The organism is Bauldia litoralis (assembly GCF_900104485.1).
GTDB classification, from domain to species: domain Bacteria; phylum Pseudomonadota; class Alphaproteobacteria; order Rhizobiales; family Kaistiaceae; genus Bauldia; species Bauldia litoralis.
In genome coordinates this window covers 283,478-463,599 of the sequence record NZ_FMXQ01000004.1, presented here as the reverse complement: position 1 = coordinate 463,599, position 180,122 = coordinate 283,478, and the positions used below count along the sequence as shown (strand labels likewise).

At 66.3% G+C, this 180,122-nt stretch carries 185 protein-coding genes, 2 tRNA genes and 2 pseudogenes (1 of these 189 cut by a window edge); 76 read left to right on the top strand and 113 right to left on the bottom strand.

Annotation, left to right across the window (positions count from 1 at the left end; genetic code table 11):
- Nucleotides 1-1,053: 1,053 nt before the first annotated feature.
- Nucleotides 1,054-1,860: a L,D-transpeptidase gene (locus tag BLT60_RS12460; RefSeq protein ID WP_244521237.1), complete on the bottom strand. Its 807-nt coding sequence runs from the start codon at nucleotides 1,858-1,860 to the stop codon at nucleotides 1,054-1,056.
- A gap of 179 nt (nucleotides 1,861-2,039) precedes the next feature.
- Nucleotides 2,040-3,167 (bottom strand): DUF2865 domain-containing protein, encoded by a 1,128-nt coding sequence (locus BLT60_RS12455; protein ID WP_175478408.1) that lies wholly within the window; start codon nucleotides 3,165-3,167, stop codon nucleotides 2,040-2,042.
- A 280-nt stretch (nucleotides 3,168-3,447) separates the two neighbouring features.
- On the opposite strand from BLT60_RS12455, the gene BLT60_RS24360 reads away from it, so the two are divergent.
- A complete protein-coding gene (locus tag BLT60_RS24360; RefSeq protein ID WP_175478407.1) occupies nucleotides 3,448-3,624 on the top strand; it encodes a hypothetical protein in 177 nt (58 codons plus the stop codon).
- Between the two features lie 9 nt (nucleotides 3,625-3,633).
- On the opposite strand, the gene BLT60_RS12450 is transcribed toward BLT60_RS24360, so the two are convergent.
- From BLT60_RS12450 to rpiA, 6 genes are all read right to left on the bottom strand, one after another.
- Nucleotides 3,634-5,310, bottom strand: a complete 1,677-nt coding sequence (locus BLT60_RS12450; protein ID WP_090876751.1) for an NAD+ synthase — start codon at nucleotides 5,308-5,310, stop codon at nucleotides 3,634-3,636.
- A gap of 63 nt (nucleotides 5,311-5,373) precedes the next feature.
- Nucleotides 5,374-6,063 (bottom strand): NlpC/P60 family protein, encoded by a 690-nt coding sequence (locus BLT60_RS12445; RefSeq protein ID WP_090876750.1) that lies wholly within the window; start codon nucleotides 6,061-6,063, stop codon nucleotides 5,374-5,376.
- 318 nt (nucleotides 6,064-6,381) lie between these two features.
- Nucleotides 6,382-7,770: a class II 3-deoxy-7-phosphoheptulonate synthase gene (locus BLT60_RS12440; protein WP_175478405.1), complete on the bottom strand. Its 1,389-nt coding sequence runs from the start codon at nucleotides 7,768-7,770 to the stop codon at nucleotides 6,382-6,384.
- A 176-nt stretch (nucleotides 7,771-7,946) separates the two neighbouring features.
- The gene (gene gor / locus BLT60_RS12435; protein ID WP_090876749.1) at nucleotides 7,947-9,350 is read right to left on the bottom strand and encodes a glutathione-disulfide reductase; all 1,404 of its coding nucleotides are present in this window, start codon (nucleotides 9,348-9,350) and stop codon (nucleotides 7,947-7,949) included.
- Nucleotides 9,351-9,390: 40 nt separating this feature from the next.
- On the bottom strand, nucleotides 9,391-9,891 hold the full coding sequence (locus BLT60_RS12430) for a DUF2059 domain-containing protein (RefSeq protein ID WP_175478404.1): 501 nt from the start codon (nucleotides 9,889-9,891) through the stop codon (nucleotides 9,391-9,393).
- Between the two features lie 29 nt (nucleotides 9,892-9,920).
- Complete coding sequence (gene rpiA / locus BLT60_RS12425; RefSeq protein ID WP_090876747.1) at nucleotides 9,921-10,628, bottom strand: ribose-5-phosphate isomerase RpiA; 708 nt, start codon at nucleotides 10,626-10,628, stop codon at nucleotides 9,921-9,923.
- A gap of 237 nt (nucleotides 10,629-10,865) precedes the next feature.
- Here rpiA and BLT60_RS12420 point away from each other — a divergent pair, with 237 nt between their 5' ends.
- From BLT60_RS12420 to BLT60_RS12390, 7 genes are all read left to right on the top strand, one after another.
- Nucleotides 10,866-11,549, top strand: coding sequence for an HAD-IA family hydrolase (locus BLT60_RS12420; RefSeq protein WP_090876746.1), 684 nt, complete (start codon nucleotides 10,866-10,868; stop codon nucleotides 11,547-11,549).
- Nucleotides 11,550-11,655: 106 nt separating this feature from the next.
- Nucleotides 11,656-11,988 (top strand): hypothetical protein, encoded by a 333-nt coding sequence (locus BLT60_RS12415; protein WP_139167822.1) that lies wholly within the window; start codon nucleotides 11,656-11,658, stop codon nucleotides 11,986-11,988.
- Nucleotides 11,978-12,436 (top strand): hypothetical protein, encoded by a 459-nt coding sequence (locus BLT60_RS12410; protein ID WP_090876744.1) that lies wholly within the window; start codon nucleotides 11,978-11,980, stop codon nucleotides 12,434-12,436. Before BLT60_RS12415 ends, BLT60_RS12410 begins: the two co-directional genes overlap by 11 nt.
- A 93-nt stretch (nucleotides 12,437-12,529) precedes the next feature.
- A tRNA-Val gene (locus BLT60_RS12405) sits at nucleotides 12,530-12,604 on the top strand.
- Between the two features lie 80 nt (nucleotides 12,605-12,684).
- A complete protein-coding gene (locus BLT60_RS12400; protein ID WP_090876743.1) occupies nucleotides 12,685-13,443 on the top strand; it encodes a glutamine amidotransferase in 759 nt (252 codons plus the stop codon).
- A gap of 143 nt (nucleotides 13,444-13,586) precedes the next feature.
- A complete protein-coding gene (locus BLT60_RS12395; RefSeq protein WP_090876742.1) occupies nucleotides 13,587-14,495 on the top strand; it encodes a pirin family protein in 909 nt (302 codons plus the stop codon).
- 156 nt (nucleotides 14,496-14,651) lie between these two features.
- Nucleotides 14,652-15,458, top strand: coding sequence for a metallophosphoesterase family protein (locus BLT60_RS12390; RefSeq protein WP_090876741.1), 807 nt, complete (start codon nucleotides 14,652-14,654; stop codon nucleotides 15,456-15,458).
- Here BLT60_RS12390 and BLT60_RS12385 read toward each other — a convergent pair.
- Both BLT60_RS12385 and BLT60_RS12380 read right to left on the bottom strand, forming a co-directional pair.
- Nucleotides 15,418-15,903, bottom strand: a complete 486-nt coding sequence (locus BLT60_RS12385; protein ID WP_090876740.1) for a Crp/Fnr family transcriptional regulator — start codon at nucleotides 15,901-15,903, stop codon at nucleotides 15,418-15,420. The genes BLT60_RS12390 and BLT60_RS12385 overlap by 41 nt on opposite strands.
- 14 nt (nucleotides 15,904-15,917) lie before the next feature.
- Nucleotides 15,918-16,520 (bottom strand): DUF922 domain-containing protein, encoded by a 603-nt coding sequence (locus BLT60_RS12380; RefSeq protein ID WP_175478403.1) that lies wholly within the window; start codon nucleotides 16,518-16,520, stop codon nucleotides 15,918-15,920.
- Between the two features lie 166 nt (nucleotides 16,521-16,686).
- Here BLT60_RS12380 and BLT60_RS12375 point away from each other — a divergent pair, with 166 nt between their 5' ends.
- The 3 genes from BLT60_RS12375 (at nucleotide 16,687) to BLT60_RS25040 (ending at nucleotide 19,708) form a co-directional block, all read left to right on the top strand.
- The gene (locus tag BLT60_RS12375) at nucleotides 16,687-17,472 is read left to right on the top strand and encodes a ThuA domain-containing protein (protein WP_090876738.1); all 786 of its coding nucleotides are present in this window, start codon (nucleotides 16,687-16,689) and stop codon (nucleotides 17,470-17,472) included.
- A gap of 6 nt (nucleotides 17,473-17,478) precedes the next feature.
- Nucleotides 17,479-18,531 carry a Gfo/Idh/MocA family protein gene (locus tag BLT60_RS12370; RefSeq protein WP_090876737.1) on the top strand — a complete coding sequence of 351 codons (1,053 nt, stop codon included), beginning with the start codon at nucleotides 17,479-17,481 and terminating at the stop codon, nucleotides 18,529-18,531.
- A gap of 163 nt (nucleotides 18,532-18,694) precedes the next feature.
- On the top strand, nucleotides 18,695-19,708 hold the full coding sequence (locus BLT60_RS25040) for a L,D-transpeptidase (RefSeq protein ID WP_090876736.1): 1,014 nt from the start codon (nucleotides 18,695-18,697) through the stop codon (nucleotides 19,706-19,708).
- Between the two features lie 18 nt (nucleotides 19,709-19,726).
- Here the strand turns inward: BLT60_RS25040 and BLT60_RS12360 are convergent, their stop codons facing one another.
- On the bottom strand, nucleotides 19,727-20,104 hold the full coding sequence (locus BLT60_RS12360; protein ID WP_090876735.1) for a gamma-butyrobetaine hydroxylase family protein: 378 nt from the start codon (nucleotides 20,102-20,104) through the stop codon (nucleotides 19,727-19,729).
- A 127-nt stretch (nucleotides 20,105-20,231) separates the two neighbouring features.
- Here BLT60_RS12360 and moaA point away from each other — a divergent pair, with 127 nt between their 5' ends.
- The 8 genes from moaA (at nucleotide 20,232) to BLT60_RS12320 (ending at nucleotide 29,811) form a co-directional block, all read left to right on the top strand.
- Complete coding sequence (moaA, locus tag BLT60_RS12355) at nucleotides 20,232-21,245, top strand: GTP 3',8-cyclase MoaA (protein WP_090876734.1); 1,014 nt, start codon at nucleotides 20,232-20,234, stop codon at nucleotides 21,243-21,245.
- 120 nt (nucleotides 21,246-21,365) lie between these two features.
- Nucleotides 21,366-22,229 carry a class I SAM-dependent methyltransferase gene (locus BLT60_RS12350; RefSeq protein ID WP_090876733.1) on the top strand — a complete coding sequence of 288 codons (864 nt, stop codon included), beginning with the start codon at nucleotides 21,366-21,368 and terminating at the stop codon, nucleotides 22,227-22,229.
- Nucleotides 22,230-22,402: 173 nt separating this feature from the next.
- A complete protein-coding gene (locus BLT60_RS12345) occupies nucleotides 22,403-23,305 on the top strand; it encodes a DMT family transporter (RefSeq protein ID WP_090876732.1) in 903 nt (300 codons plus the stop codon).
- Entirely contained in the window at nucleotides 23,302-24,504 is a 1,203-nt protein-coding gene (locus tag BLT60_RS12340; RefSeq protein ID WP_090876731.1) for a multidrug effflux MFS transporter, read from the top strand. The genes BLT60_RS12345 and BLT60_RS12340 overlap by 4 nt, the downstream gene beginning before the upstream one ends.
- 226 nt (nucleotides 24,505-24,730) lie before the next feature.
- Complete coding sequence (locus BLT60_RS12335) at nucleotides 24,731-26,011, top strand: imelysin family protein (protein ID WP_090876730.1); 1,281 nt, start codon at nucleotides 24,731-24,733, stop codon at nucleotides 26,009-26,011.
- 72 nt (nucleotides 26,012-26,083) lie between these two features.
- Nucleotides 26,084-27,619, top strand: a complete 1,536-nt coding sequence (locus BLT60_RS12330; RefSeq protein WP_090876729.1) for a di-heme oxidoreductase family protein — start codon at nucleotides 26,084-26,086, stop codon at nucleotides 27,617-27,619.
- Nucleotide 27,620: 1 nt separating this feature from the next.
- The gene (locus BLT60_RS12325; RefSeq protein WP_090876728.1) at nucleotides 27,621-28,742 is read left to right on the top strand and encodes an imelysin family protein; all 1,122 of its coding nucleotides are present in this window, start codon (nucleotides 27,621-27,623) and stop codon (nucleotides 28,740-28,742) included.
- A complete protein-coding gene (locus BLT60_RS12320) occupies nucleotides 28,732-29,811 on the top strand; it encodes a DUF1513 domain-containing protein (RefSeq protein WP_090876727.1) in 1,080 nt (359 codons plus the stop codon). The genes BLT60_RS12325 and BLT60_RS12320 overlap by 11 nt, the downstream gene beginning before the upstream one ends.
- A 5-nt stretch (nucleotides 29,812-29,816) precedes the next feature.
- Here BLT60_RS12320 and BLT60_RS12315 read toward each other — a convergent pair whose 3' ends face one another.
- Nucleotides 29,817-30,980, bottom strand: coding sequence for an Mrp/NBP35 family ATP-binding protein (locus BLT60_RS12315; protein WP_090876726.1), 1,164 nt, complete (start codon nucleotides 30,978-30,980; stop codon nucleotides 29,817-29,819).
- Nucleotides 30,981-31,134: 154 nt separating this feature from the next.
- On the opposite strand from BLT60_RS12315, the gene BLT60_RS12310 reads away from it, so the two are divergent.
- The 10 genes from BLT60_RS12310 to BLT60_RS12265 all read left to right on the top strand — a co-directional run bounded on the left by BLT60_RS12310 (nucleotide 31,135) and on the right by BLT60_RS12265 (nucleotide 39,193).
- Complete coding sequence (locus tag BLT60_RS12310; protein ID WP_090876725.1) at nucleotides 31,135-31,653, top strand: TspO/MBR family protein; 519 nt, start codon at nucleotides 31,135-31,137, stop codon at nucleotides 31,651-31,653.
- 171 nt (nucleotides 31,654-31,824) lie between these two features.
- Complete coding sequence (locus BLT60_RS12305; protein ID WP_090876724.1) at nucleotides 31,825-32,244, top strand: SH3 domain-containing protein; 420 nt, start codon at nucleotides 31,825-31,827, stop codon at nucleotides 32,242-32,244.
- Between the two features lie 724 nt (nucleotides 32,245-32,968).
- Nucleotides 32,969-33,397: a histone H1 gene (locus tag BLT60_RS12300; RefSeq protein ID WP_090876802.1), complete on the top strand. Its 429-nt coding sequence runs from the start codon at nucleotides 32,969-32,971 to the stop codon at nucleotides 33,395-33,397.
- 327 nt (nucleotides 33,398-33,724) lie between these two features.
- Entirely contained in the window at nucleotides 33,725-34,549 is an 825-nt protein-coding gene (locus BLT60_RS12295; protein WP_090876723.1) for an MliC family protein, read from the top strand.
- A gap of 7 nt (nucleotides 34,550-34,556) precedes the next feature.
- Entirely contained in the window at nucleotides 34,557-35,204 is a 648-nt protein-coding gene (mobA, locus tag BLT60_RS12290) for a molybdenum cofactor guanylyltransferase MobA (RefSeq protein ID WP_210185602.1), read from the top strand.
- Nucleotides 35,205-35,265: 61 nt separating this feature from the next.
- Nucleotides 35,266-36,027: an ABC transporter substrate-binding protein gene (locus BLT60_RS12285; protein ID WP_090876800.1), complete on the top strand. Its 762-nt coding sequence runs from the start codon at nucleotides 35,266-35,268 to the stop codon at nucleotides 36,025-36,027.
- A gap of 83 nt (nucleotides 36,028-36,110) precedes the next feature.
- Entirely contained in the window at nucleotides 36,111-36,818 is a 708-nt protein-coding gene (locus BLT60_RS12280; protein ID WP_090876722.1) for an ABC transporter permease, read from the top strand.
- Nucleotides 36,815-37,510 (top strand): ABC transporter permease, encoded by a 696-nt coding sequence (locus BLT60_RS12275; RefSeq protein WP_090876721.1) that lies wholly within the window; start codon nucleotides 36,815-36,817, stop codon nucleotides 37,508-37,510. The genes BLT60_RS12280 and BLT60_RS12275 overlap by 4 nt, the downstream gene beginning before the upstream one ends.
- 82 nt (nucleotides 37,511-37,592) lie before the next feature.
- Entirely contained in the window at nucleotides 37,593-38,465 is an 873-nt protein-coding gene (locus tag BLT60_RS12270; RefSeq protein WP_090876720.1) for an NAD(P)-dependent oxidoreductase, read from the top strand.
- Nucleotides 38,465-39,193, top strand: a complete 729-nt coding sequence (locus tag BLT60_RS12265; RefSeq protein ID WP_090876719.1) for a DNA alkylation repair protein — start codon at nucleotides 38,465-38,467, stop codon at nucleotides 39,191-39,193. The genes BLT60_RS12270 and BLT60_RS12265 overlap by 1 nt, the downstream gene beginning before the upstream one ends.
- Here the strand turns inward: BLT60_RS12265 and BLT60_RS12260 are convergent.
- The 3 genes from BLT60_RS12260 to BLT60_RS12250 all read right to left on the bottom strand — a co-directional run bounded on the left by BLT60_RS12260 (nucleotide 39,177) and on the right by BLT60_RS12250 (nucleotide 40,813).
- A complete protein-coding gene (locus BLT60_RS12260) occupies nucleotides 39,177-39,608 on the bottom strand; it encodes a hypothetical protein (protein WP_090876718.1) in 432 nt (143 codons plus the stop codon). The two genes, BLT60_RS12265 and BLT60_RS12260, sit on opposite strands and share 17 nt — an antisense overlap.
- On the bottom strand, nucleotides 39,605-40,093 hold the full coding sequence (locus BLT60_RS12255) for an Lrp/AsnC family transcriptional regulator (RefSeq protein ID WP_090876717.1): 489 nt from the start codon (nucleotides 40,091-40,093) through the stop codon (nucleotides 39,605-39,607). Before BLT60_RS12255 ends, BLT60_RS12260 begins: the two co-directional genes overlap by 4 nt.
- 108 nt (nucleotides 40,094-40,201) lie before the next feature.
- Nucleotides 40,202-40,813 (bottom strand): uracil-DNA glycosylase family protein, encoded by a 612-nt coding sequence (locus BLT60_RS12250; RefSeq protein ID WP_244521245.1) that lies wholly within the window; start codon nucleotides 40,811-40,813, stop codon nucleotides 40,202-40,204.
- 168 nt (nucleotides 40,814-40,981) lie between these two features.
- Between BLT60_RS12250 and BLT60_RS12245 the strand changes: the two genes are divergently transcribed.
- A complete protein-coding gene (locus BLT60_RS12245; protein WP_244521236.1) occupies nucleotides 40,982-42,520 on the top strand; it encodes a sensor histidine kinase in 1,539 nt (512 codons plus the stop codon).
- A 14-nt stretch (nucleotides 42,521-42,534) separates the two neighbouring features.
- Here the strand turns inward: BLT60_RS12245 and cobT are convergent, their stop codons facing one another.
- Nucleotides 42,535-43,569, bottom strand: coding sequence for a nicotinate-nucleotide--dimethylbenzimidazole phosphoribosyltransferase (cobT, locus tag BLT60_RS12240; protein WP_090876714.1), 1,035 nt, complete (start codon nucleotides 43,567-43,569; stop codon nucleotides 42,535-42,537).
- A 98-nt stretch (nucleotides 43,570-43,667) separates the two neighbouring features.
- Between cobT and BLT60_RS12235 the strand changes: the two genes are divergently transcribed.
- Both BLT60_RS12235 and BLT60_RS12230 read left to right on the top strand, forming a co-directional pair.
- Nucleotides 43,668-44,474, top strand: a complete 807-nt coding sequence (locus tag BLT60_RS12235) for an adenosylcobinamide-GDP ribazoletransferase (RefSeq protein ID WP_090876713.1) — start codon at nucleotides 43,668-43,670, stop codon at nucleotides 44,472-44,474.
- A 28-nt stretch (nucleotides 44,475-44,502) separates the two neighbouring features.
- Nucleotides 44,503-45,237: a retropepsin-like aspartic protease family protein gene (locus tag BLT60_RS12230; protein WP_090876712.1), complete on the top strand. Its 735-nt coding sequence runs from the start codon at nucleotides 44,503-44,505 to the stop codon at nucleotides 45,235-45,237.
- Between the two features lie 3 nt (nucleotides 45,238-45,240).
- On the opposite strand, the gene BLT60_RS12225 is transcribed toward BLT60_RS12230, so the two are convergent.
- Both BLT60_RS12225 and dusA read right to left on the bottom strand, forming a co-directional pair.
- Nucleotides 45,241-46,068, bottom strand: coding sequence for a sulfite exporter TauE/SafE family protein (locus BLT60_RS12225; protein WP_090876711.1), 828 nt, complete (start codon nucleotides 46,066-46,068; stop codon nucleotides 45,241-45,243).
- A gap of 28 nt (nucleotides 46,069-46,096) precedes the next feature.
- Nucleotides 46,097-47,143, bottom strand: a complete 1,047-nt coding sequence (gene dusA / locus BLT60_RS12220; protein WP_090876710.1) for a tRNA dihydrouridine(20/20a) synthase DusA — start codon at nucleotides 47,141-47,143, stop codon at nucleotides 46,097-46,099.
- A gap of 186 nt (nucleotides 47,144-47,329) precedes the next feature.
- On the opposite strand from dusA, the gene BLT60_RS12215 reads away from it, so the two are divergent.
- Nucleotides 47,330-48,112 carry a hydroxypyruvate isomerase family protein gene (locus tag BLT60_RS12215; RefSeq protein ID WP_090876709.1) on the top strand — a complete coding sequence of 261 codons (783 nt, stop codon included), beginning with the start codon at nucleotides 47,330-47,332 and terminating at the stop codon, nucleotides 48,110-48,112.
- A gap of 4 nt (nucleotides 48,113-48,116) precedes the next feature.
- Here the strand turns inward: BLT60_RS12215 and BLT60_RS12210 are convergent, their stop codons facing one another.
- Together BLT60_RS12210 and BLT60_RS12205 are read right to left on the bottom strand one after the other, a co-directional pair.
- On the bottom strand, nucleotides 48,117-50,300 hold the full coding sequence (locus BLT60_RS12210) for a putative bifunctional diguanylate cyclase/phosphodiesterase (RefSeq protein ID WP_139167820.1): 2,184 nt from the start codon (nucleotides 50,298-50,300) through the stop codon (nucleotides 48,117-48,119).
- Between the two features lie 162 nt (nucleotides 50,301-50,462).
- Entirely contained in the window at nucleotides 50,463-52,655 is a 2,193-nt protein-coding gene (locus tag BLT60_RS12205; protein WP_090876707.1) for a putative bifunctional diguanylate cyclase/phosphodiesterase, read from the bottom strand.
- A 576-nt stretch (nucleotides 52,656-53,231) separates the two neighbouring features.
- Here BLT60_RS12205 and BLT60_RS12200 point away from each other — a divergent pair.
- Entirely contained in the window at nucleotides 53,232-53,645 is a 414-nt protein-coding gene (locus tag BLT60_RS12200) for an SET domain-containing protein-lysine N-methyltransferase (RefSeq protein ID WP_090876706.1), read from the top strand.
- A gap of 132 nt (nucleotides 53,646-53,777) precedes the next feature.
- Here the strand turns inward: BLT60_RS12200 and BLT60_RS12195 are convergent, their stop codons facing one another.
- The gene (locus BLT60_RS12195; RefSeq protein ID WP_090876705.1) at nucleotides 53,778-54,170 is read right to left on the bottom strand and encodes an SET domain-containing protein; all 393 of its coding nucleotides are present in this window, start codon (nucleotides 54,168-54,170) and stop codon (nucleotides 53,778-53,780) included.
- 107 nt (nucleotides 54,171-54,277) lie between these two features.
- Between BLT60_RS12195 and BLT60_RS25000 the strand changes: the two are divergent.
- Nucleotides 54,278-55,423 (top strand): annotated as a pseudogene (locus BLT60_RS25000) (MFS transporter); the annotation flags it as partial.
- Between the two features lie 174 nt (nucleotides 55,424-55,597).
- Here the strand turns inward: BLT60_RS25000 and ade are convergent.
- Complete coding sequence (gene ade / locus BLT60_RS12185) at nucleotides 55,598-57,307, bottom strand: adenine deaminase (RefSeq protein WP_090876703.1); 1,710 nt, start codon at nucleotides 57,305-57,307, stop codon at nucleotides 55,598-55,600.
- Between the two features lie 117 nt (nucleotides 57,308-57,424).
- Nucleotides 57,425-60,115 (bottom strand): tetratricopeptide repeat protein, encoded by a 2,691-nt coding sequence (locus BLT60_RS12180; protein ID WP_139167819.1) that lies wholly within the window; start codon nucleotides 60,113-60,115, stop codon nucleotides 57,425-57,427.
- Between the two features lie 158 nt (nucleotides 60,116-60,273).
- Here BLT60_RS12180 and BLT60_RS12175 point away from each other — a divergent pair, with 158 nt between their 5' ends.
- Genes BLT60_RS12175 through BLT60_RS12165 form a run of 3 tightly spaced genes read left to right on the top strand, consistent with a single transcriptional unit; the run spans nucleotide 60,274 to nucleotide 61,857 of the window.
- Nucleotides 60,274-60,750 (top strand): hypothetical protein, encoded by a 477-nt coding sequence (locus BLT60_RS12175; RefSeq protein ID WP_090876701.1) that lies wholly within the window; start codon nucleotides 60,274-60,276, stop codon nucleotides 60,748-60,750.
- Nucleotides 60,747-61,337, top strand: coding sequence for a hypothetical protein (locus tag BLT60_RS12170; RefSeq protein WP_090876700.1), 591 nt, complete (start codon nucleotides 60,747-60,749; stop codon nucleotides 61,335-61,337). The genes BLT60_RS12175 and BLT60_RS12170 overlap by 4 nt, the downstream gene beginning before the upstream one ends.
- Nucleotides 61,338-61,380: 43 nt before the next feature.
- A complete protein-coding gene (locus BLT60_RS12165; protein ID WP_090876699.1) occupies nucleotides 61,381-61,857 on the top strand; it encodes a GFA family protein in 477 nt (158 codons plus the stop codon).
- On the opposite strand, the gene BLT60_RS12160 is transcribed toward BLT60_RS12165, so the two are convergent.
- Genes BLT60_RS12160 through BLT60_RS12140 form a run of 5 tightly spaced genes read right to left on the bottom strand, consistent with a single transcriptional unit; the run spans nucleotide 61,854 to nucleotide 67,941 of the window.
- Complete coding sequence (locus tag BLT60_RS12160) at nucleotides 61,854-63,023, bottom strand: Gfo/Idh/MocA family protein (protein ID WP_090876698.1); 1,170 nt, start codon at nucleotides 63,021-63,023, stop codon at nucleotides 61,854-61,856. The genes BLT60_RS12165 and BLT60_RS12160 overlap by 4 nt on opposite strands.
- A 14-nt stretch (nucleotides 63,024-63,037) precedes the next feature.
- Nucleotides 63,038-64,090 (bottom strand): sugar phosphate isomerase/epimerase family protein, encoded by a 1,053-nt coding sequence (locus BLT60_RS12155; RefSeq protein ID WP_090876697.1) that lies wholly within the window; start codon nucleotides 64,088-64,090, stop codon nucleotides 63,038-63,040.
- Nucleotides 64,091-64,126: 36 nt separating this feature from the next.
- Nucleotides 64,127-65,437 (bottom strand): xylose isomerase, encoded by a 1,311-nt coding sequence (xylA, locus tag BLT60_RS12150; protein ID WP_090876696.1) that lies wholly within the window; start codon nucleotides 65,435-65,437, stop codon nucleotides 64,127-64,129.
- On the bottom strand, nucleotides 65,434-66,885 hold the full coding sequence (gene xylB, locus BLT60_RS12145) for a xylulokinase (protein WP_090876695.1): 1,452 nt from the start codon (nucleotides 66,883-66,885) through the stop codon (nucleotides 65,434-65,436). The genes xylA and xylB overlap by 4 nt, the downstream gene beginning before the upstream one ends.
- A gap of 30 nt (nucleotides 66,886-66,915) precedes the next feature.
- Entirely contained in the window at nucleotides 66,916-67,941 is a 1,026-nt protein-coding gene (locus tag BLT60_RS12140; protein ID WP_090876694.1) for a LacI family DNA-binding transcriptional regulator, read from the bottom strand.
- Between the two features lie 390 nt (nucleotides 67,942-68,331).
- On the opposite strand from BLT60_RS12140, the gene pepN reads away from it, so the two are divergent.
- Both pepN and BLT60_RS12130 read left to right on the top strand, forming a co-directional pair.
- Nucleotides 68,332-70,965, top strand: coding sequence for an aminopeptidase N (pepN, locus tag BLT60_RS12135; RefSeq protein WP_090876693.1), 2,634 nt, complete (start codon nucleotides 68,332-68,334; stop codon nucleotides 70,963-70,965).
- Between the two features lie 215 nt (nucleotides 70,966-71,180).
- Nucleotides 71,181-73,526 carry a PAS domain-containing sensor histidine kinase gene (locus tag BLT60_RS12130; protein WP_090876692.1) on the top strand — a complete coding sequence of 782 codons (2,346 nt, stop codon included), beginning with the start codon at nucleotides 71,181-71,183 and terminating at the stop codon, nucleotides 73,524-73,526.
- 12 nt (nucleotides 73,527-73,538) lie between these two features.
- Here the strand turns inward: BLT60_RS12130 and BLT60_RS12125 are convergent, their stop codons facing one another.
- The 29 genes from BLT60_RS12125 to BLT60_RS11990 all read right to left on the bottom strand — a co-directional run bounded on the left by BLT60_RS12125 (nucleotide 73,539) and on the right by BLT60_RS11990 (nucleotide 102,182).
- A complete protein-coding gene (locus tag BLT60_RS12125; protein WP_090876691.1) occupies nucleotides 73,539-74,054 on the bottom strand; it encodes a hypothetical protein in 516 nt (171 codons plus the stop codon).
- Entirely contained in the window at nucleotides 74,051-77,041 is a 2,991-nt protein-coding gene (locus BLT60_RS12120) for a bifunctional [glutamine synthetase] adenylyltransferase/[glutamine synthetase]-adenylyl-L-tyrosine phosphorylase (RefSeq protein ID WP_090876690.1), read from the bottom strand. The genes BLT60_RS12125 and BLT60_RS12120 overlap by 4 nt, the downstream gene beginning before the upstream one ends.
- A gap of 1 nt (nucleotide 77,042) precedes the next feature.
- Entirely contained in the window at nucleotides 77,043-78,434 is a 1,392-nt protein-coding gene (locus tag BLT60_RS12115; protein WP_090876689.1) for an ATP-binding protein, read from the bottom strand.
- On the bottom strand, nucleotides 78,418-79,098 hold the full coding sequence (locus BLT60_RS12110; protein WP_175478409.1) for a response regulator transcription factor: 681 nt from the start codon (nucleotides 79,096-79,098) through the stop codon (nucleotides 78,418-78,420). Before BLT60_RS12110 ends, BLT60_RS12115 begins: the two co-directional genes overlap by 17 nt.
- A gap of 156 nt (nucleotides 79,099-79,254) precedes the next feature.
- Nucleotides 79,255-80,739: a Do family serine endopeptidase gene (locus BLT60_RS12105; RefSeq protein WP_090876687.1), complete on the bottom strand. Its 1,485-nt coding sequence runs from the start codon at nucleotides 80,737-80,739 to the stop codon at nucleotides 79,255-79,257.
- Nucleotides 80,740-80,999: 260 nt separating this feature from the next.
- The gene (locus BLT60_RS12100) at nucleotides 81,000-81,461 is read right to left on the bottom strand and encodes a cytochrome c-type biogenesis protein (RefSeq protein WP_090876686.1); all 462 of its coding nucleotides are present in this window, start codon (nucleotides 81,459-81,461) and stop codon (nucleotides 81,000-81,002) included.
- 9 nt (nucleotides 81,462-81,470) lie between these two features.
- Nucleotides 81,471-83,450, bottom strand: a complete 1,980-nt coding sequence (locus tag BLT60_RS12095) for a heme lyase CcmF/NrfE family subunit (protein ID WP_090876685.1) — start codon at nucleotides 83,448-83,450, stop codon at nucleotides 81,471-81,473.
- A 10-nt stretch (nucleotides 83,451-83,460) separates the two neighbouring features.
- Nucleotides 83,461-83,922 carry a cytochrome c maturation protein CcmE gene (gene ccmE / locus BLT60_RS12090; RefSeq protein ID WP_090876684.1) on the bottom strand — a complete coding sequence of 154 codons (462 nt, stop codon included), beginning with the start codon at nucleotides 83,920-83,922 and terminating at the stop codon, nucleotides 83,461-83,463.
- A gap of 21 nt (nucleotides 83,923-83,943) precedes the next feature.
- Nucleotides 83,944-85,065 (bottom strand): c-type cytochrome biogenesis protein CcmI, encoded by a 1,122-nt coding sequence (gene ccmI / locus BLT60_RS12085; protein WP_090876683.1) that lies wholly within the window; start codon nucleotides 85,063-85,065, stop codon nucleotides 83,944-83,946.
- Nucleotides 85,066-85,190: 125 nt separating this feature from the next.
- Entirely contained in the window at nucleotides 85,191-85,634 is a 444-nt protein-coding gene (locus tag BLT60_RS12080) for a hypothetical protein (RefSeq protein ID WP_139167818.1), read from the bottom strand.
- 52 nt (nucleotides 85,635-85,686) lie between these two features.
- A complete protein-coding gene (locus BLT60_RS12075; RefSeq protein ID WP_090876681.1) occupies nucleotides 85,687-87,051 on the bottom strand; it encodes a sensor histidine kinase in 1,365 nt (454 codons plus the stop codon).
- Nucleotides 87,041-87,712: a response regulator transcription factor gene (locus BLT60_RS12070; protein ID WP_090876680.1), complete on the bottom strand. Its 672-nt coding sequence runs from the start codon at nucleotides 87,710-87,712 to the stop codon at nucleotides 87,041-87,043. Before BLT60_RS12070 ends, BLT60_RS12075 begins: the two co-directional genes overlap by 11 nt.
- Nucleotides 87,713-87,733: 21 nt before the next feature.
- Nucleotides 87,734-88,054, bottom strand: a complete 321-nt coding sequence (locus BLT60_RS12065; protein WP_090876679.1) for a PepSY domain-containing protein — start codon at nucleotides 88,052-88,054, stop codon at nucleotides 87,734-87,736.
- A 75-nt stretch (nucleotides 88,055-88,129) separates the two neighbouring features.
- On the bottom strand, nucleotides 88,130-88,339 hold the full coding sequence (locus tag BLT60_RS12060) for a hypothetical protein (protein WP_090876678.1): 210 nt from the start codon (nucleotides 88,337-88,339) through the stop codon (nucleotides 88,130-88,132).
- Between the two features lies 1 nt (nucleotide 88,340).
- Nucleotides 88,341-89,186 carry a glycoside hydrolase family protein gene (locus BLT60_RS12055; RefSeq protein ID WP_175478401.1) on the bottom strand — a complete coding sequence of 282 codons (846 nt, stop codon included), beginning with the start codon at nucleotides 89,184-89,186 and terminating at the stop codon, nucleotides 88,341-88,343.
- Between the two features lie 42 nt (nucleotides 89,187-89,228).
- On the bottom strand, nucleotides 89,229-90,755 hold the full coding sequence (locus BLT60_RS12050) for a DUF2793 domain-containing protein (RefSeq protein ID WP_090876676.1): 1,527 nt from the start codon (nucleotides 90,753-90,755) through the stop codon (nucleotides 89,229-89,231).
- Nucleotides 90,748-94,653: a baseplate multidomain protein megatron gene (locus BLT60_RS12045; protein WP_090876675.1), complete on the bottom strand. Its 3,906-nt coding sequence runs from the start codon at nucleotides 94,651-94,653 to the stop codon at nucleotides 90,748-90,750. The genes BLT60_RS12050 and BLT60_RS12045 overlap by 8 nt, the downstream gene beginning before the upstream one ends.
- Nucleotides 94,654-94,984: 331 nt before the next feature.
- Nucleotides 94,985-95,416, bottom strand: coding sequence for an NlpC/P60 family protein (locus tag BLT60_RS12040; protein WP_090876674.1), 432 nt, complete (start codon nucleotides 95,414-95,416; stop codon nucleotides 94,985-94,987).
- The gene (locus BLT60_RS12035; RefSeq protein ID WP_090876673.1) at nucleotides 95,413-96,303 is read right to left on the bottom strand and encodes a DUF2163 domain-containing protein; all 891 of its coding nucleotides are present in this window, start codon (nucleotides 96,301-96,303) and stop codon (nucleotides 95,413-95,415) included. The genes BLT60_RS12040 and BLT60_RS12035 overlap by 4 nt, the downstream gene beginning before the upstream one ends.
- A gap of 98 nt (nucleotides 96,304-96,401) precedes the next feature.
- Nucleotides 96,402-97,052, bottom strand: coding sequence for a DUF2460 domain-containing protein (locus BLT60_RS12030; RefSeq protein WP_090876672.1), 651 nt, complete (start codon nucleotides 97,050-97,052; stop codon nucleotides 96,402-96,404).
- 1 nt (nucleotide 97,053) lies between these two features.
- Complete coding sequence (locus tag BLT60_RS12025; RefSeq protein WP_425285003.1) at nucleotides 97,054-97,584, bottom strand: phage tail tape measure protein; 531 nt, start codon at nucleotides 97,582-97,584, stop codon at nucleotides 97,054-97,056.
- A gap of 123 nt (nucleotides 97,585-97,707) precedes the next feature.
- Nucleotides 97,708-97,917 (bottom strand): rcc01693 family protein, encoded by a 210-nt coding sequence (locus tag BLT60_RS12020; RefSeq protein WP_280138926.1) that lies wholly within the window; start codon nucleotides 97,915-97,917, stop codon nucleotides 97,708-97,710.
- A gap of 274 nt (nucleotides 97,918-98,191) precedes the next feature.
- On the bottom strand, nucleotides 98,192-98,512 hold the full coding sequence (locus BLT60_RS12015) for a gene transfer agent family protein (protein ID WP_090876670.1): 321 nt from the start codon (nucleotides 98,510-98,512) through the stop codon (nucleotides 98,192-98,194).
- A gap of 2 nt (nucleotides 98,513-98,514) precedes the next feature.
- Nucleotides 98,515-98,928 (bottom strand): phage major tail protein, TP901-1 family, encoded by a 414-nt coding sequence (locus tag BLT60_RS12010; protein ID WP_090876669.1) that lies wholly within the window; start codon nucleotides 98,926-98,928, stop codon nucleotides 98,515-98,517.
- A gap of 51 nt (nucleotides 98,929-98,979) precedes the next feature.
- Entirely contained in the window at nucleotides 98,980-99,384 is a 405-nt protein-coding gene (locus BLT60_RS12005) for a DUF3168 domain-containing protein (protein ID WP_090876668.1), read from the bottom strand.
- Complete coding sequence (locus BLT60_RS24355) at nucleotides 99,381-99,539, bottom strand: hypothetical protein (protein ID WP_175478399.1); 159 nt, start codon at nucleotides 99,537-99,539, stop codon at nucleotides 99,381-99,383. Before BLT60_RS24355 ends, BLT60_RS12005 begins: the two co-directional genes overlap by 4 nt.
- A complete protein-coding gene (locus BLT60_RS12000) occupies nucleotides 99,536-99,871 on the bottom strand; it encodes a phage head closure protein (protein ID WP_090876667.1) in 336 nt (111 codons plus the stop codon). Before BLT60_RS12000 ends, BLT60_RS24355 begins: the two co-directional genes overlap by 4 nt.
- Nucleotides 99,868-100,443, bottom strand: coding sequence for a head-tail connector protein (locus tag BLT60_RS11995; RefSeq protein WP_090876798.1), 576 nt, complete (start codon nucleotides 100,441-100,443; stop codon nucleotides 99,868-99,870). Before BLT60_RS11995 ends, BLT60_RS12000 begins: the two co-directional genes overlap by 4 nt.
- A 494-nt stretch (nucleotides 100,444-100,937) precedes the next feature.
- The gene (locus BLT60_RS11990; RefSeq protein WP_244521235.1) at nucleotides 100,938-102,182 is read right to left on the bottom strand and encodes a phage major capsid protein; all 1,245 of its coding nucleotides are present in this window, start codon (nucleotides 102,180-102,182) and stop codon (nucleotides 100,938-100,940) included.
- A gap of 822 nt (nucleotides 102,183-103,004) precedes the next feature.
- Here BLT60_RS11990 and BLT60_RS11985 point away from each other — a divergent pair.
- Nucleotides 103,005-103,517 (top strand): hypothetical protein, encoded by a 513-nt coding sequence (locus tag BLT60_RS11985; RefSeq protein WP_090876666.1) that lies wholly within the window; start codon nucleotides 103,005-103,007, stop codon nucleotides 103,515-103,517.
- Nucleotides 103,518-103,694: 177 nt separating this feature from the next.
- Here BLT60_RS11985 and BLT60_RS11980 read toward each other — a convergent pair.
- The 7 genes and pseudogenes from BLT60_RS11980 to BLT60_RS11955 form a co-directional block, all read right to left on the bottom strand.
- Nucleotides 103,695-103,913, bottom strand: a pseudogene (locus BLT60_RS11980) (HK97 family phage prohead protease); the annotation flags it as partial.
- 25 nt (nucleotides 103,914-103,938) lie between these two features.
- Complete coding sequence (locus BLT60_RS11975; RefSeq protein WP_090876664.1) at nucleotides 103,939-104,310, bottom strand: DUF2019 domain-containing protein; 372 nt, start codon at nucleotides 104,308-104,310, stop codon at nucleotides 103,939-103,941.
- Between the two features lie 119 nt (nucleotides 104,311-104,429).
- Nucleotides 104,430-105,107, bottom strand: a complete 678-nt coding sequence (locus BLT60_RS11970; RefSeq protein WP_090876663.1) for a hypothetical protein — start codon at nucleotides 105,105-105,107, stop codon at nucleotides 104,430-104,432.
- A 7-nt stretch (nucleotides 105,108-105,114) separates the two neighbouring features.
- On the bottom strand, nucleotides 105,115-105,639 hold the full coding sequence (locus tag BLT60_RS11965) for an HK97 family phage prohead protease (protein WP_244521234.1): 525 nt from the start codon (nucleotides 105,637-105,639) through the stop codon (nucleotides 105,115-105,117).
- Nucleotides 105,640-106,016: 377 nt separating this feature from the next.
- The gene (locus tag BLT60_RS24350) at nucleotides 106,017-106,154 is read right to left on the bottom strand and encodes a hypothetical protein (protein WP_175478398.1); all 138 of its coding nucleotides are present in this window, start codon (nucleotides 106,152-106,154) and stop codon (nucleotides 106,017-106,019) included.
- A 74-nt stretch (nucleotides 106,155-106,228) separates the two neighbouring features.
- The gene (locus BLT60_RS11960) at nucleotides 106,229-106,417 is read right to left on the bottom strand and encodes a hypothetical protein (RefSeq protein ID WP_090876796.1); all 189 of its coding nucleotides are present in this window, start codon (nucleotides 106,415-106,417) and stop codon (nucleotides 106,229-106,231) included.
- A gap of 68 nt (nucleotides 106,418-106,485) precedes the next feature.
- A complete protein-coding gene (locus tag BLT60_RS11955; RefSeq protein WP_090876661.1) occupies nucleotides 106,486-107,700 on the bottom strand; it encodes a phage portal protein in 1,215 nt (404 codons plus the stop codon).
- Between the two features lie 73 nt (nucleotides 107,701-107,773).
- On the opposite strand from BLT60_RS11955, the gene BLT60_RS11950 reads away from it, so the two are divergent.
- The 3 genes from BLT60_RS11950 to BLT60_RS11940 all read left to right on the top strand — a co-directional run bounded on the left by BLT60_RS11950 (nucleotide 107,774) and on the right by BLT60_RS11940 (nucleotide 109,838).
- Complete coding sequence (locus BLT60_RS11950) at nucleotides 107,774-108,601, top strand: class I SAM-dependent methyltransferase (protein WP_090876660.1); 828 nt, start codon at nucleotides 107,774-107,776, stop codon at nucleotides 108,599-108,601.
- 485 nt (nucleotides 108,602-109,086) lie between these two features.
- Complete coding sequence (locus tag BLT60_RS11945; protein ID WP_090876659.1) at nucleotides 109,087-109,407, top strand: hypothetical protein; 321 nt, start codon at nucleotides 109,087-109,089, stop codon at nucleotides 109,405-109,407.
- 44 nt (nucleotides 109,408-109,451) lie between these two features.
- Nucleotides 109,452-109,838 carry an EF-hand domain-containing protein gene (locus BLT60_RS11940; RefSeq protein WP_175478397.1) on the top strand — a complete coding sequence of 129 codons (387 nt, stop codon included), beginning with the start codon at nucleotides 109,452-109,454 and terminating at the stop codon, nucleotides 109,836-109,838.
- A gap of 99 nt (nucleotides 109,839-109,937) precedes the next feature.
- Here the strand turns inward: BLT60_RS11940 and BLT60_RS11935 are convergent, their stop codons facing one another.
- Entirely contained in the window at nucleotides 109,938-110,360 is a 423-nt protein-coding gene (locus BLT60_RS11935) for a DUF7282 domain-containing protein (protein ID WP_090876657.1), read from the bottom strand.
- Between the two features lie 193 nt (nucleotides 110,361-110,553).
- Here BLT60_RS11935 and BLT60_RS11930 point away from each other — a divergent pair, with 193 nt between their 5' ends.
- Nucleotides 110,554-110,805 carry a hypothetical protein gene (locus BLT60_RS11930; RefSeq protein WP_090876656.1) on the top strand — a complete coding sequence of 84 codons (252 nt, stop codon included), beginning with the start codon at nucleotides 110,554-110,556 and terminating at the stop codon, nucleotides 110,803-110,805.
- Nucleotides 110,806-110,961: 156 nt separating this feature from the next.
- Nucleotides 110,962-111,381 carry an SRPBCC family protein gene (locus tag BLT60_RS11925; RefSeq protein ID WP_175478396.1) on the top strand — a complete coding sequence of 140 codons (420 nt, stop codon included), beginning with the start codon at nucleotides 110,962-110,964 and terminating at the stop codon, nucleotides 111,379-111,381.
- Between the two features lie 72 nt (nucleotides 111,382-111,453).
- On the opposite strand, the gene BLT60_RS11920 is transcribed toward BLT60_RS11925, so the two are convergent.
- The 9 genes from BLT60_RS11920 to BLT60_RS11880 all read right to left on the bottom strand — a co-directional run bounded on the left by BLT60_RS11920 (nucleotide 111,454) and on the right by BLT60_RS11880 (nucleotide 118,980).
- The gene (locus BLT60_RS11920) at nucleotides 111,454-111,963 is read right to left on the bottom strand and encodes a hypothetical protein (RefSeq protein WP_175478395.1); all 510 of its coding nucleotides are present in this window, start codon (nucleotides 111,961-111,963) and stop codon (nucleotides 111,454-111,456) included.
- Nucleotides 111,964-112,169: 206 nt separating this feature from the next.
- Nucleotides 112,170-112,778 (bottom strand): L,D-transpeptidase, encoded by a 609-nt coding sequence (locus tag BLT60_RS11915; protein ID WP_090876795.1) that lies wholly within the window; start codon nucleotides 112,776-112,778, stop codon nucleotides 112,170-112,172.
- 154 nt (nucleotides 112,779-112,932) lie between these two features.
- Nucleotides 112,933-113,727: a DODA-type extradiol aromatic ring-opening family dioxygenase gene (locus BLT60_RS11910; RefSeq protein ID WP_090876653.1), complete on the bottom strand. Its 795-nt coding sequence runs from the start codon at nucleotides 113,725-113,727 to the stop codon at nucleotides 112,933-112,935.
- Between the two features lie 72 nt (nucleotides 113,728-113,799).
- Nucleotides 113,800-113,874, bottom strand: a tRNA-Val gene (locus BLT60_RS11905).
- A 162-nt stretch (nucleotides 113,875-114,036) separates the two neighbouring features.
- Nucleotides 114,037-115,284 (bottom strand): DNA-packaging protein, encoded by a 1,248-nt coding sequence (locus BLT60_RS11900; protein WP_425285002.1) that lies wholly within the window; start codon nucleotides 115,282-115,284, stop codon nucleotides 114,037-114,039.
- The gene (locus tag BLT60_RS11895) at nucleotides 115,265-115,876 is read right to left on the bottom strand and encodes a hypothetical protein (RefSeq protein WP_139167815.1); all 612 of its coding nucleotides are present in this window, start codon (nucleotides 115,874-115,876) and stop codon (nucleotides 115,265-115,267) included. The genes BLT60_RS11900 and BLT60_RS11895 overlap by 20 nt, the downstream gene beginning before the upstream one ends.
- 336 nt (nucleotides 115,877-116,212) lie before the next feature.
- Entirely contained in the window at nucleotides 116,213-116,845 is a 633-nt protein-coding gene (locus BLT60_RS11890) for a hypothetical protein (protein ID WP_139167814.1), read from the bottom strand.
- 398 nt (nucleotides 116,846-117,243) lie between these two features.
- A complete protein-coding gene (locus BLT60_RS11885) occupies nucleotides 117,244-117,699 on the bottom strand; it encodes a PACE efflux transporter (protein WP_090876793.1) in 456 nt (151 codons plus the stop codon).
- 168 nt (nucleotides 117,700-117,867) lie between these two features.
- Nucleotides 117,868-118,980: a hypothetical protein gene (locus BLT60_RS11880; protein ID WP_090876650.1), complete on the bottom strand. Its 1,113-nt coding sequence runs from the start codon at nucleotides 118,978-118,980 to the stop codon at nucleotides 117,868-117,870.
- Nucleotides 118,981-119,210: 230 nt separating this feature from the next.
- Between BLT60_RS11880 and BLT60_RS11875 the strand changes: the two genes are divergently transcribed.
- The gene (locus tag BLT60_RS11875; protein WP_090876649.1) at nucleotides 119,211-119,519 is read left to right on the top strand and encodes a BrnA antitoxin family protein; all 309 of its coding nucleotides are present in this window, start codon (nucleotides 119,211-119,213) and stop codon (nucleotides 119,517-119,519) included.
- 40 nt (nucleotides 119,520-119,559) lie between these two features.
- Here BLT60_RS11875 and BLT60_RS11870 read toward each other — a convergent pair whose 3' ends face one another.
- The 3 genes from BLT60_RS11870 to BLT60_RS11860 form a co-directional block, all read right to left on the bottom strand.
- The gene (locus BLT60_RS11870) at nucleotides 119,560-120,264 is read right to left on the bottom strand and encodes an SDR family oxidoreductase (protein WP_090876648.1); all 705 of its coding nucleotides are present in this window, start codon (nucleotides 120,262-120,264) and stop codon (nucleotides 119,560-119,562) included.
- A gap of 43 nt (nucleotides 120,265-120,307) precedes the next feature.
- Nucleotides 120,308-121,006: an HAD family hydrolase gene (locus tag BLT60_RS11865; RefSeq protein WP_210185601.1), complete on the bottom strand. Its 699-nt coding sequence runs from the start codon at nucleotides 121,004-121,006 to the stop codon at nucleotides 120,308-120,310.
- Nucleotides 121,007-121,128: 122 nt separating this feature from the next.
- Entirely contained in the window at nucleotides 121,129-121,710 is a 582-nt protein-coding gene (locus tag BLT60_RS11860; protein WP_090876646.1) for a YcgN family cysteine cluster protein, read from the bottom strand.
- A 119-nt stretch (nucleotides 121,711-121,829) separates the two neighbouring features.
- On the opposite strand from BLT60_RS11860, the gene BLT60_RS11855 reads away from it, so the two are divergent.
- The 5 genes from BLT60_RS11855 to BLT60_RS11835 all read left to right on the top strand — a co-directional run bounded on the left by BLT60_RS11855 (nucleotide 121,830) and on the right by BLT60_RS11835 (nucleotide 126,543).
- Nucleotides 121,830-122,468 carry an OmpA family protein gene (locus BLT60_RS11855; RefSeq protein ID WP_175478394.1) on the top strand — a complete coding sequence of 213 codons (639 nt, stop codon included), beginning with the start codon at nucleotides 121,830-121,832 and terminating at the stop codon, nucleotides 122,466-122,468.
- 144 nt (nucleotides 122,469-122,612) lie between these two features.
- Nucleotides 122,613-123,053 carry a thioredoxin TrxC gene (gene trxC, locus BLT60_RS11850; protein WP_090876644.1) on the top strand — a complete coding sequence of 147 codons (441 nt, stop codon included), beginning with the start codon at nucleotides 122,613-122,615 and terminating at the stop codon, nucleotides 123,051-123,053.
- A gap of 95 nt (nucleotides 123,054-123,148) precedes the next feature.
- The gene (locus BLT60_RS11845) at nucleotides 123,149-125,356 is read left to right on the top strand and encodes a transglycosylase domain-containing protein (protein ID WP_210185606.1); all 2,208 of its coding nucleotides are present in this window, start codon (nucleotides 123,149-123,151) and stop codon (nucleotides 125,354-125,356) included.
- A gap of 72 nt (nucleotides 125,357-125,428) precedes the next feature.
- Nucleotides 125,429-126,001, top strand: coding sequence for a DUF1214 domain-containing protein (locus BLT60_RS11840; protein ID WP_090876643.1), 573 nt, complete (start codon nucleotides 125,429-125,431; stop codon nucleotides 125,999-126,001).
- Nucleotides 125,998-126,543: a DUF1254 domain-containing protein gene (locus tag BLT60_RS11835; RefSeq protein ID WP_090876642.1), complete on the top strand. Its 546-nt coding sequence runs from the start codon at nucleotides 125,998-126,000 to the stop codon at nucleotides 126,541-126,543. Before BLT60_RS11840 ends, BLT60_RS11835 begins: the two co-directional genes overlap by 4 nt.
- Nucleotides 126,544-126,556: 13 nt before the next feature.
- Here BLT60_RS11835 and BLT60_RS11830 read toward each other — a convergent pair whose 3' ends face one another.
- Nucleotides 126,557-126,766, bottom strand: coding sequence for a hypothetical protein (locus BLT60_RS11830; RefSeq protein ID WP_090876641.1), 210 nt, complete (start codon nucleotides 126,764-126,766; stop codon nucleotides 126,557-126,559).
- 188 nt (nucleotides 126,767-126,954) lie between these two features.
- On the opposite strand from BLT60_RS11830, the gene BLT60_RS11825 reads away from it, so the two are divergent.
- Nucleotides 126,955-128,034, top strand: coding sequence for a DUF2336 domain-containing protein (locus tag BLT60_RS11825; RefSeq protein WP_175478393.1), 1,080 nt, complete (start codon nucleotides 126,955-126,957; stop codon nucleotides 128,032-128,034).
- On the opposite strand, the gene BLT60_RS11820 is transcribed toward BLT60_RS11825, so the two are convergent.
- A complete protein-coding gene (locus BLT60_RS11820; RefSeq protein WP_090876639.1) occupies nucleotides 128,031-128,375 on the bottom strand; it encodes a DUF1491 family protein in 345 nt (114 codons plus the stop codon). The genes BLT60_RS11825 and BLT60_RS11820 overlap by 4 nt on opposite strands.
- A gap of 7 nt (nucleotides 128,376-128,382) precedes the next feature.
- A complete protein-coding gene (locus tag BLT60_RS11815) occupies nucleotides 128,383-129,342 on the bottom strand; it encodes a peptidoglycan-binding domain-containing protein (RefSeq protein ID WP_139167812.1) in 960 nt (319 codons plus the stop codon).
- 227 nt (nucleotides 129,343-129,569) lie between these two features.
- Here BLT60_RS11815 and BLT60_RS11810 point away from each other — a divergent pair, with 227 nt between their 5' ends.
- Together BLT60_RS11810 and BLT60_RS11805 are read left to right on the top strand one after the other, a co-directional pair.
- Nucleotides 129,570-129,905, top strand: coding sequence for a DUF5330 domain-containing protein (locus tag BLT60_RS11810; protein ID WP_139167811.1), 336 nt, complete (start codon nucleotides 129,570-129,572; stop codon nucleotides 129,903-129,905).
- 65 nt (nucleotides 129,906-129,970) lie between these two features.
- On the top strand, nucleotides 129,971-130,414 hold the full coding sequence (locus tag BLT60_RS11805) for a SufE family protein (RefSeq protein WP_090876791.1): 444 nt from the start codon (nucleotides 129,971-129,973) through the stop codon (nucleotides 130,412-130,414).
- Here BLT60_RS11805 and BLT60_RS11800 read toward each other — a convergent pair.
- From BLT60_RS11800 to BLT60_RS24035, 3 genes are all read right to left on the bottom strand, one after another.
- Entirely contained in the window at nucleotides 130,411-131,169 is a 759-nt protein-coding gene (locus tag BLT60_RS11800; RefSeq protein WP_090876636.1) for a DUF6456 domain-containing protein, read from the bottom strand. The two genes, BLT60_RS11805 and BLT60_RS11800, sit on opposite strands and share 4 nt — an antisense overlap.
- Nucleotides 131,166-131,558: a helix-turn-helix domain-containing protein gene (locus BLT60_RS11795; protein WP_244521231.1), complete on the bottom strand. Its 393-nt coding sequence runs from the start codon at nucleotides 131,556-131,558 to the stop codon at nucleotides 131,166-131,168. Before BLT60_RS11795 ends, BLT60_RS11800 begins: the two co-directional genes overlap by 4 nt.
- Nucleotides 131,559-131,722: 164 nt before the next feature.
- Nucleotides 131,723-132,373: a hypothetical protein gene (locus BLT60_RS24035; RefSeq protein ID WP_139167810.1), complete on the bottom strand. Its 651-nt coding sequence runs from the start codon at nucleotides 132,371-132,373 to the stop codon at nucleotides 131,723-131,725.
- Between the two features lie 274 nt (nucleotides 132,374-132,647).
- On the opposite strand from BLT60_RS24035, the gene BLT60_RS11780 reads away from it, so the two are divergent.
- Nucleotides 132,648-133,190 carry an ATP-dependent Clp protease proteolytic subunit gene (locus tag BLT60_RS11780; RefSeq protein WP_090876632.1) on the top strand — a complete coding sequence of 181 codons (543 nt, stop codon included), beginning with the start codon at nucleotides 132,648-132,650 and terminating at the stop codon, nucleotides 133,188-133,190.
- 122 nt (nucleotides 133,191-133,312) lie between these two features.
- Here the strand turns inward: BLT60_RS11780 and BLT60_RS11775 are convergent, their stop codons facing one another.
- Complete coding sequence (locus BLT60_RS11775; protein WP_090876631.1) at nucleotides 133,313-134,266, bottom strand: IS1595 family transposase; 954 nt, start codon at nucleotides 134,264-134,266, stop codon at nucleotides 133,313-133,315.
- Nucleotides 134,267-134,410: 144 nt separating this feature from the next.
- Here BLT60_RS11775 and BLT60_RS11770 point away from each other — a divergent pair, with 144 nt between their 5' ends.
- The 3 genes from BLT60_RS11770 to BLT60_RS11760 all read left to right on the top strand — a co-directional run bounded on the left by BLT60_RS11770 (nucleotide 134,411) and on the right by BLT60_RS11760 (nucleotide 136,920).
- Entirely contained in the window at nucleotides 134,411-135,370 is a 960-nt protein-coding gene (locus BLT60_RS11770) for an IS1595 family transposase (RefSeq protein WP_090876630.1), read from the top strand.
- Nucleotides 135,371-135,556: 186 nt separating this feature from the next.
- Complete coding sequence (locus tag BLT60_RS11765; protein WP_090876629.1) at nucleotides 135,557-136,330, top strand: hypothetical protein; 774 nt, start codon at nucleotides 135,557-135,559, stop codon at nucleotides 136,328-136,330.
- 206 nt (nucleotides 136,331-136,536) lie between these two features.
- Nucleotides 136,537-136,920 carry a DUF6477 family protein gene (locus BLT60_RS11760; protein WP_244521230.1) on the top strand — a complete coding sequence of 128 codons (384 nt, stop codon included), beginning with the start codon at nucleotides 136,537-136,539 and terminating at the stop codon, nucleotides 136,918-136,920.
- A gap of 25 nt (nucleotides 136,921-136,945) precedes the next feature.
- On the opposite strand, the gene BLT60_RS11755 is transcribed toward BLT60_RS11760, so the two are convergent.
- The 15 genes from BLT60_RS11755 to BLT60_RS11685 all read right to left on the bottom strand — a co-directional run bounded on the left by BLT60_RS11755 (nucleotide 136,946) and on the right by BLT60_RS11685 (nucleotide 148,511).
- A complete protein-coding gene (locus BLT60_RS11755; RefSeq protein WP_090876628.1) occupies nucleotides 136,946-137,362 on the bottom strand; it encodes a Ros/MucR family transcriptional regulator in 417 nt (138 codons plus the stop codon).
- Between the two features lie 328 nt (nucleotides 137,363-137,690).
- Nucleotides 137,691-139,385: a Na(+)/H(+) antiporter subunit D gene (locus BLT60_RS11750; protein ID WP_090876627.1), complete on the bottom strand. Its 1,695-nt coding sequence runs from the start codon at nucleotides 139,383-139,385 to the stop codon at nucleotides 137,691-137,693.
- Nucleotides 139,375-139,629, bottom strand: a complete 255-nt coding sequence (locus BLT60_RS11745) for a hypothetical protein (RefSeq protein ID WP_090876626.1) — start codon at nucleotides 139,627-139,629, stop codon at nucleotides 139,375-139,377. Before BLT60_RS11745 ends, BLT60_RS11750 begins: the two co-directional genes overlap by 11 nt.
- A 152-nt stretch (nucleotides 139,630-139,781) precedes the next feature.
- A complete protein-coding gene (locus BLT60_RS11740) occupies nucleotides 139,782-140,555 on the bottom strand; it encodes a nucleoside phosphorylase (protein ID WP_090876625.1) in 774 nt (257 codons plus the stop codon).
- Between the two features lie 115 nt (nucleotides 140,556-140,670).
- Entirely contained in the window at nucleotides 140,671-141,906 is a 1,236-nt protein-coding gene (locus tag BLT60_RS11735; protein ID WP_210185600.1) for an RNA polymerase sigma factor, read from the bottom strand.
- 21 nt (nucleotides 141,907-141,927) lie between these two features.
- Nucleotides 141,928-142,317 (bottom strand): YciI family protein, encoded by a 390-nt coding sequence (locus BLT60_RS11730; protein WP_090876623.1) that lies wholly within the window; start codon nucleotides 142,315-142,317, stop codon nucleotides 141,928-141,930.
- A 32-nt stretch (nucleotides 142,318-142,349) separates the two neighbouring features.
- A complete protein-coding gene (locus tag BLT60_RS11725; protein WP_090876622.1) occupies nucleotides 142,350-142,706 on the bottom strand; it encodes a YciI family protein in 357 nt (118 codons plus the stop codon).
- A gap of 387 nt (nucleotides 142,707-143,093) precedes the next feature.
- Nucleotides 143,094-144,569 (bottom strand): monovalent cation/H+ antiporter subunit D family protein, encoded by a 1,476-nt coding sequence (locus tag BLT60_RS11720; RefSeq protein WP_090876621.1) that lies wholly within the window; start codon nucleotides 144,567-144,569, stop codon nucleotides 143,094-143,096.
- Nucleotides 144,566-146,044 carry a monovalent cation/H+ antiporter subunit D family protein gene (locus tag BLT60_RS11715; RefSeq protein ID WP_090876620.1) on the bottom strand — a complete coding sequence of 493 codons (1,479 nt, stop codon included), beginning with the start codon at nucleotides 146,042-146,044 and terminating at the stop codon, nucleotides 144,566-144,568. The genes BLT60_RS11720 and BLT60_RS11715 overlap by 4 nt, the downstream gene beginning before the upstream one ends.
- Entirely contained in the window at nucleotides 146,041-146,421 is a 381-nt protein-coding gene (locus BLT60_RS11710) for a cation:proton antiporter subunit C (protein ID WP_090876619.1), read from the bottom strand. The genes BLT60_RS11715 and BLT60_RS11710 overlap by 4 nt, the downstream gene beginning before the upstream one ends.
- The gene (locus tag BLT60_RS11705; protein ID WP_090876618.1) at nucleotides 146,418-146,837 is read right to left on the bottom strand and encodes a Na(+)/H(+) antiporter subunit B; all 420 of its coding nucleotides are present in this window, start codon (nucleotides 146,835-146,837) and stop codon (nucleotides 146,418-146,420) included. The genes BLT60_RS11710 and BLT60_RS11705 overlap by 4 nt, the downstream gene beginning before the upstream one ends.
- Nucleotides 146,838-146,846: 9 nt before the next feature.
- The gene (locus BLT60_RS11700; RefSeq protein WP_280138927.1) at nucleotides 146,847-147,353 is read right to left on the bottom strand and encodes a DUF4040 domain-containing protein; all 507 of its coding nucleotides are present in this window, start codon (nucleotides 147,351-147,353) and stop codon (nucleotides 146,847-146,849) included.
- Between the two features lie 23 nt (nucleotides 147,354-147,376).
- Entirely contained in the window at nucleotides 147,377-147,742 is a 366-nt protein-coding gene (gene mnhG, locus BLT60_RS11695; protein ID WP_210185599.1) for a monovalent cation/H(+) antiporter subunit G, read from the bottom strand.
- The gene (locus tag BLT60_RS11690) at nucleotides 147,739-148,023 is read right to left on the bottom strand and encodes an MrpF/PhaF family protein (RefSeq protein ID WP_090876617.1); all 285 of its coding nucleotides are present in this window, start codon (nucleotides 148,021-148,023) and stop codon (nucleotides 147,739-147,741) included. Before BLT60_RS11690 ends, mnhG begins: the two co-directional genes overlap by 4 nt.
- Entirely contained in the window at nucleotides 148,023-148,511 is a 489-nt protein-coding gene (locus BLT60_RS11685; protein ID WP_090876616.1) for a Na+/H+ antiporter subunit E, read from the bottom strand. The genes BLT60_RS11690 and BLT60_RS11685 overlap by 1 nt, the downstream gene beginning before the upstream one ends.
- Before the next feature lie 206 nt (nucleotides 148,512-148,717).
- Here BLT60_RS11685 and msrB point away from each other — a divergent pair, with 206 nt between their 5' ends.
- The 3 genes from msrB (at nucleotide 148,718) to BLT60_RS11670 (ending at nucleotide 152,020) form a co-directional block, all read left to right on the top strand.
- Entirely contained in the window at nucleotides 148,718-149,143 is a 426-nt protein-coding gene (gene msrB / locus BLT60_RS11680; protein ID WP_090876615.1) for a peptide-methionine (R)-S-oxide reductase MsrB, read from the top strand.
- The gene (locus tag BLT60_RS11675) at nucleotides 149,124-151,250 is read left to right on the top strand and encodes a S9 family peptidase (RefSeq protein ID WP_090876614.1); all 2,127 of its coding nucleotides are present in this window, start codon (nucleotides 149,124-149,126) and stop codon (nucleotides 151,248-151,250) included. The genes msrB and BLT60_RS11675 overlap by 20 nt, the downstream gene beginning before the upstream one ends.
- A 107-nt stretch (nucleotides 151,251-151,357) precedes the next feature.
- Nucleotides 151,358-152,020, top strand: coding sequence for a DUF937 domain-containing protein (locus tag BLT60_RS11670; RefSeq protein ID WP_090876613.1), 663 nt, complete (start codon nucleotides 151,358-151,360; stop codon nucleotides 152,018-152,020).
- A gap of 24 nt (nucleotides 152,021-152,044) precedes the next feature.
- Here BLT60_RS11670 and cls read toward each other — a convergent pair whose 3' ends face one another.
- From cls to BLT60_RS11655, 3 genes are all read right to left on the bottom strand, one after another.
- Nucleotides 152,045-153,496 carry a cardiolipin synthase gene (cls, locus tag BLT60_RS11665; RefSeq protein WP_090876612.1) on the bottom strand — a complete coding sequence of 484 codons (1,452 nt, stop codon included), beginning with the start codon at nucleotides 153,494-153,496 and terminating at the stop codon, nucleotides 152,045-152,047.
- 57 nt (nucleotides 153,497-153,553) lie between these two features.
- Nucleotides 153,554-154,633, bottom strand: a complete 1,080-nt coding sequence (locus BLT60_RS11660) for a 3-deoxy-7-phosphoheptulonate synthase (RefSeq protein ID WP_090876611.1) — start codon at nucleotides 154,631-154,633, stop codon at nucleotides 153,554-153,556.
- Nucleotides 154,634-154,860: 227 nt separating this feature from the next.
- The gene (locus BLT60_RS11655; RefSeq protein WP_090876610.1) at nucleotides 154,861-157,545 is read right to left on the bottom strand and encodes a bifunctional acetate--CoA ligase family protein/GNAT family N-acetyltransferase; all 2,685 of its coding nucleotides are present in this window, start codon (nucleotides 157,543-157,545) and stop codon (nucleotides 154,861-154,863) included.
- A 160-nt stretch (nucleotides 157,546-157,705) separates the two neighbouring features.
- Between BLT60_RS11655 and BLT60_RS11650 the strand changes: the two genes are divergently transcribed.
- Complete coding sequence (locus BLT60_RS11650) at nucleotides 157,706-158,134, top strand: ion channel (RefSeq protein WP_090876609.1); 429 nt, start codon at nucleotides 157,706-157,708, stop codon at nucleotides 158,132-158,134.
- Nucleotides 158,135-158,163: 29 nt separating this feature from the next.
- Here BLT60_RS11650 and BLT60_RS11645 read toward each other — a convergent pair whose 3' ends face one another.
- Entirely contained in the window at nucleotides 158,164-159,348 is a 1,185-nt protein-coding gene (locus tag BLT60_RS11645; RefSeq protein ID WP_090876608.1) for a serine hydrolase domain-containing protein, read from the bottom strand.
- A gap of 129 nt (nucleotides 159,349-159,477) precedes the next feature.
- Nucleotides 159,478-160,302, bottom strand: a complete 825-nt coding sequence (locus tag BLT60_RS24755) for a Gmad2 immunoglobulin-like domain-containing protein (RefSeq protein ID WP_244521228.1) — start codon at nucleotides 160,300-160,302, stop codon at nucleotides 159,478-159,480.
- Here BLT60_RS24755 and BLT60_RS11635 point away from each other — a divergent pair.
- Nucleotides 160,259-161,719: a cation:proton antiporter gene (locus BLT60_RS11635; protein WP_244521227.1), complete on the top strand. Its 1,461-nt coding sequence runs from the start codon at nucleotides 160,259-160,261 to the stop codon at nucleotides 161,717-161,719. The two genes, BLT60_RS24755 and BLT60_RS11635, sit on opposite strands and share 44 nt — an antisense overlap.
- A complete protein-coding gene (locus BLT60_RS11630; protein ID WP_090876607.1) occupies nucleotides 161,716-162,042 on the top strand; it encodes a hypothetical protein in 327 nt (108 codons plus the stop codon). Before BLT60_RS11635 ends, BLT60_RS11630 begins: the two co-directional genes overlap by 4 nt.
- A gap of 62 nt (nucleotides 162,043-162,104) precedes the next feature.
- On the opposite strand, the gene BLT60_RS11625 is transcribed toward BLT60_RS11630, so the two are convergent.
- The 3 genes from BLT60_RS11625 to BLT60_RS11615 all read right to left on the bottom strand — a co-directional run bounded on the left by BLT60_RS11625 (nucleotide 162,105) and on the right by BLT60_RS11615 (nucleotide 165,870).
- Complete coding sequence (locus BLT60_RS11625) at nucleotides 162,105-162,707, bottom strand: superoxide dismutase (protein WP_090876606.1); 603 nt, start codon at nucleotides 162,705-162,707, stop codon at nucleotides 162,105-162,107.
- Between the two features lie 209 nt (nucleotides 162,708-162,916).
- Nucleotides 162,917-164,323, bottom strand: a complete 1,407-nt coding sequence (locus tag BLT60_RS11620) for an amidase (protein ID WP_090876605.1) — start codon at nucleotides 164,321-164,323, stop codon at nucleotides 162,917-162,919.
- Nucleotides 164,324-164,343: 20 nt separating this feature from the next.
- Entirely contained in the window at nucleotides 164,344-165,870 is a 1,527-nt protein-coding gene (locus tag BLT60_RS11615) for a helicase HerA-like domain-containing protein (RefSeq protein ID WP_090876604.1), read from the bottom strand.
- Between the two features lie 349 nt (nucleotides 165,871-166,219).
- Here BLT60_RS11615 and BLT60_RS11610 point away from each other — a divergent pair, with 349 nt between their 5' ends.
- Nucleotides 166,220-166,657: a c-type cytochrome gene (locus BLT60_RS11610; RefSeq protein ID WP_090876603.1), complete on the top strand. Its 438-nt coding sequence runs from the start codon at nucleotides 166,220-166,222 to the stop codon at nucleotides 166,655-166,657.
- A 70-nt stretch (nucleotides 166,658-166,727) separates the two neighbouring features.
- Here the strand turns inward: BLT60_RS11610 and BLT60_RS11605 are convergent, their stop codons facing one another.
- Nucleotides 166,728-168,104, bottom strand: a complete 1,377-nt coding sequence (locus tag BLT60_RS11605) for a M20/M25/M40 family metallo-hydrolase (protein ID WP_090876602.1) — start codon at nucleotides 168,102-168,104, stop codon at nucleotides 166,728-166,730.
- 126 nt (nucleotides 168,105-168,230) lie between these two features.
- On the opposite strand from BLT60_RS11605, the gene BLT60_RS11600 reads away from it, so the two are divergent.
- The 8 genes from BLT60_RS11600 to BLT60_RS11565 all read left to right on the top strand — a co-directional run bounded on the left by BLT60_RS11600 (nucleotide 168,231) and on the right by BLT60_RS11565 (nucleotide 175,609).
- Nucleotides 168,231-168,578 (top strand): hypothetical protein, encoded by a 348-nt coding sequence (locus tag BLT60_RS11600; RefSeq protein ID WP_090876601.1) that lies wholly within the window; start codon nucleotides 168,231-168,233, stop codon nucleotides 168,576-168,578.
- 36 nt (nucleotides 168,579-168,614) lie between these two features.
- Nucleotides 168,615-168,995, top strand: coding sequence for an MmcQ/YjbR family DNA-binding protein (locus BLT60_RS11595; protein WP_090876600.1), 381 nt, complete (start codon nucleotides 168,615-168,617; stop codon nucleotides 168,993-168,995).
- A gap of 13 nt (nucleotides 168,996-169,008) precedes the next feature.
- On the top strand, nucleotides 169,009-170,856 hold the full coding sequence (locus BLT60_RS11590) for a methylmalonyl-CoA mutase family protein (RefSeq protein WP_090876599.1): 1,848 nt from the start codon (nucleotides 169,009-169,011) through the stop codon (nucleotides 170,854-170,856).
- On the top strand, nucleotides 170,853-171,251 hold the full coding sequence (locus BLT60_RS11585; RefSeq protein WP_090876598.1) for a hypothetical protein: 399 nt from the start codon (nucleotides 170,853-170,855) through the stop codon (nucleotides 171,249-171,251). Before BLT60_RS11590 ends, BLT60_RS11585 begins: the two co-directional genes overlap by 4 nt.
- Entirely contained in the window at nucleotides 171,248-173,497 is a 2,250-nt protein-coding gene (scpA, locus tag BLT60_RS11580; protein WP_090876597.1) for a methylmalonyl-CoA mutase, read from the top strand. Before BLT60_RS11585 ends, scpA begins: the two co-directional genes overlap by 4 nt.
- A gap of 41 nt (nucleotides 173,498-173,538) precedes the next feature.
- A complete protein-coding gene (locus tag BLT60_RS11575) occupies nucleotides 173,539-173,805 on the top strand; it encodes a type II toxin-antitoxin system Phd/YefM family antitoxin (protein ID WP_090876785.1) in 267 nt (88 codons plus the stop codon).
- Complete coding sequence (locus tag BLT60_RS11570; RefSeq protein WP_090876596.1) at nucleotides 173,802-174,191, top strand: type II toxin-antitoxin system VapC family toxin; 390 nt, start codon at nucleotides 173,802-173,804, stop codon at nucleotides 174,189-174,191. The genes BLT60_RS11575 and BLT60_RS11570 overlap by 4 nt, the downstream gene beginning before the upstream one ends.
- Before the next feature lie 68 nt (nucleotides 174,192-174,259).
- Nucleotides 174,260-175,609 carry a TIGR03808 family TAT-translocated repetitive protein gene (locus tag BLT60_RS11565; RefSeq protein ID WP_090876595.1) on the top strand — a complete coding sequence of 450 codons (1,350 nt, stop codon included), beginning with the start codon at nucleotides 174,260-174,262 and terminating at the stop codon, nucleotides 175,607-175,609.
- A gap of 5 nt (nucleotides 175,610-175,614) precedes the next feature.
- Here the strand turns inward: BLT60_RS11565 and BLT60_RS11560 are convergent, their stop codons facing one another.
- From BLT60_RS11560 to BLT60_RS11540, 5 genes are all read right to left on the bottom strand, one after another.
- Nucleotides 175,615-176,796, bottom strand: a complete 1,182-nt coding sequence (locus BLT60_RS11560; protein ID WP_090876594.1) for an aminotransferase — start codon at nucleotides 176,794-176,796, stop codon at nucleotides 175,615-175,617.
- A 167-nt stretch (nucleotides 176,797-176,963) separates the two neighbouring features.
- Nucleotides 176,964-177,548, bottom strand: coding sequence for a fasciclin domain-containing protein (locus BLT60_RS11555; protein WP_090876784.1), 585 nt, complete (start codon nucleotides 177,546-177,548; stop codon nucleotides 176,964-176,966).
- 135 nt (nucleotides 177,549-177,683) lie between these two features.
- Nucleotides 177,684-178,163 carry a GNAT family N-acetyltransferase gene (locus BLT60_RS11550; RefSeq protein WP_210185598.1) on the bottom strand — a complete coding sequence of 160 codons (480 nt, stop codon included), beginning with the start codon at nucleotides 178,161-178,163 and terminating at the stop codon, nucleotides 177,684-177,686.
- A gap of 27 nt (nucleotides 178,164-178,190) precedes the next feature.
- The gene (locus tag BLT60_RS11545) at nucleotides 178,191-178,901 is read right to left on the bottom strand and encodes an anti-sigma factor (RefSeq protein ID WP_090876593.1); all 711 of its coding nucleotides are present in this window, start codon (nucleotides 178,899-178,901) and stop codon (nucleotides 178,191-178,193) included.
- A complete protein-coding gene (locus BLT60_RS11540; protein ID WP_244521242.1) occupies nucleotides 178,891-179,409 on the bottom strand; it encodes an RNA polymerase sigma factor in 519 nt (172 codons plus the stop codon). The genes BLT60_RS11545 and BLT60_RS11540 overlap by 11 nt, the downstream gene beginning before the upstream one ends.
- On the opposite strand from BLT60_RS11540, the gene BLT60_RS24750 reads away from it, so the two are divergent.
- A complete protein-coding gene (locus BLT60_RS24750) occupies nucleotides 179,338-179,613 on the top strand; it encodes a hypothetical protein (RefSeq protein WP_244521246.1) in 276 nt (91 codons plus the stop codon). The two genes, BLT60_RS11540 and BLT60_RS24750, sit on opposite strands and share 72 nt — an antisense overlap.
- A 126-nt stretch (nucleotides 179,614-179,739) precedes the next feature.
- A protein-coding gene (locus BLT60_RS11535; protein WP_090876591.1) for an efflux RND transporter periplasmic adaptor subunit crosses the window boundary here: on the top strand, nucleotides 179,740-180,122 show its 5' portion. Its footprint extends 784 nt past the window's final position; the window shows 383 of its 1,167 coding nt (coding positions 1-383); it begins with the start codon at nucleotides 179,740-179,742; the stop codon falls past the right edge of the window.

Here is a 180,122-nt window from a genome sequence, read left to right as displayed (position 1 = left end):
ATCCCCCTCGTCCGATCCGCCCGTATCCTCGTCGCATCCCCGCTCACCGAGGGGCGCCGTCCGGAGGCGTTCGTGTGGCGGAGCGGGGTGCGGTGTCCGCCGGTCGTCTCGCACGCGATCGACGGAGGCTCGTAAGCCGTCAGCCGGCGCCGTCAGACGCGCCGGCCGCGCGAGGCTCCAAAGGCTGCGCTAAAGGCGGACAGGGGTCAGCCTGGGACAGGCCGCAAAGGGGAAACCCGGACGGACATCCCTGGTGGTCTAGAGGCGCGCCGTCCTTGAGGAGCCGCCTCGCCTCCGTCAGCCCAGACGGTGCGTTCGCCCAAACCACCGCGGCGGGTGCTTCTGAAGCGCCCATATTCGGACTACCCGGTTGGCGTTGCAGCAGCACCCGCCACCCCCTCGTCTTCCAAGAGGCGAGGAGCGCCGCAAGGCGCGACAGGGAAGGACAAAAACAGCGTAGGCAAAGCGGCGAAGCTGGTGCCCACGCGGGATCAACCACAAACCGGAGCGCATGGCGCTCGCGGCAACGATGGAGCATGCCTGATGCAGAGCGATGCCGCGACACCTCCCACGGTCCCGCGTAACCACCGCGTATCCACCCTCTCGACGCTCATCCCCGCGAAAGCGGGGACCCAGGCGACGTCGGGCATGGACGCGCAGTCGGCCGACGCTGGCGTCCAGCCTGAGGACTGGATCCCCGCTTTCGCGGGGACGAGCGGTTGAGGATCGGCGGAGTGTCCAAAGGCCGCGGGACCTGCCGCGTAGCACCCCCTCGACGCTCATCCACGCGAAAGCGGGGACCCAGGCGGCGTCGGGCATGGACGCGCAGCCGGCCGATGCTGGCGTCCAACCTAAGGACTGGATCCCCGCTTTCGCGGGGACGAGCGGTTGAGGATCAGCGGAGGGTCCAAAGGCCGGCGGGGAGCCACCGCGCACCAGCCCTCGACGGTTACGCCCGCAACGCCGCGCTGCGGCGATGACACTTGGCGGTTCCGTCGCGCACCATCAGCGCCAACGAAGGGCGGCCCAGGGGCGCGTCCCCTCGCCCGTCGGTCAGATGGCGGGCGATGCCGGCAAGGCGACGACGACCGGTTCGCCGATCTGCATCGGCAACTCGACCATCGCCGGGCTTTCGATCGACTGCGGCGCGCCCGTGCTGAGCACCACGACCTTGGTGCCGATCGGGACGCGGTCGTAAAGGTCGATCACGTCCTGGTTCCACATCCGGATACAGCCGCTGGAAACCGCCTTGCCGATCGACAGGGGCTCGCTGGTCGCGTGGATTCGATAGAGCGTGTCCCGGCAGCTCGGCGACCGGAGGTTATTGGCGTTGCACTTGCCCTCGTAGAGATACATGGCGCGCGAACCGAGCGGGTTCTTCGGTCCGCCGTCCATGCCATCGGGGAACTGCGCCGCATACTCGTCGCGTTCCTGCATTTCCTGCGGCGGGAACCACTTCGGCCAATGCTGCTTGTCGTGAATCTCGGCGGTGCCCGACCAGGCGAAGCCCTGCTTGCCGACGCCGATCCCGTAGCGGATCGACTGGCCTCCCTCCTGGACGAGGTAAAGGAATTTCTCATAGGGATCGACGACGATGGTGCCCGGCTCGGCGCTGATCGTCGGCGGGGTCGTCACCGTCTGGCGGTAGAGCTTGGGGTCGACCTTGGCGATCGGCACGGCCGGAACGCGGAAGGGCTCGCCCTCAACCGGGGCATACATCGCCACCACCAGCGGGTCGATCGGCTCGCCATCCTTGGTCATGTTGGATGCGGTGCAGCCGGACACGGCGACCAGCGCACCGAGCGCCGCAACGCAGAAAAGACGGCGGCTTCGGGGCCGATTGATGATTCTGGCGCTCACGTCTGTTGCTTGCTCCCCAGCCGCGAAGCGGCAAATCACTGGAATATCGAAGAAATTCACGATCGCTTGAACCGCGAAGCCCCGATCATAACGTCAAAGATGGCAAAGGTCGGGCCGAGACGGAAGTGACGGGTATCACAATTGGTTACACAAACCGTTCAACTCCTTACACAATTCGTTCAATGCCGGGGCGTCCCGAAAAGGGACGTGTCGGCCGGTGCCTCGGCGGTGAACGGACCGGCGGGTCCGACCACCCGGATGGTGCCGTTCCCGGCCTTCCCGGCAGGGGTTCCGACAATCGTGGGGATGGCCGGCGCGGCGGGTGTGAAGCTGCCGGCGCGGTTGTCGGCGGTCTCCGGATCGGTGGTGCCGCCGCGGCGCGGCATCGGTTTGGGCTGCGTCGGCTGCTCGGATGGGGCCGCCGGGGCGATGGTCAGGACACTGCCCCTTGTCTCGACCACCAGCGGCGGTCCGGTCATCACTGTTGCCGCCGGCAGGGCCGGCTGGCCTGGATCGGCCGTCACCGACGGACAGGTGCAGGCCGGGTCGTATTCCTTTCGATAGCGAAAGGCGGTCGGCAACGCCGTATAGGGTTCACCGGCGAGCGACATCATCCGGGTCTCGTCCTCGCCGGGATTGCGATGGACATAGAGCGCCACATCGCTGCCGGGACAGCGCGCCCGGCAGGCGCCCTCGTCCCGCGAAAAGGCGCCGGCCGAGGCGGCGAAGCTGATCGGAAAGAAGTAGCCGTCGCACGTTCGCACGCAGAGCGTCCGGTAGGTGCCCCCGTAACCGACGCCCGGCAAGGAGCCGCGATAAGAGGTCCGGCCGCCGATGATGGCAAGCACGCCGGTGCGCCGTCGACCGCCACGCTCGAACGCGGCGCGGTCGCCACACCCGCTTGCGACCAGGTCCGCGACAAGTTGCGACCGCTGCCGCTCGGCGCCGTAGGGATCGTCGGCAACCGCCCGCCAGGCGTCCTGCAACGTCTCCAGCTCCGTACGAATCCCGTCGGTCCGGGCGGTCAGCGCGGCGCAGGTGCTCCCCGCCGCGCGCCCCGTGGACAGCGCTCCGCCATAGCATCCCTCTCGCCGCGCCGCGCTCATCGCCTGTTCGAGTTCGGCCCGCGCCCGGTCGATGGCCGCGTTGGTGGCGCGGTGGCTGCTGTCCCAGTAGTCGTCGGCGCTGCGGTCGAGCGCCGCCAGCCGTGCCTCGAGCACCGGGCAGGCGCCTGTCTCGGCGCGCGCATCGGCGGCCAGCGCCAGCATGACGGCGGTCGCGATGAGCAGTGCCCGGCAATGGCGCATCCGCAGGCCCTCGCACCGGCCGGATCGACCGGCCGTTCCGTGAGTGGGACCCCTCCCCGGCCTGCTTCCCGGCGCGTTCGCCACGCCGGTGCCAGCCTTCGCGAACAAGATCGGGCGAGTATGAATCCGGCGAGTCAGGCGGTCAATCGAAATGCCCGACCGGCCCTGGTTCGCCAACGTCCGGCGTTTCGATGTAGGATCGACGGGCATCGTGAACCTGTACACGCGCCGACGCGTTGTCCCTCAGCGCCGAAGGCGCGCGCCAAACGAGGAAAGAACGATGAGCGAAACCGACAAGCAGAAGGCGGCGGAGATTCTTCGCAAACGGCGCCTGGCCGCCGAGGGCCTGAAGGAGACCGAGGGCGAGAATCCGCTGGAGGATCCGACCGAGGACAAGGAAGGCGAGGAAGAGATCGACGACGCCGCGCTGACCACCGACCTCGGCCTTCACCGCTGAGGCGGGTCGTCAGTCGCGGTCACGGAACTTGTTTACGATCGGATAGCGCCGGTCGCGGCCGAAATTCTTGCGGGTGATCTTGACCCCGGGCGCCGCCTGCCGGCGCTTGTATTCGGCGATATAGAGCAGGCGCTCGATCCGCCGCACGGTCTCGATGTCGTGGCCGCGCGCCACTACGTCGGCAATGCGCATCTCCTCCTCGACGAGGCATTCGAGGATGTCGTCGAGGACATCGTAGGGCGGCAGCGAATCCTGGTCGGTCTGGTCCGGCCGTAGTTCGGCCGAGGGCGGGCGGGTGATGATGTTTTCGGGGATCAGCGCGCCATCGGGTCCGATGGCGCCGGCCGGGTGGTGCGCATTGCGCCAGCTCGCCAGCTTGTAGACCTCGGTCTTGTAGAGGTCCTTGATCGGGTTGAAGCCACCATTCATGTCGCCATAGAGCGTCGCGTAGCCGACGGAGTTCTCCGACTTGTTGCCGGTGGTCAGCACCATCGCGCCGAACTTGTTCGAGATCGCCATCAGGATCGTGCCGCGGGTCCGGGACTGGAGATTCTCCTCCGTCGTATCGGGGGGACTGTCGCCAAACATCGGCTTCAGCGCCGCCTCAAAACCCTCGACCGGACCGGCGATCGGCACGGTGTCGTAGCGCACGCCGAGATTGGCGGCGAGCGCGGCGGCATCGCTCAGGCTCTCGCCGGAGGTGTAGTGATAAGGCAGCATGACGCAATGGACCCGCTCCGGGCCCAGCGCATCGACCGCCATCGCCGCGACCACGGCGGAATCGATGCCGCCGGAGAGCCCCAGCACGACACCCGGGAAGCCGGTCTTGTTGACGTAGTCGCGCAGGCCGAGGACGCAAGCCTGCCAGTTGGCATGCTGCAGATCTGGAAGCTCGGCGAAACGGCCGTCGGCGCAGCGCCATCCGAGGGTGGCATCGCGTGTCCAAGTGAATGTCTCGATCGCTTCGGCCAGTTGCGGCATCTGGAAGGCCAGCGTGCGGTCGCCATGCAGGCCGAAGGAGCCGCCGTCGAATACCAGTTCGTCCTGGCCGCCGCATTGATTGACATAGACCATCGGCAGGCCGGTCTCGACGACGCGGGCGATGGCGACCTGCTGCCGGGCATCGGCCTTGCCCTGCCAGTAGGGCGAGCCGTTCGGGACAACCAGCATCTCGGCGCCCGTCTCAAGCAGGCATTCGCAGACCTGCTCGAACCAGATGTCCTCGCAGATCGGCAGGCCGAGCCGCAGGCCGCGGAAGCCGACCGGACCGGGCAGCGGGCCGGGCTCGAACACCCGCAACTCGTCGAAAACTCCGTAATTGGGGAGTTCGACCTTGTAGCGCATCGCCTGAACCGCGCCGCCGTCGAGCAACGCGACGGCGTTGTAGACCTTGCCGTCTTCGGGCCAGGGCGTACCGATAACGACGCCGGGGCCGCCATCGGCGGTGTCGGCGGCGAAGGCCTCCACAGCCCTGCGACAGGCGTCCTGGAAGGCTGGCTTGAGAACCAAGTCTTCCGGCGGATAGCCGGCGATGAACAGTTCGGAGAAGACGACAAGATCGGCCCCGGCCGCCGCGGCGGTCCGCCGCGCCGCCCGGGCCTTCTCGAGGTTTCCGTCAATGTCGCCGACCACCGAGTCGAGCTGGGCGACGGTGATCCGGATCGTATCGGTCAGGTCTGCTGTCATATCGCCGGTTTAGCGCGGCGACGGACGAGGAGCAATCGCAGAACCGATACGACCGAACGCGTCTCAGGCTTCCGAGCCGCCGGTCGCCATGCCGCCGAGGTCATCGACGATGGGACCGTAGCCGACGGCCGACGCGGTCTTAGGCCAGCGGGCGCCCAACAGTCGGGACTTTGAGATGCGGGCATAACTGACACGGTTCGACTGGTTGCCCCCAAGCACCTTCAGCGTGTCATTGTCCTCGCCGGCATAGAACCCGACATGCCCCTGCCAACTGTCGCGAGCCACCCGCCAGAAGACGAGAACCGCCCCCAGAGCCGGACGGCTCTGCCGACCGAATTTCAGCCAGTTCCGGGCTCCGAGCGGGCCGTTTGGCAATGCCTCGTCCTGCAGCATCGAACCGATGCAATGCGCGACGAAGAGGCCGCACCAGGGAATATCGTCATCGCCATAAGCAAGGTCGAGATCTTCGGCCCAATCGAGAATGACTGGATTGCTCGGCGGACCGGGACGCTCGGCTGTGCCCATAAGGCGCATTGCCTCGTCGTACCAGACCAGCCCGGTCTGCTGTAACTGCGCAGGCGCGTTTGCAAGGATCGCGCGTTCCGTCTCAGGGGTCAGAAGACCGACCGGCAGCCCGTTCTTGCGCTGGAATGCCTTCACCGCCGCAGCCGTCAGCCGGCCCCAGATACCGTCGAGTGGCCCCGGATCGAAACCCTGAGCTTTCAGGGCACGCTGAACCGCTAGAATGTCCATTGTTTCCTCCCTCATTGATTGCATTTGTATAATGCACAACTTTGAGGACGTACAGCAATGTGATTCCCGTTTGACGGTTAAGCGGGCCGACTTCGCAGAGGCGCAAGGCAGGAAGGCGAGGTGCCGGTTGTCCAGGCCGTGAAACGCCAACCTCGCTCCGCTCCCGATGACGACGTCCTCGGCGAGCGGCCCTGTCGAGCGATCTGGGGCGGAAAGGACGTCTCGTCCGATACGATCGGGGGTTCCGGCCGATCGGAATCGTGACAGTGAACGACGAGGTCGTCTAAGGGCCGCGGCACAAATCAGCGGCGCCGACGATCAGGCGTTGGCGGCGGCCGGTTTGCGCCTGGCCTGCTCGCGGCGGTCGCGCTTCAGCAACTCGGCGATGAGGAAGGCGAGTTCCAGCGACTGGTCGGCGTTGAGGCGCGGATCGCAGTGGGTGTGGTAGCGATCCTTGAGATCGGCGTCCGAGATGGCGCGGGCGCCGCCGGTGCACTCGGTGACGTTCTTGCCGGTCATCTCGATGTGGACGCCGCCGGGATGCGTCCCCTCGGCGCGGTGGACGGCGAAGAAGTTCTCGACCTCGCGCAGCACCAGTTCGAACGGACGGGTCTTGTAGCCGCTCGCCGCCTTGATGGTGTTGCCGTGCATGGGGTCGCAGGACCACACCACCGACCGCCCCTCGCGCTCCACCGCGCGGACCAGCGCCGGCAACTTGTCGGCGACGTTGTCGGCGCCGAAGCGGCAGATGAGGGTCAGGCGTCCCGGCTCGTTGTCGGGATTGAGGATGTTGATCAGTTCGATCAGTCCCTCGGGCGACAGCGACGGGCCGCATTTCAGCCCGATCGGATTCTTGATGCCCCGGCAATATTCGATATGCGCGTGGTCCGGTTGACGGGTGCGGTCGCCGATCCAGACCATGTGGCCGGAGGTGGCGTACCAGTTGCCGCTGGTCGAATCGATGCGGGTCATCGCCTGCTCGAAACCAAGCAGCAGCGCCTCGTGGCTGGTGAAGAAATCGGTCGAGCGGAGTTGCGGCACGGTGTCGGCGTCGACGCCGCAGGCGCGCATGAAATCCATCGTCTCGGAGATGCGGTCCGCCAATTCCTGGTAGCGATGGCCCTGCGGGCTCTCGCCGACGAAGCCCAGCATCCACTGATGGACATGGTCAAGGTTGGCGTAGCCACCCTGGGCAAAGGCGCGCAGGAGATTCAGCGTTGCCGCGGACTGGCGATAGGCCATCTCGATCCGGTTGGGGTCGGGATTGCGCGAGGCCTCGTCGAAATCGATGCCGTTGATGATATCGCCGCGGTAGCTCGGCAACACGATGTCGCCGCTCTTCTCGGTCGGCGCCGAGCGCGGCTTGGCGAACTGGCCGGCGATACGGCCGACCTTCAGCACCGGCACGCCGCCGGCGAAGGTGAGCACCACCGCCATCTGCAGGAAGACGCGGAAGAAATCGCGGATGTTGTCCGCCCGGTGCTCGGCAAAGCTCTCGGCGCAGTCGCCACCCTGGAGCAGGAAGGCTTCGCCAGCGGCAACCCGGGCCAGGCCCTGCTTCAGCTTGCGCGCCTCGCCGGCAAAGACCAGCGGCGGATAGGTAGAAATCCGCTCCTCGACAGCCGCCAGGGCAGCCGGGTCGGTGTAGACCGGCACCTGCTCGATCGGCTTCGCGCGCCAGCCATCCGGGGTCCACGCCTTGATCATCGACTCAACTCCTGATCGCCGCGACACGCGGCCCAAGCCTCACACCGGTGGCCGATGCCGCCCGCGCGGGCGGGTTATACACGCGGCCGCCGGCCATTTCCATAACTCCGGCAGCGGCCGCCGAGCCGCCCATAACGCGGCGGGTTCACCTGTCGGCCCGACAACGGGCCCAGCCCCTATTTCGCCGGCGCGGGTTCCGGCAGCGCCACGGGGGTGCGATGCCGCTCGACCGGCGAGCGCATGGTGACGAGTTCCTCGCTCTGGGTCGGGTGGAGCGCAACGGTCGCGTCGAAATCCGCCTTGGTGGCGCCCATCTTGATGGCGACGGCGACGAGCTGCGCCATTTCGGCGGCGCCGTCGCCGACGCCGTGGAAGCCGAGAACGCGATCGGTGTCGCCATCGACCACCAGCTTGAGGAGCATCCGCTCCTCGCGCCCGGCGACGCGGTGGTGCAGCGGCTTGAAGCTCGCCTTGTAGATATCGACGGCATCGTGCGCCGCCTTGGCCGCTTCCTCGGTCAGGCCGACGGTGCCGACCTCCGGCTGGGTGAACACGGCGGTCGGTATGTCGGCATGATCGAGCGCCGTTGGCCGGCCGCCGAACAGCGTGTCGGCCACCGCCTCGCCCTCGCGGATCGCGATGGGAGTGAGCTGGATGCGATTGGTGACGTCGCCCACGGCGTAGATGCTTTCGACATTGGTGCGGGAGTAGCGATCGACCTCGATCCGCCCGTCCGGTTCGGACACGACGCCCGCCTCCTCCAGCCCGAGACCGACGGTGTTGGGGGAACGGCCAATGGCGAAGAGGACCTGATCGGCCGCGAGTTCATCGCCGCCGGTCGTCGTGGCGACGAGACCGTCATCCTTCCGCTCGATCCGCGTGATCTTGGTGCCGCAGGACACGTCGATACCGCGATGCTCGAGCGCCGCATGAACCGCCTTGCGGACATCGGCATCGAAACCGCGCAGGATGTCGGCGCCGCGATGGGCGACCGTGGTCTCCACCGCGAAGGCGTTGAAGATCGCCGCGAATTCCAGCGCGATGTAACCACCGCCAATGATCACCATCCGTCGCGGCAGGCGTTCGAGATGGAAGAGATCATCCGAGACGATCGCGTGCTCGAAACCCGGCACCGACTCGTCGACAACCGGCCGGCCGCCGGTGGCGATGAGAATGTATTTCGCCGTCACCGACCGGTCTTCGCCGACAAGGCGAATGGTGTGGGCATCCTCCAGGACAGCACGGGAACGGATCAGCTCGGCGCCCGAGCGCTCGAGGTTGCGGATGTAGATGCCGCTCAGCCAGTCGGTATCGGCATTGACGTTGTCGCGGAGCGTCGGCCAGTCGAATTTCACGCCCTTGGTCGTCCAGCCGAAGCCGATCGAGTCTTCGAGTTCGTCGGCGAAATGGGCCGCGTGAACGAAGAGCTTCTTCGGAACGCAACCCCGGATGACGCAGGTGCCGCCGACCTTGTCGTCTTCAGCGATAGCGACCCGCGCACCGTGTTGGGCAGCGATCCGGGCGGCGCGAACGCCGCCCGAACCGGCGCCGATGACGAAGAAATCGTAGTCGTAATTCACTGGGAAGCGCCTCGATACGGGCGATGGAAAACGGTCGGGCTCAGAACTCGACGCCTTCCTGCTTCAACGCTTCGCGGGTCTTTTCGAGAAGCTCCTCGCGCACCCGCTTGGCCCAGTTCTCCGCGACCTGGAAGGCGTCGGAGATCACGGTCGGGCCGATGCGGTTGAACTTCTGTCCCGCCGGGCTCTCGTAAAAGGTGGCGATGGTAACGAGTTCGTCCTCGGTGAAGCCCTTCGCCCAGACCCGGGCGACGTCGTTGTCGAGATCGTTGCGGCGCGGCACAAGCGCCAGGACCACCGTGTCGACGGTCGCGCTGATCTGCGAATGGAGATCCGGCCGCATCAGGATCAACTGGCTCTTCACCTGCTCGGCGACGGCGGGAAGGAGATCGTCATAGCTGCGCGATGCCGGCGAGGCGCGCAGCGCGTCGAGGGCGGCATCGATGTGGCTCTGGGTGATCTCCTGCGCGCTGGCCGGAACGACCACGCCCATCGCGAGCGCAAGGACCGCGGCGCGCGAGACATTTCTGATCGACAACATTGATCGGGCTCCTGTTGGTGGAATTGCAGTCATCGGGACAACTTCTCGACGCCATCGTCCCGTCCGACGATGGCGACCGAAGCCATGTTGAGAAAAAGACCGTGCTCCATGACACCCGGTATCGCGGAAAGCGCCGTCGCCAGGGCTTCGGGATCCGGAATACGGCCGAAGGATGCGTCGATAATATGATGGCCGCCGTCGGTGACGAAAGTCCGGCCGTCCCTCTGACGCAGTGCCAGGTCTCCGGTCAGTCCGAGCCGGGTCGCGGCCGACTCGATCGCGATACGGGTCGCGCCGAGACCGAACGGCAACACCTCGATCGGCAGCGGAAAGGCGCCAAGGGTATCGACCAGCTTGCCGGCATCGACGATCACGACCATCTTCGCCGAAGCGGCGGCGACGATCTTCTCGCGCAGCAGCGCGCCGCCACCACCCTTGATCAGCCGGAAGGAGCGATCGATCTCATCGGCGCCATCGACAGTAAGGTCGAGCGCCGGCTGCTCGTCGAGAGTCGTCAGGGGAATACCGACCGACCCGGCCAGCCGCGCGGTGTTCTCGGATGTCGGCACGCCAACGATCGACAAGCCATCTCGCACCCTGGCGCCAAGCGCCTTGACGAAGTGTTCGGCCGTGCGCCCGCTGCCGAGACCCAGCTTCATGCCGTCGCGGACCTCGTCCAGCGCGCCTTCGGCAGCGCGGAGGCGCTCATCGTCGTTGCCAACCACCTTGGCGGTCATTGCCGTCTCCAGACTGCGGCCGGCCCTTTTGCCGGCACCGGCAGCGTTATCGGCCTGCCTTGATTTTCCGGCCGGCTTGTTAGCATCTACGGCCCCGGCGTGCCATGCCAACCACGACATGGCGAGCGGAATACGCATTTCGCGGTCCGCGCGGCCGAGTCTAGCGCAACATCAGGGCCCCGGGCGGTTTTTCAAGACCGGGCGCCGGTATCCTCCCCCACCCGGAATTTTCGCTTCATGACCGACATCCGACCGACCCTTGCCCTCGACCTCGACGGAACGCTGGTCGACACGGCCAGTGACCTCGTCGCCACCCTCAACGTCATCCTCGCCGAAGAGGCGCTGCCCCCTGTCGAACGCGCCCAGGCGCTGACCATGGTCGGCCACGGCGCCCGCGCCATGCTGGTCAAGGGGATCGAGGCCAGCGGGGACACCGTCGACGAGGCCCGGCTCGACGCACTATTCGCGCGGTTCATCGCCTACTATTCCGACCATCTGGCCGACACCAGCAAGCCGTTTCCGGGCGTTCCCGAATCGCTCGACCGCTTCGCGGCGGCCGGCTGGCGGCTGGCGGTCTGCACCAACAAGTTGGAGGGGATGTCGCGGTCGCTGCTCGAGCAACTCGACCTCGCCGACCGCTTCGCCGTGATTGCCGGCCAGGATACCTACGGAGTCCGCAAGCCCGATCCCGGCCACCTGATCGAAACCATCCGCAGCGCCGGCGGCGACCCGCGGCTTGCGGTGATGGTCGGCGACTCGGACGTCGATATCCGCACCGCCAAGGCGGCCGGGATCCCCGTCGTCGCAGTGTCCTTCGGCTACAGCGCCGTGTCCGTCCGCAACCTCGGCCCGGACCGGGTCATCGACCACTTCGACGCCCTTTTCGACGCGGCGACCTCGGTGCTGGGATCGACACGGTAACGCCCTCGCAACCGTCTCCGCGCGTTCCCATTGCGGGTCCGGCGACACTGACCTAGAAGCTTGATCGGAGCGCCGGTCGCCACGGCCGGCGCACAGGGAGAGCGACATGAGCAGACTGACGATTCTGCCTGCGTTGGCCTTTGCGATCGCAGCGACGCTGTCCGGCGTGCCGGCCGAAGCGAAGAAGCACAACGACAACAAGAATGCCAATGTCGGCGCCGCCATCATCGGCGGGCTGGTCGCCGGGGCCGTCATCGGCGCGGCGGTTTCCGATACCAAGACCCATCCGAAGCAGATCTATGTTGCCCCGCCGCCGCCACCGCGGGCACAGCCGTTCAGCCCCAAGAGCGGCATTACCTGCTATCCGGCCCAACAGGCCTGCTACCGATACGATGGCGCTTATAACTCCAACTGGACCTGGAAAATCTATGCGCATTAAGGGCACGCCGGTTGCGGCGAAGACATCAGGACGGGCCATCGCGCTGGCGGTGGCGCTTGTCATGGCAGGTGTATCGACAATCGCCCTGGCGGATGACGACCGGCTCGACGAAGCCTGGGCCGACGCCGTCGATGGACAGGAACCCATCCTCTCCGACAAGCAGTTCGCGCGCCTGAACAACCTCGCCTTCCAGGCAGCGGTGACGAAGATCTGCGACGGCTACGAACTCGACGATGCCAAGTTCTCGGAAGGCCTGGTCGATGCGACCTCGCCGGCGCCGGAGGGCATGACCGACGCGGAAGCGGAGCAATGGCGGACCGCCGTCTTCTTCCGCCTCGGCACGACCTACGGACTGTTCCTGGCCGAAGGCAACGCCGCGTCGGACGACTTCTGCGAGAGCGCCGGCGAGTTGAAGGCAGACGCCGAAGTCCCGAACGTCTGGCAATAGCCGGACCGCCTGATCTCCACCGGGCGCGACGATCGCGCCCGCATCGTCTTGACAGGAACCGCGCGCGACCGGCATATCCCGTCCGGTTGCGGCGGGCGGTTAGCTCAGCGGGAGAGCACTCCCTTCACACGGGAGGGGTCACTGGTTCAATCCCAGTACCGCCCACCATTTCACACCCTGACGCGGCCCGGACGCATTGCCCTGCGTCCTGAATTGCCGTGCTCCATTCCCCAAGAGAGAGGACTTCCATGGCCAAGGCTCCGCGCATCCTGATCGCAGGCGAATCCTGGACGGTGCACAGCATCCACCAGAAGGGTTTCGACTCGTTCACCACTACCGAATACGCGGAGGGCGTCGCGTGGCTGCGGGCCGCGCTGGAGGGCGGGGGATGGCAGGTCGACTACCAGCCGTCGCATGTCGCGGCGCGCGACTTCCCGATGACCGCCAAGGAACTGAAGGCCTATGACTGTGTGCTGCTCAGCGACATCGGCACCAACACGCTGACTCTTCATCCGGACACCTTCTTCCGGTTCAAGTCGGTGCCCAACCGGCTCGAGGCGATCCGCGACTACGTCTCGAACGGCGGCGGACTGGTGATGGTCGGCGGCTACCTGACCTTCCAGGGGATCGACGCCAAGGGCCGGTATCACGGGTCGCCGGTGGAAGAGGCCCTGCCCGTCGCGATCTCGCCGCATGACGACCGGGTCGAGGCGCCGCAGGGCGCGGCACCCAGGGTCGTCGCCCGCAAGCATCCGATCGTCGCCGGTATCGGAACCAAGTGGCCGGCTCTCCTCGGCTACAACAAGCTGACGGCGAAGCCCGATGCCGAGGTCGTTGCAACGGCCGGAGACGACCCGCTCATCGTTGCCGGAACGTACGGCAAGGGCCGCGCCGTCGCCTTCGCCTCGGATTGCGGACCGCACTGGGCGCCCCCGGAATTCGTCAACTGGAAAGGCTACGCCCCCCTGTGGCGCCAGATCGCCAACTGGGCGGCGTCGCGCGCCTAGCCGTCTCAAGACCGGCGGCGCGGACAAACCGGCACCGTCCGCGCCCCCGGCGCATCGCTGCCATGCTCTCCTTGAAAACCTTGCGTCTCCACCCGAACTAACCGCATCTGTTCGCAAGCAAACCCACGACAGGAGAGCCGATCATGTCGCTCCGCCCCGTTCACAGCGTCACCCAGGCGCAACCGCATGTCGAAGGCGCCGGCGTCAAGTTGCACCGGGCTTTCGGCTTCGGTGAAACCGCGCCCTTCGACCCCTTCCTGCTCTTTGACGATTTCCGCAACGACCGGCCGGAGGATTATCTCGCCGGTTTCCCGTGGCATCCCCATCGCGGCATCGAGACGATCACCTATGTGCTGTCCGGAACCGTCGAGCACGGCGACAGCCTCGGCAACCGCGGCACGCTTGGCGCCGGCGACGTCCAGTGGATGACGGCAGGCAGCGGCATCATGCACCAGGAGATGCCGCAGGGCGACGCGGCGGGCCGGATGCACGGTTTCCAGCTTTGGGCGAACCTGCCCTCCTCCCACAAGATGACGGCGCCGCGCTACCAGGACATCACGGCCGGCGAAATCCCGGAGATCGTCGAGGACGACGGCACGATCGTGCGGGTCGTCACCGGCGAGTTCTGGGGCAAGAAGGGACCGGTCGAGGGCGTTGCCGCCGACCCGCGCTACCTCGACATCTGGGTGCCGCCGGGCAAGCGCAAGGTGCTGCCGGTGGAGACCACCCGCCATGCCTTCGCCTACGTCTTCGAGGGCTCGGGCTCCTTCCGCGACGCGTCGCAGCCGTTTGGCGTGCTGGTCGAGAAGGGCCTCGGCGACGAGGAGGTCTTCATCCGCGACCAGACCGGCGACCGGTCGCTGGTGCTCTTCGACTCCGGCGACGAGGTCACCATCCAGGCCGGCGAGCAGGGCATCCGCTTCCTGCTGATCTCCGGCAAGCCGATCGCCGAGCCGGTCGCCTGGTACGGACCGATCGTCATGAACACGCAGGCCGAACTGCGCCAGGCGGTGAACGAGTTGAACAACGGGACCTTCATCAAGCACCCCTGACGACGGCCGTTCCCTCGCCCGATCCAGGCCTGCGACCGAAACCTGTCGCAGGCCTGTTTTTTGCGCAGGCTGCAACAAAAACCGGCAGCGGCGCCGGCTGACACGTTCACCGCCAGCGCCTAATCTCGCCTGCCGACTCCGCCGGAGCTTCCGCAGATGCGCCTGCTCGCCGTCGCTGACCTGCACTATTCGCTGCCACAGTATGACTGGGTGGTGAGCGTTGCTGAGGATTTCGATGTCGTGGTCGTCGCCGGCGACCATCTCGACCTGTCCTCGATGGTCGATTTCCGGGCCCAGGTCGTCGTCGTCCAGAAGTATCTCGACCGGCTCAAAACCAAGGCGCAACTCCTCACCTGCTCCGGCAACCACGATCTCGATTCGCGCAACGAAGCCGGGGAGAAGGTGGCGCGATGGATCCGCGAGCTCGGCCGCGTCGGCGTGCCTGCCGACGGCCAGTCGCTGCTGATCGACGACACCCTGTTCACGATGTGCGCATGGTGGGACGGCCCTGCCGAGCGCGCGGCGATCGGCGAACAGCTTCGCGCCGAAGCCGAACGCCGCCCGGCGAAATGGATTTGGGTCTATCACGCACCGCCGGACAAGAGCCCGACCAGTTGGGGCGGCAGCCGATCCTTCGGCGATGCGGAACTGGAAAAATGGGTCGCCGAGTATCAGCCGGACATCGTCTTTTCCGGCCACGTTCACCAGTCGCCGTTTATCAAGGACGGATCGTGGGCCGATCGGATCGGCGACACCTGGATCTTCAACGCCGGCCACCAATACGGGGCGCCGCCGGCCTATATCATCCTCGACACCGATCACCAGACCGCGGTGTGGTTCTCCGCCGCCGGCAGCCAGATGGTGCGCCTCGACCAGCCGCTCGTGCGGCCGATCGAGCCGCTTCGGGCTCCGCCGGACTGGCTCACATCCGGGGATCGGGCTCGCGATCCGAGCCCGGCGTGAAATCGTCCTGCTGGTTGTGGATCAGCGCATCCAGCACCTCGCCGACCATGCCGAGATGGTCGCCATGTCCCTCGAATTGCTGCTTGATATCGACGAGGTAGGTGGTCGCGGCATTCAGGCGCTGGGCCAGCAACCGGGCGAGGAAGAAGGCGATCTCCGGATGCCGCTTCAGGAACGCCGCGCCGTCGTCGGCAAGACGCGCGGTCACCGGCGACAGCGCCCTTACGGTCGCCGTATGCGGCACGTCGAGGAGCACCGACATCTCGCCGAACATCGATCCCGGTTCGGCTATGAGCGCCACGCGCGTGTCGCCGCGAAGCACTTCGACCTCGCCTTCCTCGAGCACGAGAAGCCGGCCCGACCACTGGCCTTCTTCGAGCATCACCGCGCCGGCGTCGAACCGTTCGAGCGGGATGTCGCCGCAGTGATCGAGGATATCGCGCATGGCTTTGCTTGCCCTTACTTGCCGGTTGCCGCCCGGATGAAAGCGAGACCGAGAATCCGCGACCGGTCCTGCCTCTCGAATGCCTTCTGCTTCGCCATGCAGGTTGCGTACCGCTGATCGATGAAGCGCTGCACCTTGCGCTTCATCCCGAAACAGCCGGCCGGTCCCGTCAGGCGCTCGGCCGCCGGGACGAACTGCGCGCCGCATTCGAGAAAGATCGTGCGATGGGTCTCCTCGTGCCGCTTGAGTCCGGCGAGGAAGCTTGTCCACATCGCCTGCGTCGCGCCGCTCATCCGGCCATAGTCGGCGGCCTTGGGCAGCGTCAGGACGAAGCGCCAGCGAAAGGTCAGCGATGTCACCTCGCACCGGCCGTTGCGGGTCCCCGTCTGCAGGCTGAGATCGTGGTCATGGGTCAGGTTGGCATAAGCCGGGCCATCGTCGGGATCCATGATCGGATGGGCATTCATGTATCGCCAGACCTCGGGCGGCGTCGTGCCGCGCACGGTGTGGTTGCGGTACTGCGTCGAATGAACGAGGTCGGCCCGGGCCTGCGGAACAGAGACCACGAGAATCGGCAGAAACAGGAGCAGCGCCAATCGATTGATCCGGTGTTTCATGCGTCCATCCCGCCCAAAGCGCTTCGATGCCAGCCGCCCGGCCATTTCCAGCCTGCGATAATTTCCCTCGCGTGGAAAGCAGATCGCCCAAAAAAGCGTCTGGCTATTCCGGCGATCATTTGCGAAGGGAGGCCCAACAGCACGGAACATCGCAGGAGAAACAACCATGGCCATCCAAGTGGTCGTCTGGGGCGAGAACATTCATGACCGCGAGAACGAGGTCGTCCGCGACCTTTACCCGAACGGCATGCATGGCACGATCGCCGACGCGCTGAACCAGGACGCCGGCATCGAGGCGACCACCGCGACGATGGAGCAGCCCGAGCACGGGTTGAGCGAGGAACGACTGGCCAGGACCGACGTGCTGACCTGGTGGGGGCACAGGGATCACGGCGGCGTCGATGACGCGGTCGTCGAGCGCGTCGCCCAGCGGGTGTGGGAAGGGATGGGGCTTCTGGTCCTGCATTCCGGCCACTTCTCGAAGATCTTCAAGAAGCTGATGGGAACTCCCTGCTCGCTGACATGGCGCGAGGCGGGCGAGAAGGAGCGGATCTGGGTCATCAATCGCGGCCACCCGATCGCCCAGGGGCTCGATTCCCATTTCGTCATTCCGCAGACCGAGATGTATGGCGAGCCCTTCGCCGTGCCGGAGCCGATGGAGACGGTCTTCATCAGCTGGTACGACGGCGGCGAGGTCTTCCGCTCGGGCCTGACCTACCAGCGCGGCGCCGGCCGGATCTTCTATTTCTCGCCGGGCCACGAGGTCTATCCGATCTACACGGACGCCAACGTCCAGACCGTGCTGCGCAATGCGGTGAAATGGGCGGCCAACCCGGCCCCTGCCCTGACCGACATCAGCGATGCGCCGAACCGGCCGACCGACAAGGCGCTCGAGCCGATCGTCGAACGCGGACCGACGCTGCACGTCGACGGTGAGATCGGCTTCCGGTAGATCGCCATGGTCAAGCTGCTTATCATCGGCACTGGCGGCATGGCCCGCCAGCATGCCCTTTCCTTTGGCATGCTGGAGGGCGTCGAGATCGTCGCCGCCGTGGAGCCGAATTCGGACCGGCTCGCCGGATTTTGTGACGAGCACAACATCCCCAACAAGTTCACCGACCTCGACGATGCCATCGCCTGGAACGGGTTCAGCGCCGCGACCAACGTCACGCCCGACGTGGTCCACTACCCGACGACGATGAAGCTGATCGCGGCGGGCAAGCATGTGCTGTGCGAAAAGCCGCTGGCGACCGACTACAAGCTGGCGATGGAAATGACCGAAGAGGCCGAGAAGCGCGGCATCATCAACATGGTCAACCTGAGCTATCGCGGATCGCCGGCGCTCGAGAAGACGCGGCAGATCGTGCTCAGCGGCGAGATCGGGGAAATCCGCCATTTCGAGGCGTCCTACCTCCAGAGCTGGCTTGTCGGCCACCACTGGGGCGACTGGCGCACCGAGGACCGGTGGCTGTGGCGGCTGTCGACCAAGCACGGCAGCCATGGCGTGGTTGGCGACATCGGCATCCACGTCATCGACTTCGCGACCTACGCGGCGGCCAACGACATCGTCTGGATGGAGAGCCGGGCCAAGACCTTCCGCAAGGCGGAAGGCGACCAGATCGGCGAATACCCGCTCGACGCGAACGATTCATTCGCGATGACTGTCGAACTTGCCAATGGCGCGCTGGGGGTGATCCACGCCTCCCGCTGGGCGACCGGCTATGCCAATACATTGCGCCTCGACCTGTTCGGCAGCCATGGCGGGCTGCAACTCACCACCGACGGGCGGAAGTCCTGGCTTGGCAAATGCACCGGCATGGACCTCGACACCCAGACCTGGCGGGAGGTGACCTGCGCACCCGTAGCCTCTGTCTACAAGCGCTTCATCGACGCGGTGCGCAGCGGCGTCAACGCCGATCCCGGCTTCCGTCGCGGGGCGGCGATCCAGCGCGTCCTCGATCTTTGCCTCGAGGCGGGCGACCGCAGTCATGGCGGCGTAAGGCTCGATTAACCGAATCGTGGCTTCGTTGCAGTAGAAACACACCTGCCCGAAAACCACCGGGATACAGGGTGTTTGGACTTCGGACTGTTGCCGACGCAGCGAGAATTCGGCAAACAGGAAAGTGGATCGTGCGATAGTGCGCGAGGTTTCGTGATTCAGGGGCAGTAACTCGATGCGGAAATCTGTTCTCCTTGCCGCCGGACTGGCCATCGCATGGCTCGGTAGTGTGGACGCGAATGCGGCGGTCAAATCCTACTGGGATCAGGCGACCGGCAAGTGGCTCAAGTACGACACCGACGCCAAGCGCGTCGTTCCAAAGAATTACTCGCCGATCAAGCGGCAGACCGTCAAATATGACGGCCCGTTCAAGCCGAACACGATCGTCGTCAACACCGCCGAAGCCCGGCTCTACTATATCCTCGAGGGCGGCAAGGCGCTGAAATACGGCGTCGGCGTCGGCAAGGAAGGCTTCCAGTGGTCTGGCGCCGACTGGATTTCGCGCAAGGCCGAATGGCCGGGCTGGACTCCGCCGCCCGAGATGATCGCCCGCGAGAAGAAGAAAGGCCGGATTCTTCCCGCCTATATGGAAGGCGGCCCGAAAAATCCGCTTGGCGCGCGCGCCCTCTATATCGGCGGCACGCTCTACCGAATTCATGGATCGAACGAGCCCTGGTCGATCGGCCGTGCCGTGTCCTCGGGCTGTATCCGCCTGACCAACGACGATGTCACGCACCTCTATGAGCGCGTCAAGGTGGGCAGCCGGGTCGTGGTGCTGACGGGTCGCGAAAGCAATGCGCGCCTCGCCGCCCTCGCCAATCCGCCGCCGCCCGCACCGAAGGAGCCGGACCCGGTCGTCGCCGATCTCGAAGAGCCGATGACCAAGGATGACGGCGTGGTCGTTCTCGCCCCGGATGCCGAGCCGACCGGCTCGATCGTCGATGGTGCGCGGGTGAAGGATGACGACGTGCTCGTCGTCGCGCCGGTCGCAGCCGTTGCCGTCGTCGACGAAGTGCGGGTCAAGGACGACGAAGCCCTCGTCACGCCCGTCGCGACCGAGGAGGTTGTCGTTGAAGAGGTTGTGGTCGAAGCGCCCGTCAAGGATGACGACGTCATCGTCCCGGCCGCCGAACCGGCGGGTGACGACGTGACGGCGGTCATGGACGAAGTCGAGACCGTCGCCAACTAGAATACGGCGGCGCCCGGTTCAGCCCGGGCGCCGGGGCTCGCGCGCGAGCCCTTTTTCCTTGAGCTCGGCCAGGTAGCCGTTCCATAGCTCGGCTTCGTCTTCACCGAGCTTGCGAAGATAATTCCAGGAGAAAAGACCGCTGTCGTGCCCGTCCGAAAAGGTCAGGCGCACTGCGTAGTTGCCGACAGGATCGATGGCGGTGATCGCCACGTCGATCTTGCCGCCAACGGTCTGCCGCTGCTCCGGCGAGTGTCCCTGGACTTCCGCCGAGGGACTGAGAACCCGCAGATACTCCGCGCGCAGGTCATAGGCGGATCCGTCATCGAAGCGGATGCCGATCGAGCGCCGGTCGCTGCGCAGCTTCACTTCCGTCGGCCAAGGCTGTCTGTCGTTCATGCAACCTGATTAGGAGCATGGCGGGCCGACCACAAGCCCCGCGCCCTTGGAAACGGCGGTCTGGCTCTCCATGTAAAGACTCGATATGGTCGAACGAACCGATCGAGGAACGAAACCCGTGTCCCACATGCCGGAGTCTCGCACCGCTCCCCTTGTCGACCCCTTCGGCAGGGCCGTTACCTATCTGCGGGTCTCGGTCACCGACCGCTGCGATTTCCGATGCGTCTACTGCATGGCCGAGGACATGACCTTCCTGCCGAAGCGGGATGTGCTGTCTCTGGAGGAACTCGACCGGCTCTGCTCGGCCTTCATCGCCCAGGGGGTGCGAAAGCTTCGCCTCACCGGCGGCGAGCCTCTGGTGCGCAAGAACATCATGAGCCTAATCCGGTCGATCAGCCGGCATCTCGACAGCGGCGACCTCGAGGAACTGACGCTGACGACGAATGGATCGCAACTGGCGCGCCATGCGGCGGAACTGGTTGCCTGCGGCGTTCGGCGGGTCAACGTCTCCGTCGACACGCTGGACCCGGTCAAGTTCAAGGCGATCACCCGCTGGGGCGATCTCGCCAAGGTCCAGGAGGGCATTCGCGCCGCGCAGGCGGCGGGCCTGAAGGTCAAGATCAACGCGGTGGCGCTGAAAGGCGTCAACGAGCACGAATTCGACGACATGATCCGATGGGCGCACGGGGACGGCATGGACCTGACCCTGATCGAGACGATGCCGCTCGGCGAGATCGAGCCGGACCGGGTCGACCAGTACCTGCCGCTTGCCGAGGTCCGTCAGCGACTCGGCGAGCGCTGGTCGCTGGTCGATATCCCGTACAAGACCGGCGGGCCGGCGCGTTATGTGGAGATTCGCGAGACCGGCGGTCGCCTCGGCTTCATAACGCCGTTAACGCACAATTTCTGCGAGAGCTGCAATCGCGTGCGCGTCACCTGCACCGGCACGCTCTATATGTGCCTCGGCCAGGAGGACGCGGCCGATTTGCGCACGGCCTTGCGGGCTTCAGAGAGCGACGGACCGCTTCAGGCGGCGATCGTGGAGGCCATTTCGCGCAAACCGAAGGGCCATGACTTCATCATCGACCGACGCGCCGGACGGCCCGCGGTCTCGCGTCATATGAGCGTCACCGGCGGTTGATTTGCTCCCGGCGTGGCGTCCGCCGCGAATCCGGTCCATAATGCCTGTGCATCTGAAACCAACCGGAGGTTCGAACGCGGCTCGCCAGCCGCGCGCGGAATATTTTGGAGTATTGTGAAAGTGACTGTACTAGACAGCTTCGATCTCGACGATGACGGAAAGATCGACCTGAGCGGCGTTTACGGCCAGGCCGACCCTCGCAGCTACTACCAGACCCTCGTCACCCTGGAATATCGCATCCCCGAGTCGGCCAGTTCGCTCTTTGGCCGGATTCTCGGCGCCCTGAGGGCGACGCGGGAGCAGAATAGCGCCACCATTCTTGATGTCGGCTGTTCCTATGGGGTCAACAGCGCGCTGCTCAAGCACGGCTACGGGTTGTCCGAGCTCTTCAATCTCTACAACCGCCAGGCGACAGCCGGCCTCTCCCACCAGCAATTGATCGACCGCGACCGTGGCCTGTTCCAGAGCGACAACGAACCGGACATTCAGACCGTCGGGCTCGACACGTCGGACGAGGCAATCGCATACGCCTGCGAGGCCAACATCCTCGACGCGGGAATTGTTGCAGACTTCGAGTCGCGCGACCCAACCACGGCGGAAGCGGCACTGGTGGCGCCGACCGATCTGGTGATTTCGACGGGCGCCATCGGCTACGTCGGCGCACCGACATTCACCCGCATCCTCGACAGCGCGACGCGGGCCCCGTGGATGGCGCTCTTCGCGCTCCGCATGTTCCCGATTGACGAAATCGCCGATATGCTCAAGGCGCGCGGATATGCCGTCTACCACCTCAAGGGCCAGACGTTCCGCCAGCGGCGTTTCGCCGGACGGGACGAGCGGGAGGAAGTGCTCGCAAAGCTGGCGTCCCTCGGTATTGATCCGACCGGCCACGAGGCGAACGGCTGGTACCACGCCGAATTCTTTCTCGCCCTGCCGCCGGGCGAGACCGACGATCCGCCGATCATCAATCCGGTCCGCCTCTGACGACTGCCTTGAGAGACGGGGTCGGGAAACCGGCCCCGTTTTGTCCCACCGCGCCCCTACGACTGGATTGCATCCGGGCCCATTCACGCTGTAAAGGGGATTATTCGCGTTTCCCGCCGACTGACGGCGACGCTCCTGGCGCTCGCGTCACCTTTCAAAAAGTTCAATCCGATATGACCCCGTTCCGGGAGACATTGCGCGGCATCGTCGGGATCACGGCGTGCAACCTGCTGTTCCTTGTCAACGACACGTTGGTCAAGCTGGCGAACAGCGAGTTGCCGCTCGGCGAACTTCTCTTCATTCGCGGGCTGTTCGCTTCGCTTCTGCTCGTGCCGATCGTCATCTGGACCGGCGCCCACCGCCAGCTGAAGAGGCTCTGGAGCCTGGCGATCCTGCTCCGCCTGCTTGCAGAGATCTGCGGCTCCGTTCTCTTTCTTATCGCGCTCTTCCAGATCCCGATCGCCAACGCCAATGCCATTCTCCAGGTGGTGCCGCTCATGGTGACGGCCTGCGCCGCGATCTTCCTCGGCGATCAGGTCGGCTGGAAGCGCTGGCTCGCCATCGGCGTCGGCCTGATCGGCGTCCTCATCGTCGTCCGGCCGGGGTTCGCCGGGTTCAATGCCTTCAGTCTCGTCGCTCTGGCGTCGATGGTCTTCATCACCTTGCGCGACATGACCACGCGGATGATGCCGCGCAACTTGCCGGCGCTGCTGGTCGCGTTGGCGACCGCGGTCGCGGTCGGGCTCATCGGACCGGTGCTCAGCCTCGCCAGCGGTGAAGTATGGGTCTTGCCGAGCGCGAACGGCATGGCCCTGCTGGTCGGCTCCGCGGTCTTCCTGATCGGTGGCTACCTCACCGCGGTCGACTTCATGCGCCATGGCGACATCGCCGTTATCGCTCCCTTCCGCTACTCGGTCGTGGTCTGGGCGATCCTCGTCGGCTTCGTGGTTTGGGGCGAGGTGCCCGACCTGCTGATGCTGGTCGGCACGACGATCATCATCGCGACCGGCATCTACACCTTCCATCGCGAACGCCGCCTCGCAAGAATCGTCGCCGAGAGCGACATCGACATATGATCGGCGCGCGGCCTCTTGCCGCCTCACCACGCGCCTTCATCGCCACCCTCATCGTCGTTTCCGCCCTCAATCCCATCGCCATCAACATGTTCGTCCCGGCGATGCCGGACATCATGGTCGGCCTGCAGACCAACCAGGCGACGATCCAGCTCGTTCTGTCCGCCTATCTGTTTGCCACGGCGGCTTCCCAGCTTCTGCTCGGCCCCATGTCGGACCGCTTCGGCCGGAGGCCCGTTCTGCTGGCGGGCTTGACGGTCTTCATTGTCGCGACGGTGGTCTGCGCCAGCGCCCCGACCATCGGGATACTGATCGCCGCGCGGGTCGCCCAGGGCGCCGGCGGCTGCGTCGGTATCGTTGTCGGCCGCGCCATGATACGTGACCGCTACGAGCGCGACAGGGCGGCCAGCATGCTCGGCTATGTGACCATGGGTTTCGCCATGGCGCCGATGGTCGGACCGATGATCGGCGGCCTGCTCAACGACAGTTTCGGCTGGCGATCGATCTTCATGCTGCAGGCCGGTCTCGGCGTGGCGGTCGGGATTGTCTGCCTTCTCTTTCTGCCGGAGACAAATACACAGCAAAGAGGTCTCGAAGCTCAACCGACGCTGCGCTACAGCTTCGCGACGCTCGGCAGGATTCCGGCCTTCTGGGCCTACGCCCTGACCTGTGCCTTCGCGACCGCGGTGTTCTTTTCCTTTCTCGGTGGAACGCCCTTCGTCGCCGTCGACATGATGGGCATGACCGGGACCGAATACGGCCTGTATTTCATCCTGGTTCCAGGCGGCTTCCTGATCGGCAATTTTCTCACCGCGCGCTACGCCCAGCGGACCGGCCTGTTCGCGATGCTGGTGATCGGGAGTTCGTTGACCTTCCTCGCCGTCCTCGGCATGGCGGCGGCGTTCCTGGTCGGCTGGTACCACCCGCTCGCCCTGTTCATGCCGATGTATGTCATCGGCTTCGCCAACGGCCTGACATTGGCGAATTCGCTTGCAGGCGCGGTCTCGGTGCGGCCTGACCTCGCCGGCGCGGCCTCCGGCCTGGCCGGCAGCATGCAGATCGGTTTCGGGGCCATCGCGACCGTGCTGATCGGCGCCCTCCTCGCCGCCACCCATTCGGTCTTCCCGCTGACCATCTGCATGGGACTCCTGGCGCTGGCCGGCGTGGCGGCAGCGATCTGGACGCGGACCGCCCGCGGCTAGGCCGACGGCGGGAACATCTCCAGCTTTTAACTAGACCTATTCAAAAAGATAGCATTTGACCGTCCATGTCTCGGCCAATACGTTGCCGTCGAGTAAACAATACAGTTTAGAATTATTTTCAAGATGGCTATCGCCCTGCAATACAGAATCGAATAGTTTCAGACTGATATTCTACTCTGGAATTATTCAATTCTTTCCCTCCGCGTCCTTGCCAAGGAGACTATCGATGCGAATTCTGACGACAACCGCCCTGCGTTTCGCTGCCGCGCCCATATTGGCGTCCGGCTTGTGGATCGGCGCGGCGCAGGCCGTCGAGGTCAAGGATGTCCTCACCACCTATGCCGACATCGCGCTGGCCGGATACGAGGATTCGCTGACCACGGCGCAGGCCCTCGACGCGGCGATCGGCAGCCTGGTCGCTAACCCGTCCGAGGCAACGCTGAACGCCGCGCGGGCGGCATGGATTGTGGCCCGTGCGCCCTACCAGCAGACCGAGGTCTACCGCTTCGGCAATCCGATCGTCGACGACTGGGAGGGCCGGGTGAACGCGTGGCCGCTCGACGAAGGTCTGATCGACTATGTCGACGCCGCCTATGGCAGCGAGTCGGACGCCAACCCCCTTTACACCGTCAACGTGATCGCCAACGCCAACCTGACCATCGACGGCGAGACGGTCGACGCCAGCGCCATCACTCCCGCATTCCTGCAGGACGTCCTGCAGGAAGCCGGCGAAGTCGAGGCCAATGTCGCGACCGGCTACCACGCCATCGAGTTCCTGCTCTGGGGTCAGGACCTGAACGGGACCGGGCCCGGAGCCGGCAAGCGTCCGGCGACCGATTTCGACACGGCCAACTGCACCGGCGGAAACTGCGACCGCCGCGCCGCCTACCTCCAGGCCGCGTCGTCGCTGCTCCTCTCCGACCTTGAGGAAATGGTCGCCAACTGGCAGGCCGACGGCGCCGCGCGCGAGGCCGTCCTTGCCGATCCGGCCGCCGGGGTGGCGACGATCCTGACCGGCATGGGCTCCCTCTCCTACGGCGAGCTCGCCGGCGAGCGCATGAAGCTCGGCCTGCTGCTCCACGATCCGGAGGAAGAGCATGACTGCTTCTCGGACAACACCTTCAACTCCCACTACGCCGACCAGCTTGGCATCCGCAACGTCTATACCGGCCACTATCGCCGCATCGACGGTTCGGTGGTCGAGGGACCGGCACCGGTTGACCTGATCGCCGAGACCGACGCCGACCTTGCTCGTGAGATCGCGACGAAGCTCGACGCGACCACGCTTGCGATGGCCGCGATGCGGGCGCGCGGCGAGACGGTCGAGGCCTATGACCAGATGATCGGCGAGAACAATCCCGAGGGCAACGCGGTCGTCCAGGCGGCGATCGACGGGCTGGTCGACCAGACGCGGTCGATCGAGCGCGCCATCGCCGCCCTTGACCTGAGCGGCATCGAGATCGAGGGATCGGACAGCCTTGATGCGCCGGACGCGGTCTTCCAGTAGGATCGCGCCAGGCGAATATGATCGGGCGGACGTCGGTGTTCCGGCGTCCGCCACACTTTGTGGTGACCTTTCATGCCGGCGTGCAAACGCTATCGTGGTGAACTGATCGGCCTTGTGGCCCTTGCCGTCGTCACGGCGACCGGCGCCGTCTCCGCCGCCTATCTCACGCACCGCGACGACCTCGACGACAAGGACCGCGCCCGGGTGGCGACCATCGTCGCGCCGGCCACCAGCTTTGGCGCGGCCGAACCGTTCGAGCGCATGTCGGCGGGCGCGGCAACCGCCAATGCGCGGCCCAACAACAACGCCTTCTCCTTCCCGCTCGGCAATCTGAGCTTCGGCGGCGAGACGGACTTCAAGCTCGGCAACGGCCTGTTCAAGAAGGTCTGGGTGTCATCCCCCTCCTCCACCCAGGCCTCGGACGGGCTGGGACCGCTCTTTAACGCCCGCGCCTGCCAGCGCTGCCACCTCAAGGACGGGCGAGGCCGGCCGCCGCTCGATACCAACGAGGCGGCGGTATCGATGTTCCTGCGCCTGTCGGTGCCGCCCCGCACGGACGCGGAGCGCGAAGCACTCGCCAGCAAGGCAACATTGCGGATTCCCGAGCCGACCTATGGCGGGCAGCTTCAGAATTTCGCCGTGCAGGGAATCCCGGCCGAAGGCACGATGACGATCGACTACGAGGACGTACCGGTTACCCTGAACGGTGGCGAGACGGTCGTCCTGCGCAAACCGACCTACGACATCGCCGATCTTGGCTATGGCCCGATCGATCCCGACGTGATGCTGTCGCCGCGGGTCGCGTCGCCGATGATCGGCGTCGGCCTGCTGGAGGCCATCCACCCCGGCGACATCCTCGCCCGGGCCGATCCCGACGATGTCGATGGCGATGGCATCTCGGGAAAGGCCAGCATGGTGCGCGATCCCGAGACCGGCGAACTGACGCTCGGCCGCTTCGGCTGGAAGGCCTCGACGCCGACGATCAAGGCCCAGACCGCTGACGCCTTTTCCGGCGATATCGGCATCTCGACGCCGCTGGTCACGCCGGCCTTCGGCGAATGCACCACCGCCCAGGCGATCTGTCGCGACGCACCGAGCGGCGTCCAGGACAGGCTCGGGCCGGTCGAGGCGCCGGACCCCATCCTCGATCTGGTCACCTTCTACAGCCGCAACGTCGGCGTCCCGCCGCGCCGCGACATCGACGACCCCCAGGTGCTGGAGGGCAAGGCGCTGTTCTACGACTTCGGCTGCGCCTCGTGCCACGCGCCGAAATACGTCACCAGCCGAGACGCGCCGCAGCCGGAACACCGTTTCCATCTGATCTGGCCCTATACCGACCTGCTGCTCCATGACATGGGCGAAGGCCTGGCGGACGGGCGACCGGTCGGCGATGCGTCCGGCAGCGAATGGCGCACCGCGCCGCTGTGGGGCATCGGCTTGACCGAGACGGTCAGCGGGCACACCTTCCTCCTGCATGACGGCCGGGCGCGGAACCTGCTCGAGGCGGTTCTCTGGCACGGCGGCGAGGCGCAGGCGGCGCGCGATGCCGTCGTCGCGGCGACACCGGACGAGCGCGCGGCGCTGATCCGATTCCTGGAGTCCCTGTGACGTGAAGCGAAACATCATCCTTGCGGCGATCTCACTGGCGATCGCCATTAGTCCGGCCATCGCCGATGACGAGGAAGTCGTCAGCGAACGGCCGACCGTCGCCTTCCGTCCGGCGGTGATCGATGCCGTCGACCGTATCATCATCCCCGGCTACGACGCGCTGGCGGCGAAAGCGGCGATCGAAGCGGAGCGCGTCAGCGACCTCTGCTTCCAGGCCGATGACGAAAGGCTGGCGCTGGCGCGCGAGGGGTTCGGCGCCCTGGTGTTGGCGTGGTCCACCGTCGAGATGTTCCGCTTCGGCCCCGTGCGCGACGAGAACCGCTACGAGCGGCTGTTCTTCTGGCCCGATCCGCGCGGTCGCGGGCTGCAGCAGGTTCAGGGGATCCTTGGTAGCGAGGATGCAAGCGCAACCGCCGTCGAGACCCTGCGCGGCAAGAGCGTCGCCGTTCAGGGCCTTTTCGCGCTGGAATTCGTTCTCTTCGGCACCGGCAGCGACACGCTTGCCGATACTGCGGCATCCGACCGCTCCTTCCGCTGCCGCTACGGCGCGGCCATCGCCGGGGCGATCGCCAGGACCACGCGCGACCTCGACGACGCCTGGAAGGCAGAGGATGGCTACGCGGGCCTCATGCGCGACGCAGGGCCGGACAATCCGGTCTATCGCTCGCATGGCGAGGTCGTCCAGGAACTCATCAAATCCTGTCGCGAACAAACGCAACTCGACCAGCAACTGAAGCTGGCCTTCACCATCGGCGCGACGCCCGACAAGGCGAAGCCAAAGCTGGCGCCTTTCTGGCGGTCGAACCTGACGATCCCCTCGATCCGCGCCAATCTCGCGGCGGTGGTCTCGCTCTGCGGCCCGGACGGTATCGGCGCGATCCTGCCGGAGAGCGCGGACTGGCAGGCCGGTTCGCTCGCTTTCGAGATGAGCAGCGCCGACCACGCTCTGGCTGGCATCTCCCGTGGCGATACACCGTGGGAATCGGTGGTGGCCGACGAGCACGGCCACGACACGCTTCGCTACGTCCAGATCCCGCTCGGCGGTGCCGTCGAACTGCTCGAGCAGGGCTATCCGGCAGCCTTCGGCCTGATAACAGGGTTCAATTCACTCGATGGCGATTGACCGGCGCAATTTTCTCAAGGCGATCGCCGCTCTCGGCGTCATGCCGATCGCGACGCTGGCGCGCGCCGACGGCGCCCCCGCCTTCGTCGCCGCGCGGATGAAAGGCAACGCCGATTTCTCGGTCGCCGTGCTCGATCACGCCGGCACTGTTCTCTTCAGCGAAAGCATCGACGGGCGAGCGCACGACATCGCGATCTCGCCAGACCGGACAGTGGCCGTCGTCTTCGCCCGGCGTCCCGGTTTCTTCGCGCTGGTCATCGACCTTGCCGGTCGCCGCCCGGTGGCGACCTTCGCGCCGCCGGAGGGTCGGCATTTCTACGGCCACGGATTCTTCTCCGCCGACGGACGGCTGCTCTACGCGACGGAGAACGACTTTGAGGCAGAGCGCGGCGTGCTCGGCGTCTACGATGTCGCCGCCGGCTATCGCCGGACTGGTGAGCTCTCGACTCACGGCATCGGCCCGCACGAAGCGTTGCTGATGCGCGACGGGCGCACTATCGCCATCGGCAACGGCGGCGTCGCGACGCATCCCGACTACGACCGGATGAAGCTCAACCTGCCGACGATGGAGCCGTCGCTGGTCTATCTCGACGCGGTGACCGGCGACCTCGTCGACAAGGTCATGCTGCCGGCTTCGCTCCATCAATTGTCGATCCGCCACATGGCCGAGGCCGCCAACGGCACGATCTGGTTCGGCGGCCAGTACGAGGGCAGCGAAACCGACGCGGTCGACCTCGTCGGCACCCACCGCCCGGGCAGCGATCCCCAGCTCATCGCCGCACCGTCAACGGCTTACGAAGGCATGCGCCAATATGTCGGCGCGGTCGCGGTCAACGACGCGGGCACCCGCGTCGCGGCGACCAGCCCTGTCGGCGGGCATGTGGTGATCTTCGACGCCGAAACGCGCGGCTTTGTCGAGAGCCGCGCCATCGCCGACGTCTGCGGCATTGCGCCGGACGGCCGCGATTTCTTCATCTCCGACGGACGCGGGCGCCTGTGGCAGGGCCCGAACCTGATCAGCGAAGCGCCCGACCTTGCCTGGGACAATCATGTCCGGAAGATCGGATAGCCGTCCTACTCGATGACGATCCTCGGCGGCGGGCGGCCGCCCTCGCTCCGGTCGCGCTGGATGCCGTCCCAGACCTTCGTCGCAACCTCGCGATAAACCTTCGCATACGGGCTTTCGGGATCGGACGCGACGATCGGCGTACCTGCATCCGATGTCTCGCGGATACGCAGGTCGAGCGGTACCTCGCCAAGGAAGGGCACGCCCAGCGTCTCCGCCTCTTTCCGCGCGCCGCCATGGGAGAAGATGTCGGTGCGTTCGCCGCAATGCGGGCAGAGGAAATAGCTCATGTTCTCGATGATGCCGAGCACCGGGACGTCGACCCTCTGGAACATCGCAAGCCCGCGCCGCGCATCGATCAGCGCAAGATCCTGCGGCGTCGAGACGATGATCGCGCCGGCGAGCGGCACCTGCTGGGCCATGGTGAGCTGGGCGTCGCCGGTGCCGGGTGGCATGTCGACGACAAGAATGTCGAGATCGCCCCACTCGACCTCGCGCATCATCTGGTTGAGCGCCGATATGACCATCGGCCCGCGCCAGATCATCGGCGTCTCCTCCTCGACGAGGAAGCCGATCGACATCACCTTGACCCCATAGGCATCGAGCGCCCTGAGCGTCCGCCCGCTGATGATCTCCGGCTTCCTGTCCTTGAGGTCGAGCAGGCGCGGCAGCGACGGACCGTAGATATCGGCGTCGAGGATGCCGACCCGCAGGCCGTTCGCCTTAAGCGCCAGCGCCAGATTCACGGCGGTGGTCGACTTGCCGACGCCGCCCTTGCCGCTGGCGACCGCGACGATCGCGTCAATGCCGGGGATGCCCGCCTTGCCGCGAGCCGGCGCGGCAGCCGGCTGTTGACGCGGCGGCGGCGCTTGCGTGCCGGCTGGCCGCGGTGGCGGCTGCGCGCCGGCGCCTGGTGCGCCGCCCTTCTTCTCGGCGGTCAGCACCACCATCGCGCCCTCGACACCGGGCAGGTCGCGCACGGCGGCCTCGGCCGCGGCACGCAAGGGTTCGAGCGACGCCGCCTTCTCCGCCGGGACCGTGATCGAGAACATCACCTTGGCGCCGGAGACCACGATGTCCGAGACGAGGCCGAGGGTGACGATATCGCCACCCTCCGGCCCGCGGACGGCCTTGAGCTGTTCGAGTACCTGGTCCCTGGTGATGTCCGGCATGTCGCGTGTCTTTCCTGTCCCGAGAATGCCGGGACCATAGCGGCGCTGCCTGCGCGGTCAATTCGCTCCGCTCACGAAACGCGGGCGGGCGATCCCGGTTTGACGTTTCCGGCGCGCGCCTATCTTCTCCCAGAGATCCAATTGGAAACGAACCATGCGAGCCTCCGCCACACCCCCCGACCGCCACCCGCCATCGACGGGTCTCGCCGCCCAGGTGCTGGCGCTCGTGCTGTTCCTGTTGCTCTGCTATGGCGCGGCCTTCCTCGGCCAGCAGGCGACGGCGCCGAATATCCCGACCTGGTATGCCGGGCTGGAAAAGCCGTGGTTCAATCCCCCCAACGCGGTCTTCCCGATCGCCTGGGGTATTCTCTACACGCTGATGGCCGTGGCGGCCTGGCTGGTCTGGCGGCGCCCGGCATCGGACCGGCGGATGAAGGCGTTGGTGGCCTTCGGCGTGCAGCTCGTTCTCAATGTCGCCTGGTCCTGGGCTTTCTTCGGTCTGCAGAACCCGTTGCTTGGCCTCGTGGTGATCGTGCCGCTGCTCCTGGCGATCGCCTGGATGCTGCTCACCTTCCGGCCTGTGAGCCCCTTGGCCGCGCTCCTCACCGTGCCCTATTTAGCCTGGGTGGCCTTCGCCACGCTGCTCAACACGGCGATCTATTTCCTCAACTAGCGGCTCCGCCGCGTTCGCCCGCCGGCGGCCGTCTCCGGTGTCATATTTTGGCCGCGGTGCAGTCACTGATTGTCGGCTTGGGGGACCTGTCTGGCGTTGAGTCGCACGCGCTGCGCGGCGCATTGCCGCGCGACGCATCCGGCCAGCGCGGGATGCGAAAGGGGACTACTCATGTCGCTTCGATCGCTGACGTTTGCCGCCGGCCTGCTCGCCGGTCTCGTCGCCCCGGCAATCGCACTTGCCGCCTACACCACTGGATCGGTCAACGTGCGCACCGGACCGGGCACGAATTACTACGTCATCACCACCGCGCCACCGGGTGCTTGGGTCGGCGTTCATCGCTGCGTCGCCAACTGGTGCGACGTGAGTGTCGTCGGCGTAAGGGGGTGGATGTCGGCGTCCTATATCGGCGACGGACCACAGCCCTATTACGCGCCGCAGCCGCGCTACGTGCCGCCGCCTTATGCCTATCGACCGGTGCCGCCACCGCCCGTCTATTACGATCCGTATCCCTATCGCGGACCATATCCGTATTACGGTCCGCGTCGGCCGCGTGCGTCTTACGGATTCTCTTTCGGGTTCGCTCGCTGAAAAAATCGCGACGATTCTCACGCCACCGTCGGCGACGATTCATGCGACGTGGATGTCATCGCAGCGCTGTCGCATGGTCGACGCGAACCGTCGTCATCGCGTCGCATTTGACGACCGGGCGATTCGCGAGGTGACGCGTCTCCGCTTACTGTCGGACGCAATTATCCTGGCGTCAGCGGACAGCGTCGAGCGGTCCAAGTAAACCCGTCATCGGAGTCGAGACTAGCCCTTCCGGTTACCACGATCGCAAGCGCTTTTCGGCGACGGACAGGCGGAGTCTTCTTGGCGGCATCGAATGAAATTATTCTTTTTTTTCTGATACTTGGCTGAATCGCTGAAACGCCAAACCGCCAAGTCCCGGAGAAATCAGCGCTTCCGACAGCGCCGGCTATGGCAAGCAATTCCGCCCCAAAGACGATGCTTCCGCACGCAGCAAACTCTCACCCGATCGTTCGACGCGAAGGACCCTCTCGACCTGCTGATGAAACTTCAGGGGAGACGGCGCGTTGACTGTCCAGGCGATGTTTGACTGGTTCGAAAATCATCGTTGTGGAGACCGATACGACCGCATCACCGTGATCGGAATCGACGTTGCAATTATCGTTACGTCTAGTCCGCGAGACTACGTCGGCTTTGTTTGGAATTAGCGCGAAATTAACCCGGAATCTGAATTACAATGTTTAGCGCGGGTCGATTCGCGATCCGGCATCAGAGGAGAACTACCTTGGCGAAGACAGCGACACGCAAACCGGCAGCGAAGAAGGCACCGGCCAAGAAGCCCGCCGCCTCTCGTACTGCCGCGAAGAAGCCTGCTGCAAAAACTGCCGCGGCCCGGACGACCGCCGCGAAGAAGCCTGCAGCTGCCAAGAAGCCCGCCGCCGTGAAGAAGCCTGCGGCCGCCAAGAAGCCCGCCGCAGCGAGAAAGCCTGCAGCCGCCAAGAAGCCCGCTGCTGCAAAAAAGCCTGCCGCCGCGAAGAAGCCTGCGGCCGCCAAGAAGCCCGCTGCCAAGAAGGCCCCTGCCGCTGCGAAGAAGCCCGCAGCCGCGAAGAAGCCTGCGGCCGCCAAGAAGCCTGCTGCCAAGAAGGCCCCTGCCGCTGCGAAGAAGCCCGCAGTCAGGAAGGCGCCGGCCAAACGGGCTGCCGCAAAGAAGTAACGAGGCGGATCGTCCGCTTCCGATCGTCGTTGCGACCCGTCCGTCCGGGCGGGCGCACGGCGGACGGTTACCGGGATACGGGCGTTGCAGACAGCCGCCCTTTTTCTGTTGTCGCAGGTTCCAAGCGATCGCCGGATCGGCGCGTCGGCTCTATCGCTTGATAGGGCCTGACACCGCTGGGGCGTCTTGCGGGTTGCCCGCACAAATTATCCCGTTCGATCAAGCATCTCGAAAGCAACCGGCGCGAAAGTCGCACATTCGCGCGGATGCATTTTCTCGCGGGTGGTATGCTCGACAGGCTGAATGCCTATCCTGCGGAGGTTCCCCATGCGCCCGATCGTTCAAATCGCCCTCGCCGTAACCGTCACGATGTCCGGTGGCGCTGCTGCCGCGGACCTCGTCACCGACGCGACGTTCGCGTGCAATCTCGGCAAGTCGATCGACGCCGCTTTCTATCCGGACAAGGTCGCGCTCAAGCTGAGCGACGGACGGGACCTGACCCTGCCGCAGACCATGTCGGGCTCCGGTGCGCGCTACGCCAATAGCGACGAAAGCGTCGTCTTCTGGAACAAGGGCAATACAGCCTTCCTGACCGAGGGCGCCGACGAGACGCCAACCTATAACGGCTGCATCCAGGTCAGCGCGATGGCGCCGGTAGACTGGCAAAGCTTCGCCAGTTCCGAATACGGCTTTTCCCTTCGCTATCCGCCCGGCTACACGATCAATGGCGGTTACGTCTATCAGGGCCTCGGGCCAGGCCATGACATCACCGGCGTATCCTTCACGATCCCCGCCGCGATGACCGACGGCACCAACCTGTCGGACGACACGCGGCTCAGCGTCGAGACCCTGCCCGACGCTACGTCCTGCACCGCGGACCTCTTCCTGCCTGCCGGTGCGGATACGCCGACGGAAACGACCGAATACGGCACCGACAATTCCGTCGCCTCGCTGTCGGATGCGGGCGCCGGCAACCTCTATGATGAGACGGTCTACGCGCTGGTCGGCACGTCGCCCTGCCTGGCGGTCCGGACCTTCATCCACTCGACCAACCTGGCCAACTACGACCCGGGCACCGTCACCGCCTTCGACGAAGCGGCGCTGACGGCCCAGTTCGACGCCATCCGCAAGACGCTCATCGTCGGGCAATAGTCGGGCGGTGACGCGCGACGAACGTCCCGCCATCGTCGGCGTGCTGCTCGCCGGCGGCGCGGCGCGGCGGATGGGCGGCGGCGACAAGGCCCTGGCGTTGCTCGACGGGCGCCCTCTCCTCGACCACGCGATCGACCGCCTGTCGCCGCAGGTCGACACGATGATCGTGAGCGCCAACGGCAACCCGTCACGCTTCGCCGCTTTCGGGCTGCCGGTCGTGGCCGACACGATCCCCTCCGCAGGTCCGCTTGCCGGCCTTCACAGCGCGATGCTGTGGGCGCGCGACCACCGGAGCCCGGCCGCGCGCATCGTCTCCGTCCCCACCGACACGCCGTTCTTCCCGTCCGATCTCGTTGCACGGCTCATGGCAGCCGCCGACACGTCCGGCATCGCGATCGCGCGATGCGGTGGACGCGACCACCGTGTCTTCGGGCTCTTCCCGGTCGCTTGCGCCGATGCGCTCGAGCAGTTCCTGCGCTCGGCCGCCTCACCGAAGGTTGGCGACTGGCTGTCGGACATGGGGTACGGGATCGCAGACTTCACCATCCCGGAAGACGACGTCGATCCCTTCTTCAACGTGAACACCCCCGAAGACCTGCAACGCGCCGAGACGATCCACGCGACGACGCTCGGGTTGCGGCCCGCGCGGAATTGATGGGAAGATGGCGGCAAGGATCGATGCCGTCATCGCGGCTCGACGCGACAAGGGGACAATCATGAAAATCACCTCGCTCATGCTCGCCGGCTTGCTGGCCGTTGGCGCCGCGGCCGGACAGGCCCATGCCAAGGACTGGGACAAGATCCGCATCGGTATCGAAGCCGCCTATCCGCCTTTCAACGGCTACAACACCAACAAGGAGCTGATCGGCTTCGACGTCGACATCGCCGAGGCGCTGTGCGCGCAGATGAAGGCGGAATGCACCCTGGTGGCCCAGGACTGGGACGGGATCATCCCGGCATTACTGGCCGGCAAATACGACGCTATCGTCTCGTCGATGTCGATCACCGAGGAGCGGCAGCAGGTGGTCGATTTCACCGATCGCTACTACACCAACTCGCTGACCTTCGTGGCGCCCAAGGACACCGCGATCACCGACGTGTCGCCGGCAGGCATGGCCGGCAAGACGCTCGGCGCGCAGAGCTCGACGGTGTCGGCGGCCCATCTCGAGGAAGAGTACAAGGACGCGACGATCAAGCTCTATCCGACCCAGGACGACGCCTATCTCGACCTTGCTTCCGGCCGGGTCGATGCGGTTCTGGCCGATGTCGGCCCGACCAATCTGTGGCTCGATGCGGAAGACGGCGCCTGCTGTGCCTTCGTCGGCGAGGCTGTGGTCAAGGACGACGAGATCGGCATCGCGATCCGCAAGGATGATGGCGACCTCAAGGCGAAGTTCAACGAGGCGCTTGCCGCGATCCTTGCAGACGGCACCTACGAGACAATCAGCGCCAAGTATTTCCCCTTCTCGATCTATTGAGGCGGGGTCGATGACCGGCCCGGGGCACGGGATCGGGCGCAGGCCCGTCCCGGCTCCGGGCTGAGCATCCGGGGGCGCAGAGGTTGGAGCAACTATTCGGGCTGCTCAGTTTCGGCCCAGACGGATGGGGCGACGAGATCGCCGCAGGCGCCTGGCTGACGCTCAGGCTCGCTGCGGCGACGCTCCCTTTCGGGCTAGTTCTTGGCTTCGCCGTCGCGCTCGCTCGCAATTCCCATCGCACATGGCTCTCGGTGGCCGGCAACGCCTTCGCCACCGTCTTCCGCGGCCTGCCGGAACTGCTGACGCTGTTCATCGTCTATTACGGCGGCCAGATCCTGGTGCAGCGGATCGCGTCGCTGGTCGCCGACGAGTATGTCGAGGTCAATGGATTCGTCGCCGGGCTCGTTGCGCTCGGTCTCGTCTTTGCCGCCTATGCCAGCGAGGTCTTCCTCGGCGCCTTCCGCTCGATCGGCCGGGGGCAGTTCGAGGGCGCGGCGGCGCTCGGGCTGCGCTGGCCCGCGGCAATGCGGGTGGTAATCGTTCCGCAACTCGTTCGCCTGGCGCTGCCGGGGCTCGCCAACCTCTGGCTCGTCCTGCTCAAGGAAACCTCGCTGGTTTCGATCATCGCGCTGAACGACCTTCTCCGCGAGACCTCGGTCGCGGTCGGGGCAACCAAGGAACCGTTCTTCTTCTATCTCGTCGCCTGCCTGATCTACCTCGCCATGTCGATCGTCTCCTCCTTCGGCATCGTCGGCATCGAGCGCTGGTCCGACCGGGGGATGAAGCGATGAGCCAGTTCGAACTGCTCAGCCGCTACGGCCCGCGCATGCTGGAAGGCCTGCTGATCACCATCGAACTGGTTGCGATCTCGGTGACGCTCGGCGCGCTGATCGCCGTGCCGGTGGCCCTCGCGCGGCTCTCCGCCAGCCGGATGCTGCGCGCCCTCGCCCTCGGCTACAGCTTCTTCTTCCGCGGCACGCCGCTGCTGGCGCAGCTCTTCCTCGTCTACTATGGCAGCGGCGAGTTCCGGTCCTTCTTCGAGTCGATCGGCCTGTGGTGGCTGTTCCGCGACGCCTTCTTCTGCGCGCTGCTGACCTTCACCCTCAACACCGGCGCCTACCAAAGCGAGATCCTGCGCGGGGCGATCCGTGCCGTGCCGCGCGGCCAGAGCGAGGCGGCGATGTCGCTCGGCATGAAGCCGCGCTGGATCATGTTGAGGGTCGTGCTGCCGCAAGCACTGGTCATCGGCCTCCGGCCGCTCGGCAACGAAGTGATCCTGATGATCAAGGGCTCCGCCGTCGCGGCCATCATCACCGTCTTCGACCTGATGGGCGCAACGCGGCTCGCCTTCGCCCGATCCTTCGACATCACGGTCTATCTCTACGCGGCAGTCCTCTATCTCGTGCTGGTCGAGACGTTGCGCCGCCTCTGGGACATACTGGAACGGCGGCTGACCCGCCATGTCGTCCGCGCCGCCCCCTGACTCGGCTTCCACGGTGGGTTAAAACCTTGCCGCAAGGGCGGCTTAGGCGCCCTTCGATTCAATTCAAGCGGAGTACCTGACTATGGCGAAAGTTGCCTTCATCGGCCTTGGCGTAATGGGCTACCCGATGGCCGGCCATCTCAAGGCGCGCGGCGGTTACGACGTGACGGTCTTCAACCGCACCGCCGAGCGGGCTGACAAGTGGGTGGCAGAACACGGCGGATCGGCCGCGCCGACACCGCGACAGGCCGCTGAAGGCGCCGACTTCGTCTTCGTTTGCGTCGGCAATGACGACGACCTCAGGTCGGTGACGATCGGCGACGACGGCGCCTTCGCCGGCATGAAGGACGGTGCGATCCTCATCGACAACACCACCGCCTCGGCGATGGTCGCGCGCGAACTCGAAGCGGCGGCGAAGGCCAAGGGCTGCGGCTTCCTCGACGCGCCGGTATCGGGCGGCCAGGCCGGGGCCGAGAACGGCCAGCTCACTGTCATGGTCGGCGGCGACCAGTCGACCTTCGATACCGCAAAGCCGGTGATCGACTGCTACGCCAGGATGGTCGGCCTGATGGGACCGGCGGGGGCAGGACAGCTCACCAAGATGGTCAACCAGATCTGCATTGCCGGGTTGGTGCAGGGGCTATCGGAGGGCATCCATTTCGCCAAGCAGGCCGGTCTCGATGTCGAGCAGGTGATCGGCGTCATCTCGAAGGGCGCCGCCCAGTCCTGGCAGATGGAGAACCGCTGGAAGACGATGGACGCCGGCCAGTATGAGCACGGTTTCGCCGTCAACTGGATGCGCAAGGACCTGTCGATCGCGATCGAGGAGGCGCGGAGCAACGGCGCCAAGCTGCCGGTCGCGGCGCTGGTCGATCAATTCTACGGCGAGGTCCAGGCGATGGGCGGCGGCCGCTGGGATACCTCGAGCCTGCTTGCGCGGCTGACGCGCGACTGATGGCGCGGGCGGCGGCACCGCCTCCCGATGTCGACGCGGTTCTCGCCGAACTGAAGGGGCTCGGCTCCGAAAAGAACCGCCTCGGCATGGCGCGCTTCGGCATCGAGACCGGGCGCGCCTTCGGCGTGTCGATCGCGATGCTCCGGCCCCTCGCCCGCCGGCTGGGGCGCAATCACGATCTGGCGCTGGCGCTATGGGCAAGCGGCTTCCACGAAGCCCGCCTCCTCGCCGCCTTCATCGACGAGCCGAAGAAGGTTACGCCTGACCAGATGGATGCCTGGGCGTCGGACTTCGATTCCTGGGATCTCTGCGACCAGGTCTGTCTGAAGCTCTTCGTCAGGACGCCCTTCGTCGACGATAGAATCGCGGCATGGACGGATGACGATCGCGAATTCGTCCGACGCGCCGGCTTCGCCCTGATGGCCGCCTATGCCGTCCACGGCAAGACCGTGCCCGATGCGCGCTTCGCGGCCTTCCTGCCGACGATCGAGCGACACGCCACGGACCCGCGCAACTTCGTGAAGAAGGCGGTCAACTGGGCGCTTCGCCAGATCGGCAAGCGCTCGATGAGGCTGCATGCCCCGGCCCTGTCGCTGGCCGAACGCCTCGCGGCATCCGACGACAGGACCGCGCGCTGGATCGGACGCGACGCAGTGAGGGAGCTCAGCGATCCCGTTCAGCTTGAACGGATCGCGCGGCGCGACTCGAGCGCTAGCGCTCGTAGGTGAAGGACGCGCAGATGCCGTCCTGGTCGAGCGGATCCGGGTTGAGCTTCGGGACGTCCGGACCGTCGAAGGCGAGCAGGATCATCGAAGTCTCGTACATCGCGAAGGCGATGTATTCGGGCGGCGCGTTCGAACCGCACAGAGTGTTGCCGTTGAGCAGGACGGGATTGTCGGTCGCGGACGCGAGCGTGAACAGGTGCGCCTCCCCTTCAACCGGCTTGAGACCGAGGCTGGCGCCGGTCTCGAAGACGATCTTGTCCGCCGACACCTCGATGTCGCCGGTGATCGACATGGCCGTCGTGCTGGCGGCGACCCATTTGCCGTTCATGTCCATCGCCATGGCCGGCGCGACACCGGTCAGGAGTCCGGCTGCGACGACGACCGAGACCATCGCCTTTCCGAAACCAAGCTTGTTCATGCAGGTGCCTTTTCCTTGTCGAGGGCAATGTAGTTCAGTGGCAGCATCGTCGTGTATTTGATCTGCTCCATGGCGAAGGTCGTCGAGACATCGGAGATGTCGATCTTGGCGATCAGCCGCTTGTAGAAGGCGTCATAGGCCTCGATGTCGGGGACGACGACGCGCAGCAGATAGTCGACCTGCCCGGCCATCCGGTAGAACTCCGCGACCTCCGGCATCTCGCGGATGACCTCGGCGAAGCGGCGGAGCCATTCATCGTTGTGCTGGTTGGTGGTGATGGCGACGAAGGCCGTTACCCGGGTGTTGATCTTCTTCGGATCGAGAAGCGCGACCCGCCCGGTGATGACCCCCTCCTCCTCCAGCTTCTGGATCCGCCGCCAGCAGGGCGTCGTCGACAACCCGATCCGGCGGCCGATCTCGGCGACCGGGATCGTCGCGTCCTCCTGGAGAATCTGCAGAATCTTGCGATCGAGGCGATCGACCATTGTCGGCGTTCCTGAACAACCCGTTTGCGTCGAAACCCCTATAGCGGACAATTATCCTACGATCATCAGGATTATTGCCGATTGCGGGTAATAAATTCTTGAAATGGATCAGTCGCCCCGGAGTTCGCGCCCGACCCGATCACGCAGAAACGGCAGGAGGTCGGTTTCGAACCAAGGATTGCGCTTCAGCCAGGCGTTGTTGCGCCAGGATGGATGGGGCAAGGGAACAACGACGGGGTCAGTCGCTGTGGCGATGTCACGCCATGCGGCGACCGTTCCGGTGAGCGACTTTCGGGCCAGAGGTCCAAGGTGCCACGCCTGGGCGTAGGCGCCCACGGCAAGCATCAGCCGAATCCGGGGCAACTGCGCCATCAGTGGTGCACGCCATGCCGGCGGGCATTCCCGTCGCGGCGGAAGGTCGCCCCCCTTCGCATCGAGACCGGGAAAGCAGAATCCCATCGGCACGATCGCCACCCGGCTCTCGTCGTAGAAGGTATCGGAGTCGATTCCCATCCAGTCACGCAACCGGTCGCCGGACGGATCGGTGAACGGCACGCCCGAGGCGTGCACCCGGGTGCCGGGCGCCTGGCCGACGATGCATACGGTGGCGCTCGCCGACACCCGCAGAACGGGCCTCGGTTCATGCGGCAAGGGCGTCCTGCCCGTTGGCCGGTCCCGGCAGATGCGACAGCCGCGGATGTCGCTCAGGAGAGCGTCCAGCGATTGTCCGGGAGGCGCAGCAGGCCCCTCTCCCCTTGTCGATCCGACCACCAGTTTGCCTTTGGCTCCCGTTAACCAACCTGTTCAGCGGCAAATTAAACCTTCCATGCGAGGTTTGCAGCCTCTGCGCCGGGGAATGGCGCTCAAGAGGTGTCGGGACTCGACCGCGTGACGGCCATTCGATCTTCCAGGGACGGCGACAAGACGGCGATCAACCGCAAGCGCGCGGAGCATCGCAACGAAGTCCGTCGCACGGTCAGCGCCCAGCGCGAGCGGCTGACGTCGATGACCGGCACCAAGCCGGCCTTCGACTACGAATTGCTGCTGACCTTCGCCCAGAACCGGTTGAGCGCCGCCCTCGTCGTCCCGCTGCTCGTTGCCGTGGTTTCGGCCGCTGCCATGATCTGGCTCGGCATTATCCAGGTTCTTGCCTGGGCCGCGGTGATGCTCGCGGTTCATTTCCGCATGTATTTGTTCTGCCGCCACTTCTCGCGCCTGCCGATCGCCGATGTCGCGGTTCGGCGCTGGACGGGACGCTTCATCTCGACGGAATTCGTCGGCGGCGTCGCGTGGGCGGCGCTCTTCCTTCTGGTCCCGGCCGAGTTCGGCTCTCGCGACGGTGTCGATATCTTCCTCTTCGCCACCGCCCTGATCGCGGTGGCGGCGACGACGATGCTCGCCTCGACCATTCCGGTCGCGGCAGTCGCCGGCACCATTCCGGTCACGGCGACCCTGGCGATCGTCTATCTCACCCGCGGCGATATTCTCTTCGTCGCGCTGGCGGTGATGGCGATCGGCGCCCAGTGCTTCTTCCTGATCCTCGCGACGCGGCTCTATTCGGCGACGCTGACAATGCACGAGTATCGCGCCGAGAAGGACCTGCTGATCGCCGAGCTTGGGACGGCCAAGGCCGTCTCGGACGAGTCGCGGCGGCGGGCGGAGGAAGCCAACCTGGCGAAATCCCGTTTCCTCGCGACGATGAGCCACGAACTCCGCACGCCGCTCAATGCGATCCTCGGCTTCTCGGAAGTGATGAAGAGCGAGGTCCTCGGCCCGATCGACAACGAGAATTACCGGGACTATGCCGCGAACATCCACGAGAGCGGGCAGCATCTCCTCAATCTGATCAACGAAATCCTGGACCTGTCGCGGATCGAGGCCGGCCATTACGAATTGTACGAGGAACCGGTCAATCTCATCTCGGTGGTCGAGGAATGCTGCCATCTGCTGCAGCTCAAGGCGCGCGGCAAGAATCTCGAGATCGTCCAGCAATACCGTCGGGACATGCCGCGGATCTGGGCCGACGACCGGGCGATCCGACAGATCGTCCTCAACCTGGTGTCCAACGCGATCAAGTTCACGCCGCCTGGCGGCGAAATCACCGTGCGCGCCGGACCGTCGAGCGACGGCGGCCAGTTCATCTCGATCCGCGATAACGGGCCGGGCATCCCGGAAGAAGAGATCCCGATCGTTTTGACCTCCTTCGGCCAGGGCGCGATCGCCATCAAGAGCACCGAACAGGGCGCCGGCCTCGGACTGCCGATCGTTCAGGCGCTGGTGCGGATGCACGAGGGGGCGTTCGAGCTGAAGTCCAAGCTCCGGGTGGGAACCGAAGTCATCGCGACCTTCCCGCAGTCCCGCGTGATGGAGGCGCTGCCGCCGATCGAGGACGAACCGCGCCGCAGCCGCTGGCTGCGCGTCAGCTGACCGCCAGTCTTCGCCTAGCCGCCACTATCCTTGCCCGCGACGCCGGCCTGGCTGAAGGTCGCCATGCCGGCATGGACCCGCGCCGCCGACCGCACGATGCCGGCGGCGAGCGCCGCGCCCGTCCCCTCCCCCAGCCGCATGCCGAGATCGAGCAGCGGCCGCTTGCCAAGCCGGTCCAGCGCGCGAACATGGCCCGGTTCGGCGGAGATGTGGCCGAACTGGCAGTGATCGATCGCACCCGGTTCCATCGCGTGGAGGATCGCCGCCGCCGCTGTGGCGACATAGCCATCGACGATCACCGGTATATGCCCGTGCCGCGCGGCGAGGATCGCCCCGGCCATCGCGGCCACCTCGCGGCCACCAAGACGGCGCAGCACCTCCAGCGGATCGTCGAGGGCGCCGCGGTGACACGCCAGCGCCGCCTCGACCGCCGCCACCTTCCGCTCGATGCCGGAGGGATCGACCCCGGTACCCGGCCCGACCCAATCCGCGGCCGCGCCATCATAAAGGGCGGCGAAGATCGCGGCGGCGATCGTCGTATTGGCGATGCCCATTTCGCCGATGCAGAGAAGGTCGATGCCGCCGGCCGTCGCCTCCATGCCGAAGGCCATCGTGCCGGCGCAGGTCACCTCATCCATCGCCGCCTCGACCGTGATGTCGCCGGTCGGCACCTCGAGGGCGACGTCGAAGACCTTGAGGCCGAGATCGTGGGTCAGGCAGATCTGGTTGATCGCCGCGCCGCCGGCAGCGAAGTTGTCGACCATCTGGCGGGTGACGCTGCTGGGAAAGGCCGAGACGCCGCGCGCTGCTACCCCGTGGTTGCCGGCGAAGATCGCGACCTGCGGCCGGTCGACGGTCGGCGGCGCCTTGCCCTGCCAGGCGGCGAGCCACTCGACCAGGTCCTCCAAGCGCCCCAGCGAGCCGGACGGCTTGGTCAATTCCGCATCGCGGGCCCGAACGGTGGCAACGGCATCCGCGTCTGGACCGGGCATTTCCCGGACGAGCTTGCGGATATCGTCGAAGGGGAGCGCGGAATCGGTTGGCGTCATGACTGGCTCCTGGCTGCCGCCGGCTTGGACGCGGCAAGAGCGTGGTTCTATAAACCGAGTCGGATCGATCACAACCCAACCGCGACGAGGCGCCGCCCATGACGGCCGACAACCGGCTCCGCGCCCAGGCAGCGAGCCTGGCCGACGACCTCGTCGCCTCGCTCGCCTTCCTCACCCGCTTTCCACTCGGATGGCTGGGGGCGGAACCCAGTGGCCGGCCGGATTTCCGCCGTTCCTCCCGCATGTTCCCGGTGGTCGGCGCTCTTGTCGGGCTGGTTGCCGGCATCGTGATTGTGGTGGGCGCCTCCCTCGGCGCGCCATCGCTGGTTGCCGTGGCGCTGGCGGTGGCGGCGACGATGCTTGCAACCGGCGGCCTTCACGAAGACGGCCTTTCCGACACCTTCGACGGCTTCGGCGGCGGCGCGACGCCCGAGCGCAAGCTCGAGATCATGCGCGACAGCCGGATCGGCAGCCACGGCGCCGCCGCGCTCGTCTTCTCGATCCTCATCCGGACCGCAGCGCTCGGCGCGCTGATGGCGGCTGGCCCGTGGCGGGCCGCCCTGGCGCTGGTCGCGGCGGAAGCGGTGTCGCGGGCAGCGATGATGCGGGTGTGGCACGATCTGCCGGCCGCCCGTACCGATGGCCTTGCCCACGATACCGGACCGCCGGACGCGAGCGCGATGCTGACGGCACAGGCTGTTGCCCTTGTCATAGCGCTGATCGCCGTGTGGCCGGCTCTCGGGTTGCTGCCGGCAATCGCCGGCATTCTCCTTTCGCTTGCGGGTACCTATATCCTCATTCTGTACGCGCGCAGCCAGATCGGCGGGCGGACCGGCGATACGCTTGGCGCCTGCCAGCAAATCGCCGTTGTTTTGTTTTTGGTTGGCGTCGCCAGCGCGATCTGAGACCAACCGTCGGAGGCAGGCGAGGCCTGTGAGTGAGGACCCGCAACGGCGCAATTCGCTGCTTCCCCGGCTCCTGCTGGGGCTGGCGGTGCTCGCCGTCGTGGTGGTCGTCGGGCTCTACGTCACCGACGCTGGCCTAACTGTCGACGACATCGACCTGCCGCGGCTCGTCGCCCTTCTCGCCATCCTGCTCTTCGTCGGCGCGGGCGTCTTCGCCCGGCCCTTCGGCGCCTGGCAGATCCTGCGCTCCATGGCGATCTGGGTGGCCATCATCCTCGTCGTCGCCGGCCTTTATGCCAGCCGCGACCAGCTTGCCGGCTTTGCCGGACGGCTGATCGGCGCCCTGGCCCCCGGCATGCCGATCACCGGCCGTCTGGCCGGCGCCGCGGATGCCGACAGCGTTGCCTTCATCCGGTCGTCCGGCGGGCATTTCGCCGTTCGGGCGGAGATCGACGACCAGCCGGTCAACATGCTCTTCGACACCGGGGCGAGTTTCGTCACGCTGACCCCCGGCGACGCCCAGTCGATCGGGATCGACCCGGTTTCGCTGTCCTATTCCATCCCGATCCGGACCGCCAACGGGATGATGAGCGCCGCAGCGGTCACGCTGAACCGGATGTCGGTCGGCCCGATCGAGCAGCGCGACGTCCCTGCGCTCGTCGCGCCACGGGGATCACTCGAACAGAGCCTGCTGGGGCTGTCCTTCCTCAACCTGCTCCACGGCTACTCGATCGTCGGCGACCGCCTTGTGCTGACGCCCTAAGTCCTAGAACAGCGACAGAGCGAAGCGCGCCGAAACGACGAGCAGGAAGACGCCGAAGCCGAGTTCGAGCTGGCGCCGGGTCAGGGCGTGGGCGATCCGCACGCCGAGAGGCGCGATCAGCACGCTCGCCGGAATGACGATCAGCACGCCGACGAGATTGACGAAGCCGACCGAGAATGGCGGCAGCAGCGGGTTGCCCCAGCCGGCCCAGATGTAGCCGAGCATGCCTGGAATGGAGATCAGGACCCCGACGCCGGCGGAGGTCGCCACCGCCTGGTGGATAGGTCGTCCGTAGAGGGTCATGTAGGTGTTGTTGATGATGCCGCCACCGATGCCCATCAGCGTCGAGAAGAAGCCGATCAGGCCGCCGATGATCGCGCGCGACGGATTGCCGGGTATGTCGGTGCCAAGCTGCCAACTCGGGCGATGCAGGATCAGCTTCAGCGCCACGGCCAGCGCGATGGCGGCAAAGATGCCCCGGAGCGCGGCACCCGAGATCGACGCGGCGACGATCGAGGCGACGATCACGCCGATCGGCACCGGCACCATGAGGCTTCGGAACAGCGCCATGTCGACCGCGCCTCGCCTCTTATGGGCGAAGAAGGATCGCAGCGACGTCGGAACGATGATGGCGAGCGATGTCCCGACCGCAATGTGCATGCGCACGGAATCGTCGACACCGAGAAAGAGCAGCGCCTGGTACATCACCGGGACGATGACGGCGCCGCCACCGATGCCGAAGATGCCGGCGAGCAGGCCGGAGAGGCAGCCCGCCAACAGGAGGGCGATGCCGAGCTCGATCAGCTCGGATGACGTGGCGGTGATTTCCATAGGCCCCGGTCGCAGGAAGAAGAGAATGTCAGGCCGGCTGGAGCGCCGGCGGGCTTGTTTCTGACGTTTGGGCTCCGATGTCCAGCATCTCCGCCTCGACAGCGGCCAGAGCCTTTTTCAGCACCGAACTGTCTGCGCCGGGGCGAGACGCCTCGACGGACAGGATCTGGCGCCAGCGGCGCGCGCCCGGACGGCCATGGAACATGCCCAGCATGTGCCGCGTCACCTGCGACAGTCGCGTGCCGCGCGCCAGCCGGGCTTCGATGTAAGGGATCATCGACAGCACGGCTTCTTTCGCGTCGGACTGTGCCCTGTCGCCAAAGAAACGGCCGTCGACCTCCGCCAGGATCTCAGGCGTGTGGTAGGCTGCCCGGCCGAGCATGACGCCATCGACATAGTCGAGATGGGCGGCAGCGGCATCGAGCGAGGCGATCCCGCCGTTGATGCCGACGAACACTCCTGGCAGCCGGCGCTTCAGCGCATGGACCCGGTCGTAGTCGAGCGGCGGCACCTCACGATTTTCCTTGGGGCTCAGGCCTGACAGCCAGGCCTTGCGGGCGTGGACCCACAGCCCGTCGCAACCGGCCGCGACGACCGCGTCGGCGAGGTTGTCCAGCGCCGGGCCGGTGTCCTGTTCATCGACGCCCAGCCGGCACTTGACCGTCACCGGCACGGCAACGGCCTCCTTCATCGCCGCAACGCCTTCCGCCACCAGATCCGGGGTCAGCATCAGGCAGGCGCCAAAGGTACCCGAGCGCACCCGGTCGGACGGACAGCCGACATTGAGGTTGATCTCGTCGTAGCCCATGTCCTCGGCGATCCGCGCGGCGGCGGCGAGCTTGGCCGGGTCCGATCCGCCAAGCTGGAGGACGACCGGGTGTTCCTCCGGTGCGAAGCCGAGCAGCCGCTCGCGATCGCCGTGCAGCACGGCATCGGCGACGACCATTTCGGTGAAGAGCGTCGCGTGGCGCGTCAGTCGACGGTGGAAGAACCGACAGTGACGGTCGGTCCAGTCCATCATCGGCGCGACGGCGATCTTCCTTGATCCCAATTGGTTAGCCCTGTTGTCGGTCATTTCGATCAATTGCCGGGAGAGCCGGCCGTGGCGGGGGCACCGCCCGAGGAGCGGCCGGGACCCGTCGCGGTGGTCATCGGGGTTCCGGCGAAGGGTTGTCAAGTCCCGGGCGGCGGGGCATGAACGACCCATTGGCGGTTCCTGCCGTCGACATTCGCCCGACGATCCTCCAGCCCCCGGTGTCCCATGCCCCGTTTCTCGGCCAATCTCGGTTTCCTGTGGCCCGATCTCCCGCTGATCGAGCGCGTCGGCGCCGCCGCCCGCGCCGGCTTCAAGGCCGCCGAGTTCCATTTCCCCTACGCCGTTCCGGCCCAGGAGCTTCGCGAGGCCTGCGCCCGTCACCAGGTCAAGATCCTGGGCATCAACACCGACATTGGCCCCGGCGCGACCGGCCACCGCGGGCTGGCGGCCGTCCCCGGCCGCGAGGCCGAGTTCACCGCCCTCGCCGACCAGGCGATCGGCTACTGCCATGCCATAGGCGGCACGGCCATCCACGTGATGGCGGGCCTTGTCCCGGAGGAAGAGCGCGCCACGGGTGCCGAGGTGCTGGTCGCCAACCTCAAGGCGACGACGGCCAAGGCGGCCGAGCACGGCCTCACCATCCTTCTGGAGCCGCTGAACCCGCGCGACATGCCGGGGTATTTCTATTCGCGGGTCGAGCAGGCGGCCGAGATCATCGACCGTGTCGACGCCCCGAACCTGAAGCTGATGTTCGACGCCTATCATGTCGGCGCCTGCCAGGGCGACATCCTCACCCGGATGCGTGAACAGTTCGATCGGATCGGGCATGTCCAGATCGCCGCGGTGCCGAGCCGCGCCGAGCCCGACGAGGGCGAGATCGCCTATGGCGCGGTTCTGCGGGCGCTGGACGGGCTTGGATACGATGGATGGGTGGGAGCCGAATACCTGCCCCGCGCCGGCACCGACGAGGGCCTTGTGTGGCTCCAGTCGCTCGGCATGTCGCTCTGAGCCGCTAGCCGGTCCCGGTCAACGCGCCGCCGCCTCCGCGGGCGAACAGGGCGTCCAGCTCGGCCGGGGAAGCCGTCTCGGCGAGGAACCAGCCCTGCAATTCGGCACAGCCAGCATCGCGCAGCAACCGCGCCTCGCTTTCGCTCTCGACGCCCTCGGCCGTGACCCGCAGGTCGAGCGCCCGCGCCAGGATGACCGAGGCACGAACGAGCTCGAGACTTTGGTCGTCTCGATCGATCCCCTCGACCATCGACCGATCGAGCTTGATCTTGTCGAGGGCGAAGCTGCGCAGGTATCCGATGCTGGAATAGCCGGTGCCGAAATCGTCCAGAGCGACCGAAATGCCCCGCGCGCGAACGGCGTCGATGGTGCGACGGATCTGGTCCGGCCGACCGAGTAACTCGCTTTCGATGATCTCGATTTCCAGACGCCGGGCCGGGAACCCGGTCTCCGCCAGGATCCCGGCGACCTGGGTATCGAAATTGGGGTTGCGGAACTGGACGGTCGAGATGTTGACGGCGAGCCGGAGGCCGTCCCAGCCGAGGGCGTCGGCGCAGGCCTTGCGCAGCGTCCAGCGACTGAGCGCGTCGATCAGACCGGCTTCCTCGGCGACCGGAATGACGATGTCCGGCGGCACAGGCCCGAACAGCGGCCGGTTCCAGCGCAACAAGGCCTCGACGCCGACGATTTCCCGGGTCATCGCATCGAAAATCGGCTGGTAGACCAATGCGAGCCCATCGTTGCGCAGCGCCTCACGGAGGTCGTTGGCAAGCTCGAGCCGCTCGTGCCTCACCGTGTCGATGAAGGGTTCATAGACGAAGAAGCGGTTCGGTCCCTGCTGCTTGGCCTGGTCCATCGCGACGTCGGCGCGGCGTAGCAACTCCTCGCCCGACGGGTCGATCGTATCGGCGACGGCGATGCCGATGCTGGCGTTGATCGAAATGGTCCGGCCGCCAATGGTGAATGGCTCGGCCAGCGCCTCGATGATCTTCCATCCGATGCTGCAGGCGACCTCGATCGCCATGCGATCTGCTACGACAATGACAAACTCGTCGCCGCCGACCCGGGCAAGAAGATTGTTGCCGGCACATTCCTCGAAGAGCGTTGCCAGCCTCCGCAACAACAGGTTGCCGGTCTCGTGACCATAGGTGTCGTCGACATCCTTGAAGCGGTCGAGATCGACGAAGACCGCGGCAACCTTCTCACCGCCTTCGCGCTTTGTGATCGCGTCGTCGATAGTGGTCAGCGCCACCGAGCGGTTGGGCAGCCCGGTCAGTTCATCGTGGGTTGCGTAGTGCCGCGCCTCCTCGTTCTTGCGCTCTATCTCGCGGACGCTTCGCCGCGCGACGAAGAGAAGAAAGATCATCACCAGGCAGATCAACGCCAGCATGACGAAGACCGTGGGACTGATTTCCGCCCTCGCCTCATTACCGAGTTCGCGCGACACCCATTCCAGCCGCGCAACGGGATTCCCGAAGGGATCGGTAACGGCAATCGACCTCGGATTCGCCGACGCAGGATCAGTCAGCGCGAACCCGTCGATCTGAAAATCGGTTCCGAGATCCGCGACGGCCGCCTGGTCGAGGATCTGGCTGACGACCAGGAACCGCGAGGCTTTCGGGCGTGGCTCGTAGTCTTCAGAGAACGGAACGATCGGTCCGACAGCGACTTTGGCCAGCCCCCATTGGGTCTGAAGTATTCCCGTATGGACGGCATAGGCCACGCCATCGCGCGGCAGCCCTTCCATCAACTCGGCCAGCTGGGGGCCGTAGAGGTCAGCAGTGCTTTCACTCAGCCGATCGCCAAAATGGTAGCCGACGACATCCCGGCCGTATTCGTCGATGATGAAAAAGGAATCGAAAAAGACGGCGTCAATGGACGCCGTTACGAAGCCGTCATACAGGAAATCCTGGTTGACCTCCCCGTAGAGGTTCCGGACCGAGTCATCCCACAGTGCGTAGTCCCGATGACTCTGTCCGATGCGGCGCAGCGTCACCTGGACGGCCGCTTCGGCCGAACGCGCTGTCAGTTTGTCCTCGATGCGATTGACCTCGCCCGCCATCTCGCTGAGCGACACGATGACAATCGCCAGCGCGCCGACGAGCACGACGGCGACGGGCAACACGAAGCGTCCCGCAAGGCGGGACATGATCTGGTCGAGTTTCGGCATCTGCCGTGTGTTTGCCAATCTGCGCGGTCTCCCCGCCAGATTCGTCACGTTTCGTTTAATAAAAAGTGAAGAAAATCAGCGCTGTAACGCTGTAATTCCGGAGCGCATGCTTTCCGGGGAGCGCTTCCCCTCGCAAATCCGGTGACTTTCGCGGCGGGCCGACGCCCGCGGCCCGCTGCCTCAGCCAGCCGCGAGGCGCCGATCGTCGCGGCCTGCCTCGAGCAGAATGCGTCGTTCCTCGCCGACCGTCTTCAACAGGTCGGTGATCTGCTCCGCCGGGATCGGACGACTGATCAGGTATCCCTGCACATACTCGCACTGGACGAGCCTGAGCAGCTTCAACTGGTCCTCGTTCTCGATGCCTTCGGCGATGACCGACAGGTTCATGGCGTCGCCGAGCGACACCAGCGACTGGATCAAGGCATTGGCGGTCGCGTTCAGCCCGATGTCGCGGACGAAGGAGCGATCCACCTTCAGCACGTCGAAGGGAAACTGGCGCAGATAACCGATCGAAGAGAAGCCCGTTCCGAAATCGTCAAGCGACAGCGTGAAGCCCATTTCCTTGAGCTTGGCCAGCTTCCGCTTCGCGATGGTCGGGTTGTTGACGAGGATGCCTTCGGTCAGCTCCAGCTCGAAGCTGCTCGGATCGAGGCCATAGCTCCTGACAACCTCAAGCAGGCCGGTGGCGAAATCGGGATCGCGAAGCTGCACTGGCGAAAGATTGATCGCCATCTTGAGTCCCGGCCACTTCGACACATCCTGGCAGGCGCGATCGACCACGAAACGGCCAAGGTCGTGGATGAGGCCGGTCTCTTCGGCGACAGGTACGAAAGTCGCGGGCGAAACGGTGCCGAGTTCCTTCGAAGTCCAGCGGACCAGGGCTTCCATGCCGACGATCGTCAGATCGCTTGCGCGGACCACCGGCTGGTAGAAGACCTGGAGTTCGCCCAGTTCGATGGCGCGACGAAGAGACGTCTCAATCTGCTTCTTTTCGAGCGCGCCCGTCTCCATCGTCGAATTGTAGAGGACGGCTTCCCGCTCGGCGCCGTTCTTCGCCTGATACATGGCAATATCGGCACGACGAACGATCTCGCTGGGCGTGAGCCCAGTGCCGCCGGCGATCGCGTAGCCAACGGCGACGGTGACGTGGAATTCGAAGCCGTGGATGGTGAAGGGCTGGTCGAGACAGCCGACGACAGTCGCGGCGGCATTGGCGGCCTTCTCACGGACTGAATCGCCGGTGATCACGACCGCAAATTCGTCGCCGCCGATCCGCGCGAAACGGCCTTCAGGAGGAAGGACCGAGGTGACGCGGTTGGCCAGAACCCTGACAAGCTCGTCGCCGCCGTGATGGCCGATCGAGTCGTTGACCGCCTTGAAGCCGTTGATGTCCATATAGATAATGGCCAACTTGCCATTCGCGCAGGCCTGCTCGTATTCCTCGGATTCAATCAGTTCGGTGAATCCAGCGCGGTTCATCAGTGACGTCATGCTGTCAGTGCGGGCAGCGATAACCGCTTCCTTCTCGCTGTCGCTCAGCGCGATCGCGATGCGCCGCGCCCGGAATGCCGTCGTGAAGGCGACCACGCAGAACAGCGCGAGGGCCACCGAGACAGGCAGGAGGACATTGCGCAAGACCGCGTAGCCAGGAGTCGGCGGCGTCCAGACAAAGTGGGCGATGGTGTTGCCAAAGAGATCGACGACGGGCGGCGACACGTTCTCGGAGCCGCTGGCCGGCGAGGTCTCCTCGAGGTGCAGATCCTCGATCAGGAAGGACCGGCCGAGATCGATCAGGCGCTCCTCGGACAGAACGATGCCAACAACGAAATAGGGGCGCGTTTCGGCGTCGACCTCACTGGCGCGGGACAGCGGCGTCAGCCGGGAGACGGCGATCAGCATGACGTCGGAGCCAGCCTTCACGAACGAGCTGCGCGCGGCGAGGCTCTCGACCGGCATGTCCTTCGCGAGTTCGCGGATCCCAGCGACGACCTCCGGCGAAATGACGTCGCTCGCGGCCAGATCGTCGCTCAGCAACCAGCCGTAGTCGACACCGGCATCCGAGGCGACGATCGCCATGAGGTCGGCGATCTCGGTCTCTTCGACACTGGCGCCGATATTGGCTTCCATCCACTCGGCATCACCGTCGACATAGGCGTCATAGGCGTCGTCCCACCAGCCGTAGTCGTTGGCCAGGGATTCGGCGCGCCGGGTCATCGCCTGGACGCCGCCGATCACCATGGTCTCGGTGGAATGCGCCGCTTGCTCATTCTGGCGCGCGGCCATCCAGAAGATGGCGACAACCACGGTAACCACCGTGATCACGATCCCTGCAATCAGATTGAGGGTAATGCGACCGGTGATTGCTTTGTTCATTTCTTCACGCGCCCTGGCATCCTCGGATAAGGCGGACACAATGCACGCAAACAATTTCCATATGTTTAAACCTGAACTCAGGAATGAATTACTGCCTTCACCGGCAAACAAAGCGCCGTTCCTCGCACGGGACTGACCTGGGAAAACCCGATCAGCGACGCCTATTCAGTCGGTATACAGCCCATACCGTCCGGTCTTGTGGTGCTTGCGCCACCGAAGACTGGTCCAATCGCCCGTCACCACCCCAGGATGCAGTGAGAAAAGCAGCAATCAGCGATGATGGCCAGCTTTGTTCCAATATGGTTAATGCTTTGTAAACAAAAGCATACTGGCCTCCCGCCCGGGCAAGGCAATGCCGCGGTCCCGACTCATTAGGTTGACAATTGGTTAACCGCAGCGCTTACATTTCTACGCAATGTGTTCAGGTTTCGTTAACCTGTTCAAGGGCGGCGGGTGCGGCACAGGAGGCGTGCCGACACTGAACTATCCGTCATGACCCTCTGCCGGGGTGGATGCGGGACGCTTGGCGTCGCGCAACTGGTGATGCGCGTGTAGTGGCATGAGGTAAAGAAAGTCATGAGTTACACTAACAGTCAGCTGGTTGAAGTCCGTGATTTCAGCGCCGAACACAAGGGTGTCTTTGCCAAGGCCAGGATCGGCAAGGACGAGTTGATCGGCTTTTTCGACGGGAAGGCCGTCATGGTCGACCTGGACAGCAAGGACGAGCTCGATGTCTTCTGGTGGCGACAGTCGGTTCATCTGAAGCGCGAGGGCTCGAAGCTCCTCTGCCTTCTGCCGCAATGGGAGCCCGACGGAGTCGATTTTCTCAATCACAGCTGCCGGCCGACCGCGCGCGTCGAAGACAAGCTCTATGTCTACGCCAATCGCGACATCGAGGCCGGCGAGGAGATCACGGTCGACTACCGGTCGTTCAACCTGGTCCCGGAGGGGATCACGTGCTGGTGCCCTGAAGGACGTTGTCTGATCTGAGACGGTTCGCGGGCGTTTCTCCCGCCCGTGCGTTCGGGAGAGCGACCCCGGCTCGGTATTGGAGCCAGGACGGACAAGGATTCCATGCCTGACCGCGCTTCGCCCCTCGCTGTTGTTCCGACCGAAGCGCGGCTAGCCCAGACCGAGTTTCCGGTCGGCGTCGGCATCTTCCTCGACGGCGTAGGTCATTTCTTCGCCGGCCGCGATGTCACGCAGGGCGAAGGTCGAGATGTAGCCGAGCAGGACATGATCCCCGGAGCCGCAATTGGGGTCCTCGGAAAAGTTGAAATGCCGGGCGTTGTCGCAACACAGCACGATGCCGTCGATGCCGGGTTCGATATAACCGTAGAAGAGGATCGGATCGCGCTGGACGGCGGGAAGGCTGGCCAGGGCAGCGTCCGGGAAGACCTGGTCGAAGTCCGGCGTGAACTGCCAGACCCGCGTCCCCTTCGGGATGAAGTCCGAGGCAAAGATGCCGATCCCGTGGATCGCGCTCTTGTCGAGGTAGGTCGGCACCAGCATCATATCGGCGAATCCCCCGGATTTTTCGGACGTCCGTCTCTTACAGACTCGTTGACCGACGATCCAGCACCGGGCGGCTTGGCCGTCCTGGTTCCGGGGAGCGTCTGTCCATGAGCGTCGCTCCGCGCCCGAACCGCGTTTCGCCGGATCCGCGACCGACCGCGCCGGCCGACGATCGCCGTCGGGTGGCCAACCAGGACAACGCGGCGGGCGCCCTGCGCCCTCAGGCGGGCTTCAAAGTCTCCTGGCCGGTCGCCGGCGTCCTGCTGCTCATGGCGGTCGAGTCCATCATCTCCGCCTTCACCTACCCCTACTTTTCGCTCGCCCTCGAAAATGTCGGTCTGTCCAACTGGCTCATCGGCCTCAACGCGTCGCTGGCGGGCGCCGGCATCCTCTTCGTCGGACCGTTCCTGCCGCGCCTGATCGTGATCCTTGGCCTGCCGCGATTTGCGGCAGCAATGTACGCCCTGCCCTTCCTGTGCTTCGCGGCAATCATCGCCTTCGATCATATCGCCGTCTGGTTCGCGTCCCGGTTCGTCATGGGCGCCTGTTTCGCAGCACTCTGGGCCACCACGGAAATCTGGCTCAACGGCGTTGTCGACGACCGCCAGCGCGGCCGCGTCATGTCCTTCGCCATGGTGCTCTATACGAGTTCCCAGTTCCTCGGCCCGCTGATGATCAGCGCCACCGGGGTCGAGGGGATCCTGCCCTTTGTCGCCGTCATGCTGCCGCTGGCGGCTGGGTTTTTCATCGCCTTCACAATTCGCGACCAGGGCGCGGCTGAACCGGAGGCCGCTGCCGGAGCGGCCGATGCGGGATTCGGTTTCCGTGAAGCCTTCTCGCTTGCCCGATCGCTGATCGTCGCATCGTTCCTGGTCGGCGTCGCCTCGACCGCGATCTACAGCCTCTATCCGCTGTTCGGGGTCTTCCATGGCCTCAGCGACGAAGGCGCTTCGACCCTCGTCGCCGTCTTCGGCCTCGGCGAAGCCACCCTTGTCGGCGTCTTCGGGCTCCTGGCCGATCGCTATGGCCGCTGGTGGTTGCTTCGCCTTTGCGCCCTTCCAACGCTTCTCATCGCAATCGCAATGCCGCTCGCCGGCAGTTCGATCGCCGCTCAAGGCGTTGTCCTGTTCCTCGCCGGCGGGACGCTAGGCGGCATCTATACGCTGGGACTGATCCTTATCGGGCAGGACTTCCGTGGCCACAGGCTCGCCGTGGTGACGACCGGCTTCGCCATGGCCTATTCGGCCGGCGCCATGGTCGGAGCGACGCCGATAGGCTACCTGATCGACCTCTTCGACCCGAGCGCACTGCCCATGGCCGTTGCGATCAGCCTCGTGGTGCTGGCCTATTTCGTCTATCGCGGCGAGGCGTCGCAAGGCCTGGACGCGGCGCAAGTCGGCTCCGGCATCCAGGACAACCGGAGCGTATCAACTGTCGGCGACGAGGGAGAAACTGTCGACGTCGAACAGCCCGAAGTCGGTGATCTTCAGATGGGGGATGACCGGGAGCGCAAGGAAAGCGACCTGGAGGAATGGTTCCTCAAGCGTGCAGCCGAGGCTTCGCGCGGCGGCACGCAGCGGCACGAGGCCGGCGCGGACCGACTCGAACGACCCGAGGCTCATCAGCCCGGCAAGCGGAAGGGCAAATTCCGCAAGCACTTCGCCGCCTGAGGCGACAACGAACCCGCCGTCCATCTCGATCAACCGATTGACCGCGACCGCCATGTCGCCGTCGTCAACGCCGATGACGCAGATGTTGTGGGCGTCGTGGGCGACCGAGGAGGCGATGGCGCCGCGCTGAAGGCCGAAACCGTTGACGAAGGCGCGGCCAATATTGCGGTTGATCCCGTGCCGCGCAACGACAGCGACCTTGGCGATGTCGGCGGCCGTGTCCGCGACCCGGACGTTGCCCCGCGACGGCACCGCCATCGGTCGGTTCTGGGTGATGATCAAACCCGCCTCGACGCCGATGACCGGCAGCTCCGCCGCGCCGCCGGCAATCTCGAAATCGGCGGCCGTCACCCGCTCCGCCTTCATGCTGTCGAGACCGACCGGTTCGACCGTCGGCCGTGTCTCGAAAATCGCGGGCTCGACGACCCGACCGGCGGAGATCACGGTGCGAACCGAGCAGGCGGCGAGATCGTCGACCAATACGATATCGGCGCGCCGACCCGGGGCGATGATGCCGCGATCGCGGAGCCCGAAGGCCCGGGCGGCCGACCAGCTTGCCGCGCGGTAGACATGATGGAGTGGCCGGCCAAGCGCGATCAGCGTCCGGATCATGTAGTCGAGATGGCCCTGCTCGGCGATGTCGAGCGGATTGCGATCGTCGGTACAGAGGCACATGAAGCTGGAGGTGTTCTCGTCAAGGACCTCGGCCAGCGCATGCATGTCCTTTGACACCGAACCCTCGCGAATAAGGACGATCATCCCCTTTCGCAGCTTCTCGCGGGCCTCGTCGGCGGTCGTGGTTTCGTGGTCGGTCGCGATCCGTGCCGCGAGGTAGCCGTTGAGGTCATGGCCACGCAGCAGCGGCGCATGGCCATCGATATGCCCGTCCTGGAAGGGCAGCAGCTTGTCGAGAACATCCTCGTCGGCGGACAGCACACCGGGAAAGTTCATGAACTCGGCCAGGCCGATGACCTTCGGATGATCGCGGAACGGCAGAAGGTCCGCGGCCAGCAGGCAGGCCCCCGATGTCTCCTGCGACGACGACGGCACGCAGGAGGAGAGCTGGACGCGAAGGTCCATGATCGTCGCCTCGGCGGATGCAAGGAAATAGCGGATGCCTTCGACGCCGAGAACGTTGGCGATCTCGTGCGGGTCGCAGATCGCGGTCGTGACGCCGTGCGGCAGGACGCAGCGATCGAACTCGGCCGGCGTGACCAGCGAGGATTCGACGTGGAGATGGGTATCGATGAAGCCCGGCACGGCGAAGAGCCCAGCGCCGTCGATCTCGCGCCGGCCCGAATAGGTCTCGTATGTGCCGACGATCCTGTCGCCGCAGATCGCGATGTCGGTGGTGGTGACGCCCCCTGAAACAACATCCAGCAAACCGACATTCTTGATGACCAGGTCGGCGGGCTCGGCGGCGCGGCCCTGGGCAATCGCCCGTTTCAGGAGTGCATTGTCGATCATCGCCAACCCCGTTCGGTTTCAGGCGTCAAGGCGGCAGGCGCGCCGGACGAGGCCATTCATCGTCCATCGCGATCAACAAAACGTTGCCGGCGACAAGCCACGGCCCAACAGAGGCCGTCACTTGGCCGCCGCGTCAAGCCGAGCGAGCTCCGCCGCCGCCGCTTCGCGGGCCCTGGCATCGACGCCGGAGGCTCCGGCGGACCGGGCGAAGGCGATCAGCGCCTGCATGACTACCTCGCCGCAGCCGTCATCGCCGTCAACCGACGCGCCGGCCGCCTGCATCGCCGGTTGAATGGCGTCGCAGGCGCCGGGTGCGAAGATGAACTGCTGGGTGATCGAGCCGAGGGTGAGCGGATCCTGCAGCCGCTGGTCGTCGCGTACCGCATCGACCACGCCCGCCCCGAACGCATCGAGCGTGCCGGCTTCATGCATCGCGGTGAGATCGAAGACGAACTCGAACTCGGCCTTCTCGACGCCTTCCGGTCGCGTGACCAGAATGTCGAGACCGTAGCGCGTGATCTCCGCCGCGGTGACGATGTCGCGGATGAAACTCGCCTGATGGTAGTTCCTGACCAGGGCCCAGCGCGCGGGGATGTCTCCGTACGCGGCAAGGGCATTCAATCCGGTAATCACGTCGTTGCGTTCGGCTTCGGTGAGGTCCTTGCGCATCGCCGCCATGAAAACCCGGTCGCGAACCCGGTCTACCAACGCCACGGGGAGCGTCGTGGCGGTTTCCGCCGATGTGGGGCCTTCAGCCGCCACCACATCCTCGTCCGGCAATGGCCCGCTTGCGTCGACCCACTTCGCCAACGCCGCGCGCACCTCGGGACCGAATACGCCTTCTGGCGACCCCGCGAAAAACCCGTCACGCTTCAGCTGGGCTTCGATTGCCACCCGGATCTCGTCCGGCAACACACGGATCAACGGTACAAGCCTCGCATCTTCGAGACCGGCGGGCGCAAGACGAAACGCATCCATCACCGCGTCGGCGAGGGCCGCGGTGCCGGCATCGCGGGCGCGACCGCCGCTGAACATGCCAAGCAGTTCCATCGGCGTGCCGAACCCGAGGCTGCTGCCGCCGTTGTTGTAAAGGGCGAGCCGTTCGGTGACGCCTTCCCGCAGGGTCATCAGCTTGTCGAAGGAGTCGAAGGTGAAGGCGCGCGCAAGTTTCTCCCGCGCGTCGAACGAGCCGAGCCGCGCCGCCTCACGCCACCACCGGAGGCGTTCGCGCGGATTCTTCGCCGTTCCAAGGCCGTCGTCATAGGCTGCGCCGAGCAGCACCATCGCTTCGACATCGCCACGATCGGCGGCGGCGAGGAGTGACTGCGTCGCAGCGGCGTCGTCCTGGGGATAGACAACGCCGACGCGCTGGAACCGTCCCTTGACCCGGAAGGCGCTCGCCACGTCGGCGGCAATGCCGTCCTCGATCAGCGCGCGAGCCGCGTCGTCGCTCATGGCGTCGCCGCGCGGGCGCGGGTTGAAGCTCGACGCGCCGAGATCGCCATACTGGGTCTCGACGAGAAGCAGTTGCGCCTCCCGGTCGCCAGCAGCGGCGAGCGGGGCGAGGACCGCGCGCGCGCCGGAATCGTCGTTGCCGAAATCGGGGTGGTTCGAGAATCTGAGTCGCGCCAGCGCCATTGCCGCGCCGGGTTCGCCGACCTCGGCGGCCTTCTCGAGGCGATTCTCATAAACGTGCGCGGGTCCGATCCGTTCGCTGTAGTCGACGAGAAGCGGGGCGGCGGCAATGATCGAATCGAGATCGCGCGCCACTGCGAGAACGCGGGCCGCGTCGCGCGGGCGGGGGCCGGTGAAGCGGTTGTCGAGGTAGAGACGGGCCAATAGCGCATTCGACCCGCGATCCCTGCGGCCGAGATCGCCGATCAGGAGCGCAATGGCGCGATTGCCGTCGACGGTGCCGCCCTCTCCCTCGGCCAGCATGCCGGCAAGGACCGACACGGCCGACGCCCTGCCGGCCGCGACGGCGCGCTCGGCAAGGTCGCGGGCACGCGCCGCGTCCTGCGGTGTGCCGCGGCCGAAGCGGAGCGCGGTGAGATAGGGCACCAGAAGGGCCTGATCGCCGGCCTCGTAGAGGACGCTGACGATCGCGAAGCCGCGGGCGCGCTCCGCGTCGTCGAAGCCGTCGGCGGTGACCAGGATTGCGCCGAGGGTCTTCCGTCCCCAGTCCCGGGCCCACGCTTCGCTAGCGCCCGCCAGCCGGGGTCCTTGCTGCGGGAGATTCATCATGCTTTCGGCGTAGGCGGCCGCCCGCTTCGGGTCACGGACGACATTGGGGCCGGTCCGGTATTCGCTCAAAGCCGCACGGAGGGCGCTCTGGTGGCCGGCATCCGCCGCAGCAGTCAGGGCAGTGACGGCCTCCTCCCGGTCAACGCCGGCGTCTGCCGGACCTATCCGGTACAGCAGATACAGCAGGAATTTCGCCTCGGCGCTTCCTGATGCCGCCAGGTCGCGGATCTCGGGAACATGGCCGTCGAGGCCATCGGGACTGAGGGCAAACGCCGATCGCAGATATTGGAGGGTGAGCCGCGTTTCGCCTAGTGCGCCGATCATCGCCTCGCGACAGGTGGCGACAAGGTCTTGCAGACGCTCGGGATTTAAGGGGTCGACAAGTTCCTGGAATTGGACCGGCGCGGCAGTCGCCGTCGGGTCGAGCGGCACGGCGGCGCCCTTGTCGCAGACCTCGATCGCAACCTTGATCCGCGCTTCCTTCTCCGCGTCGGTCTCGGCGACGGCAGGCACGGACAAGGCGACCAGTGCGGCCAATGCCAGAATCGGGAAAGGTCGGGCCATTTCACAATCTCCGACAACCAGATCGAAGCACCCAGCCTATAGGCCTGCCCGCGCTCCGGCTGTGAGGATCCTCACACGGCCGACGGCTCGCTTTCGCCCGATCGCAACTCGTCCTAATCTCCCATCCTTGATCGTTTGGCCCGCCAGGACATCCCGCCATGATCGCAACACCCGCCCGGACTTTCTCCGTCGGCGCCCTCTTCCTGATCGCCCTGTCGGCCTGCTCGCCGGAGGAATCCGGCGACTACATCAAGGTCGGCGGGGGCGGCTTCGTCTTCAACTACCGGATTGCCGAGGCGTCGGCCGGCGTCATCGCCGAGCCTCAACGGACGCTGCCGGCAGGCGGAACGCTGGAGGCGCGGTTCGACAATCCGGCCGGCGGGCCGCCGATCGTTATCGCCAAGGAGGTGACCGCCAACCGCAAGCGCTACTCCTTCACCACCCCGCCGCTGACCGGGGTGAAGGGCGGCAAGGCCTATCGCGTCGCGGTCCGTGTGATCGACGACGCGGGAACGGAACTCCAGTCCGTCGACTACGAGCTTCGCTCCGAGTTCGATCAGTCGATCCTGCCCGAAAAGGCCCTGACGGTCGGGCCGGGCTATGACATCAACCCGGACAATCCCGAGCAGGAATGAGCGACATCGATCCGACCTCCTATACCTTCAACGAGAACGCCCTGGTCAAGCGGCGGACCTATCGGCTGACGGAAGACGCGCTGACCTGGCAGGCGGAGGGCGAACGGCTCGACGGCGTCTTCTACGACGAGATCGCCGAAGTGCAGATGGCCTATATCCCCTCGCGCTTCGCGACCAACCGCTACCGCACCCGGATCATCCTGCGTCGTGGCGGCATGGTGAACCTGCTCAACACCGACTTCATCGGCTTCGGCAGCTTCACCGAGAAGAACGCCGAATACCGCGCCTTCATCCTCGAACTGCACCGACGGCTGGCCGAACATGGCAAGGACATCGTCTACCGCAAGGGAAGCAGCGGTGGAGGCTATGTCGCCAACATGGGGTTGACGATCTTCATCTTCGTCATGATCGGCATTGCCGTCGTCATGCTGCTCAACTTCGGGCTGGTCTGGATCGCCGTGGTGAAGCTTGTGATTATCCTGTTCTTCATCCCGACGCTGATCCGCTTCATGCGGCGGTCGAGACCGGAGTCCTACGATCCGTTGTCGCCATCAAAGGACGCGATGCCTGAGGTGTTGACCGCCTAGGCGACTGGTCCCGCCCCGTCGCCGGGAAAAAGGGAGGGTTTGAATGACAGAGGAACTCGAGGGCGGCTGCACCTGTGGCGCGCTTCGCTACCGCCTCGCCGGCGCACCGATGTTCGTCCATTGCTGCCACTGCCGAAAGTGCCAGTGCCAGACGGGCAGTGCCTTCGTCCTCAACGCCTTGATCGAGACCGACCGCATCGCCCTGCTCTCCGGCGAAGTGACTGCGACAACGGTGCCGACCGGCAGCGGCCGCTCGCAAGAGATCTATCGATGCGTCTCGTGCAAGACGGCGGTATGGAGCGACTACGGACCCCGACCGAACTTGCGCTTCGTCCGGGTCGGGACGCTCGACGATCCGGCGGCGCTCCAGCCCGACGTGCATATCTTCATACGGTCGAAGCTGCCCTGGGTGATGCTTCCAGAAGGCGTGCCGCGCTTTGAAGCCTATTACGACACCAGGGCGCTCTGGCCCGCCGAAAGCTATGAACGGCGGGCCATTGCGCTTGGTAACGAGACCTAGAGCTTCACCCAGACGGCGCCCTTCTGCGACGACTTCACCGCCGCCTCGATGAACTGCATGCCGCTCAGGCCATCCTCGACCGACGGGAAGATCACCGACGGATCGGGCTTCTTGCCGTCGCGATGGGCCCGGATCGCCCGCGCCGCCTCGGTATAGATGTTGGCGAAGCCTTCGAGGTAACCCTCGGGATGGCCGGCCGGGACCCGGGTGACGCGCCCGGCCTCGGGACCAGCGCCGGCGCCGGCGCGGGTGATCAGTTGCAGCGGCTTGCCGAACTCGGAGAACCACAGGTGGTTCGGCTCTTCCTGCCGCCAGACGAGACCGCCCTTGGAACCGTAGACACGGAGCATCGCACCATTCTCGTGGCCGACCGCCACCTGGCTCGCCCACAGCATCCCCTTGGCGCCGCCTTTCCAGCGCAGGAGGATGTTGTCGTTGTCGTCGAGCTTGCGGCCCTTGACGAAGGCCGTGAGGTCCGCGCAAAGCGAATCCAGCTTCAGCCCGGTGACGAAGCAGGCAAGGTTGTAGGCGTGGGTGCCAATGTCGCCGATCGAGCCCCCGGCGCCGGACTGCTTGGGATCGGTGCGCCACTTGGCCTGCTTGTTGGCGGTGGCTTCCGCCTTCTCGGTCAGCCAGTCCTGGGCATACTCAGCCTGGACGACGCGAACCTCGCCGAGCTTGCCGGCCGCGACCATGGCGCGCGCCTGCCGCACCATCGGGTAGCCGGTGTAGTTGTGGGTGACGGCGAAGACGAGCCCGGTCTTCTTGACCAGCGCGACGAGTTCCTTCGCCTCCTTGACCGTCGTCGTCAGCGGCTTGTCGCAGATGACGTTGATCCCCGCCTTGAGGAAGGCCTTGGCGGGCGGAGCATGCATGTGGTTCGGCGTGACGATCGCCACCGCCTCGATACCGTCCGGGCGCTGGGATTCGGCCTTGGCCATCTCCTCGTAGGAGCCGTAGGAGCGGTCGGGCGCGAGGCCCAGTTCCTTAGCCGAGGCGCGGGCCCGCTTGGGGTTCGAGGACAGGGCGCCGGCAACCAGCTCATACTGATCGTCCATGCGGGCGGCGAGACGGTGCACGGCGCCGATGAAGGCCCCCTGCCCGCCGCCGACCATCCCGAGGCGGATGCGCCCGCCCTCGACCTTGTCGCTGCGTCCTTCAACCATACTTCGTGTCCCCCTTAGATGCCGAGCATCTTCCTGTTGGCTTTCCGATCCGTGCCGGCATCGGCGAAATCGTCGAACGCCCGCTCGGTCACCTTGATGATATGCGCCTTGATGAAGTCGGCGCCCTCGCGCGCGCCTTCTTCAGGGTGCTTCAGCGCGCATTCCCATTCGAGCACCGCCCAACTGTCATAGTCGTATTGAGCGAGCTTGGAAAAGATGCTGCTGAAATCGACCTGGCCGTCACCGAGCGAGCGGAAGCGGCCAGCCCGGTTGACCCACGACTGGAAGCCACCATAGACGCCCTGCTTGCCGGTCGGGTTGAACTCGGCATCCTTGACGTGAAAGGCGACGATCCGCTCATGGTAGATGTCGATGAAGTCGAGATAGTCGAGGCACTGAAGGACGAAATGCGACGGGTCGTAGTTGATCCCGCAGCGCGGGTGATTGTCGACCCGCTCCAGCAGCATCTCGAAGGTTTCGCCGTCGAAGACGTCCTCGCCGGGATGCAGTTCGAAGCCGACATTGACCCCCTGCTCCTCGCAGGCGTCGAAGATCGGCCGCCAGCGCTTGGCCAGTTCGTCGAACCCTTCCTCGATCAGTCCCGGCGGCCGCTGCGGCCACGGGTAGATGAAGGGCCAGGCAAAGGCGCCAGTGAAGCTGACCTGGGTGTCGAGGCCGAGGTTGCGCGAGGCCTTGGCGGCGAGCTTCACCTGGTTGATCGCCCACTTCGTCCGCGCCTTCGGATCGCCACGCACCTCCGGCGCGGCGAAGGCGTCGAAGGCGACGTCGTAGAGCGGATTGACGGCGACCAGTTGTCCCTGAAGGTGCGTCGACAGTTCGGTGATCTCGAGGCCGTGTTCCTCGACGATGCCCTTGACGTCAGCGCAGTAGGTCTTGCTCGACGCCGCCTTCTTGAGGTCGAACAGCCGCCCGTCCCAACTCGGGATCTGGATCCCCTTGTAGCCGAGCGAGCCGGCCCAGCCGGCCATCTCGTCGAGAGAATTGAACGGCGCCTCGTCACCAGCGAACTGGGCGAGGAAAATCGCCGGGCCTTTCATCGTCTTCATTGGTTTCTCCCCTCGTGGGCGCGGCTATCGCGCGCCTCAGATGTAGTCGTTGAGCAGCCGCTCGAGATGCTCCTGCTTGCCGCTCTTCGGCTGCGGGTCGAGGCCCTTCTTCAGGACGGACTTCGACAGATCGTCCAGCGACCGTTTGCCGGCAAGGATCGCCTTGCCTTCCCTGGTGTCCCATCCGGCGTAACGCTCGGCGACGAAGTCGGCAAGCACGCCGTCGTTGATCATCTTCTCGGCGATCAGCAGGCCGCGGGCGCAGGCATCCATCGACCCGACATGGGCTTCGAGCAGGTCGTCCGGATCAATCGACTGGCGACGAAGCTTGGCGTCGAAGTTGAAGCCACCGGTGCCGAGGCCACCCTCCTTGAAGATGTAGTAGCAGGCCAGCGCCATCTCCGGGATGTTCATGGCGAACTGGTCGGTGTCCCAGCCGAGCTGATAATCGCCGCGGTTGATGTCGATCGAGCCGAGGATGCCCACCGCGCTGGCCAGCGCCAGCTCGTGCTCGAAGGTGTGGCCGGCGAGGATCGCGTGGTTCTGCTCGATGTTGATCTTCACCTGGTCCTGGAGATCGAAGGCCTGGAGCATGCCGTAGATCGAGGCGACGTCGAAATCGTACTGGTGCTTGGTCGGCTCCTTCGGCTTCGGCTCGATCAGGATGGTGCCCTTGAAACCGATCTTGTGCTTGTGCTCGACGACCATCGTCAGAAAGCGGCCAAGCTGGTCGAGCTCGCGCTTGATGTCGGTGTTGAGCAGCGTCTCGTAGCCTTCGCGGCCGCCCCACAGGACGTAGTTCTCGCCTTTCAGGTCATGGGTCAGTTCCAGCACGTTCTTCACCTGCGCGGCGGCATAGGCGAAGACGTCCGGATCGGGATTGGTGGCGCCACCGCCCATGTAGCGGCGGTTGGAGAACAGGTTGGCCGTGCCCCAGAGGAGCCGAACCTTCGCCTTCTCCATCTTCCTGGCGAAGACCTCGCCGATCTCGCGAACGTTCTTGTTGGACTCGGCCAGTGTCTCGCCTTCCGGGGCGATGTCGCGGTCGTGGAAGGTGAAGAAGGGCACGTCGAGGAGCTCGAACATCTCGAAGGCGGCGTCCGCCTTGAGATGGGCATTCTCCATCGTCTCGGCGGTCTGCCAGGGACGCAGGAAGGTCTCGCCGCCGAAGGGATCGGTACCCGGCCAGCAGAAGGAGTGCCAGTAGCAGGCAGCAAAGCGGAGTTGGTCCTCCATCCGCTTGCCGAGCACCTTGCGGTCGGCGTCATAGTGGCGGAAGGCCAGTCCCTTGGACTTTCCCTTCTTGAACTTGATCGGCTGCTTCTGGTTGAAATACGGCGCGTTCATCGGGGCATCGCCTCCTTGATGGCTGGGTAAAGGTCACAATAGGTGGCATGGGCTGCGGCATAGGACTCCGACAGCCCGGCAATCGGGTCGATCGTCTCGCGAATGGCCGGCGGGGCGCAGACCGCGAACGGGTCGGCGTCTTCCGCCGCGATCAGGCCAAGCCGCGCGGCGCCGAAGGCGGCGCCGAAATCGCCGTCCTCGGGAACCGCGATCGGCATGCCGAGGATGGTGGCGATCGTCGACAGCCAGTAGCGCGAGCGGCTGCCGCCGCCGACGGCGAGCAGCCTGCGCGGCTCGGCAAGCGGCATGGTCAGCACGTCGAGGCAGTCCTTGAAGGCGAAGGCGACGCCTTCCAGCACCGCCTGGGTCATCGCCCGCCGGTCGTCGGCCTGGTCAAGCCCGACAAAGGCGCCGCGGATGGCGACGTCGTTATGCGGCGTCCGCTCGCCGGAGAGATACGGCAGGAAGAGGATCGACGACGGGCCTTCGGGCTTGTCGCCAAGCGCATCGACGAGGTCGCCGGGCGAGGCCTCGAGGATGTGGCCGAGCCAGTCGAGGCAGCCGGCCGAGGAGAGAGACACGCCCATCTGGTGCCAGGTGCCGGGAACCGCGTGGCAGAAGGCATGAACGGCGCCGGCCGGATTGCCGCGATAGCGGTCGGCGGTGACGAAGATCACGCCCGAGGTGCCGATGGAGATGAAGCCGGTGCCCGGCGCCACGGCGCCGACGCCACAGCCCGAGGCCGCGTTGTCGCCACCACCGCCGGCGACGACGACCTTGCCGGTCATCCCCCAGCGGCTGGCGAGTTCGGCGTTGAGGGTGCCGGTCGCCGCACTCCCCTCGAACAATTCCGGCATCTGCGAACGGTCCATGCCGGTCAGCGCCAGCATCTCGTCCGACCACGCCCGCTTGGCGGTCTCGAGCCACAGCGTGCCGGCGGAATCGGACATGTCGCTGGCCTTGTCGCCAGTCAGCCTGAGGCGAACATAGTCCTTCGGCAGCAGGACGGTCCGGACCCTGGCGAAGATCTCCGGCTCGTGATTCTTGACCCACATCAGCTTCGGCGCGGTAAACCCGGGCATCGCGATGTTGCCGGTGACGCGCTCGCTGACCGTGCTGATCTCCGCGGCCTCCGCGGCCGATCGCCCGTCGTTCCACAGGATGCAGGGACGCAGGACCTTGTCGGCCTCGTCGAGCAGCGTCGCCCCGTGCATCTGGCCGGACAGGCCAATGCCCCTGACGGCGGCCATCTCCGCGCGGTGGTCGGCGGCGAGCCCATCGAGGACGGCGCCGCAGGCAGTCCACCAGCTTTCCGGGTCCTGCTCGGACCAGCCGGAATGCGGACGCGAAACGTCGAGCGACATCGAGCGGCTGCCGACGATGCGCTGCCCGTCATCGATCAGGACCGCCTTCAGCGAAGACGTTCCAATGTCGATCCCGAGATACATGTTTTCGTTCTCCTCCCTCGCCCCGTTTTGCTACGGGACGTTATCGCGGACAAAAATATCTATGCGAATCCTCTCCTGGCCGGCGTCGATCGGGATACCCTCCCGTTCGGCGATCAGCAGCCGGGTGGCGCTCCGTCCCTCATGGCCGGCATCCTGATTGATGATCGCGTCGATCGTACCCCGGATCAGGTGCCGACGCGAAAACGGCGTCAATTCGTGCGCGACGAACACCACGTCGCGACTCCGCCCGCTGGCCTCCAGCGCCGCGACGACGCCGCCGTTGCCGGCGCCGACATTGTAGATGCCGACGAGGTCGTCGTGCTCGCCGAGCAGCGCCGCTGCCAGCGCCTCGACCCGTTCGTCATCATCCCGCCCCTCGCGGATCGGCAGGAGGCGAAGGCCGGGAAAGTCGCGCGCGATGACCTGCTCGAAGCCGATCTGGCGCTCGATATGGTCGCGAAGCGCCATCGAGCCGGCAATCAGCCCGACCTTGCCGCCGCGGCCGCCGAGGAAGCGGCCAAGCAGGCTGGCGGCGGTTCGTCCCGCCGCCGTGTTGTCGATACCGACATAATGCGCCCGCTTCGAACGCGGCGCATCGGAAACCAGCGTGACGACGGTGACGCCGGACTGGGTCAGGTCGTCGATCGCCTCACAGACCGAGGGATGGTCGAGCGCGACAACCGCAACGCCATCGGCCTCGCCCCGCAGATTGTCGAGGGCCGCGGCCAGTACCTCGCCGTCGAAGACGTCAACATGAGTGATGCCGATCCGCACCCGCTCGTCGACGACATGATCGGCAGTGACCCGAACCCTTTCCTCCAGGGCGCGCATGAAGGCATTGCTACCGCTCGGCAGGATGAATTCGAAGCGATGGTCGCGCCCCCGCGCCAGCCGCGCGGCCAGCCGGTCCGGGCGATACTTCAGCCGTTCGATCGCCTGCTGGACGCGCTCGGCGGTATCGGCGTGAACGCCGGCGCGCCGGTTCAACACGCGATCGACCGTAGCAAGGCTCACGCCCGCGGTCTTCGCCACGTCCTGCAGGGTCGTGCGCGCCAATGAAATGCCTCCCTCATATCCTGATATCTCCGTGAAGCCGGGAAAGCAATTTCGGCGTGTGAGGCGATTGCGGCGACAGTCGTCTCGGGTGAGAGTCTTCCCCGCGCGGCGACGCGGCGCGCGGCGAGAAAATCGTTTATATCCAGAAACATACGTCGACGGTCGCGACCTGCTTTCGCCGCCGGTCGGTCACCGTAGTCGCTTGCAGGCTTGATCCTGCCCGACCGACGCATATGTCGAGGGGCGTACGTCAACCGCGCTCGGTTTCCGGCCACCGGAGGTCTGGCGGCGCGAGACCGTGGCATCGCGGCGTCAAAACCCCTAGAAGAGCCGAAATGCCTGAGCGGCCCGCCGGCCACCCACCCATACCCAGACGGTGCATTGCTTCCCATGACGAAAGAGACGACCCCGGTCCGCCTGAGCGATTACCGCGCCCCCGACTACGCCATCGATACGGTTTCGCTCGACTTCAGCCTTGCCCCGACGGCGACGCAGGTGACGGCACAACTGGCGATGCGACCGAACACGCCCGGTGCGCCGCTGGTGCTCGACGGCGACGAGGTGAAGCTGATCGCGATCTCGATCAACGAGGAGTATATTCCGTCCTCCGCCTATGAGGCGACGCCGCAGCAACTGACCATCAAGGCGCCGCCGCGCGAGCCCTTCACCCTCGAGATCGTCACCGAGATCAACCCCAAGGCCAACACCAAGCTGATGGGGCTCTATCTGTCGAACGGCAACTACTGCACCCAGTGCGAGGCCGAAGGCTTCCGCCGCATCACCTATTTTCTCGACCGCCCCGATGTGCTGGCCGTCTACACGACGCGGATCGAGGCGTCGAAGGCGGCAGCACCCGTGCTCCTGTCCAACGGCAATCGCATCGATGGCGGCGACATCCCCGGCACCACCCGCCATTTCGCCGTCTGGCACGATCCCTTTCCAAAGCCGTCCTACCTCTTCGCCGCCGTCGCCGGCGACCTCGGCCTTGTCGAGGACAGCTTCACGACGATGTCCGGCCGCGAGGTTGCGCTCCATATCTATTGCGAGCACGGCAAGGAAGCCCGCTGCGCCTACGCGATGGACGCGCTGAAGCGTTCGATGCGCTGGGACGAAACCGCGTTCGGCCGCGAATACGACCTCGACATCTTCATGATCGTCGCGGTCTCCGACTTCAACATGGGCGCGATGGAGAACAAGGGCCTCAACGTCTTCAACGACAAGTACGTCCTGGCCGATCCCGATATCGCCACCGACGCCGACTATGCCGGCATCGAGACGGTGATCGCGCATGAGTATTTCCACAACTGGACCGGCGACCGCATCACCTGCCGCGACTGGTTCCAGCTCTGCCTCAAGGAGGGCCTGACCGTTTTCCGCGATCAGGAATTCTCCTCCGACGAGCGGTCGCGCGGGGTCAAGCGGATCGCCGATGTCCGCACCCTGCTCGCCCGCCAGTTTCCCGAGGATGCCGGCCCCCTCGCCCATCCGGTCCGGCCGGAGGTCTACAGCGAGATCAACAACTTCTATACCGCGACGGTCTACGACAAGGGCGCCGAGGTCATCCGCATGCTGAAGGCGATCCTCGGCGAGGACGGCTTCCGCGCCGGCATGGACCTCTATTTCGAGCGCCACGACGGCCAGGCGGTGACGATCGAGGATTTCCTCGCCAGCTTCGCCGACGCCACGGGCAAGGACCTCTCCCAGTTCAAGCTCTGGTACTCGCAGGCCGGCACGCCGGAGGTGACGGCCGAAGGCCGCTACGACGCCCGGCGGCAGACCTATTCCCTGTCGCTCAAGCAATCGATTCCGCCGACGCCCGGCCAGCAGACCAAGAGCCCGATGCACATTCCCGTTCGCTTCGGCCTTGTCGGTCCGAACGGCGCCGACCTCGCCTTTACCAGCGCCACCGGCGGCGGCGTCGAGGATGACGTGATCCATCTCACCGAGGCCGCGCAGACGATCGTCTTCGAGGGCGTCTCCGCCCCGCCGGTGCCCTCCCTGCTCCGCGGCTTCTCCGCGCCGGTCAAGATCGCCACCGGCCTGTCGCAGACCGACCAGCTCTTCCTGTTGCGAACCGACGCCGACGCCTTCAATCGCTGGCGCGCCTCGCAACAGATCGCGATCCAGACCCTGATCGCCGAGACCGCCGCGGTCCGCTCGGGCGCGCAATCGAAGCTCGACCCGGCCTTCGTCGACGCGCTCGCCGAGGTCGCCGAGGACGACAGCCTGGAACCGGCATTCCGCGCCCAGATCCTCCAGCTTCCGGGCGAAGCCGACATCGCTCGCGAGATCGGCCACGATGTCGATCCCGCCGCAATCGCCGGCGCCCGCAAACGCCTGATGGCGATGGTGGCGAGCCGGATCGGCAAGCGGCTCGCGGAACTGGCCGAACGGACTGGCAACGTCGGGGATTACAGCCCGGACGCCGCCTCCGCCGGCCGTCGCGCCCTCGCCAATGCCGCGCTGGCGTTGACCGTCGGCCAGGCTGCGCCGGAGGCCATCGGCCGTGTCGTTGCCCGCTTCGAGAGCGCCGACAACATGACCGACCGTCTCGCCGCCCTGTCGATCCTCGCCAGCAACGGCTTCGAGGAACGGATCGCGGCGCTTGAGACCTTCCAGGACCGCTACCGCGACGACCCGTTGGGGCTCGACAAGTGGCTGATGCTGGAGGCCGTCGTGCCGCTCGAAACGACACTGGACCGGGTCAAGGCACTGACTACGCATCCCGCCTTTTCGCTGACCAACCCGAACCGCATCCGCGCCCTGATCGGCGGCTTCGCCGGCAGCAACCAGACGCAGTTCAATCGCCCCGACGGCGCGGGCTACGATTTCTTCGCCGACTTCGTTCTCGACCTCGACAAGCGGAATCCGCAGACCGCGGCGCGCCTCCTCGTCAGCTTCCGGTCGTGGAAGGCGCTTGAGGCCGGCCGCCGGGCGCTGGCCGAAAAGGCGCTCCGCCGGATCGCGGCGAGCGACAGCCTGTCATCCGACACGCGCGACATCGTCACCCGCACCCTGGCGTAGGCGAAGAGCCAGCGGAGTCGTCCTCCGCTGGCCGGAATTTCCGGGTTCACGACAGTCGACGCCATGGCGGAAGACCCTCGTGGAGTCGGCCTTCGCCCAAAGTGTAAAATTTTAATTAATTGCTATGGACATGGCGATTCGCCTCGATTCAAATGAAGTGATTCGGGGCGTGGCGTTCTCTGGATTCAATTGACACAAGACCGAGGGGGTCTCGCATGGCGCGGGCAGGGGCAGTCGAGCCATCTGTCGCGAAGCAATCAACTTTGTCCGGGATCAGGCTTCCGAAAAAAGCTGCGATCTCAGGCCATGCAAAACTTCTCGCCCATCCCGCCTATGAGAAGCTGCTCGCGGCGGAGCCCCTGCTTCGCCGACTTATTCCGATCCTCATCGTCATCTTCCTGCTGATCGTCGGCGCCGCGCGTTTCGTCGAACTGTATCAGCACAAGGCGGAGCGCGAATACGACGCCCGCGAGACGATGGGCCTGATCGCCGCCGTTCTGTCGAGCGCCCTCGACAAGGCTCATCCCGGCGAGACCGCCGCCGATACCGACGCAATCCGCGCGACGCTTTCGGCGACGCTGCCGAGCAGCGCGACCAACAACGGCCGGATGATCTACGTCACCGACCACGATGGCCTCGTCGTCGCCACCGCCCCCCGCAATGCGGAGTTCGAGGGCCTCCCCCTCGTCCGCATCCTCGGCGAAACCCAGCCGCTGACGATCTTCGGCGTCCGCGCCGGCGTCCTCGAGATTTCGCTGGCCGACGGCACCCCGGCCCTGGCAACCGTCCATCATCTCGAGGGCGGCGCCGGCGATGTCGCCGTGATCGCGCCGCTGGCCAGCGTCTATTCGAGCTGGCGCGCCGACGTCTCGCTCAACGTCGCCATCTTCATGGGGACCAGCGCGATCCTGCTGGTCATCCTCTACGGCTACTTCGCCCAGGCAAGCCGCGCGGTGGAAGCCGACGAGATCTACTCGGAAACCCAGGCGCGCAGCGAGACCGCGCTGATGCGCGGCCGTTGCGGGCTCTGGGACTGGGACCTCGCCAGCGGCCGCATGTTCTGGTCGCGATCGATGTTCGAGATCATCGGCCTCGAACCGCGTGATGCGCTGATCGGCTTCGGCGAAGTCTCCAACCTGATGCACCCCGACGACGGCGACCTGATGGCGCTGGCGGAATCGCTCTACGAGGCCGGCGAGGCGACGGTCGACCAGATGTTCCGGATGCGCCATGCCGACGGACGCTGGGTGTGGCTACGGGCCCGCGCCGAACTCGTCGACCGCGACACCGGCGGCCCGCACCTGATCGGCATCGCCGTCGACGTCACCGAGCAGATGCGGCTGGTCGAGCGGTCCAAGACCGCTGACATCCGGCTCCGCGACGCGATCGAGACGATCTCCGAGGCCTTCGTATTGTGGGACGCCGACAACCGCCTCGTCATGTGCAACTCGAAATACCAGCAGCTTCACGGCATGCCGGATTCGGCGCTGGCGCCCGGCACGCCCTATGCGGATGTCATCGCCGCCGGACGCAAGCCGCTGGTCCGCGCCCAGGTGGTCGTCGACGGCCGGCCCGAGGAAGGGGCGCGCAGCTTCGAACTCCAGTTGGAGGACGGCCGCTGGCTGCAGATCAACGAGCGCCGCACCAAGGATGGCGGCTTCGTCTCGATCGGCACCGACATCACCCAGCTCAAGCGCCACGAAGCCAAACTGATCGACGGGGAGCGCCGCCTGATGGCGACCATCGCCGACCTTCGCCAGTCACGCCAGAAGCTCGAGATGCAGGCCCAGCAGATGGTCGAGCTCGCTGAGAAATACGCCGAGGAAAAGGACCGGGCCGAAGGGGCGAACCGCGCCAAGTCGGAATTCCTGGCCAATATCAGCCACGAATTGCGGACCCCGCTCAACGCCATCATCGGCTTTTCGGAAGTCATGCAGTCGGGTATGTTCGGCCCGCTCGGCTCGGCCAAATACGGCGAATATTGCAAGGACATCAACCAGAGCGGCGCCTACCTGCTCGGCGTCATCGACGACATTCTCGACATGTCGCGGATCGAGGCCGGCCGCATGGCGCTGACGCTGGAGGACCTGGTTCTCGACGATCTGGTCGAGGAGTCGATCCGCATCGTCCAGGCACAGGCCGATGCGCGCAACATCAAGGTCGTGACGGATATCGGGAAGAACCTGCGGATGCGCGGCGACCGCAAGGCGCTCAAGCAGATCATGCTCAACCTCCTGTCGAACGCCGTGAAGTTCACGCTGGAGGGAGAGATCACCGTGCGCGCCCGCACGACCGGCACCGCGGTCACCTTCTCGGTCGAGGATACCGGCATCGGCATCTCCTCGACCTCGCTTGCAAAGCTCGGACGTCCGTTCGAACAGGTCAGCAACCAGTTCACCAAGAGCCACCAGGGCTCTGGGCTCGGCCTGGCGATCACCACCTCGCTGACCGAACTCCATGGCGGTTCGATCCGCATCCGGTCGCGCGAGGGCCACGGCACCATCGTCTCGGTGCGCCTGCCGGTCGATGCCGGCAGCCACCCCCGTTCCACCGGCGCGTAGGATACCCCGCGCTCAGCCGCCGGCGATCGCGCCACAGGCAGCCTGGAACGCCCCCACCGCTTCCGTCCTGCCCCGATCGGTCAGCGTCGTGTCGATGCCGGGGCCGGTCATGCGGATCGCGTCGGCGGCAAGCATCAGGTCGAGGACGCCGGGCGACCAGCGCGCGACATACTCCCACTCGCCCCACATCTCCCCGAAATTGAGGTCGGGATAATACTGGCTGAACAGGCCGTCGGCGGCGCCATCGAAGAGCATCGAGAAGCCCGGCGGCTCGTTACGGGCGATCGCCGCCCCGAGTTCGACATGGTTGAGCCCGGCTACCCGCATCGTCCAGTCGCGGGTCGCGGAGCAACTCATCGAGAAGGCATAATAGGCTTCCGCCTCACCGACCTCGGATTCATCCACCACCGCCAGAAAGGCAAAGGACGGGTCCTCGGAATAGAAATGCCAGACCGGCGCCGCGCTGGCGGTCGCGCCGAGCGGCGCCGCGACCATGGCCAGCGCCAGCAACCCGGTCGGCCGCCTCATTCGGTTTGCTCCGATGCCGCCGACAACGGGCCGATCAGCCGCTCGAAACAGGCGCGGACCGCCGCCTCGGTCTCGCGCAGATGATGGTCGAGCCGGGCAAAGTCCGGCATGGCCGCCGCCCGCGCCAGCAGCTCAAGCATCCCGCGCGGTACTTTTTCCGGATCGAAAGGCTCCTCGACGCACAACCGCAGGATCTGCATCAGAGTCTGATGGAGACGCAGCGCAGGCAGCAGTATCTCGGAGTCTCCCCGCGACAGGACGCCGGCCTTGGTGGCGGCGGCGAGCGACGCCTCGGTTTCAGTCGACAGGATCTCCGGATGCTGCACGCCGCGGGTCAGTTGCAGATACTGGGCGATAAACTCGATATCGATCAGTCCGCCCGGCGCCTGCTTGAGATCCCAGGCGCCGCCGCCGCCCTTTTCCTCCTCCAGCAGGGCCCGCATGTCGAGGATGCTGGCGCGGGTCTTCTTCGGCTGCCGCTTCTGCGCCAGCGCGCCGGCAATTTCCTTCGCCGCCCGCGTCATCAGCGCCTTGTCGCCGGCGATCGGCCGGGCACGCGTCAGCGCCATGTGCTCCCAGGTCCAGGCGTCCTTGGCCTGGTAGGTGGCGAAGGCATCGATATGGGTCGCCAGCGGCCCGGCATTGCCCGACGGCCGAAGCCGGAAGTCGACTTCGTAAAGCGTCCCCTCGGCGGTCGGCGCCGACAATGCCGCCAGAAGCCGCTGGGTCAGGCGGGCGAAATACTGCGCCGCCGCCAGCGGCCGGTCGCCGCTCGATTCCGACGCCTTCTCGTCGAAGTCATAGAGGAAGATCAGGTCGAGGTCGGAGGCGGCGGTCATCTCACGGCCGCCCAGCTTACCCATGGCGACGACAGCCACTTTGCCCCTGGCGATCTTGCCGTGGATCGACTCGAACTCGCGGCGAGCGGCGTCGAACAGCGCCGACACCAGCACGTCCGCCAGGTCGGTGAAGGCGATACCGGCGCGACCGGCATCAAGGGTGCCGGCCAGCACCCGGACACCGATCAGGAAGGCCTGCTCCTGGCCGAAGATCCGGGCGCGGTCGAGAATATCCTCGTAGTCGGGCGCCTCCTCCAGACTGGCGGCAAGACGCGGCTCAAGGGTCTCGCGGCTTGGCACCCGGCCGAAAAAAGCCGGCTCGATCAGCGCATCGAGCACATGGGCGCGGTGGACCACGACCTCGGTCATCCGCGGCGCCGAAGCCATCATCGTCGCCAGCAGGCCAAGCAGGGACGGATTGGAAGTCAGCAGCGAGAAGAGCTGGACGCCGGCGGGCAGCCGCGACAGGAAGCGGTCGAAGGCGGCCAGCGCGGCATCGGCATTGTCGGTGGTTGCCAGCGTCTCGAGCAATGCCGGCACGAATTCGGTCAGCCGCTCGCGCGCCGCCGTCGAGCGCGTCGCCGGATAGCGGCCATAGTGCCAGGTGCGGATCGTCCGGCTCACCTGCTCCGGCGTGCGGAATCCGAGACCCTCAAGCGTGTTCAGCGTATCGGGATCGTCATCGTCGCCGGTGAAGACGAGGCTGCCGAGCTTCGAGGTCAGCGACGGTGCCGCCTCGAAGAGCTCGCCATAGCGGTCGCGGACCCGGGCAAGCGTCACCGGCAATGCCTTCTTGAAGGCCGCAAGGCTTCGCGCCCCCGCCATCCGTGCAACGATATCGAGTTCCTCGTCGGTGGCGGGCAACGTATGGGTCTGCTCGTCATTGATCATCTGTAGGCAATGTTCGATCTGCCGCAGTTCGCAGTAGCTCGCCGACATGTCGTCCCGCGCCTGCTCGTCGATCCAGCCGCCCTCGGCCAGTCCCGCCAGCATGTCCAGCGTCGCCCGCCCCCGAAGTTCGGGATTGCGCCCGCCGGCAATCAGTTGCTGGGTCTGGACGAAGAACTCGATCTCGCGAATGCCGCCACGGCCGAGCTTGATGTTGTGGCCGGCGACCGCGATCTCCTCGTGGCCGCGGAAATCGTGGATCTGGCGCTTGATCGAGTGGATGTCGGCGATGGCCGCATAATCGAGATACTTGCGCCAGATATACGGGGTGAGTTCGGCGAGAAAGGCCTCGCCGGCCGCGACATCGCCGGCGACCGGTCGCGCCTTGATCAGCGCGGCGCGCTCCCAGTTCTGGCCGAAGCTCTCGTAATATTGCAGCGCCGCTTCGGTCGATATGGCGATGTTGGTGGCGCCCGGGTCCGGCCTCAGCCGAAGGTCGGTGCGGAAAACGTAGCCGTCAGCCGTGTGCTCGCTGAGGATATGGACCAGTTGCTTGGTCAGCCGGATGAAGACGGCCGCGGCTTCGTCCGGGTCGGCCAGCGGCGCGACGTCGTGGTCGAACAGCACGATCAGGTCGATGTCGCTCGAATAGTTGAGCTCGCCCGCGCCGGACTTGCCCATGCCCAGGATGATCCATCCAGAGCCAACGTCGGGCTGCTCCGGGTCGGGCAATTTGATCTTGCCCTCCCGGTGCAGGTCGGAAAGCAGGAAGCGCGCGGTGGCGGCGACGGAGGCGTCGGCGAACCCTGACAGGGCCGCGACGACGTCACTGACGGACCAGACGCCGCCGAGATCGGCCAGGCCGATCAGCAGCGCCGCCTCCTGCCGGGCGCGACGCAGTGCGGCCATCAACCCGTCCCGGTCGTCGAGCCGCCAGGCATCGGCCGTCCCTGTGACCAACCGATCGAGCGAACCCTTCGGATTCTTGCCGAGGAGGGCGATCAACCGCGCCGGCTCGCCGAGCATCAGGCTGCGCAGGAACGGCGCATATTCCGAGACGCTGGCGACGAAGGCACCGAGCCCGTCATGTCGGTCGAGCAGCGTCTTGAGCCGCGCGGCAACGCCGGCCTCTTCCGCCGCTTCGTACAGTTCGGCCAGGCGCGCCTTGCGGTCGGCGGCCTTTGCCAGGCGCAGCCGCGGTTCGATCTGCGCGGCGAGGCTGCTGCGGGCGCTCGGCTTTCGTTTCGTTGCTGATGCCATGTCACGCGGTTTCAATAGGCAGGCGGATGGTCACGACGAGGCCGGGATGGTTGTCGCCGAGTTCGATCGTGCCATGGTGGAGCCTGGCGACCGCCGCGACAAGACTGAGTCCGAGCCCGCTCCCGGATTGCGACCGGCTTGCCTCAAGCCGGACGAAGCGCTGCAGCACTCGCTCGCGATCTGCCTCAGGCACGCCAACGCCATTGTCGGCGACGCGCAGGACGAGATCGCTGCCCTCGCGAGCGCTGGAAACCACGATTTTCAGGGGTCGCCCGGCGTCCCCCTTGGCGTATTTCAGCGCGTTGTCGATCAGGTTGGCGAGCGCCTGGCCGAGGAGTTCGCGGCTCGCCTTGAGGGTGACCGGCTCCGAAACCGAAACGGTCAGGTCGCCGCCCTCCTCCTCCGCCACCGGCTCGTAGAGTTCCGCGACGTCGCGGACGATCGCCCCGGCCTCGACCTCGGACATCGCGCCGTCGGCCGAGCCGGCCTCGGTGCGGGCGATCATCAGCAGGGCGTTGAACGTCTTGATCAGGTGGTCCGACTCCTCGATCGTCGATTCGAGAGCGTCGCGATAGGTGTCGATGTCGGCCGGCCCGGCAAGCACGCCCTCGACCCGGCTGCGCAGCCGGGTCAGCGGAGTCTTCAGGTCATGGGCGATGTTGTCGGAGACGTCCTTGAGGCCGTAGAGCAGGTGCTCGATCCGGGCCAGCATGGCGTTGAGGCTCTCGGCCAGGCGGTCGAACTCGTCGCCCGTGCCGGTGACTTCGAGCCGGCCGGACAGGTCGCCGGCGACGATCCGGCGGCTGGTGTCACTGACCGAATCGATCCGCTTCAGCACGCGGCGGCTGACGAAAAACCAGCTCAGGACCGCGAGGCCGATCATCAGCGCCGCCGCCCAGGCCAGGGCCCGGCCAATGATCTCGCGAAACTGCTCATGCTCGCCGATATCGCGGCCGACCAGCATCCAGAAGCCGCCCGGCAGGCGCAGCACCTGCACCATGGCGACGTGGCGCGAACCTTCGCCGATATTGCGTTCGTAGGTGACAGTGATCGGCCCGATGCCCGAACGCTCGAAAATATCCGCCGGCACCTGGCTGATGTTCCCGGTGAGAATCCGGCCGTTGACGTCGGTGATCAGGTAAAGGCTGGCGCCCGGCTGGTGGCTGCGCTCCTCGATGGTCTGGAAGATCGCCGCGATGCCGCCGGTGCGTCCCTGCTCGGCCAGGCCACGGATTTCCGCCGCGATCGTCGCGCGAATCTGGTCATTGAGAAGGACATTGGCGCTGTAGGAGATGTAGAGGACGAAGGACACCGCGAAGATCGAGAAGACCGCGATGTAAATGGCGGAAAGCTTGAACGCGGTGGTGCGGACGACCTTACCGAGCGCTGTCACGGATCATGTATCCGGCGCCCCGCACCGTATGCAGCAGCGGCGTCTCGAAGCCCTTGTCGATCTTGCCGCGCAGTCGCGAGATATGCACGTCGATGACGTTGGTCTGCGGATCGAAATGATAGTCCCAGACATTCTCGAGCAGCATGGTGCGGGTCACCACCTGCCCGGCATTCTTCATCAGGTATTCGAGCAGGCGGAACTCGCGCGGCTGGAGCGGTACGCTCTGCCCGGCCCGGGTCACCGTATGCCCGAGACGGTCGAGTTCGAGATCGCCGACCCGGTAGACCGTCTCTGCCTCGCCCGGACGCCGGCGCCGCGCCAGCGCCTCGACGCGAGCGAGCAGTTCGGTGAAAGCGTAGGGCTTGGCGAGATAGTCGTCGCCGCCGGACCGCAGGCCGGTGACCCGGTCGTCGACCTGGCCGAGGGCGGAGAGGATCAGCGCCGGCGTCTCGTCGTTGCGCCGCCGCAACTCCTCGATGATCGACAGCCCGTCCCGCTTCGGCAGCATGCGGTCGACCACGAGAACGTCGTAGCCACCCTCGATCGCCATCGCCGCGCCGGTCTCGCCATCGTCGGCATGATCGGCGACGTGGCCGGCCTCGCGAAGCGCCTTGCAGAGATACGCGGCCGCTTCCTTGTCGTCTTCGATGATCAGCAATCGCATCGGATCACGCTGCTCGCGCTGCATGTCAGGGTCCGACGTTGCTTTGCCAGATTGCCGCCCTCAAAGAAAGAGCGGCAGACCGGCGAACCGGCCTGCCGCTCACTGAAACGAAAGCGTCGGGGCGACGATCGAGCACTTCCGTTCAGATCGTCCGGGTCAGGTGCGGACGAAGGTCAGCGCGACGAAGCGCGTCTGCTCACCCGACTTGACCCGCAACAGGACCGCCTTGCGGCCGTCGGTCTCGGCATCCTTGACCAGCTTCTCGACATCGGCCGGCTTGGCGACGTCCGACTTGCCGACGGCGAGGATGATGTCGCCGGGCTGCAGACCGCGCTCTGCCGCCTGGCCGTTCGGGTCGACGTCCTCGACCGTGACACCTTCATCGCCTTCCGCGACCACCAGGCCGAAATCGGCGAGCGGCGACACTTCGGGCGCTTCCTCGGGCGACAGCGAAGCAAGCTGTTCCTCGCCGGGGAGCGTGCCGAGCGTCACATCGATCTCCTCGGCCTTGCCGGAACGCCACACCGAGACCTTGACCGTCTCGCCCGGCGCCATGCTGGCGATCTTGGTGGCTAGAGCCTTCGGGTCTTCGAGGTCCTCGCCATTGACCGCCAGGATGGCGTCTCCGGACTTCAGGCCGGCGGCGGCGGCGGGGCTGCCTGCCTGCGCCTCGGTGACAAGCGAGCCCTTGGCGTCGGCGAGTTGCAGGCCATCGGCGATGTCGCGATCGATGCCCTGGATCTGGACGCCGAGCCAGCCGCGGACGACCTTGCCGTCGTCGGTGAGGTCGTCGATGATCCGCTCGGCGGTGCTGGCGGGAATCGCGAAGGCGATGCCGACATTGCCGCCCGACGGCGAGAAGATCGCCGTGTTGACGCCAATGACCTCACCATTGAGGTTGAAGGCCGGGCCACCCGAGTTTCCGCGGTTCACCGCCGCGTCGATCTGGATGAAGTCGTCATACGGGCCGGCGCCGATGTTGCGGCCGTCGGCCGAGATGATGCCGGCGGTCACCGTTCCGCCAAGACCGAAGGGATTGCCGACAGCGACGACCCAGTCGCCGATTCGCGCCCGCTCCTCGGAGAATTTCACGTAGGTGAATTCGCGATCCGGATTCTTGATCTTGAGCAGCGCGAGGTCGGTCTTCTCGTCGAGACCGACGACGTCGGCGACATACTCGGTACCGTCATCGAGAATGATGGTCATCGACTGACCGTCGTCGACGACGTGATCGTTGGTGACGACATAGCCGTCATCTGAGATCAGGAAGCCGGAACCGAGGCTGGTCGAGAAAGGCCGCTGCTGCCGATCCGGGCCGTTCTCGCGGAACTGCTTGAAGAACTTCTCCATCGGCGAGCCCTTGGGGAACTCGAAGTCCTGGCCGTCGAAGCCGGCCATCTCGCGAGCCGGTCCCTTGACGCGGACGCTCACCACGGCGGGCCGCACCTTCTCGACGACGTCGGCGAAGCTGACGGGCTGGACGCCCTCGACCCGAACCGGATCGGCGTAGGCCATCGTCTTGGGAAGCAGGATCGCCTCGCCGGCGATCGCGCCACCGAGGAGGACAGCGACGGCGGTGCCGAGCAGGGCCCGGTTGCGAACCGTGCGGGTGGTGGGGGCGGTGTTGGTCTGTTCGTTCATATTCGTCTCCAGGCTGGTATGGGGCGCCGGTGGCCATCCAGTCGGCGCCGCGCCTATCGCTGTCGAATATGGGAGGGCCAACCTTACGAGCCACTGTCAGGCCGATTAAACTTCGGTAATGTTCATCGGATCCGGCGGCTTCCCGGCAACAAAAACCGCGCGGTCGGGTGCGGAGCGTTCCGGTTATGGCGTGGCGGGTGGGAAAATCTTGCCGATTCGTGCGCGATGCGAATCGCCGGCCGCAGCTGCGGCCGGGTCGGCTAGCCGTTCTTCCCGTCGGAAAGAATCCGCTGCAACTCAGCTTCCTCATCGCCGCTCAACCCTGACACAGCCACGGGCCGACGACGGCGAAACACGCCGAAGGCGATGATGGCGCCGACGACCAGCAGGATCGCCGGGGCCAGCCACAGGAGCGCGGTCTTCAGGTTGAATTGCGGCCTCAGAAGAATGAACTCGCCGTAGCGGTCGACGAGAAAGGCGATCACCTCCTCATCGCTGTCGCCAGCAACGAGCCGCTCGCGCAGGAGGATGCGGAGGTCGCGGGCAAGCGGCGCATCGGAGTCGTCGATCGACTGGTTCTGGCAGACCATGCAGCGCAGCCCGGCCGAAAGCGCCCGCGCCCGGGTCTCGAGAGCCGGATCGTCGAGCACCTCGTCCGGCGCCACCGCGTGGACGGGCGCCAGCGACAGGAGGAGCAGCAGCAAGGCGACGACGATGCGCACTTGGCCTCCCTACTCGGCCGGCGCGGCGACGGTGCGGCGCGCCGGTTTCGGCGCTCCGACCCGCAGCCGCCGATCGCTGAGCGACAGGATCCCGCCAATCGCCATGACGACGGCGCCGAGCCAGATCAGCGTCACCAGCGGCTTCCAGAAGACCCGCACCGTGACCGCCGATTCGGGGGTGATGTCGCCGAGCGAAATGTAGAGTTGCGACAGCCCGAATGTCGTGATCGCCGCTTCCGTCGTCATCGTCTGCCGCGCGGCGAAATTCCGCTTCGACGGCTCCATCACCGCCACCGCGGCGCCGCCGTCATAGACGGTGAAGCGGGCGACCGTCTCGGCGTAGTTGGGGCCGGCGCGCTGCTGGAAGCCGTCGAGCTTGAGCGTCCGCGAGGCGACCTCCACGGTGTCGCCCGCCTTCATGGTGAGGATGTCCTCGCTGGCCCAGGTGGTCGCGGCGACAAGGCCGAGCACCGTCACGCCGACGCCGGCATGGGCGAGCGTCGTGCCGAAGGCCGACCGTGGCATGCCGGCCAGCCGGCGGAAGCTTTCGGCCACGGGGGCGCGGCCGAGCTTGACGCGAAAGGCCAGCTCGGAGAGCGCTCCGACGATCAGCCAGAAGGCCAGCGCCACCCCGAACAGCGCCAGCACGTCGTCCATGCCGGCGAGCCAGGCGGATACGGCGGCGGCGAGGATCGCCGCTCCGAAGGCCGCGAACAGCCGCTCCGAGGCCGCCCGCAGGTCGCCGCGCTTCCAGGCCAGCATTGGTCCGAAAGGCACGATGATGAGGAGCGGCACGGCGAGGGGAATGAAGATCAGGTTGAAGAACGGCGCCCCGACCGAAATCCGCGCGCCGGTCAGCGCTTCCAGCACCAGCGGATAGAGCGTCCCGGTCAGCACCACGGCGGCCAGCACGGTGAGGAACAGGTTGTTGAGGATCAGCGCCCCTTCCCGGCTGATCGGCGCAAAGACGCCGCCGGGCGCCAGTCGCGTCGCCCGGAAGGCGAAGAGCGACAACCCGCCGCCGATGAAGACGCAGAGGATCGCGAGGATGAAGACGCCGCGGGTCGGGTCCGAGGCGAAGGTGTGGACAGAGGTCAGCACGCCGGAGCGGACGAGGAAAGTGCCGAGCAGGCTGAGGCTGAAGGCAAGGATAGCGAGCAGCACCGTCCAGATCTTCAGCGCCTCGCGCTTCTCCATGACGATCGCCGAATGGAGCAGCGCGGTGGCGGCAAGCCACGGCATCAGCGAGGCATTCTCGACCGGGTCCCAGAACCAGAAGCCGCCCCAGCCGAGTTCGTAATAGGCCCAGTAGGAGCCCATCGCGATGCCCAGCGTCAGGAACATCCACGCCGCCAGCGTCCACGGCCGCACCCACCGCGCCCAGGCAGCGTCGATGCGCCCGTCGATCAGCGCGGCGATGGCGAAGGCGAAGGCGATCGAGCAACCGACATAGCCGAGATAGAGCAGCGGCGGATGGACGGCGAGCCCGATATCCTGGAGCACCGGGTTGAGGTCGTTACCCTCGATCGGCGCCGGATTCAGCCGGATGAACGGATTGGAGGTCAACAGCACGAAGAGCAGGAAGGCGGAAGCGATCCACGCCTGGACCGCCAGCACAAGCGCCTTGAGCCGGTCGGGGAGATTGCGGCCGAAGGCTGCGACCATCGCGCCAAACAGCGCCAGGATCAGCACCCAGAGCAGCATCGAGCCCTCGTGGTTCCCCCAGGTGCCGGTGATCTTGTAGAGGAGCGGCTTCTGCGAGTGGGAGTTCTCGACCACGTTGAGGACCGAGAAATCCGACACGATATAGGCATGAACCAGGGCCGCGAATGACAGGCCGACCAGCAGGAACTGGGTCACCGCCGCCGGCCCGGCGACCGCGATCAGGCGGCGATCGTCGGTCATCGCTCCCCAGAAGGGCAGCACGGACTGCACCACCGCGAGGACGAGCGCCAGGATCAGTGCGAAATGGCCGAGTTCGGCGATCATGCTCCCTACCCTATTGCTCCACCGCGTGAGGCGGCGCACCGTCCTCCTGCCACATGCCTTGCGCCTTCAGCGCGTCGACGACTTCCCGCGGCATGTATTGCTCGTCGTGCTTGGCCAGCACGGAGTCTGCGGCGAAAACCCCGTCGCTGCCAACCAGCCCCTCGGCAACCACGCCCTCGCCCTCGCTGAACAGGTCGGGGAGGATGCCACGATAGGCGACCGGCACCGTCGCCGCGCCGTCGGTCACCGCGAAGGTGACGCCGCCATCGGTGGTCTTCTCGACGCTGCCGACGGCGACCAGCCCGCCGAGACGCAGGCGCGTCCCCGGCGCGGTCGTGCTCGCCGCGATATCGCTCGGCGAACTGAAGAAGACGATGCGATCGGACATGGCGTAGAGCACCAGTCCGGCGGCGCAGATCAGCACCACCCCGGCGACGCCGATCAGCGAAAGTCGTCGCTGTTTCCGGGTCATGCCTGCTCCGTCATCGGCCGCTCACTCGCTCAATCCGGAGGCTTGCGCCTCGGCTTCGACCATCGCCAGCTTGTCCTCGTCGCCATCCAGCGCCGACCGCGCCTGGTCGAGCGCGGCGCGGGCGTCGTCGGGCCGGCCAAGAACCATATAGGAGCGGACCAGCCGTGCCCAACCCTCGGCGTCGTCGGGCTCGGATTCCAGCCGGCTGGCAAGTTGCGCCACCATGCCCTCGATCATCGCGGCACGGTCGTCCGCCGCCATCTCGCCGGCCGCCTCGATGTCGTCGGCGGTCGGGCCGGGCTGCGGCGGCGCGTCAACCGATTCCAGCCGCGCCATCACCTCGCGGACGGAGACGAGCCATGGCGCGTTCGGCGGCGAATCGTCGATCAGGGATTGCAGCGCTGTCACCGCGCCCTCGGTATCGCCGGACTGACCGAGACCGAGCGCCAGATAGAAGCGCGGGCCGACCATCTGCGGGTCGAGGGCGGCGGCGCGATCGAAGGCTTCCTTCGCCTCGGCTGTCAAGCTGCCGCCGCTGGCGCGGACCAGCGCCTCGCCGAGGGCGGTCTCGCGCTCGGCATTGCTGCCAAGCAGGCGAACCAGATGGCGATAGGCTGTTGCCGCCTCGTCGTGGCGGCCCATCCGGACATAGACCGGGGCGATGATCCGCCAGCCTTCGGCGTCGTCCGGGTTGGCGGCCAGGTGATTCTCGACGCGAGCGATCAGCGCGGCGGTGTCCTGCTGCTCCGGCTGGGCGGCGAGCCTTGCGGCAAGCGGCGCATCGGGAAGACCGGGCGATCCGACAAGCAGGTAGAGCCCCACCGCGGCAACCGGCAGGCCGACCACAGCCAGCACTGCGGCGACCTGGCGCGGCCGCTCGCTGCGCAAGCCAACGGCATCGGTGGATTTCGCCTGATCGGCCTTGATCAGGCGGCGGGCGATCTCGTTGCGCGCCGCCTCGGCCTCGGAACCGGCGATCAGCCCGCGGTCGACGTCCCGGTCGATCTCGCCAAGCTGGTCGCGATAGACCGACATCTCCTGTTCCGCCAGCCGACGCTCGACCTGGCGGGTGCGATAAAGCGGCATCAGCACCGACAACGACACCGAAGCCGCCAGCACCGCCATGATCACCCAGAAAATCATCCTGCTCGTCTAGTGCATTTCCAGGGGGACGGGGTTCACAATTGCGTTCGCAGGCCGCGACGCCGCGTCACGCCCCCCGCTCCCGCAGCCCCGGCTCCGGGGCCCGGCGGATCGGCGCGACAGGTTCAGGTGACCGGCTGCCACGATCCGTTCGGCTGGCGGCAAGAGGTCGTGCGGGTGCTGCGCGGCGGTCCGTCGGCGTAGATGGTCTGGGTCAGGTCGCGGCAGGTATAGGCGTTGACCTGATATTGCGGGCCGGGGACGACCTCGCCACGGGTCCGCCCGCTTCGCCAAAGAACCGGGGTTCCGGTGCGGCCATGCTCGAGCGCCCGGGTTTCCGCCTCGCGGGCCCTGCGTTGGGCCGCCTTGTCGAGGGTCGGGAGGATCGCCGCGCTTGCGGCGTCTTCGACGGGATTGCCGCCAATGGCGGGATCGCCCGTCACCGCCAGCGCCACCGACGTACCAGTCGTCTGGCTGCAGCCCGCGAGCGCCAGCGCGCCCAATACTGCCAATGCAAACCCCGTCACTCGCGCCATGCGCGTCGCCTCCGGATACTCAACTGCGTCCATCTTTAGGACGTCCGACATTCCATGTCACGATGGCGGAAATGAGATTTTCGGGTCATGCGGCCGGCAGAATGACGACGACCCGCAACCCACCCTGTGGCGCACGGTCAAGTTCAAGGCGGCCATCATAAAGCTGGACGAGTTCGGTGACGATCGACAGGCCGAGGCCCGAACCCGGCTTGGTCTCGTCGAGCCGGCGGCCGCGTCGGGTCGCCTGCTCGCGCTGCTCGGCCGTCAGGCCGGGACCGTCGTCGTCGATCAGAAGCTTGAGCTCGCCCCGTTCCGCGTCCTTCGGCGGTTGGTACTCAGCCGTGATGACGACCTGGGATTTCGCCCATTTACAGGCATTGTCGACCAGGTTTCCGGCGATCTCCTCGAGATCCTGCTTCTCGCCGAGAAACCGTGCCGCCTCGGGCACCGAGACGGTGATCTCCAGGCCGCGATCCTCGTGGATGCGGCGCATCGCCCGGGCGAGGCTGTTGACGGCGGGCAAGACGTCGGTGACGACGCCGATCACCTTGGACCGCGCGGCGATCTGCGCCCGGTCGAGATAGTGGTTGACCTGCATGCGCATGATTTCGGCCTGCTCGGCGACCTTCTCGGCCAGCGGCCCAGACCCTGCCCGTGCCTCGTTGGTGATGACGCTGAGCGGCGTCTTAAGGGCATGGGCAAGGTTGCCGACCTGGGTGCGGGCGCGCTCGATGATCTGCTGGTTCGATTCGAGCAGCGCGTTCAGTTCCTTGGCCAAGGGTTCGATTTCAGCAGGAAATGGCCCTTCGAACCGCGCCTCCTTGCCGCTGCGCAGCGCCGCGAGCGCGCTGCGCACCTTGTCGAGCGGCCGCAGGCCCCAGCGGGTCTGCGCCGTCGTCGCCAGGATCAGGCCGAGTCCGAAGACCGACAGCGTCAGGAAGACGCTCCAGCGGAAGGACTGGATCTGTTCGGCGGTCTCGCCGGCGTCGCCGGCGACCAGCACGTCGTAGCGTCGGTCGTCGCCGAGCGCGACGGTGAGGCTGAGGACGCGCAGCGCCTGGTTGTCCGGCCCGACCAGCGCCCCGGCGGTCATGCCGTTGACGTCGCGCCGGTCGCGCGCCTTCTTGAGATCGAGAATGTCGGTAAAGAGCGACTTGGACGCCAGCACGACCGGGCCGCCGTCGGCCCCGCGCACCTGCCAGTACCAGCCCGAATAGGTCAGTTCGAACCGCGGCTCGCCGAGGTTGCCCGGATCGGCGAGTTCGTCGGTTTCCTGGGAGGCGAGGTTACCGACCAGCGTTCGCAGGTAGACGCTCAGCCGCTCGTCGAAGGCCTGCTCGACCGTCTGCTTGTAGAGCGAGGTGAGGATCAGCCCGGCGACGACGAGCGCCACGACACTCCACAGCGTGGCCGCGGCGATGAGGCGGAAGGAAAGGGAGTTACGGCGCATCGCCCGGCGCGACGATCCGGTAGCCGAGACCGCGCACCGTCTCGATCAGGTCGGTCGCCACCTTCTTGCGCAGCCGGCCGACGAAGACCTCGATGGTGTTGGAATCGCGGTCGAAATCCTGATCATAGAGATGCTCGATCAACTCGGTGCGCGATACCACGCGCTCGCGATGAAGCATCAGGTATTCCAGCACCTTGTATTCGTGCGAGGTCAGCTTGACCGGGTTGCCATCGACCGTCACCCGCCCCGACTTGGCGTCGAGGCGCACCGGGCCGCATTCGATCTCGTTCGAGGCGTGGCCGGCCGCCCGACGCACCAGCGCGCGGACCCGGGCCAGCACTTCCTCGATATGGAACGGCTTGGCGACATAGTCGTCGGCGCCGGCGTCGATGCCCTGGACCTTGTCGCTCCAGCGGTCGCGGGCAGTGAGCAGCAGCACCGGCATGGTCCGGCCCGAACGCCGCCACTGCTCAAGCACGCTGATCCCGTCGAGCTGCGGCAGGCCGATGTCGAGGACGACGGCGTCATAGGGCTCGGTATCGCCGAGGAAGTGGCCTTCCTCGCCATCGGCGGCGGTGTCGACCGCGTAGCCGGCCTCCTTCAGCGCCGTCGCAAGCTGCCGGTTGAGATCGGCATCATCCTCAACGATCAGGACCCGCATCGCCGTTTCCTTCGAATCTGGCTAGTAGCCGAGGATACTACCGCTTGCGGCGTCGACCGTAACCTTCGTCACCTTGCCGTCGGGCGACAGCACGTTGACGATATAGACGAGCTGACCGCCCTGCTTGCAGAGCTTCGGCGGCGGCACGATCTCGCCGCCCGTCGTCGACTGGATGCGCTTGATCATCTTCGACAGCGAAACCGCCTGCCCCGACTGCACGGCCGAGCGCGCGTCGCGGTCCGACAGGCAGTTGGCAGCCTCCGCCTCGTCGACCGGCGCGGTGGCGCCGGCGAGAAGCAGGGTCATTCCAAGCAAGAGGGCGGGCAGCGATTTCCTGATCATGGATCCCCGGATACCAGCTCCAACATGAATACCCGCTGAACACCGAAGCGCCAGACCGGAGACCGCAGCCGCCAGTCACTTGCGGCCGAGCGGCGTATCCGTCAACACCCGCAGCACGGCAACCACGACGCCGATCGCCAGCAAGGTCGGCCCGATATCGGCTTCCGGTACGATGGTCGCCCAGTCGGCCGATTGCAAGACGCCGGCGACGGCGATCGCCGCCGACACACCCATCGTCTTCCAGCCTTTCAACGGGCGCAAGGCCCTGACGATCCGGACCAGCATGTCACACTCCTCTGATGGTGCGAAGAAAACGGCGCAGCTCGCCGCGGTAGCGCCAGGCGAAGAAACCGCTGGCGAGAAGAAGAACGACGAGCCCGACCGCTACGCCGACCAGCAGCGGATCGCTGCCCGCCGCGATCCCGGCCGTTCCCCCCACCGCGAGTGATCCCGCGCCGATTTCGGCGACGCGCTTGCGGGCGGCAATGTCGCGGGCAAGGCTGGCGCGTGTCGCCGGGCCGGCGATGCCATCGTCGACCAGGTCGTCATGTGTGCGCTGGTAGGCCAGCACGGCGGCCCTGGTCGCCGGACCGGCAATGCCGTCGAGCGTGCCGACCGGGAAACCGAGTGTCGCCAGTTGCGCCTGGTAGGTCGTGACGTCGGCGCGCGGCTCCGCCGTGACCGTGGCATGCCCGTAGTCTCCGTCGAAGATCAGCCGCGCCTCGGCCTCCCGCCGCCGGACCAGCCCGCGCACCGTCCGGCCGCCGGCCTTGACCCATTTCATCAGGCCGAGCCGGGCCGCCGTCAGGTTGCCGGCGCGATAGGCCTTGACCCAGGAGGCGCGATGCACCGCGCCGGTGTTGAAGTCGAAGGAGACAGCGCCGTCGAATGCCCGCTGGCCGATGGCGGCGAGTGCTGCGGCGACCCGACGCTCGTAGCGCGGCAGGTCGCGCGCTAGGATGGCGAAGGCTTCGGCCCGGGTGATCGTCATTCCGGCCCGTGGCTTCGGCGCCCCGGCCGCCGCCGTATGACCGACGCCGATGGTCCAGACGCCGGCCACGTCGCGGTAGGCCCGGGTCACGACGCCTTCATGGTCGGCGATGAACGCCAGCCCCTTGTCGCTCACACGCATGGCGAGGTCTTCCTTCATGGATCGGTGGATCTGCCCGGAGGATCAGGCGGCCTGGCCGCCCGTCGTGGTGCTGCCGGCGACATCGCCCGGCAGGCTGGCGACGCCGCTCGAATAGGTGATGACGGCGTTGAGCGACGCGTCGTAGCGCTTGCCGGTCGCCGCCCCCGTCACCGTGGCCGCCCCGCCAAGGGAGACGATGCCGCCGGTTGTCGCCACGACGAAGGCGACCGAAAAGGCCGGCGACCCGGACATGGTGACGGTGGCCGAACTGACCTTGCTGAGGAGTCCGTTCAGGCTGACATTCGCAAAGCGTGGACACGATCCGCTGACCACGATCGCGCCGGAGAGCAGGAAATAGGACAGCGCGTCGACCAGCAGATGCGCGTAGGTGAAGCCGGCGCCGAAATGGCAGTTGGCGACGGTGGCGTAGCAGGCATAGCCGCGGAAGGCGCTGATCGCCGTCCCGCTCGCCTTGTGGAACCGGACGCTGTCGACGGTCCAGCCGTTGGCAAGGACCAGGAAGGCATAACTGCTCGTCGGGTTGAGAGTGACATTCGCGGGCGTCGCGGTGTTGCCGCGGATCGTCACCGTCCCCGAGCCGATCAGTTGCCCGAGCGTGATCACCCCTTCCGAATAGGTGCCGTCACGAACCTGGATGGTCACGCTGTAGATTGACAGGTCGAGCGCGGAGACGACCGCGACCGCCTTGGAAATCGAGGCGAAGGCGCCGCCCGAATTGTCGGTCAGCCCGTTATTCCCGTCGCTGCCATCGGTGCGGACGTAATAGGTCCGGTTGGCGGCCAGCACCTCGCGGGGCGCGAAGCCGAGCGCCGCCTGCTTGCCGGCCTCCACTTCGTCGATGGCGTCCTGGACCGTATCGGCGGTCAGGCCCGAGACCGCGTTATCGTAGAGGATCGCCGGCAGGCCGGTATCCTTGTCAATGCGGATCGACTCGACCCAGTCGGCGCCGTTTGGCGACACCTTGAAGACCAGGTCGGTATCGCCGGCCAGCCCGACCTCCGCCCGGCCCGAAAAGCCGCTCTGGAAGAGCAGCGACGCCGTATCGCCATCCGTCTCCTTGTTGACGACGAAGCGGATGTCGCCGGTGCCGCCGTCGGCCGCCTCGATGCCGGCGAACAGCACCGCGTTGGAGCCGACCGCGAGCCGGTTGGTGGCGTCGGCGACCGCGTTGATGCCGAGTTGTTCGATGACGCCGAGAAACTCGCCGACCGACTCCCAGCCGCTGCCGTCAAAGACGAGCACCGAACTGCTGCCGGCATCGAAGGCGAGCCAGCCGGCCAGCGGCGTGAAGAACGCCCAGGCCCCGTCAACATAGGCGGCGATGTCGCTTGCGTGCCCGGCCCATGCCCCGGTCGCCGCCGTCGCCACGATGTAGCGGTCCCCTTCGGCTGGCGATCCCGGGGGATCGGTGAGCGTCGCGTCGGCGACGGCCAGTTGCACCAGCGCGTCGAGGCTGCGCAGCGCCTCGTTATGGGTGACGTGCTTCTGCGCCTGGGCTGCCGCCAGATAGGGCAGGCCGAGAAGATTGGTGGCAAGTGGATCAGACATCGAAAACACCCTCGGTGGCGCGGCCCGGTCCCTCGGTCGGGCTCACCTGGCTGACGCGAATGTGGAGGCTCGCCGGTGGCGCGCCGAAGTCAGCCGCCTGTTCGGCGGCGCTGTAGGCGGCTTCCGGCGCACCGACCGCGATCGCCCGCACCGGCACGCCGGCGTCGAGAATCTCGACCCGGTAGGCCTCACTCGTCTCGCCGAGCGGAACCTCGACCTGCTCCCAGGCGTCGCCGCCGATCCGCGTCTGCCGGATCCAGCCGATGGCGACGTCGCCGGTCGCGGGATCGCGCTCCGCGTCGAGATGAACCGGCGGCAGGCAGGCCAGCCCCCGCCGGGCCGGCGTCAGCGTGATGTCGACGAAATCGTCCGGGTCATAGACCGCTCCCGCCGCCCCGCAGCGCGCGGTCAGGCCGAGCCCGGATTCGGCTTCGCCGAGATCCAGCGTCTCGATGGCCCCGTCGAGCAGCACGAAGCGCGCGCCGACCTCGTGACCCGCCGCCGCGACATCGCCGGTTCCCCCCTGCCCCCGTAGCAGCCCCTCCAGCCGCCACGTCGTCCCGTCAAGCATCGTCGCGGTCTCGAACTGCACGACCTCGAAGCCGGTTTCCGACGTGCCGATCGCCGCCGCGTTGCCGCCGTTGAGCACCGCCGCCTCGGGCAGCGCCGACAGGGCGCCACCGTAGAGCGTCACCTCGATCGTGTTCGCCCGGTCCCAGCGGCCGACAGGTCCGGCCGGCAGAGCCATGGTGAGTTCGCCCATCGCCGCCCGCCGCTCGATCGCCTGACGCGGGACGAACCCGGCCCCGGCGGTGCCGATGGCGATGGCGAGCGGCCCGGTCCAGGGCGTGGCGAATGCCGCCACCCGTGGCGCGTAGCCCGGCCCGTCGTCGCCGAGCAGCGGCAGGTCGAGAAACATCATCTCCGGCGCGGAGGCGACCATCGCTGTCGGCGGCAGGAGCACCCGCGGCCCGGCCGGCGGCGGCGACAGCAGCGCCGGTTCGATGCTGCGCGCCTCGATCCGCCGCACCAGCCCGTCCTCGATGCGGGTGACCAGCAGGGTCCGGGTGACGCCATCGGCGGTCAGGTCGCAGACATCGGCCGGTTCGAGCGACAGCGTCTTGCCGGTCAGTGACAGGCCGTAGGTCTCGCGCCCGGCCCACAGGTCCTGGAGCGCGGCTTCGGCAAGTCCGGTGGCGACGCCATGGCTCATCGCCACGCCGGTCGCCCGCGACTGGCTCCGGCCGCTGCCGGTGACAAGGCGACGGGCGCTTGCGGCGGTGGACCGGAAGTCGGCCAGCGGGTCGTCGAAGCCGACGCTGATCTCGGCCGGCAGTTCGGTCTCCTGCGCCCGCCGCACCGTCACCAGCGGCTGCCCGGAATCTTCCGCCAGGTCGCTCTCGCCGAACGCCGCCACCGCCTTGCGGGCGCGCCGGACGAAGCGGATGACGTCGGTCGATTCCAGCGCCTCGAACATCAGCAGCGACGCCAGCGGTTCGAGCGCCCCGCGCGCCGAGGTCAGGCCGTCGATCAGGTAGCCATCGACGATCCCGTCGAGTTCGCCGACGGCGACGTCGTCGATCCCGTAGTCGTCGAGGATCTTCGCCACCAGGTCGGCCGCCGGCGCCGAGCCGAGCCGTCCGGTCAGCCAGTGTCCCAGCGTCCAGTTCTCGCCGTCGGACCACACGTCGGTCAGGTAGGGAAACGCCGGGTAAGGCCGCGCGTCCCAGGTCCACAGGTGGGTCATCCCCTCCTTGACCATCCGGCCGCCATAGACCGACGAGACCGGATTGCTGTCGCCGGCATAGGCGGCGTGGGTCGGGTCGAAGAAGGACAGCGCCGCCTCGAGGAAGCGCCGCTGGACGAGATCGTCGCGCGCACCGGTCGAGTAACAGGGACTGGCGCTCGCCGACGACTTCGGGTCGAGAAAGACGTTCGGCTGGTTGGCGCCCTTGTCGACCGCCGGGCAGCCGAGCTCGGTGAACCAGAAGGGCTTGCTCTCCGGCACCCAGCCGGTCGGGCTTCCCGCCTCGACGCCGCCGGGCCGGTTGCGGTGCTGGTTGCGCCACCAGCTCTTCAGGTCCTTGTAGCGGAACACCCAGGGCTTGCCATAGGCGCCGTCGGTGATCGCTGTCCGGGTCTGCGCGTCGCGGTCGCCGGGGCTGGCATAGAACCAGTCGAAGCCCTCCCCGGCCGCGACATTGGCGCGGAAATAATCGGCGCTCCGGCCGTTCTCCCATATCGCCGCGTCGGCATGGTCGCTGCCGTCGCGCCAGTCGGCGAGCGGCATGTAGTTGTCGATGGCGACAGCATCGATGTCGTCGCTCGCCCACAGCGGATCGAGATGGAAGTGGACGTCGCCCGAACCGTCGGCCGGCTGGTGGCCGAAATACTCCGTCCAGTCGGCGCCGTAGGAGAGCTTGACCGACGGCCCGAGAACATCGCGGACATCGGCGGCGAGATCGACCAGCGCTTCGACGAAGGGATAGCTCGACGTTCCCGAGCGCAGCGTCGTCAGGCCGCGCAATTCGGAGCCGAGCAGGAAAGCGTCGACGCCGCCGGCCGCCTTGCAGAGCCAGGCGTTGTGCAGGATCAGCCGGCGGAAAGACCACTCGTCCGGGCCGGAATAGACCACCGTGTCGCCGTCAAGGGCGAAGTCGCCGGGACTGGCGGTGCCGACGAAAGCGTCGATCTGGTCGGCGGCGGTCGCCGTCTGGTCCGGCGTGCCGTCAACGCCCGGTGCCCGCGACCCGGTGATGACGCCGCGCCACGGATAGGCGCCCTGTTCGGCGCCGCCATAGGGGTCGGTCAGCCCGTTGCCTGCGGCGATGTCCATCATCACGAAGGGGATGAAGGTGATCTTCAGGCCGTTGTTGTCGAGGTTGCGGATCGCGGCGATCACCGAGGCGTCGCTCGGCGTTCCGCCATAGGCCGGCTTGCCCTGGTACTGGCTGACCAGCCGCGCCGTCGCCCGGGTCAGTCCGCCGGCCTTCCAGTCGACGGTCGTCTTGATGTCGCGATTGGTCACCGCCGGCTTGATCGTGCAGTGGTTGGCGCGCAGGTCGTTGCCGAACCACGCCACCACCAGCCCCACCCTTTCGAGGTTGGGGCAGAGCGACTTCAGCTCGCTGAGAGACGTGTCCCAGTCGGTATGGCGGCGATCTGTGTGGCGGGTCAGCGGCACCTTGTGGCCCGGCGACTTGATCTCCTTCACCGAGGTCGGCGAATAGCCGAACTCCGTCGCGCCGGGGATCATCGTCACCGCCCGCACGTCTTTCTCCAGTTGCCCGACGGCGCGGATCACCTCGAAGGAGAGCAGCGGAATGCGGTTGCCGTAATCCTCCAGCGGCAGCCGCTCGAAGACGATATAGGCGGTGCCGCGATAGGCCGGCGTCTCGCTGCCCCCCTGCTTCGCCTCGATCAGGCTGTCGCGATCCTGGTTCTCGCCGCCGTTGTGGATCCGGAAGTCGGCAGCGACCATGTTGAACGGCCGGCCGTCGGCCCAGACCCGGTTGATGCGATCGATCCGGCCTTCGCACAGAGCGACAGCGAAGTTGGCGTAGTAGCTGTAGGTCTTGACGGTGGTGCCGCCCGAGCTCCCTCCCTTGCCGCCGCCCTGCGTTTCCTTCGACACCTCCTCCTCGAAGCGCGTCGCCCAGATCACCTGGCCGGCGATCCGCACGCGCCCGTAGACGCGCGGGATCGGCGCGCCCTCGCGCGAGGTCTGGATGTCGAGGTCGCCCAGCCGGCCGCTCTCGACCGTCCGCCGCTCGCTGAACAGCGACTGGTCGATCGCATAACCGGCCGCGGCGCCTGCCGCGCGCCCCAGCGCCGCACCCACCGGCCCGAACAACCCGCCGACAGCGGCCCCGGCCGCGGAAAGAACAAGAGTGGCCATGGAAACCTGCCTTCGAAAAATCGGCTCGAAACTGGTGCTCGTGACCGCCTCGCGCGGTGGCCCCGCCGCCCGGCGATCAAGGCGAGTCATGCCGCTTGCGCCGCGACCAACGATGAGGATCCAACAGCCGACCTCGCGCCCTTCCCTCCCCGAACCGGGGAGGGGGGACCGCCGCGAAGCGGTGGTGGGTGGGGTTCAGGCGGTGGTCAGATCAACCCCGTCATTCCGGCGAAAGCCGGAATCCGTCACCGCCGCAGCCCCCGACACGACGCACGGACGACACGATCATCGATGGATCCCGGCTTTCGCCGGGATGACGGTACGGAGCGCGTCAGGAATCCACCCCCGGAAACGCGAAAGCGAACGCCGCCCGGCGCCGCCACCACGGCGTGAAGGACGCGGTCGCCACGGCAGCGCCCTGGTGGGCGTGGACCATGCGATCAGCGGATATCAGGATCGCAGCGTGCTTGGCCGGCAGGCTGGCGCGCCAGCGGAAGAGCACGACGTCCCCTTCCCGCGCCGCGTCGATCGCCACCGGCGTCAGGTGCCGGCCGGCAGCGGCCGCCAGCGTCTCGGTGCCCCGCGCCTCCGCCCAGTCGGGCGTGTAGGCGACCATCGGTTCCGGCTCCGCGCCGTGGAACGCCCGCCACACGCCGCGCACCAGCCCGAGGCAATCGCAGCCAACGCCCTTCAGCGACGCCTGGTGGCGATACGGCGTGCCGATCCAGGTCAACGTTTCGGCGACGATCGCGGCGCGGCTCACTTGACCACTGCCTTGCCATCGTTGTCGTCGCCCTGGCGGGCGTAGGAGAGCGTGAAGTCGTTGCCGGGCATATGCGGGAAGCCCCTGAAATTGATCGTGTTGTCGAACTTGGCGCGGCAGGTGGCGAAGCGCTTGTCGCAGCCGGCGCTGATCGTGAAGCCGTCGCCAATGGCGATGTCGCGGGCCATCGGCTGCCACAGCTCGATGGCAACCGCGCCACTGACTGCCCGCTGGCTGCGCACCTCGGCTGCCCGCCCGGCATTGTCGCCGCTCGTCCAGACCAGCCGGCCGCGATCAAACCAGCCCTCCGCGTATCCGCCGAGCCCGCTGACGGCGAAACGCCTGCGATCATTGACCGACGTTGCCGCGCCGCTGCCGGTATAGGTTCCGCTTCCCAGGCCGACACCGCAGCGCGCGTCGCCGAGATCGGCGTCGCAGGTCGGCCGGTAGGCCCGGCCCCGGGTCTCGTCGAGTTGCGCCGCCAGCCCCCGCACCTCGGCGGTGAAGGCGCCGTCGGCGCGCAAAACCTCGCCCAGGTGGCCGACCCGCAGCAACTGCCGTTCGGCCGGCGTCGTCCAGTTGACCAGGGTCACCCTGACCTCGGCATTGTCGTAGAGCCCGGCGGCGAGATCGGCTGCATCGAGCCGCTCGGACGACAACGCGCCCGAGACCTCCATGCCGCCGACCGCAAAGCCGGTCGTGCCGACATCCTCGCTGGCGTCGAAGCCGGAAACCGGCTCGTGGTCGACGCCATCGAAGGTCAGCGTCCGGTCGTGATCGGTGAAGCCGAGCACCACCCCGTCGCTCCGCGTCACTCGCCAGCAGCGGGCGAGCGTCGTCACCCCGCCGGCGATATGCGCGGCAAGCCCTTCGTCGATCTGTCTCATCTCAAACCCTCAACGCGCGACGATCGCGCGGCATCTCGCAAGAGCAGTCTCGCCGCGCTCCTCCCCCGCTTCGCAGGGGAGGACGAGATGCCGCCTCCCTAAAGCCGGATCTCGACCAGCGGAATGGTCGGGATGTCGCCGGCGGCGAAACTGCTCAGGTTGATGTCGAGCCGGTCGGTGTCGAAGCGCACCGGCACGTCGAAGGCGAAGCCGGCGGTGACCGCCGCGTCGACGGCCGGCACGGACCCCGGCGTGAACGTTACGATCCCGGTGGTCAGGTCGCAGCTCCAGTCGTCGCCCTCGTCCAACTCGGCCGAATCGACAGCGACCCGCACCGTGGCGGAAACCGGCTTGGCGATGGTCCGCCGATACGGCGCATGCAGCGCACCGTAGGTCTTCACCAGCTGAAACGTCGTCGTCGCCCCGTCGCCGACGCCGATCACCTGGTCGGTCGGCGTCACCGCACCGGATGGCGCGGCCGAGCTGAAATCGACCCGGTCGCGCCAGCGGAAACCGTAGAGCCGGCCGCGGCGCTCCTCGAAGAAGGCGACGACCGCGTGCAGATCGTCGATCGAGCGGATGCCATAGCCGGCGTTGTAGCGCCGGCGCGGATCCGCCCAGCGACTGCTGCGCTCCTCGTGACCGGAGCCGAGCGTCACCACCTCGGTCAGCCGCTCCGGCCCGCCGGCCGAGCCGAAGGCGATCTCGGTCGGGAAGCGCACGTCGTGAAAGGCGGTCAGCGCCGGCATGTCACAGCCCTCTCCGTCCGCGCCCGACCGCGCGGGCGAGCATCGCCGTCACCTGCGCCTCGGACCGCGTGAAGCTGCCCGCGTCCGGCGACGTGACGTGAAAATTGACGACCATCGGCTGCCCGCCGCCGCCGGCAACGCCCAGCCGCCCGTCGCTGCCGCGTGCCAGCGGCAACACGGCCTCGGCGCCCGCCTCGCCTGCAACCCCAAGGCTGCCGCGGATCGGGAACACGGTCGGCGCGCCAACGATCCCGCCGCGCGCAAACGGCTTGAGCGGACCGCCCCCGATGCCGGTAAACGCGCTGCCGATCGCATTGCCGATGACATTGGAGATCGGCTGCAGCGCCCGGTCGAGCGCAATGCCGGCCAGCTTCAGCGACAGGGCATTGAGCACGGTCTCGAACCGCCTGCCGCCGACAACCGCCGCCTTGAATGCGCCGGTGATCGCCGTCGAGAAGGTCGACGCCTGCCGGCTCAGCGCCACCAGCGCGTCGAGCGTCGGCTGCGTCCGGCTTTCAGCCTCATCGGCCAGGTCTTCGATGGATGTCGGCATCGGTTTCGCCTCGTTGTCTGGATCCGCAAGTCGCACTCCACCGGCCCGCGCCGTCACGCCGTGGATGCGCGCCGCGCCAATCGCGGACGATCGGCGTGACGATCAGGGCGGCGTGCGATCCGGGTATCGTCCCATCAATCGTTCGAGCATCGCCCGGTCGGGCGGCGCATCAGCGACGCCGAAAGCGCCTTCCACGGCAGCCGCCAGTTCGCGCGGCGTCATCCCCCAGAAGTCCCGGCTCGAAAGCCGCAGACGCCCGAACCCCACCGCCATCATCGCCGACCATGGAAAGGTGTCGCGCTCAGGTTTCAAATTTTCCTCCCCAAACAGCCTCGCGGCTCCCCCCCTCCACCCGCTCATCCCCGCGAAAGCGGGGACCCAGTCTTCTTCTGCCGGACAGCGCCGCCCGTATGAACGTCTGGATTCCCGCTTGCGCGGGAACGAGCGGTGAAGAGGACACCCGCTTACCGCGCAGCCTCGACGCGCTCCCACCCCTCCACCCGCTCGAAGCCATCCCACCACCCCGCCATGCTGAGGTCCCCGGTAAAGCCGGGCCTCGAAGCACGCACCAGGCACCCACCCGCAGTCACCCCGCCTCCCCGCCGCCAAATGTCGCCGTCAGCAACTCCGCGACGATCGCCACGAACCCCGCGGCCCCGTCCTCGGCCCGCATTCGCGCCACCGCCCCATCGTCGACATCGTTTCCCGCGCCGCGCAGCCCCGCGCCGATCACCTTGATCGCGTCGCCGGCCGCCAGTTCCCCCGCCTCGAAGCGGCGCGCCAGGGCCATCAGGTCGGAGGCGCCGAGCGCCGCCTCGAGCTCGGCCAGCGCACCGAGCGTCAGGCAGAGCGTCCAGGTCCGGCCGTCGAGGGTGGCGGCAACTTCGCCGCGCTGGCGGTTGACCATGGTCAGGCCGCCGTGAAGGCGATGGCGCCGGCCGATTCCAGCGCCAGCTCGTAGGCGAGTTCGCCGTCATGCGCGCCGGAATATTCGAGCGCCGTGATCTGGAACGGCCCCTCCAGCGTGCCGAAATCCGGCACGATGACCTGCCAGTCGCGGATCGTCCCGTCGAAGAAGACCTGGCGAACGGTCGCGTCGGTCGCCGCGTCCTTGAAGATGCCGGAGCCGCCGAGGCTCGCCCGCTTCACGCCAGCCCCCTCCAAGAGTTCGCGCCAGCGGCCGGCCGACTCGGCGTCGGTCACGTCGACGCTTTCGGCGTTGAAGGCGATCTGCCGCGACCGCAGGCCTGCGACGGTCGCAAAGCTCCCCGAGCCGGTCGTGTCGATCTTGAGAAGCAGATCCTTCCCCTTCTGGGCTGTCATGGCAGTGTCCTTTCCCAACCGATGGATGCGAGGCTTTGCTTGGCGCCCCCCTCACGCCGGCTCCGTCACCGCGCGAAATCGCGCGACGCCGCGCCAGGTGATGCCGTCGCGCTCGCGCCGGGTTTCGGCCGCCTCGAAGCGCAGGTTGACGAGCGCGTGGCCGTCGAGCGTCAGCGCCGCGTCGTCGAGCGCGGCGCGGATCGCCTCGAGAGCCCGCCAGCACTCGGCCTTGCCGCGCTCCCGCGACCAGACCTGCAGCGTCAGGCGATGCTCGGTCCCGGCCTCGGTGCCGGTGCTCCAGTCGCTCGCCCGCGCCTCGCCGAAGCTCGCATAGGGGAATGTCGCGTTGCGCGGCGGCGCATCGTGGATCCGGTCGCCGAGCACCGCGCCGACGTCGCCGTCGGCAACCAGCGCGGCGAACACCGCTTTCTGGAGCGCGAGCGCCGGATGGGTCATCGGTCCCTCCGCATGTCGACCTTGTCCGCCGCCGTCTCGCGCAGAGGCACCGCGGCGCGATGGATCTTCTCCGGCGGCCGCATCCGCTTGCCGGCAGCCGTCGCCGGGCGCAGCGCCTGGATCAGGCCGGCGGTGGTCAGGTCAAGCGTGGTCATGGTCCCTGCTCCTCGGCCTTGGCGACGATGAAGCGCCGCGTCTCGTCCGGGTCGCCGACCGCCAGCAGCCGCAGGATGCGGCCGCGATAGAGGATGCGCATGCCGCCGGCGATGTCGTCGCGGTAGCGCATGGTGACGGTGTGGGTGACGACGCCGGAAAGGTGCCCCGCGACGATCCTTTCGCCGCTCGAGACCGGCGCGATCCGCGCCCAGACCGTGGCATAGGTGTCCCAGGTCACCGCCTCGCCGCCCGCCCCGTCGGGCGCGCCGGCCGCCGACTCGATGACGACGCGGTGGCACAGCCGCCCCGGGCCGAAGTCCCGGGCGCTCACAGCGACAGCAGCCGGTAAGGCGCGATCAGCGCCTCGAAGCCGAGCGGCGCGACCAGCACGGCGAGGTCGTGGCCGACCGCGCCGCGATGCTCATACCAATGCGCCACCAGCATCAGCACCGCCTGGCGGAGCGCCGCCGGCACGTCGACCGAGGTCGCGCCATAGCCGGCGGTGACGTCGATCTCGATGCCGTTGACCGCGCGTCCGACCGGCGTCGGCGCATTGGCCGCCAGCACCAGCCGCGCCGGCGACGCGGCGACATCGGCCTCGTAATCCTCGGCATCGACCACCTGCGGGTCGCCCGCCGCGTCATAGATCGTCACCGCATCGAGCGACATCAGCGGCGCCACCGGCAGCCGGACGATCCGCCGCCTCGGCCAGGCGTCGTAATAGATCCGCCAGCCCTGCTCGATCAGCACCCGCCGCGTCGCGCTTTCGACATGAACACGGGCCGAGACGATCGCCGCGGTCAGCAGCGCATCCTCGTCGCCGCCGTCGATGCGCAGATGCGCCTTGACGTCGGCCAGCGATACCGGCTCCAGCGCCGGCCCGGTGATCAGGGCTGCGGTCATGGTGAGGTCCTTCCCGTTTTGCGATTGATGGGCGCGTTCCGCCCGGAGGGTCCGCTGCCGCGATCCAGCCTGTGCGCCGCCATCCAGCGCACGCGACACCATCACCCACTCAACCGTCATCCTCCGGCTTGACCGGAGGATCGCTGTTCGCCGGCACGGCGCCTGCAGATCGAGCGGAGCGCCGGGTAAAGACCGATCCTCCGGTCAAGCCGGAGGATGACGGTGTGTGGGGAGCGTCTTCGGCGAGACTCGTCCCCGCCGGCGATCTGCCGGTGGCCACGGTCCCGCGCGTTTTCAAGGCGCGCCTCCAGCGCGCGCCTCAGCATGACAACCGCTGTCCTAGGCACCTCCCCCGCCATCCGGAGGTGCTCCGCGCAGCGGAGCCTCGACGGACGCACCGCGCATCCACCGGGCAAAGAGTCAGGCGGCCCCGCCCGCTCGTCACGAGCGGGACCGCCCTGTTCGGCACGTGTCCTGGGGAGGGACGCGGGGGCTCAGGACGTGCCGAATTTCAGGAGCTTGATGGCGTCGAAATCCTGGACGCCGCCGCCGACCCGCTTGGTCGTGTAGAAGAGGACGTAGGGCTTGGCGGAATAGGGATCGCGCAGCACCCGCACGCCGACCCGGTCGACGACCAGGTAGCCGCGGCGGAAATCGCCGAAGGCGATGGCGAACGTGTCGGCGCCGATGTCCGGCATGTCCTCCGACTCGGCGACGGGGAAGTTCATCAGCGTCGGCGTGCCGCCGGCCACCGCCGAGGGCTGCCAGATGTAGTTGCCGTCGGCGTCCTTGAGCTTGCGCACCGCCCCTTGCGTCGAGCGGTTCATCACCCAGTGGGCGTTCTGCCGGTAGCCGGATTTCAGCGCATAGACCAGGTCGATCAGCTCGTCCGACGGGTCGGAGGCGGCGAAGGCGCCGGAGACGCCGGTGACCAGGTAGCCGATCTTGTCCCAGGCCCAGGAGGCTTCCGCCACCGTGGTGTAGCTGAGAAACCCTTTCGGCTTGTTGGTGCCGTCGCCGGTGACGAAGGCCGTGCCTTCCTGCGTGGCGAAGACGGTCTCGACCTCGTCGGCGATCCAGGCGTCGATGTCGACGGCGCTGTCGTCGAGCAGCGTCGCCGTCGCCGCGGGCATGGCGTAGAGTTCCATCGCCGGGAACGAGAGTTCGGCCAGCGTCGGCGCCGCCGTCTCGGTGCGCGCCGCGGTCTCGCCGACCCAGCCGGTCGCCGCACCGGTGATGGCGAAGGGCTTCTTGTAGACGTTGGACGACACCTGGCGGATGCCGGAGATCGCCCGGATCGGCGAGACGCTCGCCAGCCGCCGGCCGATCTCGCGCTCGGTCTCCTCCGGCACGACGTAGCCGCCGTCGGAACCCACCGCCAGCGCCTTCTGCTCGAAACCGCGCAGCGCCTCCTCGTTGCCGCCGCGCACATAGGCCTCGAAGGCCGCCTTGTGCTCCGGCGAGGTCACCACCCGCGATCCGCCGGTCTCCAGCGCCGGCCGCCGCCCCTTGAGGACGAGTTGGTCCATAGCCCGCTTCTGCTCATCGAGCGCCCGGTTGATGCGATCGACCTTGTCGACCGTCACCACGTCGGCGGAAAGCTTGCGCTCGATCTGCTCGAGCCGGTCGTCATTCTCGGCGCGAAACGCCGCGAAGGTCCGGTTGAAGGTCTCGAAGGCACTGGTCATCTCGCCATCGGCCGCCTTGGCCTCCGGCGCAGGCTGGGGAGCATGCGTCATGCGGTGGTTCCTTTCTCGTGGTGTCATGTTTTCGTATTCGCGGTGCCGGGTCCGCGGTGCGACCGTGCGCCGGCCTGGCATGCGCGACGGCGCCTCCTGGCTCCTCCCCTGCGAAGCGGGGGAGAGCCTGCCCTCGACCTGATCGGGGGTGGCGCCGCGAAGCGGCGACGGAGGGCGCGCTCCCACGCTCCGCCAAAAAAACGGCCGGGCAAAACCCGACCGCATTTCCAGAATCACTTGGGTTCGATCGTCAGGCGTAGGCCCCGCACCCGCACCTCTCTGACCATAGCCAAAGATTGCCAGACCAGCGTCACGCTGTCAAGGAATTTATTCCTAATTGTCGGCGGATTGGTGGAGCCTAAGACACTTCGCCAGAAGGCCCGTCACTTCATGCGCTGGCGCAACCGCCAGAAGCCCTGACTTGGTATACTCAACCTGCGATCTGATTCGCGTTCGCCCGCGCCCTTGACGGCTGGAGGCGCACGGGGCGTCTCAGGGCGAGCGGTCCATCCGCTCGGGTGACAAAGGAGTAATCCAATGGCCACCAGCAAAATCGGGAGAAGCGCCGTCACCGGTCGCTTCACCACGGTCAAGACGGCAACGGGGAAACCCAACACACATGTCGTCGAGACCATTAAGAGGAAGTAGGTAACTACTTCTTCTTGGGGCGGCGGCCGGCCTCAACCCGGTCGTCGCCTTTCTTCGGTACCTTGCCTTTGGTTAACGAGTTCTTACCGGGGTGCGGGTCGGGCGGCATCTTGATGCATGCGCTCGGCAATGCGTCGCCCTTCGGCTAGGTCATCTTTTTGAGGCTTCTTTGTCATGCCCAAGGAACCAGATCCAAAAATCAAGATTGCGATGGCCCATCAAGTCGGCGCGCTGTTTCTGAACTTCTCAGGCTTCGACCTGGCACTCAATACTGCCGTCGCCGCCGCTCTGGCACTATCCGGCTTTCAGGCGCAAGTGGTCCTCAGCGGCATGCAGGCGAGATCGAAACTCGAACTACTTGATGCGTTCGCCAAGAAGCACTGGACGAAGGAAGCATACGCCGACACCTTGAAACTCACCAATGAAGCGGGCCGGCTTGTGGCATTCCGCAACGACCTCGCGCATGGCGTGATAGGCACCAACAAAGATGGAAATTTTGAGGTGGTCACCTTCCGAGGGAAGCACCGTTTTGACGGCAAAGCCACGCCTCTTAGTCCCGAAATAATCGCCCCGTATATAGATCTTGCAGAAAGTCTCGCCCGCGTTCTGTGGCGACTGGCGGACAAAGTGACGGAAGAGCTGCGGCAAGAGCGCGAGCAGCAGCCTCGCGAGCATCCTGCCAAGTGACAATCCGATCTTCGGGCGCGCCAGCAGAGGCGTCAGCCAGTCATAGTCTCCATTCCGCCTTTCATACCAGCTGTTAAGCTCCCAGTGCTTCAGGGTCGGGATGCGCGCATGTCACCGTGCGGATCGCGGCGATAAGCGCGGACCGTTCGGCGTCCTCGCTCTGTCATGCCGCCGCCCCTAGCCCACCCGCATCCCCGCCGTCTCCGGCCGGATCGCGGAGAGCAGCGCGGCGCGGTCGCCGCTCTTCACCGCCTCTATCCGCGCCTCGGGCAGCATCGGGAAGGTCACCACCGAGATCTCCCACAGGTCGACCTCGATCAGGCTGCGGATGCCGGTCTTGGCGTCGGTGCGGCCGCGCACCGTCCGGTAGCCGATCGACAACCCGTCGAGCGCCCCACCCAATTCGAAAACCCTCGATCACTCAATCCGGCCGATAGACGCCGTTCTCCAGGTTCCGCAGGGACATCCCGGCCTGCATGGCCTGAGGCATCCACCGCGACTCCCGGATGGTCATCAGCAGCGCCCGGGCCGCCTCGGGTGCGACCGCAAGCGTGGCGTGCGCAGCATTTAGGCGGACCTGCATGTTGGGGTGGTCGTACAGCTTCATTAGTGCCGTGCGCTGATCGCCAGCTCGCGATTTCAGCTCCGCTTCCACGGCGATGATGTCGTCGACGAGGCGGTTGTATTTGCCGATGTCGTCATTGAGTTCGGCCTCGTCTTGCGCCACACCCGTCGCGGCGTAGCGGTCGACGAGTTCCTCGATCGATCTCCTGTCGAGACTAGCCCCACTCATCGCTCAAGGACTCCTATGTCTCTCAGCCCATCCAGTCCTAGTCTAAGGCGCGTGGGCCAATCCTTCCCCCGGGCATATTGCCTTGGCGTCAGCCAGCCGAAGTTTGGGTTTTTCATTTCTTACCAACGATTGAGTTCCCAATGCTTCAAAGTCGGAATACTCACTAGGTTCTCCGCGCCATCGACTCGCGACAAAGGGAAATCATCCTCAAGGGCCGACGCTCGTTCGACAATATGATGGATATCGTATCCCTTTCTCCGCTGAGAGGCAGCCGCACGTAGTTCTCCCAGAGACTTTGGCTCGTCTTGGTATGCCTCGATGAAGGACCAATGGTCGTGAATCCAGAGCCCCGCCTCGTATATGTCCAAGGCCCGACCGATTGGCGAAAGACGAACACCGACCCGCGTGCCCCGCAGGAGCCACCGGGCGATCTCTTTCACGTATCTGTTGCGTCGACGTGCCTTCTCCGGCCGCACGGTCGGAACGCCTGGAGGCTCTTCGCCAATCGGTTCGTCCGAAACCTGCTCCTCGAACGCTGACGGGTTAAGTTCCTCTCCGATGATCGACGGACCACCATCCGTCCATCGACCACCGCCGGGATTGCCGCTCGGGACACGCGGTTGCGACGCCCAGTCCGGATTGTACCGCCGCTCGAGGTCGCGCTCGGCCAGCAGGCGGCCGAGCCGGTCCATCGCCTTGTGGAACCGTGTCGCCGCTGTGTCGGGCAGCATCGCGGCCGTCGCCGCGCGGATCGCGGCGATCAGCGCGATCCGTTCGGCGGTCCTCGCCTCTGTCATGCCGCCCCTACCCCGCCCGCATCGCCACCGTTGCCCGGCGTATCGCGTCGAGCAGCGCGGCGCGGTCGTCGCTCTTCACCGCCTCGACCCGCGCCTCGGGCAGCATCGGGAAGGTCACCACCGAGATCTCCCACAGGTCGACCTCGATCAGGCTGCGGATGCCGGTCTTGGCGTCGGTGCGGCCGCGCACCGTCCGGTAGCCGATCGACAACCCGTCCAGCGCCCCGGCCCGCATCAGGGCGAGCACCTCCCGCGCCTTCGCCACCCCGGCGGCGAGCTGCCCTGCGACATGCAGGCCGCGGCCGTCCTCGGCGATCGTCTTCCAGACGCCTATCGGCGTGTTGGGATCGTGCTGGAACAGCATCCTGACGCCGGCCGGCCCGCGCCGCGCCAGCGAAGCGCGGAAGGCGCCGGGCAGCACGACGTCGCGCCCGAGGTCGGCCTTGCCGAACAGGCTGGCATAGCCGGAAAAGGTACCGTCGGCCTCGACGGCGAGGTCGGCCGGCGCGAATTTCCGTTCGGTTGCGGTCACGGGGCTTTCTCCTGGATACGAAAGTCGGTGCTGCCGGCTTGCGGCCTCGCGGCAAAGGCGCGACCGCGTCAGGATTGATCGCGACGCTGCCATGGCGATCCCTCCCCGAACCGGGGAGGGGGGACCGCCGCGAAGCGGTGGTGGGTGGGGTTCCGCGTCGCGGCAAGAGCAATGCCGGTTTGGGACGAACCCCACCCGTCTGCGCACGGCTTCGCCGCGCGCAGCCACCCTCCCCGGTTCGGGGAGGGATAGCGGTGGGAGCGCCTGCGCCAATTCTGCGAGAGACTCGCCGCCGTCGTCGCCTGGCGACGTCACCCCGGCCCCGGATCAGGCAGGAGCCAGGCACCCCATTCCTGGGGGAGGAAGAGCAGACAGCCCTACCCCTCGACCGCCCGCACCCGCGCGGTCGTGCGGGTCGGCCGGATGACCCGCGCCAGGCCCTCGGCGAAGGTGTGGAAGACGGCGCGGTGGTCCCGGCCGCCGCCCGCCCCGATCAGGGACAGCATGCGTCGCATGGGTCGTCTCCTTGGTGGTTCGCGCCAGGCCCGCCGGCGCGCCCCGCGCGCAGAATGCAAGCAGGACGAGTCGCTTAGTCGCGCTCGTTGAAGAACCGATTCAACCGCGAGATCTCGTTGACGAAGTCGTTGAAGCGGCGGTTCGAGGCCGCCAGTTCGCGCAGCGTCCAGACCAGCAGCCCGCTCGCCCCGCTCGCCCAGAGAAACAGCGCCAGGTGCGCGAGGTCGCCGCGCTGGGCGAAAACCTGAGTCACATCGTCCACGGGCTGCCCTCTGATTCCATTCCGTCGGTTCAGGCATTCGGCATCGTCGCCGACCGGCAAGGCTCGCGCTATCGGCCCATCCCCTCGCCGTCCTCGACCGGCCCATAGCCGACCGCGGCGCGCTTCTCGTTGACGGTCAGGAAGTCCGCCGCCGCGACCCGGCCCCACAGCGCCTCGCGCTCGCTCGCCAGCGCCTCGATCTGGTCGGCGTCGAACCACAGGCGCAGCCCGTCGCCATAGGCCGGCGCCAGCCACGCGGTCAGCGCCTCGGCCAGACGGCCGCAGAGCGGCAGCACGGTCTGGCGCCAGAAGGCAAGGTTGGCTTGCCTGTAGTTGGCATAGGTGTTGTCGCCGGGAATGCCGAGCAGCATCGGCGGCACGCCGAAGGCCAGCGCGATCTCCCGCGCCGCGCCGTTCTTGGCGGCGAGGAAGTCCATGTCCTTCGGCGTCAGGGACAGCGCCTTCCAGTCGAGTCCGCCCTCGAGCAGCAGCGGCCGGCCGGCGTTGCGGGCGCCGGAGAAACCGGTCTCGAGTTCCGCCTTCAGCCGCTCATACTGGTCGGCCGACAAGTTGCCGCCTTCCCTGGTCCGGTAGACCAGCGCGCCGGAGGGCCGGGCCGCGTTGTCGAGCAGCGCCTTGTTCCAGGCCCCCGCCGCATTGTGGATGTCGAGCGCCACCGCCGCCGCCTCGATCGGCGCGAAACCGTAGTGGTCGTTGAGCGGGTGGAACTGCGCCAGATGGAGGACCGGCGAAAGCCGCCCCTCGCCCGGATCGGCGAAGCGCACCGTCCGTCCGCCGACCGTGTATTCGAAGGCGACCGGCCAGCCGTCCGGCCCCGGCACCACCTTCATCCGGTCCGGCCGCAGCGCGTGTAGTTCGCGCGGCGCCCCCCCGGCATCGCCAAAGCCGTCGGGCTCCGCGACGACCGCCTCGACATAGGCGTTGCCGGAAACCAGCAGGTGGCCGAACAGCGTCTCGCGAAAGTCGCGCCCGGCCTGGCGGCGGTTGGGGCGGGCGAGCAGCGCCAGCAGCGGATGATCGTCGAGTTCGGCCGCCCCTTCATAGAGCAGCCACGGCGCGGAGGCCGCCGCCTCGGCGATCATCCGCACGCAGCGGTAGACGATGGCGTTCTTCGCATAGCCCTCGCGGGCCAGCGCCGCATAGTCGCGCGGCGTCCAGGCCGGCGCGCCATGAGTCTGGAAGGCGATCAGCCCGGCGGTCGCCGAAGCCTTGGTCTCCTCCGGCGTCGCCGTCGGACGACCGTTGATGAACGGAATGCGCATCGGCTTCGTTTCCCTTGCCGTGGTTCCGCCGCAATGCAGGCCGCTCCTCCCGGGAGAACCGAGGGGGTTTGCCATGCATATCGACGAACAGGTTGTTGCTCACTACAGCCGGCCGGGCCTCGAACAGGCGATCCTCGATGCCCTCGCCGCATCGGGCCATGCCGACCTCGACCACATCGTGCCGGTCCAGTTGTCAGGCGCCGACGAATTCCATCTCGGCTGGCGACCAGCCACCGTTGCCTTCGCCACGGCCCTCGGCTTTCCGCGTGGCGCCCATGTCCTCGACATCGGCGCCGGCATCGGCGGCCCGGCCCGGCATTTCGCCGAAGGCCACGGCGTCCGCGTCACCGGCGTCGACCTGTCGTCCGATTACGTCGAGGCTGCCAACGCGCTGACCCGGCGCTGCGGCCTGACCGATGTCGATTTCGAGACGGCCGACGCCCTCGCCCTGCCCTTCGAGGCTGAGACCTTCGATGGCGCCTACACGATCCACGCGGCGATGAACATTTCCGAGAAGGGCACGCTCTTCGCCGAGGCGCGCCGCGTGCTGAAGCCCGGCGCCCGCTTCGGCGTCTACGACATCATGCGCGTCGATGACGGCGAGATCCCCTATCCGATGCCCTGGGCGACGACCGTCGAGACCAGCTTCGTCGAGACCGTCGACACCTATCGCGACCTTCTCGCCGCCGCCGGCTTCGCCACCGAAAGCCAGACCGACCGCGGCGACCTTGCCCGCGATCTCGGCCGGCGGATGCGCGAGAAGGCAGCCGCCGACGGCCCGCCGCCGCTCGGCCTCCACACCGTCATGGGCCCGGCGACCCCGGAGCGCCTCGGCAACGTCATGAAGACGCTCGAAGCCCGCATAATCGCCCCGATCGAAATCATCGCCCGCGCGGTCTGAGCGAGCGCCCGGGCGCCTGTCCCCGCTGGGGCAATCCTCCGTTACCGCCATCCTGAGGTGCCCGGCCGCGCAAGCGCGCCGGGCACCTCAGGACGCACCAGCGCAACGGACAATCGCAGCGAAGCCAGCCCCAACGAGCGGCCCATGGCCACCATCGGGCCTCTCACGATTCCCGCCCCCAGTTCTCCGACGATAGCCAAATCCTACCCGAGCACCGTCACGGCGTCAAGGAATTTATTCCTGTATCTGGATTTGAGAATCCGCGCAACACCGACTCCGCCGGCCCCTTCGTCCCCTTCCTCGCAACGACACCGCCCTCGGCGCCTCTTTACGCCTTCTTCAGCCAAGCGCGCTGTTCGTCTTGCGAGCGGTATCGAATCCGATCAATCTGCGGTAATCGGCCCCGGTCAATCGGTGCATGCCGAAATTCATTGCCAATCGACCCACAAAAATTAGCGGAGAAAACAATGCGGAAATGCAGATCCATGATGCTCGTCGCTGGGGCGGTGGCCCTGACGGCCGCGTCGGCCGTCGTTGTCCCGGAGCCCGCCTTCACTGCTCCCGACGCGACCTATTGTAACGGTTATGCCAAGGATTTTGCCCGCCGCAACTCACGCGGCCCGGTGGCCGGCGGCGCCCTGTTCGGTGCGGTCGGCGGCGCCATCGTCGGTGGCATCATCGGCGGTCCGGTCGGTGTCGCGGCGGCGATCGGCGGCGGTGCCGGCGCAGTGGTCGGCGGCGGCGCCCGCGCCAACCGCTACAACCAGCTTTACAATCAGGCCTTTGCCGACTGCATGAAGAGCTGATGTCCCGCGACGCAAACCTCTCCCCTGAAAACTGGAGCAAAGTGATGAGAGTTCTGATCGCAGCAGCAGCTGCAGCGGCCTTCGCGGCGTTTGCCGCTCCGGCGGTCGCCGAGCCGACCGACATGGAAATCGTCTTCATCAAGTCCGACGAAAACGGCGACGGCGTCCTCAGCAAGGGCGAAGTCCTGATCATTTCGATCCGGCAGTTCGACGAATCCGACGCCAATGGCGACCAGGTCATCGACGCGGAAGAAGCCGGCGAAATCGCGACCCATGTCGAGTTCACCGACAATGACGCCGACAAGAGCGGGTCGCTGTCGCTCGAGGAAATGATCGAAGAGAAGCTGGCCGACTTCAAGGCGATCGACGCGGACTCGGACGGCTTCCTGACCATGGAAGAAATCGAGACGGCCTACGAAGGCCAGCAGTAGGACCGGCCTGAAAAACGCCCCGTGGCAGAAGGGACAGATCTGCCACGGGGCGTGTTGGCGCCTCTCGCGAGTGGGAGTCTCGGGTGGCGCGGCAACAGACTACATGGCGCTCATGCCGGCCTTGAACGGCTTGACATAGGGCTTCTCCTCGGCGTTGAGCGCCGGCGTATCGACGTCGGTCATGCCTTCGCCGAAGGAGTATTTGCCATCGCCGTCGGTGTCGTAGTGAAGCATGGCGATGAAGTCCTCTCCGTCCTTGAGCGGATAGTCGGCGGTGACCACGACATTCTCCGTGGTACCCGCTTCGATGAAGGTGTTGCCGATCGACGCCGGCACGACGACGTTGCCGTTGACGACCTCATGGATCACCACGAAGCCGTTCTTGTCGATCAGGGCCGACGGAAAGGTGATCGTCGCGCCGTCGGTCTTGACCGCGTTGACGTCGAGGTTGAGGTGATCGGCAAGCGCCGGGGTCGCGCCAAGCGCGCTGGCGGCGAGGGCAAGGATCGCAAGTTTCCGCATTGAAATTCTCCTCTCATTGTTCGCGTACCGCCCATGTCACGGGCGGCGCTACAGAGAGCTACGGAAGGAACGGGGATCGGGTTTCACCACCGCCGATTTATTCTGCTCGGGCGACGGATGTAATCGCGCTCACAGCGTCGACCGCGCCGCGGGCTATGGTTGCGAGCCAGGCGTCCGTGGTCGGAATCCTCAGATGAAATATGCCGTCATTGCCGCGCTGCTCGTTACCATCGGTTTCCTGGCCGACCGGCTGGCGCGAGAGGAGAACCAGCGCCACGCGCTGCTCACTGGCGCCTGCCCCCGCCCGGACACGACCGCCGACGGCAAGGGCGCGGAGGCGTGGCAATGTCTCGCGACCATCCAGACGCGACCGTCCTGGCTATGGCAGGTGTATGTGGGCGTGACCGAGTCGCTGCCGCCGGTAGCGCTGACCAGCCCGGATTAGGACCAGGGATCACGGCTTCCAGAAGTAAAGGATCGCGGGTTGCGTCGAAGCAAACGAGCTGCACCGGGCCTTTACCGCTGTATCGTCTTCGCAAAGTGAGGGCGCACCATCGTTGACGGAACGGTATGCTGGCTCCTAGTCTTCTGTATGAGCGACATGATAACCGACGTCATGCACATCAGATGCCCGGCAGCGAAAGCGTACGACTTTATGGCGGACGCCCGGAACGAGACCCGCTGGAACAGTGGCGTCGCGGAGGTTGAACTGCGGTCCGGTGAACCGATCGGCGAAGGCACGCAGTTCATGGTGGTGGACAAGCGCGGGCAGCATGACGTGACGATTACCGGCTACAATCGGCCCGAAACGCTGTCGTTTGTCGTTCGCAGTGCCAGCATGGACGTACAAATTGACTACCTGCTGACCGAGGCTGACGGCGTAACGACGATGACCGGCCGGTTTAATGCGAAGGGCAAGGGGGCCATGAGATTCATGCTGCCGATGCTCGTTCCCCTGATCCGGCGGGACCTCGCCAGGGAGCATGCGAACTTTATCCGGCTTTGCGAGACACCCGGCTAGTTCGGGTCCGTTCCACGCCGCTGTCGCGGGTAGCGCCCCTGCTTCCGGGGACCACTGCGCTAGACAGGTCGGTCAGACTCCAACGCCTGCCGCACGCACCAGAAGGTAGCGCCAGTCGTCCTCGGTAATGATCGTGCGCGACAGCGCGCACCCATCGATACCAATCTCGATGACGTCGACGAAACTGACGTCACCCTCCGGCAGGACATGCGCCAGCACGGTCGACACCTCGACCGGGGCGCTTTCGGTCTGGCGGCGCCATTCGTCGGCAAAGGCCTGTTCAAGCCCGCCGGCCAGCATCACGGTCTCGCCGCCCAGCTCGTTGCGCTCGGCTTCCAGGCGGGAGATGACCTCATCGTCGGTAACGCAGACCGGAAGCGCGCCGGAGGCGGCGGCGACGAACAGCGGCGCGCCGCCGACCGGCGCGGCCATGGTCGTTGCGTGACCAACCGGCGCGGTTTGCGAGAGATTGTCTTCGAAGGTCGATTCGGCCGGGATGTTGGCGAAGGCGACGGCGGCCGTCACCGCGGACAGGGCGATACCGCCCGCTACCGATGCTGCCTTTCCCAGATGCCTTGCCATCGTTCTGATCCCTTGTTTCGCCCCCTGGTGGCTCGCCGAGCGTTCGGGGCTTTCGGTTCATCAACGCCTGAAGGCGGGTCGTTGGTTCCGATGAAATAGCGATACAGGTGAAATGCAGGGAGCGCTGTGACCCGGGACACAACGAAAAACAGGGCCCTCAGGGCCCTGTTTTCATTAACGAATTTGATATCGATTGATGGCGTCGGTCAGGGCGTGACAACCACGCGGGCGCGCAGCCGCGTCCTGTCGTAGAGATCGATAACATGCCCGTTGAACATGCGGATGCAGCCCGACGAGGCCGCCTTGCCGATCGAGCTCGGCGCGTTGGTGCCGTGAATCCGGTATTCGGACCAGCCGAGATAGAGGGCGCGGGCGCCAAGCGGATTTTCGGGGCCGCCCGGGACAACACGTGGCAGGTTCTTTCCCTGCGCCTTGGCCCGTTCGATCATGTCCGCCGGCGGGCGCCAGTCGGGCCATTCGCGCTTCTTGCTCACCCGCATCGAGCCTTCCCACTGGAAGCCCTCCTTGCCGACGGCGATGCCGTAGCGCAGCGCGTTGCCGTTGCCCATGATGTAGTAGAGGTAGCGCTCCGACGTATCGATGATGATCGAGCCGGCCGGCATCTGGGTGCGGTAGGAGACCGGCGTCCGCTGCAGGTTGCGGGCGAGTTCGTTCTCCCCCGGGATCGGCGTCAGGCCCGTGGCGCTGTGGGCTGGCGGCTGAAATGCCAGGAACATCGTCGCGAAGGCGACGACCGCGGCCAGCAGCCAGGCGCCGCGCGGTCGAGCCGGGTCTTCCAAAGTCCGTTCGGTCATCGTCATCTCGTTCCGTTGCGAGCGGGCGGCGACGCCAGCAGCGGCGCTCCCTGGAAGTGGTTCAGGTTTCATTATGACAAGAAGCGGCCAATCATGGAGAAAAAATGATCGGCCGTCATACAAAACGCCCCCGATCGACTCCGGCGCCAAGACCTCAGTCGAAACGCCAGGAATCGAAGGCGAAGAAGCCCATCTGCTTCGAATCGTGGACGCGTTCCGCCCGTGGCGCGTCGCCGCCGGCCCCATAGGCGAAGAACAGCGGCATCAGGTGCTCGTCGGTCGGGTGGTTCTCGACGACGAAGGGCGCTTCGGCCTTCCAGTCGAGGATCGCCGCGCGGTCGCCAGCCGCGAAGCGGTCGGCGAACCACTCCGTGAAGGCGGCGACCTTGCCGGCCATCGCCGCGTCCGGCGCGACCCCGCCCCGCATGGCGCCAAACACCGCGCGGAGATTGTGGGTGATGTGGCCCGAGCCGATGACGAGGATATCGTCGTCGCGCAGCGGCGCCAGCGCCCTGCCCAGGGCATAGTGATAGGCGGCGTCGCGGGATGGATCGATCGATACCTGGACGATGGGGATATCGGCCGCCGGGAAGGCAAGCAGCATCGGCGTCCACGCGCCGTGATCGTAGCCCCGCTCGGCCGCGACACCGGCCGCAAATCCCGCCTCCCCCAGCATCGTACGGACGCGTTCGGCCAGCTTCGGGTCGCCGGGCGCCGGGTAGACGATCTTGTACAATTCGTCGGGAAAGCCGCCGAAGTCGTAGATCATCCCCGGCTCGGGATCGGTGACCACGACCGGCCCGGACGTCTCGAAATGGGCCGACATGATGACGATCGCCGAAGGCCTGCCGATCACCGCCTCCAGCCCGGTCAGGTAATCGCGCGCCGGCGTATCGTCGAGCACGATATTCGGGCCGCCATGGGAAATGAACAGGCTGGGCATTGTCATGGCGAAGAGGTTCCACCAGGCGTGCGAGGGAAAACGGGATCCGTCAGACTCATGCCGTCGCGTCGGGAAAAATGGTGGGCGGTACTGGGATTGAACCAGTGACCCCTACGATGTCAACGTAGTGCTCTCCCGCTGAGCTAACCGCCCATCCGGCCGTGCCGCGTTTCGAAGGCAAGGCTGATGCGCCCGCATATAGCAGGGCCGGTTCGGGCAGTGCAAGCGGTTGTCGCAGCCCTTTTTCGCCGCCCCCGCCAACCGCCCCGGCGAACCCCAGCGTCGGCCCGGCCTCTCTTCCGGCCGCCCCTCCCCTCACAGCCCCCGCACCCGCGGCTCGCCGCCCTCGCCCAGCATCAGCGCGGCGATCGCCCAGACCAGCGCATCGAGGCGGTCGGGCGAGCGGCCGGCCGACAGGCCGTCGGGGCCGAAGTCGCAGAGTTCGTCCTCGAGCGCCGCCAGCGCCCCGACATGGCGCACCCGGCCTTGCGCATAGAGTGCGGCCACCGGCTCGGCCCTCAGCCACTTGCCGCGGGTCGCCCGGACCTTGGTCACCGGCACCGTCGCATCGACCTCGCGCAGCACCGCCTCGACCATGTCGCCGCCCTGGTTGACCTCGGCGACCAGCGCGTCGGCGTCGAAGCGCCGGTAGAGCCGGATCGCCGCCGCCGCCCACTGGTCGGGCCGCACCTCGGTCACCGTCGCGTCGGCGATGACATAGCCGATGCCGTCGGGCCCGAGCCCGGCGGCGACGATGCCGCAGATGCCGCTCCGCTTCGAGGCCGGCGGATCGACGGCGACGACGATGCGGCCGAGCGGCGGATGCAGGCCGACCCGCGCCGCCTCGATCTCGTGGCGCTGCCACAGGCCGTCCGCCCGATCCTCGATCAGTTCGCCCTCCAGTTCCTGCCGACCGAGCCGCGTCCCGGCATAGCGGCCGACGACGCGCTCGATGAAACCGGAGGCGAGGTTGAAGCGGTTGGCGCGGGTGGTCGCCCGGGTGATCGTCGTGTCGGCGGCGGCGATCAGCCGCCTGAGCAACGGGATCGGCCGCGGCGTCGTCGTCACCATCTGGCGCGGCCGCTCGCCGAGCCTGAGGCCGAATTGCAGCATGTCCCAGGTCGCCTCGGCATGACGCCACTTGGCCAGCTCGTCGCTCCAGGCGGCGCCGAATTGCGGGCCGCGCAGACCTTCGGGATCCTCCGCCGAAAACGCCTGCGCCACCGCGCCATTCGGCCAGACCAGCCGCCGCCGCGTCGGCTGCCAGTCCGGCTGCTCGCCGGTGGCGTGGACCCGCAACAGGCCGGAGACGCCCTCGATCATCACCTCGCGGACGTCGGCGAAGGTCTCGCCGACCAGGGCGATGCGGGCGACCGGCAGGCTTGCGAAAGGCGGCAGGCCGAGCGCCAGTCCGCGCACCCATTCGGCGCCTGCCCGGGTCTTGCCGGCGCCGCGCCCGCCGAGCATCAGCCAGGTCAGCCAGTCGCCCGGCGGCGGCATCTGGTCCGGCCGGGCCCAGATCAGCCAGCGGCCATTGGCGAATTCAGCCTGCGCTTCCGTCAGTGCCGCCAACAGGTCCAGCGGGCTCTGTCCGTTGTCCAGCCCACGCTGCAATTCGGCGCAGAAGATCTGCTCGAAATTCTCCACTATCGGGGGGCTCCGCTCTGTCGGGTTTCGCGCCGCCGTCCCGCTCGAGCGCCATCAGGGTTGCCAGCGTCTTGGCCAGCGTGCCGAGGATGCGCGCGTCCTTTTCCTCGACGGCCGCGTCGCGCTTCGCCAGCCGCTGTTCGATCATCGCCACCTGCCGGTCGACCGCGCCGACCAGCCGGCCCATCACCGCGCCGGCATCGCCGAGGCCCGCCGCCAGCGGCCGGTCGCCGGGGGCCGGACGTTCGCGGCGCGGCGCGGCGCGCGGCGCCTCCGGCGGCCGGATCCAGCCCTGCTCGACGACAAAGCGGTGGAACGATCCCGGCGGCACGCCGTGTTCGATGGCAATCTGGCGCAGCGAGCGCGGCGTCTCCTCGACCATCCGGCGCAGGGTCTCGCGCGCCGCCGGGTCGCGTCCCAGCGCGGCCATCGCGCCGCGCCGCGCCACGGCCGGCATCGCACCGGGATCATGGCCGTTCGGTATCGGGGTATGAGGGTGCAGGTCCATGCGTGTCTCCCGCCGGCCCGCCGCCAAGGCGGACGGCCGGCCAAAAAAGAAAGCCCCCGCCCGTATCCGGGCAGGAGCTTCGAGGTGGCGCGGCGCATCGGTCCGCCGGGGAGGAGGACGGCGGCCGCAACCGCGCTGGGTAAACGTGTGAGGAGGTTGGGGGCCGCCGACAAGCGTCGGATGAGCCTTCCCGACCATAGCCGGACTCTACCGGGCCAGCGTCACGGCGTCAAGGTTTTTATTCCTATTTATGCACATGACGAGGTAGATAATTCGGACATTGCTGCGACTGTCTCCCTTGCTTCGGCGGGTGAGGCTGGCGCGCCCGAAATTGAATTACTTTCCAGATGATCGACGCCGGGGTTTCCGTTCTTTTGGGATCGGGGCTGGTGTCCGCGAGCTTGCAGTGTTGGGAAGCCGAAGAACTTGTTTCAGACATTGTGCAGGCGACTTGCCGTGTGCGCCCTTGGTCATCTGGTTGAGATAAACCACGGTTAGGAGTGACGCGAGCCGGCTGAAGTTCTTTGCGGCGGTCCTCAGTTGGGAAACTTTGATTCCCGAATCGATCGACAAATGGAGGGCGCGCTTGCCTTCGACGAGGGTGAGCCGGTTCTCAGCTCGAATACCTGTATTGGCGAACATGATAGTTTCGCCGTGGGCAAGTGAGTTTCTAAAGGCTTGGTATTGGCGGGCCTTCTTGAGCGCTTTTTGCAGGAACACGGATAGGTCGCTATCTAAGGCTTGATTTGCGGACATCGCAGCGGCCAACATCTCAGCCCGCGCGGTAAAATTCCGGGCCGAATAGTATACGGCGCGGCTCATCTCGTGTTTCATTTCCGTGATGTGTTCGAAGTACCAAAACAGGCGTTGTTCGACATGAGACCAGTTGAGCATGGCGCGGCCAAAGGCTTCGACAAACAGCGCTTCGGCATGGTCCAAGGCCGCTTTGCTGACGGGGCGAGTTGCCATGAATAAGAAGCCTCCCACGGACCACCGTGACGGGAGGTCGCCGTTTCGGACCAAGCAGAGTATGCCACAAGCTAACCGCCTGCGCTTGCCCACTGAGGCTATCAGCGGACCGAAGACTTGCGATTCGGAAATGGTGGGCCGATTGCTACCGGGAGTCTAGGGCGCGCTTCTTTCGCCACCTCTGCACCCTGGCAAACGCCAAGACGGCCCCCACTCGTCGCCAAATGGGGGCCGCTTTGGTCGGCGGACGGTCCTCCGGAGAGAGGAGGGCTAGCACCGTCCGCGCCCTGCCGTGGGAGGCTCGGGTCCGACGCCCTCCCTGTGTACAGGGGATTCGGTCGTCCCAAATCCCCCCAAATGGGGGGGTGCCAGGCGGCCAACCCGCCCCTGCCAGCCGGCTACCGCCACGCCGCGCGCCGGGTCGGCGCCGCCTCGGCCCGCCGTCCCGGCACCGGGAAAACCACGTCATAAGCCCAGTTGAAGACGAAGGCGTAGACCAGGTAGAAGCCGGCGAAGCCAAGGTCCATCACCAGCGCATCGAGCAGGCTGATGCCGAGCTGCCAGGCGATGAACGGCATCAGCAGCGCCAGCAGCCCGACCTCGAACAGCACCGCGTGCAGGACACGGACGAGCAGCGTCTTGGCTACCGCGCCGGTCGCCCGCAGCATCGCGCGGTCGAACATCAGATTGAAAAGGTAGTTCCACGCCGTGGCGATCGTCGCGCCGACGATGGCGACGACGCCGATATCGTGCAGCGGCATGCCGAACGCCCAGGCGCCGAGCGGCGTGATGAGGATCAGCCCGATGATCTCGAAGCTGATGGCGTGGCGGATACGATCTCTGGTGGTGCGCATGACGCTCCCCTTCGGTCTCCGGGTCGTCCCGAAGGGTGTCTTCATGGGGAGGTCGTCCTCGCTCATTTCATCATATGCGAAGCGCTGTCACCGGCTGCAAGGGCGCCCGGGCGCGTTCGCTCCGGCAAGGTGGACCGGCCGGCGGCCAATGCCGCCGACCGGCCGCTTTCAGACAAAGAAATCGAACGTGTATTCGCCCACCCGGATGTCGGACGCCGTCAGCTTGGTGCCGGCATCGAACTGGGCGAACTTCGTCTTGTCGGCGATGCCGGAACCGTCCGCGTCGTAATAGAGGGCGCCGGTCTTCTGGTGATAGATCAGGTAGTCGTCGGCGTCCTTGGCCGACTTGCCCTTGTGGAATTCCGATCCTTTGACTTTCCCGGTCGAGAGCATCGGGAAGAAATCCTCGTCGAGATAGAGCCTGTCATCGCCGGACTCGAAATTCTTGATGCGATCGACGTTGGTCGCCGCATCGAGCGCCGAATCGAACAGGATCTTGTCGGTCTTGTTGCCGAGGACGAAGGTGTCGTTTCCCTCGTGGCCGTCCATCAGTCCCGTCGTCCTGGCGTCGCCCTTGTTCTTGATCGTATCGTCGCCCTCGCCGACCCGCACATCGCCAACGATCTTCATCTTGTTGATGATCTTGTCGTTGCCGTCATAGGTGAAGATGTCACCCTTGATCTTGCCCTCATTCGTCAGCTTGAGTTGCTCGTCGCTGTAGATCGCCACGGGCGCCTTGATCGTCGCGCCCTTCGCATTCATGATCTTGGCGGTCTGTCCGTAATAATCATCAAGCGCGATCGCATATTCCAGGGACCTTATGCTGGCGTAGTTGTCGATCGAGACACCGGTGGTGCCCATCGACTGGAAATCGATTTCGATCCCTTCGTACTCACCGAAGATGCGTCCCTTGTTTTCTATGCTGACGTCGCTTGATCCATCGGATTTGATGCCGGTTACATCGCCCGTGATCTTTCCCTTGTTTGAAACAGACAGCGGGCCCGAAAAATCTTCAACAAAGATCCCGATGTTTTCCGCGTTGATTTTTCCGCTCTTGGTATTCCTGACAACGTATTCGCCAAATGCGTCGGGATCGAAATAGACCCCGTCGTGGCCAGCAACCGATCCCTTGTTGACCAACGTGCTGGAAGCGAACTCGCTCAACACCCCGGCATCGGTGGCGGACACGGACACGCCCTTCGCAATCGTCCAGACCTCGAACGGTCCGGAATAGGTGATTCCGATCGGACCACCGCTGACATTGAGTTTCTGAACTGGCATGCTGTTCCTTTCCCCAGAACCGTCCCCTCGATCGCCCGAAGGCGAGCGAAATCAGGCTGAGGGATAGCACCCGTTAGGCTAACAAAACCCTGTCAGCCGCCCGGACAAAAGGATGAGCAGCCGCGACGGTCCGGAACGCGCAAGCCGCCCGGCCGTCTGGCAGGGCGAATGGTGATGTGGTTCTGGAAGCGATGCAGTTGAGGCGCGCCAGTTGGCGATGGGGACGTGCAATGAGCGGTAACAAAAAGGGTATCGGCAGCGACTTGAGGAGCGTCGATGCCCACGCTATCCGCCCGGAGGAATACGATGAGGCGCCGGAACTCACCGACGAGCAGTTGGCCCGCGCCGAGGTCCGTGAGGCTGGCAAGGTCGTACGTCGTGGCCGGCCGAGGCTCGATCGCCCGAAGGAGGCGGTGAAGATCCGCCTGTCGCAGGACGTGCTGGAGCATTTCCGCGCTGGTGGCCCCGGCTGGCAGACCCGCATCAACGAAAGCCTCGAACGCACCGTCGCGCGGCAACGCAAGGCTCACAGGCGCTAGACCCGCCGACACTCGCCTGCCGGCCTCTACCGCGCCGTCCTCAGGTCAGCAGCCAGCCGCCGTCGACGTCGACCGTCGTGCCGGTAACGAAGTCGTTGGTGATGACGAAGAGGATCGCCTGCGCCACCTCGTCGGCGGTGCCGGCGCGCGGGATCAGGTTGCCGGCGGAGCGCTTGTCGGTCGCCGCCTTGCGCTCGGCGCCGTCGGGCCCGTGCATCGGCGTGTCGATCATGCCGGGCGACACGACGTTGATCCGTTTCGGGGCGATCTCCGGCGCAACACCCCGGGCAAAGGCCTCGACCGCGCCGCCGACCGACGAGAGCGCGATCTGGCCCGGCCGCATCCGCCGCGCCGGCGTGCCGCTGACCAGGACGATGGCGCCCTTTTCCGTCAGGTGCCCGGTGCCGAAACGGACGACATTGGCATAGCCCCAGAGCTTGTTGAACGAGCCCTTGTAGCCGTCCATGTCCATCTCGAGGAACGGGCCGATGGCGCGCTCGCCGCCGGTCGCCGCGCCAACGAGGATGTCGAACGGTCCCTCGGCGGCGCACAGCGCCGCCACCGCGTCGCTGTCGCGGACGTCGCAGGCCTTCAGCGTGATGCCCGCCGGCACGTCGCCGGCCTTGTCGGGATTGCGGCTGATCGCCACCACGCTGGCGCCGCCGTCGGCCAGTTGCTTCGCTGTCGCCAGGCCGATGCCCGACGTGCCGCCGAATACAAGCGCCTTCTTGCCCGCGATATCCATTGTCCTTCTCCCTCTCTCAAATCCGTTCTTGGGCGGTCGCGCCTCAGGCGCTCCGCAGCGATTGCGCCGGCGCCTCGCGCCGCCTGTCGCCCTCCGCCAGCCCGAGCAGGCCGGGCAGCGCCGCCATGTCGTGAAAGACCGTCGCCCCGACAGCGGCCAGCCCGGCGCCGTCGTCATGCGGCGCGTAGCCGAAGCAGCGCATGCCGGCCCGCTGGGCGGCCGTGGCGCCGGTGACGCTGTCCTCGACGACGACGCTGTCGGCAGCGGCGACGCCCAGCGCCTGCGCCGCATGCAGGTACAGGCCGGGCTCCGGCTTCCAGGTGTTGAGCGTATAGGCGGAAAAGATCCGGCCGGCGAAGCGGTCGTGGATACCGATATGGCCGAGGGTGATTTCCATCTTGTCCTCACTGCCATTCGAGCCGACGCAGTAGGGAATGCCGGCGGCGTCGAGTTCGTCGAGCAGCGCCGGGATGCCGGGGATCATCTCTACCCCGTCCCTCAGCTTGACGAAGATCTCGGCATAAACCTCCTTGACCCAGTCGTCCGGCAGCGTCGCGCCCATGGCCGTCGCGGTCTCGCCGATAGTCGCCATCCGGCTGCCGACGAAACGCGCCATGCACGCCTCCGGCGTGATCTCGAGGCCGTAGCGGGTGAGGCTCGCCGCGACCACCTCGCTATGGGCGCTCTCGCTGTCGACCAGCACACCATCGCAGTCGAAGATCACCAGTTTCGGTCGGTCCACGTCGGTCATGTCCTGTGTTGTCGAGGAATCGCGGGCGTTGGAATTGCAGACGGTGTCCTACCCGCCCCGGCCGTCAAAGGCCAACCGGGGGCTGAGGCATGTGCTGATGGAAAGGCTCGCCCTCACCCGCCGGTCTTCTTGAGCGCCGTCGCCTTGCCGCGCTCGGCCAGTTCGATCAGGTCGGCCGGATCCTCGCCGGGCCAGTCAACGAGGTGGTCCTCATACGCCTCCACCGTCACGTCATTCTCCGAGATCGTCCGGCCGCGTACCGAGATCCCGGCATAGTGGACCGTGTCGGGATCGCCGGAGACCAGCGGATGCCACCAGTAGAGATCGCGACCGTCGGCGACCAGCTTGTAGCCGCAGGTCGGCGGCAGCCAGGTCAGCTCGGTGACGTTTTTCGGGGTCAGCGGCACGCAGTCCGGAACCCGCACCGAGCGGTTCGGATAATCGGCACAATGACAGGTTGAATCGTCGAGCAGATGGCAGGCAACCTCGGTCCAGTGGATCTGGCCGGTGTCCCAATCCTCGAGTTTGTTGAGGCAGCAGCGGGCGCAGCCGTCGCAAAGCGATTCCCACTGCGCCTGCGACATGTCCGCGAGCGCCAGCTCCTTCCAGAACGGCGTTCCGGGGACGTCTCCTGCTGTCGCGGATTTCCGCCGGGACCCGGCGCGGGGCGTCTTCACACTGCGGTCTTGCGGCATTCCAGATCTTCCGGCCTCCGGCACATGAACATCACCCAACAGCGGTGTTCAGAGGTGGTTCAGTCCGGAACCGATACCTCATGACCACGATCCGAGCCAGAAAAGAGGAGCCGGGACCCATGAAAACGCGCACAGCCATTGCCTTCGCCATCGTCTTGTCGCTGGGAGCCTCGGCGCTCTCCGCCCTCCCCGCCACCGCGCAATCGCGCGACGCCCTGATCGAAGCGCTGGCGCGCAATCCCCGCGCTGTTGCCGCCGATCCGGACTTCGTTCGCAAGATGGTGGCGCCGGAGACCATCCGCCATGCCCCGGCGCCGGCTTTCTCGACCCACGACCTCCGCCGCATGGCAACCCGCACGGTCGGCAGCGCCGAACGGCGCCAACTGGCCGCGGCGGTCGAGCAATACCAGCTTCCCAGCGTCGATATGGAGATCTATTTCGCCTATGATTCCGCGGTGATAGACCCGAATGCCTATGGCAGCCTGTCGGCCCTGGGCCAGGCCCTCAGCGATCCGCGGCTCAGCGACCAGACCTTCCTGATCGCCGGCCACACCGACGCCTCGGGCAGCAATGGGTACAACCAGCAGCTCTCCGAGCGCCGCGCCTGGTCGGTCAAGGCCTTCCTGGTCGCAAACTTCGCCATCGACCCGGAATCGCTGATCGCGGTCGGCTATGGCGAGGAAAACCTCAAGGACCGCTTCGACCCGGTCTCCGGCGTCAACCGCCGCGTCCAGCTGGTCAATCTCGATATTCAGTAGGAACGCCCGCCTGGCTTGCACGCGCCGCCGGTCCCATCACCATGGGGCCGGCGTCTTGCCGCCCGCCCTTGACGCGACAGGTAACCGGTCACCATCTGAACATGGAAGAGACGCGCGCAAGCGCCTCGCCCCGAGACACTCGCCATGAACGACACCGCCCGCCACATTGTCTGCCCGCATTGCGAGGCGATCAATCGCGCCCCCGCTGGCAAGAATCCGGGCGCGGCCAAGTGCGGCCAATGCCACAAGCCGCTCTTCGACGGGCATCCCGCAGCCGTCCGGTCGGCGAGCTTCGACAAGCATGTCGCCCGCAACGACATTCCGGTCGCCGTCGATTTCTGGGCGGAGTGGTGCGGCCCCTGCAAGATGATGGCGCCGGCCTATGCGAAAACCGCCGCTGAACTTGAGCCCGGAATGCGCTTCCTCAAGCTCGACACCGAGGCCGAGCCGCAACTGGCGTCGCGCTACAAGATCCGCGGAATTCCGACGACGATCGTCTTCAAGGGCGGCAAGGAAGTCGCGCGGCGGGCCGGCGCCATGGACGCGGCTACGCTTTCGGCCTGGCTGAAGCCCTTCACCGCCTGAGCCAGCGATCTATCCTACCCTTCCTTAACTTCGCCCACTTGCCTATCCTTTACTGATCGGCGACATCATCGGCTTGAGTCGAGCCAGCACACCGGATCAGTCCTTTGCGCGATCCCTTTCAGTCGAGTAACCGGAAACGGCGCACGATCCGCCTGATCGATATCGATTCCTGGGTGGACACCGGCCTGTTTCGGACAGGGCGTTTCATTGGCGCCAAGATCGAGGCCTTCTCGGTCTTCATGCGCCGCTTCCGCCTGACCGGATTCCCGCGCGCGGTATCCGAAGTCGGCAGCGACGCCCTGACACTCGGCCTCGGCGGAGCCGTGCTGGCCGTTGCGCTGGCCCTCCCCGCCTTCGATGCGACGCGTAACGGCTGGGAATCGCAGGGCGATTATTCCGTCACCTTCCTCGACCGCAACGGCAACGAGATCGGCAAGCGCGGCATCAAGCGCAAGGAAACCGTGCCGCTTGAAGAGATGCCCGACCACCTGATCAAGGCGGTGCTCGCGACCGAGGACCGGCGCTTCTTCACCCATTTCGGGATCGACGTTCCCGGCACGGTCCGGGCGATGGGCGAGAACCTGCGCGCCGATGCCGTGGTCCAGGGCGGTTCGTCGCTTTCGCAGCAGCTTGCCAAGAACCTCTTCCTTTCGAACGAGCGGACACTCGAACGCAAGATCAAGGAAGCTTTCCTGGCTCTCTGGCTCGAGACCAACATGTCGAAGGAGGAAATCCTCAAGCTCTATCTCGACCGGGCCTATATGGGGGGTGGCAATTTCGGCGTCGAGGCGGCGTCGGAATACTATTTCGGCAAGTCGGTGAAGGACGTGAACCTTGCCGAGGCGGCGCTGCTCGCCGGCCTGTTCAAGGCCCCGGCCCGGTATGCGCCGCACGTCAACCTTCCGGCGGCCCGCGCCCGCGCCAATGAAGTGCTCACCAACATGGTCCAGGCCGGCTTCCTGACCGAGGGCCAGGTGATCGGCGCGCGGCGTCACCCGGCCAACGTCATCGAGCAGACCGACACGGCCGGGTCGCCGAATTACTTCATGGACTGGGCGTTCGACCAGGTGAAGCAGTTGCGGCTCAAGGGCGACCGCAGCCTGACCGTCCGCTCGACCGTCGACCTCGGCTTCCAGAAGGTGGCCGACGAGGCGGTCGAAACGATCCTCCGCGAGAAGGCCGACGTTTACCGGGCGCGGCAGGCGGCCATGGTCGTCGTCGAACCCGACGGCGCGGTCCGGGCCATGGTGGGTGGACGCGACTATGGCGAGAGCCAGTTCAACCGGGCGACCGACGCGCTGCGCCAGCCGGGCTCGTCCTTCAAGCCGTTCGTCTACGCGACGGCAATGATGAACGGCTACACGCCGCAAAGCATCGTTCGCGACGCGCCGCTGTGCATCGGCGGCTGGTGCCCGCGCAATTATTCCGGCGGCTACTCCGGCGCGGTGTCGCTGACCACGGCGCTGGTCAAGTCGATCAACATCATACCGGTCCGGCTGGCCCAGGCCATCGGCCGCGACAAGATCGTCGAGACCGCCAAGAAGATGGGTCTGACGACAGAACTTCTGATCACCCGGTCGCTGCCGCTCGGCGCCGCCGAGGTCAAGGTCGTCGACATGGCGGGTGCCTATGCGGTCTTCGCCAATGGCGGCTACAAGGCGACGCCCTATGCCTTCACCCAGGTGATGAACAGCCGCGGCGACGTCCTCTACGATCGGCGCAAGGATGCGCCGCCGCCGGAGCGCGCGCTCGACGACACGACCGTCGCCGCGATGAACGAGATCCTGTCCCAGGTGCCCGAATGGGGAACCGGCCGCCGGGCCAAGCTCGACGGCATCAAAACCGCGGGCAAGACCGGCACCACCTCGGCCTATCGCGACGCCTGGTTCGTCGGCTATACGGGCAATTATGCGGCCGCCGTCTGGATGGGCAACGACAATTACCAGCCGACCCGCCGCCTCACCGGCGGCAGCCTGCCCGCGACAATCTGGAACCAGGTGATGACCTATGCCCATGCCGGCGTGCCGGTGAAACCGATTCCGTTCGTCGAGCCGGAAGACGGCGACAGCGATGCGGTGGTCGCCGAAGCCGAGACGCCGGAAGGTGGAGAGGATGTCCGCTCGGCGGCAACCCTGTCGGCCGCGGCGACGGCGCAATTGATCCGGCTGGAAGAATTGATGCGCTCCGCCCGCCCGCTTCGCCCGGTCGCCAGCCTTGCCGTCCCCCGGCCGATCGGCGAGATCGGCCTGGCCGGTGCCGACCCTGCAACCACGAACCTTCCGGCGCTCCCCGACGCCCGATAGGTATCCTTCAAGTCGATTGGCGCGCAGGCGGCTCGCCCTGTATCCTGCGACTCGCGGCATGGGACTCTCCGAGTGCGACCCCTCATAGACATCGCGATAGCCATCGTCATCGCTGCGGGGATCGGTCTGTCGACCGCCTGGCTGGCAGTCGAGCGCGGCAACATCTTCGGCCTCGTCAGGATCGGTGACTGGACCGCCTCGCCCGAGGCCGGCAGCCCGGGCGCCGACCCGTATGCGGTGGCCCGGCTGGCGCGAACCGGCGAGCTGCCGCTGGGCGCCGGCGAGGGGCTGGCATTCACGGTCAGCGTCGATGCAGACGGCGATCCGCTCGCCGGCAACTGCACCTACCACATTGACGGCCAGACTCCGGCGGCGCGGCTGTGGACCCTCACCGCCTACGATCAGGATGGCCGGCTGATGGCCAACGCGGCGCAGCGCCAGGGCTTTCACTCGCGCGAAATTCTCCGCCGCACCGACGGCAGTTTCGATATCGTTGTCTCGCCCGACGTCCAGCCCGGCAACTGGCTGCCGATTGCCGGGGCCGAAAGATTCAAGCTGGTGCTGCGCCTCTACGACACGCCGCTGACCACGGGCACGCCGGCCGACTCCACCATGCCGGATGTCCGGCGGGAGCAGTGCCGATGAACCGGACCCTGCTCTACGTTATCGGCGGCCTGATGCTTGCCGGCATCATCCACATTACCTCCGTCCTCATGGTCCCGCTCTTCGCGACGGCCGACGCCTGGTCGCAGATGCGCCAGTTCGGCCGCGACGGAGCGTTCCATGTCCTGCCCCAGGCCAGGCCGGGTGCCGAACCGCTCGACGGTCTCGATCCCCGGATGCTCTATTCGGTCTGCCGTTTTTCCCTCGCCGATGGACCGCTTCAGATCTCGGCGGCCCTTCCCGACAGCTTCTGGTCGATCGCCGTGTTCGACCGGCGCGGACGGAACGCCTACAGCCTCAACGACCGCGCCGCGGAGCGGTCGGAACTCGACCTGGTGATCATCACGCCGGTGCAGATGGCCCAGTTGCGGCAGGACCCGCCGGAGGCGCTCGAAACCGCCATCGTCGTCGAACTGCCGCTGGATACCGGCTTTGCGTTGATCCGGGTTTTTGTCAGCGACGACACCATGCTGCCCCGCGCCCGGGCGGCGCTCGACAGCGCCGAATGCAGCAACGCGATCTAGGCGATCGGCCGGGTTACGGGGTTCGTCGCGACCGGTCCTTGTCGCCACCCTCTCCGTATCCGGCCCGCCCCAAGGTGTCGCGCAGGCGGTAGCCAAGGTCGACGATCGGCCTGTCGATACGGGTGCCCGGGAAAATCACGATCTCGCAATCGCCGTCCCGGCGTTGACCGGCGCGGCGTGTGCTTTCGCGACAAAGCGGCTTGAAGCCGAGAATCGTTCCCATGCGATCTCTCCGGATCGAACCAGCCGGGCTCTGCGCCCCGGCCGTCGGCGAACGCTCGCTGCATACTCGTGCCGATTAAGGGTCTGGCAAGGTTAACAGTCCGCTAACGAGTATCGGGCAAGATCATTCCAGCGCGTCATTCGCCACGGATCCCGATCATGCGAAACATGCCTATTCCCGAAGCTTTGGTGACATTGTCCGGACAGCAGAGCCATGATGCGACGCTGTTGCGCGCATCGACCGAACTCTTCGTCCAGGCCGCGGCCCATGACCGCGACGAGATCCGCCGCTACGAGGACCTCGCCTTCTACCTCGTTCCCCGGGTCAGCGTGAGCGAACGCGCCTTCGTCGCAAGGCGACTTGCCGTGCGTATCGATGCGCCGCCATCCGTCATCCGGCTGCTGGCGCGCGACGTGCTCGAGGTCGCCGAACCCGTCCTGCGGGGCTCGCCCATTCTCGGGTCGCTCGACCTCCTCGCGGCGATCGCCGCGACCGGCCCGGCGCATCACCGCCTGATCGCTGGCCGGCCGGCACTTGGCCCGGACGTCGAGCGGGCGCTCCGCCTTGGCGCCGATCCCGACGTCGCCCTCATTCTTGATCGCCGGCATGGTCCCCGGGAAAGCCTGCCGGACGACCCGGCGGTCGGCAGCCGGAACGCGAACCGTCAGGGAGATAGCAAGTCGGCGGATCGCAATCGTCTCGATCCGTGGACCTTCCTGTCGCTCGACCGCAAGGCGCGGCTTCGCGTGATGGCGGAGATTGCCTCGGGCGGCCATGCCGAAACCAGGGCTCAGGGCAGCGTCACCAGACAGGCGGATCGCGCCTTCCAGTCCATCCTCGGCGGTGCTCAGATTGTCGGTTTCGCGCGGATCCGGGATCGCCAATCGCTGATTTCGGCGATCGCCGACGGGCTGGATCTGGCGGAAGAATTCGTCGTCGCCTGTGTCGACGATGCGACCGGTGAACTGCTTGCGACGCTCCTCAAGGCGCTGACGCTGACCAGCGACCAGGCCCAGCAGGTCATGCTGCTGGCCTCGCCTGTCGGCAGGGATCCGTCGGGCTTCTTCAGCCTTTGCGATCTCTATGCCGGCATGGAGCCTGCGGTCGCCGAGACCCTGACCCTTGCCTGGCGACAGGCACCGGTGGTCGGCGCCCCTCGCCATCAGCCCACCTACGCCGACACCCGGGATCGGGCCCGCACCGACACCGATGCGGCGCGCGCGATCCCGCGTCTGGCGCCGGCGCGGCGGGCCGACAACCGCACCTAGTCTTCGTCTGCCAGATCGAGGAACGGACGCCCCTCCCGGTCCTCCACCGCGACGATCCAGACGTCCGGATCGAAGCGGGTCTGCCGGTCGATGGCTTGCTGGATCTCATCTGCCGGGGCCGATTCCGCCACGCGCTGGAACCGACGATCGGCGGGATGCGCGTCGTCGAAGAGGCTCTGCGGCGCTGGCGCGTAGAGGTCTGAAAATCCATCCAGTCGATCGACGATGACGAGGATCGCGCCGGCTTCCTCGGCCCCCCGGCGGGCGACGACCGCGAAGGCGCCCTCGACCTGGCAGCGCCGGACATAGGCGCCGACCCAAAGAGAGGAGGTCACCCGCATCGCGCGGTCAGATCGACTGCATCGCGCCGATGCTGACCAGTCGTTCGACGACCTGTTCGTCCGGCTCGCCGGTGATCGGCAGGCCGTTGTCGAGTTCGAACCGGCGCACGGCATTGGCGACCTCGTCGCTCGGCAGGCCGTCTTCGGCCACCGGGCCGTAGCCGATCCGGTTCAGGGCGCGCTGGACGGCGACATAGCGATTGCGCGTGGCGATCTCGATCGCCGAAGCGACGGCGTCGCCCTCGACCGGGGCGATGTCGACCGGCGCGGCCTCGACCGGCTCCGACGGCACCGCATTCACCGGGAGCGGCTCGACCGACTCGCCGCCTTCGATCGGCGGATTGACCGGGATCGGCGTCTGCTCGGGCGCCGATGCCGGCTCGGGCCTGACGGCGGCGACAGAGGCGGTGTTCATGTGATCGAGGATGTCGGCGGTCGGCTTGCCGGTCACGGCGAGGCCGGCGGATTTCTGGTAGGCGACGATCGCCGCCTCGGTGCGCGATCCCGAGATGCCGTCGACCTTGCCGTCGTAGAGGCCCTTGTCGGCGAGCTTCTGCTGCAATTCGGTGATGATCACCTGGTCGGGAATTGCCTTGGGAAGCGGCGGCGCGGGCGTCGGCACCGGCACTGACTCATCCGCGATCGCCGCCAGCGACGCTTCGTCCATCTGCGCGGCGGCGCGCGGGCGCGGGTCGGGTACGACCGGCTCGAGCGCAGGCTCGGCGGCGGCGACGGGCGACGGCCGGGTCATGAAAAGCGGCTCGGGATGACGGGCCTTCTGCAGGAAGACCGCGTTGGAAACCACCGCTGCCACGGTCAACGCCATCACCACGAGTCCGCTGGACATCGCCGGATTGGCGATCGCCCGGTCAAAGACGCGCGCCATGACGCCGTCCCCGGCGACCTCCTCATCCTCGAAGTCGATCTCTGCCGCCGGCTGGCGGCGGCTGGTGCTTCTTGCTGCCAAGGTCACGGTCCCAATGATGAGAACACTTCGATCTGCACCGCCATGGTGGCCAGTTTATGCTTAAGGAACGTTAAAGATGGCGCACATGCAGGAGCGTCTCCGACCCGTCCAAATTCGATAAAATTTGAATCGAATTGCGATTGCAGCCTGAACCCGGCCTTTAGCGCCGGTTGCTAGGGTGATGCCTGGAACTGGGACAGACCACGACGAAAACGAAGGTCGGACGGATGTTTCTTATTCGAGCTGCATTCTGGTTGTCAGTCGCGATCCTGCTGATCCCCACGGATTCGCAGACCGGCGAGGCGCCGCGCGTGACCCTGGTCAACGCCTTCCTCGCCGCCAAGGCGACGGTTGCCGATCTCTCGGCATTCTGCGACCGGAACCCGGATGTCTGCGTCACCAGTGGCGCCGCGTTCGAACTGTTCGCTGAAAAGGCGGAGAGCGGCGTCCAGATGATCTACAACTATCTTGATACCCCGCCGGAGCCGGAGACCGGCGCCGGCACGCTTCGCCAGGACGACATCGCCCTGCCGTGGAAGGGCGCCGACGGCGGACCGGCCTGAACGTCTGGGACCGCCTCCCGACCGTAGCATTTGCGACGCGCCGCCAGTCGGCCTATATCGCCGGGATGGATCAGCCGGCATTCAAGCTCCCGCCTATCGACGACATCGTCGCCGATTTCGACCTGCTCGACGAGTGGGAGGATCGGTATCGCTATGTCATCGAACTCGGCAAGGCGCTCCCGCCCCTCCCCGACGCCGACCGGACGACGGACAACAAGGTCCGCGGCTGCGCCAGCCAGGTCTGGCTTGCCACCAGCATCGACGGCGAAGGCGCCGACGCCCACCTTCGTTTCCGGGGCGACAGCGACGCGATGATCGTTCGCGGTCTGGTGGCGATCGCGCTGTCGCTTTTCGATGACAAGAGCGCTGCGGACATAGAGGCGACCGACGCGGAGGCGCTGTTCGACCGGCTCGACCTGCGGGCCCATCTGACGGCGCAACGCTCGAATGGCCTGCGCGCCCTGGTCGATCGCATCAAGGCCGACGCGCAGCGGGCGCGCGCCGCCTAGTCCTGCGGGTCGACGATCGGACGATAGTCGTCGCTTCCCCAGTGCCGGATGCCGGACCGACTGCCCCGCGCTGACACCGTGAGTCCGTAGTGCCTGGCGAGACTGGCGAGCGCCAGCCTCAGCACCAGCTTGGCGGACCGGACCGGCCAGCAGCGCTCCTTCTCGATTTCCTCGATCCCCTTCAGGAAGCAGCAGAAATCGACGAGCACGCCAGCGAATTCGGGGCCGACGGCGGCGAGCGCCTGCTCGACCCGTCGCCGCGCCCCGATCGCCGCGTCGGCGAGGTCGGCCATGCCGCCGCCGCGCCTGCCCCCCGGAATCGCGCTCGACCAGTCGGCGGTCACGCGCGGCATGAGTTGCGCCCGGGTGTAGTCGGCGCGAAGGCGTTCGCCGGCCGCAAACTCCGCGTCGTCGATCAATGGCTTGCCGTTGCGGCCGGTGGTGCGCCGGAGGCGGGTCAACGGGCTCTCGTCGGCATTGCGCGTCACCGACTGCCGGCCGCCCGTTCCGTCATCGACGACCGCCGATTCCAGCGTCCTGTGCTGCTCGCCGAAACCGTCTCCCTCGCACAGCCGCCGACGCAGGAAGGCGCGCCCGCTCTCGGTCAACGTCAGGACACTCCCGTCGCAGCGCAGCAGGTCGCGGGCGACCAGGCGCCTGGCAACCGGATCGTCGTCGCGCACCGGCCGGGCGGTCCCGGACGCCAGGCGCCGCAGCAAGCGCTCCGCTTCACGATCCTCGCCGCCGCCTTTCATTCGCCGCCTCCGGACGTCGCCGATGGACGCCCGCGAATATCGATCGCCCGCTCGAGACAGTCGAGGATCGAGTCGATCCGCGGATCCTCGCGCCGCTCCTCGACCTGCCTGCAGGCGTGGCGCGCGGTGGTGCGGTCGCGATCGAAGAGCCGGCCGACATCGACATAGGACAGTTGGAGCCGGGTATGCGCCAGGTACATCGCCGTCTGGCGGGCAAAGGCGACGTCGGCGCGCCCCCTGCCGCTGGCGCCAAGCGCGTCGGGCCGCAGCCCGAAGGCGGAAGAGACGGTCGCCCGGAGAAAGGGGGCGATTGAAGCCGAATCGGCCCCTTCCATCCGCTTGGGGCCGGTTTCCCGGCATGAGACATCTTCGATTTGACGAATGACCATCTACGCACTCCGTTCCGCCAGGCACATGTATAGGATTTATTTCCTAATTATATACGTGACAAAGCAAATGACAGACGCTACTGATTCGGTCGACAGGCCAGCGCTTCAGAATGACGAGATCGAGATCACGCCCGAGATGATCGAGGCCGGCGTCGATGTGCTCGCTATGTGGTACGCAGAGCCTTATCCGGTTGAGGTTTTTCAACGGCTTTCGCGCGAGATTTTCGACGCGATGCAGCGCGTTGCGCGCCCCGTGCCTTGAGGTCCGCGACAACAATTTCACTGAGTATCCGCCCGTTGAGATTGGCGGCGCGAATAAGCGTGTGTTCCGCTTGCTTCACCGAAACGCGCCTCGCCGCCAAGAACGCATGTGGATTCGACGCCGACGGCGGGGACAAGTACGTCTTTCCGTCTTTGCTGGCCGTGTACCAGATCCCATGAACGTAGTCGTTCCTCAGTTTGTTTATCGACGCGAACTCGTCGATGACCTCATCGAAAACCTGCTCTCTGGAAACATTGAGAGGGGTCGCCGTCAGGAGCGTCCGCATGATATCGACGCGCAGTCTCTCGGCCGTGATCGACCGGAAGATTGCGTAAGACGCGATTTTTGTCTGGTCGCCAGCGAGTTGCGCGAAAACGTCGATCATCGATTCTTCCAAGTGCGGCCAGACGCCGACCAGTTGGCCGATGACTTGAGCAAGTTCCGCATTATGTATGCCGGAAACAAACTCCCCGTCAGGTGGGCGCCCTCTCGGGTTCCCGTCGAGTCCATATCCCTTGAACCGGACCAACGGCTTTGAGCTAGGTGTGTTCATGACAGACTCCCCCGAACCGAAGTTCCAGGAGGTCGTTAAGCGGCTTCTCTCAACGCCCCCCAAGCCCCATACTGCCACCAAGGGTAGCAAGGGCAAGGGCGATGACGCTAAGAGCGATAGAGGGAAAGCGAGCGGTCCTCGAAAGGATCGCCGCCGAACTGGCAAGGCTCAGGACTGAAGCTGACGACATAGGCGAGGGATTCCTCGCCTTTCTTTTAGCAAACGCAGAAACCGAGGCTTTTAACCGTGCCCAACAGGCAGCGGAGGATGACGCATGAATAATACGGCCTATTACGGGTTCAATGGCCCCATCGATTCGCACAGCGTCACGCGCCTCTGTGCCACCCTCAACCACGGCGTCAACAACGGCGCGGGCGAGATCTACCTCACATTCAGTTCACTAGGCGGGTACACGGCGGACGGCATTTACCTCTACAACCACATCCGGGCATTGCCAGTCCCGGTTACGATCCATGCGACAGGGAATATTGCGTCGGTCGCAGTCGCGGTTCTGGCAGGGGCAGAGACGCGGCTCTGCTCTCAGCACGTGCTCTTCATGATCCATCCTACCGCCGTACCCGGCAGCGCGGAGGGCATGTCATGGGAGCGGCTACGAACCCTTATGGACTCGGCTTTGGCGGAAGAAGATCGCACGGATGGCATCCTGCGCGATCGGTGTAGCATCCCCGACAATATTCTGACCGCCCGCCGATTCCGGGAGGTGCACTTCTCCCCGGAGGATGCGGTCAAATTCGGTGTCGCGCATCGCGTCGAGGAGTTCGCGCTCCCGCACGGATGTCAGATGATCCAGATTTAGACGCGGCTTATCCATGGCTTCTTTCCTCCCGCGAATTATGCGGCATCATACGCTAACCGCGCTTCGGCGCGATTCGTTTCTTTCGCCACATCTGAAAGTGGCGGACCTTCTGCCTGATCGTCTTAGGCTTCACCAATCCGCCGATAGGTGAGGCGCTTGCCTTCGATGCCCTTCAAGGCTTCGTCGCAACGCATGGCGTCGGTGTAGCCGAGCGCGGTGCGGCGGTTACGGCGGAACTCGAACTCGACCAAATACCGGTGCAAATGGGCCTCGCTGCAATGCTGGTAGACGCCAGTCATGCCGCGCTTGAAGACGGAGAACACGTTCTCGACCGTGTTGCTGTGGACGATGCGCTCGCTCTCGTAACGGACGTACTCACCGCCTGAGTGCTTCACGGTGTGGTGGCCCGCATACTCCTTGCCGGTTTCGGTGTAGAGGCGGCTTTCGTCGGTGTGCAATTCGCTGTCGCGACGGACGTTGCGAACCAGAATGTCGCGGACGTTCTCTTTCGTCGCGTTCTCGACATGGAACATACGGACCTCGCCGCCACGCTCGACCAGCGCGACAACCGGGTTCTTGGACTGCGGGCCTTTGCGCTTGATGTAGGGACGCTCGCCACGCTGCTTGGAGAAGCGGGGCTTGGATGTCTTGCCGATGTAGGTCTCATCGGCTTCCACGACCTTCCCTGAGCCGCCAATCGGGCCTGCATTGTCGTCGCGCATCGCTTCGCGGATGCGATGCATCATGAACCAAGCGGTCTTGTAGGTGACGCCGATCATGCGGTGCAGCTGGTGAGCGCTCATCCCCTTCTTGGAACTGGTGAGAAGGTGCGTCGCATACAGCCAGACGTTCAACTGGATCTTGGAACGCTCGAAGACGGTTCCGACCGTGACGGTGAACTGATCCCGACAGGCGTTGCACTGATACACGCCAGGACGATGGGCCTTGCCCTTCATGCTGGTCACGTCGTCGGCACCGCAATGCGGGCAAATGGCACCGTCCGGCCAGCGCTGGGCTTCCAGATATTCGCGGGCCTTTTCGGCGTCGGTGAAAATCGGGTTGATGTTCTTGGCCATCGGTCGGTTCCCCTGTCTGCTTGACTTATTTGGGGAATCGGGCCTGCTTTGTCAAGTATATAATTAGGATTTATTTCCTAATTATATGGTTGACAAAGCAGGGTGGAGGGGCGAGAATCAGCCATCAAGTCAAGGGCAACGGCCATGAACCTCACCGATCCTCGCTTCACCGACCCGAACAAGGCGCGTGAATACCTCGAAGCGCAACGCTGGCCGCAAGGCCCGGTCTGCTCGCATTGTGGTTCGTTCAACGCCACGACATTGAAGGGCAAGGCGCATCGTGTCGGCCTCTACCAGTGCAACGATTGCCGTGAGCAGTTCACCGTCACGACTGGCTCTGTCATGGAGCGCTCCAAAATCCCGCTCAACAAATGGCTATTGGCGATGCACCTCATGGGCGCGTCAAAGAAGGGCGTCTCGGCGCACCAGCTGCACCGCATGTTGGGCATCGGCTATCAGGCGGCGTGGTTCCTCGCGCATCGTATCCGCGAAGCAATGAAAGACACCTACACGGGGCCGATTGGCGGCGAAGGCAAAGTGGTTGAGGCGGATGAAACTTATTTCGGTCGCCGCGAGACGCCCAAACCTTCCGAGCAGCGCAAGGGCCGTCCGTACCTGAAACGCAAAAAGCCTTTCGACAAGCGGTCTGTCGTGGCGCTGGTCGAGCGCGGCGGACAGGTCCGTATGTTCCACGTCGAACACGCAACGAAGGTGAATATTCGAGACGTGCTGGTTCGGAATGTGGATCGCAAGTCGATCCTCAATACCGACGAATCAAATTTCTACACCGAGACGGGCCGCGAATTTGCCAAGCACCAGACCGTCAAGCATTCGGCTGGCGAGTATGTCCGTTACGAGGACGGTTTCGCCATCCACTCAAACACGGTCGAGAACGTCTTTTCCGTGTTCAAGCGCGGAATGAAGGGCACCTATCAGCATTGCGGCGAAGCGCACCTGCACCGCTACATTGCTGAGTTCGATTTCCGCTACAATCGCCGCACGGCTCTTGGCGTTGGAGATACCGAACGCGTCGCGGACATCATTAAAGGCTCGGGCGGCAAGCGCTTGCTATACACTAGCCCTGACAAAGCCAGTCACGCTTAAACAAAAAGCCCGAAACTTCATTCGTTGGCGTCAGAGGCGCGCTTCTCGCCCTTAGCGGGCGGGCCGGGTCTTTGCTTTCCAGCCTTGCCCTTGCCGGCCGCTTCAACTCTCGGCTTCGGCGGCGTCGCTAAGACACGCCTGGCAATCTCTGATAGGGTCTTCTCGTTCTGATTGCGCGAGTCGGCCATGACAAACCAATTGTTTGAGGGCCCGCGATTAAAGATCGAACGGGCCAAACGCCATATCGAGGAATTGGAGTCGCGGATCAAATCCTTCCGCGACCTCAACCCATACAGCCTCGTTCGTGAGACCGATCCGGATACCGGAGATAACGTCTATCGCGTCCGAATCAAGGAAGTGATCCCTTGTGACTTCAGCGTCATCATCGGTGACGCTGTTCACAACCTTCGCTCTGCCTTGGACCAAGTCGTTTGTGACTTGGTTGCCGCGAACTGCGGACGCGTGACGAGGAAGACCGGGTTTCTTATCACAGGAAGTCGCGACACGTTCGAAACCCATTTTCCCGAAAAAATAAAGGGGGTCAGCAAACGTGCCGAGCGGGCGATGCGACGGTTCAAGCCATACGAAAGTGGGTGCGATTTGCTTTACTTTTTGAACTGGCTCGACATCGAGGACAAACACAAGGGCATCATTGCGGTAGGGGCCGCACACCGACAAGTGCGCGCCGTCCACACGGTTCACGCCTCGCAAATCGTTCCCGGGCAACCCATCAAGATCCCCGTCAAGGTAGGCCCCAACCACATCGTCTGCCCTCTGACAGACAATGCGGAAGTGTTCCGTACCGGCCCAACGGGCTTCGATGAGGATGTTGAGGTCGCCATTGAGGTAGCGGTCGCCGAGGCGCCTATTGGTCAGGGTCAGCCTATTGTGCCAATCCTCGCACAAACCGCTCATTTCATCGAAAAGGGCGTCGACATCCTTGAACGGCACGCCCTCTAAAACGCTGGCCTGTCGCGAATCGTTATACGCGCCCGACATTGCTTTGTCATCCATATAATTAGGATTTATTTCCTATGTAAGGATAACGCAAGTCCGCCACGACGGGGATAACTTTCGCTGACGATCGCGGGGTGGGCACAACCCGGGGACTTATCCCCGCCGGCAAGAATGGGCGGAGACTCGCATCCGACAAAGGAGCGAGACCGATGACCTCACGCAACTGGCCCAACCTTGAGACCGGATCCCGGCAGGACCGCAAGCCGTCCCGCCTTCGCGATCATGCAGCGCGATCTGTAGCGCGTGTCATCGCGGCGGGGACCGAGACCTACGATCGGATGCGGCACCTGCCGCGGCTCATTCCGATGACCTGCGATCAGATCGCCGACGACACGATGGAGACGCGGCGCGCCATCCTCGCCCGCCTGGCCCGCGCGCTGCGGGCAGAGCGCAGCCGCGGCCGCGCCGGACACTGGACTTATGACCTCAACCGTCACATCGGCCTGAGGCAGGCCTTCGAGGCGGAGCGGCGTCGGCTTGGCCCCGGCGAGGCTCCGCCCAAAACACATCCGCCGCCAAAAGGCGGCGGATGAAACAAACAGGGCGAATGCCCGAAGATCAGGACTTGCGGCGACGCTGCTGGCCGAGGCCCATCTTCTTGGCGAGAGCCGAACGCGCCGCGGCATAGTTCGGAGCAACCATCGGATAGTCGGTGGCGAGGCCCCACTTCTCCCGGTATTCCTCAGGCGACATGTCGTAATGGGTGCGCAGATGCCGCTTCAGCGACTTGAACTTCTTTCCGTCCTCGAGACAGATGATGTAATCGGGGAACACCGACTTCTTGGGGTTCACCGCCGGCTTCAGAGGCTCCGGCTCCGGCTGGTTCAGGCCCTGATGCGTGCTGCTCAGCGCGCGGTGAACCTCCGAGATGAGCGTCGGCAGGTCTTGTGCCGGAACCGAATTGTTGCTGACGTAAGCTGATACAATTTCGGCGGCCAGATCAATGAGATCGGCGCTGGCGGTTTGTTCGGTCATGGTTCACCCTGTTCACATTGAATACAATAGCAACGGCGCATCGAGCGTTTGACATCATACTGTTTCGGAACTCGGCGAGAATTTGCGGTTACCGATTCGTATGATTAGCGCACCGAACCCGGATACTTTGCACCGTATATAGACGGTGACTTTCAAAAACAAGTGGCAAACGTCGTTGGACAAAATCTACTGTCCAAACCTTGGTCGGCTGCTGTTTGCGACAATATTATCGCTACGCGACCACCCCGGCTGAACAAAAAAACCTTCTCTTCAATCGTTCCAAACAGCACCCACGTGCGCATCGGTTGATCGAATCGGTGAAAACGTATCAAAGGTAGTAGAAGACCAGATACGCCGACAGCATCAGAACTGCCCAGAAGGCCATGCTGCCTGTCGGCCAACTTCGCGCAAGTATGCCGGTCGGGCCATGGTGGCGATATACTGCCTGGAGCGCCCTGGTCGCGGCGCGCTGGCCCCTGTTCATCATGGCGCCCCCCGCCGATTGCCTGTCCATCCGCGCGATAACCGACGGTCCCAGTCGCCGCCACAGCCAGTCGACGTCGAGGGTGATCGTATCCGCCGGCTTCAACCAGCGCAGCAGCACGAAGAAGGCAAGACCGGCAAACAACAGCAGCAGCAGTTGCGCCACGACATGCGAGGTGGTGTAGGGCACGAAGTCCACCGGGAATGGCAGCATCGCATAAAGCGGCGCGGGAAAGACACCTATGCCGATACACAGGATGGCCATGAGGATCATCGCCAGACGCATGGTCCAGGGCGGGTCGGGCGGGCGGAGCCCGGAATCCTTCTGGAAGAAGACAAACCACGGGAACTTGATCCCGGCCATGATCGGCAAGGCGGCGGAGGCCGCCATCAGCAGAAACCACACCGCCGCCATACCGTCGATCTTGGCGCTGTCGGAAATCATCGACTTGGTGACGAAGCCCGAGGTCAGCGGCATGGCCGACATCGCCAGCGCCCCGACGATCGCACAGGCCGTGGTCAGCGGCATCGTTCGAAAGAGTCCGCCGAGCTCGGTGCATTTGGTGCGTCCGGCCACGTACATGACCGATCCGGCCGCCATCAGCAGCAGCCCCTTGTATATGATATGGATGAAGGCATGCGCCGCTGCGCCGTTGAGCGCCATCTCGCTGCCGATGCCGATCGCGACGAGGATGAACCCGATCTGGTTGACGATCGAATAGGCGAGAATCCTGCGCATGTCGTTTTCGAGGATCGCGTAGATGATCCCGTAGAAGACCATGACCATGCCGACCCAGATCAGCACCTCCTCGCCCGGGAAGCCGCGCAACAGGACAAAAACCGCGGTCTTGGTGGTGAAGGCCGACAGGAAGACCGTCCCGGACCACGACGCCTTGGGATAGGCATCCGGCAGCCAGGCGGAAACCGGCCAGCTTCCGGCATTGAGGAGGAAGCCCGCCAGGATCAGCCAATGGGCCGGCGTATCGGCCAGCATCGGGCCGAAGGCGATCGAACCGGTGTCGGCGATATGCCCGGCGATGCCGGCCATCAGCACAACGCCGCCGAAGAGGTGCATGACGATGTAGCGCTGCCCGGCGCCGCGGGCCCCTGCCCCGGCCATCCAGATGACCAGCGTCGAGCAGACCGCCATCACCTCCCAGAAGACGAAGACGGTGATCAGGTCGCCGGCGAAGACCACGCCGATGGCGCTGCCGGCATACATGAAGGCAACCGGGACTTCGGCGAGCCGCTCCTGCCGCAAGGCGAACAGGCCGCCGGCAAAGGCCATCAGCGAGAAGATCGTGCCGAACAGCCGGCTGAGGGCGTCGGATCGGAAAGGGACGAGCTCGTATCCAAGCCAGTGAATGCCGCCGGCCGCTCCATCCGGCAGCCCCCAGATCAGCGCCAGGACCGCCAGCGGCGCGGCGAGGATGACGATGTCGCGGATCGGGCCACGCAGCCCGAGCAGCACCATGCCGGCGACGATCATCACCAGCCCCGGCAGCAGGAACGGCAGGAGCGCGCCGAGGCTAGCCGTCATAGTAGGTGTCCTTCCGCCTGAGAAGGACACCCAGGCCCCTGGCCGCGACCACCAGGACGACGCAAGTGACAAAGGCGTACCAGGCGTAGAATCCGACGGTGCCGTCCATGCCGAAGGCGCCATGGTGATCGATGAAGAAATCGCCGATGACGAAAATCGCCAGGACCGCCACGAACGCGATCCAGATCAGGCGGATCGAGGACGGACGGGCCAGCCAGTGTTCGTCATTCTTCGGTTGCGACATCGGCCTTGCGAAACCAGGGGGAAACGGGCGCGGGCAGAGAGCTGCCCGCGGATTGCGGCTACTGTCGACACAGGTTCCGACGCCAAGTCAAGATTGCGCCGGCGAGCGGGCGGCGATTCCCGCCACCCGCCGCGACCTGGCCATTGGAATCCTCACAAAAGCTCGTCTTTCAGCTCGACCAGGGCATCGAGGACGAAACCGATCTGGTCGAAATACTCGTTCTCGACCAGTTCGACCGAATCGCCGTTCCAGGAGTGCGAGCCGGTGACGAGATTGCCGACGACGATCAGGGAGGCGCCGGCATAGCAGCCGCGACAGGCGGCGATCGCCAGGATCGCCGCGACCTCCTGCTCGACGCTCAACACGCCGATATCCTTGTAGGTCTTAACGTATTCCTCGATCCGCTGGGACGGATAGAACCCGTCGGTGGTGCGGATGATGCCGGCATGGACGGTGTTGCCGGCGGCGCGCGCCGCCTTCACCAGAGCGTTCACGACCCGGTAGTCGGAAACCGCCGGATACTGCTGCGGCGCATAGTAGCGGGTCACGCCCTCGTCCCGCACGGCGCCGGTCGGGATCACCGTGTCGCCCATGGCGATGTTTTCCTGGATCGCGCCCGTGGCGCCGATCTGGAGGAAAATCTTGCCGCCGAGATTGATCAGTTCTTCCATGACGTTCGACGTCTGGCCGGCGCCGATGCCGGCGCAACAGACCGTCACCGGCGTGCAGCGATACGACCCGGTGATCGTATTCACGCCCCAGACGCTGTCGTTACGGACCGTGATATCCTCGAGAAGGGCTTCCGCCCGCACGACGTGATCGCGCATGTTGGCGAGGATCACCAACGGCGCGATCTCGCCGGCCTTGCATTCGGTCACCGGCGCGACGCCGCCCGCCATTTCGACATATTTCGGCAGTTTCAGCACACCCAACGTCTTCTCCTTCGCGCGGTTGCCCCTGTGGGGTCGTCTTCGTAACGGAACGACGCCAATGAAACATAATCCTCCCGATCCAACGAGCCTTTTGAGGGCTGTCAGCCTCCTATTCCGGGGGGAGTTCGCTGAGCCGCCGCTCCAGGAAACGCCGCTCCGGCTCCTGCCGGGCAAGGGCGAGGGCGCGCTGATACGAAGCCCGGGCCGCCGCGACCTGTCCCAGGCGCCGGCAAAGGTCGGCTCGAGCCGCGTGGGCGAGGTGGTAGTCGGCGAGTTCACCGTCGGCGAGCAGCGCGTCGATCAGCGACAGCCCCGCGGCCGGACCGTCGCGCTTCGCGATCGCAACCGCGCGATTGAGGGCGACGACCGGCGACGGCGCCACATCGGCGAGCAAGTCGTAGAGGCCGACGACCTCCCCCCAGTCCGTGTCCTCGGCGGTCGGCGCGTCACCGTGAACCGCGGCGATTGCCGCCTGCAAGGCGTAGGGGTCGGCGCGGCGTGACGCCAGCGCCGCCACCACAAGTCGCCGCCCCTCGGCGATCTGGCCCTGGTTCCACCTTGAGCGGTCCTGATCGGCGAGCAGGACCAACTCGCCCTCCGGCGACGTCCGTGCCGCGCGGCGTGAATCACTCAGAAGCATCAGGGCCAGGAGGCCTTCTGTCTCGGCATCCGGCAGCAGGTCGACGAGCAGTCGGCCGAGACGGATGGCCTCGGCCGAAAGGTCGGCACGGGTCAGGGTCGTGCCGGACGAGGCCGAATAGCCCTCGTTGAACACCAGATAGATCGCCTTGAGGACGATCGCCAGACGTTCCGCCAGTTCGTCCGGACCCGGAACGGCATAGGGAATGCGCGCCTCGCGGATCCGCGCCTTGGCCCTGACGATCCGCTGGGCGATGGTCGGGGGGCGGGTGAGGAAGGCATGGGCGATTGCTTCGGTCGTCAGCCCGCAAACCTCGCGCAGGGTCAGGGCTATCTGCGCGTCGCCGGGCAGTGATGGATGGCAGCAGGTGAAGATTAGCCGAAGCTGGTCGTCGGCGATGGTCTGGTCGGTCTCGGGCATGGCATCGCTCGCCTCGGCTTCGATCCTCGCCGCAAGCTCGGGTGCCACCGCATCAAAGCGCGCCCGGCGGCGCAGACGGTCGATCGCGCGGAAGCGCCCTGCCGAGACCAGCCAGGCGCGCGGATTGGCGGGCAGACCGTCGCGCGGCCAACGCTCCGCGGCCGCCATGAAGGCGTCGTGCAGCGCCTCCTCCGCCAGTTCGAACCCGCCGAGCAGCCGGATGAGCGTCGCAAGGACACGCCGCGATTCGGCGCGGTAGATGGCTTCGATCTCAGTTGGCGCCACATCTCCCACGACCGGATGGCCTCAACCCGGGCCGGAGGTCGCCGCTTGCCCGGCCCGCTCGTCGATCAGGTCGCGGACCGGGCGGAGTTCGACGGTGCCGAGCCGGGCCGACGGGATGCGCCCGGCGATCTCGATCGCCTCTTCGGGCGTCGCCGCCTCGATCACAAAGAAACCGCCGATCTGCTCCTTGGTCTCGGCGAACGGGCCGTCGGTCGCCGAGATACGACCGTTGCGCATCCTCACGAGCTTCGCCGTTTCGGGGCCCTGCATCGCCTCCGCGGTCACCCACTGCCCCCTCTCGCGAAGGGTATCGTCATAGACGAGGTGCTCGTCGACCAGGGCCTCGGCCTCCTGCTTCGACAAGGCATCGAAGGCGTCGCTGTCACCGTAGATCAGGCAAACGTAGCGCATCGATCCACCCTCCTCTCACGCCGGTCGCGTTCCTAGGGCTGCGGGACGTCATAGATCGGCCTGACCTCCACGGCGCCGCGCCGCGCCAGCGGAATCCCCCCGGCGAGCTGGATCGCCTGGTTGAGGTCATCGGCCTCGATCAGGATGAAGCCGCCCAGCGCCTCCTTGGTCTCGGCATAAGGGCCGTCGGTGGTCGACACCTTGCCGCCCTCTATCCGAACTGTCACGGCGGAGTCCGGCCCCTGCAGCGCCTGGGCAGCAATGAAATGGCCGCGGCGCTCCAGTTCGCGGTCGTAGGCAAGCGAGTCGCGGTCGATCGTCTTCTTGTCCTCCGCCGACATGGCGTCGAGTTGCTTGCCGTCGAAATAGAGCAGGCAGAGATATTTCATCGGGTTTCCTCCGCTTGGCCACCAGGGCCGGCCACATGACTAGTCGTCCCGGCCAAGCGCAATTCGACACAGACGAGAAATTTGTTTCGGCGCTGTCGAATCTGCCGCTGCCCCGTCGACAACTGCCAGAAGACGCCCGCCGGACAACGCCGGCAAGGCGTGCCGTGCAGGAGCATTTCCGCCATGAACGACATTTACGGACTCGCCATCGCCCTTCTGCTGGACCGTCGCCCGGTCGAAACGACCGCACGCGACGGACATCTCGGTCAATATGATCATGCGGGCGCGACGCCCCTCCCGTCCCGCGTCTCTCCCGTCTGGAACGGGTTCGGCCGCTGGCTCCACCGACGGGCAGCATCGATCCGGGTTGCCGTCACCGGCCGGGGACTAGCCCGGCGGGCCCACCGCAACGCTCTGGCTCAGCATCTCGGCGAGGCGATAGGGCACGTCCGGCCAGGCGAAGAGCAGCACTGTGATCGCCGCTGTGACGACCAGCGGCAGGACCATCGGCCACGGCGCCTCGGAAAGCGTCACCCTGCCCTCGCCAGTCCTGCGGTAGGCACGATAGACGATCGGCAGGAAGTAGCTGGCGTTCAGCATCGTTGAAATCACGATGACGCCGACGGCGAACCACTGGCCGATGGCGACCGCCGCCATGAGGATGAACCACTTGCCGAGGAATCCCGCCGTAGGCGGTACCCCGATCATCGACAGCGCACCGACGGTGAAAGCCGCCATCGTCCAGGGCTGCTTGCCGCCGATGCCGTCCATCTCGCTGATGTTGTCGACATGGGTGCCGGTGTGCAGCGAGCCGGCGGAGAAGAAGAGCGTGATCTTCGACACCGCATGGGCGGCGATATGCATGGCCGCGCCGACGATGGCCAGCGGCGTGAACAGGGCCGCGCCCAGAACGACATAGGAAAGCTGGCTGACCGTCGAATAGGCCAGCCGCCGCTTGAGGTTGTCCTGGCGCAGCGCAATGGCCGAGGCGACGACGATGGTGATCCCCGCGACATAGACCAGCCAGTCGCCGGTGCCGGCTTCCGCCAGCGTCTCGATGCCGAAGGTGTAGACAGTGACCTTGAGGATGGTGAAGACGCCCGCCTTGACCACCGCCACGGCGTGCAGCAGCGCCGAGACCGGGGTCGGCGCGACCATCGCCGCCGGCAGCCAGAAATGCAGCGGCATGACCGCCGCCTTAGCGGTGCCAAAGACGTAGAGTCCGAGCATCAGGCCGAGGGCCGTGTTGCTCACCACGCCGCCGAGAATCCCGCCCGGCCGGAAGTCGAGGGTTTCGGCGGCGACCCAGGTCCAGCCCAGCGCCGGCAGCAGCAGGATCGTCGATGCGCCGAGCAGCATCAGCAGATAGAGGCGGCCGGCGTTGCGCGCTTCCTCGGTGCCGCGATGGGTGACCAGCGGATAGGTCGAGATCGTCAGCACTTCGTAGAACAGGAAGAGCGTGAACAGGTTACCGGCGAGCGCGACCCCCATCGTCCCGGCAAGGGCGATGGCGAAGCAGACATAGAAGAGCGTCTGGCGGTGTGCCTTCTCGGCCCGCATGTAGCCGATCGAATAGACCGAATTGGCGATCCACAGCCCGGAGGCGATCAGCGCGAAGAGCATGCCGAGCGGCTCGACGCTGAAAGCGATCTTCAGCCCCGGCACCACCGTCCAGACATCGAGCTCCGGCCGGCCACCGGCCAGGACGACCGGCAGCAGCATCAGGACGACGGCAAACAGAGCCACCGCGCCGATCAGCGTTACCGCCTCGCGAACATTCGGCCGCCCGGCGAAGAGCGGCAGGAGGACTGCGACGACGGTCGGGATGACCAGCGCAAGGAGAATGAGGGTGGCGGGAGTCATCGCACCCCCTGCAGCAGCGCGACCGCGGCGCGTTCGGCCATGCCGGCGGTCAGCTCGGTATCGATGCCGAAATAGACGGTGGCGGCGGCGAGGATGCAGATCGGGACAAGCATCTCGAGTGGCGGCTCCCCGGCCCTCGCCACCTCGCCGGCCGGCTCGCGGAACCAGACGCATTCGAAGAAGCGGCCGACATAGATCACCGTCAGCATCGACGACAGGACGATCAGCAGGCCGAGCCACCACCAGCCGACCTCGATGGCGGCGACGATCAGATACCACTTGGAGACGAAGCCGGCCGTGCCGGGAACGCCGACCAGGCTGAGGCAGGCGATGACGACGGCGCTCATGGTGATCGGCATCCGTCGCCCGACGCCGGCGATATCGTCGAACTCGATCTTGCCGACCCGGTAGAAGACGGCGCCGAGCCCCATGAAGATCGCCGCCTTGATCATCGCGTGATTGACGAGATGGACGAGGCCTCCGGTCAAACCGGTGACGGTGGCGAGCGACAGGCCGAGGGTGATGTAGCCGACCTGCCCGACGGACGAATAGGCGAACATCCGCTTCACGTCGGACTGGAAGATGGCGACGGTGGAGGCGCCAAAGATCGCCGCGACCGAAAGCACGACAAGGATCTCCGTCACCGGCAGGTCGGCAAAGACGAAGCCGGCGCCGAAGACCGAGAAGACGAAGCGGGCGAAAAGATAGATCGCCACCTTCGTCGCCGTCGCCGCCAAGAAGACCGTGGCGACCGACGGCGCGTAGGCGTAGGCGTTGGGCAGCCAGACATGCAGCGGGAACAGCGCCAGCTTGAGGCTGATGCCGACGACGATGAAAGCCAGCGCGACCAGCACCGGCCGGGTCGATTCGACGTCTCCGATGCGCTCGGCGATCAGGCCGAGATTCAGGGTGCCGGTCATGGTGTAGATCAGCCCGACACCGATCACGTAGAAGCTCGCGCCAATGGTGCCCATGATCAGATACTGGTAGGCCGCCACCAGCGCCCGGCGATCGCGCCCCATGGCGATCAGCGCGTAACTCGACAGCGACGAGACCTCGAGGAAAACGAAGGCGTTGAAGGCGTCGCCGGTGATCGCGATGCCGAGGAGACCGGCAAGCGATATCAGGTACATCGAGTAGAACCAGGCAACGCGATCGTCCGGCACCTCGCTGAGCACGCTGAGCCGCGCGAAAGGCGCGATGACCGCGGCGACCGAGGAGACGAGGAGGAGGACCAGGGCGTTGACGACGTCGACCCGGTATTCGATGCCGACCGAAGGATCCCAGCCGCCGAGGTGATAGGAGATTACCCCGCCGTCGAGGACCTGGACGAGCAGCATCGCGGCGATCACCGGCGTCGCGAAACTGACGACGACCGTGATCAGCCAGGCCGGTCCGGGCCGGCGAACCAGTGCCGCCAGCACCGCCCCGAGAAGCGGCACCACGACCTGGAGAGCGGGCAGGTGCTCGCTCATGCGCGATCGTCATCCTGCTTGAAGATCTCGTCCTCCTCGATCGTCCCGTAGGCCTCGTTGATGCGCACCACCAGCGCCAGGCCAAGGGCCAGCGTGGCGACGCCGACGACGATGGCGGTGAGGATGAGAACGTGGGGCAGCGGATGCGAGTAGACGGTGAAATCCGGATCGAGGATCGGCGCCGTCCCGCCGAGTATCTTTCCCGCCGAAAGATAGAGCAGGTAGACCGACGTCTGGAACAGCGACAGCCCGACCAGCTTCTTCACCATGTTGCCGCGGGCGATGACGATGTAGAGCCCGGACACCATCAGGAACACGGTGATCCACTGGTTGTAGTGGCTGACCAGCCGTCCGGCGAGATCGACGAACTCGTTCATCGGCGCCCCCGGCCGGCGAAGGCGTAGAAGATCGCCACCATGGTCGAGCTGACGGTGATGAACACACCGGCCTCGACCAGAAACACGCCCCACTCCTGACCATGCACCTGATCATAAGCGAGGTTGGAATAGTCGAGATAATTCAGGCCGGTCAGCCAGCCAACGACGCCGACACCGGCAAAAATCAGGACGCCGAGCGGCACCATCGCCTCGACGAGGGCGGCCGAGACGATCCGCTTCGCCGCGTTCAATCCGTAGATCAGCGCGTAGAGGATGATCGTCGCCGCGGCGATGACACCCGCCTGAAAACCGCCGCCGGCGCTGTAGTCGCCGTGAAACTGCACATAGAGGGCGAAGACCATCATGAATGGCAGGATGAACTTGGTGACGACCCGCAGGATGACGTCGAGGCGCATGGTCTGCCCCTAGTCCTTGCGGCCGGCGCCGGGAGGCGTCGCGCGCTTCAGCAGCATCAGGATGGCGATGCCGGCGGTGAAGATGACGACCGTCTCGCCCAGCGTGTCGAAGCCGCGATAGCTGGCCAGGACCGAGGAGACGACATTGACGATGCCGGTCTCGGGAAGGGATCGGTTGATGTAGTCCGGTCCGGCGAGTTGCACCGGCGTGTCGGCCGCGCCGAAGGGCGGCGTCCCGGTGACGCCGAAGATCAGGATCGCGGCGGTGCCGACCGCCACGAACAGCGGCAGCGCCACCGAATGGATCGGCCGCGCCTCGTCGGTCTTGGTCAGGTAGAGCGTGCCGAGCAGCAGCACGGTGCCGACGCCTGCGCCGACCGACGCCTCGGTCAGCGCCACGTCCGGCGCGTCGAGAACCAGCATGACGCTCGCCATCAGGAAGCTGTAGATGCCGGTCAGCACTGCGACGGCAAACAGGTTGCGCACCCGGACGATGCCGAGGGTCGTCGCGGCCAGCAGCGTCAGCAGGACAAAGTTGATCAGGGCCTCGATGACGCGCCCTCCTCTTCCGCTTCGTCGATCTCGATCGGCTTGCCGGAGCGGTCGACCGGTTTGACATTGGCGTGCAGCGCCGCCCGGGCGACGGCGTGTGTCGCCGCCGGGCCGGTGAGCATGATGAACAGGACGAGGAAGATCAGCTTGACGCTGACCAGCGAGAAGCCGGCAAACAGCACCAGGCCGAGCAGTACCAGCGGCACGCCCAGCGTGTCGGCGACCGAGGCCGCGTGGATGCGGGTGAAGACGTCGGGCATGCGAACGATGCCAAGCGCGCCGATCATCATGAAGATGCCGCCGAGGACGACGGCAACCCCGCCGATCCAGGTCAGGATCTCGGTGCCGCTCACAACGCCTCTCCTTCTTCCTCGGCGTCATAGCCAAGGGCGCCGTAGCGGAAGAACTTGAGGACGGCGAACACGCCGACGATATTGAGGAGCGCGTAGGTGATGGCGATGTCGAGGAAGGCCGGTCTGCCGGTCAGGAAGCCGAGCAGCGCCAGGATGACGATCGCCGTATTGCCGATCGAGTTGGCGGCGACCAGCCGGTCGAAGACCGTCGGCCCCTTCAGGGCGCGCACCAGCATCAGCGCCAGCGCAACGAGAACCGCGATCATCCCGGCCGCCAGCATCAGCCCCGCCCCTCGAAGGCGGTGACCCGGCGATCCATGTCGCCGCTTTCCACCCCGGCAGCCGTCGCATCGGTCAGCGCATGGACGACCAGGTAGCGGGTGTTCCGCTTGTCGCGTTCGGCCTCGACGGTGATCGTGCCCGGCGTCAGGGTGATCGAATTGGCATAGGTGACGACGCCCACCGCGGTCTTCTGGGTCGGCCACACGGTCAGCACCCGCGGCGAGATCGGCAGGGATGGCGTCAGGATGATCCGGGCGACCCCGAGGGCCGAGACCACGATCTCCTTCACCAGCCACGGCCAGTACATGAGGCCGGGCAGGATCAATTCGGCCGGGTGCCCTTCCTCGTCACTGTATCCGAACTTGCGGCCGACAAGGGCGACGAGGATCGCGGTCAGCGCGCCGGCGCCCAACAGAAACAGGTCGGTGTGCCCCGAAAGCAGCAACCAGAATACGAACAATGAAATGGCGAGGCTGACGAGCCGCATGGTCCCCTTTGGCCGATCCTTGGCAATCGGTCGAATCCGATAGAGTAATGGCCCATGAATGGAGAGGCGATCAAGCCAAACCGGCGGCTCGGCTGGTCCTCACGAGGATTTGTCGTTGAGGAAGCGGCCCCGGCACATCATATAGCGGTGGCCCGGCTCGCTTCCATCCCGGGCCCTCTTCTTCTCCAGACAGCGGGGATTCGGTCATGACGTCGCGGACAGCACCCGAGAAAATCGTCAAATCCGACGCCGAGTGGCGCAAGGAGCTGACGCCGGAACAGTATCATGTCACCCGGCAGGGCGGCACCGAGCGGCCGTTTACCGGTCCGTTCCTCAACGAAAAGCGGGCGGGCGTCTACACATGCGTCTCCTGCGGGGCGCCGCTCTTCCGCTCCGACGCCAAGTTCGAATCCGGCTCCGGCTGGCCGAGCTTCACCCAGCCATTGGACGAGGGAATGGTCGAAGAGATCACCGATCGATCGCATGGCATGGTAAGAACGGAAGTGCGCTGCGCCGCCTGCGAGGCCCATCTCGGTCACGTCTTCCCGGACGGGCCGGGCCCGAATGGCCTGCGCTACTGCATGAACGGCTGCGCCCTGGATCTGGAACCCGATGACGACAAGACTTCGTGACGAGACGATCGACGACCACCGCGGCGGCGGCGCGAAAGCGCGGCCACCGGTGGCGCGGAAAGAGCCGGTAACCTCGACTATCCACGGGGTCGAGCGCACCGACGACTACGCCTGGCTGCGCGCCGACAACTGGCAGCAGGTGATGCGCGACCCGACCGTGCTGCCGCCGGATATCCGCGCCTATCTCGAAGCCGAGAACGCCTATACCGACGTGGCCCTGGCCGACACTGTCGACCTGCGCGAACGGCTCTTCGCCGAGATGCGGGCGCGGATCAAGGAGGACGACTCGTCGGTCCCCTCCCCGGACGGCCCATATGCCTATGGCGTCCGCTACACCCATGGCGACGAGCACCCGCAACTGGTGCGCACGGACCGCGACGGCGGCAACGAGCAGGTGCTGCTCGACGCCAACGCGCTCGCCGAGGGCAAGGCCTATTTCCATCTCGGCGGCACCGCCCACAGCCCCGATCACAAGCTGCTCGCCTATGCCGCGGACGAAATGGGGTCGGAATATTACGACATCCGGATCCGCGACCTGACCACCGGCAAGGATCTCGACGATTTCATTCCGGCGACCACCGGCGCGCCGGTCTGGTCGGCCGACGGGCGGACGCTGTTCTATGTCTGGGTCGACGAGAACCACCGGCCGGCGAAGGTCTTCCGTCATGAGGTCGGCAGCCAGTCCGAAGACGTGCTGGTCCATGCAGACACCAACCCGGCCTATTTCCTCGGCTGCGGCAAGACCCAGTCGGATCGCTACATCCTCATCGAAAGCCACGATCACGAGACTTCGGAATCCTGGATTCTCGACGCCAACGACCCGACCGGAACGCCGCGGCTGATAGCCGACCGACTGCCGGCGGAAAAGTACTCGATCGAGCATTCCGGCGACCTCTTCTACATCCTGACCAATGGCGGCGACGCCGAGGACTACCGGATCGTCACCGCGCCGGTAGCGACGCCCGACCGCGCCCACTGGAAGGATCTCGTCCCCCACCGCCTTGGCCGGTTGATCCTCGACATCACCGCCTACAAGGATTTCCTCGTCCGTCTCGAGCGCGAAGGCGGCCTGCCGCGCATCGTCGTCCGCCATATCGCCAGCGGCGAGGAACGGCCGATCGAATTCGACGAGGAGGCCTATTCGCTCGGCATGGCCGGCGGCCTCGAATTCGACACGACGACCATGCGCTTCAGCTATTCGTCGATGACGACTCCGGCGCGGGTCTACGACTACGACATGGCCGACCGAACCCGCGTGCTGAGGAAAGAGACGGAAGTTCCCTCCGGCCACGATCCGGCCGACTACGTCACGCGCCGGGTCTTCGCCACGGCGCCGGACGGCGAAGAGGTGCCGGTCTCGCTGCTGTATCGCCGCGATACGCCGATAGACGGCACCGCGCCCTGCCTCATCTATGGCTATGGCGCCTATGGCATGACCATCCCCGCCTCCTTCTCGACGACCCGCCTGTCGCTGGTCGATCGCGGCTTCGTCTACGCCATCGCCCATATTCGCGGCGGCAAGGACAAGGGCTTCCACTGGTATGCGGACGGTCGTCGCGAGAAGAAGGTCAACACCTTCACCGATTTCATCGCTTCCGCCCGCCATCTGGTCGACGAGGGCTTTGCCGCCCGCGACAAGGTCGTCGGCTGGGGCGGTTCGGCCGGCGGCCTGCTGATCGGCGCCGTCGCCAACATGGCGCCGGACGCATTCGCCGGCCTGATCGCCGAGGTGCCCTTCGTCGATACGCTCGACACCATGCTCGACGACACGCTGCCGCTGACCCCGCCAGAATGGCCGGAATGGGGAAATCCGATCACCAGCGAGGCCGACTTCCGGACGATCGCCGCCTATTCGCCCTACGACAATGTCGGTGCGCATGATTACCCGGCGATCCTCGCGCTCGCCGGCCTGACCGACCCGCGCGTCACCTACTGGGAGCCGGCGAAGTGGGTCGCCAAGCTCCGCGCGACGGGGACCAGCGGTCGCCTCCTCCTCCTCAAGACCAACATGGACGCAGGGCATGGCGGCGCAGCCGGCCGGTTCGACCGGCTGCACGAGACGGCGCTGGCGACAGCCTTCGCCCTCAAGGTGGCGGGGAAGGCCTGATCGCAGCGTCGCCTCCGCTGTCACGGATCATTCGCGGAAAAGGTGCAGTTTGATTTCGACACCGCCATCGCCAATGATGTCGGTCCAACCCGGTGGAGGATCCTCACATGTCGCTTCTCGACCTCGCGAAACAGTCCCAGGGCGGCCACGGACTGGAACAGCTCGGACAGCAATTCGGCATTGACGAGAAGACCACCCGCTCGCTTGCCGAACAGCTTGCCCCGACGATCGCCAGCGGCGCGAAGCAGAAGGCCAGGGCCGAAGGCGGCCTCGGCACCCTTCTCGGCCAGCTGATGGGTGAGCAGGAAGTCAGCTACTACGAGGAACCGGCCAAGGCGGCGTCCCCGGAAGCGCGGGCCAAGGGCGAGCAGTTCCTTGAGAGCCTGTTCGGCTCGGCCGAAGCGCCGCGCCAGATCGCCAGTGCCGCGGCGGAACGCACCGGCGCCTCGCCGGACCTCGTTGCGCAATTCCTGCCGGCGCTTGCCGCGATGCTCCAGGGCGCGATGCAGAAGCAGGCGCCGGATGATCAGGTCAAGGGCGCGATGGGCGCCATCGGCGGTGCGGACAAGGCCGGCGCCGGAATCGGCGACCTGCTCGGCGCTCTTCAGGGCGGCGGCGGCGCAGGCGGCCTGGGCGGCATGCTCGGTGGTCTGCTTGGTGGCGGCGGCGCACAGCCCCAGGCATCCGGCGGCCTCGACAGCCTCCTCCAGATGCTCGATTCCGACGGCGACGGATCGCCGCTCAACGACATTGTCAATAAGTTCACCTAGCCGACGCGGCCTTGCCGGTGATCGCTAGAGCAGCGGGCTGATCAGCCGCGCGGCGTTTTCGGTGAATCGCTCGGTCGTCGCCCGGTCGGCCCAGTCGCCGGGAAGCAGCGGATCGCTGGCTTCGATATACGTCGCCTGCAGGGCGCGCAGCTCGGTCGAAAAGGCCGGGTCGTAGACGAACAGCACGTCCTCGTAGTTCAGCCAGATGCTGCGCATGTCGATATTGGCGGTGCCGAACATCGCCATCTTGCTGTCTGCCACGATCGACTTGGTGTGCAGCAGGCCATCCCGGTAGAGGTGGATCGCCACGCCGGCATCGAGCAGATCCTCGAAATAGGAGCGGCTGGCGTAGCGGGTGAGGATCGAGTCGACGCGCTCCGGCACGATGATCGAGACCGCGACGCCGCGACCGGCTGCGCCGCGCAGGGCGCGCAACAGCGACGCGTCGGGAACCAGGTAGGGCGTCGTCACCACCAGTTCCTCGCGGGCGGCGGCGATCAGGGCCAGCATCATCTGCAGGAGCCCGTCGACGCTCTGCCCCGGTCCGCTCGGAATTGCCTGCATGTCGGTGGTGCCGCGCGCCGGGTTGAGGCGCAGGCCGGCGCTCTTGACGAGGTCGGCGATCGGCTCGTTCGTCTCGAGGCGCCAGTCGCCGATGGCGATGGCGGCGAGCGGTCCGACGATAGGCCCCTCGACCCGGACCATGGCATCGACCCACTCGCCGACCCCTGCATCCGCCTTGAAGAATCGGGGATCGACGAGATTCATGCTGCCGGTCCAGGCGATCTCGCCGTCGATGACGACGATCTTGCGGTGGAGGCGAAGGTCGGTTCGACCGACGAAGCTGCGGAACAGCCCCACCGGCAGCGCCGGCCGCACCTCGACGCCGGCGGCGCGAAGCCGGGCCGGCTGATCGCCTTTCCACCATGGCCGGGCGCCGATCGCATCGACGAGGACCCGGCAGGAAACGCCCCGTCCGGCGGCCATGATCAGCGCTTCGAGGACCGTATCCGCCGCCCCGCCCTCGGCCCAGATGTAGAATTCCATCAGGACGCTGGTCTTGGCCGCGTCGATCTCGCTTGCCAGCGTCGCCAGGACCTCGGCGGTATCCGATTTCAACTGAAAGGCGCTGCCGCCGACCGCGTGGCTGCCGACGAGGTTGCCGCCAAGGGTGTCGAGTTGCTTGGCGGCCGGGCTGTGGCTGAGCCAGTCGACATCGGTGATGCCCTGCTCCCTCGCCGTATCGAACAGCCGCCGGTAGTCCTGCTGGAGCGCCTTGATCTCGCGCTCGCGCCGCGGATCGATGCGGCGTTCGCCGATCAGCAGGTAAACGAGGGCGCCGCCATAGGGCACGACGGCGACCAGCAGCATCCAGGCAAGCGCCACCCCCGCTTCCGGCCGCTTCATGATGACGCGAATGCCGATGCCGATAACCAGAAGCCAATGGACCGAGACGCTGAGGGAAATGAAATCCATGCGCCCTGCTTAGCAGGACGATGCCGGCTGGCGCTACGGGCCAGCCGGCAATCGTTGTCAGGCGGTGGCGGTCGCCCGGCGGCGCGCATCGACGGCCTCGGCCAGCGTCTCGAGAACGGCGACGGTCGAATCCCAGCCGATGCAGCCATCGGTGATGCTCTGGCCGTAGGCGAGCGGCTGGCCCTTGACCAGATCCTGGCGGCCGGCAACCAGATGGCTCTCGACCATCACGCCGCTGATGCGCCCGTCGCCGGCAGCGACCTGCCGGGCGACATCAGCAATGACCAGCGGCTGATTCTCCGGCTTCTTCGAGCTGTTGGCGTGGCTGGCGTCGATCATCACCGTCGGCCGCAGGCCCGACTTCTCGAGAACCGCGCAGGCGTCGTCGACGCTGGCCGCGTCGTAGTTGGTCGTCTTACCGCCACGCAGGATGATGTGGCAGTCCTCGTTGCCCGTCGTCGCGGCGATCGCCGAGTGACCGGTCTTGGTGACCGCGAGGAAATGGTGGGGGCTCGCCGCCGATTTCACCGCGTCGGCAGCGATCTTCACATCGCCGCTGGTGCCGTTCTTGAAGCCGACCGGGCACGAGGTTCCCGACGCCAGTTCGCGGTGAACCTGGCTCTCGGTCGTGCGCGCCCCGATCGCCGCCCAGGACACCAGGTCGGCGAGATATTGCGGGGTGGTCATGTCGAGGAACTCGCATCCGGCCGGCAGGCCGAGCGCGTTGACCTTCAGCAACAGGCCGCGCGCCATGCGCAGCCCCTTGTCGATGGCGAAGCTGCCATCGAGGTCGGGATCGTTGATCAACCCCTTCCAGCCAACGGTCGTGCGAGGCTTCTCGAAATAGACCCGCATGACGATTTCGAGCGTGTCGCCGAATTTCTCGCGAAGCGGCGCTAGCCGGCCGGCATAGTCCTCGGCCGCCCGCGTGTCATGGACCGAACACGGGCCGATCACCACGACGAGGCGGTCGTCCTTGCCGTGCAGGATGTCGTGGATAGACCGTCGCGCCCCGGCGACGGTTCGGGTGGCGACGGCGTCGCGCGGGAGTTCGGCGATGACGTCCGCCGGCGTACTCAATTCCTTGATCTCGCGAATGCGGAGATCGTCGGTGTCTTCTGCGATGGTGGTCAACATGGTCTCGGCTCCTTGGCGTTTTATCCACCGGGCCGGCGACCATAAAAAAAGCCGCCGGGGGGTCCTGGCGGCTGTCGGGAAAATTCTGGTTTCAATCTGTCAGATCGAACGAACCCCTGCCTCCGCCTGTGGCTGCGGATAGCTAAACCAGAAATAATAGGTGGCGGCGGCGTGGTTCATGGCCGGGGTCTTAGTCGACAATCCCCGGCTTGTCACGTGCGAAATCCCTAGAGCCAGCATTCGACCTGGCGCAGCCGCGGGTCGTCCGGGTCGGGACGCGCCGAAAAACCGAGGGATTCCATCAGTTCCAGCATCGGCCGGTTGTCGGCGAGGATTTCGCCTTCGATGGCGCGCAGCCCCTGACCGCGGGCGGCCTCCATCAGCCCCTTCATCAGTGCCGAGCCGATGCCATGCTTCTGCCACGCGTCGCCGACGACGATGGCGAATTCGCACGTCTTGCCGTCGGGGTTGATGGTGTAGCGGGCAACGCCGATCTCCTTTTCCCGGCCCGCCTCGCGGACCAGGGCGATCAGCGCCATCTCGCGGCTATAGTCGATCTGGGTGAAGCGGACGAGCATCTCCGGCGACAATTCGTTGAGGGTCTGCATGAAGCGGAAATGCTTCGCCTCCGCCGACAGGCTGCGGACGAATTCCTGTTCGATCTCCGCGTCTTCCGGCCGGATTGGCCGGATCACCAGTTCCTCGCCATCCGGCAGGAAACTGCGCCGGACGAGATCGGCGGGATAGGGATGGATCGCCATATGGGCATAGGGGACGGGGGTCGTCCGTGGCCGGCGCACCTTGATGCGGACATCGATGGCGATGGCGCCTTCCGCATCGACGAAAAGCGGGTTGATGTCCATCTCGTCGATATGAGGGAGTTCGCAGACCATGTCGGAAATCCCCAGGAGCACGTCCTCGACCACCGCCTTGTCGAGCGCCGGCATGTTGCGGAACGGCCCGAGAAGCCTGGAAATCCGCGTCCGATCGATCAGCCGGCCGGCCAGAACGCGGTTCAACGGCGGGAGGGCGACGGCATTGTCGTGGAGGAGTTCGGTCATTGTGCCGCCGGCGCCGAAGGAGACGACGGGGCCGAAGACCTGGTCGTTCTTGACGCCGACGAGGAAGGAGCGGGAGTCGCCGCCGGAGACCATCGGTTCGATCGTCACGCCGCGGATTTCCGCTTCGGGCCGCGCGGCTTTGACGTTTTCCATCAATGTGTTGAAGGCCACACGCACGTCCGCCGCCGAGGTGATATTGGTGCGCACGCCGCCGACATCGGACTTGTGGGAGATATCGGGGGAGCTGATCTTCATGGCGATCGGGAAGCCCATCGTCTCGGCGACGACAAGCGCCTGGGTGGCGTCGGTTGCCTCGCGAGTCGGGTTGCAGCGGATGTGAAACGCGCTGAGGACGGCCTTTGATTCAACGTCGGACAGCATCGTACGGCCTTGGGACAGCACCGATTCAATGATCAACCGCGCGCCCTCGACATCCGGCGCCCGACGGTCCTCGGACAGCGGTCCCGGGGTCTGGAGAAGCAGCCGCTGGTTGAGCCGGAACCGGGCCAGATAGGAAAACGCCTCGACCGCCCTTTCCGGCGTGGTGAAATCGGGGATGCCGTTTTCGGACAGGAGCGTGCGGGCCTCGGAGACGCTCTGCTCGCCCATGAAGCAGGCCAGCACCGGCTTGGAATGACTGGTGGCGGTAGCGGCGATGATCGCCTCGGCGGCGGCCTTCGGCTCGGTCATCGCCTGCGGGGTCAGCATCGCCAGCACGCCGTCGACATTGCGGTCGGCAAGGCAGGCGGTCACCGCCGTGCCGTAGACCTCCGGCCGGGCATCGCCGAGGATGTCGACCGGGTTGGCGTGCGACCAGTAGGGCGGCAGCACTTCATCGAGCCCCGCCACCGTCGCCGGGGCGAGATCGGCGAGTTCGACGCCGAGGTCGCCGGCCCGGTCGGCGGCGAGCACGCCGGCGCCGCCGCCATTGGTGACGATGGCCAGGCGGTTGCCGGTGGCGCGACGACGATCGGCGAGCATCTCGGCGGCGGCGAAGAGCTGGCCGAAGGTCATCGCCCGGACGACGCCGGCGCGTTCCAGCGCGGCGTCGAAGACGTCGTCCGATCCAATCAGCGCGCCGGTATGGGTGCTGGCGGCCTTTGAGCCGCGGTCATGGCGCCCGGCCTTGAGGACGATCACCGGTTTCGACCGGGCGGCGATCCGCAAGCCGCTCATGAAGGCGCGGGCGTCCTTCACCCCTTCGACGTAAAGCAGGATCGAGTCCGACAGCGGATCGCCGGCGAGATAATCGAGGATGTCGCCGAAGTCGGTGTCGACGGCATTGCCGAGCGAAACCACGGTCGAGAAGCCGATGTGATGGGGCGCGGCAAAATCGGCGATCGCGGTGCAGAGGGCGCCGGACTGCGATACCAGCGCCAGTCGCCCAGGCGGCGGCGCGGCGTCGAGAAAGGTTGCGTTCAGCCCGATCGACGGCCGCATCACGCCGAGGCAGTTGGGCCCGATGTAGCGCACGTCGGCGCGACGCGCCGCGTCCTGGAGCCGGGTCTCGAGCGCCCGCCCCGCCTCCCCGATCTCGCCGAAGCCGGCCGACAGCACGACGGCGCTGGCGATGCGCTTCTCGCCGCATTCGCCGATGATGTCCGGCGCGACGCGCGCCGGGGTGGCGATGACGGCGAGATCGACGCTCCCGTCGACCTCGGTGAGGGACGGATAGCACTTGCGATCGCCAACTTGCGCATGCTTTGGATTGACCGGAATCACCTCGCCGGCAAAGCCGTCCGACACCAGGTTGCGGAACACCCGCCCGCCGACGCTGCCGGGGTCGTCGCTGGCGCCCACCACCGCGACTGCCTGCGGGTTGAAGATCGAGTCCAGCCGATGCGGTCCCATTCGTCTCTCCGTCGCCACGGTCCGTTACGCCCCCGCTTATCGCACGTCAGGCGCTACGGAATTGATACAGATCGGATCGCGACCGGTTAGGCTGGCAGGGTCGCGAAAAAGTCCAGCGACGCGCAACAGAGACGAAAGCACGATCGGAGGCGACAACCCCATGTATGGCCAGATATTCTTCGGAAGCCTGCTGCTGGCTTTCTGCGCCGTCGTCTACATCGTCTGCCTGACCGTCACCGCCGTGTCTCTCGAAAGGCTTTTCGGCCACCACAAGCCGCCGTATGCCTTCAAGCACGCGACCCTGTTGCTGGGTGCAATCGTCGTGGCAATCGTCTTCGGCCACACGATCGTCGTGTGGCTCTGGTCGAGTGTCTTTCTCCTGTCGGGCGCGCTGCCGAACATGGAGGAGTCGGTCTATTTCACCCTCGTCACCTACACGACGCTGGGCTATGGCGACCTCACCCTCGATGAAAGCTTCCGGGTCTTCGGCACGATGGCGGCGATCACCGGCCTGCTGAATTTCGGATTGAGCACCGCGTTCCTGGCGGCAATCGTCCTCAAGATCCTTCCCGGACTCAAGGCGCAATAGGCCATCGCACGACGTCGCCGCGCGCGAAATCAGTCCGCCAGAGCGAGGCAAACCGCGGCTTCCTGTGCCCGGCGCAGTGCCGGGAACATGTCCTCGCCCATCTGGGCGTTGACGGAAAAGGTGATCGACGTCTGGCCATCGGCGGTCGCGGCGATCAACTGCGTGTAGCCGAGGATCGAACCGGTGTGACCGTAGACGTCGCCGCAGGCGGTGCGGTAGCGGAACAGACCGAGACCGACCGCGTTGTCGCCGGGACCGGGCGGACTGGACGCGGCGTCCTCGCGGAACGTGAATTGCGCATCGTGCTCGGCCGCCCCGAATAGCCGCCCGCCAACGTCGGCGCGAACGAAGCGGTTGAGATCGTGCGGCGTCGAGACGATGCCGCCTGACGCCCAGGCGAGGCTACCGAAGGCGATGAACTCGGTGACATCCTCGGGCGGGCTGCCCCCTTCGACGAGGTATCCATGCAGCACCGGGGTCGGCAGGGCGAGTTCCGTCCGCAGGCTGGTGCGCGTGAGGCCCAGCGGATCGAAGACGATGTCCTGCAGCACCGCCGGGTAGGTGTCGCCCGTCACCGCCTCGGCCATCAGCGCCACGACGAGATTGTCGGAGTTCGAATAGCGATAGTCCGAACCAGGGGCGAAATTGAGCGACTGGTCGGTGACGAAGTCCAGCAGTTCCCCGGGCGGCAGCGATTGTGCGGGATTGGCGCCGACCTGCTGCCCGAAACCGGGACTGGCCGTATAGTCGGGCAACCCACTGGTGTGGTTGAGAAGTTGCGCCAGCGTCACCGGGTGCCACGCGGCCGGCAGGTCCGGCAGGACATCGCCGATCGGCGAGTCCAGCGACAGCGCCCCCTCGGACACCAGCGCCAGCGCCACCGCGCCGGAGAAGGCCTTCGAGACGCTGGCGATGCGCATGTGGTCGTCAATGTCCGGCGGACTGCCCTCGCAGTTCCGCCAGTCGGCGTCCGTGCATCCGACCTCGGCGAGGCCGGCGGCATAGACCGCGCGGTCATCGCCGCGCTCGATGATGACGATCACGCCCGGCGGCCCATCGGGATTGCCGACCAGCGCCTCGAGTTCCGCAACAAGGCGGGCAGCGTTGGCCGATCCGAACGGTCGATCCTCCGCACGAACGCCGCCATCGCTGCCGATGCCTAGCCCGAGCGCGGCGAAGGCGAGGACAATCGTGCGAGCCAGCCAGACAGTCATGATCCTGTTCCCTCATCCAGCGCACCGAGAGTCCGAAAAGACAAAGGCACCCCGTGGCGCCACGTCATAGCGCGATTCACGCCCTTCGAAGGAACGAGGTCGCGACCGCCGCGACCGCGTCCTCGACGCCTATGCGCCGATCGGGATCTTCAGCGCCTGACCCGGGAAGATGAGGTCCGGGTTGCTGATGACCAGCGGATTGGCCCGCACGATGTTCTGGAAGGCGGCGGAACTGCCGTAGTTCGCGTCAGCTATGGCGGACAGCGTGTCGCCGGGCTGCACGACGTGGATCCGGTAGCCGACATAGCCGGGAACGATGCGCGGCCCGAAGATGACCGGCACCGTGATCTTGTTGATCTCCGATCCGTTCCGGGCGCTTTCCTCATACACCTCGACGAAAAGCCGATCGAGCTGGAACGCTGCGCCGGCAACATCCACCGCGATCTGGTACTGGCCGTGCTCTCCCGTGCCGCCGCCGACATTGAAGAATCCGGTCCGCTCGTCATGGCCGTCGTGGACACGATACTGAAGGGTCGCTTCGAACCCCTGTCCGATGCCGCCGACCAGGATCGGATTCCCGACCAGGTCGAAGGGTGCAGGCTGTTGAATGAGATTGACCATCGTCTCTGCCTCCTCGTATCGGGCGGACGTCGCTCGAGACCCGCCCTCGTCCGTTGCGATCATTCTGGCAAAGCCGCCGCGTGCGGGCGGCAAAGAATGCTCGCGTCGTAAAGCGTTCCTTTTGGGGCAGGTGACAAATGGATCGGCTTCGCGGTGAAGCCGTTGACCGAGCAGCCCGCCTCCATCCACGCCCCACCCGCTTTCGCTCCTCTGCGAAGCGGCGCTTTCGCCGGCGAATCGGTTGGCGTGATAGATTGCAGGCGAAGCACCGGCCATCGCGGAGAACAGCTTGGAAGAACACGTCGTCGACCTGACCGGAATCGCCTTCGTCATGGCGATTGCCGCCATGCTCGGCTTCGTGCTGATGCGCTTCCGCCAGCCGCCGATCGTCGGCTACATCCTCGCCGGAGTCGTCCTCGGCCCGACCGGCTTCGGGCTGGTCGAGAATGCCGGTTCGATCACCGTTCTGGCCGAACTCGGCGTGATCATGCTGCTTTTCCTGATCGGCATGGAACTCTCGGTCCGGGTCTTCGCCACCGTCGCCGGCATCGCCTCGATCGTCACGGCGGGGCAGATCGCCGCCAGCCTCGGGGTCGCGGCGCTGCTCGGCCTCGCCTTCGGCTGGGACTTCGAGGCGGTCGTCGCGCTCGGCTTCATCGTCGCGATTTCCTCGACGGCGGTGGCGATGCAGATGCTCGAGGAGCTCGGCGAATTGCGCACCGCCACCGGCCGGATCACCGTCGGCGTGCTGATCGCGCAGGACATCGCCGTGGTGCCGATGTTGGTGATCCTGTCATCCTTCGGCAGCGACAGCGACCTGACCGGCCTTGTCATCAAGCTGGCGATCGCGGCGATCCTGATCTTCGCCCTGCTGCGCTATCTCTCGACCCGGCCCGGCAAGCTGCGCCTGCCCTTCACCGAGCGGATGAGCGGGCGGGTCGACATGGTGGCGCTGGCCAGCGTCGCCTTCTGCTTCGGCGCCGCGGCGCTGACCAGCGTCGCCGGGCTGTCGGCCGCCTTCGGCGCCTTCCTCGCTGGCCTGGTCATCGCCGGATCGACGATGCGGGCCGAGGCGATCGCCGCGACGCATCCGATCCAGAGCCTGCTGATCGTCGTCTTCTTCCTGTCGATCGGCCTGCTGATCGACCTCGACTACGTCATCGCCAATCTCGGCACGGTCATCGTCGTGGTGATCGCGGTTCTGGCCGCCAAGACCTTCATCAACGTCCTGCTGCTGAGGCTGGTGCGCACGCCTTGGGAGCAGGCGTTTCCAGGCGGGCTGATCATGGCCCAGGTCGGCGAATTCTCCTTCGTGCTGGCGGCGAGCGGGCTGATCTCCGGCGCGGTGTCGCAGGACACCTACCGGCTGGCAATCGCAGTGATCGCCATCTCGCTGCTGGTCAGCCCCCTGTGGATGGTGTCGCTCCGCCGCTTCCAGGTCATCGCCCATCATGGCGTCACCAATTTCCGCGAGGCGCTGGCCGAGGTCTATGCCGGCGAGATCGGCGAGATCGAGCGCGGCCGGCTGATGGTCAGCCGTGGCGCGCTCTATGCCCGGCGCCGCGCCCGCGCCGCGCGGATCGCCTGGCAGCGGCGACGCCGCGCCCGCCGGCATCCGGCAGCCTCGACCGCCAGGCCGGAACCGGGCGAGGCGCAAGTCGCTGACGCCGGCCCTCCAGCCGAGGATGCAGCCAGGCCGGTGGACCCTGCCCCGATATCGCCGGAGTCCGGGTCGACAAAAGCCGGATGAGCGTTCGTATCGCCCTGCCGGTTCTTGTCCTGACGGCCTTCGTCGGCCTGGTCGCCGGCACCGTTACCGCCAGCGCCGCGCCGCCGCCGCGCGTCGAGGGCCTCTACTGCACCCGCGCCCTGAAGGCCTCGGCGCCGGCCAACACCTTCTGGTGGGCAGTGTTCCAGGGCGAACGCAAGGGGTTCTTCGGCGGGCGCGAGACCACCCGGCAGCTCCGCTGCTTCCGCAGCCAGGCGGATTGCAAGGCGTGGCTCTACTGGGTCCAGTCGGACTGGCCGGACCTCAATCAGTTGCGCCGCTGCAAGCGCGGCTTTCCCTTCTGACAGGCACAAAAAAATGCCCCGGACAGTGTCCGGGGCATCGTGATCTCGAAGATCGGTACGGCTTACGCCATCGCCTTTTCGTAAAGCTCGAGCGCGTAGTCCCAGTTGATCAGGCTGTCGACCCAGGCTTCCAGATACTTCGGCCGGGCGTTGCGGTAGTCGATGTAATAGGAGTGCTCCCAGACATCGCAGCCGAGGATCGGCGCACCGCCATGGACCAGCGGGTTCTCGCCGTTCGGGGTCTTGGTGATCTCCAGCTTGCCGTCGCGGACGGTCAGCCAGCACCAGCCAGAGCCGAACTGCGTGGCGCCGGCCTGCATGAAGTCGGCCTTGAACTTGTCATAGCCGCCGAGATCGGAGTCGATCGCCTTGGCGAGCGCGCCCGGGATCTTGGTGCCGCCGCCATCCTTCTTCATCCATTTCCAGAAGTGGATGTGATTGTAGTGCTGGGCGGCGTTGTTGAAGAGGCCGGCATTCTTCGAATAGCTCTGCTTGACGACGTCCTCGAGGCTCTTGTCCTCCAGGCCCGAGCCTTCCAGCAGCTTGTTGCCGTTGGTGACATAGGCCTGGTGATGCTTGTCGTGGTGGAATTCCAGCGTCTCCTTGGACATGAAGGGCTGGAGCGCCTCGTAGTCGTACGGAAGGGGCGGCAGTTCAAAAGCCATGACAAGCTCCTCTTTTGGTCGATAGGCGCGCCGAAAGGCCGGAAATGGCGGGACGGCGGCGAAATGAATGGATTTCCACGGGCGAACATAGGCCCCGGCGAAGCCGGCGACAACCGCGATCCGCTATCGTTTCGGCCGAACGGTGAAACTGGCACCGTTCGCCAACGCCGAAAGGTGGAAAATCGTTCCCCGGGACGGCCGGCGCCGCCTCAGTGACCGGGCGGCGGCCTCTCGTGCAGCGGGTTCGACCGTTCGTAGGCGCGCGACGCGGCCAGCACGCCCCGGTCGTCGAACATCCGCCCGACGATCTGGAGCCCGACCGGCAGGCCGGCGGCTGTGAAGCCGCAGTTGATGCTGGCGGCGGGCTGCTGGGTGAGGTTGAACGGATAGCTGAAGGGCGTCCATCCAAGCCAGGCATTGCCGTCGTCGGCGTAGGGCGATAGTTGCCCGGCATCGAAGGCCGGCGTCGCGACCGAGGGCGTCAGCAGGAAGTCGTAGTCCTCCATGAACTGCCGCATGGCGCTGCCATAGGCGCCGCGCGCCTGGGTGGCGGCGAGGTAGTCGGCGAGCGGTATCGCCGCGCCCTCCCCGGCGATGGCGCGCAGTCCCGGATCGACCATCGCCCGTTGATCGGGCGGGATGTCCTTCAGCACGGTCGCGGCACCCACCCACCACAGGGTGCGGAATGTGTCGGTCGGGTCGCCGCCGGGCGGATCGACCGCCTCGACATGGGCGCCGAGTTCGATGAAGCGGTCGGCGGCGAGCGCGACCAGCGCCTCGACTTCCGGGTCGACCACCGGCGCCCAGCCGAGGCGCGGCGAGAAGGCGATGCGCTTGCCCCTGACGCTGTCGCCGAGGCCATCGGCGAAGCCGTCCTCGGGTGGAAGCGCGTACCAGTCGCGCGAATCCGGGCGGGCGATGATGTCGAGGAGCATCGCGGCGTCGGTCACCGTGCGGGCCATCGGCCCGACATGGGCGAGCGTGCCGAACAGCGACAGTGGCCAGGCCGGGACGCGGCCGAAGCTCGGCTTGAGGCCGTAGGTGCCGGTGAAATGCGCCGGCATGCGGATCGAGCCGCCGCCGTCGGTGCCGAGCGCCAGCGGGCAGAACCGCGCGGCAAGCGCCGCGGCCGAGCCGCCGGAGGAACCGCCCGGCGTCTTGTCCGGGTTCCACGGGTTGCGGCTGATGCCGGTCAGCGGCGAGTCGGTGACGCCCTTCCAGCCGAATTCCGGCGTCGTCGTCTTGCCGATCAGCACCGCCCCGGCTTCCCTCAACCGGGCGACGGCGGGCGCGTCGACATTCCAGGGCCCGCTGGCATCGACGGTCAGCGAACCGCGCAGCGTCGGCCAGCCGTCGGTCAGGAGAAGGTCCTTGACCGCGACCGGTACGCCATCGAGCGGCGACAGCGGCTTGCCCGCCTCCCAACGCTTGGCCGAGGCGCGGGCCTGGACGAGCGAGGTTTCGCGGTCGATGAGGCAGAAGGCGTTGAGCTTGCCGTCATGCGCCGCGATCCGGTCGAGCAGCGCGGTGGCGACGTCGACCGGCGAGACAGTCCGCGCCGCAAACCCGGCGGAAAGCGCCGCCGCCGTCATCTCGTGCAGTTCCCTGGTGGTCATCCGCGGCCTCCCTGCCCGGTTCAGCGTCGCAGGATGCCGCCGAGCACGCTGCGGAAGATCTGGCGGCCGACCGAGCCGGCAAGCGCCCCGCCGACCGTTTCCGACAGGTCGCGCGTCACTTCGCGCGCCGCCTTCTGGGTGGTCGAGAGGCGTTTGTTGCGCGGCACGTTGAGACCGAGGATTTCTTCGAGCAGGCTGCCGCTGCCCTCGCCCGGCACATCGGGCGGCGGACCGGCGGGCGCCTCGGCAACCTTGTCCTCGACCTTGGCCTTGAGCATCTCGAAGGCCGACTGGCGGTCGATGGTGACGTCGTAGATCGTGCCGATCGGGCTTGCCGCGATCACCGCCTGGCGTTCCGCCTCGGTGATCGTTCCCATCCGCGACGACGGCGGCCGGATCAGGGTCCGCTGAACGATCGAGGGAATGCCCTTGGCCTCCAGCGTCGAGACCAGCGCCTCGCCGACGCCGAGTTGGGTGATGACATCGAAGGTCTTGAAGTCGGGGTTGGGGCGGAAGGTGTCGGCGGCGGTCTTGACCGCCCTGGTGTCGCGCGGGGTGAAGGCGCGCAGCGCGTGCTGGACGCGGTTGCCGATCTGCGACAGCACGGTGTCGGGCACGTCAAGCGGGTTCTGGCTGGCGAAGTAGACGCCGACGCCTTTCGACCGGACCAGCCGAACCACCAGCTCGATCTTCTCAAGCAGCGCCTTCGGTGCATCGTTGAACAGGAGGTGCGCCTCGTCGAAGAAGAAGACCAGCTTCGGCTTCTCGGGATCGCCGATTTCCGGCAGTTCCTCGAACAGTTCGGAGAGCAGCCAGAGCAGGAAGGTGGCGTAGAGCCGGGGCGACTGCATCAGCGATGACGCGGCGAGGATGTTGACGATGCCGCGGCCGTCCGGCGCGGTGCGCATCAGTTCGGAGATCGCCAGCGCCGGCTCGCCGAAGAACATCTGGCCGCCCTGCTGCTCGAGTACCAGCAGCGAGCGCTGCACGGCGCCGACGCTCGCCTTCGAGATGTTGCCGTAGCGCACGGTCAGTTCGCTCGCCCGCTCCGCGACATAGACCAGCAGCGCCTGCAGGTCCTTGAGGTCGAGGATCGGCAGCCCTTCCTCGTCGGCGATGCGGAAGGCGACGTTGAGCACGCCTTCCTGGGTGTCGTTGAGGCCGAGCAGGCGCGACAGGAGCAGCGGCCCCATCTCCGAAACCGTGGTACGGACCGGATGCCCCTCCTTGCCGAACAGGTCCCAGAAGACGACCGGAAATGCCTCGAAGGCATACTCATCGGCGAAGCCGATCTTTTCCGCCCGCTTGGCGAGAAAATCCTTCGGTTCGCCGGGCATCGCCATGCCGGCGACGTCGCCCTTCACATCGGAGCAGAAGACCGGGACACCAGCCTTCGAGAAACCCTCGGCGAGAATCTGCAGGGTCACCGTCTTGCCGGTACCGGTGGCGCCGGTGATCAGCCCGTGGCGATTGGCGAAGGGCAACTGGACGTATTCCGGGTGGCCGCTCGTCCCGACGAACACCTTGCCCTCTTCGATCACCGCCATTCCGCCGCGCCCCGCTGGTTGTCACAATCGATTTCGGACAGATTAGCGGCCGGACCGCCGCCCCGGCAATGGATCGATCGCCACCCTCGGCAAACCGCATCGTTCAACCGTCGATGAAATTTTCGTGACCCGGGGTATCTGGAGCCGTTCCAGGGTTGTCGCCGCTTTCCGCCGCGGGCCATTATCGCCGTGCTCTCCCGAACGTCGGACGACCGGGCCGTTCATTCGAATTTGCGCGGCCAGCGCGGGCTATTTGTTCATCGATCGGGCGTGAGGTGAAAAAATTCCGAATAACCCCGGCGGTCGGGTGTTAGCCGGGGTGCGTGAAATCCTAAAACCGGAGGACGGGATGAAATTGAAACTGGGTTTGGCTGTCGCCGCGTTCGCTGTCGCCGCCAGCGGTTTTGCCGTGGCGAATGAGGATATCATCGGCCTGCGCAAGCAGGCGATGAAGGTCAACGGACAGGCCGCCAAGGTCTCCGTCGGCATGATCAAGGGCGAGATTCCGTTCAATGCGGAGGTGGCTGCCGCCGCGATGATGCTGATCGCCGACAGCTCGACCGAGTTCGTCCATCTCTTCCCCGAGGGGAGCGAGACCGGCGACACCAAGGCGGGCGACGCGATCTGGAGCGACCCGGATGGTTTCAAGGCCGCGAGCAAGGCAGCAGCCGATGCCGCGACCGCCGCCGCGACAGCCGCCGCCGATGGCCAGGAAGCCTTTGGCGCCGCCTTCGGCGCGGTCGGCCAGGCCTGCGGCGCCTGCCACGAAGGCTATCGCAAGGGCTGATCCGGCCCTCGCCGATCGACATGACAGACGGCGCGGCCCAAGGGTCGCGCCGTTTTCGTATCCGCCGCTGCTAGCCGCCGAGTTGCCCGAGGATCCGCGCCCAGGAGCGGATGCCGCCATGGAAGCTCGACAACTCGTATTTCTCGTTCGGCGAATGGATGCGGTCGTCATCGAGACCGAAGCCGACCATCAGCGAATCCATCCCCAGCTCCCGCTTGAAGTCGCCAACCACCGGGATCGAGCCGCCGCCGCCAACCAGCGCCGGCTCGATGCCCCATTCGTCGGTCAGCGCGGCGCGGGCGCCTGCGAGGAACGGACCGTCGAAGGGGAGCCGCGTCGCGCCGCTGCCGCCGTGGCTGGCGAAGGACACGCGGCAATCGGGAGGCAGCAGGCCGGTGACGAAGGCCCGGAAATTCTCACGGACCTTTTCGGGATCCTGGTCGCCGACGAGGCGGAAGGACACCTTGGCCGAGGCCTTGGCCGGGATCACCGTCTTGAAGCCCTCGCCCGTGTAACCACCGATGATGCCGTTGACCTCGCAGGTCGGACGCGACCAGATCTGCTCAAGCACCGTGCGCCCCGCCTCGCCGGCCGGCGTCGTCAGCCCGACTGTATCGAGGAAGGCGTCCGCGTCGAAACCGAGCGTGTCCCAGATCGCCTTGACGTCGTCGGGGACCTCGGCGACCCCGTCATAGAAGTTCGGAACGGTGACGCGGCCGTCCGCATCGTGAAGACGGGCAAGGATGTCTGAGAGAACGTGGAGCGGGTTGCGGGCCGCGCCGCCGAACATGCCGGAATGCAGATCGCGATCGGCGGCGGAAATGGTCACCTCCTCGCCGACCAGGCCGCGCAGCATGATGGTGATGGCGCCGCGCTCGCGGCTCCACATCCCCGTGTCGCAGACCAGCGCGACATCGGCGCGCAACTCGTCGACATTCGCCCGCAGGAAGGGCACGAGGCTCGGGCTGCCGGATTCCTCCTCGCCCTCGAACAGGATCGAGACCTTCGCCGGCAGCTTGCCGGTGACCGCCTTCCAGGCGCGGCAGGCCTCGAGGAAGGTCATCAGCTGGCCCTTGTCGTCTGATGCGCCACGGGCAACGATCCGCTTGGCGCCATCGACCGTCTCGATGCGGGGATCGAAGGGCGGCGTTGCCCATTCGCTCAGCGGGTCGACCGGCTGGACGTCGTAATGGCCGTAGAAGAGAAGGTGCGGCCCGGCGGTCGCGGTCGCGTCATGGGCGACGACCATCGGGTGGCCGGTGGTGGGACGCACCGAGGCGTCGAAGCCGAGGCCGGTGAGTTCCTCGGCCAGCCAATCGGCGGCGGCGGCGACTTTGTCGCGATAGGCCGGGTCGGTCGAGATGCTCTCGATGCGGAGCAGCGTAAAAAGTCGGTCGAGGCTCGCCGGCAGGTCATCGTCGATCTGTTGCAATACGCGGTCGAGCATCGGGATTCCTCATGTTTTCGGGTTGGCGCAACCTAGCGGCATCGGCCGCCGACCGGAAGCGCGCTTGTGTTTCGCCAACGCGTGGAGTCACATGCCCCGCGAAGCGAGACGCATAGCGAGGATTGAATGGAAGACCTGATCGCAAAGATCGTCGCCGACACCGGCGTGTCGCCCGACGTCGCCCGGAAATCGGTGATCATCATTCTCAAATTCGTCCGCCAGGAAGCGCCGGCCGACAAGGTCGACGACCTGCTCGATGCGCTGCCCGGCGCCCGCGAGGCGCTTGAGGCCGACGGTCCCGGCGGGCCGGACGGTCTGATGGCGGCCTTCAACGCACTGACCTCGGCCGGCCTCGGCATGATGCAGGTCCAGTCAGTGGTCGAGAGCTTTGGCCGGCACGCCCGCGAGAAGGCCAAGCCCGGCACCGTCGAGGCGATCGTCGCCTCGGTTCCCGGCCTCGGCCAGTTCGTCTGACGCGACCGAAGTGATTCGCCGACAAGGGGCGGCGCGATGACCTACGACGAGTTCAACGCCTTCTGCGGCAGCCTCGCCGCGACCTCCCATGTCATCCAGTGGGGCGGCGCCCATGTCTGGAAAGTCGGCGACAAGGTGTTCGCCATCGGTGGCTGGCACGACGACCAGGAATCCTTTACTTTCAAGGTCTCAGAGATGTCTTTTGAGATGTTGAAAGAAGAACGTGGCGTCCGCCCGGCGCCGTATCTGGCATCCCGCGGCATGAAGTGGATCCAGCGTTATGACGAATCCTTCCTTAACGATCAGGATTTGAAAAGATATTTGCGCGAATCTCATCGCATCGTGTCCCTGGGGCTTTCGAAGAAGCGACAGAAGGCGCTGGGACTGAACCAGACTGCGGGCGAGGACGATCGATGATCGCGAAGCAGCCATGACCAGGACCGACCTCTTTCCGCGCGTCAGCGCCGCCGACTGGGAAGCGCTGGCAAGCCGCGCCGGCCGTGTCGACCTGTCGACGCTCACCGCGCGCTCCGACGACGGCCTGCCGGTCGGCCCGCTCTACCCGGCCGGAGACGCACCGCCGATCGCCGGCCGGACGCCCGGCGCGCGCTGGATCGTCGCGCAGAGGATCGATCACGGCGACGCAGACGCCATCGCCGCGACGGTCCGGACAGCGGTAGCGGGCGGCGCAACCGGCGCGGTGCTCGTCGCCACCGACAGCACCAGCGCCCACGGACGCGGCATCGCGATCGACAACGAGACGCTGAAACGGATCGCGCATGACGGCGCCCTCGACGGTCTCGCCCTGCGCATCGATCTCGGCGCCGACAGCACCGCCACCGCCTCCGGCATGATCCGCGCCGCCAGCGCAGCGGGCGTCGACAGCCTCTGCCTCGCCTTCGACCCGGTCGCGACGCTCGCCGCACACGGCGCGCTGCCGGGGCCTGGCGAAGAAGCGATCGCCAGCCTCCTGGTGCTTGGCGCCACGATGCACGAAGCGGCGCTCGACGGCGAAGCGATGGTCGCCGACGGACGGGTTTGGCATGACGCCGGTGCGTCGGAGGCCCAGGAGCTTGGTGCGATGCTCGCCACGGCGACCCTCGTCTTCCGCCTCGCCGACGAGACGGGCCACGGCCGCGACGCGGTCGCCCGGCGACTCGGCCTGATCCTCGCCGTCGATGCCGACCAGTTCCTGTCGATCGCCAAGCTGCGCACCGCGCGGCAGCTTCTTGCCCGCCTCTACGCGCTGCTCGGCATCGAGGGCGTGGCGTCGCGGGTTCACGCCGAGACATCGTTCCGGATGATGAGCCGGCGCGATCCCTATCTCAACATGCTTCGGGCGACCGGAGCGGCCTTCGCCGCCGCCGTCGGCGGGGCGGAGACACTCGCGGTGCTGCCGCTGGCGCCCGATGGCGATCCCTTCGCCGACCGCATGGCGCGCAACATCCAGTCGATCGCCCTCGACGAAGCATCCCTCTTCCGCATCGGCGATCCCGGCGCCGGATCGGGCGCCATCGAGGCGCTGACCGGTGAACTCGCCGAAGCGGCGTGGAACGAATTCCGCGCCATCGAGGCCGAGGGCGGCATTCTGGCGGCCATCGCAACCGGCTCCCTGCCGGGCCGGATCGCGGCGATGCGCGACGACCGGCTCGGGCGGGTCTCCACCCGGGCCATCGAGATCGTCGGGGTCAACGTCCATGTCGACCGGGGCCGTCCGCCCGCGACCGCAGGCGAACAGGCGCCGCCTGCGGAGGCCGGATCGTCGTCGCGACTCCGCTTTGTCAGGCTGGCCGAACCCTTCGAGCATCTGTGCGCACGGTCGCGGGACCTCGCCGCCAGCGAGATCCCTCCTGTCGTCTTCATGGCCCGAATCGACACGTCAGCGGGCACCGACGAGGCGGTCGCCGCGGCGGCCGACGCCCTTGCCACCGGCGGCCTCGAAGCGATCGAAGCCGGCGAGCCTGGGGACGACCACGCGAGCGACGCGGCCTTCGCCCAATCAGGCGCCGCGGTCGCCTGCATCGCGGCCGGCGAATCCGCATCGGAGGACGCAATCGCCGGAATGGCCGCGTCCCTGAAGGACGCCGGCGCGGCGCTGGTGCTCTTTCACGGCAGCGACAAGCGGCCCTTCATCGACCTGCCGGTCGTCGACGGGACCCTTGCGCCGGGTGCCGATCTGGTCGCGAACCTCGGCAAAACACTTGACGCGATTGCGAATGCGGGGAAAAAGATGCAGAATCACGCGGGCGACCAGAAGGCCAGGGGTTCGGAATCGTGACCTTCACAGATACCCAGTTCGGACGGGCCATCGCGCGTGCGGTGGCGCTGCTTTCGTTTCTGTCCCTGCTTGCCGGCCCTGGCGCCATCGAGGCTGCGGCGGCGACCAACAGTTTCGACGGCAACTGGAAGATCTACATCTTCGGCGGCCAGGACAATTGCACCTTCGGCTATCGCCTGCCCATCACCATCAGCGAAGGCGCCGTCCTCTATAACGGGCGCAAGGTGCATCCGACCGTGATCGGCGTCAGCTCCGCCGGGGCCGTCGCGATCAATCTCGGCAGCGGCAGCAACCACGTCACCGGAACCGGCGCGCTCGCCTCCAACCGCGGCTCCGGCCGATGGTCCGCGCCCCAGTTCAGCTGCGGCGGGTACTGGCGCGCCGAGAAGCGATGACCGCGCCCCAGGGGGCGAAACCGGAAACCACCAGTCCGACTGCCAAAACGCGACGGGGTCGCTTCCCCGACTTTGCCGAAATTCCGTGGCGCGCGCCTGACGCGTCTTCCCCCGTTTCGGACGGTGACCACTGGACCACGCCGGAAGGGATTCCGGTCAAGCCGCTCTATGGGGCGGAGGATATCGCCGGCCTCGATTTCGTCGATGGCTGGCCGGGGCTGCCGCCCTATCTGCGCGGCCCCTACCCGACAATGTATGTCGAGCGGCCGTGGACGATCCGCCAGTATGCGGGCTTCTCGACGGCGGCCGAATCCAACGCCTTCTATCGCCGCAACCTCGCCGGCGGCCAACGCGGCCTGTCGGTCGCCTTCGACCTGCCGACCCATCGCGGCTACGACTCCGACGATCCGCGCATCGCCGCCGATGTCGGCATGGCCGGCGTGGCGATCGACTCGATCCTCGACATGCAGGCGCTGTTCGACGGCATCCCGCTCGACCGGATGAGCGTGTCGATGACGATGAACGGCGCGGTGCTGCCGGTGATGGCGCTCTATATCGTCGCGGCGGAGGAACAGGGCGCTGCGCAGCGCGACTTGACCGGGACCATCCAGAACGACATCCTCAAGGAGTTCATGGTCCGCAACACCTTCATCTACCCGCCTCTGCCGTCGATGCGGCTGGTCGCCGATGTCATGGCCTATACGGCCGAGCACATGCCGCGCTTCAACCCGATCTCGGTGTCCGGCTATCACATGCAGGAGGCCGGGGCGACGGCCGACCTCGAGCTCGCCTATACCCTCGCCGACGGGCTGGAATACATCCAGGCCGGCCGCGACCGGGGGCTGGCGGTCGACGCCTTCGCGCCGCGCATCTCCTTCTTCTTCGGCATCGGCATGAACTTCTTCATGGAGGTGGCGAAGCTGCGCGCCGCGCGCCTGCTATGGGCGCGGCTGGTCAAGCAACGCTTCGCGCCCGAGGACACCCGCTCGCTGGTGCTGCGGGCGCATTGCCAGACGTCAGGCTGGTCGCTTGCCGCCCGCGACGTGTTCAACAACGTCACCCGCACGGCGATCGAGGCGATGGCGGCAACGCAGGGGCATACCCAGTCGCTGCACACCAACGCCCTCGACGAGGCGCTGGCGCTGCCGACGGACTTCTCGGCGCGGATCGCCCGCAACACCCAGCTCTTTCTGCAAAAGGAATCCGGCACCACCCGGATCATCGACCCGTGGGGCGGCTCCTACTATGTCGAAAGCCTGACGCAGGACCTGGTCACCAAGGCGCTCGAGCACATCGCGGAGGTCGACGCGCTCGGTGGCATGGCCAAGGCGATCGAAGCCGGCGTGCCGAAGCTACGCATCGAGGAAGCGGCGGCGCGCACCCAGGCGCGGATCGACTCCGGCCGCCAGGCGGTGATCGGCGTCAACCGCTATCCGCCCGACGGCGAACCGCCGCTCGACCTGTTGCGCGTCGACAACTCGGCGGTGCTGGCCGCGCAGATCGACAAGCTGAAGCGGCTGCGGCGCGACCGCGACGACGCGGCCTGCACGGCGGCGCTGGAAGCCATGACGAATGCGGCGAAGTCCGGCGAGGGCAACCTGCTGGCGCTGGCCGTCGATGCGGCGCGGGCTCGCGCCACCGTCGGCGAGATGAGCAACGCGATGGAAGCCGCCTTCGGCCGGTTCCAGCCCGAGGCCAAGGTGGCGGCCGGGGTCTATGGCGACGAGGCCGGCGACGACGACGCGGTGGCGGCGGCCCGGTCAGTCAGCGCCCGGTTCAAGGAGCATGACGGCCGCCCGCCGCGCATCCTCGTCGCCAAGATCGGCCAGGACGGCCACGACCGCGGCCAGAAGGTGATCGCCTCGGCCTTTACCGACCTCGGCTTCGACGTGGTACTCGGGCCCCTCTTCCAGTCGCCGGAGGAAGCCGCGACCCTGGCGATCGACAGCGACGTCCACATGATCGGCGTCTCGACGCTGGCCGCTGGCCACCTGGTCACCGTGCCGGCCCTCAAGCGCGCCCTCGAGGCCGCCGGCCGGCCCGACATCATGGTGGTGGTCGGCGGCGTCATCCCGCCCCAGGACTATGAAGCGCTGCGCGACGCCGGCGCGTCCGCGATCTTCCCGCCGGGCTCGCCCGTCGCGGAATCGGCCGTCGCCCTCGTCGACGCCCTCAACCAGCGCCTCGGCTACGAGCCCTCGACCCTGCGGAACTTTCCCGCCGGGGGACTCGACTCGGCCGGCTAGGGCACCCATATTGCCAACTAGTTGTCTAGTTGGAAGCGACCATGACCCAATCCGTCGGCGCGTTTGAAGCCAAGACCAAGTTTTCCGAACTGCTCGACCGCGTCGAGAAGGGCGAGGAGGTGATCATCACCCGGCGCGGCAAGCCGGTCGCCCGGTTGACCCTCCCGGTCGCGGTTCGCGCCGAGAAGAAGGCCACGGTTGACGATCTCCTGGCGATCGGACGATCGATCGACCATCTGGTGGAGGGCGAATTCACCTCGGCCGATGTCAACGCCATCCTCTACGACGAAGACGGCCTGTCCCGGTGATTGTCGATACCTCGGCGATCGTCGCCATTTTGCGCCATGAAGACGAAGCAAGGCAGTTCGCGCAGGCTCTCCTTGATGCGGAGCATCCCAGGATTTCGGCAGCGACCCTTGTTGAACTGATCAATGTCCTGGACCGCTGCATTGGCGCGGAGGGCGTGGCCGCGTCCGAAAAACTCCTGGCCGATGCGCATGTGGAAATAGTCCCGTTCACGCGGGATCAGGCGCACTGGGCCCGGCATGCCCGTCTGACATACGGTATCGGGCATCACCCAGCCCGGCTCAATTTCGGCGACTGCTTTGTCTATGCCCTCGCCAAGCAGACCGGAGAGCCGTTGCTGTTCAAGGGCGACGACTTCGTCCACACGGATCTCCCGTCGGCCCTGTAGGTGTCCCGTTACGGCACACCTTGCCGCGGCACGATCCTTGATAGGTCTGGCTCCGAACAGGAGCCGACATGGACCGACGCAGCTTTCTTTCCGGTGCCGTCACGGTTGCCGCGCTCGCCCCGGCGACCGCCGAGGCGACTGAACCGCCGGCGCTGCGCGGCGCGATCGACGGGACGGCGCGCGGGTTGACGCCCGACCTGCCCAACAACCAGAGCCGGCTTTTCCAGGCGCTGCTGCAGGAAGCCGCGGCGGCGAACCGCCCGCTCTTCCTGCCGCCCGGGCGTTACGTCGTCTCCAACATTGTCCTGCCATCGAGCACCCGCCTCCTCGGCATCGCCGGCGCGACGCGACTGGTCTTCGCGGGCGACGGGCACATGCTGACCGCCGACAAGGCGGACCTCATCGTCCTCGACGGGGTGGCGATCGACGGCGGCGGGTTGCCGCTTGCCGATTACGTCGAAGGCCTCGTCCATCTGGCCGGCTGCCCGGTCGTGCGGATCGCCAATTGCGAGATCACGGCGAGCACGAGGAGCGGCATGGCGCTCGATCGCTGCGGCGGCCGGGTCGAGGGCAACACCATCACCCAGGCGCGGCAGGCGGGCATCCGCGCCATCGAATCGACCGGCCTGACCGTCGCCGGCAACGACATCGTGGACTGCGGCAATGGCGGCGTGCTGGTCTGGCGGTGGAGTGCGGGCGAGGACGGCACCATCGTCAGCGGCAACCGCATCGCCCGGATCGGCGCCGAGGATGGCGGCACCGGCGAGAATGGCAACGGCGTCAACGCCTTCCGCGCCCATGGCGTCATCGTCAGCGGCAACCATATCAGCGACTGCGCCTTCACCGCGGTGCGGGCCAACGCCGCCAACAACGTCCAGATCACCGGCAACACCTGCCTGCGCAGCGGCGAGGTCGCGATCTTCTCCGAATTCGGCTTCAGCGGCGCCCTGATCGCCAACAACATCATCGAGCGCGCCGCCAACGGCATCAGCGTCGCCAATTTCGACCATGGCGGCCGGCTGGCCGTGGTGGCCAACAACATCGTCCGCGATCTGGTGACTGAAGGCCCCTACCCGACCGACGACCAGGGCTTCGGCGTCGGCATCTCCGTCGAGGCCGATGTCGCGGTCAGCGGCAATGTCATCGACGGCGCCCCGCGATTCGGCCTGGTGCTCGGCTGGGGGCCGTACCTGCGCGACGTGTCGGCGACCGGCAACGTCATCCGCGACTCGTCGGTCGGCATCGCGGTCAGCGTCGTCGAGGGCGCCGGCGCTGCGATGATCAGCGACAACCTGATCTCCGGCGCCGACCGGGGTGCGATCGTCGGCATGCGCTGGTCGGAGCCCGCTTCCGGCGACTTGGCGCTGTCCGGCGCCGAGGACTTCCCCAACGTCACCGTCTCCCGCAACCGGGCCTGATCCGGTCAGGCGTCCGCGGTGTCGCCCAACCGCTCGACCCAGCGGGCCAGGCGGTCGAGGGCGCCATCGAGCATGGTGTCGCGTTTCGAGAAGCAGAAGCGGATGAAGTTGCCCGGCGCGTCGGACTGGTAGAAGGCCGAAACCGGGACCGCCGTCACCCCCGCCTCGACCGTCAGCTTCTCGCAAACCGCCGCGTCGTCGTCGCCGAGCCCAAGCGGCGCGGTGTCGACCGTCAGGAAGTAGGTGCCGGCGCAAGGCACCACGCCGAAGCCGATCTTGCTCAGCCCGCGCGCCAGCCGGTCGCGCTTGGCCTCGAGGTCGCCGGCGAGCGCGGTGTAATAGTCGTCACCCTTGCCGAGTCCGTAGGCCACCGCCTTCTGCAAGCCGGGCGGCGTGGTGAAGGTGGTGAACTGGTGCGCCTTGGTCACCGGATCGAGCAGCGCCGGAGCGGCGGTCACGTAACCCACCTTCCAGCCGGTCAGCGAGAAGGTCTTGCCGGCGGAGCCGATCCGCAACGTACGCTCCCGCATGCCGGGCAGCGTCATCAGCGGCGTGTGTTTCCGCCCATCGAAAAGGATGTGCTCATAGACCTCGTCGCAGATCGCATAGGCGTCATGGGCGACGGTCAGTTCGGCGATCAGTTCAAGCTCCTGGCGATCGAAGACCTTGGCCGCCGGGTTCATCGGATTGTTGAGCAGGATCGCCTTGGTCTTTGGCCCGAAGGCCGCGGCCAACGCCTCGCGGTCGATCTTCCAGTCGGGCGGCGTCACCCGCACCAGCTTCGGCGTCGCCCCGGCGCGGCGCACCAGCGGCAGGTAGCAGTCGTAAAGCGGCTCGATCAGGACCACTTCGTCGCCCGGCTCGATCAACGCGGCCAGGCAGTCGGACAGCGCCTCCGTCGCGCCGGAAGTGACCAGCACCTCCGTCTGCCAGTCGATGTCGAGGTCGTAGAAGCGCTTGTTGGCTTCCGCCACGGCGGTGCGCAGTTCCGGCACGCCCATCATCGGTGGATACTGGTTGCGGCCGGCGACCAGCTCCTCCGCGGCGAAGCGTCGGATATCCTCCGGCCCGTCGACGTCGGGAAAGCCCTGGCCGAGGTTGATCGCGCCATGCGCCTTGGCATGCTGCGACATCACCTCGAAAATCGTGGTCGGAAGTCCCGTATAGACGGGATTGGTCGACTTCATGGATTCCCCCAAATCCGTTTCGGGGACAATCCTAGCAGAATGGCGATTGATGCTTGGTGAATTTGCCGAGGGCCGATCGCTCGCCTCCTGCGGCTGCCCGCCCCCTCGCAAAAGCGAACGGCCCGCCGAAGCGGGCCGTTCTCTTCCACGTCAGATGGGGGGCGACATTATCCCATCTTCGGCAGAAGCACCGTGTCGATGACGTGAATGACGCCATTGGACTGCTTGACGTCGGCGATGGTCACCGTGGCGACGTTGCCGTTCTCGTCGGTCAGCGTGATCTTCTCGCCGTCCATCTTGGCGTTGAGCTTGCAGCCGCCGAGGGTCTCAACCGTGTGCGCACCGTTGTCGTCCTTGATCATTCCCATGATCGCGTCCGACATCGCGTCGGCCGCAACGACATGACAAGTCAGGATGGTGGTGAGTTGTTCCTTGTTTTCCGGCTTCAGCAGCGTCTCGACGGTGCCGTCGGGCAGCTTCTCGAAGGCGGCGTTGACCGGCGCGAAGACCGTGAAGGGGCCGTCGCCCTGCAGCGTCTCGACGAGGCCGGCGGCCTTGACCGCGGCGACCAGCGTGGTGTGATCCTTCGAATTGACGGCGTTCTCGATGATGTTCTTCGAGGGATACATCGGCGCACCGCCGACTTCGACAGTCATCTCGGCGGCGAAGGCGGGGACGGCGGCATAGGAACCGGCGCCGACGACGGCGGCAACGGCGGTGGCGCGAAGCAGAGTGCGGATATTGAGGGTCATGGTCTGGCTCTCCTGCGTTTGTTGGTGACGCTCCTCCTTGGAGGTCGCCAACAGCTACGGAGGGGATGCGCGGACGGTTTCAGAAGGCGCGATATTTTCTCGATCACGAGGGCGTGATCGTTTTTCCGTCGCCGGTCAGTCGCCTTTGGCGCGGTTCGGCGCCGGGGTCGGCGATGGCGGCAGGGTCCTGGCCATGTGCATCTTGTTGCCGAACGTCCCTGTCCGTTGCCAGCCGAGACGCTCGTAAAGGCGCACGTTTTCCGGCATGGCGACGTGGGTCGTCAGGCGCATCTCGTCGATCCGCAACTGACGGCACGCGGCTTCGGCGTGTTCGATGAGCCCGCGCCCGACGCCCCGGCCCGAGGCACGCGGATCGACCGCGACATTGGCGAGCAGCGCGAAGCCGTCCTTCTCCACCAGCACCAGCCCGCCGAGTATCCGGTCGTCGAGGACGGCGACGAAAACCAGATGGTCTTCGATATCCTTGTCGATGCCTTCGGAGACGGCCGGCAGATCGGCGATGCGGGAGCGGTAAGGCGCGTAGGCGTCGTCAATGCAACGCGCCAGCGCCACCGCGTCCCCGGCCTTCGCCCTGCGTATCATCCAGTCGCTCACGGGTGAACTCGTCCGGCTCGTGTCTGCCTAGTCCGACGGGACCAGTTGCCCGCTGAAGACGACCGGCCCGGTGACGGCGCCGGTGGGCGATCCGCCCTTCGGCTCGAGGCTGATCGCCAGGGTCAGGCCGTCCGGCGCGTATTCCAGCCCTCGCGACAGGCTGGTCCCGTCGTCGAAGACACCGAGCGACACTGGCACGGCGTCGGGCTCGACGGCCCACAATTCATAGCTCTTGTCCTCCGGTGGCGCGGCGACCACCTGGCGGACCGAGATCGTCCCTGCGGCGACGTTGACGGTGGCGACGAAGGCCGGCGAGGCGCCCTCGGTGGTCAGTACGGCGACGAATTCCGACTGGGCCTGGACCGGCGGCTGGATCTGGTCGACGACGACGATGCCGGCCAGCACGGCCGCCGCGGCGCCGACGAGCGCCGAGGTCACGCGCCAGCGGCGGACCTGGCGACGCAGGAAAACGACGTTGCCGCCCTCGCCGCTCTCCACCACCGATGGCGACGCGGCGCCGATCGCCGCCTCGATGCGACCGAAGACGGACGGCTGCACCGGCGCCTCGCCGGCCGTGTCGGCCAGCGGCTGCAGCCGGGTCTCCCATTCGGAGACCGCGCGACGGAAGTCGGCATCGGCGGCATAGCGTGCTTCGGCCGCGCGCCTCTCCCCGGCGTCGAGGGTGCCGAGGACATATTCGCCCGCCAGGGCGTCGAGGTCTTCGCGTTCAGGCGCCATCGCCGAGGCACTCCTTCAACGCAATCAGGCTCCGCCGCAGGATCGTCTTGATCGTCGCGGCGGGGCGTTCGAACCGCTCGGCCAGTTCCTCCCGGCTCCAGCCGTGGCAATAGGCCAGCACCACCATGCCACGACGGTCGGTGTCGAGCGCCTCGAGGCAGCGCATCAGGCCCTGGCCGGCGGCGAGCCGGTCGGCGCCCGTCGACGGGTCGGCGATGGTTTCCGCGATCGCCGGGTCGGCGGCAGCGGCCGAGACGCGCTCCGCGCCCCGCCGCACCATGTCGATGGCGGCGTGCCGGGCGATCGTCGTCATCCACGCGATCGGTGAGGCGATGCCGGGGTCGTAGTCGCCGGCACGGCGCCATATCCGTACAAAAGCTTCCTGCACTGCGTCCTCCGCAGTTGCGTCGCTCCTGACTATACGGCGGGTCGTCGCGTGGAGTTTCGCACTTGTGCGATCGAAGAGGGTCTTAAACGCGGCGCGGTCGCCGGTGGCGACGGCGGTCATCAGAAAAACCAGTTCCTGCTGTCTATCGTCCACGTTCGGGCCCCGACCGACGGTGGCGGCGGATTTGCCGTGAAAACCGGCGAAATTCCGCTGCACCGCACTATATACCGCCACTATGACATAGGAGACTGTGCCCGCGTGACAACAAGGAGCGACTGGAATCCTTTTATTTGCCTTGTTGGCGGCCCAGACAACCTCTCCTGACATGACAGGGTCAACTAATTTGCAGTTGTCCGTTCAATTCGCGTCGCACAATAGCTATATCGGGGCACTAAAATTCTGGGGCGCAAACGGCGCGACGTCGCGCGCACATGTTTTTGGTGACAATTCATGGCATCGATTTTCAAGCCGAGCCGCGTGATATCGGTCGCGATCCTGCTGGCAGCCGCCGGGTGGATCGCCTCCGGGGTGTTTTCGCCCGCCAACGAGGACGTCGCTCACGGCGGTGATACCGTCGCGGCGGATGGCACCCAGGTGGCGAGCCTCGACGGCGAGACGCCGGTCGCGGGCGAAGCCGCCGTCGCCGAAGCGGAAGTGTTTGTCCAGAGGGTCTCCGTCAGGAGCGCCACGCCGGAACCGCACCAGCGGCAGATCGTGCTCTCCTGCACCACCGAAGCGGACAATGCCTCGGTCGCGGTCGCCCGTGGCGCCGGCGTCATCGTCGAATTGAATGTCGAGCGTGGCAGCAAGGTGCGCGCCGACGAAATCGTCGC

What these genes read in the sequence shown, in the direction of transcription:
- BLT60_RS12455 (WP_175478408.1), bottom strand. Translation starts at nt 3,167, where the DNA reads ATGCGCCATTGCCGGGCACTGCTCATCGCGACCGCCGTCATGCTGGCG.
- BLT60_RS24360 (WP_175478407.1), top strand. Translation starts at nt 3,448, where the DNA reads ATGAGCGAAACCGACAAGCAGAAGGCGGCGGAGATTCTTCGCAAACGG.
- BLT60_RS12450 (WP_090876751.1), bottom strand. Translation starts at nt 5,310, where the DNA reads ATGACAGCAGACCTGACCGATACGATCCGGATCACCGTCGCCCAGCTC.
- BLT60_RS12445 (WP_090876750.1), bottom strand. Translation starts at nt 6,063, where the DNA reads ATGGACATTCTAGCGGTTCAGCGTGCCCTGAAAGCTCAGGGTTTCGAT.
- BLT60_RS12440 (WP_175478405.1), bottom strand. Translation starts at nt 7,770, where the DNA reads ATGATCAAGGCGTGGACCCCGGATGGCTGGCGCGCGAAGCCGATCGAG.
- BLT60_RS12430 (WP_175478404.1), bottom strand. Translation starts at nt 9,891, where the DNA reads ATGTTGTCGATCAGAAATGTCTCGCGCGCCGCGGTCCTTGCGCTCGCG.
- rpiA (WP_090876747.1), bottom strand. Translation starts at nt 10,628, where the DNA reads ATGACCGCCAAGGTGGTTGGCAACGACGATGAGCGCCTCCGCGCTGCC.
- BLT60_RS12420 (WP_090876746.1), top strand. Translation starts at nt 10,866, where the DNA reads ATGACCGACATCCGACCGACCCTTGCCCTCGACCTCGACGGAACGCTG.
- BLT60_RS12415 (WP_139167822.1), top strand. Translation starts at nt 11,656, where the DNA reads ATGAGCAGACTGACGATTCTGCCTGCGTTGGCCTTTGCGATCGCAGCG.
- BLT60_RS12410 (WP_090876744.1), top strand. Translation starts at nt 11,978, where the DNA reads ATGCGCATTAAGGGCACGCCGGTTGCGGCGAAGACATCAGGACGGGCC.
- BLT60_RS12400 (WP_090876743.1), top strand. Translation starts at nt 12,685, where the DNA reads ATGGCCAAGGCTCCGCGCATCCTGATCGCAGGCGAATCCTGGACGGTG.
- BLT60_RS12395 (WP_090876742.1), top strand. Translation starts at nt 13,587, where the DNA reads ATGTCGCTCCGCCCCGTTCACAGCGTCACCCAGGCGCAACCGCATGTC.
- BLT60_RS12390 (WP_090876741.1), top strand. Translation starts at nt 14,652, where the DNA reads ATGCGCCTGCTCGCCGTCGCTGACCTGCACTATTCGCTGCCACAGTAT.
- BLT60_RS12385 (WP_090876740.1), bottom strand. Translation starts at nt 15,903, where the DNA reads ATGCGCGATATCCTCGATCACTGCGGCGACATCCCGCTCGAACGGTTC.
- BLT60_RS12380 (WP_175478403.1), bottom strand. Translation starts at nt 16,520, where the DNA reads ATGAAACACCGGATCAATCGATTGGCGCTGCTCCTGTTTCTGCCGATT.
- BLT60_RS12375 (WP_090876738.1), top strand. Translation starts at nt 16,687, where the DNA reads ATGGCCATCCAAGTGGTCGTCTGGGGCGAGAACATTCATGACCGCGAG.
- BLT60_RS12370 (WP_090876737.1), top strand. Translation starts at nt 17,479, where the DNA reads ATGGTCAAGCTGCTTATCATCGGCACTGGCGGCATGGCCCGCCAGCAT.
- BLT60_RS25040 (WP_090876736.1), top strand. Translation starts at nt 18,695, where the DNA reads ATGCGGAAATCTGTTCTCCTTGCCGCCGGACTGGCCATCGCATGGCTC.
- BLT60_RS12360 (WP_090876735.1), bottom strand. Translation starts at nt 20,104, where the DNA reads ATGAACGACAGACAGCCTTGGCCGACGGAAGTGAAGCTGCGCAGCGAC.
- moaA (WP_090876734.1), top strand. Translation starts at nt 20,232, where the DNA reads ATGCCGGAGTCTCGCACCGCTCCCCTTGTCGACCCCTTCGGCAGGGCC.
- BLT60_RS12345 (WP_090876732.1), top strand. Translation starts at nt 22,403, where the DNA reads ATGACCCCGTTCCGGGAGACATTGCGCGGCATCGTCGGGATCACGGCG.
- BLT60_RS12340 (WP_090876731.1), top strand. Translation starts at nt 23,302, where the DNA reads ATGATCGGCGCGCGGCCTCTTGCCGCCTCACCACGCGCCTTCATCGCC.
- BLT60_RS12335 (WP_090876730.1), top strand. Translation starts at nt 24,731, where the DNA reads ATGCGAATTCTGACGACAACCGCCCTGCGTTTCGCTGCCGCGCCCATA.
- BLT60_RS12330 (WP_090876729.1), top strand. Translation starts at nt 26,084, where the DNA reads ATGCCGGCGTGCAAACGCTATCGTGGTGAACTGATCGGCCTTGTGGCC.
- BLT60_RS12320 (WP_090876727.1), top strand. Translation starts at nt 28,732, where the DNA reads ATGGCGATTGACCGGCGCAATTTTCTCAAGGCGATCGCCGCTCTCGGC.
- BLT60_RS12315 (WP_090876726.1), bottom strand. Translation starts at nt 30,980, where the DNA reads ATGCCGGACATCACCAGGGACCAGGTACTCGAACAGCTCAAGGCCGTC.
- BLT60_RS12310 (WP_090876725.1), top strand. Translation starts at nt 31,135, where the DNA reads ATGCGAGCCTCCGCCACACCCCCCGACCGCCACCCGCCATCGACGGGT.
- BLT60_RS12305 (WP_090876724.1), top strand. Translation starts at nt 31,825, where the DNA reads ATGTCGCTTCGATCGCTGACGTTTGCCGCCGGCCTGCTCGCCGGTCTC.
- BLT60_RS12295 (WP_090876723.1), top strand. Translation starts at nt 33,725, where the DNA reads ATGCGCCCGATCGTTCAAATCGCCCTCGCCGTAACCGTCACGATGTCC.
- BLT60_RS12285 (WP_090876800.1), top strand. Translation starts at nt 35,266, where the DNA reads ATGAAAATCACCTCGCTCATGCTCGCCGGCTTGCTGGCCGTTGGCGCC.
- BLT60_RS12275 (WP_090876721.1), top strand. Translation starts at nt 36,815, where the DNA reads ATGAGCCAGTTCGAACTGCTCAGCCGCTACGGCCCGCGCATGCTGGAA.
- BLT60_RS12270 (WP_090876720.1), top strand. Translation starts at nt 37,593, where the DNA reads ATGGCGAAAGTTGCCTTCATCGGCCTTGGCGTAATGGGCTACCCGATG.
- BLT60_RS12265 (WP_090876719.1), top strand. Translation starts at nt 38,465, where the DNA reads ATGGCGCGGGCGGCGGCACCGCCTCCCGATGTCGACGCGGTTCTCGCC.
- BLT60_RS12260 (WP_090876718.1), bottom strand. Translation starts at nt 39,608, where the DNA reads ATGAACAAGCTTGGTTTCGGAAAGGCGATGGTCTCGGTCGTCGTCGCA.
- BLT60_RS12255 (WP_090876717.1), bottom strand. Translation starts at nt 40,093, where the DNA reads ATGGTCGATCGCCTCGATCGCAAGATTCTGCAGATTCTCCAGGAGGAC.
- cobT (WP_090876714.1), bottom strand. Translation starts at nt 43,569, where the DNA reads ATGACGCCAACCGATTCCGCGCTCCCCTTCGACGATATCCGCAAGCTC.
- BLT60_RS12235 (WP_090876713.1), top strand. Translation starts at nt 43,668, where the DNA reads ATGACGGCCGACAACCGGCTCCGCGCCCAGGCAGCGAGCCTGGCCGAC.
- BLT60_RS12225 (WP_090876711.1), bottom strand. Translation starts at nt 46,068, where the DNA reads ATGGAAATCACCGCCACGTCATCCGAGCTGATCGAGCTCGGCATCGCC.
- dusA (WP_090876710.1), bottom strand. Translation starts at nt 47,143, where the DNA reads ATGACCGACAACAGGGCTAACCAATTGGGATCAAGGAAGATCGCCGTC.
- BLT60_RS12215 (WP_090876709.1), top strand. Translation starts at nt 47,330, where the DNA reads ATGCCCCGTTTCTCGGCCAATCTCGGTTTCCTGTGGCCCGATCTCCCG.
- BLT60_RS12205 (WP_090876707.1), bottom strand. Translation starts at nt 52,655, where the DNA reads ATGAACAAAGCAATCACCGGTCGCATTACCCTCAATCTGATTGCAGGG.
- BLT60_RS12200 (WP_090876706.1), top strand. Translation starts at nt 53,232, where the DNA reads ATGAGTTACACTAACAGTCAGCTGGTTGAAGTCCGTGATTTCAGCGCC.
- BLT60_RS12195 (WP_090876705.1), bottom strand. Translation starts at nt 54,170, where the DNA reads ATGATGCTGGTGCCGACCTACCTCGACAAGAGCGCGATCCACGGGATC.
- ade (WP_090876703.1), bottom strand. Translation starts at nt 57,307, where the DNA reads ATGATCGACAATGCACTCCTGAAACGGGCGATTGCCCAGGGCCGCGCC.
- BLT60_RS12180 (WP_139167819.1), bottom strand. Translation starts at nt 60,115, where the DNA reads ATGGCCCGACCTTTCCCGATTCTGGCATTGGCCGCACTGGTCGCCTTG.
- BLT60_RS12175 (WP_090876701.1), top strand. Translation starts at nt 60,274, where the DNA reads ATGATCGCAACACCCGCCCGGACTTTCTCCGTCGGCGCCCTCTTCCTG.
- BLT60_RS12170 (WP_090876700.1), top strand. Translation starts at nt 60,747, where the DNA reads ATGAGCGACATCGATCCGACCTCCTATACCTTCAACGAGAACGCCCTG.
- BLT60_RS12165 (WP_090876699.1), top strand. Translation starts at nt 61,381, where the DNA reads ATGACAGAGGAACTCGAGGGCGGCTGCACCTGTGGCGCGCTTCGCTAC.
- BLT60_RS12160 (WP_090876698.1), bottom strand. Translation starts at nt 63,023, where the DNA reads ATGGTTGAAGGACGCAGCGACAAGGTCGAGGGCGGGCGCATCCGCCTC.
- BLT60_RS12155 (WP_090876697.1), bottom strand. Translation starts at nt 64,090, where the DNA reads ATGAAGACGATGAAAGGCCCGGCGATTTTCCTCGCCCAGTTCGCTGGT.
- xylA (WP_090876696.1), bottom strand. Translation starts at nt 65,437, where the DNA reads ATGAACGCGCCGTATTTCAACCAGAAGCAGCCGATCAAGTTCAAGAAG.
- xylB (WP_090876695.1), bottom strand. Translation starts at nt 66,885, where the DNA reads ATGTATCTCGGGATCGACATTGGAACGTCTTCGCTGAAGGCGGTCCTG.
- pepN (WP_090876693.1), top strand. Translation starts at nt 68,332, where the DNA reads ATGACGAAAGAGACGACCCCGGTCCGCCTGAGCGATTACCGCGCCCCC.
- BLT60_RS12130 (WP_090876692.1), top strand. Translation starts at nt 71,181, where the DNA reads ATGGCGCGGGCAGGGGCAGTCGAGCCATCTGTCGCGAAGCAATCAACT.
- BLT60_RS12125 (WP_090876691.1), bottom strand. Translation starts at nt 74,054, where the DNA reads ATGAGGCGGCCGACCGGGTTGCTGGCGCTGGCCATGGTCGCGGCGCCG.
- BLT60_RS12120 (WP_090876690.1), bottom strand. Translation starts at nt 77,041, where the DNA reads ATGGCATCAGCAACGAAACGAAAGCCGAGCGCCCGCAGCAGCCTCGCC.
- BLT60_RS12110 (WP_175478409.1), bottom strand. Translation starts at nt 79,098, where the DNA reads ATGCGATTGCTGATCATCGAAGACGACAAGGAAGCGGCCGCGTATCTC.
- BLT60_RS12105 (WP_090876687.1), bottom strand. Translation starts at nt 80,739, where the DNA reads ATGAACGAACAGACCAACACCGCCCCCACCACCCGCACGGTTCGCAAC.
- BLT60_RS12095 (WP_090876685.1), bottom strand. Translation starts at nt 83,450, where the DNA reads ATGATCGCCGAACTCGGCCATTTCGCACTGATCCTGGCGCTCGTCCTC.
- ccmE (WP_090876684.1), bottom strand. Translation starts at nt 83,922, where the DNA reads ATGACCCGGAAACAGCGACGACTTTCGCTGATCGGCGTCGCCGGGGTG.
- ccmI (WP_090876683.1), bottom strand. Translation starts at nt 85,065, where the DNA reads ATGATTTTCTGGGTGATCATGGCGGTGCTGGCGGCTTCGGTGTCGTTG.
- BLT60_RS12080 (WP_139167818.1), bottom strand. Translation starts at nt 85,634, where the DNA reads ATGGACGCAGTTGAGTATCCGGAGGCGACGCGCATGGCGCGAGTGACG.
- BLT60_RS12075 (WP_090876681.1), bottom strand. Translation starts at nt 87,051, where the DNA reads ATGCGCCGTAACTCCCTTTCCTTCCGCCTCATCGCCGCGGCCACGCTG.
- BLT60_RS12070 (WP_090876680.1), bottom strand. Translation starts at nt 87,712, where the DNA reads ATGCGGGTCCTGATCGTTGAGGATGATGCCGATCTCAACCGGCAGCTT.
- BLT60_RS12065 (WP_090876679.1), bottom strand. Translation starts at nt 88,054, where the DNA reads ATGATCAGGAAATCGCTGCCCGCCCTCTTGCTTGGAATGACCCTGCTT.
- BLT60_RS12060 (WP_090876678.1), bottom strand. Translation starts at nt 88,339, where the DNA reads ATGCTGGTCCGGATCGTCAGGGCCTTGCGCCCGTTGAAAGGCTGGAAG.
- BLT60_RS12055 (WP_175478401.1), bottom strand. Translation starts at nt 89,186, where the DNA reads ATGCGTGTGAGCGACAAGGGGCTGGCGTTCATCGCCGACCATGAAGGC.
- BLT60_RS12050 (WP_090876676.1), bottom strand. Translation starts at nt 90,755, where the DNA reads ATGTCTGATCCACTTGCCACCAATCTTCTCGGCCTGCCCTATCTGGCG.
- BLT60_RS12045 (WP_090876675.1), bottom strand. Translation starts at nt 94,653, where the DNA reads ATGGCCACTCTTGTTCTTTCCGCGGCCGGGGCCGCTGTCGGCGGGTTG.
- BLT60_RS12035 (WP_090876673.1), bottom strand. Translation starts at nt 96,303, where the DNA reads ATGAGACAGATCGACGAAGGGCTTGCCGCGCATATCGCCGGCGGGGTG.
- BLT60_RS12030 (WP_090876672.1), bottom strand. Translation starts at nt 97,052, where the DNA reads ATGCCGGCGCTGACCGCCTTTCACGACGTGCGCTTCCCGACCGAGATC.
- BLT60_RS12015 (WP_090876670.1), bottom strand. Translation starts at nt 98,512, where the DNA reads ATGGTCAACCGCCAGCGCGGCGAAGTTGCCGCCACCCTCGACGGCCGG.
- BLT60_RS12010 (WP_090876669.1), bottom strand. Translation starts at nt 98,928, where the DNA reads ATGACAGCCCAGAAGGGGAAGGATCTGCTTCTCAAGATCGACACGACC.
- BLT60_RS12005 (WP_090876668.1), bottom strand. Translation starts at nt 99,384, where the DNA reads ATGACCCATCCGGCGCTCGCGCTCCAGAAAGCGGTGTTCGCCGCGCTG.
- BLT60_RS24355 (WP_175478399.1), bottom strand. Translation starts at nt 99,539, where the DNA reads ATGACCACGCTTGACCTGACCACCGCCGGCCTGATCCAGGCGCTGCGC.
- BLT60_RS11995 (WP_090876798.1), bottom strand. Translation starts at nt 100,443, where the DNA reads ATGACCGCAGCCCTGATCACCGGGCCGGCGCTGGAGCCGGTATCGCTG.
- BLT60_RS11990 (WP_244521235.1), bottom strand. Translation starts at nt 102,182, where the DNA reads ATGACGCATGCTCCCCAGCCTGCGCCGGAGGCCAAGGCGGCCGATGGC.
- BLT60_RS11985 (WP_090876666.1), top strand. Translation starts at nt 103,005, where the DNA reads ATGCCCAAGGAACCAGATCCAAAAATCAAGATTGCGATGGCCCATCAA.
- BLT60_RS11975 (WP_090876664.1), bottom strand. Translation starts at nt 104,310, where the DNA reads ATGAGTGGGGCTAGTCTCGACAGGAGATCGATCGAGGAACTCGTCGAC.
- BLT60_RS11970 (WP_090876663.1), bottom strand. Translation starts at nt 105,107, where the DNA reads ATGACAGAGGCGAGGACCGCCGAACGGATCGCGCTGATCGCCGCGATC.
- BLT60_RS24350 (WP_175478398.1), bottom strand. Translation starts at nt 106,154, where the DNA reads ATGCGACGCATGCTGTCCCTGATCGGGGCGGGCGGCGGCCGGGACCAC.
- BLT60_RS11955 (WP_090876661.1), bottom strand. Translation starts at nt 107,700, where the DNA reads ATGCGCATTCCGTTCATCAACGGTCGTCCGACGGCGACGCCGGAGGAG.
- BLT60_RS11950 (WP_090876660.1), top strand. Translation starts at nt 107,774, where the DNA reads ATGCATATCGACGAACAGGTTGTTGCTCACTACAGCCGGCCGGGCCTC.
- BLT60_RS11945 (WP_090876659.1), top strand. Translation starts at nt 109,087, where the DNA reads ATGATGCTCGTCGCTGGGGCGGTGGCCCTGACGGCCGCGTCGGCCGTC.
- BLT60_RS11940 (WP_175478397.1), top strand. Translation starts at nt 109,452, where the DNA reads ATGAGAGTTCTGATCGCAGCAGCAGCTGCAGCGGCCTTCGCGGCGTTT.
- BLT60_RS11935 (WP_090876657.1), bottom strand. Translation starts at nt 110,360, where the DNA reads ATGCGGAAACTTGCGATCCTTGCCCTCGCCGCCAGCGCGCTTGGCGCG.
- BLT60_RS11930 (WP_090876656.1), top strand. Translation starts at nt 110,554, where the DNA reads ATGAAATATGCCGTCATTGCCGCGCTGCTCGTTACCATCGGTTTCCTG.
- BLT60_RS11925 (WP_175478396.1), top strand. Translation starts at nt 110,962, where the DNA reads ATGATAACCGACGTCATGCACATCAGATGCCCGGCAGCGAAAGCGTAC.
- BLT60_RS11920 (WP_175478395.1), bottom strand. Translation starts at nt 111,963, where the DNA reads ATGGCAAGGCATCTGGGAAAGGCAGCATCGGTAGCGGGCGGTATCGCC.
- BLT60_RS11915 (WP_090876795.1), bottom strand. Translation starts at nt 112,778, where the DNA reads ATGACCGAACGGACTTTGGAAGACCCGGCTCGACCGCGCGGCGCCTGG.
- BLT60_RS11910 (WP_090876653.1), bottom strand. Translation starts at nt 113,727, where the DNA reads ATGACAATGCCCAGCCTGTTCATTTCCCATGGCGGCCCGAATATCGTG.
- BLT60_RS11895 (WP_139167815.1), bottom strand. Translation starts at nt 115,876, where the DNA reads ATGGACCTGCACCCTCATACCCCGATACCGAACGGCCATGATCCCGGT.
- BLT60_RS11890 (WP_139167814.1), bottom strand. Translation starts at nt 116,845, where the DNA reads ATGGCAACTCGCCCCGTCAGCAAAGCGGCCTTGGACCATGCCGAAGCG.
- BLT60_RS11885 (WP_090876793.1), bottom strand. Translation starts at nt 117,699, where the DNA reads ATGCGCACCACCAGAGATCGTATCCGCCACGCCATCAGCTTCGAGATC.
- BLT60_RS11880 (WP_090876650.1), bottom strand. Translation starts at nt 118,980, where the DNA reads ATGCCAGTTCAGAAACTCAATGTCAGCGGTGGTCCGATCGGAATCACC.
- BLT60_RS11875 (WP_090876649.1), top strand. Translation starts at nt 119,211, where the DNA reads ATGAGCGGTAACAAAAAGGGTATCGGCAGCGACTTGAGGAGCGTCGAT.
- BLT60_RS11870 (WP_090876648.1), bottom strand. Translation starts at nt 120,264, where the DNA reads ATGGATATCGCGGGCAAGAAGGCGCTTGTATTCGGCGGCACGTCGGGC.
- BLT60_RS11860 (WP_090876646.1), bottom strand. Translation starts at nt 121,710, where the DNA reads ATGCCGCAAGACCGCAGTGTGAAGACGCCCCGCGCCGGGTCCCGGCGG.
- BLT60_RS11855 (WP_175478394.1), top strand. Translation starts at nt 121,830, where the DNA reads ATGAAAACGCGCACAGCCATTGCCTTCGCCATCGTCTTGTCGCTGGGA.
- trxC (WP_090876644.1), top strand. Translation starts at nt 122,613, where the DNA reads ATGAACGACACCGCCCGCCACATTGTCTGCCCGCATTGCGAGGCGATC.
- BLT60_RS11835 (WP_090876642.1), top strand. Translation starts at nt 125,998, where the DNA reads ATGAACCGGACCCTGCTCTACGTTATCGGCGGCCTGATGCTTGCCGGC.
- BLT60_RS11830 (WP_090876641.1), bottom strand. Translation starts at nt 126,766, where the DNA reads ATGGGAACGATTCTCGGCTTCAAGCCGCTTTGTCGCGAAAGCACACGC.
- BLT60_RS11820 (WP_090876639.1), bottom strand. Translation starts at nt 128,375, where the DNA reads ATGCGGGTGACCTCCTCTCTTTGGGTCGGCGCCTATGTCCGGCGCTGC.
- BLT60_RS11810 (WP_139167811.1), top strand. Translation starts at nt 129,570, where the DNA reads ATGTTTCTTATTCGAGCTGCATTCTGGTTGTCAGTCGCGATCCTGCTG.
- BLT60_RS11805 (WP_090876791.1), top strand. Translation starts at nt 129,971, where the DNA reads ATGGATCAGCCGGCATTCAAGCTCCCGCCTATCGACGACATCGTCGCC.
- BLT60_RS11800 (WP_090876636.1), bottom strand. Translation starts at nt 131,169, where the DNA reads ATGAAAGGCGGCGGCGAGGATCGTGAAGCGGAGCGCTTGCTGCGGCGC.
- BLT60_RS11795 (WP_244521231.1), bottom strand. Translation starts at nt 131,558, where the DNA reads ATGGTCATTCGTCAAATCGAAGATGTCTCATGCCGGGAAACCGGCCCC.
- BLT60_RS24035 (WP_139167810.1), bottom strand. Translation starts at nt 132,373, where the DNA reads ATGAACACACCTAGCTCAAAGCCGTTGGTCCGGTTCAAGGGATATGGA.
- BLT60_RS11780 (WP_090876632.1), top strand. Translation starts at nt 132,648, where the DNA reads ATGAATAATACGGCCTATTACGGGTTCAATGGCCCCATCGATTCGCAC.
- BLT60_RS11775 (WP_090876631.1), bottom strand. Translation starts at nt 134,266, where the DNA reads ATGGCCAAGAACATCAACCCGATTTTCACCGACGCCGAAAAGGCCCGC.
- BLT60_RS11770 (WP_090876630.1), top strand. Translation starts at nt 134,411, where the DNA reads ATGAACCTCACCGATCCTCGCTTCACCGACCCGAACAAGGCGCGTGAA.
- BLT60_RS11765 (WP_090876629.1), top strand. Translation starts at nt 135,557, where the DNA reads ATGACAAACCAATTGTTTGAGGGCCCGCGATTAAAGATCGAACGGGCC.
- BLT60_RS11760 (WP_244521230.1), top strand. Translation starts at nt 136,537, where the DNA reads ATGACCTCACGCAACTGGCCCAACCTTGAGACCGGATCCCGGCAGGAC.
- BLT60_RS11755 (WP_090876628.1), bottom strand. Translation starts at nt 137,362, where the DNA reads ATGACCGAACAAACCGCCAGCGCCGATCTCATTGATCTGGCCGCCGAA.
- BLT60_RS11750 (WP_090876627.1), bottom strand. Translation starts at nt 139,385, where the DNA reads ATGACGGCTAGCCTCGGCGCGCTCCTGCCGTTCCTGCTGCCGGGGCTG.
- BLT60_RS11745 (WP_090876626.1), bottom strand. Translation starts at nt 139,629, where the DNA reads ATGTCGCAACCGAAGAATGACGAACACTGGCTGGCCCGTCCGTCCTCG.
- BLT60_RS11730 (WP_090876623.1), bottom strand. Translation starts at nt 142,317, where the DNA reads ATGCGCTACGTTTGCCTGATCTACGGTGACAGCGACGCCTTCGATGCC.
- BLT60_RS11725 (WP_090876622.1), bottom strand. Translation starts at nt 142,706, where the DNA reads ATGAAATATCTCTGCCTGCTCTATTTCGACGGCAAGCAACTCGACGCC.
- BLT60_RS11720 (WP_090876621.1), bottom strand. Translation starts at nt 144,569, where the DNA reads ATGACTCCCGCCACCCTCATTCTCCTTGCGCTGGTCATCCCGACCGTC.
- BLT60_RS11715 (WP_090876620.1), bottom strand. Translation starts at nt 146,044, where the DNA reads ATGAGCGAGCACCTGCCCGCTCTCCAGGTCGTGGTGCCGCTTCTCGGG.
- BLT60_RS11710 (WP_090876619.1), bottom strand. Translation starts at nt 146,421, where the DNA reads ATGAACGAGTTCGTCGATCTCGCCGGACGGCTGGTCAGCCACTACAAC.
- BLT60_RS11705 (WP_090876618.1), bottom strand. Translation starts at nt 146,837, where the DNA reads ATGCGCCTCGACGTCATCCTGCGGGTCGTCACCAAGTTCATCCTGCCA.
- BLT60_RS11690 (WP_090876617.1), bottom strand. Translation starts at nt 148,023, where the DNA reads ATGCTGGCGGCCGGGATGATCGCGGTTCTCGTTGCGCTGGCGCTGATG.
- BLT60_RS11685 (WP_090876616.1), bottom strand. Translation starts at nt 148,511, where the DNA reads ATGCGGCTCGTCAGCCTCGCCATTTCATTGTTCGTATTCTGGTTGCTG.
- msrB (WP_090876615.1), top strand. Translation starts at nt 148,718, where the DNA reads ATGACGTCGCGGACAGCACCCGAGAAAATCGTCAAATCCGACGCCGAG.
- BLT60_RS11675 (WP_090876614.1), top strand. Translation starts at nt 149,124, where the DNA reads ATGACGACAAGACTTCGTGACGAGACGATCGACGACCACCGCGGCGGC.
- BLT60_RS11670 (WP_090876613.1), top strand. Translation starts at nt 151,358, where the DNA reads ATGTCGCTTCTCGACCTCGCGAAACAGTCCCAGGGCGGCCACGGACTG.
- cls (WP_090876612.1), bottom strand. Translation starts at nt 153,496, where the DNA reads ATGGATTTCATTTCCCTCAGCGTCTCGGTCCATTGGCTTCTGGTTATC.
- BLT60_RS11660 (WP_090876611.1), bottom strand. Translation starts at nt 154,633, where the DNA reads ATGTTGACCACCATCGCAGAAGACACCGACGATCTCCGCATTCGCGAG.
- BLT60_RS11655 (WP_090876610.1), bottom strand. Translation starts at nt 157,545, where the DNA reads ATGGGACCGCATCGGCTGGACTCGATCTTCAACCCGCAGGCAGTCGCG.
- BLT60_RS11650 (WP_090876609.1), top strand. Translation starts at nt 157,706, where the DNA reads ATGTATGGCCAGATATTCTTCGGAAGCCTGCTGCTGGCTTTCTGCGCC.
- BLT60_RS11645 (WP_090876608.1), bottom strand. Translation starts at nt 159,348, where the DNA reads ATGACTGTCTGGCTGGCTCGCACGATTGTCCTCGCCTTCGCCGCGCTC.
- BLT60_RS24755 (WP_244521228.1), bottom strand. Translation starts at nt 160,302, where the DNA reads ATGACGAAGGCGATTCCGGTCAGGTCGACGACGTGTTCTTCCAAGCTG.
- BLT60_RS11630 (WP_090876607.1), top strand. Translation starts at nt 161,716, where the DNA reads ATGAGCGTTCGTATCGCCCTGCCGGTTCTTGTCCTGACGGCCTTCGTC.
- BLT60_RS11625 (WP_090876606.1), bottom strand. Translation starts at nt 162,707, where the DNA reads ATGGCTTTTGAACTGCCGCCCCTTCCGTACGACTACGAGGCGCTCCAG.
- BLT60_RS11620 (WP_090876605.1), bottom strand. Translation starts at nt 164,323, where the DNA reads ATGACCACCAGGGAACTGCACGAGATGACGGCGGCGGCGCTTTCCGCC.
- BLT60_RS11615 (WP_090876604.1), bottom strand. Translation starts at nt 165,870, where the DNA reads ATGGCGGTGATCGAAGAGGGCAAGGTGTTCGTCGGGACGAGCGGCCAC.
- BLT60_RS11610 (WP_090876603.1), top strand. Translation starts at nt 166,220, where the DNA reads ATGAAATTGAAACTGGGTTTGGCTGTCGCCGCGTTCGCTGTCGCCGCC.
- BLT60_RS11605 (WP_090876602.1), bottom strand. Translation starts at nt 168,104, where the DNA reads ATGCTCGACCGCGTATTGCAACAGATCGACGATGACCTGCCGGCGAGC.
- BLT60_RS11600 (WP_090876601.1), top strand. Translation starts at nt 168,231, where the DNA reads ATGGAAGACCTGATCGCAAAGATCGTCGCCGACACCGGCGTGTCGCCC.
- BLT60_RS11595 (WP_090876600.1), top strand. Translation starts at nt 168,615, where the DNA reads ATGACCTACGACGAGTTCAACGCCTTCTGCGGCAGCCTCGCCGCGACC.
- BLT60_RS11590 (WP_090876599.1), top strand. Translation starts at nt 169,009, where the DNA reads ATGACCAGGACCGACCTCTTTCCGCGCGTCAGCGCCGCCGACTGGGAA.
- scpA (WP_090876597.1), top strand. Translation starts at nt 171,248, where the DNA reads ATGACCGCGCCCCAGGGGGCGAAACCGGAAACCACCAGTCCGACTGCC.
- BLT60_RS11575 (WP_090876785.1), top strand. Translation starts at nt 173,539, where the DNA reads ATGACCCAATCCGTCGGCGCGTTTGAAGCCAAGACCAAGTTTTCCGAA.
- BLT60_RS11565 (WP_090876595.1), top strand. Translation starts at nt 174,260, where the DNA reads ATGGACCGACGCAGCTTTCTTTCCGGTGCCGTCACGGTTGCCGCGCTC.
- BLT60_RS11560 (WP_090876594.1), bottom strand. Translation starts at nt 176,796, where the DNA reads ATGAAGTCGACCAATCCCGTCTATACGGGACTTCCGACCACGATTTTC.
- BLT60_RS11555 (WP_090876784.1), bottom strand. Translation starts at nt 177,548, where the DNA reads ATGACCCTCAATATCCGCACTCTGCTTCGCGCCACCGCCGTTGCCGCC.
- BLT60_RS11545 (WP_090876593.1), bottom strand. Translation starts at nt 178,901, where the DNA reads ATGGCGCCTGAACGCGAAGACCTCGACGCCCTGGCGGGCGAATATGTC.
- BLT60_RS11540 (WP_244521242.1), bottom strand. Translation starts at nt 179,409, where the DNA reads ATGACCGCCGTCGCCACCGGCGACCGCGCCGCGTTTAAGACCCTCTTC.